We start from the raw sequence: 230,686 nt of genomic DNA on the forward strand, positions 1-230,686 counted from the left end.
GCCGCCGTACCGCGTATGTGGCCCACCGGCCGGCAGGGCGTCCGGGCCCACGGCGGTTCCGCCGGATGCCCGACAGCGGCTCCCGCGCCTCCCGACGCCGACGCCGACGCCAGCGCCGCCGACCTCGAAGACCCGCCCCTCGCTCCATGGCCGGCCGGACGTCCCGTGGCCGGTCGGACATCCAGAACTTCGCCAGTGCCGGTGCGCCAAGCTGACGTCCCCGTGTGGCTGTTTCAGCAGAGTGCGTGCTCAAGGGCGAGGAAGGGCGACCGATCATGAATGTCGGGGAGTTCGCGGCCGAACTGGAAGCGGCCGGAGTGGTGATGTACGAGGAGGGGGGAAAGCTCCGCTACCGCGCGCCACAGGGGGCGATGACGCCGGAGCGACTGGAGACGCTTCGTACCCACCGCGACGCCGTCCTCGCCCTGCTGCGCGTCGAGGAGTACGGGCCCGCCGTCGTCGCCGATCCCGCGGCGGCGCACGAACCCTTCCCGCTCACGGACGTTCAGGCGGCCTACCTGCTCGGGCGGAGCGGAGCGTTCGACTACGGCGGGGTGGCCTGCCACGGCTATCTGGAGATCGCTCTCCCGCACTGGGGGGTCGAGCGGATCGAGGAGGCCTGGAACCGGCTGATCCGACGACACCCCATGCTGCGCGCGGTGGTCGCCGCGGAGGGGTACCAGCGGGTGCTGCCGGAGGTTCCGCACTACCGGGTCCGCGGCGAGGACCTGCGCGGCGCCCCCGCCGAGGTCCGGGAGCGCACGCTGGAGGCGACCCGCAGCGAGATGTCGCACCAGGTGCGGCCGACCGAGCAGTGGCCCCTGTTCGACCTGCGTGCCACCGAGACCGACCAGGCCCTGGTCCTGCACGTGGCCGTCGACCTGCTCATCTGCGACTACAGCAGCATCCGGCTGCTGCTCGCCGAACTGGCGGACCTGTGTACGACCGCCCCGCGGCCCGAGCCGCAGGGCGGTACGTTCCGCGACTACGTGCTCGCCGCGGGGGCGGCGCGTGAAGGCACCCGCTACCGGCGCGACCGCGACTACTGGTGGTCCCGGATCGACGACCTGCCGGCCGCCCCCGACCTGCCGCTGCGCACCGACTCGCTCGGCGCCCCGCCGCGCTTCACCCGGCACGGGCTGCGGCTGACGCCCGCGCAGTGGCAGACCCTGACCCGACGCTCCACCGAGGCCGGCGTGACCGCCTCCACCGTCCTCCTGCAGACCTTCGCCGAGACGGTCGGCCGCTGGAGCCGCCACCCCCGCTTCACCCTCAGCCTCACCGTGCAGAACCGGCTCCCGCTGCTGCCCGACGTCGACCGCGTCGTCGGCGACTTCAGCTCCACCAGCCTGCTCGCCGTGGACCTCACCGAAGGCGCGACACCGGTCGACCGCATGCGTGCCGTACAGGACCGCCTCTGGGAGGACCTGGACCACCGGCTCTGCTCGGGCGTCGAGGTGCTGCGGGAGCTGGCCCGCCGCCGCGGACGGACCGAGGCGCTGCTGCCGGTCACCTTCACCAGCACCCTCAGCGGCTCCGCCGGGGACGAGTCCGCCGCCTCGCTGATGCCCGGGGGCGAGCTGGTCCACGGCATCACCCAGACCCCCCAGGTCTGGATCGACTGCCAGGTCATGAACGACGCCGGTGGCCTCCTCGTCCACTGGGACGTCCGCGAGGGAGTCTTCCCCGAGGGCATGGTCGACGACATGTTCGCCGCCTTCTCCGATCTCGTGACGCGGCTCCTCGACACCTCCGCCGCCTGGGAGGACACCGACCCGCCGGCCCTCCCCGCCCGACAGGCCCGGCGCGTGGCCGAGGCCAACGACACCGCCGCCGCGCGCCGCCACCAGCTCCTGCACACCGCGGTCGTCGACCAGGCGGAACGCACCCCCGACCGGACCGCGGTGGTGACCTCCTCGCGCAGCCTCGACTACGCCGAACTCCTCGGCCGGGCGCGGGCCGTGGCCGACGCCGTCCTCGCCGCCGGCGTCCGACCGGGCCGACGCGTGGGCATCGTGATGGAGAAGGGCTGGGAACAGGTCGTCGCCGTCCTCGGCGTGCTGCTCGCCGACTGCGCCTACCTGCCCGTGGACACCACACAGCCGGCCCTGCGCCGCAACGCCGTACTGACCGACGCCGAGGCACACCTCGTGCTCACGCAGTCCGCGCTGCTGTCCTCCCTGGACCTCCCCGCGGGCACCCGGGAGATCGCCGTCGACACCCTGGCCCCCGCCGCCCCGCGGGACCGGGCGGTCCGCGGACACCGGGCGGAGCCCGACGACCTCGCGTACGTCATCTACACCTCGGGCTCCACCGGCGTCCCCAAGGGCGTGATGATCAGTCACGCCGCCGCGCTCAACACCGTCGACGACATCAACGCCCGCTTCTCGGTGACCGCCGACGACCGCGTGCTCGGACTGGCCCAGCTCGGCTTCGACCTGTCGGTCTACGACATCTTCGGCCCCCTGTCGACCGGTGGTGCGCTGGTCCTGCCCGACGCCGGACGCCGTGGCGATCCCGGACACTGGGCGGAACTGCTCGCGGAGCACGCCGTCACCGTGTGGAACTCCGTGCCCGCGCAGATGCAGATGCTGGAGGAGTACCTCCGCACCGAGCCCGGTGCGGACGTCTCCCGGCTGCGGCTGGCCCTGCTGTCGGGCGACTGGATACCCGTCACCCTCCCCGACGCCGTGCGACGCCGTGTGCCCGGACTGGACGTGGTGAGCCTCGGCGGGGCCACGGAGGCGGCCATCTGGTCGATCTGCCACCCGGTCACCACCGTCGATCCCGAAGCGCGCAGCATCCCGTACGGCAAACCCCTCGCCAACCAGCGCTTCCACGTCCTCGACACGCTGCTGCGCGAGTGCCCCACCCACGTCACCGGCGAGCTGTACATCGCCGGGGCCGGCCTCGCCCTCGGCTACCTCGGCGACCCCGAGCGCACCGCCGAACGGTTCGTGACGCACCCCGCCACCGGCGAACGGCTGTACCGCACCGGCGACATGGGCCGGCGCCTGGAGGACGGCGCGATCGAGTTCCTCGGCCGTGTGGACCGCCAGGTGAAGTTGAACGGCCACCGGGTGGAGCTCGCCGAGGTCGAGGCCGCGCTGCAGACCTCTCCCGCCGTGGAGGCCGCCGCGGCCATCGTCCAGGGCGAGGGCGCCGCCCGCCGGCTCGTCGCCTTCGCCGAGCCCGTGCGGACCGACGCGCCCCCGCTGCCCGCCGCGCTCCGGGACGAGGCGGTCGCGAGCGTCGCCGAGACCGTCCGCGCCGTGGCGGCGGACGAGGTGGCCGAGATGGTCGACCTGCTCGATCTCTCCGCGCTCCAGTCGATGGCGATCCTGTTCCGGTCCTGCGGGCTGTTCCCCGACACCACGGCCGAGCACACCGCCGAGGAGATCATCGAGGCCGTCGGCGCGGCCCCCGAGAACCACTACCTCGTACGGCGCTGGCTGACCGCTCTGGAGGAGGAGGGCCGGCTGCTCCAGGACCCGGAGACCGGCCGCTACCGAGAACTGGGGAAGGACGCACCGGGGGAGCACGAGGCCGTCCTGAAGCGGATCGACGCGCTCGAACCCCGGATCCGCTGGGGCGCCGAACTCGTCCGCTACCACCGGGTCTCCGAACGGAACCTCGCCCCGCTCGTGCGCAACGAGATCGACCTCAAGACGCTGCTCTTCCCGGAGGGCCGCCTGGAGACCGCCGAGGCGGCGTACCGCGACAACCTGATCAGCCGTCACAACAACGCGGTCGTGGTGGCCGCGATGCGCGAGATCGCCCGGCGGCACGACGGCCCCGACCCGCTCCGGCTCCTGGAGATCGGCGCCGGGGTGGGGGGCACGAGCACGGTCCTGGTGCCCGAGCTCGACGGCCTGGACGTCGACTACCTGTTCACCGACCTGTCCCACTTCTTCCTCACCGCCGCCCAGGAGAAGTTCCGGGACCACCCCTGGGTCCGTTACGGCCTGTTCGACCTCAACCGCGACCACCGCGCCCAGGGCCTCGCGCCGAACTCGTTCGACGTGATCCTGCTGGCCAACGTCCTGCACAACTCCGTGCACGCCGAGCACGTCCTCGCCCGGTTGCGGGAGCTCCTCGCGCCCGGCGGCTGGCTGGTCTTCATCGAGGCGACCCGCGACGCGTACCACGTCATGACCTCCATGGAGTTCAACGCGGGTCTCCACGGCTTCGAGGACGAACGCCGGGAGACGGGGCAGACCTTCTTCGGACGCGAGCAGTGGCTGCGGATGCTCCGCGAGGCCGGCGCCGAGGTCGCCTTCTGCCTGCCCGAGGAGGACAGCCCGCTGTCCCGTATCGGCCAGCACGTCTTCGCGTCCCGCTTCAAGGCCGACCGCACCCGGCTCCGGCCCGAGGCGCTCGTCGGTCATCTGCGCGACCGGCTCCCCCCGTACATGATTCCGGCGGAGCTCCAGGTCGTGGACCGCATCCCCCTCACCGGCAACGGCAAGGTCGACCGGGCCCGCCTCGGCGCGTGGACCGCCTCCGCGGCACAGGGGCGGGTCGACGAGGGAGGCGACGCGCCGCGCGCCGGCATGGAGCAGGCCCTGGCCGCGCTCTGGGCGGACGTGCTGCCGGTCACCTTCGTCGGCCGCGACGCCAACTTCTTCGACCTCGGCGGCGACTCGCTCCTCGTGGCACGGCTCGTCACCAGGATGCGCGAACGGCTTCCCGAGGCCGCCGACCTGGAATGGGACGACCTGCTGCGCCTGGTGATGAACCGGCCGACCGTGGCGGCGCTGGCCGAGCACCTCGGTGCCACCCGCGGAGGCGTCCCGGGCCTCGCCGGGGCGGCCCCCGCCTCCCCGCTGGTCCGGATCAGCAACGGTGCCGCCGGCGCGGCGGACACCGCCACCCGGGTCCTGGTGCACGACGGGACGGGCACCCTCATCCCCTACCGGGCGGTGATCGGCGCACTGGGGGACCGGCTCCCCCTGGCCGGTCTCGTCGTCGACGACATCGAGGCGTTCCTGAAGGCGGACCCGCGCACCCAGGTGGCGGAGCTGGCCGACCGGCACGCCGGGGCCCTGCTCGCCGAAGGGCTCGGGCGGATCCACCTCGTCGGCTACTGCATGGGCGGTCTGCTGGTGCCCGAACTCGCCCGCCGGCTGACCGCCGCCGGTGCCGAGGTGAGCGGCCTGACCGTCATCAGCAGCTACAGGGTGCCGTACCTCGTGGAGGACGACCTGCTGGCCGAGTACATCTTCGCCCGGCTGATGCGGGCGGACCTGGTGGGGCTCGGGTACCCCCGGGACGAGTCGGCGACGCGCGAGCTGGTGCGGGTCACCACCGAGCACTTCGCGGACACCGTTCCGCAGGGCAGCCTCGCCGACCGTCCGGAGTCGGCGTTGACCGGGCCCGGACGGGAGGCGCTGCGGGCCTTCCGGGCGCTCGCCGAGCGGTCCCAGGAGGAGCGGCTGCGCGCCATCGGCGCGTCGATGCCGGCGGGGGACGCGGAACTCCGTTCCCCGGAGCGGCTGTCGAGGCTGTACCGCATCGTCAAGCACAGCCTCGTGTCCGTCGCCTCGCACGAGGCGGCGCCCTGCGAGCTGCCCGCGACGTTCGTCCGTCAGACGGGGGAGGCGGAGATCTTCCCCGGCATGCACCGTGACATGACGGATTACTGGCAGCAGGTGTGCGGCGCGGGACTGCGCGTCGTGGACGTGCCCGGCGACCACTTCACGTGCGTGCAGCCCCCGAACGCCGAGGCCGTGGCGCGCGCACTGCTCGCGGAGGACGGCCGGTGAGCGGCGGGGCGCCGCTGATCGGTGTCCTCGGCGGGTACGGGGCGGTCGGCGCGGCCGCCGCCCGGGTGCTGGCGGCCGAGGGGGAGTTCCGGCTGAGGATCGGCGGCCGGGATCCCGAGGCGGCGGCGCGCTGTGCCGCCGCCCTCGGCGGGGCCGTCGAGGCGGGGGAGGCCGACGCCCGGTCCGAGGCGAGCCTCGACCGGTTCGCCCAGGGCTGTGACGTGGTGCTCCACTGCGCGGGGCCCGCCTACGAGCTGGCCGACCGTCCGCGCCGGGCGGCGGCGGCCGCGGGGGCCGACTACGTGGACGTGATGGACGGCTGCGGGCCCGCTCCCGCCCCGGCGGGCGAGCGCACGGCGGTCCTGTCGGCCGGCCTCGTGCCGGGCCTGTCCGGGCTGCTGCCCCGGCTGCTGACGGACGGGCGGACCCCGCCGGGGACCGCCCGGTTCACCGGGTACCACGTGTCGCTCGGCGCCTTCACCCGGACCGGCGCCATGGACTACCTGCTGAGCCTGGACCGCGGTTACGGCACACCGCGCGCCCAGTGGCGCGACGGGCACGTGGTGCGCGGCGCGTTGCGCGGCGCCGAGGAACGCCTGGTGGCGGGGGTGCCGCATCCGGTGACCGTGTACCCCTATCTCACCCAGGAGCTGGTGGGCCAGGCCCGCGCCCTCGGCCTCGCCGAGGCCCGCTGGTACAACGGCTTCGACGGGCACCACCTGCTCGACGCGCTCAACCGCCACCGGTCCGGCGACGACCGGGCGGGCGGTCCGGAGGCGCGGGCGGCCGACGTGGTGCGGGCCAGCACGCTGGACGCCCTGGGGCGCTCGCCGTACCACGTGCTGTGCGGCGTCCTGGAACGGTCCGGCCCCGACGGCGCCACGGTGCGCCGAGTGGTGGTCCGCGGCACGGACGGTTCGGCGATGACCGGCGTGGTGGGCGCGGTCGCGGCCCGGGAGGTGGCCCGGGGACGCGTGCCCCGGGGCGTGCACCGGGCCGCGCGGGTGCTGCCCGCCCGAGGCGTCCTGGACGCGCTGCGGCGGCACCTGCCCGACACGGTCGTCACCTTCTCCGACGACACACCCGCCGCGGGTGTGGTCCCCGCGGACCCGGTCATGGAGGAAGGCGTGCTGTGACGCTCCCCGGAGGGGACGAGAGGCGCGGCGGGCCGGGAGCCCGCCGCGCCTCTCGTCCCCTCCGGGGAGCCGGTGTCAGACCGGGTCGCAGACCAACCGGCGTCCCGGCGGGGCGAGTTCCACGCCGAACTCCGTCAGCCGGTGGAGGTTGTCACGGATGACGGCGGCCCCCTCGTCCAGGTCGGTGTAGTCCAGGGGTGCCATGGCCATCCGCTCCAGGCACTTCTCCACGGCGATGTTGACGGCGTGGTCGTGACGGGGCATCAGCCAGTGCTGGTAATCGTGCTGCCAGAGACTGAGCACGGTCTTGTCGTTGGCCAGCCGCACCTTGTCGAGGGTCTCCTTCTGCAGCCGGGCCGCCTGCGCGCTGTCCATGCCGATGTGGGACCAGGGCGAGGCGGGATCGGTGGGGTCGTCCGCCACGATCCGCAGTTCCTCCCGGTCCTGCCACAGCGGCATGGTCTCGTCGGTGATGGAGAACCTGGAGAGCGCGTAGTGCCCGGAGTACTCCCGCAGGAGGTAGTCCTGCGTGTCCTGGAACATTTCCGGGTCCTCGCCCGGGTAACCGACGATGAAGAGGCCGTAGTACGACATCCCGCTCCGGCTGAGCAGCTCGACGGCCCGGCGGTTCTGCTTGACCGAGACCCGCTTGCTCATGCGCTTCAGCGTGCCGTCGTTCATCGACTCGAAACCGATGTGCAGCTGGAAGCAGTGCGAGGCCGCGAGACCGGCCACCACGTCCGCCGAATTGAGCGTGTTGGCGCGGCTGAACCCCTCCCACCTCGGAACACCCGAATTCGGGAGGATCTCCAGGAGACGACGCAGTCGGGTCGGCGGAATGGTGAAAGTCGAATCCATCGCCGAAATGACGTCCGCGCCGTTCCGGTCGGCATAGGAGATCCAGTCGTCGCGTATCTTCTCGGCGGATTTGTATCGCCATTTGGGTGAAGCCGCGGGAAACGAGCAGAACTTGCAGTCGAACGGACAGCCCCGCATGGACTCGTAGGGGACGATCGACTGATCGCCGAGGATCTGCGGTGAGGGGAAGTCGTCGATGTCGACGTACTCGACCGGATTGATGCGGACGGTGTCCCCGTCGCGCCACACGAGATTCGGCACGGCGCTCAGCCGGCCCCGGCCCGCCAGCGCGTCCAGGGTCTTGGGCAGGGCGATCTCGCCGTCGCCGCGGACCACCGCGAGGATCTCCGGGAAGTCCCGCATGGCCGTCATGAACTTGAGGTTGGTGAACTGCCCGCCGGCCACGATCGGCGTGCCGGGGAGGTTCTCCCGGACCCACCGTACGGCCGAGCCCAGGATGGGGCCGTTCCAGATGTACGTGGTCGACAGGAGCACCACGTCGACGTCGCCCGCCGGCGCCTTCGCGCGGCCCTCCCAGACGTCCCCCAGGTCCAGGCGCTCGAAACTGTGGCCGCTGTTCTCCAGGATCGACAGGAGGGTGACCGTCGTCAGGTGGGGGGTCGTGGCCGAACGCGGCCGGAGCAGGGCGTACTCGCGTCCGTGCTGGGTGAAGGCCAGCCGCCGCAGATCGAGGTCCGCGCTTCCGGCTCTCCGGAGCATCTCCCGGGCCGCGTCGGAGGGATCCGCCGTGAAAAGCGATCCCTCCAGATACGGTGAATTGAGGTTGGCGGGCCCGAGCCCGCTCAGCAGTAGAAAGCGCACGCTTCCCCGCTCTCCTGTGGTGAGGGTGGTGGCCGCCCCGGACAGGGGTTCACACGATCGTTTCAGGCCACGCCTGGGCATCGTCTGGACGGAATCCCCGCGCCGCGATTCGTCGCCCGGCGCGGCCGCCCGGGCCTCCGGAAGCGGCCCGGGGGCGTTTCCCGGGCCGCTTGCGGGGTGAGTTCTTATACTTGTAAAGTTACTGCTGTCTTCATGGAACTTGCCGTCCGGTCGTGACAGTGCTGCCCGCTTCCGGACCGGACGGTCGTGCCCGAAAGGTGGGGAATCCCATGGCCACGGCAGAGGGTCTGCACAGCCGTGCCGATGGTGGGGAGGTGGTCGACGGCGGCGGTCCGGAGAGCGACCCGGGAGGTCCGGCCGCGACCTCCCGCCAGGTGCTCCTGCGCCTGCTCCGTCCCTACCGCACCAGCCTCGTCACCGTCTTCGTCCTCCAGGTCGTCAGCTCCCTCGCCGGTCTCGCACCGCTGATCGCGGTGGTCGAACTCGGCCGGGTGCTGCTCGACCCCGGACCGGCGGACCACGGTGCCGCCTGGCTCGCCGTCTGGCTCGGCGTCGGCGGCCTGCTCGTCCGCGTCGTCCTCGCCGCCGCGTCCGGCGGCATCGCCCACCTCGTCGACGGCCGGCTCCAGCTCTCGCTGCGGCGGCTGCTCGCCCAGCGCCTCGGCAGGGTGCCGCTCGGCTGGTACTCCCGCCGCAGCTCGGGCGAGATCAACGGCGTGGTGCAGGGCGACGTCGACCAACTGCACCACCTCATCGCCCACGCACCCGTCGAGGCCACCTCCGCCGTCGTCGTCCCGCTCGCCTCGTTCGGGTACCTCGCGTGGGTGGACTGGCGGTTGACGCTCGTCGCGCTCGTGCCGGTGCTCCTCGGCCTCGCTCTGCAGCGCCTGCTGCAGAGCGAGGCCCGGCAGCGCGAGGGGCGCAGGATGGGAGAGGCCATGGGGCGCATCGGCGCCGCCTCCGTCGAGTTCGTCGAGGGCATCTCGGTCGTCAAGACCTTCGGCGGCGGCGGGCAGGCCCACCGGCGCTACCGGAAGGCCGCGGACGACTTCGCCGACTTCTTCCTCACCTACGTGGCGGACGCCGCGGGCCTCGCCTCGCTGGCGGCCCTGGTGCTCTCCCCGCCGTTCGTCCTGCTGCTCGTCTTCGCCGGCGGTACGGCACTGATCGCGGCCGACGCCATGCCCCCCGCCGACCTGCTGCCGTTCCCGCTGCTCGCCGTCGCGCTGACCGCGCCCATCGCCGCGCTCGGCCACGGCCTGGACAACGTGCACGCCGCCGAACGGTCCGCCGAGCGGATCCGGGACATGCTGAACGTACCGCCGCTGCCCGAGCCGGTGAGGCCGGCCGAACCGCACGGCGACCGCGTGGAGTTCCGCGGCGTCGGCTTCGCCTACGACTCCGGCCGCCCGGTGCTCCAGGGGATCGACCTGGTCCTCGAACCGGGCACCACCACCGCGCTCGTCGGTCCCTCGGGCGCAGGGAAGTCCACGCTGGCCCAACTGGTCCCGCGGTTCTCCGACCCGACCAGCGGGTCCGTGCTCCTGGGCGGTGCCGACCTCCGCGACATCCCCGGCGAACGGCTGTACCGCCACGTCTCGTTCGTCCTCCAGGACGTCCGGCTGCTGCGCGCCGGCATCGCCGAGAACATCGCCCTCGCCGTCCCGGAGGCCGACCGCGCCGCCGTCGAGCGGGCGGCACGCGCGGCGGGCATCCACGAGCGCATCCAGGCGATGCCCCGCGGATACGACTCCGTGATCGGCGAGGACGTGGGACTGTCCGGCGGCGAGGCGCAGCGCCTCTCCATCGCCCGGGCGCTGCTCGTCGACGCCCCGGTGCTGGTCCTGGACGAGGCGATGTCCTTCGCCGACGCCAAGACCGAGGCCGAGATCCGCGCCGCCCTCGCGAACCTCGTCCAGGGCCGTACGCAACTGGTGATCGCCCACCGGCTGGAGACCGTCGCCCAGGCCGACCGGATCGTCGTCATGGAGGAGGGGCGGATCGTGGAGAGCGGTACCTACCACGAACTGCTGGCTCTGAACGGAAAGTTCGCCGCCTTGTGGCGTGCCCGGCGCGCGCGTGCCGGCCAGAAGAGGGAGATCCACCGATGATCAGGCTGCTGCTGAGGGTCCTGGGCGAGCGGCACTCGGGCCCCCTGCGCCGCACCGTGGCGCTCATGTCCGTCTGCGCCGTCGTGGAGGGTCTGTCCTACGCGCTGCTCATCCCGCTGCTCCGGGCCCTGCTCCGCGACGACGCGCAGGACGCCTGGCCGTGGCTGGCCGCCTTCGCCGTCGCCGTCGCCGTGACCTCCGTGCTCGGCTACTTCAGCGACAAGTCCGGTTTCCGCACCGGCGGTGAGCTCTCCCGGGGCCTGCACCACCGCCTCGGCGACCACCTCGCCGGACTGCCGCTGGGCTGGTTCACCCCCGGCCGGATCGGGGACGTCTCCGGGCTCACCAGCCGCAGCGTGATGGAGGTCATGTCGGTACCGGCCCACCGGCTGCGGCCCCTGATCAACGCCACCCTGATCCCGCTCTCCGTGGTCGTGGTGCTCTTCTTCTTCGACTGGCGCCTCGCCCTCGCCGGCCTCGTCGCCGCCCCGCTGATCGCCGGAGTGCAGCGCTGGACGTCGAAGGCGACCGCCCGCCAGGACGCCGAGCGGGCGCGCAGCAGCGACGAGGCCGCCGGCCGGGTCGTGGAGTTCGTCCGTGCCCAGCCGGTGCTGCGCGCCGGCGGCCGGACGGGCGAGCGCTTCGGCCTCCTGGACGACGCACTGCACGAGCAGTGGCGCAGCGGCCGGCGCGCGGCTCTCAGCGGCGTGCCCGGCATGCTCGGCCTGACCTTCTCCGTCCAGGCCGTCTTCACCGCCGTCCTCGCGCTGGGCGTGTACCTCACGCTGGACGGCGGCCTCGGCGCCCCGGAACTGCTGGCGATCATGGTCCTGGCGGCACGCTGTGTCGAACCCCTGCTGTCCCTCGCCGACCTCGGCGGCATCATGCGGGTCTCCCGAGGCGAACTGGAACGCATCGACGCGGTCCTGACCGAGCCCCCGCTGCCGCGCGCCGAGCGACCGGCGGTTCCGGCCCACGACGGCGTACGGCTGGAGTCGGTCGGCTTCCGGCGCGGCGGCCGCCAGGTGCTGGACGGACTCTCCCTGGACGTGGAACCGGGCCGGCGGGTGGCCGTCGTCGGGGCCTCGGGCGCCGGCAAGAGCACCCTGCTCCAGCTCGTCGCCCGGTTCCACGACGTCGACTCGGGCGTGGTGCGCCTCGGCGGGGTGGACGTGCGCGACATCGACGGCGAGGAGCTGATGTCCCGCCTCTCCATGGTCTTCCAGGACGTCTACCTCTTCGAGGGCACCATCGAGGACAACGTCCGGATCGGCCGGCCGGACGCCACCTTCGAGGAGGTGCGGACGGCGGCCGCGGCGGCGTTCCTGGACGAGGTGGTGGACCGGCTTCCCGACGGCTGGGCCACCCAGGTCGGCGAGGGCGGCGCCGCGCTGTCCGGAGGCGAGCGGCAGCGGGTGTCGATCGCGCGCGCCCTGCTGAAGGACGCCCCCGTGCTGCTGCTCGACGAGGCCACCTCGGCCCTCGACCCGGAGAGCGAGGCGGCCGTCCAGGAGGGCCTCGACCGGCTCATGGCGGGCCGCACGACCATCATGGTCGCCCACCGCCTCAGCACCGTCGAGAGCGCCGATCTGATCGTCTTCCTGGAGGACGGCCGGATCGTGGAGCAGGGCACGCACGAGGAACTCGTCCGGCGCGGCGGCCGGTACGCCGAATTCTGGAGAATCGCCGCGCACGTGGCGGCCTGAAGGCACGATGGCGAGCGCTCGCCCGTCACACACCGACCGGCACACGGGGGTAGGGATGTCAGGCACTACGGCAGGGCAGCCGGTGGATCTCCGCACGGAGGTCGCCGCGCTCCTCGGAATCGAGCTGGGCCCCGGGGACGACGACACGAACCTCTTCGAACTGGGCTTACAGTCCCTGCAGTTGATGTCCCTGGTCAACCGGATGAACCGGTCCGGCGCGGGCGTCGACTTCACCGAGATGGCCCAGGACCCGCGGCTGCGGGCCTGGTACGGCCTGCTCGCCTCGCGCGCGGCGGCGGGCGGGCCGGAGCCCGGGGCGGAGCCGGAGCCCGCGCCCGGCCCGGTCGCCCCCGTCGACGAGCGCGCGCCGTTCCCGCTGACCGCCGTGCAGCAGGCCTACTGGATCGGCCGCGGCGCCGACCGGCCCCTCGGCGGCGTCGGGTGCCACGCCTACCTGGAGATCGACACCCGGGACGTGGCGGCGGACCGCCTCGAGCGGGCCGTCGTCGCCCTCGTCCGCCGGCACCCCATGCTGCGCGCCTCGTTCGCGGACGACGGCACCCAGCGGATCACCGAGGACGTCACCTGGCCGGGCCTGACGGTCCACGACCTCACGGGGCTCCCGGCCAAGACCGCCGAGGACGCCCTGCTGGACCTGCGGGAACACCTCTCCCACCGGGTGCTCGACGTCGCCGCGGGCGAGGTGCTCGACGTCCGGCTGAGCCTTTGCCCCGGCGGGGCGCAGCGCATCCACGTCAACGCCGACCTGCTGGTCGCCGACGTGCACAGCATCCGGGTGCTGCTCTCCGACCTGGCGGCGCTCTACGCCGATCCCGCGGACAGCGCCGCACCGCGGTACACCTTTCCCCGGTACCTCGCCGACACCGCCGCCTCCCGGGCGGCCGGGCGCGAGCGGGCGCGGGAGTACTGGCGGCGGCGCCTGCCGGAACTCCCCGGCGGGCCCGCCCTCCCGCTGGCGGCGGACCCCGGCGAGATCGGCGTGCCGCGTTTCGCACGGCGCAGCCACACCCTGACCCCCGAGGAGTGGCGGGCCCTTCAGCGCCGGGCCGCCGAGCACGGCCTGACCCCGGCCGTGTCACTGGTCACCGCCTTCTCCGAGATCCTCGTGCGATGGAGCGGACAGCAGAGGTTCCTGCTCAACATCCCCCTCTTCGACCGCGACCGGGACCTCCATCCCGACATCGAGCGCATCGTGGCCGACTTCACCAGCCTGCTGCTGCTCGAGGTCGACCTGCCCGCGGACGCCGGCTTCGCCGACCGGGCCCGCGCGATCCAGGCGCGCCTGCACGACGACGTCGGCCACGCCGCGTACACGGGCGTCGACGTGCTGCGCGACTTCGTGCGCACCGACACCGCGACCCCGCGCACGGCGCCCGTGGTCTTCGCCTGCAACCTCGACGCCCCGCTGGTGCCCGACGACTTCGCCGCCCGCTTCGGCGAGCTGTCCTGGATGGTCTCCCAGACCCCCCAGGTCTGGCTCGACCACCAGGTGTACGGCACCCGCGAGGGCGGTCTGCTGCTGGCCTGGGACGTCGTCGAGGCGCTCTTCCCCGAGGGCGTGACCGCCACCATGTTCGCGGCGTACACCGACCTGGTACGGCGCCTGGCGACCGCCGACTGGAGCCTCCCGCCGGACATACCCCTGCCCGAGTCCCAGCTGCGACGTCGCACCGAGGTGAACTCCGTGACCCGGCGGGAGAGCGGTCGTCTGCTGCACCAGGCGTTCTTCGAGCGGGCGGCCGGCCGGGCCGGGGACCCGGCGCTGCTGTGGGGGGAGGACGGCCGTCTCACCCACGGCGAACTGGCGGACCGCGCGCTGCGCGTGGCCGGTGCGCTCGCCGCCCGGGGGGTCGGACCGGGCAGCCCGGTCGTCGTCACCGCGCCCAAGGGCCCCGACCAGATCGCGGCGGTGCTCGGCGTCCTGGCCGCGGGCGGCACGTACGTGCCCGTCGGCGTCGACCAGCCCGCCGGGCGCCGGGACCGCATCCACGCGCTGAGCCGCTGCGAGCTCGTCCTGGACGGCACCGGGGCGCCGCCGCCGACGGGGACCGCGACCCCCTTCCTGCCCCTCTCCGAGGCCCTCCGGGCGGCACCGCTGGACGCCCCCGTGGAGGTGTCCGCCGACGAGAGCGCGTACGTCATCTTCACCTCCGGTTCCACCGGCACGCCCAAGGGCGTCGAGGTCGGCCACCGCGCCGCGGTCAACACCGTCGAGGACATCGACGAGCGGTACGGTCTGGGGCCGGCGGACCGCGTCCTGGCCGTCTCCGCCCTGGACTTCGACCTCTCCGTGTGGGACGTCTTCGGCCCGCTCGCCGAGGGCGGCGCCCTGGTGCTGGTCGACGAGACCGACCGACGCGACGCCCACCGGTGGCTCGCGCTCTGCGAGCGCCACGCCGTCACCGTGTGGAACTCCGTTCCCGCGCTGATGGACATGCTCCTCACCGCGGCCGACGGGGCGCCCCTTCCGGCATCCCTGCGCCTCGCGCTGCTCTCCGGCGACTGGATCGGCCTCGACCTGCCCGGACGGTTGGACCGCGCGACGGACGGCCGGTGCCGGCTGGTCGCCCTCGGCGGCGCCACCGAGGCCGCGATCTGGTCCAACGCGCACGAGGTGACCGCCGTGCCCGCGCACTGGCGCTCCGTCCCGTACGGCAGGCCGCTGGCCAACCAGCGGTTCCGGGTCGTCGACCCGTACGGCCGGGACTGCCCGGACTGGGTGCCCGGGGAGCTGTGGATCGGCGGAACCGGTGTGGCGCGGGGATACCGAGGCGACCCCGAGCTGACGAGGGAACGTTTCCCCCGGGCCTCGGACGGGCGCTGGTACCGCACCGGCGACCAGGGACGCTACTGGCCCGACGGCACGCTCGAGTTCCTGGGCCGCATCGACCACCAGGTCAAGATCAACGGCTTCCGGGTGGAGCTGGGCGAGATCGAGTCCGTGCTGCAGGCCCACCCCGCGGTCTCGCACGCCCTCGCCGTCGTCGTCGGTGACCGTACGCGGGAGATCGCGGCGGCTTTCCTGCCCGCCCCGGCGTCCGCATCCGCTCCGGCGTCCGCATCCGCTCCGGCGTCCGTACCCGCCCCGGGCGGGGCCCGGACACCGGGAGACGCCGACGGCCGGGGGCGGGAAGCCCGTGAGCAGGAGGCGGAGCTGGCCGAGACGCTTCTCGCCGCGTTGCTGGACCCCCTGCTCGGCCCCGGCGAGCGGCCCGTCGAGGTGAGCGCGCTGCCCGTGGCGGAGACGGGCCGCCGGCTGTTCGCCGGCTGGCTGGACTTCCTCCGGGAACGGCAGGTCCTGACCCGCTCGGCCGGGACCGTGGCCCGCGGCCCCCGCTGGGCCGTGGTCCGCGACGGAGCACGGGCCGGCGCGCTGCGCGACCGGATCGCCGGCGGCCGTCTCCAGCAGGTCGTGGACGGCTGGGCCGGGGCGATGCCCCTGCTGTCCGCGGTGCTCGCCGGCACCGCGGACACCGACGCCCTGGCCGACGACCCCGTTCTGTCCCCCGACGGGCTCGCGCTCCGGCTGCCCGGCGTCGGCGCCTGCCTGGACGCCGTGGCGCGGGAGGTGGGGGCCCTGTACGACGACGGCGGCCGGGTGCTCGACGTCGCCGAGTGGGCGGGCGCGGGCGGCCGGAGCGCGGCCGCACTGCTGGAGCGGCTGAAGCCCGGCACGGTCGACTACGTGCTGCTCGACGAGCGGGAGGCCCGGATCGCCGCCGCCGAGGCCCGGCTCGCCGGTTCCGGGCACCGGGTACGGACGGCCCGGCAGGACGCCTTCGCCGTACCCGAGTCGAGACTCGCCGCGTTCGACGTCCTCGTGGTGAACGACGCCCTGGGCCGGGAGCCGGATCCGGACGCCGCCGCGCGGGTGCTGGCCCTGCTGGGCAGGCCCGGCAGCCGGGTGTTCCTCGTCGCGGGGGAGACGGCCTCCCCCCTGGCGGTCCCGACGGTGCCCGCCGCGTCCCCGGCCGCCGACGCGACCCGGTGGCTGCGGGCCCTGGAACGGGCCGGGTTCACCCGGGGCGAGCTGTCCGGGCGCGAGCCCGACGGCGTGGTGCTGATCACCGCCCGGCGCCCGGCCGGGGACGACGCCGACCGCGTCGCCGACCCGTCGGCGCTGCGTTCCTGGCTCGCCGACCGGCTCCCGGCCCACATGATCCCCGGCTCCCTCGTCGGCCTGGCCGAACTGCCGTTGAGCGCCAACGGCAAGGTGGACCGGAAGCGGGTGGAGCAGGCTCTCGGGGACGCCGCAGCTCCGGCCGAGGGCGTCGGGGATCCCCCACGGGGTCCCGTGGAGGAGGCCGTGGCGGAGCTCTGGGCACGCGTCCTCGGCACGCCGGTCACCGCGCGCGGCGCGGGTTTCTTCGCCCTGGGCGGGGACAGTGTGACGGCGACCCGGCTGGTGGCCGCCGTCCGCGGCCGGCTGGGCGTGGAACTGCCGATGCGCGACGTCCTGCGGGCCCCGACCGTGGCGGGAATGGCCGCGCTGGTGGGCGAGCTGAGGGCCCGGCGCGGCCTGGACCGGGACCCGGGCGACGACGCTCCCGCGGGAGCGCCGGGCGGCCCGTCCGAGGAGTTCGAGGAGGGCGAGCTGTGACCCCGGCGGACCACCGCGCGTCCTCCGCGCCACGCGTCTTCTCCCGGCGCGCGCACGCGCGTTCCCGGCTCGTCTGCTTCCCCCACGCCGGGGGTGCCGCGGGCGGCTACCGCGGCTGGTCCCTCGACGCCCCCTGGGACGTCGAGGTGCGCGCGGTGCAGTACCCCGGCCGCGGTGACCGCTTCGGCGAGCGGACCGCCACCGACATGGAGAGCCTCCTGGACGACCTCGTCCCCGGGCTGAGCGGGGGGTTCACCGGCGAGGAGTCCGCTTCCTGCGTGTTCTTCGGACACAGCATGGGTGCCTCCGTGGCCTACGAGGCCGCGCGCAGGCTCGCCCTGACCGGCCGCCCGCCGGCGGCGCTCGTCGTCTCCGGTCAGCCCGCCCCGCACCGGACCCGGGGCGGCGACCTCCACCGCGCCACCGACGCCGAACTCCTCGCGGACCTGAAGAGGCTCGGCGGCACCGCCCGGGACGTCATGGACGACGACGCGCTCCTGGAGGCCCTGCTGCCCGCCGTCCGCAGCGACTACAGGGTCATCGAGACCTACCGGCCGTCTCCCGGAGGGGTGCTGGGCATCCCGGTGACCGTGCTGTACGCCGCCGACGACCCGGAGGTCACCGCGGAGGAGGCCGCCGCCTGGGGCGAGCTCACCACCGGGCCCTGCGAGGTGGAGGTCTTCACGGGCGGCCACTTCTACCTGGAGAGCCGGCGCGAGACCGTTCTCCCGCGCGTCTTCGAGGCGGTGCGCGCGGCGCTGCCCGAGACCGCCACCGCCTGGCCGTCCACACCGTGACGCGCCGTCGGACGACGACGGCCGCACACCGTTTCCGTCAACGGACAGAGAGGATCCCCATGCTGGAGGGCTGCGTGCCTTGGCCTGAACCGGTGGCCCGCGCGTACAGGGAGCAGGGGTACTGGAACACGGACGTCCTCGGTACCTGGACCGCGCCCGCACCGCAACGGCGGTCCGGAACCGCGCTGGTGACGGCGGCCGGCGACGTCACCCACGAGGAGCTCGACCGGGCGGCCGACCGCATGGCCGCGGGCCTGCTGCACGCGGGCCTGGCGCCCGGCGACCGGGTCGTCGTCCAACTCCCCAACGACGTGGACCTCGTGGTGCTGAGCCTGGCACTCTTCCGGACCGGCATCCTGCCGGTGTACGCCCTGCCCGCACACCGCTCGACCGAGATCACCCACCTCGTGACGACGTCCGGGGCCGTCGCCTACGTCTGCCCCGAACGCGTCCTCGACTGCGACTTCCGGCTCGTCGCCCGGGAGGTGCTCGACCGCGCGGAGAGCCTGCGGCACGTGTTCGTGGCCGGTGACCCGGGCCCGTACACCACCCTGTCCTCCCTCGACGCCGATCCCGTCGCCCTGCCCGCGCCGGATCCCGAGGACGTCGCCCTGTTCCTCCTGTCCGGCGGCACCTCCGGACCGCCGAAGCTGATACCGCGGACGCACGCGGACTACGCGTACCAACTGCGGGAGACGGCGCGGCTGTGCGGAGTCGGGCCGGACAGCGTCTACCTCGCGGCGCTGCCCGTGGAGCACAACTTCGCGCTCGGCTGCCCCGGCGTCCTGGGCACGCTCCGCGCCGGAGGAACGGCCGTGCTCGCCCCGGCGCCCACCGCGGACGTGTGCTTCCCGCTCATCGAACGGGCCGGAGTGACGATCACCTCGCTGGTGCCCCCGCTGGTGCCGCTGTGGCTCGACGCGGCCGAGTGGACGGAGTGCGACCTGTCCTCCCTGCGCACCGTCCAGGTGGGCGGTGCCCGGCTCGCCCCGGAGACGGCCCGGCAGGTGCCGAAGGCCCTCGGCTGCACCCTCCAGCAGGTGTACGGGATGGCGGAGGGACTGCTCAACTACACACGGCTCGACGACCCCGAGGACGTGATCGTCCACACGCAGGGGCGACCGCTGTCCCCGGCCGACGAGGTGCGGGTGGTCCGGGAGGACGGGACCGAGGCCGGACCGGGGGAGACGGGCGAGCTGTTCACCCGCGGGCCCTACACCCTGCGTGGGTACTACCGCGCGGGGGAACGCAACCTCACCCGGTTCACCGAGGAGGGCTTCTACCGCACGGGCGACCTGGTGCGCCGCACCGCGGAGGGCGACTTCGAGGTCGTCGGCAGGACCAACGACGTCGTGAACCGGGGCGGGGAGAAGGTGCCGACGCTGGAGGTGGAGGAACACCTGCTCGCCACCCTCCCGCTGCTGGGAGCCGCCGTCCTCGCCCTGCCCGACCCCCTGATGGGGGAGCGGACCTGCGCCTGCGTCGTCCCCAGGGACAGTGCGCACCCGCCGACCCTGCGGGAGGTGCAGGCCGCGTTCAAGAGCCGGGGAGTCGCCGCCTACAAGGTGCCGGACCAGCTGGTGGTCCTGGAACGGCTGCCGGTGACCGGCGTCGGCAAGGTCGACAAGCGGGCCCTTCGCGCACGCCTGGAGACCTGAGGGAACCGTGGCCGCAGGCCCGGATCACCGGCCGTGCCACGGCCGGTGATCCGGGCCTGCGGTCATGTCGCCTTCCGGGCCCCGCCCGTCCGGGACAGCAGTCCGTCGATGATGGCCACCAGGCCCTCGCGGTGGGTGTCCCGGGTGGTGATCTCGTCCCACCGGTCGGCGAGCGAGGCGAGCCGGGGGAACTCCTCCGGCGCCAGGGCGGCGAACGCCTTGTCCCGGTGCGGCGGCCGTTCCAGCCCCGCGTGGCGCCGCTCGCGGTTCACCCGGATGGTGAGCTCGCCCGCCGTGTAGTACCAGATGACGCGGTAGGCGTAGACGGCCTCCTCCGGGCTGAGTCCGCACCGGACGCAGGCGTCGATCATGTTCTCCACGATCCACAGCGCGGACACGGCCATCAGGTCGTCGGAGGCGAGGATCTCCACGATCCACGGGCACTCGGCGAGGATGTCGTGCAGCGCCTGGCTCGCCGCGATCAGCCGTTCACGCGGGTCGGCGGGCAGCGGGGGGCGCGGGAACCGCTGGGCGTGGCGTTCGAGCAGCAGGAGCAGCAACTCGTCCTTGTCACGCACGTAGTGGTAGAGCGCCATCGCCGTGCTCGACAGCTCCTGCGCCAGTCGGCGCATCGACAGGTTCTCCGGCCCTTCCTCGTCCAGGAGGCGCTGGGCCGCCGTGAGGATGGCCTCCTGGGACAGGCGGGGTGGACGGCCGGTCCGGCCGGTGCGTCGGGTCTGAGACGTCATCCCTGGTCTTCCTGTTGTTCGTGCCGGGGCGGAACGGGGCGTCGGCCACGGCCCGGCCCGCGTACGCGGCCGCCCGGCCGCGCCGCCGGCCTCATCCGGGGTGCCGGGCGGCCAGCGGCGCCGTCGTCGTGCCCGGCTCGCCGGTCGGGACCTCCGTCGTCCGCGCCGTCGCCCGCGGGAGGTGGCGCACGATCCAGTCGGCGGTGTCCCTGGGAGGCAGCGTAGCCGCCATGACGTGGACACCGGAGGGGACCCGGCCCTTCGTGACCTCGTGCGCCGTGACCGAGGCGATCACCCCCGCCAGTCCGGTCACGTCGGTGCAGTGCAGGAGCGCGCTCCTGCGGACGGGGGTGCCGTCGGCCGTCAGCCCCTCGAGTGTGCCGTACAGGACCTGGTAAGGGGAGCTTCCGGCGGCGTCCCGCAGGCTCTCCCTGGCCAGTTCCCGGGCGGCGGCCATGAGCTTCCCGCCGTCGCCCGCCGCGGGACCGCGCAGGGCGAACCGGTCCAGGAAGGCGGGCACACCGGGGCCCTTCAGCACCTCGTGCCAGCTGGCCTCCTCGAGCCGCAGGAGGTAGGCCTGCTGCCGGAGTTCCTCGGGGAGGACCCGGCGGACGGCGACGGCGTGGGCCGGCGGTGCCGCCGGCGGAGCGAGCGCCTGGGGCACCGGAAGGACCGCCTCGTCCAGCGGGCCTTCGCCGTCACGCGTACCGCAGTCCTGCGGGCGCCCGTCGTCGGGGTCGACCGCCCGGCGCTTGCCGAGCAGGCAGGAGACCGCCGTGTGGGGCGGGATGGCGCCGAGACCGCCCCACCAGCCGCTGAAGCGGGTCGCGGAGTCGAGCCCGTCGGCCAGCCAGCGCGGCACCCAGCCGGCCAGGGTGCCCGAGAGGCCCGTGAAGAGCACCGCCGAGCACGGCCCCGCCGGAGTGCGCGAGCCGCCGTCGTCCGTCATGCCCACGTAGTGGACGCCGGCCGCGAGGGTCGCGGCGCGGACCCGGCCGCGGAGCGAGAACGCGGTCCCGGAACAGTCGAGCACGGTGGCGCAGCCGCGGGTGAAGTGCATCAGGCTCTGGCTGTCGCGGGCGTCGACCACCGCGGCCTCCGCGCGGTCCCCGAGCGTCCGGGTGGACCGCCAGGCCCGGTCGGCGGAGCGTCCGCCGATCCGCAGCCGGTATCCGCCCTGGGCGGCGAGGAAGCGGGCCGCGGCCGCGCCGACGCGCCCGTACCCGCCCAGGATCCCGATCAGGGGTGCCGTGTCGTTGCTCATGCGTGTTCTCCGGGGTGTGTCGGACGCCCGACGAGCAGTCCCTCGACGATGTCCTCCAGGGCCTCCCGGTGGGAGTCCCGCGCGGTGAGCGAGGGCCAGTGGTCGGCGAGCGAGGTCAGACGGGGGAAGGTGTCGGGCGACAGGGTGGCGAAGACCTGTTCGCGCCGAGTGGGGCGGGTCAGTTCGGCGTGGTGCCGGCGACTGGTCGTGCGGATCAGCAGGACGCCGACCGTGAAGTGCCAGATGGCCTGATGCGCCTGGGCCGCCTCTTCCAGGGTGAGACCGCACTCGACGGCCGCGTCGAGGAGTGCCTCCATGACCCACAGCGCGGACACGGCCAGGAGGTCGGGGGAGGCCAGGATCTCGTTCAGGAAGGGGTACTGGGCGAGGGTGTCGTGGAGCAGCTGGGCCGCCGCGAGGAGTCTCTCGCGCGGGTCCTCGGGCAGGACCGGCCGGGCACGGCCCTGGGAGCGGGAGGCGACCAGCAGGAGCAGCAGCTCGTGCCGGTCGCGCACGTGGTGGTAGAGGGCCATCGGCGTGATGGACAGCTCCTTGGCGAGCCGTCGCATCGACAGCCGCTGGGGCCCCTCGCTGTCGAGGATGTGCAGGGCGGCCCTGACGATCGTCTCCTGCGAGAGGGGTGCGGACCGGCGTGCGCCGCCTCCGCGCCTGTTCCGGGGTTTCATCCCTGCTTCTCCCATCCGAGTCATGGAGCCGCCCGTTCCGCGCTCCGACCACCGGCCGGATCACTGCGTTGTGCTGGGCTCCTCGGGGCGGGGGTGACAACGACGAGAGTCCGGGCTAGAGTTATTGTACGCGTAAGACTTACAAGTATAAAAACCTTGGGAGGACCAGTGGGGGAGTCGAGGCGGAACCAGGAGCCGGGCCGGCCCGTGGTGACGCCGGCCCGGAGGGCGGGGGGTCCGGCTCCCGGATGAGACGGACTCCGCCGGGCGCCGCCGTGCGGCGCGACGGACGGAGTCCGGGCGGCCCGGCCGATCCCCCGTGCAAAAGCGCCGGGCCGCCCCGTATTGGCCGTCGTGAAGGCAATTGAATTCGGCCAGGGCCCAGTCGTGGAAAAGGCTTTCCAGGTCAATTCAAGGCAAAGTCTCGATGGTGCAACGAAATGCTGTTGGTGGGAGGGGGGGTCGTTGGTAGAGTCCACCCCGGTTCGGCCGCTCTTGGGGTTCATGGGAGCCGCAGGAGTATTCAGCCACCCGGGGGAACAGTGTGTTTCGGGGGGATGGCTTCCTGTCGGAGGAAGGCTTCACAGGTGTGTTCGAGCAGGCCCACGTGCCACTCGGACCTGCACTGATGGACAGTTCATCGCGTGCGGTGCCATCCTGTGACCACTTTCCCGTGACGCGGAGTCGATATTCTCCGGAATTCTCCTGTGGGGGAACGGCCGAGTGTTTTTCGCCCTGGTAGTGATCAATCTCGGTCGTAAGCTCCAAGGAGGAATAACCGTGGTTCTCCCGTACCAGGAAAAAACCGTTCGCACGAGTGTCGAGCCGCTGGTCGCGGCGACTGCTCTCGCCGCGTCAGGCCTGTTCTCGACGTATGTCGTCTACGAAGCCGCGGACGGATGGTCGGTGGCCGGCGGAACAGCGGCCGAGGTCGTACTGAAACCGGACACCGTCCGATGTACGAAGGACGGCACCACCGTCGAGCGTCCCTGGCGGGGTGACCCGTTGGCCCGGGTCCGGGAATTCCTCGACGGACTGGACCTGGCCGGATGGCGAGCGTACGGCTGGAGCGCCTTCGAGCTCGCCTACGCCGTCGCCGGCCGTCCGGTCGACAACGACGTCCTGCTCCATCTCGTGGTCCCGCGAACGGAGACGCGCCTGTCCGGGAACCACGCCGTCGTGCGCGGCCTGGACCCGCAGGAGACGGCCCTCGTCGAGAAGACCCTGGCCGGCCTGGAGCCGGTGGCGGACACCCCGGGCCGACCGGTCCACGTGGACATCGAGGCCGGTGCCGACGCCTACCGCGACTCCGTGAGCACCGTCGTGGAGCGCATACGCGCCGGTGACCTGCAGAAGGCCGTGGTCTCCCGCATCGTCCCCGTCACCTCCGACATCGACTTCCCGGCGAGCTACCTCGCCGGCCGCCGCGCCAACACCCCGGCCCGCTCCTACCTGTTGAACATGGGAGGCGTCCAGGCGCTGGGCTTCAGCCCGGAGACCGTCGTGGAGGTCGGGGCCGACGGCACCGTCTCCAGCCAGCCGCTGGCCGGCACCAGGGCCCTGACCGGCGACGCCGACGAGGACCGGCGGCTGCGCGAGAACCTCCTCGCGGACCCGAAGGAACTCCACGAGCACGCCATCTCGGTGAAGGTCGCCGTGGACGAACTCACCGGCCCCTGCAAACCGGAGACGGTGGTCGTCCAGGAGTACATGGTGATCAAGGAGCGGGGCTCCGTGCAGCACCTGGCCTCCAGGGTCGTGGGCCGGATGCCGCGGCAGGCCAGCCCCTGGGACGCCTTCGCCGCCGTCTTCCCCGCCGTCACCGCCTCGGGCGTGCCCAAGCACCCCGCGTACGACGTCATCTCGGCCGTCGAACCGCGCGAGCGCGGCCTCTACGCGGGCACGGTGATGACACTGGCCCAGGACGGCTCCATGGACGCCGCGCTCGCCCTGCGCAGCGTCTTCCGCAGCAACGGCGAGACCTGGCTGCAGGCCGGCGCCGGCATCGTCGGACAGTCCGTGCCCGAGCGGGAACTGGAGGAGACCAGGGAGAAGCTGAGGTGTGTGGCCGGCTGTCTGGTGGCGCCCGGGAGCGAGCGCGGAGCACAGGCGCCGGACGCCGCCCCCGAGAAGCGTCCGTACGTCTGAATCACTGGCAGAAACGGTTCGGTGACCGTGACCACGATCCCAGGAGGAGACAGGGCAATGCCGATGACGGGGGAGCCCTTGAAAGTGCAGCTGCTCGGACCGGTCCGTGCCTGGCGGCACGGGAGGGAAGTCGTCCTCGGACCGCCCAAGCAGCGGGCCGTGTTCGCGTTGCTCGCCGGCCGGGCGAACGACGTCGTGAGTGTGGATCACATCATCGACGCGGTGTGGGGCGGGGACATCCCGCAGACGGCGGCCAACGGCGTCCACACCTACGTGGCGGGACTGCGCCGGATCCTCGAACCGGAGCGCAGCAAACGGGAGAGCGGTGACCTGCTGATCTCGACCGCCGGCGGGTACGCCCTGCAGACCGACCCCGAGGCGGTCGACGCCGCGCTGTTCGCCCGCCGCCACGCCCAGGCGCGGCGCGCACGCGCGGAGGGCAGGCTCCAGGAGGCGCTGGACACCGCCGAATCCGCCCTGTCGCTGTGGCACGGGGAGGCGCACTCCGGCGTTCCCGGACCGTTCGCGGCGCTGGAACGGACGAGGCTCCAGGACCTCCGGCTCACGGCCGTCGAGGAGTGGGCCGCCGACATGCTGGCGGCGGACCGCCCCGTCGAGGCGGTCACCGTGCTGCTCGGCGCCGTGGCCGAGGAACCGCTGCGCGAGAAGCTGCGCTGGCTGCTGATGACGGCGCTGTACCGCTGCGGACGCCAGGCGCACGCCCTGGAGGTCTACACCGAGACCCGGCGGCTGCTGCGGCACGAGCTCGGCATCGATCCCAGCGCCGAACTGCGCACGCTGCACCAGCAGATCCTGACCGGCGGCCCGGCCACCTCGGGCGGGACCGCCCGCACGAGCACCGCCACCGTGGACGACCGGGCGTCCGCCCCCGAGCCGGCCATGACCCGCATGGTGCTCACCGAGACGCCCAGGCCCGCCCAACTACCCCCGGTGGCACGGGGATTCGTCGGACGGACCCGGGAGCTGGCGCAACTGGCCCGGCTGCTCACCGAGAACGACAGGTGGGGGGCCTCCACCCCCATCGTCGTCATCGACGGCCCGGCCGGAGTGGGCAAGAGCGCCTTCACGCTCGAACTGGCCCACCGGCTGTCGAAGCACTTCCCGGACGGGCAGCTCTACGTCGACCTGCGCGGCACGAGCATGGAGGGCCGTTCGCTGAGCGCCTCGGAGGCCCTCCTCCAAGTGCTGCGCAGCCTCGGGGTGGACGACGCCCGCATCCCCGTGGACGCGGCGAGCCGCGCGACGCTGTACCGGAGCCTGCTGCATGGCAAGCGCGTCCTCGTCATGCTCGACGACGTGCTCAGCGCCGACCAGCTGCGGCCGCTGATCCCGGGCGGCTCCTCCTGCGTGCTCAGCACCGGCCGGCAGCGCCTGGGCGGCCTCGCCGTCCGCGACGGCGCGCACCTGCTGCGGCTCGACCCGCTCGGCACCCAGGACGCCCTGGTACTGCTCCGCTGTCTCAGCGGGGACCGGCTGCGACGTCAGGAGGCCGTGGCCAGGCGGCTGGTGGGGCTCTCCGGCGGACGGCCCCTGGCCCTGCGCATGATGGCCGAGACGCTGGCCGCCAACCCGGACGTGCCCCTGACGGCACTGGTCGAGCACTTCGCCGAGGAACACGGCCGGCTCGACCGGCTGGCGTCCGGAGGCGACGCCTCGACCAGCCTGCACGCTCTGTTCGAGACGTCGTACCAGGCACTGCCCGCCGAAGCGGCGCGGACGTTCCGGCTCCTCGGGCTCTTCAGCGACGAGCTGATCACCGTGTCGGCCACGGCCGAACTGACCGGCACCACCGAGCCGGAGGCGGCCGGCACGCTGAGGCTGCTCGCGCGCCGCCACCTGCTCGTCGAGACCGGCCGGGGCGCGTACCGGTTCCACGAGCTGATGCGGCTCTACGCGGCCGAGTGCGCCGAGCGGGAGCCGCTGACCCACCGCAGCGCCGCCGTCGCGCGTCTGCTGCAGGCGACCGCCTCGGTCGCCTGAGGGCCGCCCGCCGGCCCCCGCCGACCTCCGCGGCCGTGTGCCCCGTGACGCCCCCCCCGGGCCACGGGGCACACGCGTGCCCGGGGGCCGGCGACGGGGCTCCGGCGAGGCGCCGCGGGCGTTAGAGACCGTTCAGAGCATCTGTAGGCCGCTGGAGCAGAGTGGTCGCCATGGACGGTAACCAGGTGGCACTGCTCCTCTTCGACCTCGCGTTCATCCTCGTCCTGGCCCAGGGACTCGGGCACCTCGCCACTCGGATCGGACAACCGCCCGTGGTGGGCGAGATCCTCGCCGGTGTGCTCCTCGGACCGACCCTCCTCGACGGGGCGGTCGCCGACACCCTGTTCCCGCACGGGATACGGCCGCTGCTGAGCGCGATGGCCGACGTCGGCGTCACCTTGTTCATGTTCGGAGTGGGACTGGAGATCGAACGCCGTGCGCTGCGCGGCCGGGGGCGGATGGCCGCGGCCGTCAGCCTCGGATCGACGGCGGTGCCGTTCGCCCTCGGCACCGGACTCGGCTTCCTCCTGCTGCGGAACCACGAGACCGACCAGAAGGCCGCGTTCGTCGTCTTCATGGGCCTGGCCGTGTCCGTGACGGCCTTCCCCGTACTGGCGAGGATCCTCTCCGACCGACGGCTCGCCACCACCACGCTCGGCGGCATCGCGCTGGCCTCCGCGGCCCTCGTGGACATCGTCGCCTGGGTCGCCCTGGCCGGGGTGCAGGCCGCGGTCGGAGACGGAGGCGCCCACTGGCGGTTGGTCCTCGTGATCCCGTTCGTCCTGGTGCTCGTCCTGGTCGTACGCCCCTGGCTGCGCCGCCGCACGCTCCCGGGCGACGGCCACGGGCCCGTGGCGTCCTGGTGGTACGCGCTGGTGCTGATCGGCGCCCTGCTCTGCGGCGCGGCGACCGAGGCCATGGGCATGCACTACATCTTCGGTGCCTTCCTCTTCGGCCTGGTCATGCCGAGCGAGGGCGCGGACCGGCTGCGCGCCGACCTCATGCAGCGCACCCGCACCGTGACCTCCGTACTCCTTCCCGTCTACTTCGTCGTCGCCGGACTCAAGGTGGACCTCGGGGGGTTCGGCTGGGCGCAGTCCGCCGAACTGGCCGCCGTCCTGCTGGTCGCCATGCTCGGCAAGTTCGGCGGGACGTACCTGGGCGCCCGCAGCACGGGGCTGCCCGCCAGGGCCGCCACGGCGCTCGCCGCGCTGATGAACACCCGCGGCCTCACCGAGCTGGTCATCCTCGGCGTCGGCCTCCAGGCCGGGCTGCTCGACGGCGGGCTGTACTCCCTGCTGGTCGTCATGGCCCTGGTAACCACGGCGATGACCGGTCCCGTGCTGACCCGGACCTACGCGAAGCCCGTGATCGTGCCGGAGACCACGCCCGAGCCGTCCGACCGCTCCCCCTCCGTCACCCCCGCCGCGTAGCGGCGACGGGACAAGGACCAGAAGGAGACGCAGACATGCTCTCGGCCGAACTCCGGGAACCAGCCGGCCCCGGCACCCGCCGCCGGGGCCACCCGGCCGGGGCGGACCGGACGCTCGACGGACTCTTCACCCGGGCCGCCCGGCGCCACCCGCGGGCCGTCGCGGTACGCGAGGGGCCGTACACCCTCTCGTACGGCAAGGCCGACCTCCTCGCCGCCCGGCTCGCCACGGCGCTGCTGAGCGCCGAGGTGCAGCTGGGGGACCCGGTCGTCGTGCACTGCGCCGGCCACCGGCAGGCGCTCGTGGCCCACCTGGCGGTCATGAAGGCGGGCGGGGTCTGCGTCCCCGTGCCCCGCGACCTGCCCGCCGGACAGACCCGCCGGATCGCCGTCGTCAGCGGCGCCGACACGGTGCTGTGCGGCCGCGCGACCCGGGAGGCGTGGGAGCACGACCGCTGCCGGCAGCGGTTCGTCCTGGACGACCCCGAGCTGTGGAAGCGGCTCGGGGCGCGCCCCGTCGACCGGGCGCTGCCGCGCTCCGCACCCGCCGAGCCCGCCTACCTGCTGGCGGCCGAGGAGGGCGGGGCGTGGAACTCGGGACATCTCGTGGACCACAGGGCGTGGCTCCTGGCGATGGCCGCCAGGTCCGCGCAGATCCGCCCCACCGACCGGACGGTCGTCGTCGCCGAACACCCCACCGGGCCGGCCACCCTGTCCGCGATGTGGTGGACCTTCGGCTCGGCCGGCACCCTGCACGCGCGGCCGGGCGGCCCCGTCGCGGGCCTCGACGGGGCCGTCGTGGTGTACGACTCGCAGGAGTACGCGCGGGTGCTCGACGACCTGGCGCAAGAACCCCGCCCGCCGCGGCCCCGGCAGGTCCTCCTCGTGGGAGCCCCGTGCACGCCCGAACTGGTGGCCCGGCACGTCGACGTCCTGCCCACCACGGCCCTGCGCGCCGAGTTCGCGCCCGGCGGGAGCGTGCTGCCGTGGGCGGTGAGCACGTACCCGGCGGGACAGGACGCGCTCTGCGGCGACAGCCCGGTGATCGGGGCGGCCCCCGGTGTGCGGCTGAGCGTGCGCGACGCCCTGGGGGAGGACCTCCGCACCGGGCAGGCGGGGGAGGTGTGCGCCCGGGGGCGGACCCTGCCCTTCGACGTCATCGGTGACAGCCCCGTCCCCGGCCGCGGGGGAGCCCTCCTGCGTTCCGGCTTCGCCGGACGGCGGAGCCCGGACGGGGGCGTCGTGCTCACGGGCCTCGGCGGCGCGGGCACCCGTCGGGACCGCGCGGGCGAGGAGGGCGACGAGGCCGCAGTCCGACGGGCCGCGGCCTCCGCGTGATGCGGGTCGGCTCGCCGGTCCGGACCGTGATCCACATCGACGACGGCGTCGCCGGCCGGGACGGTGCTCAGCACCGTCCCGGCCGGCGACGCCGCAGCTTCTTTCTGACGTTCCGGTGGTTTTCCCCCACGCGTCCGCGCACCGGTCAGACGCCGCCGGCGTGGCTCGTGACGGGGACGTCGATGAGGACGGGCTCCGTTCCCGCGGCGGCGCGCGCCACGGCCTCGGCGAGGTGGTCCGTCGAGCGGGCCCGTACCGCGGTGATGCCGAAGAACTCGGCGACACGGGTGAAGTCGAGTTCCGGCGGTGCGAGATCCAGGCCGTCGGGACCGCCCGGCGTTCCGCCCCCGAGGCCCAGCAGGTCCGTGGCGGGCGTCAGGTCGAGCCGGGGCGGCGTGAGTTCCAGGCCGCCGGCGCCGCGGCGGGCGGCCCGGCTCCGTCGACGCCGGGCGGCCGTCTCCTTCAGGGTGCGGTACTCGCCGTTGTTCATCACCACGAAGGTGACCGGGACGCGGTAGTGAGCGGCGCTCCACAGCCCCTGGAGCCCGAAGAGGGTGCAGCCGTCGCCGAGCACGGCGACCACCGGGCGGCTGGGATCCCCCATCCGGGAGCCGATCGCCGCACCGATGCCGGAGCCGAGTCCGCCGCCCACCGTGTGGACGTAGGAACGGGGACGCTCCAGCGGCAGGACGCTGCGCAGCAGCAGCCCGCTGGTGATCGCCTCCTCCACCACGACGGAGTCCGCCGGGAGCCCCGAGACGACGGCGTGCACGGCGGCCAGCGGGTCCATCGGGGCGTCGCCGTACCCCGCCAGCGCGCGCTCGCGCACCCGCGCCCGGGCGGCCTCGTGCACCGGGCCGATCGCCCGGATGCGCGACGGCGCCTGCGGCACCTTCCCGGTGAGCTGCGAGGCGAGCGCCGCGAGCGTGGCCCGGATCCCGCCGACCAGACCGAGCGCGACGGGGAAGGTCCGCCCCGGTTCGCCCGGGTCGCTGTCGAGCTGGATGACGTCGGTGCCGGCCGGGATCGGCGAACCGGGTTCGTAGTGGTGCGCCATGAACGCCCGGGTGCCGGCGATGAGCACCACGTCGTGGCCCTCGAGAGCGGCCCGGATCGCCGAGTGGCGGGCGTCGAGCATGCCCGCGTGGAGCGGGTGCGCGGTGGGGAAGTCCACGCCGTCGTGCATCGGCTGGTGGAAGACGGCCGCCCCGGTCGCCTCGGCGAGTGCCACCAGCTCGGCCACGGCGCCGTCGCGTCCCACCCCGTCGCCGGCGACGATCCCCGGTCGCTTCGCGACGGCGAGCCGTTCGGCGGCCTCCGGCCATCCGGCGGCGGGACCGAGGCCGCCGAGCCGGGACCTCGGCGCGGGCGGGGCGACCGGCGTCTCCTCCTCCAGCAGATCCATCGGGATCGAGAGGAAGACCGGGCCCGCGGGCGGCTGGACGGCCAGCGCGAAGGCCCGGCGGAGCATGGCCGTGAGGTCATGGGCGTGCTGGACGTCGAAGGTGTGCTTGACCGCCGCCCGGGCGATCCCCACCAGGTCACCGGAGAGCATGGGGTCCTGCGCCAGGTGGCGGCGGTCCTGCTGTCCCGCGGTCACCACCAGCGGCGTACGCGACCGGCCGGCGTTGAGGAGCCCGACCATGCCGTTGGCGAGCCCGGCGGCGATGTGCAGGCTGACGAAGGCGGGGCGGCCGGTGGCCCGGGCGTACCCGTCGGCCATCGCGACCACGGAGGCCTCCTGGACCCCCAGGACGTACTGGAGGTCGGGAGCCGCCGTGACCGCCTCGACGAAGGGGAGTTCCGTCGTGCCCGGGTTGCCGAAGACCCGGGTCACGCCTTCGTCGCGCAGCACCTCCAGCATCGCGTCGACGGGCTTCACGAGCCGCTCCCCGTCCGCCGCTCCGGGGACGTGCCGGCGCTGAACCGGTCCACCTTGTCGATGACGTCGGCGCTGTACAGCCGTAGCGCCTGTTCCAGCGCGAACTCGGCGGCGTAGGCGCGGAGGTGGTCCATCGGCTCCTCGGCGACGTTGATCATGTGCCGGTTCGGGACCACGGCCGGGCTCGCCAGGCGGGCGACCGCCGCCTCGATGCTCGCGTCCATCAGCCTGGGGTCGACCACCTCGTCGCAGACGGCCCCCGCCTCCGGCTCGCGCGCCCAGAGCTTGCGGCCGGAGAGGATGACCTGCCGCGACAGCCGCCCGCCCGCGAGCGCGGTCAGCCTGAGGTTGGCCATGCCCGGCACGATGCCCTCCTGGGCCGCCGGAAGGCTGAAGTAGGAGTCGGCGGCGGCGACGACGTGATCGACGGCGAACAGCATCTGCATGCCGCCGCCGATCGCGAAGCTGTCGACCGCGGCCACCCACGGCTTCTCCACCAGGGGCCGCGGCCATGCGTCGTCGACCCGGACGCCGCGGATCAGCTTGTGGAGGTGGCCGAGTTCGCGGCGGAGCAGGAAGTCCACGAACGAGATCCGGCCCTGGTGCAGGTCGACCAGGTTGATCCCGGCGCAGAAGACCCGGCGGCCCTGGTAGCGCGGGTGGGTCATCTTCCCGCCGCGCAACACCCCCACCTCGACGCGGTCGTCGAGCAGGGCGAGGTCGACGGCCGTCTCCAGGTCGTCCACGAGCTGGTTGTCCTCGGCGTTGAGGAAACGGCCGTTGCAGAGGGTGATGTGGGCCGCCCGGTCGACGCGTTCCAGCCGTACGGTGCCCAGGTCGAGGCTCCCCGTCCGGTCGAACTCGCCCAGCAGCGAGCGGGCGCGCCGGGTGGGCCGCAGCAGGGCGTGCATCAGATGAGGGCCGGCCTGCGGCGACCGCAGCACCCAGTGGAAGAAGATGCCCTGGTCGATCTCCCGTCCGTCCTTGTCGGCCTGCGTGGCGCACGCGCGTTCCGCCGCCATCTGCGCCTCGGTCGGGGTGAGGCCGGGAAAGGCCTCGGACGCGGCCGTCACCAGTTCGGACAGCGAGCGCTGCTCCCGCAGGCCCCCGGTCAGCTCGTGGTAGACCCGCTCGGCGTGCAGTTCCAGGAACGCGCTGCGCACCCGCCGCTGGTCGTCGATGACCTCGGCGGCGAGCTGCTGCTGGCCGGGATTCCGCCCGGGCTTGGCCGGGAGTTCCGCGAGCAGCTTCTCGGCCTCGGCCGTGTACGTCATCAGGGCGTTGGCGTCGGCCAGCAGGGAGCCGCTGAGGACCGGTGTCCGCGCGGACCACCGCGCCGGGCCCGCCACGGGACGCGCCGTCATGTTCCCCGCTCCTTCCGTGCCGCTCATCACGCGTTGCCCCGGACGCCCGCGAACTCGCCCCTGGTCCGGCGCAACGTCCGGTCGCAGGCGGCGAGATGCTTGCCCAGCGCCTCCTCGAAGGCGGTCACACCGGCCTCGTTGACGAGCTGCCGGCGGATCGCGAGCTCGGCGGGATCCAGCCGGGCGAAGCGTTCGGCCAGTCGTGCGGCGACGGCGGCCGGGTTCTTGGCGGTCTGGTCGATCAGTCCGACGGCCAGTGCCCGCCGCTCGGAGAGCTCGGCGCCGAACAGGACGAGCCGGCGGGCGTGGAGGCCGCCGAGCTGGCTGGTGAGGCGGTGCAGGGCCATGCCCGCCCAGACGCCGTCGTTGGTCACCGGAACGGCGATGCGCAGCCCGGGCGCGCCGATCCGGTGGTCGGCGGTGAGGAGCACGTCGAGGGCGGGACCGCTGCAGACGCCCTCGACGGTCACGATCTTGGCGAACCGGCCCTGTTCGAGTCGCCGCAGGGCCTTCTCCCAGCGGCTCACCACGTCGATGCCGACGTCGCCGGGCCAGTTCTCCGCCGGGCCCGTGCCGTGCAGCCGGATCACCGCGCTCGTCGTGCCCCCCGCGTCCTCCAGACGGTCGCAGAGCGCGTTGACGTCGGCGACCAGCAGGGGGCACAGCGGGCGCGTGCTGTCGATGTCGAGGGTGTGGGGGGCCGGGGCCGGGGCGAGGTTCGATGAAGACATGTCTGTGTCCTGATCGTCGGTGTGGGAAAGGCAGGGAAGGGCCGGGAAGGACCGGGAAGGGCCGAGGGCGGGAGAACCCGACAGGGGTCGTGGAGGAGGAGCGGCGCGGGGCCGTTCAGTAGCGGACGAGCGCCGTCTCGAGCGTCGAACCGGGGCCCATCGTCATGAGGACGCCGTAGTCGCCGGGGCGTGTCAGGCCCTCCCGCAGCTGCTGCTCGTACGAGAACAGGAAGGAGCCGCTGGAGAGGTTGCCGTAGTCGCGCAGCACGTCGGTCGTGTGCCGCACGTCGTGCCGGGTGAGACCGAGGTTGACCGACACCGAGTCGATGACCTTCTTGCCCCCGGAGTGCACCAGCCAGTGCGCGATCTGGCTGCGCCGCAGTCCGGTCCCGCCGAGCAGGGCCGAGACGACCTCCTCGGCGTGCGCGCCCACCACGTAGGGCACGTCGCGGTCCAGGTAGAAGCTGAACTTGCCCTGCTCCTCGTCCCAGTCGTAGCGCATGGCGTCGACGGCGTCGGGAACGATGCGGCTGGCGTACTTCAGCACCTGCGGGCCGGGCATCTCCGGGGCGTGCGAGACGGCGATCGCCGCGGAACCGTCACCGAAGAGGCTGTTGACGACGGAGGTGCGCATCGTGCCGTCGAAGACGTACGCGGCCGAGCACACCTCGACGCACACCATCATGGCGATCCTCCCCGGGTTGGCCGAGGCCCAGCCGGTGGTCGCGTTGAGGGCGTTGAGACCGGCGTTGCAGCCCATGCCGACGATGTCGAGACGGCCGCAGTCGGTGGGGATGCCCAGTTCCCGGATGAGCAGGGCGCTGAAACCGGGCGTCAGCAGACCGGTCGAGGTCACGCAGACCAGGTAGCCGATGTCGCTGACCGCGGCTCCGATCTGCTTCAGGCAGGACTGCAGCGCACGGGCGCCCATGTCGACGCCCCGGGCCTTGTGCTTGGCGAGCAGTTCGCCCTGCGTCTCTCCCCGCGGCCGGCCGTCGTCACCGTACGGCGGAACGGTCAGGAAACGCCGCTCTATCGCGCTGTTGAGGAAGACGGAACGAATCCGCCGGTCCTGGATCCCGTACATGTCCAGGAGATCCTGCTGGGAATAGGAGGAATCCGGGGTAGCGGTTCCGACACCCAGAACGGTCGGGCCGTTCCGCGTCGCAGCCCAGGGGGTCGTGTCTTCACCGAGGATCATTATCGTGCCCCTCGCTCGTGTCGGTGGAAAGGCCTTCGATGCTCTGTGAAAGAGTCACGGAAGAAGCCTAGTCGAGCAATTCGAAGCTGCGAACACCCCTCTTTGTGTGAAGGCAGTCACCGCGCCCTCTAGGGGGAATAGGGGGCCGAATCGGAAAAGGCTTCGGCGAATAAGGGGTCGGGTCCCGGAGTGGTTTTCGGCGCCTCCAGGAATATCGGGAGATCGGTGCGGTTCCGCACCCGGAGCTTCCGGTAGACCTGCGTGAGGTGCTGTTCGACCGTGCTGACGGTGATGCACAGCCGCTGCGCTATCTGCCGGTTGCTGTGGCCCTGTGCGGCCAGCGTCCCGACCCGCCGCTCGGCCGCGCTGAGGTCCGCCGCGCGGTCGCCGCCGAGGCGAGGGCCCCCGGGGACGGACCCGGCCGGCGCCGTCCCCGCCAGACCCGGCTGCAGGGACCGGGCGAGGCGCTCCGCGTGGCACTCCCGGGCCGCCCGCCACGCGCGGCGCAGGGCCGGCCTGGCCCGCCGTGGATCGCCGGTGGCGGTGTAGGCGCTGCCGAGGTCGGCGAGGATGTGGGCGAACTCGACCCGGTCACCGGCCGCCTGCGACGCCTCCGCGGCGTCGGTGAGCAGCGGCGGCCGCTCGTGCGGCTCCAGTGTCGCCGCGAGGTGCCGCAGTGCCCGGCCGAGGGTGCGCCCGTCGTCGGCGGGCAGGCCGTCGAGCTGTTCCTCCAGGAGCGACCGCGCCTCGTCCCGGCGGTCGAGGCGCACCAGGGCCTGGGCGGCGTCGATCCGCCACGGCACCTGGCGGGGGCCGTCGGCCCGCCAGTCACGCAGGAGCCGGCCGCAGGTCCTGAAGTCGCTCAGCGCCGCGTAGGGCCGGCCGACCGCCAGGTGGTACTGCCCGCGCGCCCGTAGGTACCGGAGGCCGAACGGCGTCTCGAGCAGCGCGGCCGGCACCGGCATGTTCAGGTGTGCGGCGGCGTCCTCCAGGCGCCCGGTCTCCACCGCGGTGGTGAGCAGACAGGCGAGCGGCGCACCGACCAGCACACCCCAATGCGCCCTGGAGCTCTCGTCCAGCGCCGCGGACGCGAGCTCGCCCGCGGCCCGCAGGTCGCCCTGGAGCAGTGCCGCGTCGGCGCGCGCCGCCGTGAACAGGCCCTGCCAGTCCGGGCCGTCCTGACCCGCCGCGTCCGCGAGCATCGGCAGGCACCACGGTGCCACCGTCGCCAGGCGCTCGGGCCCGGCCAGCGCGAGGAGGCCCAGGGAGATCCTGGACAGCGGTTCGTCGGTGCGCAGGCCCTGCCACAGGTGATCGCCCGGCACCGCCGCATCGCCCCGTACGGCCGTGAGCACGGTGTCGACGAGGGAGGCGCCCGCGCGGGGGTCGACGGGCGGGGAGGCCGGGGCGCCGGTGCCCGCGCGGCGGCGCCGGGCGGGATAGCAGAGCTCCAAACAGGCGTGCACCGCACCGAGCTCCGCGGCCTGCGGCCCGGTCGCCGTCGCGGTGAGCCGGTCGAGCGTCGTGCTCGCTTCGTCCACCCGGCCGTGCCACAGGAGGTACTCGAGCACGGCCAGGGACTGGCGCCCCGTCAGCAGACCGCGGTGCACCGCGTCCGAGAGCGGGCCGAGGTGGCGCACGGTGCGAGCGGGTTCGACACGCCACTCGGCCTCGGCGAGCACCGCACGGCTCACGGCGCGCTGCTGCTCGTCGTCGGCGAGGGAGTGGGCCAGTTCGAGGCAGTCCAGGGCGAAGTCGACCTGGCCGCCGGCGGTCGCGCTGGCGGCGGACTCGCGCAGCACGGCCGGCGCCCATGGTTCGCGGGTCTCCCCGGCGGCGATGAGCTGATGGGCGATCGAGGTGGAACGGCCGCCCTCGGCGTGCAGCATCGCGGCGGCCCGCCGGTGCCACGCGATGCGCCCGGGTGCCCCGAAGTCCCTGAGGACGGCTTCCTGGGCGGCCCGGTGCCGGTAGCGGCCCCGGTGCAGCAGACCCGCCGCGTCGAGCAGCTCGACGAGCGCGCGGGCCTCGATCGTGCCGACCTCGGCGAGCCGGGCGATGAACTCCGTACGGTGCGTCTCCCCGACCACGGCCACGGCCCGGGCCACGGCGAGGGCGTCCGGTTCGAGACGGTGCAGACAGCTCACGACGCGTTCGGCGAAGCGGTCGCCCACCACCAGACCGGTGGGCGGCTCCGTCCGCGCCGACCGGGTGGACGCCTCCCAGTCCTCGGCCAGCGCCCTGACGAGCAGGGGGTTGCCGCCGGTGACGGCGAAGGCACTGGCGGCGAGACTGTGCGCCACGTGCGCGTCCAGATCGTGGGCGAGCAGTGCCGCGACGCCGTCGCAGGTGAGCGGGGCGAGCCGGATCTGTGTGCAGTACGGATGGCGGGACAGCTCGGCGACCAGGTCCGCCTGCCGGGAGCCGGAGCGGTCCTGGTCGCTGAGGACCAGCATGATGCGCGACCGGCGCAGCCGCCGGGCGAGGAAGAGCAGGCACTGCAGCGAATCGGTGTCCGCGTGGCAGACGTCGTCGACCCCGATGAGCAGCGGCTCCTCGGCACTCATGTCGAGGAAGACGCGTGAGACGCCCTCCAGGACCTCGGGCCCGACCGTGCCGTCCGCACGGACCCCGCCGCCGATGACGGCCTCGGCCCGCTGGGCGTACCCGGCGTCGGCGCCGTGCAGGAGTTGGCTGAGGAGGCCGAGGGGCAGGTGCCGTTCCGTCGGCGAGGCGGCGGCGCCGAGGAAGCGCACCCGGGCACCCGCCACCCGCTCCGCGAAGGTGTGCAGCAGTTCCGTCCTGCCGACCGCCACCGGGCCCCGCAGGACGACGACGCTGCCGGTTCCGTGCAGACAGTTCTCCAACAGGTCGGACAGCTGCGCGAGGTGGGGTTCCCGCTCGACCAGCACCATCCGTGTGCACCTCCTCGTGCCGTGACGGCTCCAGTCTGCGCGGAGCCCTCTGAAGGAGTGCTGGACGTTCTCTCCCCGAGGCCGGTGCGGTGCGCGGAGTGCCGGGTGCGCGGCGTGCGGGAGGCGCGCGGTGGGCGGGAGCGCGCGCGGGGCCGTGCACATGACGGACCGGCCGCGCGGAAGCTGTCCCGCGCGGCCGGTCGGATGGTGGACGAAATCGTGGACCGTGGGCGTCACCCTCGTTCCGCCGGGGTCGCCTCCTCCCTCCGCGTGCCGGGACGCGGCCCGGGCGCGCCGTCCTTGTGGGCCGCCGGGCCCGGCAGGGGGCTCGGGTTCGTTCGGGGCAGGAGGAACACGGCGACGAGGACGGCGAAGACCAGCAGGCCGCTGTTGGACGCGAACACCCTGCCGTACCCCTCGGTGAGCCGCTCGGCCGCGGAGTCCGACGCGGCGGCGTTCGACGTGGCGGCGGCCGCGACCGTGCTCATGGCGGCCAGTCCGATGCTGCCGCCGAGCTGGCGCGCGCTGTTGAGCAGGCCCGACGCCATGCCGGCCTCGTTCGGGGCGACCCCCGCGGTCGCGGCGTTGGCGATCGGGACGAGGAGCGGCCCGATGCCGAAGCTGGTCACCAGGGACGGACCGAGGACGTCGACCGGGAAGGTGCCGGTGGGCCTGATCAGGCTGAACCAGTACATCCCGGCGGCGCCGATGATCCCGCCCACGACGAGCAGCTGCCGGGGCGAGAACCGGGCGAGCAGTTTCACCGCGTACAGCGACCCCACGACGAGGCCGAGGCAGAACGGCAGGAACGCGAGGCCGGCGCTCAGTGCGCCGAACCCGAGGACCTGCTGGAGGTAGAGGGAGACGAAGTAGAAGGAGGTGAAGATCGTGATGGAGACCATCATCATGTAGAGGTTCGCGCCGGCCACCGACCGGTTGGTGAGCACCCGCAGCCGCAGCAGCGGTTCCTTGGCGGCGGTGCCCTCGTAGACGAAGAAGCCGGTCAGCAGGACCGCCGCGACGGCCAGACCGCCGATCGTGCCCGCCGAGCCCCACGACTCGGTCTCGGTCCTGACGAGCGCGAAGACCAGCAGCGACGTGCCCAGGGTGGCCAGGATCGCACCGACCACGTCGAGCTTGCGGGCGGTGTCGCCCGCACCGGCCGCCGCCACGTGACGGCGCGCGAGCCACATGCCGACCAGCGCCATCGGGACGTTCACCAGCATGACCCAGCGCCAGTCGAGGTACTCGGTCAGCAGTCCGCCCACCACGACGCCGACGGCGGCACCGCCGGCCGTGACGGCGCTGTACACGCCGAAGGCCTTCCCGCGCTGCGGCCCGGCCGGGAAGCTCGTCGTCAGGACCGCGAGCGCGGCCGGGGCGATCAGCGCCGCACCCACTCCCTGCACGGCACGCGCGGTGATCAGCTGGCCCGGGCTCTGCGCGAGGCCGCCCAGGAGCGAGGTGATGCCGAAGAGCGCGAGACCGATCAGGAGCAGGGGCCTGCGACCGAACCGGTCGGCGGCCCGTCCGCCCAGGAGCAGCAGTCCGCCGAAGGTGAGTGTGTAGGCGTTGACCACCCAGGACAGTCCCGACTCGTCGAAGCCGAGAGCCGTGCGCATCGAGGGCAGAGCGACGTTCACCACCGAGACGTCGAGCGAGACCATCAGTTGGGCTACGGAGACGGTCCACAGGACGCCCCCGGGGCTTACGGCCCGTTCCTCTCGTGCCGAATTTTTGTACATGTAAAAATAGTAGACCCGCAGGGTGGCCTTGTCGAGCGGGAACGGAGGGCCCCGCACGGACGGCGCCGGGCGGGCGGGACGTCACGCCCCGTAGGTACGGGCGGCGCCCAGCAGCTCCGCCGTGAGCCGCGCGGTGGGTCGCACCGCCGCGCAGCAGCCCGCCGCCCAGGCGAGTGCCGCCCGGTGCTCGTGGGCGCTGAAGTCCGCGACCGCGTCGGCCGCCAGGAAGACCTCGAGGTTGTGGCTGAACGCGTCCACCGCCGTGGTGACGCAGCCCAGGTGCGCGTACACACCGCAGATCACGAGCTGGTCGCGCCCCAGCCGCCGCAGCCGCCGCTCCAGACCGGAACCGAAGAAGGCGCTGTAGCGCCAGGTGGACAGCACGGTGCCGCTGACGTCCGGGGCGAGCTCGCGCGCGATGGCCGCGTCCTCCAGGACGTCGTCGAGGCCCTTGCCCCAGAAGTCCGTGAGCAGTCCCCGCTCGCCCGGCGCCTGGGTGCCGGGCTGCACGGTGTGGACGACCGGCACGCCCAGCCCGCGGCACGTCGCCAGCAGGGCCGAGCAGTTGGCCAGCAGGGCGTCGAGCGGGGACGTGCCGCGGGCGTAGGGCCGCAGGAAGAAGTCCTGCATGGTGAGGACCAGCAGGACGGACCGCTCGGGGTCCACGGTCCAGTCGACCCTGTTCTCGACGTCCAGGTCCGGGCCGGGCATCGGATACGGGTGGATCACGGGGACGTCCATGGTCTGCGCTGCCTCCGTCGCAGTCCTCAGGAGATGAAGTCGTACGACAGGAAGCCGTTCTCCATGTCCTCCGCCCAGGACCCGTACCGGCGCATGCCGTACAGCAGGGGCATCGGCCGGCGCAGCGAGGTGACCAGGGTGGCGCGGGCCATCACCACCGTGTGGTCGCCGACGGCCTGCTCGGCGGTGACCGCGCAGTCGGCGATCGTGTGCGCCGCCTCGACCAGGTGCGGACCGCCGTGCCGGGCCGGTGCCCAGGGCACCCGGTCGAACCGGTCCGCGGCCCCCGAGCCGAACAGCTCGGCGGTGGACCGGGCGTGCTGGTGGAGCAGGTTCACGGACAGCGACCCGCTGTCCAGCACGGCGCCGAGGGTGGGACTGCCGGCGCGCAGGCAGACGAGCAGGGTGGGCGGGTCGAGGGCGACGCTGCACAGGGACGTGCACGTCATCCCCCAGGGGGTGCCGTCCGGGGCCTGCGCCGTCACGACGGAGACGCCCGTGGGGAATCCGGCGAACAGGTGGCGCAGATCGGCTTCGTACCGCTGGTGCGACATGGTTCCTCACTCGCCTCGGTCACGGGGATGCGGACAGGGAGGGCCCGGAGTGCCGGACGGCCTCGTGGGGGAGAGGGGCGTGCCCACGAGGTCGTTCGGCGGGGAGGGGCCGGGGCCGGGAGGCCGGCCCCGGCGGGCCGGATCCGGGCGACCGGGATCAGTAGTCCCGGGAGCCGGTCCCGGCCTCCGCCTCCTTGGCGAGCGCCATGCTCCGGGCGGCGTTGAGCATGCGTGTGCCGATCTCCGGCGGGGCCTGGGTGCGCGACCACTCCTCGGCCGCGTCCATCCGCTCCCGCGTCATGTTGAAGCAGCGGTTCTCCGGCAGCCCGAACTTGTCGGCGTGCGCGATGAAGTCCACTTCCTTGCGGATGTACTCGTGGATGCGCGCGGCGGCGGCGGCCGGCTCGACGGTCCCGGCCTCGACCGCCTCGCACAGCTCGCGGGTGAGCTTGCCCATGCGGACGAAGGTCTCGCTGACCGGGAGGGGGGAACCCGGGTTCCCGGACCGCTCGGCCTCGAGGAAGACGTCGGCGTCACCGGTCTCGCTGAACCGGTAGTAGGCGTCCTCGACCATCATGTTGCCGCTCATCGTCCCGAGCATCCAGGTCCGGTTGACGGCGTTCCACAGCTCGTAGTGACCGAAGCCGACGAACGAGCTGTAGACCAGGTCGTCGTGGAAGTCGAACAGCCCCTGGTGCAGCGCCTCCACGTGGGCGAACCGCTCCTTGGACCAGTCGCCGTCGCGGGAGGCGGCGATGAGCCGCCAGCCCAGTGCGTTGACGAGCTCCAGGGTGTTCGCCAGTCCGCGCGAGTACAGCGCGTCGATGAACCCGGCGGCGTGGGACGTCAGGCAGTAGCGGTCGCCGACGACCGTCTTGGCCGAGTACTGGAGCCGGCCGGTGGAGACCCACGGGCGGACCGCCTTCGCCCCCTCGAACTGCCAGGCGATCTCGGGGAACCGCGCGAGGAAGTCCTGGAACTCCCGCTCCGGGGGCGTGTCGCCCTTCGGGTACTTCCGCGGGTCCAGGGTGAGGCCGACGCTGCACAGCGGGTTGCGGGCCGCGGCGTGGTTGTCGAACGGGATCACCCAGAGCCAGCCGCCGTCGAAGACGTGGTGCAGCGTGCCGTGGTGCCACGGGCTCGGCTGGTCGTGCCGCCGCGCGGTGGGCGAGTCGTCGAACGGCTTCACCCCGATCATGTGCGTGAAGAGGCAGCGCGAGTGGGTCCGGGCCCGCGTGGGCGTCTCGCGCAGCTCGAACTTCTCCGCGAGCGGTGAGCGGAACCCGCTGCCGTCGACCACGTACGAGGCCCGGAACTCCTCGCCGTGCTCCGTGCGCAGGACCGCGCCCTCGTCCGGGTCGACGTCGATCTCGGTGACCCGGGTCGCGAGCCGCGCGTCGGCGCCGTACGTGAGCGCCACGTGGAACAGGTGCGCGTCGACGTCCTGCCGGAACAGGTGGGTCTCGGTGCGCAGGTCGACCGGGACCACCAGCTGGTTGATCTCCTGCGGGTTCTGCGGCTGTCCCTCGCGGTGGTAGACGAAGCCGAAGTTCTGCTTCTGGCCGCAGTTGGGGGAGATCTCCTCGATGGTCCCCTTGTAGTGCGACAGGGCCTTCAGCTCGGGCACGTCGTACCGCTTCGCGATGAGCCGCGCCATGCCCGAGGTGTACGGGATGGTCGACTCGCCCACCGCGAAACGCGGGTGGGTGCCCGCGTCCAGGATGAGGGTCCTCACCCCGTTGCGCGCGAGCACCGCGCCCAGCATGCCCCCGGCCATGCCGCTGCCGAGGATCGCCACGTCGTACCGGTCTGTCGCCGTGGAGGCGGAGTTCTTGCCGTGCACCTGTTCTTCCTTCCCTTTGACGGTCGACCGGTCGGCTCAGTTCCCGGTGGCGGCGGAGGGCCGGGCCTCCGGGACGAGGTCGTCGACGGTGATGTCCAGTGCGAGGTGCTTGCCGCGCAGGCCGGCCAGGAGCGTGACGAAGTCGTTCGCCGGCGTGTTCTTCTCCTCCGGGTCGATGATCGACTGGGCCAGCCTGTGGTAGTCCTCCTTCTTCAGCGAACGGTCGTAGAAGCGCTCCACGAAGGAACGGACCTCGTTGAAGAAGCTCAGGTAGGCGGTGGCGTAGCGCTTGAGCGCCACCTCCTCGATCTCCGGGTACTGGAGGACCTTGTCGACGACCCGGGACAGGATGCTGCCCGCGGTCGTCGCCAGCGCGACACCGGTCGAGATCAGCGGGTCGACGAACGCGGCCGCGTCACCGACGGCGGCCCAGCCCTTCCCGTGGACGGTCTGGTTCGTGTACGACCAGTCCCGGGCACTGCGGAAGCCGGCCGACTGGCGGGCGTCCCGCAGCATGTGCTTGAGCTTCGTGGTCTTCTCGACCTCGTCGCGGAAGAGCTGCTCGAGGCCCTGGTCGCTCTCGCCCGCGACCGTGCTCGGCGTCACGAGACCGACGCTGATCGTCCCCTTGTCGAGCGGGATCCCCCAGAACCAGCCGTTCTCGATGCCCTCGACCAGGATGTTGGTGTACTGGTCGCCGGGCAGCCGCTCGCAGTTGTCGAAGTACGTCCACACGGCGACGTTGCGGAGCTTGTCGTGCCAGTGGATCTCCGAGTACTTGCGGGTGAGGACGCGCGCCTGACCCGAGGCGTCCACCACCATGGCGGACTTGACCTCGTAGGTCTCCTTGCCGCCGCGCACGGTGAAGCGGACGCCCGTGACCCGGTCGTCCTCCTCGACGGGCTCCTTCACCGTGGCGTCCTCGACGACGTACGCCCCCAGCTCCCGCGCCCGGTCCAGGATCACCGAGTCCAGGTCGGCGCGCCGCGTGTGGTAAGCGAACGGGTAGTCGCCGCCGTCGACGAAGGAGAAGTCCCAGGCCGCCTGCTCGTTCCCCCAGACGAACGTCCCGCCGTACTTGCGCTCGAACCCGCGCTGCTCCAGCCGTTCGGTGAGCCCCATTTCCTCCATGGGGGCCATCACCACCGGAATAAGTGATTCACCGACGTGATAACGCGGAAAACGCTCACGGTCGAGAATCAGCACCCGGTGTCCGCGCTTGGCGAGAAGTCCGGCGGTGGTGGCACCGGCCGGCCCGCCCCCGATAACGATGACATCGAATTCGTTGGGTATTCCGGTGAGACTGGACGGCATGCTCGACCTTCCCGATCCGAAACGTGCCACGTCCCGCCGGGCGGGCGTCCGCAGCACTGCGTTGGCTGGACTCAGCAAGGTTCGGACAGGCGGGCTGAATGCCTTCTGCACAGCTTCTGGACGACTCCTTGTGGAATCCGGAACAGGCGCTGGATCAGGGGAGGAAATAGGGGTTGTATTCGCGGCCCCGGACTTTCTAGCGTTGCGCAAGGCGAGCTCGCCGGTCACGGCGGAGACATGAGCAGGCTCAAGCAGGCAGGAGCGTACGAGTGACGCACGTCGAAGACATCCGGCCACTTTCCGAAGTGCTGCGCGGCCATGCGCTCGACCGCCCGGACCAGGTCGCGTTCGCCGACGAGGAGCGCGAGGTCACCTACGCGCGGCTCGCCGAGCGCACCGGGCGGCTGGCCGGCCACTTGGCCGGGGCCGGGGTGGAGCGCGGCGACCGGGTCGCGATCCTTCTCGGCAACAGCGTCACGACCGTCGAGGGCTATCTCGCGGTCACCCGCGCCGCGGCCGTGGGCGTACCGGTCAACCCCCGGTCCTCGGACGCCGAACTGGCGCACCAGCTGGACGACAGCGGAGCCCGCTGCGTCATCACCGACGGCGCCCACCTGGAGCAGGTCGAGCGCATGAGGGCGACGCGGGAGGGGATGCTCGTCGTCCTCGCGCACGACGACGCCTCCGGAGGCCGCACCTCCGCGGCAGGCGCCCCCGCTCTCGGCATCCTCGCCTTCGACGAGCTCGCCGAGAGCGAACCGACCCGAGGCCCCCGGGACGACCTCGGCCTCGACGAGCCGGCCTGGATCCTCTACACCTCCGGCACCACCGGGGCGGCCAAGGGCGTGGTCTCCCACCAGCGGGCCTGCCTGTGGTCCGTGCGCCACTCCTACCAGGGCGTCCTCGGCCTGGGCCCCGACGACCGGCTGCTGTGGCCGCTGCCGCTCTTCCACAGCCTCGCGCACATCCTCTGCGTCCTGGGCGTGACCGTCACCGGCGCCACCGCGCGCATCCTCCCCGGCTTCGGCGCCCGCAACGTGCTGGAGGCCCTGCGGGCCGAGCCGTACACCCTGCTGCTGGGCGTCCCAGCCATGTACTTCCAGCTGATCGAGGCGGTGGAGGCGGCCGAGGAGACCGGCCGGACGGTCCCGAAGCCGCGGGTCTGCGTGGTCACCGGCGCGGCGACCGGCGCGGCGCTCGCCTCGGCCGTCGAGCGGGTGCTCGGCGCCCCGCTCGTCGACAGCTACGGCTCCACCGAGACCTGCGGGGCGATCACCATGAGCCGCCCCGGCTCCCCGCGGCCGCCCGGCACCTGCGGGACCGCGGTGCCCGGCACCGACCTGCGCCTGGTCGACCCGCGTACCGGCCTCGACGCGCGGGCCGGCGACGAGGGCGAGGTCCTCGTCAGGAGCCCCGGCCTGATGCTGGGGTACCACGGCCGGCCGGAGGAGACCGCGGCCGCGCTGCGCGACGGCTGGTACCGCACCGGAGACCTGGCCCGGCGGGACGCCGAAGGGCACCTGACGATCACCGGCCGGGTCAAGGAACTCATCATCCGGGCGGGGGAGAACATCCAGCCCGGCGAGATCGAGGACGTCCTGCGCGGCGTCCCCGGCATCGTGGACGCGGCCGTGACGGGCCGCCCCGACGAGGCACTGGGCGAAGTCCCCGTCGCCTACGTGGTGCCCGCCGCCGAGGGCTGGTCGCCCACCGAGGCGCTGGCGGCCTGCCGGGACCGGCTCAGCTACTTCAAGGTTCCGGCGTACCTCTACGAGACCGCCGCCCTGCCGCTCACCGCCTCCGGCAAGGTCAGCCGCCGCAGGCTGCCGCACCTCCCCGCCCGGCTGCGGGGCGTCGGCACCGGCCACCACGACCACCTGTGGCACACCCGATGGGTCCCGTGGCAGCCCGAGGCCGCACCGGCCGGCTCCGACGACGCGTCGTCGTCGGCGGAGGCGGGGGCGACGGCCGGCCCGGCGGCGCGCTGGGCCGTGATCGGAGCCGGGGACCCGGCGTTCACGGAGGCCGTGCGCCGGGCGGGCGGCGTCACCGAACCCTTCCCCGACGTGGCGGCGGCGCGTGCCGCCGGGCCGTTCGACGGCTGCCTGCTGACGGCCGGTCCGCCGGACACGGGCGCGCCGTCCGACGTGCTCGCCGCGCCGCCCGCCCCGGAGACGGACGGACCGCCCGGGGCCCGGACCGTCGTCCTCACCCGGGGCGCCGTGGCCGGCCGCCCCGGCGAGCGGGTGGACCCGGCCGCCGCGGCCGTGCGCGCCCGGTGCCTCGCCCCCGGGGCCGGCCGGACGGTCCTGGTCGACCTGGAGCCGGGGGAGCGGACCGGGGAGGCGCACGTCGCCGCCTGGCGCACGATCCTGGACGCGCCCGCAGGGGAACCGGAGTTCGCCGTCCGCGCCGGGGAGGTCCTCGTGCCGCGGCTGGCCCGCGTCCGGGCGACGGCCGAGCTCGCCGCGGTGCCGCCGCGGCAGGGCGGCACCGCCCTCGTGACGGGAGCGGGCACCCGCCTCGCCCGCCTGCTCGCGGTCCACCTCCTCCTGAACCACGAAGTCCGCGACCTCGCCCTCACCGGTGCCGACCCGGCCGCGGTCCGGTCCCTGGCCGCCGAACTGACCCGGCTCGGCGCCACCGTGACGGTACGCCGCGAACTCCCGGACACGCCCGAGGGCGCCGCCGCCCTGCTCGCCGCCCTCGGCCCGGACCGCCCGCTCGACACGATCGTCCACCCGGTGACCACCCCCGCCGACGCGACGGCCGCGGAGCGGCTGCTCACCCTGACCCGCGACACCGGGCACACCACCCTCACCCTGTGCGGCGCGCTCCTCCACCCCGGCACCCACCCCGCGGACCCCGCCACGACGACGGCCACGGCCTACGCCGCCGCGCTCGCCCACGACGCCCACCACGCCGCCTTCCTGGCCTTCGGCCCGGTCACCGCCGAGGGGGACGCCCCCGACACGACACCACCGGGCCTCGCGGCACTCACCGCCCGGGAGGTGGCCGACGCCTTCGACGCCGCGCGGGCGACGCCGGGCGGCCAGACCCTCGTGATGCGCACCGACCCGTGGACGGCGCGGTCCCCCGGGGCCGCCCGGCTCCGCCGACTGCTCCGCGCGCCCGCCGAGGACGCCGGCCCGGCCGACGGCGACGGGCTGCGGGACCGGCTCGGCGGGCTGCCGCCCAGGGCCCGCGAGCGGGCGCTGACCGAACTCGTGCGGGACGAGGCGGCACGGGTGCTCGGACTCGACGAGCCGGGACGGATCGACACCGGCTGCGCCTTCACCCACCTCGGGCTCACCTCGCTCACCGCCGTCGCCCTGCGCGACCGGCTGGCCGCGCGGACCGGGCTGCGCCTGCCCGTGACGATCGCCTTCGACCACCCGACCCCCGCGGCACTGGCCGCGGCCCTGGAACGCAGGCTGTTCGGCCGCCGGCCGGACGCCGCCGCCGCACGGCGCCCCGCACGTGCCGCCGACGACCCCGGTCACGCCCACGACCCCGTCGTCGTCGTGGGCATGGGCTGCCGCTACCCCGGCGGCGTCGCCTCCCCGGAGGACCTGTGGCGGCTCGTCGCCGAGGGCCGCGACGCCGTCGGCGCGTTCCCCACCGACCGCGGCTGGGACCTGGAACGGCTGCTGCGCGGCGACGGCACGGAGCCCGGCACCTCGGCCACCGCATCCGGCGGATTCCTCGACGCGCCGGGCGACTTCGACGCCGCGTTCTTCGGCATCAGCCCGCGCGAGGCCCTCGCCATGGACCCGCAGCAGCGACTGCTCCTGGAGGTCGGCTGGGAGGCCGTGGAACGCGCCGGCATCGACCCGACCACCCTGCGGCAGACGGACACCGGCGTGTACGTCGGGCTGATGTTCCACGACTACGCCAAGAACCCCGGCCCCCTGCCCGAGGACCTGGAACGGCTCCTCGGCACCGGCACCGCCGGCAGCGTCGCCTCCGGGCGCCTCGCCTACACCCTGGGCCTCAACGGCCCGGCCCTCACGGTCGACACCGCCTGTTCCTCCTCGCTCGTCGCCCTCCACCTCGCCTCGCAGGCCCTGCGCCGCGGCGAGTGCTCCCTCGCCCTGGCCGGCGGCGTCGCCGTCATGGCGACCCCCGGCACCTTCGTGGAGTTCAGCCGCCAGCACGGCCTCGCCCCCGACGGCCGGTGCAAGGCCTTCGCCGCGGGCGCCGACGGCACCGGCTGGTCCGAGGGCGTCGGCGTCGTCGTCCTGGAACGCCTCTCCGACGCACGCCGCAACAACCACCCCGTGCTCGCCGTGATCCGGGGCAGCGCGGTCAACCAGGACGGTGCCAGCAACGGCCTGACCGCGCCCAGCGGACCGGCCCAGCAGCAGGTCGTCCGCCGGGCCCTGGCCGACGCGGGCCTCACGCCCGCCGACGTCGACGCCGTCGAGGCGCACGGCACGGGAACCGTCCTCGGCGACCCCATCGAGGCCAACGCGCTCCTCGCCACCTACGGCCAGGACCGAGACCCGCGACGCCCGCTGCTGCTCGGCTCGTTCAAGTCCAACATCGGCCACGCCCAGGCCGCGGCCGGGGTCGGCGCCGTCATCAAGACGGTGCAGGCGATCCGGCACGGCGAACTGCCCCGCACCCTGCACGTCGACCGGCCCACCCCGGCCGTGGACTGGTCCTCCGGGGCGATGCGCCTGCTCCGGGAGCACACCGCCTGGCCCGAGACCACGGGCCGCCGCCGGGCCGCCGTGTCCTCCTTCGGCGTCAGCGGCACGAACGCCCACCTCATCCTGGAACAGGCCCCCGACCCCCTGCCCGCCGCCCGGCCGGCCGAACTCCCCGACACCGTGCCGGTCGTGCTGTCGGCCCGCACCGGTCCGGCCCTGCGCCGCCGGGCCGAACTCCTGCTGGACCGGGTGCGCGCGGACCGGGAGCTCGACGTCCCCGACCTCGCGGCCGCCCTCGCCACCACCCGCACCGCCTTCCCGCGACGCACCGCCTTCGTCGTGGACGGCGCCGCGGAACTGGAACACCGACTGGCGGCCGTCGCCGACGGCCGGGACACGGGCGTCGTCACCGACGAGGCGCCCGGGGAACCGTCCCTGGCCATCGGGTTCACCGGCCAGGGCAGCCAACGCCCCGGAATGGGAAGGGAACTGTACGCCGCCTACCCCGCCTTCGCCCGGGCGTTCGACGCGGTCTGCGCCGCCCTCGACCCGCACCTCGACCGTCCGCTGCGCGACGTCGTGTGGGCCCCCGAGGGGACGCGGCAGGCCGCGCTCCTGGACCGCACCGACTTCACCCAGGCCGCGCTGTTCGCCCTGGAGAGCGCCCTCTTCCGGCTGGTCGAGTCCTGGGGCGTCGTTCCCGACCTCGTCCTGGGGCACTCCGTCGGCGCGCTGACCGCCGCACACGCGGCCGGGGTGCTGTCCCTGGAGGACGCCGCCTCGCTCGTCGCGGCCCGCGGCCGCCTGATGGCCGCACTGCCGGCCGGCGGCGCCATGACCGCGATCGAGGCGACCGAGGACGAGGTCCGGGCCGTGCTCGCGACCACGTCCCGGCCTCCGGCCGTCGCCGCGGTGAACGGCCCCCGCTCGGTCGTGGTGTCCGGCGACGAGGGGGCGGTACGGGCCGTCGCCGAGGCGTTCCGGACGCAGAAGCGCCGGGTGACCGCGCTGCGGGTCAGCCACGCCTTCCACTCGCCACTCATGGACCCCGTACTGGAGGAGTTCGCGGCGGCGGCGCGGAAGCTGACCTACCGGCCGCCCCTCCTCCCGATGGTCTCCGACCTCACCGGCCGGCTCGCCGAGACGGACCACCTCCGCTCGCCCGACTACTGGGTCCGCCACGCCCGCGAGACCGTCCGCTTCGCGGACGCCGTACGCGCCCTGCCCGGCGAGGGGATCACGGCCTTCCTCGAACTCGGCCCCGACCGCCAGCTCACCACCATGGCGGGCGACTGCGTGTCCGGCTCGGGAATCGCCCTGTGCGGAGGGCTGCGCCGCGGACGGTCCGAGGTGCGCTCGCTCCTCGAAGCGGTGGCCCTGGCCCATGCGCGCGGCATCCCCGTCGACTGGCCGGAGCTCTTCGCCGGACGCCCCGCACACCCGGTCGACCTGCCCGTCTACCCCTTCGAGCACCGGCGGTACTGGCTCGCCTCCGGAACGGCGGACGCCACGGTTCCCGCGCCGGCGGCGATGCCCGCACCCGCGTCCCCGCCGGACGAGCCCCCGCCCGCGGAACGGCTCCGCGCCGACCTGGCACGCCTCTCCGAGGAACTGCGGGAACGGACGCTGACCGACCTCGTCCGAACGGAAGTCGCCGGCGTCGCCGGCTTCGACGGCCCGCACGAGGTCGAGGCCCACCGCAGCATGACCGACCTCGGACTCGACTCCGTCTCCGCCGTGGACCTGAGCGAGCGGCTCGGCGCGCGGACCGGGCTCGCCCTGCCCACCTCCCTGGCCTTCGACCACCCCACGTCGACGGCCATCGCCCGCCACCTGCTCGACGAGCTCCACGTCACGGGCCTCGCCCGGGAAGACGGGAGGACCGGGGCACCGCAGGGGACGGTCTTCGGCGAACTGGCCAGGCTGGAGGCGTCCGTCGAACGGGACCGCCCCGACGCCGCCGCACGCGACCGGCTCGCCGAAAGACTGCGCACCCTGGCCGCGCGGCTGGCCGACGGCTCACCGGAGTACTCCGAAAACGCGCAGGGGACCTCGCTCGGCGACCGGATCGCCGGGGCCACGACGGTCGACCAGCTCTTCGACCTCATCGACGACGAACTGAAGGGACCGTGACGTGACGGGCACCGAGGAGAAGCTGGTCGACTACCTCAAGAAGGTCACCGCCGAGTTGCACGAGACCCGTCGGCACCTGCGCAGCGCCACGGCCGCGAGCCGTGAGCCGATCGCCGTCGTGGGCATGGCCTGCCGCTACCCCGGCGGCGTGCGTTCGCCCGAGGACCTGTGGCGGCTCGTCCTGGAGGAGCGGGACGCCATCTCCGGATTCCCCACGAACCGGGGCTGGGACGTCGACGGCATCTACGACCCCGATCCCGACCGGCCCGGCACGTGCAACGCCCGCGCGGGGGGATTCCTGTACGACGCCGCCCTGTTCGACGCGGAGTTCTTCGGGGTCTCGCCCCGCGAGGCACAGGCGATGGACCCCCAGCAGCGACTGCTCCTGGAGACCGCCTGGGAGGCGTTCGAGCGCGCCGGCATCGACCCGACCGCGCTGCGCGGCAGCGACACGGGCGTGTTCACCGGTGTCGTCCACCACGACTACGCGACCGGACAGGTGCCGGACGCCCTGGAGCCCTACCTCGTCACCGGCCTGTCCGGGGGCGTGGCCTCGGGCCGCATCGCCTACACGTTCGGCCTCGAGGGCCCGGCGGTGACGGTGGACACGGCGTGCTCGTCGTCGCTGGTCGCCCTGCACCAGGCGGCGCACGCGCTGCGCTCCGGGGAGTGCGGCCTCGCGCTGGCCGGCGGAGTGACGATCATGGCGACACCGCGCGCCTTCCTCTCCTTCAGCCGGCAGCGGGGCCTGTCGCCCGACGGACGATGCCGGGCCTTCGGGGCCGGGGCCGACGGCACCGGCTGGGCCGAGGGCGCGGGGATGCTGCTCGTCGAGCGGCTGTCGGACGCCCGGCGCAACGGCCACCCGGTGCTCGCGGTCCTGCGCGGGTCGGCGGTGAACCAGGACGGTGCCTCCAACGGACTCTCGGCCCCCAACGGCCCCTCCCAGCAGCGGGTGATCCGCAAGGCCCTGGCCCACGCGGGCCTCACGGCGCGGGACGTCGACGTCGTCGAGGGACACGGCACCGGCACGAAGCTCGGCGACCCGATCGAGGCCCAGGCGCTCCTCGCCACGTACGGCCGGGAACGCGACGCCGACCACCCCCTCTACCTGGGGTCCATGAAGTCGAACGTGGGACACACGCAGGCCGCGGCCGGGGTCGGCGGCGTCATCAAGATGATCGAGGCCATGCGGCACGGGGTCCTGCCCAGGACCCTGCACGCGGACGAGGCGACACCGCACGTCGACTGGTCGGCGGGAGCGGTGGAACTGCTGACGAGCCGGCGCGCCTGGCCCGAGACGGGCCGGCCGCGCCGGGCGGCGGTGTCCTCGTTCGGGATCAGCGGCACGAACGCCCACGTGATCCTGGAGGCCCCGCCCGGGGAACCCGGGCGGGAGAACGCCGCCGGCCCCGCCCGCGACGGCTCGCGGGACGCCGGACCGTCCCTGGTGCCCTGGCCGCTCTCCGGGCACGACGCCGCGGCGCTGCGGGACCAGGTCACGCGGCTGCGGACGCACGCCGAGGAGACGCGGGCCGACCCGGTGGACGTGAGCTTCACGCTCGCCCGGCGCGCGGTCTTCCGGCACCGGGCGGTCCTCCTGCGGGACGGCACCGGCACCCGCGAGATCAGCGGCACCGCCCGGCCGGGCGGCACCGTGCTGCTGTTCCCCGGCCAGGGCAGCCAACGCCCCGGCATGGGACGGGAACTGTACGAGGCCCACTCCGTCTTCGCGGAGTCGTTCGACGCCGTCGCCGAGCACACCGGGCTGCCCCTGAAGGACGTCGTCTTCGGGGAGGCGCGGGACGGGCTCCTCGACCAAACACGCTACGCACAGGTGGCCCTGTTCGCGGTCGAGGTGTCCCTGTACCGGTTGGTGCGCGCCCTGGGCGTCGAGGTCCACACCGTGGTGGGCCACTCCGTGGGCGAGGTCGCCGCGGCCCACGCGGCGGGCGTGCTGTCCCTCGAGGACGCCTGCCGCATGGTGGAGGCACGGGGCCGGCTGATGCAGGCGCTGCCGCCGGGCGGTGCCATGGCGGCGGTGGAGGTCTCCGAGGCCGAGGCCGCGGCGTCCCTGGCCGGCCTGGAGGACCGGGTGGCACTGGCCGCGGTCAACGGTCCCACGTCCGTGGTGTTCTCCGGCGAGGAGGCCGCGGTCCGGGAACTGGTGGACGTCTGGCGCGGACGGGGGCGGCGCACCCACCGGCTGACGGTCAGCCACGCCTTCCACTCACCGCTGATGGACCCGATGCTGGAGGAGTTCCGGGACGTCGTCGCAGGACTGGAGCTCCGCGAACCCGCGCTGGCCGGACTGCCCGCCGAGGTCGTGGACCCCGAGTACTGGGTACGGCACGTGCGCCGCCCGGTACGCTTCGCCGACGCGGTGGCACGGGCCCGGGACGCCGGCGCCGTACGCTGGCTGGAGGTGGGCCCGGGCGGTGTCCTGACCGCCCTGGCGCAGCGGATCGTGCCCGACGCCGAGGACCAGGTCTTCGCCCCGGCCCTGCGCGCCGACCGCCCGGAGACCGAATCGTTCCTCGCCGCCCTGGCCCGGGTGCACGTCGACGGGGGCACGGTCGACTGGAGCCGGCTGTCGGACGGGCACGGCACACTGGTGGACCTCCCCACGTACCCCTTCCAGTACCGGCCCTACTGGGTCGAGGACCAGCCCCGGCCGGCCACCGCACCCGGCACGCCGCCCGCGGCCCCCTCCCTCGACCCCGCGGGCGACGGGGCCACCGTGAGCGGAGCGGGCGGAGCGGGCGGAGCGGGCGGGACGGGCGGCGCCGGCGGGTCCCTCGCCGGTCTGACCGGGGCCGAGCGGCTGGCCGCCGTGACCGACCTCGTACGGATCGAGGCCTCGCGGACCCTCGGTCACACGGGTGCGCCGCTCCCCGCGGACCGCACCCGCCGCGAGCTGGGCTTCGACTCCCTCACCGCGATCGAACTGCGCAACCGGCTCGTCCGCACGCTCGGCCTCCGCCTGCCCGTCACGCTCGTCCTCGACCACGAGGACCTGGCCTCGATCGCGGCCTTCGTCGACGCCCGCCTGGAGGACGCCTCCTCCGGGCGGCCCGCCGATGACGACCGGTCCGGCGAGGGCGGCGACGCGGGCCTGCTGACGGAACTGTTCCGGGACGCGGCCGCCGCCGGGCGCATCGACGACGCCGTGGCTCTCGCCGAGACCGCCGCACGGATGCGGAGGACCTTCACCGACCCCGCGGACCCGGCCGTCCGGCGCGCCCCGGTCTGGTTCGGCCGCACGTCGGCCCGTCCGACCGTGGTGTGCCTGCCCTCCTTCAGCGCGATCGCCGGCCCGCACGTCTACGTCCGCTTCGCGGACGGCTTCAGCGACGCGTGGCGGGCGGCGGCCCTCGTCCACCCGGGTTTCCTCCCGGGCGAACCGCTGCCGGACTCGGTGGAGGTCCTGGCGGAGATGCACGCCCGGACGATCACCGAGACGGTGGGGGAGGCCCCGCTGCTGCTCGTCGGCCGGTCCGCGGGCGGCTGGCTGGCCCACGAGGTGGCGGCCGCCCTGGAGCGCGGGGGCAGGACGCCCGACGGCGTCGCGCTGCTGGACACCCCGGCGAGCGGGGACGACCCGCGCGGGTACGCGTTGATGGTCGGCGGGATGCTGGAACGCGACAGCCGGCTCGTGTCGATCGACGACCACCGGCTGACCGCGATGGGAGCCTACCGGCGACTCTTCAGGGACTGGAAGCCCGAACCGATCACCGCCCCCACCCTGTTGGTGCACGCCGCGACACCGTACGGGAGCGACGGGGCGCGGATCGCCTCCTGGCACCTCCCGCACGAGACCGCCGAGGTGCCCGGCGACCACTTCACGATGCTGGAGGAACACTCGGTGACGACCGCCGAAGCGGTGGAGCGGTGGTCACGGTCACTGCTCCGACCCGGCGGGGACGGCCGCGGAACCGGGCCCGGTCCTGCGCACACGTCACCGTCCCCCGCCCACCGGTCCGCCCCGCAGGCCGGACCCGTACGCGACGGACAAGGATGACGGATGCTCGACGCCCTGCACTGCGTCCGCTACGAGAAGCACGACCACGTTGCCCGCATCACCCTGGACCGTCCGCAGGCACTGAACGCCATGAACCTGCGGATGCACACCGAACTGGCGGAGGTCTGGGACGACTTCGAGGCGGACGACGACATCCGGGTGGGGGTCCTCTCCGGCGCCGGCGAACGGGCCTTCTCCGTCGGCCAGGACCTCAAGGAACTGGTCCACCGGATCGACGAGGGCACCGCCACCTCCACGTTCGGCAGCCGCGACCAACCGGGCTGGCCCCGACTGACCGAGCGTTTCTCGATGTCCAAACCGCTGATAGCCCGCGTGAACGGGTACGCCCTGGGCGGCGGTTTCGAGCTGGCCCTGGCCTGCGACATCGTGATCGCCGCGGAGCACGCCGAGTTCGGGCTGACCGAGGCGAGGCTCGGACTCGTCGCGGGCGCCGGAGGGGTGTTCCGGCTTTCCCGGCAGGCCCCCTTCCGCATCGCCATGGGGCACCTGCTGACCGGCCGCCGCATGACCGCGGCCCGCGCCCACGAACTGGGCCTGGTCAACGAGGTGGTGCCGGCCGACACGCTGGACGACTGTCTGGAGGGCTGGCTGGAGGACGTCCTGAGCTGCGCACCGTTGTCCCTGCGCGCCGTCAAGGAGGCCGCGACGGTCTCGGCCACCCTGCCGCTGGACCGCGCGTTCGCCACCCGGTACGCGTGGGAGGAGCGGCGGATGCGCAGCCGGGACGCGGTGGAAGGCCCACGTGCCTTCGTCGAGAAGCGCCCCCCGAAGTGGACCGGAACCTGACCCCGGAACCGAGCCGAGCGGTACGAGCGCCGGCGCGTCCCCCGTCCGACGAAAGGTCCCCTCCCATGTCCCTCGACTCCCTGCCCGGTTCCGAACGGGCCCCCGCACCGCGGCTGAGCGTCCAGGAGTTCATCGACTCGACCCCGATGGGACCGCGGCAGCGGCTCGTCGCGCTGCTGGGCCTGGTGATCATGGTCGCCGAAGGCCTCGACACCACCATGGCGAGCTTCGTCTACCCGCACGTCATGCGCGAGTGGGGCACACCGATGAGCGCGGTGACCACCACCGTGACCGCCGGCGTGCTGAGCATGGCGGCCGGCGGTGCGGTGGCGGGACCGCTGGCCGACCGGTACGGGCGCAAGGGCACGGCCGTCACCGGGATCGTGGTGTTCGGAACGGCCACGGCGGCGATGTCGCTCGCCACGACCATCGAGCTCTTCGCCGTACTGCGCGTCGTGGCGTGCGCGGGACTCGGCGGCGTGGCCCCGGTCGTCATGGCGATCGTCGCCGACTCGACGCCGGTCACGCGCCGCGCGCCCGTGGTGGCCCTCGCCTTCTCGGGCATCGCGGCGGGCACGGTCGCGGGAGGGTTCCTCGCCTCGACACTCCTGCCGGACGTCGGCTGGCCCGCGGTGCTCGCGCTCTGCGGTCTCGCCCCCCTCCTGCTCGTCCCCCTCGTCATGGCCTACGTCCCGGAGTCGGTGAACGTCCTGCTCGCCCGGGGACGACCGACCGAGCGGATCCGGGAGAGCCTCGCCCTGCTGGCACCGGGCCGGGACACCTCCCACGTCGACCTGACCCGTGCCCGGGACGACGAGAAGCAACCGGTGCGGAAGATCGGCGCGATCCTGCTGTCCCGCTCCTTCGCGCCGACCACGCTCCTCATCTGGCTGTGCTACTTCGTCCTGCTGGGAGCGGTCTTCCTCCTCCTCAACTACCTGCCGCTCATGGCGGAGCGAGCCGGGCTGACGGCGTCCCGCACCGGAGCCGTCGTCGGACTGTTCGGCGCCGGCACCCTGTGCGGACAGCTCCTGGCGTCCCTCGGCCTCAGGCGGCACGACCGCTTCCGCTTCCTCGCGCTGGTGTCGGGCCTCAGCGCCCTCGCGGTCTGCGCCACCGCGGCCGTGGGCACGGGCCACACCGGGATGTTCGTCCTGATCTTCGTGCTCGGCACGTGCCTCGGCGGCGCCCTGGGCGCGCTGCAGGCCGTCGGAGCCCTGGCCTACCCGCCGACCCTGCGCGCCACGGGCATGGGGTGGATGAGCGGCGTCGGCCGCATCGGCACGCTCGTCAGCGGCCTGCTCGGCGGCGTCATGATCGGCGCCGGATGGAGCATCTCGCGCATCCTGCTCCTCCTGTGCGCACCCCTGGCACTCACCAGCACGGCAGCGCTGCTCCTGCGCACCCAGGCCCCTCCGGCGGCCACCGGCCCCACCGCCACACCCTCGGACGGACGGAGCGGCCGGGGACCGCGCTCTGCGGTCACGTGTCCGTTCCGGTGCCCGTCAGCGCATGGACGCCGATGACCTCCAGCAGCCGCAGCCGCTCGGCGGTCTCGCTGCCCTCCGCCGCGCTGAAGGCCATGATCCGCAGATCGGTGCCGAGCGCCGCGAGGAAGTCGCAGTCGAGGGTGAGCTCACCGACGCTCGCGTGCCGGACCGTCTTGGTCAGGGACTCGTGCACACCCACCACGCCGGAATCCCACAGCGCCGCGAAGTCACCGCTCCGGGTACGGAGCCCCTCGACCAGCGCGGCCAGTCCGGCGTCCTTCGGATAGCGGGCCGACGCCGCCCGCAGGTCGGACACGAAGGCCGCGTGGTGACCCGTCCTCCGGCTCACCGCCCGGGGGTATCCGGCGGGCGGTGCGACGAAGGACCACCACACCGCGTTCCTCCCGAAGCCGCGTGACGGTGGCGGGTCACCGAACAGTGCCGCCCACAGCGGGTTCCACGTGATGAGGTTCCAGGCGGCGTCGTACACACTCAGCGGTGTGCCGGTCAGCCGGTCGAGCAGACGCTGGACACCTGCCGGTACGTGATCGGAGATCTGCCCGGCGCTCGGCACCGCCTGCCCGGCGAGCACGAAGAGGTGCTCACGCTCCGCCGCCGTCAGCCGCAACGCCCGGGCCAACGCGGACAGCACGTGCGGGGAAGGACGCGTCGACCTGCCCTGCTCGAGCCGCACGACGTAGTCGACGGACAAGCCGGCGAGCTGGGCGAGCTCCTCACGCCGCAGGCCGGGCGCGCGCCGGCCCCCGCCCTCCGGCAGGCCGACCTCGGCCGGTTTCGTGCGATCCCGCCAGGCGTGCAGCGCCCTGCCGAGATCCGGTCGGCGGCCTGAGCCCCGGGGACGCGGTCCGGCCCCCGGGCACGCGCACGAGCACGGGCTCCGGCTGCTGGGCGTTCTTCGCGGCCGGCGTGTCGCGCGCGGCATGCCTCCTTGCGGACCGCTGAGAGCCTTGACAACTCCCACAGCTCATCCGGTACCGGCCGCTCGACCACCAGCCGCTCGACGGTCCCCGCACCGGCGGACTGCCGACCGGACCGCACGAGATGACCCGTAAGCCCGTTCCGGCCCCCTCTGTGCGCAGCGAACGCCCTCGGCCGCGAGAGGGGGACCCGGTGAGACGGGACAGGATGATGCCGTCGACGCCCCGTACCCCGCCCGTCATGACAAGCTGTGCTGGCCCACCCCCGAACCCAGGAGGTCACCATGACTGAAGAGCCCGTCATCGCGGAAGGTTCGGAGCCGGCCGTCCCCGAGACGTCCCCCCTGTCGCCGGACGGCGACGGCGACTACGACCTCAAGCGCAAGTTCCGTGAAGCCCTGGCGCGCAAGCGGGGTGCGCAGGCGGACGCGGCCGACGTCGCCGCCAACCCGAACGCGTCCAAGGTGCGTGCGGCGCACGGCCCGGCTGCGAGCCAGCGGTCGTTCCGGCGTAAGAGCGGCGGCTGAGTCGATCAGCCCCGCGGTCCGGTCGCCTCGCCGGCGCTCCGCGCGCCGTCCCTCCGCGCGCCCGGTGCCGTGGCCCGCAACGTGCGCGTGTCCATGGGCGCGTTGCGGGCGAGGCGCAGCCGGCGGTCTCGCCCGCGGGAGGGCCCGACGGTCGTACGCGCCGGGCGGTCGCCGGTTCAGTCCTCCACGATCGCCTGAAGGGCGCGGCCGTAGTAGCGGGCCACCGTGTCGGTGTCGGCCGAGGCGAGGGGGTCGAGAAGCGCGACGTAACGCATCATGGCGAGCCCGATGAGCTGCGTGGCGATCATGCTCGTCCGCAGTGCCGCGTCCCCGCCCGTGATCACCCCGCCGAGCGCGCGCGCCAGGATCCCGGTCGCGGTCTCACGGAGCCGGGCGGCGGCGGCACGGTGAATGGCGGCCGAGCGCACCATGGTCATGAGCGCCGGACGTGACGACACGTCGTCCCACACCGACAGGTGGGCGCGCACCATGCGCTCCCCGATCCCGTCCAGTCCGCCTCGCGTCGCGGCGGTGATGGCTTCCTCGAGCTTGCCCGGCAGTTCCAGCGCCTGGAGGAACAGGCTCTCTTTCGTGCCGTAGAAGTGGTGCACCAGCGACTGGTCCACCCCCGCCGCCTCCGCGATGCGGCGCAGACTGGTCGCGTCGAAACCGCGCTCGGCGAAGCAGATCCGTGCGGCGCTGAGGATCGCCTCCCGCGTACGGGTCTCTCCGGGCCGCCGGCCCCCGGCGTGCTTCCCCGCGGGGTCGGTCGCCGCCGTCGTCCCCGTGGTGACCCCGGCCTGCTCGCGGCCGGAACCAGCCACCTCACGCACATCGCTGACGCTCTCCATGCCCCCATCATGCCCGCTCCGAGCGCCGTGGCCAGTAACTCATCAGGTGATGAACTCATCGCTTGATGAGTTATATAGTGAAGTCGTCGGCGCCGCCGAGCGTGGCCGGCCGTCGGCGTCCCGTCCGCGTGCCCCGGCCCACGGGCCGAGTCGGACACCCGCGCACTTCGTCCGCCGTTCCGCCCCTCTGCCGGGGCGGAGCACCTCAACGGAACGGTTGCCATGTCTGCCAACATCGACGCCTCGACCACCTCACAGCCGAGTGGCGACACCGCGCACGCCGTGCCGCCCGGCGGCCGGGGGCTCGTGGCGAAACTCGCCGCCATCGTCGTCGGCCTGACCGCCGCGATCACCCTCATGCTGTGCGCCTTCGGCCTGCCGTCCGCCGCAGGCGGCCCCCACCACGCTCCGCTCGGCGTCACGGGCCCGGAGTCCGCGGTGGCCGCCGTGCAGAAGCAACTCCCCGGCGACGCCTGGGAGGTCACCGTGTACGACACCTCCCGTGACCTGACCCGTGCCATCGAGGAGCGCGACGCCGTGGGCGGCCTCGCCTTCGGCGACGACGGCGTCACCGTCTACACCGCGACGGCGGGCGGTCAGATGATCAGCAACGCGATCAGCGGACTCGGCACCGCACTCGCCGATCAACGGCACGTCTCCGCGACCGTCCACGACGTGGTGCCCTTCCCGAAGGACGACCCGCGGGGCACCGGACTCGCCTCCGCCGCGCTGCCGATGGTCTTCGGCGGGATACTGCCCGCCATCGCCCTGCTCCAGCTCTTCCCCGGCCACGCACATCTGCGGACCCGCCTCGCCGGGGTCGTCGCCTTCGCTCTGGCCGGCGGCGCCGCGGTGACCGCCGTCCTCCAGTTCGGTATCGGCACCCTCGACGGCAACTACTGGGTCACCTCCCTCGGTCTCGGCCTGGGCATGGCCGCACTCGCCATCCCGTTCCTCGGGCTGCAGTCGCTGCTCGGATACCCCGGGTTCGGTGCGGGCTCCGTCGTGATGATGTTCCTCGGCAACCCGCTCTCCGGCCTCACCACCGGCCCCTACTGGCTGCCCGACGGCTGGTCCACGCTCGGCCGGCTCCTGCCGCCCGGCGCCTCGGGCAACCTGCTGCGCGCCAACGCCTTCTACGACGGAACCGGCGCGGGCGGCCCGGCACTCGTCCTGGGCGTGTGGGTCCTCGCCGGTCTCGCCCTCATACTCGCCGCGGACCGTCGTCGCAACAGGAAGCCCGGCGACGCTCCGGCGGCGTGAGGGGAGCGCGCCTCCGGGCGGGGTGCCGGAGGCGTACGGGGAGCACACCGTCCGCGCCGTCTCCGAGGGGCTGCGGCAGGAGGCCGGGGACAGCCTGCGGGTCACCGTCGCCTCCCCGGGATCCGTCCGCACGGACTTCGCGGACTCCCTGCCCCCGGCGCTGCGCGAGCGGATCGTCGAACTCGGCCGCAGTCAGCGAAGCAGCTCGTCGCCGGAATCCTGTGCCGGAAGGAACTTCACGGCTTTCCGGGCCAGGACGGCGGTGAGGTACTCACGTGCGTCGGGGCGCAGCCGCGCCAGGGCGACCATGCCGGTGATGACGGCGTCGGCCACCTCGTCCTGGACGTCCGCCCACGTGTGGCTGTGCCCCTTTCGCGGATTGGTGCCCCGGGCACCGATGACGGCCTGCGCAGCCTCGCCCACCTCTTCGGCGAGCTTGAGCACTTGCAGGGTCCACTGCTCCTCCGGTGCGAGTTCCTTCTCGGCATCGAGGCGGCTGAACGTGTCGGCCAGCCGCTGGATCGTGTCCCAGTAGTCGGTCGGAGCGCCGCACCTGTGCTCACCGCGGGATTGCGGAGGCAGTGCGGTTCTGCGCATGAGCGCCGGATCGCCGACGAATCCGAGCCCTTCGTACAGTGACCTGGATGCGTCACTGGCGTGCAGTTCGAAAAGGGTGATGCCTTCCCGCTCCAGGTCGTTGAGGAGCGCGGTGAGGGCGGCCTTGGCGTAACCACGGCGCTGGTACTCGGGCCGGGTGGCCACGGCTTGGATGCGTGCGGCCAGCCCCCGGGGGTAGCGGGGCGCGGGCAGTACGGGGCTGACCAGGGCCAGGGCGCAGGTGGCGAGTCCTCCCCCGGGTGCGTCGACGACGTAGGCCCGGGCATCGCCATGAGCCTGGAGCCGTTCGGCCAGTTGGTCCCGGCACAGGGCCAGCCAGTCCGGGGGGAGCGGTTGGGTGAGGATCAGCTCGGACCGCAGGCGGGTGATGCCTTCGGCGTCGGCGGGCGTGGCACGGCGGGGAGTGGTCACGGGATCGGTCCTGTTGATTCGGCGATGGGTGAGGCGGTAGGGGGGTTCACCGGGCGAGGCCCGCCTCAGTCAGGGCTGGGATGACGCGGAGGCGGTCGTGTGCGGGTCGGTGATGGGCGAGAAGCGGGCGGGGGCGTGGTCGATGGGGAGGTCCGGGCGCCAGGCTGTGAGGATCTGCGCGCTGCACTCGAACAGGTCCGGCGGCAGGGCGTCCAGGGGCCACCAACGCCAGTCCCCGACACTCTCGCCAGGTTGGTCGGCCGGCTCGCCCTGCCAGTGGGTGACGAGCGCACCGACGGTGATGCGGACGACGTCGCCAACCCGGTCGAGGGACATGCCGAGAAGACGGACGTCGGCCGGGTCGGCGCACAGACCGGTCTCCTCGGCGAGTTCCCGCGCGACTGCCTCCTGCAGTGACTCGCCCGGCTCCACGGTCCCGCCGGGCAGCTCCCGTGTGCCCAGCCGGTGCCGGCCCAGGAGCAGACCCTGCGGCCCGAGCAGCACCGCCCCGACACCGACGGCCGCATGGGCGACGGGTGGCTTCGCGGTGCGCGGACGGGCGGCGATCCGGGCCGGCCGCTGGACCTGGAACAGCCGGTAGGAGGCGTGGTTGTTCTTCTCCGGGGCGTCGAGGACGGTGATGCCCTGCACACGGAACCCGTAGTGCACGAGAAGGTCTTCCCACACCTCGGGTGTGAGCACCCACATGTGCACGGTGAGATCGTCGCCGCCGGCCGGGCGCAGGACCTCCGGGCGTGGGGTGACGGTCGAAGTGGGCCCATTGCCGGAGGAGTTGGTGTGCAGCACGGTGAAGTACAGCCGTCCTCCCGGTTTGACGGCGGTCGACAGGGCGGGCAGGAGCCGGTGCGGATCGACGAAGTGGAAGGTGCTGAGGGAGTAGACCACGTCGTACGGGGCCGTCGTGCCCAAGTACTCGACGGCGTCGGCGTGGACCAGTCGCAGGCCCGGTACATCGGGGTAGCGGGCACGCGCTCTCTCGATCTGGCTGAGGGAGGCATCGACGCCGTCCACCTGCGCCCCGTAGGTGCGGACCAGGTGGGCGGCGTGCCGACCGGGGCCGCAACCGATGTCCAGGACCCGCAGGCCCCCGATGTCCCCGAGGACGGCGTCCCCCGGCCCGTTCGCAGCAGGACCCCAGCTGATCCGGCCCACTTCCGGCAGGGGAGTGGCGCGCTCCAAGTGGTGCTCTCCGTAGGCGTCCCAGGCGAGACGGGTCTGATGTTCGACGTCCAACACGTCGTCCTCCACGCTGGGTTCAGGGGATGAGTGCATGGCAGCGCAGCACGTCGGGATCGGCGGTGCGCACGACGGACCAGTCCGCGGTGAGGCTCTCGGCCTCGGCGGTGGTGGGGGAGTCGTCACCCCGGGGCCTTTCGAGCGGGTCATGCGGGATCCGCGACGGTGGGGGAGCCGGGGCGGGGGATGGTGCCCGTGGGGGCGTACTGGGCGGCCTGCGCGTCGAACATCGAGGCGTAGCGCCCCCCGGCGGCCATGAGCTCGTCGTGGCTGCCGTGCTCGACGAGGCGTCCGTGGTGCAGGACGTAGATGCGGTCGGCGTGGCGGACGCCGGACATGCGGTGGGTGACCAGGACGACGGCCCGGTCGGGGGCGGCGAGACGGCGGATGCGGTCGAAGGCGGCGATCTCGGCCTCCGGGTCGAGGGCGGAGGTGGGTTCGTCCACGATGAGGACGCCGTCGGCATCCGAGGTGGCGCTGCGCCAGTGGGTCCGGGCGAGACCGATCTTCTGCCACTCGCCGCCCGACAGTTCGCTCGCGCCGCGGAACATCCGGGCCAGCAGGGTGTGCAGCCCGTCGGGAAGTTTCGCGATGACCGGTCCGGCACCCGCGTAGTCCACGGAAGGCTGCAGTTCCTCGGGGTCGGCCGCTCGGGCGGGCCGGCCGATGCGGATGTTCAACGCGGCTGTCACGGGCCAGCGTTGGAAGTCCTGGGTGAGCAGTGAGACGCGGTCGAAGACCTGGGAGCGGTCCAGGGAGGCGATGTCGGCCTCACCCCACCACACCGTCCCGGTCTGCGGCAGCAGCAGGCCCGACAACACCTTCATCAGCGTGCTCTTGCCGGAGCCGTTCTCGCCGACCACGGCGGTGACCGAGCCCATGGGCAGGGTGAGGGAGACCTCGTCGAGGGCGGGGGTCTCCCGGTCCGGGTAGCGGTAGCTCACCTGGTCGAGGACGATCTGCTTCACCCGCGGGGGAACGGGACCGCCTCCGCCGGTGATGGTGCGCCGTGCCGCCTCGTCCAGGAACCGGGCGTGGTCGCGGACGTAGAGGGACTCCTCGTGCAGCTGGTTGACGTTCATCACCAGCGCCCCCAGGCTCGCCGAACCGGACCGGACGGCGATGACGGCGGTGCCGGCCACGGCCAGACTCATGTGCCCGCTCGTGATCAGCCAGAACATGGCCGCGTACGTCGCCGCCAGGGCGAGTCCGGACAGCGCGGCGGCCACCCACTCGGTGACGGCCTTGCCGGCGGCCAGCCGCTCCTGCTCGGCCTCGGCGCTCTCCGCCATCCGCTCGTAACGGCTGAGCAGGAACGGCCCGACGGCGTGGATGCGCACCTCCTGGGCGGCGGTGCGCTCGGTGAGCAGGTTGCCGATGAGGCGGCTGGCCCGCACGTGCTCGACCCAGCTCATCACCGACACGTACCGTTCCTGCGCCACCCGCATCGCGCCCCAGCCGCGCGGCGCCGCGATCAGGATCAGCATCGGCAGCAGGGCCGGGTGGAGGATGGTGAGCACACCGGCCGTGGAGATCAGGGAGATGGTCCCGTTCAGGGCGGCCACGCAGGCGCTGATCATGCGGCGGGCGGATCCGGCGCCGTACTGGGCGACGTCGATCAACCGCCGGAACTCCGGGTCCTCGATGGCCTCCAGCTCCACGGACGCGGCGGCGGCCAGGTACTGGGTCGTGGCGATCCGCTCGACCAGCGGCTCCAGCCGGCCGGCCCGCGAGGTCGACCAGCCGGCCAGTCCGGAGTTGACCACGGCCGCTGCGGCGGCGGCGAACAGTCCGGGCAGGACCGCGTGCAGCCGCTGCCCGGGGGTGCCCGAGCCGAGCAGTGCGTGCATGACGGCGTTGACCGCGAGCAACCCGACCGCGGCGGCGAGACCCTGCCCGATCTCGCTGAGGGCGACCGTGAGCAGCGCGCGACGGTCCGCCTGCCACGCGATGCGCAAGGTCGCCCCGACCAGCCTCGGCATGGAGCGCAGCGCCGACATCATCGTCAGGTCGAGCCGGGCACGCTCGTGTTCCGACCAGCCCAGGTCGTAGCGCAGAGGACCGCCGAAGAGCTCCTGCTCGGCGTCGGAGACCTCCGGCTCGGCCATCCGCACGCGTCCGAAGAACCGCTTCACAGCGCGCCTCCCCGCCCGGACCGGCTCCCTGCCCGGAGAACCGGCACAGGCAGCCACCGCACCGTGGTGGCCGTGATCATCCGTACAGAGGCCCTGCGGCCGAACTCGTCGCGATACGAGTGCTCCTCACTCCGTGCCGCGTCATGGGGTGTCGCCTGTGCTGGTGTCCTGGCCGAAGTCAATGTGGTCCCCCTCGACGGTCGTGCGGCTGGTTCGTGTGGCTCAACGAGCCGACCGGGATTTCGAACACATGTGTTTCGGTCTTGTCGGTAACCCCGGGATAGAGCGCGCGCCGGAGCTTGCGGGTGGCATCGACCCTTGCGGCCCCTGGGCCGGGGGCCGGAGCGACGGTGGCCAAAACGCCGAGCATGCCGCTGCCGCTGTCGTTGCGGCACCCGGGGCCGGGGCCGGGGCCGAGGCCGGGGCGCTCTTCGACCGCGCCGAAACTCCGCCGTGCTCTTCCCGGAGCCCGGCCTCTCAGCGTTCCATCGAGGATGCGCTTCGGTTCGGTGGACGTCCCGCCTGCGGGATCACATGGTCAGGGAAGTCGCCGGTTCGACCGACCGGTGATGCGGTGCTGTGTCGCCGCGCCGTTCGATGCTCGGGATCTTCGGTGAACCTTGGGCGCCTCCACCTGCGGGTCGGTATGACGGTGTCCCGGGCCGGCTGACCGATGGTGGTGCGTGGTCCGGCTCCCGACCGAGCGCCGCCGCCCCTGACTGCCGTCCGAACCGCTCGAGTGACGGTCGTCACGGATGCCCCCGAGAACGGACGAGCACGGCCTTGTCCGGCGCGGTACGCGGGTGACCGGTGCCCAGCCGGGTCCACACACAGGCCATCGTGACGACACCACGCTTTGGAGGCAGAAGTTCTCAAAGGGCTTGGCAAACAAGGCGGTTGAGGCATCCTTGTGTGTGGATCACGCGGAGAAGGGGGATGTGTGTCGGTGGTGATCGACTACGAGGACTTCCCCGCGCTGTACCGTGCGGCCGACGCGAATTCGCTCAAGGGACAGCGGCGGCACACCATCGTGACACGCTTCCAGCTCGGCGCGTTGGTGACGGCTGCCGCCTTCGGTGCGGTGGCCTTACGGGCCGGGGACACGGACGTGGCAGCCGTGCTGGCCTCGGTGGCCTTCGGGGCGGCTCTGGTGAGCGATGTGTACATGCTGAAGGAGCGCCCCGACCGGCAGTGGTACGTCGGGCGCGCGGTCGCCGAGTCGACGAAGACCCTGACCTGGCGCTACCTGGTGGGCGGCAGTCCGCTGAGCATCGCCGAACTCGACGACGAACAGGCCGCGGACCTGCTGCTCGCGCGTTTCGTCGAGATCGAGTCCGACGTCGAGCCGGTCCTGTTGATCCCCGATCACGGCAGTCCGGAGCAGGTGACCGAGGGCATGCGCCGGGTCCGGGCGCTTCCCTTGGAGCGACGCCGTGAGCTGTACCTGCGGGAGCGGATCAGGGACCAGCAGGAATGGTACGGGACGAAAGCACGCTGGAACGAACGCAGAGCCACGCAGTGGTCGGTCGCCCTCGCCACGCTCGAACTCCTCGGCCTGGCCGCCGGAGTACTGAAGTCCGCCGGTGTGATCGACATCGATCTTCTCGGCCTGGCGGCCGCACTGGCCGCGGCCGGAGCCGCGTGGGTGCAGACCAGACAACACCAGAACCTCGCCACCGCGTATGCGCTGGCGCATCACGAACTGGCCACCATCGGCCTGCGGGTGCGGCACGTGCGGACCGAGGAGGAATGGGCGAGCTTCGTCGGGGGATCGGAGGACGCGATCTCCCGCGAACACACCCTGTGGAGGGCCTCGCACTCATGAAGCCGCCCGGTTCGTTCCGCAACTCCTACGACGCCTTCCTCTCCTACAGTCACATGGCGGACAGCGTGCTCGCCCCCGCCCTGCAACAAGGGTTGCACCGTCTGGCAAAGCCCTGGAACCGGCCGCGCGCCCTGCGGGTGTTCCGTGACCAGGCCAGCCTCGCGGCCAACCCGGATCTGTGGACGACGATCGAACAGGCCCTGCGGAACTCGCGCTACTTCATCCTCCTGGCGTCACCGCAGTCGGCCCGGTCGCCGTGGGTACGGCGGGAGATCTCCTTCTGGAAGGCGCACCACGGCACCGACACGATGCTGATCGTCCTCACGGACGGCGAGATCGTGTGGGACCACCGTCGGGCCGACTTCGACTGGGCGCGGACCACGGCCCTGCCCGACGACCTGCGGGGCTGCTTCCCGGGCGAACCCCTCTGGGTGGACCTGCGCTGGGCCGTCCCGGAGCGCGCGCTTTCCCTGGACCACGGAAGGTTCCGGGAAGCGGTCGGCACACTGGCCGCCACCGTCCACGGGATCTCCAAGGACGAGCTGGACAGCGAGGAGGTACGGCAGCATGCCCGCACCGTGCGGCTGCGCCGTGCCGGTGTGTCCGCCCTGACGGCGCTGCTGGTGATCGCGCTGATCATGGCGAACCTCGCCGACCAGCGACGGCAGGAGGCCGACGAACAGCGGCGGCAGGCTGGGGAGCAGCGCCGTCTGGCCACGGTGCGGGCACTGCAGGCGGAAGCCGAGAACCTGCGCGAGAAGGATCCGCTCACCTCGCTCCGGTTCAGCATGGCCGCCCTGAGCATCGAGCAGACGGCGGAAGCACGAGAGGGACTGCTCACCACCCTGCAACGCACTCGTCTGGCAGGCACCTCCGTGGGGAGCGTCGGAAAATCGGACCCGGCGTCCTACAGCACCGACGGCACCCTGCTGGCAACCGCGGCCCCGTTCGCCGGGGCCAAGAGCGCCGCAAGGCGCACGGTCAGCCTGTGGGACACGAGTGACATCGTCCGCCCGCGCCGACTGGCCACGCTCACCGGTCACGCGGAGCCCGTCAACAACCTCGCTTTCAGGTCCGACGGGCGTCTGTTGGTGACCATCGGCAACGCCGGTCGCGACGAGCAGTTCCGCACCAGCCTGGTGCTGTGGGATCTCTCGGACCGGACCCACCCCCGCCGGGTGCTGCACTGGAAGGACCTGCGCGAAACGGCGGAAGCGGCGTTCAGCCCGGATGGCAGGACCATGGCCGTGGTGTCGGGTAGAGCGAACGGCACACTCCAGCTGTGGGACATCACCCAGCCGTCCGCGCCGCGCCGGCTGACCGCACCGCTGCCCGCCGTCGATTCGGACGACGTGATGTTCAGTCCCGACGGGCACACCCTCGTCACCGGCTCGAGCCTGTTCACCGCCTCGGACGGTTCCCTCGAGCCCGAGAGCGTCACCCACCTCACGGGTTGGACGGCGTGGGACATCCGTGATGTCCGCAATCCCAGAGCGGTCTCCCGACAAGGGCTTTTCGGCAGCGCAGTGTTCAGCCGCACCGCACCCGTTCTCGCCGTGGGCCGTGACAGAAACGTCACGCTGTGGGACCTCCGCCGCCCTCAGTCACCCAGACAACTGGCCACGTTCGCGCACAAAGACCAAGTGGAAGCGGCGGCGTTCAGTCCGGACGGTCGCCACCTGGTCGTCTCCTTGCTGGATGACTCCACCTTCCTCCGGGACGTGAGCGATCCCTCTCGTCCCGGCGAGCCGGTCATGTTGGGCGGGCACGACACCCCGGTTCACGCCATCGCCTTCAGCCGTGACGGCCGGACCGTCAGCCTGGCGGACACCTCCGGCTCTCTCACCAGATGGCTCGTCCACAACCAGGCTCCGACCCGTGCCGCCACCCTGCGCATGGACTCCACCGGGCTGAACGCGTCCGCGTTCAGCCCGGACGGCCGCAAACTGGCGGTTGCGGCCTTCGGCGGTGAGGTGTGGCTCTGGGACACCTCCGACCCCGCCCGCCCGCGCAGACAGAAACTGCTCACCGGACAGCTCCAGAAAGCCACGGCGGTCTCCTTCAACGGTGACGGCACCGTGCTGGCCGTCGGCAGCCAGGCCGGCGAGACCCAACAGACCGGCAGGATCTCGTTGTGGGACACCACTGATCTGAGCGCACCACGTCACCTGGGCGACATCACCCCGAGGTCCGGGGTGTCGTCGCTGGCGTTCAGCCCTCGCCGCCCGCTGCTCGTGGCCGCCGGTTCCCGGTTCCTCGGCCCCGTGTGGATCCACGCCTGGGACGTCCATGACCCGAAGAATCCGGTGGAGACCTGGCGGATGGATCCGTACGAACCCCGCGGATGGTCTCTGAACATGGACTTCACCGGGAACACCCCGGTGGTCTTCGGCCCGGACGGCACGACGGTTGCTCTGCCCGACGAGCTGTGGAACTTCACCGACCCCTCCGATCCGACCCCGCTGCCCGCGCGCGGGTCCTCGGAGTACCGGACACTGGGCGAGGAGAGCTTCGATTTCGCGGGTTACCGCGCCGACGGACGAGAACTGGTCACCCATGGGAGCAGACGCCTGTCCGTGTGGTCCGTGAGTCCCACAACCGGACGCAAGCTCCTGAGCTCGGCCGAAGCCCCCGGAGACGTCACACAGATCGACGCCCACCCCGAGGGCCACCTGGTCGTCACGGGAACCGGATCCGGTCGCGCGGAGCTGTGGACCATCGGCGGCTCAAGACCGCCGACCCACACGGCGACACTGACGGACACCACGGTCGAGGTGACAGACGCACGGTTCAGCGGCGACCGGAAGACTCTCGCCGTCACCCTGGACACCGGCACGGTGGAACTCTGGAACCTCGGTGGCCTACCGGCCATCGCCGCCGACCCGACCGCAGCGGCCTGTGACATCACCGGTCGCGGCCTGTCCCGCGAGGAGTGGCAGAAGTACGCCCCCGGCTTGCCATACGAATCCACCTGCCCGCGCCCGTGACCTGCCTCACTCGCTTGGGAAGTGTCTGGCAAACGAGCGGTGTTACTGGGGTGGTTGGGGCTGCCGGCAGGCGGCCGTCGAAGGCGTTCAACGCGGTCTTCCAGCGCATGCTCCAGCGAGCCTGGCCCTTGCCCGTGGGATCGAGCGACATGATCGCCATGTGGACGCACTGCAGGGCGGCCTGCTCGTTACCGCCTCGGGCAGGCCCTTGGGCCCGTCGCAGACCAGCATCAGGACGTCGTTGACGCCGCGGTTCTTGATCTCGGTGAGGATGTGCAGCCAGTGCTTGGCGCCCTCGCCGCCGTCGCCGGCCCACAGCCCCAGGATCTCCCGCCGGCCCTCGACCGTGACCGCGAGGGCCACATGGATGGGCCGGTTGGCGACCGCGCCGTCGCGGATCTGCTTGTCATAGCCGAGGTGGCCGGTGATCTCGCCCTCCAGGGCGGACTCCAGCAACCGCTTGGTCAGCTGCAGCAGTCCGCCCTCGCCGGTCAGCCGTAGGCCTTGAACCCGGACCCGGCTCACCAGCTCGTCGATCAGCTGGTCGTCCACGGCCTTCGCCGACACAGCCGCTGCCGACTCGACAGCGTCCTGCTCGGCCACGTTCTCACTGGTCATCGACGCATCCTCCACGATCGGGAGTTACACCGAACGATTTACCGTCCCGTCCGTCGTGTCCGGCTTCACTCGGTGCGCAGGACCGTGGCCGTACGGGCCCTGGCCGCCCATCCGGCCGGGATCATCGCGCCCAGCATCGCCAGCACGACACCACCCAGCCCCAGCAGGAGCAGCTCGACCGGCCCGTACACGTCGAGGACCCGTGACGGCATACCGGTGCCCACGGCGCGCCCCATCACCGGCATGACGACGCCGTGCAGCAGGTACCCCACCGGCACGCCCAGCAACCCGCCGACCACGCCGATCGCGGACACCGAGGCGAGCACGAGGCCCGCCGTCTGCCGCGGCGACATGCCGATCGCCTTGCACACGCCCAGGTCGTGGACGCGTTCGCGGGTGTCCAGGACGACGGAGTTGAGCACGCCGAGACCGGCCACGGCGATGAGCATGAGGGTGAGCAGCACCGCCATCGCGTCCATGATGAGGATGATGCCGCTCTGCTCCGATTCCACGACGGTCGTGGCGTCACCGCCCATCGGCCGCACCACACTCGCGAGCTTCCGGGCGAACGTGTCCGCCGACACACCGGGCTTCACGTCGACGAGGAACGTCTCGGGCTGCGCCGACGGGAAGTTGGCCATGTCCGCGTGCACCTCCAGCTCATCGCCCGAGGTGTCGAAGGACTCACCCACGATCCGCAGGTCGGCGCTCTCCTTCTCGAACGTCATCCGCACCGTGTCCCCGACCTTGGTGCTGGTCCGCTCCAGGAAGCGCGTGGGCACGACGACCTGGCCCTTCCCCCTGATCCAGTGCCCCGAGAGCATCTCAAGGCTGCCGGGGCGCGAGTCGCCCTCGTAGAGGCTGGCCTCCACCGCGCCGGAGACTCCGGCCACGGCGACCTCCGTCCGGAGCTTGCCGTAGTACGACTCCAGCCCCGCCGCGGACTTGACGGCGGCCCGCACCTTCGCCGGGTCGGCCACCTCGGGCCTGGACGTGACGGCTGCCGGGCCGGGGGCGACGGGAGACGGGCTCGCCGGGGCGCCGCCGGCCACGGGCGGCGGTGGCGGCGGGGGAGCGACATGGTTCAGCTCGACCGTCGTCACCGTGACCGCGGCACGGCTCTCGGGATCCTGTGACGTGCCGACCTCGTGGAGGGACGAGGTCAGTCCCACCGCGAACGTGGCCGCGACCGTGCCGAACGCCACCGCGAGCAGCATCGCGAGGGCACGCACCGGATGCGTGAAGGGAGCGGCGAGCCCGTACGTCACCGGCCGGGGCAGCGGCAGCCGTCCCATGGCCCGGTGCGCCCACTGCCCTCGGCCCGGGCGCGGCGCCCGGCCGACCGCGATGGCCTCGACCGTGTTCAGCCGTCCGGCGCGCCGTGCCGGGATCAGTGCCGCGAGGCCCACCACCAGCAGCGCGGCGGCCGGTACCGCGACGTCCACCCACCAGGCCACCGACAGTGAGACGTTGCCGTACACCGACTCCGTGTCCGCCAGCAGCGGCGCCGCGAGCAGATTGCCCAGCACGACACCCAGGGTGATGCCGACCGTGGCCGGGATCAGTGCCTGCGCCACATACGCGCGGACGATCTCGCGAGGCGTGAAACCGATGGCCTTGAGGATGCCGATCCTGCGCAGACTCGTGCCGACCGCACCGCTGATCACACTGCTGACGATGATCACCGACATGACGATGCCGAGCACACCGAAGGCCATCACGAACGGGACGGTCGCCGCCGCGCCCTGATCCGCGGCCTGCTTGGTGTCCAGCCAGGACTGCGTGCCCAGCAGGGCCCCGGCGCCCACGGAGGAGGCGAGCCTCGCCCGGTCGGCGAGGATCTGCCGCTTCGTGCTCGCGGAGTCGAAGCGGTAGAGCATCTGGGTCATGAGGGGGTTGCCCAGCGCCGCCAGCGCTTCGACCTGTTCCGAGGTCGCCCATGCGTCGGCGGACCTGCCGACCGACACGGCGAACCCGACGACCGACAGGGTCGGGGCGTTCGGGGTGTCCGACGTCCTGAGGGCGGAGCCGATGTCGAGGGAGGGGCCTCGGAAGGACGCGTCGACCACGATCTCGCCGGGCTTCCGCGCCCACCGGCCGGACTTCAGCTCCACGCGGTCGACGGCGGCGTCCGCGCCGGAGCGCCCGACCACGGTCAGCGTCGGCATCCGGAAGCCCGACCGGTCCACCGGGCGGAACGCCGTGGACGCGTAAGGCCCCGCGCTCGCCGTGACGCCGGCCAGCTTCCTGGTGCGCTCCAGCTGCGCCACACTCGCCTCGGCCGGATCGAACTGCGCGGTGATGTGCGCGCCCCGCTGCTTCTTGAAGGCGTCGTCGAAGGGAGCGGCCGCGGCGACCATCAGGGCCCCGGCCACCACGGCCGAGGCCACGGCCATCATCGTGGCCACGGCGATCACCAGGGTCTGCACCCGCCGCCGCCCGACCCCGGAGCGCACGACCCGGCCCAGCGCGCCGTTACCGAAGAGGCTCATCGGACGGCCTGCGCATACGTGTCGAGGACGAGGTGACCGTCCACCAGGTGGATCGTGCGGCTCGCACACGCCTGGGCCAGTGCCAGGTCGTGCGTCACCAGCACGATGGTCTGGCCACCGCGGTGCAGATCGATCAGCAGCTCGCGGACCTCCGCACCCGAGGCGGAGTCCAGCGCCCCCGTGGGCTCGTCGGCCAGCAGCAGCTCGGGACGGTTGATCAACGCCCGGGCGAAACCCACGCGTTGGCGCTCGCCTCCGGACAGCCGGCCCGGATAGGCGCGTGCGTGCTTCTGGATGCCCAGCATCTCCATGAGCTCACCCGCGCGGGCAGCGGCCGCGCGCCGGCTCGTCCCGGTCAGCCGGGCCGGAAGCTGGATGTTGTCGGTGACCGTGAGGTCGTCGAGGAGATGGAAGAACTGGAAGGCGATGCCGATGTGCTCGCGACGGAACGTGGCGAGGGCGTGCTCGCTCGACCGGTCGATCCGCCGCCCCGCGACGATCACGGAGCCCTCGGTCGGCTTGTCCAGGCCGGCGATGAGGTTCAGCAGCGTGGACTTGCCGCTGCCGGAAGGGCCCGTCACGGCAAGGGCCTCGCCCTCGGCGACGCTGAGCGTGAGCGGTCCGAGCACCGGCGCACCGGCGGTGTCGTAGCGCTTCGCCACACCTTCCAGCTCGATCACTTGATTCATGCGGGTCGTCCGTCCTTGCGATCACGAGAGACACGTGCTGTTGCCGACTCCGTGACCCTAGAGACCGCTGCCCGCGCGGCACGTCGGCCGCGGAACCGACATCGGCCCCTCCCAGCGGATGCTTCGGCCGCGGAGTCCTACCTGAGGAGTAGGCCTCGAGGACAAGACCCTGAGCGGACAGGTGGACGCGAACCGGGCGACGAGCGCCCCAGAATGGACGGATGGACGCGCAGGACCGGCGCCGCCGGCTTCACCAGCTCATCGACGCACTGCGCCCCGAGGCGAAGTCCGCCCCGCAGTCGAAGCGGACGGTGCGCCTGGACGTGGTGCTGGCGGTCGTGCTGACCGCCGTCGCTCTGTTCGTGGCGGTGCGGTACCCCGGCAACGGGCCGGTGGAGGTGAACCCTCCCATGATCGACGTCGGAACCGGGGCGCCCGCGCCGCCCCCGCCCGGCCCCGACCAGGCGCCCACGGAGGAAGACGCTCCACCCGTCCCCTGGGCCGTGGTCGTCCTGTCGACGCTGCCGCTCGGACTGAGGCGCCTGTACCCGCTGGCCACGTTCGTGACGGTGCTGGTCGCGGCGCTGGCCATCGGCGACTCCGCCTCCTGGATCACCGTCCTGGCCTGTGTCGTCGGCGCCTACAGCGCCGTCGTGTACAGCCGTTACCGGATACCGGCGATCGCCGTCCTGGTGATGGCCGCCGCGCTCTCCGGTTACGCGTTCCGCAACGCCGATCCCCTGCTCCCGGGCTGGTCCAGCCCGGGATTCGTGTTGCTGGTGGCCGGGATGCTGGCCAGTCTCGTCCGGTTCCTGCACCTGCGGCTGGCGTCCAGCCGGGACCGGGTCACCGAGCTGCAGCAGGCGCAGGAGGAGGCCATGCGCCGGGCTGTCGCGGAGGAGCGTGCGCGCATCGCCGCCGAACTGCACGACGTCGTGACCCACAATGTCAGCGTGATGGTGATCCAGGCGGGCGCGGCCCGCAAGGTGATGGACGCGATGCCCGAGCAGTCCAAGGAGGCGTTGTTGGCCGTCGAGGCGGGCGGCAGGGCCGCCATGGCCGAACTGCGGCACGTGATGGGCCTGTTGGCGGCTCCGGACCACGAAAGACCCGACGGTCTGGAGCCGCAGCCGGGGCTGGCGCAGCTCGACGCGCTGGTCGCCCGGGTACGGGCCGCCGGGACACCCGTGAGCGTCGGGGTGTCGCTGCCGTCGGAACCCCTGCCGTCGGGGGTGGACCTCGCGGCGTACCGGGTCGTGCAGGAGGCGCTGACCAACACGATCAAGCACGCGTGCGGCGCGGAGGCGTCCGTCGCCGTCGGATACACCGACGACTGCCTGGAGATCGAGGTCACGGACACGGGAGGGGCGAAGGACGCCCCGCCGGTGGAGAGCAACGGTCGCGGCCACCTGGGGCTGCGGGAGCGGCTGGCCGTCTACGGGGGAGAACTGACGGCCGGTCCGACGCCGGCCGGCGGCTACCGGGTCACCGCCCGCATCCCGTGGAGCGAGGCATGACCGGGGACCGGCCGCCCCTGCGCGCCGTCATCGCCGACGACCAGGCCCTGGTACGCACCGGTTTCACGATGATTCTGGCTGCGGACGGCATCGAGGTGGTGGCCGAGGCGGCTGACGGGGCCGAGGCTGTCGCAGCGGTGCGCCGCACGCGGCCCGACGTCGTCCTCATGGACATCCGGATGCCGGTGATGGACGGCATCGAGGCCACCCGGCGCATCCTCGGTGGTGACGGGCCGCCGGAGACCCGGGTCATCATCCTCACCACGTACGACCTCGACCAGTACGTCTATGCCGCGCTCACGGCCGGCGCCAGCGGCTTCCTGCTCAAGGACGTCAGCCCCGAACACCTGGTGGCCGCCCTGCGGCTGGTGCAGTCCGGCGACGCCCTCCTCGCACCCACGATCACCCGCCGACTGATCGAGCGCTTCGCCCGGCACGACGAACCGCAGACCGTCCCCCCGCATCGCGATCTCTCCGACCTGACCCCTCGTGAACTGGAGGTGCTCCGCCTGCTCGCCACGGGCCTCAGCAACGCCGAACTCGCCTCACGGCTGTTCCTGAGCCCGACCACCGTCAAGAGCCACGTCGGCCGCATCCTGTCGAAGCTGGACCTGCGCGACCGCGTCCAGGCCGTCGTCTTCGCCTACGAGACGGGCCTGATCACCCCGGGCGGGGGTGCCTAGGTGTATTGCCCTGTGAGGTCCGGGACGGAGCTCGGGCATGGACCCGCCGCTCCACATCGCCTGGTCCGGGTGGACGAGCTGCAGCAACGCGGCACCGACGCGTAGCGCAGGATTCCTCCGGCCGGCTCGAACCGGGGCAGGGCCCGGGAATCGACCGAATGCGGCCGGAAGCTGACATCAGGCCCCGTCCGATCCACCAGGTGGTGGGTCAAGGAGGTCCTGCCGGACCCCGGTGGTCCTTCGAGGACGAACTGGTCACCCTCTTGGAGGACGAGGGAGAGCGTGAGCTGGCGATCTGCGTGCGGGATGTCCGTCTGGTCGCCCTGTGCGACTGCGGCGACGACTTCTGCCAGAGCATCCACACGGCGGTGCACCAGAAGGGCACACCGTACGGCGAGGGCCACCGGTGCGTACCGCTCTCGCCTTCGGAGGGCATGCTGGTCCTTGACGTCGTGTACGGCCGGATCATGTACATCGAGATACTGAACCGGCCGCCCATGCACCGCCCGACCCCCTGATGCCCGTGCCGCGTAGCGGAGCGGTCCCGCCGGAACCTTCTCCGCGGCGCGGCGGCCGGGCTGCCGGAGCGGCTGTGCGGGCCGTGCTCGGTCAGGCGCGGAAGTAGTGCCCGGCCTCCAGGTCCCGTACGAGGCCGGGCCCGCTCGGCACCCAGCCGAGGAGCTCCCGCGTACGCGCGCTCGACGCGGGCATGTCCGCGGCGAAGAAGCGGCCGATCCAGCCGAAGTGCCGCTCCGCGTCCTGCGGTGCGATCGAGGCCACGGGAACGCCGACCCCTCGGCCGATGGCCTCCGCGATCTCCCGCGCGGGGATGCCCTCCTCGTCCACCGCGTGCACGAGCGTCCCCGCCGGGGCCTTCTCCAGCGCCAGCCGGGTGAGCCGTGCGGCGTCGGACCGGTGGACCGCCGGCCAGCGGTTGGTGCCGTCGCCGACGTAGCCCGCGACGCCCTTCTCGCGGGCGATCGCGGTGAGGGTCGCGATGAAGCCGTGGTCGCCGTCGCCGTGCACGGTCGGGGCGAACCGCATGCTCACCGTGTGCACGCCGCGCTCGACGTACTCCAGCGCGAGGTTCTCACTGCCCCCTCGGGGGGAGTCCGGGCCGTGGAACGGTGACCTGTCCTCCTCGGTCACCGGGCGGCCCTGCGTCAGGCCGGCGATGCCGGACGCCAGCAGGAAGGGACGGCCCGATCCGGCGAGGGCGTCGCCGATCGTCTGAACGGCGGCCCGTTCGGCCCGGTTGGAGGCGGCGGGGTCGTCGAAGTCGTGCTTGTTGGCGAGGTGGAGGACGGCGTCGGCGGCCGCGGCGCCCTCCCGGATGCCGTCGAGGTCGTCGAGGTCGCCGCGGCGTACCCGGACACCCTTCGCGTCGAGGGACGCGGCCGAGGCGTCGGAGCGGGCGAGCCCGGTCACCTCGTGGCCGTTGGCGAGCAACTCGTCGACCGCGGCCGAGCCGATCCATCCGGATGCTCCGGTGACGAAAACACGCATGTGAAAGCTCTCTTCCGAGGTTCGAGCCCGGTCGATGCCGACCAGGCAGGCGATGTCAGTCACTGACGTCAGCGACTGACATCACTGTAGCTGTCACGTCAGCGTCTGTCATCACTAAAGTGGGGGCATGGTGAGATGGGAGCCCGGGACGCGGGATCGGCTACAGGCGGCGGCGACGGAGCTCTACGTCAGCCGCGGCTACGACAGGACGACCGCGGCCGACATCGCCCAGGCCGCCGGCGTCACGGAGCGGACGTTCTTCCGTCACTTCGCCGACAAGCGCGAGGTGCTGTTCGGCGGCCAGGTACTGCTGGAGCAGGCGTTCGTGGAGGGCGTGGCCGCGGCGGCGCCGGACGCGTCACCGCTCGAGATGGTCGAGGCCGGCCTGTGGGCGGCGGCGCCGTTCTTCGCGGCGGAGCGGCGCGACCACTCCAGGCGACGGCAGAGGATCATCTCCGAGAACCCCGCGCTGCAGGAACGGGAGCTGTTGAAGATGGCGGGAATGGCCACGACGATCGCCGACGCCCTCCGGTCCCGCGGAGTCCCCGACGTGACGGCCAGACTGGCCGCGGAATCCGGGGTGACGGTGTTCGGCGTGGCCTTCGGGACGTGGGTCGCCGAGGGCGAGGAGCGGTCGTTCCCCGACATCCAGCGCGAGGTGCTGGCCGAACTCGTGGCGATGACGTCCGGCGCCAGGTGACCGGCGCGGCGACGGATCGTCGACCGGGCCGTGCCGACCCGCCGCGACCACGACCGGCGGGCCGTCGAACTCACCCGCGCCGAGTGCGACGGCACCACCTGGACGGTGACCGACCGCCGCACGCCGCACACGTACCCGGCCGGGTCATCGGACGCTCTGCGACCAGGTCCGCGACGGCGTTCTCCGGCTCTGCACGGGCGACACCTGGCTGCGCATCGAGGCGCGAGCTACCGACACCGGGTGGTGGTCCCGGCCGACCCGCAGCACGGGCCCGTCGACCATGGCTCGGAGTCCCGCACGTGCACGGCCGAGCAGGCGGCCAACACCATTACCCACGGCCGCACCCCGGACGGGACTTCCGGCTGACGCTGCTCCTCCTGCTCGAGCACGCCACCCTTCGGTTCGAGATGACGGACACTCGCCTGGAGCGCCTGCCCCGCGACCCGGCTGCCGGGGCGACTCCATCCGACGCCCTATCGGGACGTGGGCTGCTGCTCGTGGCCGAGTACACCGAACGATGGGGTTGTGAGGTCCGGGACGCGTATACGAAAACCGTCTGGGCGGAAGTGCTGTGGTCCGCCTGACACCCCGTCGTGCGGGTAACCGGACCGACCATCCCGGACACCGGATTCGCGTGTGTGACATGAGTCCGCGAGCCATACGGGTGCGGGACGTGCTGAGGCCGTGCACAGACGTCAGAAGCTGCCGAAGAAGCGGTGCCACCAGGTGGGACGCTGAACATGCCGGGGCGGCCGGCTCGGCCCGGTGTAATCGCACTCCAATAGTTCCTCGGGGACGATCGCGTATCCGAGGTCGGCCAACGTCTCCATGACCTTGTCCAGAACCGCAGCGTCCAACTCGCCCTCGGCTTGCGCTTCCCCGGTACCCAAGAGGCACCGGGAATGTCGGCGCAGACCAGTGCCAGGCAGCCGAACTTGCTCACGCAGACAACGATCCGGGTTCCGCACGCAGTCGCATCAGCCGGTATGGTGACTCGCCCCGTACTCACTGGAGTCCTGCGTGTCCCGCTCGCTGACACATGGAGCGGTGAAGTCGTCCTCAAGCCGCGCCACGAGGACGTTGAACAGCGCGCCGATCTCACTGCGCTCGTAGTCCCGGGGCCGCTCCAGCCATTCGGGGGCATCGAGCTCGCGCAACAAGGCCACCAGATCGTCCATGCGCTTCGTCACTCGCAGATCTTGGCGGATCAGCAGCAGGCCTTGCCGGCCCGGCATCACTCATTCAAGTTCAGTATGGCTGATCTACGCGGTGGGTCAGCGGAGAGGGAGGAGTAAGGCGCGGGCGAGGGCGGAAGTCACCGGGGCGGCGTAGCCGGGGAGTTGCCGGGTGGTCCACGCGGCGGCCAGGCCGAGGAACTCGGTCAGGTCGCGTTCCGCTCCGGTGAGCAGGCGTCGTAGGTCGGCGGCGGTGAGTTCGATCACGGGACTGTCGTCCCGGTCGGCGTCCACGGTCAGGCGGACGGCGTCACCGTGGCGTTCGGCGAGCGGGGACGGGTCGTGGCCGAAGGGAGCCCAGCCGTTCCCGTCGAGGACATCGAACCAGTCGCCGCGTTCCTCAAGGCCGTTGCAGCAGCCCGGCAGCAAGGTGACGCCGGAGACGGTGTCCGTGACCCGCAGGCCACCGGAGACGAAGAGGTCGTTCATGGTGAGTAGCCCGTGCAGGAAGGAACCGAGCGGGTCCGCGGGCCGTGGCAAGGGGGCGTCGGTCGCCGGTACGACGTCATTGTGGGCGGCAATGCTCATGACCGCCGTGCCGACCTCGGCGGGTGTGAGCGCGCCGCTGAGCGGCAGGAAGCCGTACGGCTCGATCCCGGCGACGGGCCAGAGCGCAAAACCGGAGGAAGCGGCGATTTCGAGGACGGGCTGCAACACGATCACCCGGAGAATGTGCGGCACGGCGCCCCCGTTCCGCACAGTCACAGTATGACGGCCCCCGCCGGGAAGGATCTCCGAAGATCTCTATAAGGAAGCCCGGCTCCCAAAACGCGTCGAGCTTCGCGCAGGCGCCGCCTACCCATGCCGCATGGGCCATGCGAAGACCTCCTATCTCTGTCTGCCCTGTCGGGCCTCGTACAAGCAGCCCTACGACAGGGACAGGCCGCACCGGGCCTGCCCCCGCTGCGCGGAGCCGCTGATCCACGTGGGGTCGGCCTTCGCGGCGCTCCCGCGCCAGGGCGCTCGCACGCCGCGACGTGCCGTGACGGAGAACGCGGAACTGACACAGCTCGTGACGCCGCTCCCGAGGACTACAAACACCTCGTCGAGGCGTACGGGTGGGCAGTCCGCGTTCGAATGTCACGCCGGCGAACGCCGGCCCACCCGCGAGGTTGTGATGCGGTTCAGACCGGCAGGTACGGGCTCGGCCTGTCGTACCAGCTGATGCGGAGCGCGTCGCGGGCGCGGGTCGCGGCCACGAAGAGGAGGGAGCGGGCCCTGAGTTCCTCGCGGGCATAGCGGCGGGGGTCGATGGTGCGGTAGCGCTCGAGGATGTCCGTGCGGGGGATGATGCCGTCGCGAGCGCCGACGATGGCGAGCTTCTGGTACTCGAGGCCCTTGAAGCGGTGCATCGTGCCGACGTGCACCTCGCCGTCCCCCTTGGGGCCGTCCTTGGTGAGCTCGGCGACGGTGATGCCCGCCTTGGTGGCCAGGTGGAACATCACCTGGCTGACCATGTCCCGTTCCGCGACGCACACGGCGATGCTGCCGCGCGGGTCGCGGCGCGGGCCGGCGCCGCCTTTACCGGTGGCGATCTCCTCGCGCCAGGCGGTCAGCGTGGTGGCGAGCCGGTCGAGTTCGTCCTCCCAGGAGTCGCAGCGGACGAGGTCGGGTGCGGGGCCGCGCAGGACGGAGCGGTAGCCGTCGAGGGTGTCGGTGCTGTCGTCGAGGTCGTCGTAGGCGAGGTCCTTGCCGGTGAGGTCCACCACCCGCAGGGCCCGGGAGAGGATCTCCCTGGTGGTGCGGTAGCTGAGGGTGAGCCGGGAGGAGCGGCCCCGGATGTTGATGCCGACGGTGGAGAGGGTGACCTGCTGGTCGTAGATGCGCTGGTGGGTGTCGCCGGCGATGAACAGGTCGTCGGGGCCGGAGGCGACCATGGCGCGCAGCATCTTCCAGTGGGCGGCGCGCAGGTCCTGGGCCTCGTCGACGACGATGTGCCGGTAGCGGTGGTGGAGGAAGCGCATGCCGGAGCCGTCGTCGCGGTGGATGAGGTCCTTGCCGCCGACGGCTTCCTTGTGTTCCTGCCGGGCCCTGATCTTCGCGTCGCGTTCCGTCTCGAGGCGGGCGGCACGCTCGGCGGCCTGACCCCAGGTCTCCAGGCCCTCCTTGTCCAGGCGGGCGGTGAACTGCTCCAGGATCTTCCAGATCTGGGCACGCTCGGGGCGGGTGACGGATCGTCCGCGGCCGGCGCGACGGGCGTCGAAGTACGCCTTGCGGGTGCCGATGGACTGGCCGAGGACCACCTGGTCCCACTCCTCGTAGAGGAACTCGGCGTCCCAGCGGCGCTCGTCGAGTTCGAGCAGGAGCTGGCGCAGCACGTTGAGCGCGGTGCTGTCGTAGACGCGCTGCTTCGCCGCACCCTTGATGGCGTTCTCGCTGAGGACGCGGGCGGCGAGCTGGTCGATGTGGGCGATCTCCACGCGGGCGAGGAGCTCGGGTTCCATCAGCGAGGCGAGGCGGGCGCGCAGGTCGGTGGTGAGGTTCTTGGTGAACGTCGTCAGCAGGATGGGTTTGCCGTGTCCGGGCGGCAGCTGCTGCGCGAGGTGCTTGACCCGGTGCAGGGCGACGATGGTCTTGCCGGTGCCGGGGCCGCCCGAGACGCGGGCCGGACCGTTGTAGGCGCGGTGGACGAGTTTGGCCTGGGTGGGGTGCAGGAAGACCTTCCAGGCGCGGAAGTCGCCCTCCTCCAGGGCGGCCTGGATGTCGGCGTCGATGGTGGTGACGGTGGTGCGGGCGAGCGCGGCGCCGAGGTCCTGCGCGTAGTCCTGGCCGAGGTCGACCTTGACCGGGGCGGTGATCTCCTTGCGGACCTCGTCCAGGGGCATGCCGGCGGCGAGCCCGTACAGGATGTCCTTGGACAGCAGGGGCGCGCCCTCGACCAGCTGGTCGAGTTCGTCGCTGCCGGTGACGGCGAGCGCGAGGTCGATGAGCTGGTCGGCGACGCCGAGGTCCCGCAGGTCCTCCGCGGTGACGCCGGTGAGCAGGGGCTCGGCGGCTGCTGGGGCGGCCTCGGGCGCGGGCTGCGGGGCGGGCTCGGGCTCGGGTTCGGTGGGGGTGAGGGTGACGCCCGCGCGCCGCAGCACGCTCTCGCCCACCACGGAGAGGTCCACAAACTCGATCTCGCCGGTGATCCGGTTGATCGCGACCGAGAGTTCCTCGTAGACGTGCTTGCGGTGACGCACCGCGATGACAAGCCAGTTCTCCTGGCCCTTGGCGTCGACGCCGGCCCTGGCCAGCAGGGCGCGGTACGACTGGTCGATCTTGGCGCGGAAGACGCGACCGTCGCCCTTGAGGGGCTTGAGGTCCAGGCCGGGGTGATCCGGGTCCTCGCGGAAGCGGTGGCAGAAGTCGTAGAACCTGCCCTTGACCGAGCGGTCGAGCTTGTACAGCTCCTGTTCGGCCTTCTGATACAGGCTGAGCCGTGCGGTCATGGGATCAGTGCTGCCTTCCGTCGCCGGGAGTCACAGGAATGGTGGAGGTCATAGGAGTGATGGGGGCCGTAGCCGTAGGACCGGCTGAGGCCGCAGGAGCCGTGGAGGTCGTGGGAGTGGCGGAGGCCGTCACGGCCGGGGGGAGGCGTTCGTGCCGGGTGCTCACGAGGCATCGGGGAGCCTCTCGATGAGCGAGTCGAGGTCGTCGAGCCAGCCGGCCGCCGTACGGGCCGTCCATCCCGCGTCGGCATAGGCCTTGTCGCGGCGGAGGGCTTCCTCGTCGTCCGCGCCGTGCGGTACGGCGACGACGGCGACGCGCACGCCGGAGTCCTTCCAGGCGAAGTCGGCCGGCCAGCCGCGTTCGCCGAGTTCGAAGCCGAAGACGGGGGCCTGCTTGCCGTGTTCGGCGAGCGCGCGGGCGAGCCGGGTGAGTGCCGAGTCCGGCTCGTCCTCCTCGAGGAGGGGCAGGATCTCCTCGTCCCAGGCGGCATCGCGCAGCAGCCGGGCGACGGCCCGCTCGGCCGCCGAACCACCGGCCTCCGCCTCGGCGACCGCGCTCGCGCCGGTGGGTGTCGCCTCCCGCACCGCCTCCTCGGCCGGCGGTGTCTCCCGCGGCCGGTGCACGGCGATGAGGGAGTCGAGTTCGCCGATGCCGCCGGTGACGGCCAGCACGTCGACCGGGAAGTCGGCCGCGCGGCTGCCGGCCAGCTGGACACCGTCCCCGCCGGCGAACGCGAGGAACTGCAGCAGGTTCGACCAGTAGAGCCAGGCCCGCCAGCGCAGCTTGTGCGCGTCGGTGCCCAGGGCCTCGTCACGGTCGTCCAGCACGGCCAGCGCGCTCCACCGCACCGCGTGCGGTTCCTCGCCGTCGCTCATGTCGACGGTGAAGAGGAGCGGGAGCCCGTACGCGTCGCTCGCCCGCAGCACCAGAACGGGCCCGTCGCCCGTGACCGGTTCCCCGGACGGCTCGAGGCCCGCGCCGTACGCGTCGAGCGCCGACCGCAGTGCCTGCCGTGCCTGGGCACGGTCCGCCTGCATGGCCAGGGGTGCGGGCTCGGCCATGAGGCCGGCCACCAGGGCCCTGGCGCGGCGCCCCCACCGCTCCTTGGCCGAGTCGCGCAAGTAGGCGAGGAGCCCCTCGACGGGGTTGGCGAACACGGCCTGCGCGAAGTCGGCGCGCGCGCCGCCCGTCTCCTCGTACCAGTCCTTGGCCGCGTCCTGCGCGCTGCGCGGGTACGGCGGCCAGACCGGCTCGGCCCTCGCCGCCTCGCCCTTCTCGAACAGTTCCAGGTCGTCCCAGGTGAGCTGGAAGACGACGTGGTTCCTGTCCCGCAGCCGGTTGCGCTTCTCGCAGTCCGAGGCGATGCGGTTGTGCGCGCGGGTGGCGTGGTAGCGGTGGCCGTCCAGGTAGACGGTGACGTACTCCTTGGGGCCGTCCGTGGACTCGAAGGTGAAGTCGGTCCGGGTGTACTCCATGTCCCGCTGCGCGGTGAGCCGCCAGTTGGTGCCCTGGCCGAAGCGCAGGTAGCCGCTGGCCGTGCTGCTCTCCTCCAGGACGGCGTCGCTCTCCTGGCCGGTCCAGGTGCGCAGGGCGGCCAGGAACCGGGCCTCCAGGTCGGACTCGACCTGCCTGTCCAGGCCGATCAGGTCCGTGCTGGGCAGCCGGGTGACCTTCCACAGGTCGACGGGTCGCCCGTCCTCGTCGAGCACCGGCCCGCCGTCCTGGTCGACCGGACCCAGCAGGTCGTTGATGATGCCCAGGGCCTCGAGGCGGGAGACGGTGTCCTGGTGCCGCTCCTCGGTGTAGCGGTGCAGGCAGCGGTGGCAGGCGAGCCGGCCCTCGTCGCGGCACGGGCACGTCAGCAGCGCCCGCCGGGCGTCGGAGAGCGCCGCCCGGAAGTGGGCTGGGTCGGTGAGCCGGTGCAGGTAGCCGGTGCCGCCCGGCAGGCGGTCGAAGAGCACCAGGAAGTGCCGGGTCTCGCCGGTGCCGTGGTCGGGCATGCGCGCCAGGGTCGAGTCCAGGTGCTGCGGGTCACCGCCGAAGTGCTGGTCGACGCCGAGGCGCAGGGCCGCCCGGAAGGAGTGGATCTTCTCGTCGACCAGGACGGTGGCGGCGGGCAGCAGCACCCGCAGCGCCTCGGTGCGCAGCTGGTGCGCCAGCAGCACCGGCTCCTGCGCCACCTCCTGCGGGTTCTTCCCCCGGCGCAGCGGGCACCACGGCTGGTGGTGCTTCAGCTTCGGGTTGCGTGCCGCCGCGGAGTCCAGGGCGTCGGTGTCGTGGTCGAAGACGGGCCGCCCGTCGGCGGTCGCCGCGCCGCAGCCCGTGCACACGTGGAACGGCGCCATCCGCACGCTGTGCCCGGCGAAGTCGTCCTCCGCCTTCGCGTCGAAGCGCATCGGGCCGACGTTCACCCGCCGGACGACGGCCGTGCGGCAGAAGTCGACGCCGAACGTCTGCGTCTCGTGCCGCCAGGAGGTCTTCGGTTCGATGTCCTCCTTCGCGATGTCGACCGCGTCGATCACCGTGTAGTACCGCTGCTCACGGTCGTCCTTGTCGTCGCTGATCCGGGCGTCCTCGCGTTTGTCCCGAGAGGTGACGACGGCGGGCTCGACGACCTTGTGCAGGCAGGAGCCGTCGTCCGCGATCCGGGCACTGCCACAGCGCGGGCACGGCGAGCGGTCGGCCTCGGCGTCTTCCGTGCGCACGTATCCGCACTCCTGGCAGAACCGCCACAGCCGCCAGTCGGGATCGGTGGCGGTCCCGATCTCCAGGCCGGTGACCTGGTGCTTGTAGCCGTTGACGTAGAACGTGTTGCCCGGCGCGAACTCGGACAGCGCGTAGCGGCGGGGCCGCTCGTAGGCGCGCGGCTTGGACTTGTACGTCTCCCGGCCGGTCCTCTCGTCGACGCCCTCCGGCCAGTACAGCGTGGCGTTCAGCGTGGTCACCGCGTCGATGAGCGCGTAGTTCGGCAGCAGCCCGAGGTCGCACAGGGCCTGCTGGGCGGTGGTGAGCCCGAGGGACAGCAGCCGTTTGCCGACCGACCGGTGCTCGGCGTCCAGCTCGGCCTTCTGCCGCGCCTGCTCGTCGTCGCTGTCGTGCAGTTCGTCGCGCGCCTCACCGATCAGCTTCAGCCGGCGGCGCAGCACCTCCTCGCCGCGCCGCCACTGGCGTTCGGCCTCCTCCGCCGCGCTGCGCAGCCCGCGGGTGGCGTACGCGCGCAGTTCGGCCCGGGACCGGTCGCTCACCCCCGCGGGGAACAGGTCCAGGAAACCGTCGACCAGCTGATCGGCGTGGGCGAGGGCTGCCTCGACCAGGTCGGCGAGGTAGCCGGAGGGGCCGAACAGCTCGGGGGCCCTGGCCGGTATCGCGGCCAGGGGCTTGCCGTCGGGGCGCGGCAGGCGCCCGCGCGCGGCCAGGTCCAGCAGATGGGCCAGGTACTGGCGGCGCAGGATCTCGATCGCCGACAGGTGGCTGCCCGGCGGCACGATCCGCCCGGCGATCATCTCGCGCGGCTGGTCCAGGAAGTACAGGTCGCGGCGGCTGCGGTCGGGGATCGTCAGCAGGAACGCGTTGCCGGTGCGCCGACCGGCCCGCCCGACCTGCTGGGCGTAGTTGGCGGGCCGGCGCGGCAGCGCGGCCAGCACGACGGCGGACAGGTCGCCGATGTCGATGCCCATCTCCAGGGTGGGCGTGCACGACAGCACGTTGGGGTCCTTGAACCCGGTGCCGTGCTTGAACGCCGCCTCGACCCGCTCCCGCTCCGGCCGGTTGAGCATCCCGGTGTGCTCGGCGGTGACGACCTGGTAGGTGCCCGCCTTGCGGTACAGCCGCCGGTAGTAGTCGTCCCGGTAGTTGCGGTCCCGGTGGTGCACGCCCAGCTCCTCCGGGCGGTTCCCGGCGACCAGCCGGCCCCGGCGGCAGCGGTACGACGGGCACGGCTGCCCGTGCCACTGGTCCAGCAGCTCCGGATGGACCGTCTGCTCCCAGAAGCAGACCGGGCAGCGCACGAACGCCTCATTGACGACGTCGTCGCCGAGCAGCCGCACGTCGACCGCACCCGGCTGCAGCCCGTACACCCGCAGGCTGCCGTCGGCCGGGGTGCGCACCGACAGCAGCCCCGCCGTGACCAGCTCGGGCAGCAGCCGGTTCCAGAAGCCGGCCGTCTGCTCGCGGGGCAGGTCGAGGCAGCGCTGCGCCCAGCGTTCGTACCAGGACAGCCGGCCCGTCGCGAAGTCGAACTCGCTGTTGGTCTTGGGCTGGTCCAGGAGGAACACCGGGGCCGCGACACCGCGGGGGAAGGCGCGCATGCCCACCGGCCGCTTGCCCCAGATGAAGTAGCGGCTGGTCCCGGCCTCCCTCAGATAGCCGTCCAGCCACTTGTGGCCGATCGCGCCCCTGGTGCGCAGCCGCTCCAGGAGGATCCGCAGGAACGCGAGGTAGCGGGCGTCGTCCTGCTCGACGGGCGGCAGCCCGCCGCGCCGTCCCTCCTCCGCCAGATGTGCGCCCTTCACGAGCGCGACCGCCGCCCGCGTGTCCGCGATACGCACCTGGGCCGCCGCCGTCCGGGTCAGCTCCAGGGTGCGGCCGTTGCGGGAACGGAACCCGAACTCCATCAGCGCCTCGAAGGCGAAACGCTCACCGATCAGGTTCCACGTCCTGCGGTCGCCGCCGCGTCCCTGGCCGGACAGCAGCCGCTGGACGCCCCGGATGTCGTGCAGGTCGGTGGGGACGACCGCGGCGAGCGTCCTGCGGTCGGTGGTGGCCGCGACGACGTCCGCGATCAGGTCGTTGAGCGCGGTCGGACGCTCCTCCGACAGGTGCTTCTTGAACAGGGCGCGCAGGGAGAAGGTGTACGACCGGGAGGCGACGAACCCGGCCCGGTGCGCGGCGTCCTGCACCGAGTCGTTGAACATCAGCGTCTTGTCCTCGCCCTGCTCCTCGTCCAGCTCACCTCCCGTGAACAGCTGGGTCACCGAGGCCGCGGCGAGCGCCGCCGCACCCGTACCGAGGAAGCGGATCGCGTTGCGCGAGCCGCACGCCGGGCACCAGTCCTCCTCGGCCGCCGTGTTCGCCGTCTCGCCCAGGTTGACCAGCACGAAGGCCGAGTCGCCGGTGGCCGGGCGCGGCTGTCCGTCCCCGGGCGCGTAGTCCCTGACCGGGTCGGGCAGCCGCAGCGTCCGGTTCGGCCCGTCCAGGACGCGCAGCTGCCCGCCCCGGCCGGCGGAGAGCGCGGAGATGGCCCGCCCGCCGTCCACCCCGCGGCCGGCCGACGCCATCGGAGCGGCACCGGAGCCCTCGCGGGCCTCGGCGTCCGTCGCCGCGATCAGGTTGCGCACCCGCATCTTGTCCTGGCTGACCGAGGCCCGCCGGATCTTGTGAGAGTCGACCTGGACGTGGGTGTCGTCCGTCTCCGGGGAGAACACCGCCCAGCCCGAACGCCCGCAGTCCCGGCAGTAGACGGCGGGCAGGAACAGGTTCGCGGTCTGGCCGGCCGTCGCCGTGGTGACCGGCGCCGTCCGGGCGTGCTGCTCGCTCTGCCGATCCGTAGTGCCGGCCGCGTCCCACTGGAACTCCGCCTTCGGCCACGGCAGCACCCCGCGTACGAGGCGGGAGACCGAGCGGGCCCACTGGTGCACCTCGATCTGCACCAAGGGCCGCGGCCGCTCCGGCGTGGACTCCGGGTCGCGGGCGACGGCCAGCAGTGCGACGAACCGGGCGAGGGCGGAAGCGGCGACCTCCGGCCGTTCGGTGATCGTCTTGCCCCACGACCGCGCGCCCCTGCGCCACATCAGGTCGAGCACTTCACCGGTGGTGCGGACCTCGCCGTCCAGCGCCTGCATGACGGCGGACGTCAGCGTCTGCCGCTTCAGGTTCCGGCCCAGCAGGAACGGGTCCGTCTCGCGCGTGCCGGTCACCGTCTCGACGAGGTCGGCGAACTCCGCCTTCCCGAGGGACGGGTCGGGCAGCAGCGCAAGCTCGTCGGGGGAGGGGTCCGGCAGCGCCGGGTCGAAGTCGTCCGGCGGGATGAACTCGTCGACGCTCTGCCGGTCCTCACCGATGATCGCGTCCTCGGTGAACCGCGTCCCGAAGATCTGGGTCGCGACGTCGAGGAGCTGACGCACCCCGTCCCCGTCCGTGCCGGACGCGAGCGTCGCGGACGTGGCGACCGGGCAGATCCGCCCCAGCGGGTTCCCCGGCTCCGACGCCCCGACGGCGGCGGCCAGGCGCCGCAGCAGCATCGCCACGTCGGTGCCCTGGGCGCCGTCGTAGGTGTGGAACTCGTCCACGACGACGTACCGGATGTCCGCGCCGTTCCACAGCGCCGCGTCCTGGGAGCGCTGGAGCAGCAGGTCCAGCATCTTGTAGTTCGTGATCAGGATGTCCGGCGGCGACACCCACATGTCGGAACGGCGGGTGTACACCCGGTCGTACGTCGTCTCCGCCCGGTCCCCGATGTACAGGCCGGCGCGGAGCTTGCCGAGGTCCGCGTCGTGCGCGCACAGCAGGTCGTTGATGCGCTGCGCCTGGTCGGTGGCGAGCGCGTTCATCGGGTACAGGAACACGGCCTTGACGCCGCTGTGGCCCGCGTCGCGCTCGCGCGCGCAGTGGTCCAGGACAGGGTAGAGGAACGACTCGGTCTTGCCGGAACCGGTGCCGGTCGTGACGAGCGTCGGCCGCGGGGTCCGCCCGCCGGCCGACGACAGCCGCTCGAACGCCCTGGCCTGGTGGGCGTACGGGGTCCAGTCGTCCGTCCGCCGCCAGTCCAGCAGCTCCTTCCAGGAGTCGCCAGCCCGCGTGAACGGCGTCCGTATCCGCAGGAACGGCCCCCGGAACATGCCGGACGTCTCGTCCCCCAGGAACCGGTGCAGCGACTCCCGGGCGCCCTCGTCGGTCAGCGCGTACGTCGTCGACAGGTACTGCAGCAGGCTCTCCTTGAGTCCCTGCGCCTCGAGCGTCGGCCTCACTGGCTGGGAACCTCCTGCTTCACCGGGTCCCACTCACCCCGGGCGACGGCCTCGTCCAGCCGCCTCTGGAAGTAGGCGTGCGCCTCACGCATCTCCTTCTCCCGGTCGGCCTTGTAGAAGGGGGCGGTGTAGCCGTCGGGGACGGGGGCGTTGTCGGGGTCGGCGAGGTAGGCCTGGAACTGGCCCCAGGTCTCCTTGGTCTGCCGCTGCCCGATCGTGCGGGCGTTCCCGGCGAGCTTCCATCCCTCGGCGTCGAACCAGGTCACGGCTTCGTACTTCTGCAGCACGGGGAAGCGGCCCCGGTAGGCGGCGATGAGCGCGTCGGCGTCCATGCCGAGCCAGACGGCCACGAGGGCGTCGATCTCGACGAGGGCGGACCGGCGGGCGCGCTCGGTGCGGAGGGGGGTGCCGCGGTGCCAGTCGGGGGTGACGTCGTTGAGGGGCTGGAGGCCGGGCCAGGGGAGGGCCCAGCCCTTGTCAGCCACCCAGGAGGGCTCGTAGAGCTTCGCCCACAAGTCGGCGTATGCCGTCGTGAGGCAATTCATTCGAGCGGCTCGCAACAGTAGGTCAGAAGCGAGGGGGTGAGCTGGATGAGGGGCAGGAGTGGCTCTAGCCGACTGAGGGTGGAGATCGCTACGTGCCGTGGCGCGCAGGAAATAGTCCAAGGGCAGCGATGCAAAAAATCCTGCCAGCAGCATTGTGCTGCGCAGGTCTGGCATCGCGAGGCTGTAGAGGCCGCCGACGTGTGCGCAGCCGGGCGGAATGATCGCTGCGTAGAGTGCCCGCTCTGTATCCGGAGCGATCTGACGACGCCAAGCCAGCCGATAGAAGGTAGTGAACCGTCGTCGCGATCGGGCAATCAATATCTCGTCAACTTTGGTAGGGTCAGCGTTATCTGGCGACACGTGGTCGGACTGTGCGACCTGCTCGCGGGCGCGGGCTAGCGCTTTCTCTTCTTTACGTAGCCTTCTGAGGGCGGAGTAATCAACCCAGCGATCCTGAGCCGTTAGGAACGCCTGGGTTCGCCCCTTCGCTCGCACATATTCTGTGTCGGACACGAAACTAGGGGAAAGGGCCATCAAGTCAGCCCCGTATGGGTCGTTACTGCTGGCGTCGTGACGCTTGAAGATGGGAGTGGCGACGCTGATCTGTGTGCCCTTAAGGATCACATGGCGCCAGCGGTTGGGCTGATACTTGAGACCAGTGGAGGAATCCGGACGATTATAGTCGATCAGATTTTCCCTCTTGGCTCCACTTTCATGGTAACCAGCGCTGATCTGCGGGGAGAGGGCACGCAGCCGCAAGGGGTAGTCCGCCAGCGCACCAATTGCGCTGGCCTCCGCTGTGCTAACGGGGAATAGCAGTCGCGCCTGTTCGACCGGTCCGTCCTCTTCGTCCAGCAGGCGCTGCCAGACAGCAAGCAGATCTGTATCAACGTGAATGACCCGCGACCGGTGCGGTCGCTCGTCGAACTCGGCGTTACGGTAGCGGATGCCGGGGGCGTCGCCACTGCCGTCATGCGCGGCAGAAAAACGCAAGGCGTCAGCCGACACCAGCCAGGAGAGGTGGTCAAAGCCGATGTTCTGCTGGCGGCCGTATACGTGCACGCCGAAGTGCGTGGTATGTCCGACAGGCTTGGGGAAAAACCTCCAGACCGCGTTGACGAAGTCACCGTGAATGCGAAGTCGTCGGTAAGCGGCTTGTCTGAGTGCACCTTCTTTGTCGCCGGTGAAGTGAGTATCGGGGTGGACAAGTCCCGACGTCCCCCATAGCGACGCGTGGGCCCACACCTGGCACATGAAGGCCCGGTACAGGTCCGGCTGTGTGCCGGTCAGCAGCGGATAGACCTGCGACGCTCCGAAGACCGCGACCTGCCCAGTGACATTGGTCAGCTCGTCCAGCACGTACTGACGAGCCTTCGGCAGCCGCAGAAGCTCGGCCCGCCGCTCCTCCTTCTCCGCCGTCGACGCCCGCTCCGTGAGTTCGAACCACGGCTCGTGCTCGGCCAGCACCGAACCCTCGTTCCACCGGGGTCGCACCCACGGCGGATTACCCACCTGCAGATCGAACCCGCCCCCCTGCGCGAAGACCAGCGCGAAGTCCAGTTCCCAGTGCAGGAAGCCCTGTTCCTCCGCGATGTTGGTGACCGTGTGCATCCAGGGGAAGCGGGTCTCCGGGTCGGCGAGGTCCATCCCCATCAGGTGGGGGAGGTTCTTCTCGAAGTCCTTGAGCGCGTCCAGGTTGTCGAACTCGGTGACCAGGTTCTGCTCGTCGGGGTCGACGGTGCCGAGGAGGGCCTCGAGGAAGTCCAGCCAGTCGTCCAGCTCGACCAGCGGAATGGTGTCCCGCCACGTCCGCTGCTTGGACTGCTTCGGCGCACCCCGCCTGGACTGGCCGCTCGCCTCCACCGCCTGCAGGGCGATGAGCGGCTCGTCCTCCGCCGCTGCGGACACCAGCGTCTCCTGCGTCGGCCCCGACGCGAACAGCATGGTCTGCTCGGTGAAGCGCGGCTCCGGGACCGCCGCCGTCAAGCCCTCGCTGCCCTCACCGGGCCCCGTCGCGTCCCCGCCGATCAGCGGCACTCCCAGCAGACCACCGAGCGCGTCGGCGGAGGCCACCGCCGGCACCGTGGCGTCGTAGGCCCCGTCCGTGCCGTCCAGCAGGGACGCCTTGTCCGCCGGCCAGAACCACAGCGCGCACCACGCGTCCATGACCTTCTTCAGACGCCAGTACGGCGTCTCCGTGGCCTCGAACAGGTCGGCCATGACCTGTTCCTTCGGCACCGCGCCCGCCGCCGTGCGCAGGAAGTCGTACTCGGGGTCGCCCGGCTCGGCGCCCCACACGTCGATCTTGCGGGCGATCGCCGCCTCGGAGAGCCGCATGCGCTTGATGACGAGCGACCACAGGAACTCCGCCCGCTTGGCCGCGTCTCGCAGCCGCGTGAACTGGGAGGACGCCTCACGCCTCGGCCTGCCCGCCTTGTCGAGCTTGGGCGTGCCGTCCTTGTTCAGGTGCGCGGTGCTGCGCTTCGGCCGCTGGAGGATGCCCTTCTTCCAGGCGGCCAGGCGCGCCACCTCGTCCTTGGCGAGTTCCTTGGCCTCCTTGGAGCCGGTCACGGCCGCCCACCCGGGGCTGGGCAGCAGGAACTGGTGGACCGCGTCGGCGGGCAGCGGCTGCGGCTCGCCGTCCTTGAGGAACGGCAGCGGTGTCGGGGCGAGCGTGTTCTTCGCCGCGAGCCAGGCCTTCGCCGGGGAGGCGACGTCCTCGCCCGCGTAGACCGCCCGGCGGCCGCCGATCAGCGAGTTGCCTCGGCGCAGGTGCAGCCCGAACCACGGTGCCCGCATCCCCGGATGCATCGTGTTGAGCCAGAGGGAGACTTCCGCCAGCTCCACGCCCGTGGCGTTGAGGTCGACGCCGTACGCGTTGTGCAGGGCGACGTACGCCTTGACTTTCTGCTTCTCCGTCAGCGCGGACGAGGCGGGCAGGGAGACGCCCAGTTCGTCCTGGCGGCGGCGCAGGTACTCCTCGGCGACCTGGTTGATCGCCTCGTTGAGGAACGCGCCGGAGCCCAGCGCGGGCTCGCAGATCTTGTACTTCAGCAGCTCGGACGCCCGCGTCCGGACGACCTCGCCGTTCTCGTCGCGCTCCTGGTCGAGGAGGTGCTTGAGCGCCAGCTCGACGGTCACCTTGGTCAGGGACTCGGGGGTGTAGTACGAGGCGGAGGTCTCGCGGTCGCGGCCGGCCAGCCGGTAGACGAACTCGCCCACCTTGTACTTCTTCGGCCCGCGCAGGCCCTTCACCGCGTCGTGCTCGTCGTACTCGACCCAGGTCTTCTCCGGGTACTCCTTCAGCCGGTGGGCGGGCACCAGCCAGGAGCCCTTCTCCGGGTCACCGCCCTTGGCGACCTCGCACAGCTCCTCCTCGGCGATGATGCCGGTGTACGACATCAGGCCCTCGTACACGGCGCCGAGCTGGTTGATGCCGAGGTTGCGGTAGGAGATGAAGCCGCCGCGCTCCCCGCGCCGCCTGGCCTTCTTCATGGTCAGCAGCCGCAGCACCTCGTGCAGGGCGTGGTTGCGCAGCCGCAGGTCCAGCCACTTCGGGTCGGTGTCCTCGTCGCTGCGGGGGTCGAGGACACCCCGGCCGATGAGACGGATGGACTTCGGCTCGAAGAGTTCGCTGCGCAGCGGCTCGAAGCGCAGGCCGCGGTCCTCGCTGCGCCGCTTGGCCTTCAGCTTGCGGGTCTCCTCGTCGTCGTCCGGCAGGTCGTCGTCGGGTTCCGTCCCGTAGGGGCGGTGGCCGCGGTTGACCTTGTTGAACAGGACGTCGAGGGAGGCGAAGAGGTGGTGGCCGTTCCTGGCCTCCTCCTCGACAAGCTGCTCGTCGCGCTCGACGAGCTCCCGCAGCCGCGCCACCGAGTACCCGGCCTCGTAGGTGCCGTCGTCGGCGGGCAGGATGCCCAGCTCCGGGCGGGCCTCGGCGTACAGCAGGAACAGGATGCGATAGAGGTAGCGCAGCGACTCGCGGGTGAGTTCCTTGGCGAACGGCAGCTTCGGGTCCTCGATCCGCCGGGGCTCGATGCCGGCCTGCTTCAGCCGGGCGAGGACCTCGTTGGCGATGATCTCGACCGAGCGCTGCAGCCCCTCACGCAGTTCCCCGGAGACGCCGACCGCGTTGTCGCGGGAGGCCTTGACCAGGGCGTCGATGCCCGGCCCCTTGCCGTCCTCGGCGGGTGCGAGCAGCTCGTGGCTGAAGAGGGCGGCGATGGTCGCCAGCTCGCCGCCCTGCTTGCGGTCGTTGCGTTCCAGCGCGGCGTCCAGGTTGGCGGCGAGGAAGCGGCCCTCGCCCCACACCTGGCGGTCGGCCAGGACGATCACGCCGCCGCACAGCAGCAGCACGAAGCGGGGCGGCTCCCCGCCCGGCTCGCCCAGTTCGCTTTGGAAGAGCCAGGTGGCGAGGGACTGGCCGCTCTCGTAGACCTCGCTGCCGCTCACCCGCAGGGGGTGCTGCAGCCGGCCGGGGCCGTCCGCGTCCAGGGCCGTGTCGTTGCCGGCGGCCCAGCCGCACTCGAGGGCCACGATGCCGTCGCCGTGCCAGGCCGTGGTCACGGTGTGCTCGCGCCCGGCGCGGTGGACGGTCAACTGGCGCCGCTCGGGGGCGCCGGCGAAGCCGAGGGCCGCCAGTACCTTGTCGTGCCAGGCGCTGAGCCGCTCGCGCCAGTCGGCGTCGTCGTAGGTGTTGAGTCGGGCTCCGGCGGCGGCGCTGTTCTCGTCGGCGTCGTCCTCGGCGTCCAGCTTGGCGCGTTCGGCGAAGAAGTTGCGGTACTCCTCCGAGAGGTACGTGCCGCGCAGGGCGCGCAGCATCTCCCTCGGCGTGGGACGCGGGTCCTTCTCGTCGCCCTCCCGGACCGTCCAGGTGGCGAGGAGGCCCTTCTTGAGGTCCTGGCCCAGCTGCTCGGCGAAGTAGTGGGCGGACAGGTACTCGCCGCGGTTGGAGAAGGAGTCGAAGTCGGTGCTCATCGGGTGGTCTCCCCAGCGGCGGAGGTGGACAGGGGCTGCAGGACGCAGAGCAGGCGCAGCATGGGCGCTCCGGAGGTCTTCAGCGACTTGATGAGCGTCTTGCGGCGGCTTGCCGTGAGGTTGATGCTGTTGCGGCCCTTCGCCGAGCGGGCGGAGGCAAACAGGGCGTCCTGCTGCCACCGCGTCACGCGCTTCTCGTATGGGGCGAGCATCTCGTCGATCCGCCGCGTGTACTCGGCCTCTCGCTCACGCAGGTACCGTGCGGCCTCGTCGACCGCCCGGGGGACGAGCCGTTGTAGCGCCTCGCGCTCCTCTTCGGGGACGGCGCGGCCGGGCATCTTCGGGCCCACGCCGCACGCGTCGAGGAAGGCTGCGTCCATGCGTACGACACGGGGCGCGTCGGGCAGGCCGACGACGGCCATCCACTCCACCACGGTGGGGCGGCCCAGCGCGTTGGAGTGGATGCCCTGCACCAGGTGGACCGGGCCGGTCAGTTCGTCCGGCAGACGGGGGTCCAGCTTGGCCGCGGCGGCGGTGTCGGGACGGCAGGCGAGGACGAACGCCTCATCGTGGCGCAGGGACGCCAGCGCCTTGTCGGTCACCCACTCCAGCACGGGATGCACGTCCGAGACGTAACTGACGTTGGGCCACTGGGTCTTGGACGACTCCCGGGCCGCCTTCAGCCGCTTCTCCCCGAGCCCCTTGTCGAAGGTGATCCGCAGCCGGCCGGGGGCCTTGCTGGTGGGCAGGATGTTCTGCTCGGTCAGGTACGACTTGGGCAGTGCCTTGAAGCGGTACTGGAGGTCGGCCGGCGGCTCGAAAGCGATGGTGCCGTCGTCCTCGTGGCGCAGCTTCAGCTCGTTGTCCGCCCCCGTGGGGCAGATCTGGCGCAGGGCCTCCTCGAAGTAGGCGGAGGTGGAACGGAACAGGTTCGGGACGGTCGCGTACGCCACGTCGTCCTGGGCCTGCTTGGCGCCGATGTTGCCCATCAGCTTCCGGAGCATCGACGGGGCGCCGCCGCTGGACCGCTTGATGGACTCCTCCACCGTGCGGCCGGCGAGCAGGTCGCGGGTGAGGCGGTTCTCCTCCTCCTGCGCCCGGTACAGGCCGGTGACCGCCTCGGCCGAGCCGTCGATCCGGTGCGCCTCCTCCTCGCGCCTGAGGAGCTTCGCGCCGACCAGCCGGTCGTCGAGCGGCAGGGCCTCCCCGGTCTCCGGATCACGGCGCCACTCCACGTCGCTGGTGAGGACCAGGGCGCGGAACTGCGGCTTCTCCTTCTGCCCGTAGCGGTCGACGCGGCCGTTGCGCTGCTCGATGCGGATCAGCGACCAGGGCAGGTCGTAGTGGACGAGCTGGTGGCACTCCTGGTGGAGGTTGACTCCCTCGGAGGCGACGTCTCCTGTGAACAGGATGCGCACCGGGTCGTCGCGCAGCCCGAACTTCTCGACGATCCGCTTCTGCTCGTCCTCGTTGGTGGCCTCGCCGTGCATCACCTGCACCGCTCCGCCGTACACCAACCAGGGCCGGTTCTTCTTCTCGCCCGCCTCGACGGATCCACTCTTCTGGAATCCGAGCCGGGCGGGCACGACCTCGGCCAGCCAGGTCAGCGTGGGGATGCGCTCGGAGAAGACGACGACACGGGTGTCCGAACCCGGACCGACGCCGATCTTCCTCAGCTGCTCGACCAGCGCGTCCAGCTTCGCGGAGTCCTCGTCCCCGATCTCGCCGACCAGCCGCTCCAGCTCCACGATCGCCTCGCGCTCGACCCTGAGCGCGGCCTCGCGGGCGGCCAGGTCTTCGTTCTTCTTCACCTTCGCGGGCCTGGCCAGGTAGCGGCGCCGCGCCTCCAGCGACTTCTGGAGCGCCTTGTGCGAGGAGAGGAAGGCCTTGAGGAAGTTGTACGCGGCGAGCGGATCGGCGCAGACCGAGGAGGCGGCCGGATCGCGCGGGATCCAGCGGGCGGCCAGCTCCTCGAAGACCGCACGCTCCTTCCTGGTGGCCTGTGCGGGGACGGGCTCGGACGGGCCGCGGTCGGCCCACACCCCCTTGAGGGAGTCCCGAACCTCCTTGTCCGTCTTGGTGCGCCGGATGTAGAGGTGGTCGAGATCCTTCACGTCGTAGTCGGACGGGTTCGCGATCGCCGCCTCGTCCAGCATCCTGATCAGCTCGGCGAACGACTCGGCGTCGCCGTTGTGCGGGGTCGCCGAGGCGAGGATCAGCGCGTCGGTGCGGCGGGCCAGCAGGCGGGCGAGGTCGTTGTTCTTCGTGCCGCGGTTGACCAGGTTGTGGGACTCGTCGATCACGACGGCGTCCCACTCGGTGGAGTCCAGGTGGTGGGCGTACACGTCACTCTTGAGCGTGTCCACGGAGATGATCGCCCGTTTGAAGTACGCGAACGGGTTCCGTCCCGCAGGGATGTCCTGCTGGATGCGCTGGATGCCCGTGGAGTCGAGCCGGACGAGCGGGATGGAGAAACGGGTCCACAGCTCGCGCTGGAACTGCTCCAGGACGTGCGCCGGTGTGACCACGAGGATCCGCTCGCCCCGCCCGCGCCGGATCAGCTCGGCCAGCAGGATGCCGATCTCCAGCGTCTTGCCGAGGCCCACCACGTCTGCGACGAGCACCCGCGGCTGCGGGTTCTTCATCGAGAGAGCCAGTTCGGCCGGCCGAAGCTGGTGGGTCTGCTTGTCCATCAGGAAGCTGTCGGCCAGCGCGAGCCCGTGCTCGGTCTGGGGCAGTGCCGTCTTGCGGATCACGGCCTCCAGGTAGAGGCGCGCCTTGCGGTGGTTGGGGGAGTCGTCGGGGACCAGCTCGGTCTTCCGCGGATCGAGCACCTGGATGTCGTCGAGCCGGCTGTAGAAGACGGCGTCGGTGCCCCGCACGAACGGGGAGACGCCGGTCACCTCCACCATCCAGCCGTCCCGCGCCGTGGGCGCGACCTTCCGGACGAGCCACTGCTCGTCGCGGACCCGGACCTGGGCGCCCGGCGCGTAGGCGACCGCCCCGCCGTCCGGTCGCGCCACGTCCCCCGACGTGTCGAGGACGATCCCGTCCTCACTCACCGCGTCGAGCACGTCCTGGCCGTCATCGTCCTCGGCAACGATGGTCACGTGCTGCTCCATTTCCCGCCCTCGATCTTCCTGAGCCGCCGTCGTGCACGGCTCGTCCGCGTCCCTGCTGATCGCGTGCCACCGGCCCCGTGTCTCCCACGGCGCCACCGGAGGCCGGGCTCAGAGGCTTGGCTGTGCGGCGTACCGGGCCCGCAACTCCTCGGCCACGCGCAACGACGCGGGTGGCCGCCCCGGCTTGCGGGCCGCGGGCACGGGGACCTCGGCCGCCGGGCCAGGGGGTGCCGCGCTGCTCTCCGGGGGGTCGGACACGTCCGTGGCCTCGGTCTCCCCGGTTGCCTCGGCGGCGTCCTCCTCGTCCGGCTCCGGAGCGGCCGGGGGAGGGCTGTCCAGAGGGCTGTCCGGTTCGGCCTCGTCCAGCGTGACCGCCCGTTCGGTGAGCCGCTCCCACACGGCCGGCGGGTCGGTCCCGGGTGCCGCCGACGCCCCCTCTCCCGTCGCGGTGGCGTCGATCAGGGCGTGCCGGGCTGCCATGGGGGACAAGCCCGCGGTGGACAGCACATTCGTGCATCCGGCCATCACCGCGTCGAGGGAGGGCCGGTCGGCCGGGTCGTGCGCCAGCATGGAGCCGATCAGCGGTGCCAGGGCCTCGGGGAGACCGCTCAGGTCCGGGGCGTGGTCGGGGTGGGCGACCTGCCCGACGATCGCCTCCCAGCGCGCCCCGTCGTAGGGGTAGTGCCCGGTGGCCGCGTACAGCAGGACCGTGCCGAGCCCGTACACGTCGGCGGACTCCTTGACCTTCGTCCGCCCCAGCGCCTGCTCGGGCGGCATGCAGCGCACGGTGCCGATGATCATTCCGCTGTGGGACAGCGTGTCCTTGGAGGTGTCGAGGAACGCCCCGAGACCGAAGTCGATCAGGATGGGGCCGTACGCGCCGAGCATGACGTTCTGAGGCTTGAGGTCCCGGTGGAGCAGCCCCACCGCGTGAACGGCCTGGAGCCCTTCCGCGAGCAGGGCGCCGAGGCTCGCCACCAGGGGGACGGGCAGCGGGCCGTTCCCGTCCACGTACGTCAGCAGTGTCTGGCCCGGCACGTACTCCATGGCCAGCCAGGGCCGCTCCGCGTAGGGGTCGGCGTCCAGGAAGCGGGCCACCCGGTTCGTCCCCACCACCGTCCTGGCGATGAGCGCTTCCTTCTCGAAGCGCGCACGGGTGACCGGGTCCAGCCGGTCCGAGCGGATCAGCTTCACCGCGACCGGGTCGCCGGCGGGCGAGAAGGCCAGGTAGACCTCACCCATTCCCCCCGAGCCCAGCTCCCGCTCGACCACGTACCGGCCGATCTGCTCGGGCACCCCATTCATGAACCGTGCGTATCCTCTCGTGCACCGCATGTCCCCCCACGCGGCCTTCAGCAGGCCTACACCTTAATCCTCAAAGGGGAGCGGAGGGACCCATCCCTCTCATTAACGTGCGAAAAGGCCCTCGGCCTGGAAAAGAGGGGAGACGAGGCGACCGGTGGCGGACCAGGGGTGCCGGGCCGCCACCGGAGGAAAGATCGTGACCGGGGTGGAGCGTCACGGCCCCGGGCACGGCGGGTCAGGTCCGGTCCCGCCCCAGGCTCGCGACGAACCCGGACCATGCGCTCCGCGTGAACGCGAGCCGAGGGCCGCCGCGCTCCTTGGAGTCCCGTACGTGTATCGCGGCCACGTCGGCGGCGATCTCGACGCACTCGCCTCCTTCGTCACCGCTGTAGCTGCTCTTGAACCAGTTGAGCTGTTCGGTGTTCATAGGTCTCCCAGCATCTTCTCGAGCAGGCGCAAGGACTCGCGTGGGGTGAGTGCCTGCCCTCGGATGCTGCCATGCTTCGCGGCCAGGACACGCACTTCTTCCGGGTCAGTGATGAGGCGGCTGAAGTGCTGGACCTCCAGATAGGCGACCTGCGGTTTGCCCTTCGGGGTGAGCAGTGTGAACGGGCCTCCCATGCCCGCATGTTCCTCGCTCATGGTCGGCATGACCTGGATTTCGACGTGGCGCAACCGGCCGATACGGAGGAGCTGTTCCAACTGGCCGCGCTGTACGGCCGGGCCGCCGAACGGCTGGCGCAGAATGGTCTCCTGGACGACGGCGCTCACGGTCGGCGGCGGCCATCGGGTCATCAACTCCTGCCGAGTCATCCTCGCAGCCACACGTTCCTCGATGGTCTCTTCGTCGAAGAAGGGCTGCCGACTGCCGAACACGGCACGTGCGTACTCCCGGGTCTGGAACAAGCCCGGCACCGCCTGATTGGCGAAGTAACGGAGCTCAACCGCCTCCGCCTCCAACCGCGCGTAGTCCCGGAACCACTCCGGATGCCGCACCCTGCGCCGGGTCTTCGCCCGTTCCACATCTTCCGCGGCCGACGCCAGCAGGCCCCCGCAGTCCAGCAACCGGTCCACCGCGACCAGAAGTTCCGGCTGAGGCGTCCGCCGGGCCCGCTCCACCGACGAGATCGTCTCCTCGCCGTACCCGATCCGGTCGCCCAGCTCCTTCTGGCTCAGCCCGGCCCGCTCCCGGGCGACCTTGATCTGTCGCCCCAGGGCCCGGAACAGGTCCGCGACCTCGTCCGTACCGTCCGCCCCGCCGCCCGTGGGGACCCCCGTGCCCGACTGTGCTGCCATGCCGTACCACCACCCTGTTCCCTGTACCGAGGACGAACCGGCGAGGGCCCGGCCGGGTCACGGCCGGACGCCCGTACGCCCCACCGTCCGCACCGGGACAGTCACCCTGCGTACCACCCGGAGTGCTCCCCACGGTAGGACGACTCGGTCACCCTCGGTAATGTGAATCAGGAAACCGTCACCGCACCCGGTGAACCGATCGTCGGCACGGCCCGCTTCCGTACCTTGTTTCCCACCACCGCGCACGGTGCGCACACCGCGCGTCACGCCGCCGAGCGTTGGCTGGCCGAGCGGAAGGGCGGGCCGGAGGCCGCCGGCGACGACAGCGCGGCCACGGCCTCCCTCCTCATCGCCGAACTGACCGCGAACGCGGCCCTGCACGGCCGGGTGAGGGGCAGAGCCGCACGCCTCGCCCTCACCCTGACCCCCACCACCCTGCGGATCGAGGTCACCGACGCGCGGGGCGAGCGCCGCCCCGTGCCGGCCCCGGCCGTCGATGCCGACGGCGAGTCCGGACGGGGTCTGCTCCTGGTCGCCTCGCTCGCCGACGCCTGGGGCTGCGAGCCGTACCCGCCGGGCGGCAAGACGGTGTGGGCGGAGTGCGCCCGGCGGGCACCGCTCAGGACGGGTTCCGGCTCTCCCAACGGTCCCGGAACCACGTCAGCGTCTCGGTGAGCAGTTCCCGGTTGCGCTCCTTCTCCAGCAGGGACAGCCGGATGTTGGGGCGCAGCTCCAGCTTGCCCTCCGGGATGTCGACGCCGTCCAGGGCGTTGAGGCGGGTCAGGAGTTCGGCGCGCAGCGCGCGGTCGGTGAACGGCTCCCGTGCGGCCATGTACTGGAACACCACCTCCGCCGTGCCTCCGCGCCCGGCGCCGGGGTAGAGCGTCATCGGCCAGATGCCGCGCCCGGGGCCGCCCGCCTCGCCGAGCATGAGGTAGGCGCTCGTGGTGACGTGTCCGGCGCCGTGGCCGATCCAGCCGCCCAGGGATTCCCAGTGGGCGAAGAGCGCGCGGACCGCTTCGACCGTCTCGGGGGAGTCGTCCGCGGCGAGCTGGCGGAAGAACCGTTCGGCGCGGGTCTCCGCGTCCGGTGCTTCCGCGGTTCCGTCCTGAGCGGTGTCCTCGCCGTCCGCCCGGTCGTCGTCCGTGCCGGCGAGCAGCGCGGCGAGGTCGTCGGCGGTGAGCCGCTGGGCCGGGTCGGCGGACCCGGTGGCCGTGAAGCGGACGCCGTCGGCGGTCAGCCGGGCGCGGACGTCGTCGCTTCCCGCCTCCTGGGGGGTCGCCCACCGGAAGCCGTCGGAGACCTTGCCCTCGGAGGTGAGGACGCGGTACGCGTTGACCACTCCGGGGGTGTTGGCCAGGTGGTTGCCCACGGCCTGGGCGCCGGAGCCGAGGAACGCAGCGAGGTCGCCGTACGAGGTCCAGGTGCCGTGGGGGAGCGCGGCGAGGACCTGGTGGGCGAGCTGCCAGTCGCGGTTGCGCTCCGCGCGGCCGACTCCGCGCTGCGGGGCCGGCCACAACGCGATCGCACGGTCGGCGAGTTCGTCGGCGCGGGCCAGGATCTCGCGCACGCCCCAGCGCTCGGTGGCGGCGATGCGGCGGTTCATCTCCAGGTGGCTGCCCCGCAGCAGGTCCTGCTTGCGCTCGAAGGGGTGGTTGGACAGCTCCGCGTTGACGGCGGTGAGCGTCAGGTTGCCGAGGGTGTGCTGGAACCGGGCGTGCAGTTCCTCCGCGGTCTCGCCCTCGTCGGCCTCCTCGCCCAGCGTGCGCAGCCACTCGTCGCCGGGTGACTGCGGCATGACGTGTTCGACGGTGAGCTGCGCGGCGGCGAAGTCGACCGGCTCGGGATGTCCGTAGCTCTCCTCCAACCGCTGCAGCACCAGCTTGCGCTGCTGCCACCGGCCGTACTGGTAGAACGGCGCCGTCCTGATCTTCTCGCGCAGTTCGGCGTCGTCGGGCCAGAAGCGGTTCTCGGAGGAGAGGAGCCGGTGCAGCCCCTCGGTGACGGGCACGTCGAGCGGGAGCTGCCCCGGCACGGCCTGGAAGATCCGGTTGAGGTTGTTGGTCGGGACCCGGCAGATCATCCGGCGGACGAGGAAGCTCTCGATGTACGCCAGGGCGCGGGCGGTGCCGGCGGAGTCCAGCTCCCCGCGCTCGCGCCGGTCGAACAGCAGCATCAGGGCGGGGTAGGTGACGGCCGCCTGCCACGCGTCCAGGCGGCGGAGCGCCTCCCGGACCGCGGGGTCGGGCTCCTCCTCGGGGTGCAGCAGCCGGCGGAAGTGGGCACTGCGACGGTGCAGTTCCTTGATGTACGCCTCGATCTCCGCGTCGCCGGCTTTCGTGTTCTCGAAACGTCTTTGCTGGGCGGCATAGAGGTCCTGGCGGCGGACCCGGTCATCTCCGTCGAGTACGAGTTGCAGCCACATGAGCTGTTCCAGCTCGTCGTTGCTCAGGCTCTTCTGCAGGGGGAGCCAGTAGGTCTCGTAGACGTGCTCGCCGCGCGCCTGGAGCTTCATGAAGAGGTAGTTGCGCAGCAGGTCGGCCTGGCTCAGCTTGAGGCCGGTGTTGTTGAGCGACTCGAAGATGCGGTGGACGTTGTCACCGCGCTCGGCGGTCACCGCCACCAGCGCGAGCCGGGAGGTGATCGCCTGCTCGATGCGGAACACGTCCTGCGGGGCAGCCGGATCGTCCGCCTCGACCAGCTTCTTGCGGAAGAAGGCGTAGGCGGTGGCGACGCCGCTGCCGGTGTCCTGATCGGTGAAGGGACCGCGGATGTGGGCGGCGAACTGCTTCCGGTCCGCCTGCGTCGGCAGCAGACGGAGGTGGTCGTTGCCGCTCTTCCACTTGTTGATCAGGTACTGCTCGTCGATGCGCTGGGCCTCGACCGGCGCGGTGTCCGCGACATGATCGCGGATGGCGGCCAGGGCCAGGGACAGCGTGGTCAGCCGCTGCTGGCCGTCGACGACGAGCCAGCGGGGGAACGTCGCGTCGTTCTGCGGTGACGGCGCGAGCACCACCGAGCCGAGGAAGTGCGTGCTCCCCTTCTCTTCACCCGACTCGAGCAGCCCGGCCTGTTCCAGGATGTCGCTCCAGAGCTGTTTGAGGTGTTTCTCGGTCCAGGAGTACGTCCGCTGGTAGAGCGGCACTTGGAACTGCTGGGCCCGGCCCTGCATGAGATCGGCGAACAACGTCTCCTTGGCCTGCATATGGTGGCCCCCTTGATCCTCGGTCGTCCGCCGCCGATTACACCAGGCCCGGCCGGTCTCCGTATCGAAAAAACCCCGCGAGGTGCGGAACCGTCGGAGAACCGGTCACATCGTGGTTCGTGAACTGAGCCGACACATGTGCTGTGGGCCTACGCCGATGAGGAGGAGGACGTGTCTCAGCGTTCGGCTCCGTCTGTCTTGCTGCTACGGCTGACGCGCCGTCGGGGCGCGGTGGTGAGCTGGCGGCCGTCGTGGATGATCCGGATCAGTTCGTCTTCTATGAGCACTACGACCGTCGTACCCACTTTCAGGCGGGCGCCGACGTCGATCACCTGCCCCTTGACCACGATGCGTCCGGAAGGGTCCACGCGGTGCCGCTCATTGGTGTAAGCCGAAGAGGCGACGGGCTTGAAGCGGGCTACCCCCTCGGGAAGAGCGGTGGAGTGTGGCGCCGCGGGCATAATCTTGGTCGTGACGGGGCGGGAGCGAGGGCGGGCGTTGCGAGGCTCGACTGGACGAGGCGGGGGAATGGAGCCGGTTTTCCTGTAGACCTCCACCAAGGAGCGCAGGGCTTCGGCGGCCTGCTTCTCGATCTGGCGCACTCGTTCCCTGGTGACCCCGAGGTGCCTGCCGATGGCGTCAAGGGTCAAGCCAGGGCCACCATCGTCCAGGCCATGGCGCAGTGCGAGTACCCGGGCCTCACGCCAGGGCAGCCGGACGACCAGGCACCGCACTTCGTGCGGTGCCAGATCCATGTAGTCCGGTTCGTCTTCCAGGCTCTGCGGTTCCTGTGCCGTACGGTCGAATTCCTCGTGGAGCGCGTCATCACCGATGGCCTCGGCCAACTCCTCCAACGGGACGGTCCGGCGCACCTGAGACAGGAGCTCGGCCGCCTTCTCCTGAGACATCCCCGCACCGGCGGCCACGGCAGGAAGGGCGTCGGCAGGCGTGTCGTGGCCCAGCTCCCGAGCGGCTCTGTGCAGTGCGGCCAGGGAGTCGTGGGTGTGCACGGGAAGCCGGACGGTGCGGCTCTTGTCCGCCAGAGCCCGATGGATCGCCTGACGAATCCAGTTGACAGCGTAGGTCGAGAACTTGAAGCCCCTGCGATGGTCGAACAGCTCGATCGCGTGCAGCATGCCGAGGTTGCCCTCCTGGATCAGGTCCATGAGGTCCAACCCGCGCCCGGTGTGTCCGACGGCGATGCTCACCACCAGCCGGAGGTTCGCGTGGGCGAACTCCGTAAAGGCCTGCTCCCCGAGCCGGACGAGCTGTTCGAGCTCGCGTCGGAGCTTGGGAGCGACCTTCCTGTCGGCTTCGTCCAGCTTTTCCCTCGCCAGCAGTCCCGCCTCGATGGCCTGGGCCAGTTCCGCCTCCTGCTGCCGGGAGAGCAGCGGATACCTGCCGATCACCTTGCGGTAGTACTTCAGCGGGTTGAAGAAGGCCTGGCCCGTACCGGAGCTCTCGAAGGATGCGTCGGCGGCATTGGCGACAGGGCGCGTCGGAGGCTTCGGTGCTGGTGCTGGTGCTGGTGCTGGTGCGGGTGGGGCCGGAGCCGGCCGCAGCGTCTGTATCGTCAGTGCGGCCAGGTCGAGTCGGCTGTCCGGTCCCAGCTCGATGGTGAAGCGCGGGCCGGGCGCTCTCTGCGCCGGTACGGCGGGGAGCGCGAGAGGTGTAGGTGCCTCCTTCGAAGACGGAGTGGGCGTGGGGCGAGCCGGCCCGGACGATGCCGAAGGACTGCCGGTCGGTATACCGAACGAGGCCGCCAGGGCGGGAGGCAGCGTCACGCCTTCCCGTGCGACCCGGTTCAGGGCCTCGGCGATCACGGTCTTGTCCGTTCCCATCAGCAGCTGCCGTAGGCCGATCGAGGTGAGGACGCGTTCCGGGCCTGCCGCCGCCAGAAGTGCCGCGTGCAGCGCGGCCGCTGCTCCAGCCTCGACGTCCGTCGTCATCGACGCCCCCTTTGTGCCCAACAGCAGTGCAACGAGCTTTCTCGTATGGAACCACCAGCCACTGACAACTGCGTCACGAATGAAGACAGGCACTCGTTGTCAGGCAGGGCCCTTCATGCGCTCCGGCAGAACCGGTGCTCGCTGTTCCGTTTGCGCGGAACCTGTGTTCCAGGCGCAAAGGAATGGTAGAACGGTAAACATCACCGGTCCGGACCGCAAGGAGGTACGGCTCGGTCGGGGAGGGAAACATGCTGGTGGATCCCGCGCAGCTGCTGGACGACTGCGAGCGGGCATGGCGCGAGGCGGGGGAGCCGTCGGCCGTGGAAGGGGGGGAGTCCGGCCTCCGGCGGACTGCGCTCGTCCTGGAGGCGCTGGTGGCCTACGCGCTGCTCGCCGAGCGGTCCGGCCTGCCGAAGGACACCGTGTTCACTCGCTGGCCCGCCTGCACGGTGCACACAGTGGCGCTCGGTGCGGAGAGGGAAGTGCCCGGTCTCGCCCACCTGTTGTCCGAGGCGCGAGCGCGCGTCGTCGAGGCCCGTCCCGAGCTCGGCCGCCGCCGCGCCGCCGTGAGAGCAGCGACGGCCGGTGATGTCTGGGTCACGGCCGCCCAGGAGGCGGCCCGCTCGCTGGGCTGGGCATGGCGCCCACCGGCCCTCGCGGCCCCGCCGGAGGCCCCTCCGCCCGCCCCCGTCACCCGAGGCGTCACGGCTCCGCCCGAACTCCGTCTCGGGCCCGGCGCGGGCAGTGTCCTGCTGGTTCTCCCCGGTGACCAGGGGACAACCGGCTGGCAGCTGGCGGCCGACGGCGAGTCGGTCACCGCGTCGCCACCGCACTGGGTTCTTTCCGGTCCCGTGCGCCGCGTCGAGGCCACCGACCCGACGGGCACCACTCATGTGTCGGCCGTCGTCGACCCGGACACCGTCCTGCTGGCCTTCGCAGCCGACGGCCACCGCGTCCCCCTCGACGAGCCGCTGCCCGCCACCGAGATCCACCTGCTGCACGTGGGCACCCTGGAGACGGAGGGCGCGCAGGCCGCAGCCGTCGAACTGCCCACCCCGTACGGCTGGAGCGGCTGGACCCTGAGCAAGGTGTCCCTGGCCGGCGTGACCCGGCTCCGCACCTCGGGGGCGGCACCGGGCAACTGGCTGGAGGTGGCCGTCGGGCGGTCGTTCGGCTGGGAAGGCGGCGCGACGCTGCCCTGGCTCACCGGTGAGGACGGAGCACCGGTGTGGCACCGGCCGCCCGCACTCCGGCTCCGACGCAAGCCGGGTGAGCCGGAGGCACGGCACTGGCAGGTGGAGGTGCGCCGCCCCGGCCGTGAGGAACCGCTGGCCCGCCTCACCGGCGCGCCCGGCGCCCTCCTCGACCCCTGGCAGGACGTCCCCGGCCCGCTGCTCGGCCCGTACGAGATCCTCGTCCACCGCCCTGACCGGAGGCGGGGGCGGCGCCTCACGGCCTTCCTGGCCGAGGGCGTCGAGGCGACCCCCTCCGCCGAGTGGCGCCTGCTCGCCCCGCACGGCGGACTGGCGCCGGCGCGCCTGACCCTCCGTACCAGCCGGCCGGTGACCGCCTCCAGCAATGCGGTCACCTTCGCCTCGTACGAGATCGCCAAGGAACTCGTCCTGCGCGACGGTACGAGCGAGTTCCGCGTCCAAGCGCTCGTCCCGCACTCCGAGGCCCGCCTGGAACTCGACGGCCGGCCCCTCGCCTGGTCCGTCCGGCCGCTCGACATCGACGCGGCCGACCTGGTGCGCGACAGCGCCCTGACCGTGCGGCTGCCGGAGCAGGCGGTGGCCGTGACCCCCGAACTGGCCCTCGTCGTCGAGGACGCGACCCTGCTCACCCTGACACCGGAACGCCGCACCCGGACCCGCAAGGGCGACCTGCGCTACTCCCTGACCGCTTTGACGGACACCGTCCGCGACTGCGCCAAGGCCGAACTGCGCCTGTTGGTCGCGGGGCAGAGCGTCCACGTCGGCACCGTCCGCACCCAGCCCATCGCGGAGGACGTCGTACCGGACGGCGCCGGACTGCTGCTGCGCGGGCTACGCCACCCCGGTGAGCTGACCGCCCGGATCCACAGGGTCCTCGCCCCGTGGCAGCAGCCGCTGAGCGTGCCGGTCGACGACAGCGGCCGTATCCCGCTGCCCGCCGCCTGGCGCTCGGCCGGCCCGCTCGTCGTGAGCCTGCACGCCGGGGCCCCCACGGCCGACACCGCGCCCTCCTGGCCCCGCCTGCGCGACCGCGACACGCTGGTACTGCGCCGTTCCCCCTGGACGTCCGCGGTCGTCGAGGCCACCGCCGCGACCCGGACCACGGAGTACCTGGGCGGACGCGGGACGCTGCCGCGGGGCACCGACGCCCTTCCTTACCAGTGGGTCGTGGCCGCCCGCGGCCGCGACCTGCAGGCGTGCGGAGCGAAGGAGAGCGCACCGGCGGAGTGCCGCCAGGCCCTGGGGGACGCCGGGGCCGACGCCCTTCTGGGAGCGGTCGGCAGTTCCCTGCGCTCCGGAGAACTGGCCGCCGTACTGGTGGGCAGCGGCCTGGCCGCCCTGCGCATCCGTGAGGTGGAGGACCCGGCCGCCGTACGCCCCGTCTGGCGACGGGCGCCCCTGTGCGCGCTGCTGCTCACGGCGCCGCTGCTGCCGTACCTGTCCGGCGACCCGGCCTATGAAATCGACGAGTTGTACCCGGAGGAGAAGGAACTCCTCGACGAAGTGGGACAGTTCCTGGGAAATGCGGGTACGACGATCCTGGCCGGACACGAGGACCCCAGCAGCACGGTCGGCCGGTTCGACGCCCACGTCCGCGTCCTCGACGAACTCCCCGAGATCCAGCAACAGGCCATGTGGCGCACGGCGGGTGTCGTGCCGCGCGGGCTCCTGGACATCGACACCCGCGCCGCGGCCGCCTGGCAGGCCTTCCGTGACCGGCGCAACCTCCAGTACTACGCCGTGCGCGAGGAGTGCGAGGAGTGGCTGGAGGCCGTCGAGAACTTCCTCGACGAGGGGCACGACCTCCTGGCGCGGGCGTTCCGCGACCGGGGATCTGGCCCGCTGCGCGGTCCCGACGAGGCGTGGATGCGGGTGCCCCAGTTCTCACTGGGCTGCGCGCTGATCGCGCGGCTCGCCGCCGCGGGGGACCAACGAGCCGTCGGACTGGAGCGGGGACTGCGGCCGTTGTGGACGTCCGTGGCCGCCCACGCACCCGACCTCACCGCCGTCGACCTCGCCCTCGCGGAGTGCCTGGTCACGACCGAGACGGTGCGGGCGACCGGCTGAGCCCGGCCGGAGGCAGGCGTCCCGCCCGAACGGGCCCGCGGACCCACGTCTCACCGGTCCTCAGCCGCCGCCCACCACCATCACACCTGTCCGCCCCGCCCGCCGCAGACCCGGAGCCAGCCCGTGCACAGCCTCGACCCGCTCGCTACATCCACACTGATCAGCGACACCTACCGCCGCTACCTGCGCTCCCTGCTGCCCCTGCGCGAACCCCGCCTGGCCGAGGCCCTCGCCCACGCGATCGACACCAGCCCGCTGCTCACCAAGGGGCCTCTGCTGGAGGCCACCCCCGCCTACGCGCCGGGCGCCACCCTGAACGAGCTCATCGGCGAGGGCGTACTGGACCCGGCGTTCCGACGGTTGACGGGCCCCGCCCTGCCCGCCGACCGCCCCCTGTACCGGCACCAGGAGCAGGCACTGCGCAAGGCCGTGGCCGGACGCAACCTGGTCGTCGCCACGGGCACGGGCTCCGGCAAGACCGAGAGCTTCCTGCTGCCCGTTCTCAACGCGCTCGCCGCCGAACACGCCCGCGGCACCCTCGACCCCGGGGTCCGCGCCCTGCTGCTGTACCCCATGAACGCGCTCGCCAACGATCAGATGAAGCGCCTGCGCCGACTGCTCGCCGAAACACCGCACATCACCTTCGGCCGCTACACCGGCGACACCAAGGACGACCCGCGCCAGGCCGCCGACACCTTCGAGCAGCTCAACCCCGGCGAGCCGCGCCTGCCCAACGAACTGCTCAGCCGCCGCGAGATGCGCGCCACGCCGCCCCACATCCTGCTCACCAACTACGCCATGCTGGAGTACCTGCTGCTCCGTCCCCAGGACATGGACCTCTTCGAAGGCGAGCACGCGGGCGGCTGGAAGTTCGTCGTCGTCGACGAGGCCCACGTCTACGACGGAGCACGCGGCGCCGAACTGGCCATGCTGCTGCGCCGGCTGAAGGACCGGGTGGGGCAGGGACGCGACATCCAGGCGATCGCCACCAGCGCCACCGTCGGCGCTGAGGAGAACCCCGCGGCCGTCACCGCCTTCGCCCAGGCACTCTTCGACGTCCCCTTCCACTGGGACGCCGACGATCCGGACGCACAGGACCTCGTCACCGCGACTCGGGTGGCCGCACCCGACGGCCCCCACTGGGGACCGCTGCCGACCACCGAATACCTGCGCCTGGCCGCCACGGCCGATCCCGGCCCCGAGATCGTGTCGGCCGCACGCATGCACGGACTGCCCGCCACCACCGCCCCGGCCGCCGCCCTCGCCGCCGAAGCCGGCACCGCCGCCCTGCGTCGGGCCCTCGCCGAAGGGCCCCGGCCCGTAGGCGAGATCGCCCAGGCCGTCTTCCCCGGCGACCCGGTGGGGCCGGCCGCCGTCACCGCGCTCATCCAGCTCGCCAGTCAGGTGACCGACACCGACGGCGCGCCCGTCCTCTCCGCCCGCTACCACCTCTTCGCCCGCGCCACCGAAGGCGCGTTCACCTGCCTCGACCCGGTCGGCCCCCACCTCGACCTGGCCCGCCATGAGGTCTGCCCGCACTGCACACGGCCCTCCTTCGAACTGGGCGCCTGCCGCCGCTGCGGCGCCGTCCACCTGCACGGCACCCTCGACGGCCCCGGGGGGCGGCCCCGTCTCGTGCACCGCAAGTCCCCCGACAAGCCGCACACCTGGCTGCTCCTGGACGGGGACGGCACGGGCGCGGGTGTCGACGAGGACGACGAAACCCTCGGCGAGAGCGCCAAGGGCGGACTCAGCGAGCGCAGACTGTGCACCCGCTGCGCCAGTGTGCACCCCGCCGGGACAGTGGCCTGTGCGGTGGACGGCTGCGAGGGGAGCGAGCTGCGTCGCGTTCATCAGCTGGACACCCGTGAGGGAACCCCAGCTTCCTGCTTGGCCTGCGGCGCCCGTGGCCATGGCATGATCCGGCTCTTCGAGACGGGCAACGAGGCCGCCGCCGCCGTTCTGGGCACCGCCCTCTACCAGGCGCTGCCACCGGAGACCGACGGCCCCGCCGCCGCACTGCCCGGACGCGGCCGCAAGCTGCTGTTCTTCAGCGACAGCCGCCAGGCCGCCGCGTACTTCGCCCCCTACCTCGAGGGCTCCTACACCCGTATCCAGCACCGACGCCTGATGACCCAGGCCGTCCTGAAGGGCTGCCCCGGCCCTGACGAGCCGCTGCACATCGACGACCTCGTCGCCCACACCGTCCGCGCCGCCGACCGCGCCGGAGTCTTCCGCCGCAACGACTCCCGCCAGGCCAAGCAGCGCGAGGTCGCCTTGTGGGTGATGCAGGAAGTGCTCAGCATCGACGACCGACAGTCGCTCGAAGGCCTCGGCCTGCTCCGAGTCGACCTCGACCGCGAACCCTTCTGGCGACCGCCCGCCGCCCTCACCTCCGTCGGCCTGAGCGACGACGAGGCCTGGTCGCTGGTGCAGGAATTGCTGCGCACCGTGCGAAACCAGGGCGCGCTCACCATGCCCGAGGACGTCGACGCCAGTGACGAGGCCTTCGCCCCGCGCCGCGGGCCCGTCTGGGTCCGCTCCAAGGGGTCCGACGCCAAACGCAAGGTGATCAGCTGGCTGCCCAGCGCCGCGGGCGTCTCCAACCGACGCGTCGACTACCTGGAGCGGGTGCTCGACGCCCTCGGCCACCAGGGCGACCGGCGCGGGACCGCACTTGACGTCCTCGGTCGGCTGTGGAGCGACCTCAGCACCGGGCACCTCGCCGACTGGTTGCCGGGGGAGACCCAGGCAGGCATCGGCGCGGTCCGCCGACTCGACCACGCCTGGCTGCGCCTGCGGCCCGTCAGCGACGACAGCGAGCCGCTGTACGCCTGCGACCGCTGCCGCCGCGTCGTCGCCGTGTCCGTACGCGGGGTGTGCCCCACCCTGCGCTGCACCGGCCGCCTCGAGGAGTACAAGCCCACCACCGAGACGGAGGGCCACCTCCGCCGCCTCTACCGCACCTTCGACCCCGTTCCGCTGCGAGCCCAGGAACACACGGCCCAGTGGACCGGTGAAAAGGCGGCGGAGATTCAGGGCGAGTTCGTCCGCGGGCAGGTCAACGCCCTGTCCTGCTCCACCACGTTCGAACTCGGCGTCGACGTGGGTGAACTGCAGGCCGTCGTCCTGCGCAACATGCCGCCCTCCACCGCCAACTACGTGCAGCGGGCCGGACGCGCAGGCCGGCGCGCGGACTCCGCCGCGCTCGTCCTCACCTACGCCCAGCGACGCCCCCACGACCTCGCACGGTTCGCGGAACCCCACCGGATGATCGCCGGAGAGGTCCGGGCCCCGATCGTTCCCGTCGACAACGTCCGGATCGACCGCCGCCACGCCCACTCGATTGCCCTCGCCGCGTTCTTCCGCGCCATGAAGGAGGAACGGGGTCGCATCTGGCGTAAGGCGGGAGAGTTCTTCCTGCCGGACGAAACCACCGGCGAGACCGCCGCACACCTCGTGCGCGACTGGCTCACGCCCGTCCCGGAGAGCGTGGCGGCGTCGATTCGCCGGGTGCTTCCCGCAAGCGTCCAGGACGAGATCGACGTGCAGTCGGGCTCCTGGGTCGGCGAATTGGACCGGCTGCTGCGGGCGGCGGGACAGATCCTCGACCAGGACGTCACCGCCTACAGCGAACGACGCGACCAGGCGGTGGCCGCCCGCAAGTACCGGCTGGCCGACATGTACGAGAAGGTCATCCGCAACCTGACACACCGTGACCTCCTCGGTGTCCTGGCCAACCGCAACGTCCTGCCCAAGTACGGCTTCCCCGTGGACACCGTCGAACTGCGCATCCCGCAGGACAGCGGCGCCGTATCCGGTCAGCTCGAGCTCACCCGTGCTCTCAGTGCCGCCGTCCACGAGTACGCGCCGGGAGCCGAGATCGTGGCGGGCGGCCGTCTGTGGGCGTCCGCGGGCGTCTACCGACTGCCCGACCGTGAACTGGTCAGCCGTCACTACACGGTGTGCGACACCTGCGGCCGTTACCGCGAGGCCACCGAGCCCGTCGATCCCACCTGCACCGCCTGCGGTGCGCTGTCCACCTCCGCGCCGCGCCGCTACGTCGAGCCGGTCTACGGGTTCGTTGCCGCGCGCGGACCCCAGCGCAGCCCGGGACAGACACCGCCGCGCCGCTCCTGGTACGGCGACGTCCACATGTCCACCGACACCGCGGACGTCCACGAAGGAACCACCGTCTTCGCCTCCGGACACACCACGGTCTGGTCGGCGGGCGCCCGGGGCGAGATGGTCGTCGTCTCGGAAGGGCCGGGCGGCGCCGGGTACGAGATCTGCGACTGGTGCGGCTGGGGTCGTCCGCACGCGCGGGCGGGGTCCCGGGGTGCGGCACACCCTCATCTGCTGAAGGACGCGCAATGCAGCGGACCGCTCCGGGTCGTCTCCCTCGCGCACCGGTACCAGACGGACTTCCTCCAGATCCGCCTCGACCCGCTCACCGCCCTCAGCGCGACGCAGGAAACCCTACGCTCCGGTCTCTACGCACTGCTGGAAGGCGCGGCCGCCCACCTGGAGATCAGCAGGGACGACATCGACGGCACGGTCCACACCGGGACCGACGGCATGCCGTCACTGCTGCTCTTCGACACCACACCGGGCGGCGCGGGTAACACGATCCGCATCGGCGAGCATCTCGAAGCCGTCGTCGAAGCGGCGGCCGACCGGATGGACGGCTGTGAATGCGGCCCCGAGAGCAGCTGCTACGCATGCCTGCGGACCTTCCGCAACGAGCGCTTCCACGAGCTGCTGAGCCGCCGCGAGGCCACGGCGCTCCTGGGCGCCTTGTCAGGGGTCGGCCACTGATCGCACGAAGGTGAAATACGAGAGAAAGGGCAGCTTGTGAAGTGGCTGTAGGAGCCACATACTGGTGCCGAGAACGATCAGTGTGGCGTCGCCCCGGTGGGCACGGGCAGTCTCGGGGGAAGCAGTGAGTGGTCCGGACAGCAGACTCGTGCAGACCGCGGTGATCGGGAGCCCGAACTCGGGACGTGCGATCATCCTGCCGACGGACGCCGATGAACTGCTGCGGTGGCGTCGTGGTCACCGTACCTACTCGTACTGGTGCGGAACTCAGCTCGGTGGCTGTGGCAACGAGCTCTCCGACCGCCTGTACCGCGACAAGGTCTGCCACTTCGCGCACCGACCCCACACCTCCTGCCATCGCACGGCCACGGGTGCCAACAGCGCCGACCACCTCTTCATCAAGGACGACCTCGCCGCCTGGACCGGCAGACTCGGGATCAAGGGACGTGCCACCTCACGCGATCTCGGGTCCGGACCGGGCGACGCCGTCGACTTCCGCACCGGGAACGGCGGGCAGCAGCACGTACGCTTCCAGTTCAGCAAGCTCTCCCACGCCGAGTGGACCAGCACACGTGATCGGCTGACGCGCGAGGCGGCCACCCTCGACTGGGTCTTCGGGCCGAGCACCGTGCCACCGGAAACCATGGAAGAGCTGTGTGACGAGTACGGATACCTGCTTCGTTTCCGTTTCGAGACGCACGGCGCGGCCCGGCACATCCGTCTCCGGGCGGAGGACCCCCGGAACAGCACCGAATGGGTGCCACTCCGGGCCTGCGCCATGACTCCCGAGGGGCTGCGGGTGCCAGGAGCCGAGCGGCGCCGCCGCACCTCCGGTTCGCGGCCTCTCGACGCGGCGGGTACCGCGGCGGCGCCGAGGCCGCGCGACGACCAAGTACGAGCGCTGAGGGAGGCGCTGATCACCGCCGCACGCCTCCGGACCAGGCCCACCTGGGAGGCGCTGTGCCGCACAGCCGGCGGTGACCTGCTGGAGGTCTCTCCGCAGGACCGGGCCGGCCTGCTCATCGCCGTGGAACAGGCCGGCGGAGAGAGCGCACCGCTGCTGTCGGCCCTTCTGAGAACCGCAGAGGGTGAACCACCGCCCTACATCCGGGAAGTCGTCGCCGCTGCCGGGGGCGGGACACCGGCCACGGCACAGGTGTTGAAGCGCTGGTGCCAGCGGGAGACCGACCGGGCGTTCGCCGTGTACGGAATGCCGTCCCGCACCGCTCCGGCGCGTCTGGCGCTCACCACCGACGGACGGATCGCCGCGCAGGGAGCCGCGCCGGCGACGCGGCGAACCATCGTCCATGTCGAGGCCCGCGCCTCGGTACTGGAAGTCACACCGCTTCATGAAGCCCTGCGCGGTGCACGGGAGAAGCAGGACAGAAGGCTCGTGGTGGGGCTTCTCGAACAGGCGGAAGACTCGATAGTCACCCTGCCGAAACCCGAACACGCCAAACTGCTCCAGGAGATGAGGACGGCACGCGACTGGCTGAACAGCGGGGTGACGAAGCGCAAGCGGAAGCGCCAGGCGCCGGCGAATCCGGGGAAGAAGACGCGGGCCAAGAAGAAGGGCAGCACGCTGAGGGATGCCCGTCCGCTGCCGGGCCTCGGGGGAAAGCCCAAGAAGAGGAAGCCGTCACGGTGAACCCGCGCTCCGCCCGGCAGCCGCAGGAGACTGCGGCGCACCCGCCGGACCGTCAGCGGAACGCGGCGAGTCCAGCGAGGACGCGCCGATCGCCTGTGGCCTGCTCATCTCCGGCGTCCTGCGCGAGGCGGGGCTGCCCGCGGGCGTGCTCAACGTCGTCACCAACGACCGCGCCGACGCCGCCGAGGTGGTCTCCGCACTGATCGCCGACCCTCGGGTGCGGATGGTCGACTACGTGGTGGACGCCGCGGTCTTCTTGGCCGCGTTGATCAGGGCGACCAGGGTGGCCAACGCGGCGACCTGGTCGTCGTCGTAGTGCTTGCGCACCCGGGCCCGGGTCTCGTCGGACACGCCCTCGGAGGCGTCGACGGGGGCCGAACGTCTCCGTGTGAGCGGCAGTCACCCGCGCCGCGGCATTCTTCGGCCGTCACATGGCTATCGCGCGTCGGCGTGTCGGTGTACGGTCTCGGGCCGATGGGCTTTGGGAGCGCTCCCATCGCGTCGCGCCGCGCTGCACCACGCCGCGCTCGCACGACACGAGTCATCGCACGTATGCGCACCGCACGAGTTCGCACCGCACGAGTTCGCACCGCATGAGTTTGCACCGCACGAGTTCGCATCGCATGAGGAGGAACGCTGTGAAACGCTTTTTGGCCCTACTGGCGACCTGTGCGACGGTCCTGGGCCTCACGGCACTGTCCGGTCCGCAGGCGGTGGCCGCCACCGGCTGCCGGGTCGACTACACGGTGGCCAGTCAGTGGCAGGGCGGCTTCCAGGCCGGAGTGAGGATCACCAACCTGGGCGGCCCCGTCTCCGGATGGACGCTCGGATTCACCCTGCCCGACGCCGGGCAGAAGGTCGTCCAGGGCTGGAACGCCACCTGGTCGCAGTCCGGCTCCACGGTCACCGCCACCGCTGTCGACTGGAACCGCACACTGGCCACCGGCGCGACCGCCGACGTGGGCTTCACCGGCTCCTTCACGGGCGCCAACCCGAAACCCACGGCGTTCACGCTCAACGGCGTCGCCTGCACGGGCTCCGTCGAAGAACCCCCGCCCACCTCGGGCGACGGCACCCCCGTGGACATCAACGGACAGTTGCACGTCTGCGGCGTCAACCTCTGCAACCAGTACAACCGCCCCATCCAGCTGCGCGGCATGAGCACCCACGGCATCCAGTGGTTCAGCCAGTGCTACACCAACGCGTCCCTGGACGCGCTCGCGAACGACTGGCGGTCGGACCTGCTGCGCATCTCCATGTACGTGCAGGAGGACGGTTACGAGACCGACCCCGCGGGCTTCACCAACCGTGTGAACAGCCTCGTCGACATGGCCGAGGCCCGTGGCATGTACGCCGTGATCGACTTCCACACCCTCACGCCGGGCGACCCGAACTTCAACCTCGACCGCGCGAAGACGTTCTTCGCCTCCGTCGCCGCCCGCAACGCCGGCAAGAACAACGTGATCTACGAGATCGCCAACGAGCCCAACGGCGTGAGCTGGGCGGGCATCAAGAGCTACGCCGAGCAGGTCATCCCGGTGATCCGGGCCGCCGACCCGGACGCCGTCGTCATCGTCGGCACCCGCGGCTGGTCCTCGCTGGGAGTCTCGGACGGCTCCAACGAGAGCGAGGTCGTCGCCAACCCAGTCAACGCCACCAACATCATGTACGCCTTCCACTTCTACGCCGCGAGCCACAAGGACAACTACCGTGCCACGGTGAGCCGGGCGGCCTCCCGACTGCCGCTGTTCGTCTCCGAGTTCGGCACGGTGAGCGCCACCGGCGGCGGAGCGGTGGACCGGGCGAGCAGCATCGCCTGGCTGGACCTGCTCGACCAGCTGAAGATCAGCTACGCGAACTGGACCTACTCCGACGCCGACGAGGGCAGCGCGGCGTTCCGGCCCGGCACCTGCGACGGCACCGACTACAGCAGCAGCGGCGTGCTGACCGAGTCCGGCGCGCTGCTCAAGAGCCGGATCAGCACCCCGGACAACTTCCCCACGAGCTGACCCCCGACGGGGGTCCGGCCGACCGGACCCCCACCCCGCCGATGGGGAGCGCTCCCCATCCCGTCCCCCCGCTTTCGCACCTCGTACGTCCCTCTCCCCCCTCACCTCGGAGGCACAAGTGCGCTCCCTTCTCGCACGGTTACCGCGGCGGCCCTGGGCCGCGGTCCTCACCGCCGCCGTACTGTCGGCATCCGCCCTCACGGTGCTGCCCGCGAGCGGCGCCGAGACCGGCGCCGAGACCGGCTGCCGGGTCGACTACACCGTGAACAAGTGGGCCGACGGCTACACCGCACAGGTCAAGGTCACCAATCTCGGTCCGACGCTCGACAGTTGGCGGCTGACCTGGACCTACACCGGCGACCAGCGGGTGACCTCCGCCTGGAACGCGACCGTCACCCAGACCGGCGCGTCCGTCGTCGCCGACAGCCTCGGCTGGAACGGCACGCTGCCCACGGGAGGCGCCGCCGAGTTCGGTCTGCAGGGGACCTGGCGTTCGGCCGACCCCGCACCGAGCGACTTCGCCCTCAACGGCGTGTCGTGCGGCGGCGACGGCACCACGCCGCCGACCACGCCCCCGCCCACGACCCCGCCACCCGGCGCGGACTGCGGCGACGCCGCGCTCTGCTCGGACTTCGAGGACCAGACCGGCTCCACCCCGTCCGGCGCCTGGCGCTTCACCGCACCCGACTGCCAGGGCACCGGGACGGCCGCCGTGGACACCGCCGTCGCGCACAGCGGCAGCCGGTCGCTGCGGATCGACGGCCGGGCCGGCTACTGCAACCACGCCTTCGTCGCCTCCACCGCGGACCTGTCCTCGGTCGGTCCGGTCATGCACGTACGCATGTGGGTGCGGCACACCACCGCGCTCCCCTCCGCCCACGTCACCTTCGTCTCCCTGCCCGACTCCTCCCAGAGCGGGCGGAGCCTGCGCGTCGGCGGCCAGAACGGCGCCCTGCAGTGGAACCGGGAGAGCGACGACGCCACCCTGCCGGAGCAGAGCCCGGCCGGCGTGGCGCTGAGCAGGCCGCTGCCGACGGGAAGCTGGCAGTGCCTGCGTTTCGCGATCGACACGACGGCCCCCGGACTCGACACCTGGCTCGATGACGAGCAGATTCCGGGACTGCACGCCGACGGTGTGCCGACGCAGGACGTCGACCGGCAGTGGCTCGCCCGCACCACCCCGCCCCGCCCCACCGCCCTGCGACTGGGCTGGGAGAGCTACGGGACGGGCGACGACACCCTGTGGTTCGACGACGTGGCCGTCGGCTCCGCCCCCATCGGCTGCTGACAGCCCTCCCGGCCGGGACTCCCGGCCGGCGCCCACCCCGGCGTCCCACCCGGACGCCGGGGCGGACGGTCATGTTCCGGACGAGTACTCCGCACATGTCGCAGAACCGCGGCGGCCGGCGTCCTGTGTGGAGGATGGCTCCGTGCTCGACGAAGCGCTCACCTGGCGCACCGTCAGGCAGGTCGGCATCTGGGCAGCACGAGTTCTCGCAACTCCGAGACAGGTGCTCGAGTGGGTGCTCGGTCGCCGATGGTGCAACAGCCTGGTTTTGCGCGGAAGCGCAGGCGAGGAGCCATCACGCAGGAGTCCGAAGTGCTGCGCACCATGTTCAGGTCCAAGATCTGGCACTTGGTCATTCCCGCAGGTCAGAGGCATGAATGTCGGGCTGAGGTCAGCAGACGGTCAGCATCGGACGCGGCGGTGTCCTGGCGTTGCTGACGTCCGGGCCGCGAGGGGAGTGACCCGGCCCGGCGCCGCCAGGGCCTCTGGTCAGGACGCGGCTGCGTCTTCAGCGGACCAAGCCTGACGATCAAGACGCAGTCGGCCCGGTGAGGACCACGTGGCGGCCAGGGACGGGACCCGTCGGTCCGCCTGCGGGGATACCGGTGACAGTGGCTGGGACGGGACGCACTGGCCGGGGCGACCGTGTGGGCGGTTCTCGTGCCCGAGGCGCTCGCCTGTGCGACGATCGCCGGTATCTCGTCCGTGGTCGGCCTCTGCGCGGCGCCCGCCCCCTGATCCTCTACGCCGTCCTCGGCAGCTCCGGACACCTGGTGGTCGGGCCGATGGCGGCCACGGCGGCGCTCTCGGCAGCGATCGTCGGTTAGACCGCGGGCGGTTCCGGCACCCATTCGCCGCGCTGACGGCGGCCCTGGGCGGTGCCGGCAGCCTCCTGCCGGTCCTCGTGCTGCGGTGGATCGCCCCGGTCGTGCCCGGCTCGCTGATCGCGGTGGTGCTGGGGATCGCGGTGGCGGCGGCCTTCGATCTGGAGGGCCACGGTGCCGCTGTCGTCGGGGACACCGACACCGGGCTGCCCTTGTTCGGCTTCCCCGACGTCTCGCTCAACGACCTCGGCGGTCTCGCCGCCGTCGCCGCGATGCTCGGAGTAATGGTCCTCGACACGCCGCCCGGCCTGTTCATCGGCACCGGCGCCTCGCTGCTGCTGCTCCTCCACCGCTCCTCGCGCCCGGTCGCCAGCGAACTGGGCCGGCTGCCGGGGAACGGGCACTTCACCGCGCTCGGCCGGCACAGGGACAGCCGCAGGATCCCGGGGTGGTCGTGCTGCGCGTCGAGGGCGGCGTCTACTTCGCCGACGCCGAGCGGATCCGGTCCACGGTGGGGCGGCTCCGCCCGGTGATCCGTCGGCGTGAGCGGGATGTTGCTACTTCAGGTAGGGGCCGTCCTTCCCGATCTTCCCGGTGCCGTTGAGGACGTAGACGCGGAGGTTGGCCTTACCGGGCGCCCCGACGGTGAGCCTGCCGTCGGAGACGATGCGGGTGTCACCGGTGACGGCGTCCCGGTAGGTGCCGTTGGGGATCCCCGTGTACATGGCGGAGCCGGACACGGTGACGAGCGCGAAGCTGTCGGTGACGCCGTCGGTGTACCGGCGCTTGAAGGCCATGCCGCCGGAGATGCCCTCCGTGGAGTACTGACCCGTTTGGAGGGCCGGGACGGCCCGGCGGATCTGGTTCAGTCGCTGCAGGTGCTTCACCAGCGGTTGGTCCAGGGTGGTGGCGACCTTGCCGCTCGCGGACTCCACCGTGCCGAAGCCGGAGGCCGTGACAGAGCCGGCCAGGTGGTCGCCGTAGTAGGCGCGTCCCGTCGTGGCGAGGGGGCAGGTAGGGCCGCAGTCGATCTTCTTGCCCTTCTGGAACTCGATCTCCGAGCCGTAGTAGAGGGTGGGGATGCCGCGGAAGGTCCACATCAGGGACATGTTCTCGGCCCAGGCGTCGGTGCCGCCCGTGTAGCGTTCGTTGCTCTTGTTGGGTCCGTAGTCGTGGCTGTCGACGTAGACGACGTTGTAGGTGGCGTCGTTGACGCTGTCGTCGGAGTCCTTGCCGTTACCGAAGGCGTTGTACGCGTCACCGAAGTTCATGTGCATGCGCATGTCGATGATGTTCATGCCGGAGAACTTGCTGTGGTCGGGCGCGTGGTAGGTGTTGCCGTTCAGGAAGGCGTTGTTCGAGGTCGGCTGGTTGCCCGTGCCCTGGCCGTTCTCGTAGTCGTACTGTTCGAGCGCCGCCTTCCCGTCGTCGGCGCTGTACTCCTTGCGCTCCTTCCAGGTGTAGAACTGCGCCGAGTGGTTGACCGAGCCCCGGTTCCACTTGTCGTTGACGAAGGCGGCGACCTCGGCGAAGACGAAGAAGTTCTTCGCGGCCTCGGCCCCGAACTTCTGGGTGACGCGCTCCTGGATGGCCGGCAGGAAGTGGCGGTTCCAGGTGACGCGGGGGATGTGGACGGCCGTGTCGACGCGGAAGCCGTCGACACCCATGTCGATGTACTTGTTGTAGGCGCCGATCAGGTAGTTCTGCACGGGTGCCGACTCGGTGTTGAAGTCGGCGAGGTCGTCGTGCAGCCAGCAGGAGCGGGAGTCCTCGCCCTCCCAGTTGCCGATCCAGCAGTTGTGGTAGTACGCCTTGGGGAACATGCCCGATGTGGGGTTCGGCCACTGGCAGTTGTAGATCGTGTAACCCTCGGGGCTCTTGGTCCCGGTGGGTTTGCCCCAGTTCAGGCAGGTGTTGCCGGTCGGTTCGGCGGTCGACCAGAGGTCGCCGTTGTAGTACGACTTGCCGGACTTGGTCTCGACGGTCAGACCGTCGTACTCGAAGCCCGCGTTCTTCTCGTCGTAGAGCCAGCTCCACTGGTTGTCCCGCACGCCGTACACGGTCGGCGTGAACAGTCCCTTGGCGCCCCAGCGGGAGCTGTGGTTGTAGACGACGTCCTGGTAGATCTTCATGCCCTTGGCGTGGGCCGCGTTGATCAGGTCCTGGTAGGTCGCGCCGGCCGACTCCAGCCGGGCGTCGACCTTGTAGAAGTCGTAGCCGTGGTAGCCGTGGTAGTCGTAGTCCGAGCGGTTGAGGACGACCGGGGTGATCCACACGGCGGAGAAACCGAGCGCCTTGATGTAGTCGAGCCGCTCGACCAGGCCCTTGAAGTCGCCGCGGAACATGGGGTCGTTGTTGGCGGCGTTGCCCGACTTCACGTGCTGGCTGCCGCCGCGGTTGTTGGAGCTGTCGCCGTCGTTGAAGCGGGCGGTCATGACGAAGTAGATCGGGTCCTTGCGCGGGTCCGTCCCCAGCGGTGCGCCCGTGGGGGGCGCCGGCGGCTTCTTCCCGGTGGTGGCCGAGGCCGGGGCGGAGGCGGCCGAGGCGTTGCCGGCCGCGTCCACGGCCTTGACCGTGTAGGTGTAGGTGGTGTTCTCCTCCAGGCCGGTGTCGGAGAGCACGGTGGAGGTCACGTCGGTGACCGTGGTGCCCTCGGTGCCGCCGGTGCGGGTGACCTGGTACCTGGTCACGCCGGTGTCGTCGGTGGCGGCGTTCCAGGACAGGACCACGGAGGTGTCGGTCGCGCTCGCCCTGACACCGGACGGGGCGGTGGGCGCCTCGGTGTCGGGTTCCTCGGCGGCGCACGGGTCCTTCGCGTTCGCGGTGACGGTGTTGTTCTTCACCGTGCTGGTCCCGGAGGCCAGGGTGTAGTCCGATCCGTTGTTGTTGTCCCAGACCCCGTTGCCGTTGTTGAAGGCCGCTCTCAACGAGGTCGCGGAGCCCAGGCCGACCGTCTGCTTCCACCAGCCGGCGCAGGCGGCCTCCATGCCCACACCGGGCACGGCGCTCCAGGAGCCGCCGGCGGGCTGGTAGTGCAGGTTGGCGGTGGTCCAGCCGAGGGTCTGGGTCGAGTAGTAGACGGTCGCCTCGTTGCCGGGTCCTCCGGTCCCGGCGCAGGGGTCGCTGTGCGCCACCACGCCGTCCTTGACCGTGATGTTCCCGGTGCCCAGGGCGTAGTCCTGGCCGCCGTTGTTGTCCCAGACACTCTTGCCGTTGTTGAAGGTGGCCTTCAGCCCGGCGGCGGATCCCAGGTCGACGGTGAGCTTCACCCAGTCCGTGCAGGCGGCTTCCATGCGCGTGCCGGGGGCGGTCGTCCAGCTTCCGCCGTCGGGGGCGTAGTGGAGGTAGTGGTCCGTCCAGTTCTTCGTCTTCGTGTAGTAGAAGACGGTGGCCGAGGCGGCGGCCGGGGAGGCCGGCGCTGCGGCGGCCTCGGACGTGGTGGGAGTGGTCAGGGGCAGGACGAGGGTGCCTGCGGCGAGAGCTCCGGCCGCCCAGGGGCGGGTGAGGGAGCGGCGGCGTCTCATGCGCGTCTCCAGGATGCGGTGGGGGAGGGCCGGCTGCCGTGCGGACGCCGGCGGAGACCTTGACGCGCCTCGAGGCCTCCTGCGTCCGTGCCCGCGATGCGCCGCCTGTCGGAAACTTGCGGCAACATCTTGCAGGCATCCGGAGATTACTCGCGCATGACAAGCGCGTAAAGAGTGCGGGCGTCCTTTCGCTGCCCGGGCCGCTCACCACCATCCGCCGGACATACGTCTGCTCCACCATCTCGCCACCGGACGGCGGCGGTCGTGCGAGCCGGGCGGCGGCGGTCCGCCGCCCGGGCGGGGGTGACGCGCGCGGCCGCACGGTGTGCGGGGGCCGCGCGCGGGCCGGGTGTCCCGGCACGTTGTCGGACGTGCGGTCACCCGCGGCGCCGGGCGGGGTGTTCAGCGTGCCGTCGTGAACGCCGGGGCCAGGTACCGGGCGCCCTCCCGCACGCCCCGGACGGTGATCACCCCGGTGGCCGGCAACCGGGCGAGACGGGAGCCGGTCAGGCACGCGTTCTCCGGCCGGGAGGCGTACCGCGTGGCCGCCCGCGGCACCGGCACGACCAGGTGCGCGGGCGCCCCCAGCGTCTCGGCGACGACCGAGGCCCAGGCGGCACGGCTCACGCGGTCCGGCCCGCCCAGATGGAGGACCGGCGGCAGGGGCGCGCCGGCGCCCAGCAGAGCCGCCGTCACCTCCGCGACGTCGTCCACCAGCACCGGGGTCGTCCACTGGTCCCGCGGCACCCTGACCTGCTCGCCGCGCCGCAGCCGGTGCGCGCACGCGGCGAAGAAGTTGAGCCATTTGCCGGCGTCCGCGGGCTCGTGCCCGTAGACCAGGCTGACCCGCAGCACCACCGCGTCCGCCGCCGCGTCGAGCACGGTCCGTTCCGCCTGCAGTTTCGCGCGGCCGTAGGCGTTGGCCGGGGAGACCGGGGCGTCCTCGGGGTTGTCGGGCCGGGATCCGTCGAAGACGTTGTCGGTGGAGATCATCAGCAGCCTCGCGTCCCCGGCCAGCGCGGCGAAGTGGGCGGCCGCGGCGGTGTGCGCCGCGACGGCCAGGTCCGGGTGCTCCTCGCACCACGTGACGTCGGACGGGCCGTGCACGAGGACGATGCGCCGCGGGTCCAGCCGGGCCACGAGCCGGCCGCACGCCGCGGAATCGGTGGCGTCCAGGGCGTGCCACCGGAACCCCGGGAGGTCCGGAAGGTGCTCCGGGCGGTGGCGCGAGGTGACGGTGACCGGCTCACCGGCCGCCGCCAGCCGTCGCGCGATGCCCATGCCGACGAAACCGCTGCCGACGACGAGGGTGCCCCCGGCGTTCACCGGGCACCCGCCGGGGACGGCCGGGACATCCGGTCGGCCAGCAGTCTGCCGGCACCGATCAGGCCGTGGTCGTCGTCCGGTTCGCCGAGCGACACCATGGCGTCGACCGCGTCCGCGTCCAGACCGAAACACCCCAGTCTCACCAACTCGCCCACCAGCAGCTCCCGGTAGCGTTCGCCGACCGCCAGTGCGAAGCCGCCCATCACGATGTACCGGCACACCCCGACGGAGGTGAAGACGGCCCCGATCGCCTGCGCGAGATGCGTGAGGGTGCCGCGCAGCACCTGCGTGGTGAACTCGTCGCCCTCCCGCACCGCGGCCGCGACGGCCGGGTTGTCGATGCCGGGCACGCGGCCGCCGCAGCGCGCGGCCAGCCGGGACCGGGCGAAACCGGCCGGGTCGGCGTCCGCCGCACGGCGGACCGCGGCGAGCACCCCCCGCCCGGAGGCGACGGCACCGAGATGGCCGCGCGCACCGCAGTCGCACAGCGGCGCTCCCGGGGACGGATCGCACACCCAGTGCCCGAGTTCGCCCCCGTGCCCGTCCGCGTCCAGCAGCACCTCCCCACCCCGGAAGACCTTGTTGCCGATGCCGGAACTGACGGTGATCAGACAGAACGGCTCGGTCTCGGTCGCCGCGTAGCGCCAGGCGGCGGCGGTCAGGTCGTTGACCACCACGACCGGTACGCCGGTCCGCTCCGTCAGGAGCTGCCCCAGCGGCAGCGGGTCACCGCGCCGCCCCCACACCGTGGGAGCGGCCAGCACGAGGCCGCCGGCGGAGATCGGCCCGGCGAAGGCCACGCCGACGGCGCGCGGCGCCGTCCCCGCGGTGTGCCGGCCGACCTCGTGGACGATCTGGTCCACGACGCGGCGCTGCAGACCGGCCACCGAGTCCTCCGGATGACGGGCCATGCCCTCGACCGGCACCCGGCGCACGCGGGAGACGGCTGCCGTCACCGGGTCGTAGCTCCCGGTCCGCAGCGTCGTGCCTCCCACGTCGAGCACGGTGAAGACGTCGTGGGGCCGCCAGGAGTCCGCGCGGTGCGCCGGACCGGCGGAGAGACGGTCAGACCGCGGGATGGTCACGGAGCTCCTCCTCGAAGACCAGAAGCCACAGATCGGCGGCCGAGTCGTTGACGAGGCCGTGCTCGCCGTACGGGCGGTTGACGACGACGTCCCCGGCGCCGACGCGGAACTCGGCTCCGTCCCGGTACATCAGCCCGCTGCCGCTGAGCACGACGTACGTCTCACGGTCCAGGGCGTGCCGATGGCGCCCTATGGACGTGCCGGGCGGCAGCACGGCGATGTCGACGAACTCCGCTCCCACGCCGCCTTCGGCGCGGGCGAACAGGCGGTGCGCGAGGATCGTGCCCAGCCCGCCGTGGTCGTGCTCCTTGCCGCGCAGGAGCGTGTCGAGGTTCACCACGTCGCGGGCGGTCACTCCGTGCCCCCGTCGCGCGCCAGCGCGTCCAGGGCGGCCCGCAGCACGTCGGCGGGCAGGTCCTCCAGCCGCTCCACGAAGTCCGCCTTGCCGATGCCGGTCGGCACGACGAGGTGCAGCTTGCGTCCCCGTCGCTGCCAGGAGGCGTGCAGGGCCTGCGTCATCAGCTCCGGCGTGCAGGTGGCCGGGTCGAACACGGGGAGGCCGATGCGGCGCAGCAGCGTCACCACGCGCGCGCAGCTCTCTGCGTCGATGAGCCCCAGCAGCCGGGCCACATGTGCCGACAGGGCCATGTCGACGGCGACCGCCTCGCCGTGTTCCAGGCGGTGGCCGCCGGCCGTCTCGACCACCGGGCTGAAGGTGTGCCCGAAGTCGACGAGCCGGGCGAGGTCGTGCTCGCGGAGGTTGGGGCAGAGCTCCTCCATCATCAGCCGCATCGAGGTGCGCAGCACGTACGTCTCCAGCGCGCCGTCGGAGGAACGCAGGAAGGCGTCCGGGTGCTCCTCCAGCGCCCGGAAGAGGTCGGAGTCGAGGATCACGGCCATCTTCACGATCTCCGCGAGGCCGCAGCGGATCTCCCGGGCCGGCAGGGTGGCCAGCAGGGCCGGGTCGTTGAGCGAGGCGTGCGCGGGGTGGTAGGCGCCGAACATGTTCTTGGAGTCCAGGGCGTTGACGCCGGTCTTCACCCCGACGCCCACGTCCACCTGTCCCACCAGGGTGGTGTTGACCTTGATGTAGCGGATGCCGCGGGCGTACATCGAGGCCGCGAAGCCCACGACGTCCGCGACGATCCCGCCGCCCACGGCGAGCATCACCCCGTGCCGGTCCAGGCCAGACGCCTTGGCGACGGCGCACACCCGCTCCACCGACGTGAGGGTCTTGTTCCGTTCACCGCTGTCGATGGTGTGGACGCTCCAGCTGCCCGGCTCCAGCCGGGCGTCGAGGTAGGCGCGCAGCCGGTCGCCGTAGAGACGGTCCACCGTGGGGCCGACGAAGGCCACCACACGCCGTCCCGCCACATAGCCCGCGAGGAGCGGGTTGCGGGGGTCGAACACCCCGTCGGTGACGTCCACACGGTAGCGCGTGCCGTCCGGCGCCAGCAGGTCGAAGCCTCCGGAGTCCTCGCGGACCCCCTCGAGCCGATCAAGGGCCTGGCCTGACATCTCTCTCCTCGGTCTTCGTTCCGTGCGGTTCACCGTCGGCGAACACGCGGGCGACGGCCTGTACGTGGGGATGGCCGGGCAGGTCCTCCAAGGGCACCGGCCGGCCGTGCCCGTCCGCCACCGGCAGCCTCCAGTTGGGGTGCACGTCAGCGGTACCGGGCAGGTTCTGGGGCCTGCGGTCGCCGGTGGCGTCCGGCAGCCAGACCCCGAGCAGGGTGGACGGGGTGCGGGTCAGGAAACGGTGCAGGGCGACCAGCTCGCCGTCGGCGTCGGGCAGCAGGCCCTGCCGGCGCAGTTCCGCCAGCCAGCCGTCCCGCTCGGCCGCCGCCTGCGCCTTCTCCTCCGGTTCCGGGCGGGTCAGCAGCCCCAGCCGGGCCCGCAGGTCGACGTGTTCGCCGCTCAGCCATGCGGTGGTCGTCGGCAGGTCGTGGGTGGTCAGCGTGGCCAGGCAGTTCCTGCGCCACTGCCGCGGCGGCAGCGGACCGTGCCGTCCCTCGGAACCGCCCAGGTACTCGAAGCGCTGCACCGACGTGCCGAGCACGCCGCGCGCGGCCAGCTCCTCGCGGACACCGCGCTCCACCGTGCCGAGGTCCTCGCCGATCACCGCCACCCCGGCCCGGTGGGCCTCCAGGAGCAGCACGCCGAGCATGGCCTCGGCGTCGTAGCGGACGTAGGTCCCCTCGGACGGGGGTCGGCCCTCGGGCACCCACCACAACCGGAACAACCCCATGACGTGGTCGACCCGCAGGGCCCCCGCGTGCCGCATGCCGGCGCGCAGCAGCCCAGCCAGCGGTCGGTACCCCTCGGCGGCCAGCGCGTCCGGCCGCCAGGGCGGCTGGCCCCAGTCCTGACCGAGCGGATTGAAGTCGTCCGGTGGGGCCCCGACGCTCATCCCGCCGGCCAGGCAGTGCTGCAGCGTCCAGGCGTCGGCCCCCTCGGGGGCGACGCCCACCGCCAGGTCGTGCACCAGGCCGATGTCCATGCCCGCGTCCTTCGCCACGCGCTGCGCGGCGGCGAGCTGCTCGTCGGTGATCCACGCCAGCCAGCGGTGGAACGCGACGGCTTCCGCCAGTTCCTCGCGCGCCTCGGCCACCCGCGGCGACCGCGGGTCGCGCAACCCCTCGGGCCAGGACCGCCAGGCGCCGCCGTGCACCTCGGCCAGCGCGGACCAGGTGGCGAAGTCCGTCAGGTCCCCGCCCTCGCGGGCGGTGAACGCCTCCAGAGCCGCACGGCGGCCGGGCGGGGCCGGCACCCGGTACACATGGCGCAGCGCCTCGAACTTGAGGGCGCGCACCACCTCCCGGTCGATCAGCGTCCCACCGCTCAGCACGCGCTCGTTGAGGGCCCGCGCCCGGGCGGCGCAGGAGTCCACCGCGCGGCGGGCCTCCCGGTCCAGGTACCGGTACTCCGGCACCTCCTCCACCCGGACGTGCATCGGGTCCGCGAACCGCCGCGAACTCGGCCGGTACGGCGACGGATCGGGCAGCGGACCCGGCTCCACCGCGTGCAGCGGCCCCAGCTGGACGAAGCCGGCGCCCAGCGCGCGGCCGGACCAGGAGGCCAGCTCCGCGAGGTCGGCCAGGTCGCCCATGCCCCAGGACCTGCGGGAGAGCACCGAGTACAGCTGGACCAGGAAGCCCCAGCCGCGCCGCTCGGGCACGGGGATGCGCTCGGGCACCGACAGCAGCGGAGCGGACGCCCGCCGCCGGCCCGCCACGGCATGCAGGACGTGCGCGCCCGGCGGCAGCGGGTCCTCGGGAGCTTTCTCGCCACCGTCCTCCAGGGCGACGCGGGCCTCGGCGCCGGGCGGCAGCCGCAGCCCCGCGGCCGATCCGGCACGGACGACCACGCAGGGCGGAAGCAGCCTGTCCGCGTCCGCCGCGCGCCGGACGGCCAGGGCCCGCCGGGCGGCGTCCGGGGTGCTCGCGTCCACGCCGCACGCGGCCAGGACCGCGACCAGGGTGTCCGCGGGGACGGTGACGCGGTCACCGCGGTCGGTGACGTACTCGGTGCTCACGCCGTGCGCGCGGGCCAGGTCCCGCAGGGACGAGCCGGGCGCGGTGGGGCGGGTCACGGACGGCCCCCTTCCGGCGAGAAGAGGCGTTCGAGGACGGCGGCGACCCCGTCCTCGTCGTTGCCCGGGGCGACCTCGTCGGCCATGGCCCGCAGATCGTGGTGGGCATTGGCGACCGCCACGCCGTGAGCGGCCCAGGCCAGCAGCGGGATGTCGTTGGGCATGTCGCCGAAGGCGACGGTGTCGGCGCCGGTGAAGCCCAGCAGTTCGGCGGCCCGGGCCACACCGGCGCCCTTGTCGGTGCCCGCGGGTAGGACCTCCACCATGCCCTTGACCGAGTGCACGACGGTCACCTCGCCGTCCGTCAGCCGTTGTGCGACGGCGGCCAGCCGGTCCTCGTCGACGTGCGGGTGGTGCAGGATCAGCTTGTCGATGGGCGCCGCCCACAGCCGGCCCGGGTCGGTGGTCACGTCCCAGCCGTGGCGGACCCGTTCCCCGAAGCCGGGGGTCACCTTGAACCGGCTCTCCGGCGGCGAGGTGACGACGCCGAGCTCGACCCGGCCCAGTTCGGCCTCGACCTTCGCGACGACGCCGCGGGCGAGATCACGGTCCAGGGACACCGAGGACAGCAGGCGGTCCGCACCGGCGTCGTACAGTTGCGCGCCCTGGCCGCAGACGGCCAGCCCTCCGTAGCCGAGGGCGTTCAGGAGCTGCCTGCAGGCCACCGCGGGGCGTCCGGTGACCACCAGGTGGTGGGCGCCGGAGGCGGCGACCCGTTCCAGCGCCCGGCGGGTGCGCGCCGACACGGTCAGGTCGCTGCGCAGCAGCGTACCGTCGAGATCGGTCGCCACCAGCCGGAACGCGGGTGCGCGGGTCGGCACGGTGTCCCAGACCACCCGGCCGGAGCGCAGGGTCACCAGGGCGACGGCGTGACCTCCGACGGGCGGTCCGTCCAGTGTCCCCGTGAACACGCCGTCGCCGCCGGCGGCGAGCGGCCGCAGCACGGCACCGCCGGGGGCGGGAGCCGGCTCGTCGGAGGCGAGGACCTCGGTGACCGACTCCAGCGGGGGGCGCGGAGCGCCGGCTTCCCGCGCTTCACCGTCCGCGGCAGTCGTGTCCGCGGCAGCTGCGTCTGCGGAGGGGACGTCCGCGGAGTCCGTGTCCAGGGCAGCCACGTCCGAGCGGGCCGTGCCGGCGGCAGTCGTGTCCGCGACAGCCGTGACCACGGGTGCCGTGGACGCGGTGGCCCTGCTCGGGGCCTGGGCAGCGGGTGCGGTGGGGGTGGCGGCCGTCAGGGCCCGGCCGGGGGCCGTGCCCGTCGTCGCGGATGCCTCGACCACCAGCTCGACCCGTTCCGCCTCGGCGTGCGCGTACCGCACGCGCCACGTGCCGTCCGGAGCGGCGGTGAGCCGGAAGCGGTCCGCCTGCCGGGCCCACAGGTCCGGTCGGCCCGCCCGCCGGGCCAGTTCGGCACAGCGGGTGAAGTCCCCCCGGTGATGGGCCGAGGTGAACAACCGCTCCCAGTCGTCCGTTCCGAGTTCGTCGACGCCGCACCCGAGAACGCGGGCGAGGGCGGTGGCGTCACCGCGTTCCGTCGCCGCCCGCGCGATCAGCTCACGATGCTCGGTGTGGGCGGCGGGCGGCAGCGCCTCCAGCCAGCCCCGCTCGACCAGTTCGCCGGCCGGCGGCTGCGCGCGCTCGCCGCGCAGCAGACGTGCGTAGGCGGCCAGACGCAGGTCCGCGCTGCGGGCCCAGGTGAACGAGCGGCCCAGGCGCCGGGCGTTGCCCGAGAGCCGGGCGTAGGTGCCGGGTGCCGTGCGGAAGAGCGTCACGGCCTCGCGTATTCGCCCGGCGAGGGCCCGGGCCAGCCCCGGGTCGTCGTCGCGGAAGGAACCGGGCACGGAGAAGCCCGTCGCGTCCGGGTCGTCGAGGGGCCGCCCGTGCCCGAAGTGGGAGGTCACCCGCTGGGCGGTGGCGATCGGCACCGCCCCGCAGGCCATCGCCTCGGCCTGGGCGATGAGGAAACCGTCCAGTTCGAACTTGGACGGATACACGCAGAAGTCGGCGCTCGCCGCCTGCTCGAACAACGTGTCCTCGTCGGCGAGCCGCCACTCCAGGCGGAGTTGTCCCGGAAAGCGGTCGGCGAGCCGCTGGAACGCGGCGTTCGCGACCGCCGCCGGCGCGTCACCGCCGCCCCCGGTCGAGCAGCGGATCACGAAACCCACCTCCGGATCTCCGGCCAGCACCTCCTCCACGGCCCGCATCAGCTCCAGCTGGCCCTTGTGGTGCACCGCGTAGCGGGCGGCGTGGTAGAAGACCGGACCGGTGCCCGTCAGACCGAGCGACCGGCGCACCGCGGCCCGGTCCACGGCCTCCGGGTCGCGCGCCAGCCAGCTGTCCGCGATGCCGCAGCCGCCGGCCAGCAGCCGGTCCGGCCGTTCCCGCAGCCGCCGCGCCACGGGCAGCGACCGGAACAGGGCTTCGAACGGCGTGTCCTGCCAGGTGACGTAGTGGTCGCGCTGACCGGGGGACACGAAGTCGATCAGATCCGCGCGGTCGGCGATCAGCGGGAACACACCCACGTGGTCCGGCCCGTACTCGACGTGCATACGGGTGCCGGCCAGCGCCCGGGCCATGGTGGCCAGGGGGGAGTCCTCGGCGGGCGGTGGCCCGTCCAGGGCGTCGAGGTCCGGTCCGCGGACCCCGAAGAGCTCCAGCAGCCGTTCCACCTGCGGCCGGTACACCTTCTGCGTGACGGGGGCGTTCGCGGCGACCGTGCTCACCGTCCGGTACCGGTCGTCGTCGGCGAGGACCACGGGCAGCAGGTAGTGGTAGTAGGGCTCGAAGCCGTGCACGACCGCCGGGCCGTCCGCCAGGTGGCGCTGGACGAAGCGCAGGCCGCCGACCTGGAAGACCAGCGGCTTGAGGTACGCCAGGTCCCGGCCCTCGAGGGCCGGAGGCGGGTAGAGCCGGTCCGGCAGCAGGTCCAGGAAGGCGTCGGACAGCAGATAGACGTCCACGCCGTCCAGGCGTAACAGGTGGGCGCGGGTGTCGAGGGCGAGACCGGTCTCGGCGGGCCGGCCGGGCCACACCTTGGGGTCGAGCACCAGCGGCACCGTGTGCTCGTCGCGGTAGTCGAGCTCCCGGACGTCGAACCGCTCCCGCAGTGCCTGAAGGTGACCGTGCGCGGGTGTGACCAGCGAGACGCGGTGGCCGCGCGCGGCGTACTCACGGGACAGGTTCCACACGAGCGGGGACAGCCCGCCGCGCATCAGCCGGTTGTCGAAGCCGCCGCACTCGAAGGAGAAGGTGACGATGTGCACGCGCGGGGCTCCTTCACTCCGCCGCGGCCTGCGCGCGGGCGCAGGCCGCGCGCAGGCCGGGCAGGTCGATGAACTCGGTGTGGGTGCCGGCGGCACCGCAGGCGAAGGCCCCGGACACCGATCCGGCCAGGACGCACTCCTCCACCGGCCGCCCTTCGAAGTGGGCGTGGAGGAACGCGGTGACGAAGGCGTCGCCGGCCCCGTTGGAATCGACGACGGGCCGCTCCGGCCGCACGGCCGGGAAGTGGCGCACCCCAGCCTCGCCCCGCACGAGCACGTGGCAGCCGTCCGCTCCGTCGGTGGCCACGACGAAGCGGGCCCGGCCCTCGTCGACGATGCCGTGCAGGACCTCCGGAAGCCGGTCGTGGACGGCCGCGGCGCTCATGAAGACGTAGTCGGAGGCGAGGGCGTAGGTGCGATGGTGGGGGTCGACACCGTCCCAGTCGTGCAGGTCGGTGGAGCTGGTCACCCCGAGCCGGTGGACGTCCTCGTACAGGTCGCGGTTGTGCCCCACGATGGAGAGGTGGACATGGCGCGCCCGCTCCAGGTGGGGCAGGTAGAAGGCGCGCGGCAGCCGCAGGTCCGCGGGGTGCCGGGAGTCGTAGAAGGAGAAGCGGCGGCCCTGCGCGTCGACCAGGTTGACGCCGCGCGGGGTGCCGTGCGGGGACACCACGTGGCTGAAGTCCAGACCGTGCCCGGCGTACGCGGCGAGCACCGCGTGACCCTGGGGATCGTCGCCGAGGAAGTCGATGAACTTGGTGGTGAGGCCCAGGGCGTGCCAGCCGAGCGCCACGCCGTTGCCGGTGTGCGCCACGTAGTCGTACACCGGAGGCACGTGCAGCGAGTCACCCGGGGGGACCTCCAGTTTCTCGACGCGGACGACGGTGTCCACGCCGGCTCCGCCGACCACCAGGACGTCGTAAGGGGACGGGTTCATGTGCGGGTTCCTTCCGTGACGGCCGCGGGGTCCTCGACCCGCTGCACCTGTCCGTTCTCCAGGACCACCGCCGAGTCGATGTGCTGACCGGGGCCGACCGTGGCACCGGGCAGCAGTACGCTGCGCCGGACCCGGGCGCCCGCCCCGACGGTGACTCCGGGGAAGAGCACGCTGTGCTCCACCCGGCCGTCGTTGACGAGGTCCGCCGGGACCAACGAGGCGACCACGCCCGGGGAGTCGGCCACCCAGCCCCGGTCCACCCCGGGCCGGACGGTCCTGGGCATCCGTTCGACCGGGAGCCCGGCCCGCGGCCCGCCGGCCGCGAGCATCAGGTGCGCCCGGTGGTAGCGCTCGACGGTGCCGATGTCCTCCCAGTGGCCGGCTACCTCGTGGCCGCGGATATCCTCGCCGCCCGCGAGCATCGCGGGGATGACGTCCCGGCTGATGTCGTGCTGCCAGTCGGTGCCGTCCAGCTTCTCCAGGTAGCGGTGCAGCACCGCGGCGTCGAAGACGCAGAACGCGGCGAACACCAGGTCGCTGGTCGGTTCGTCGGGCTTCTCCACGAACTCGGTGAGCCGGCCCGCCCGGTCGAAGCGGACCATCCCGAACAGGTGGACCCAGCGCCGCTCGATCCGCTGGTAGGCGACGGTCAGGGCGGCGCCGGAGGCCCGGTGCTCCGCGATCAGCGGCCGGTAGTCGAAGCGGTAGACGTGGTCCGCGTGCAGCACCAGGACCTGCTCGCGGTCACCGCCGAAGACGTGCCCGGCCTTGCGGATCAGGGCGTCCGCGGTACCGCGCTCGGCCGGCCAGGTACGTGCGGGCAGCTCGCGGGGGAGCCCGGCGCCCGCGGCCCGGTAGGCGTCGTCGTACGGCCCGAAGTGCACTCGGAAGCCCGGGTCGCGGTTCCACACCCGGTACAGGTCGTCCATCAGCCGGCGTTCCTCGTACTGGGACAGCAGCAGTACTTCCCCCAGTCCCGAGTCGCGCGCGTTGGCGAGGCTGAAGTCGATCAGGCGGCAGGCGCCTCCGTACGGGACGAGCGGCTTCAGGCGCCCCTCGCCCAGCGGCCCCATGCGCCGTCCCTCGCCGCCCGCCAGCAGCACCGCGCGCACCCCTCCCCGCTCAGCCATGACGGGCCTCGTCCCAGGTGACCCGGCCGGAGGACAGCGTCAGCAGCAGCCGCGCCCCCGGCCGCGGCGGCGGTCCCTCGAACACGCCGGGTGCGGTGCGGCGCAGCTCCCGCACCCCGGGCAGCGCCCGGACCGCCGGGCCGCGCGGGGCCGGGATCACCAGCTCCACCCGCTCGGCGTGCGGCAGCCGGTACACCAGCCCGCCGTCGCCGCCGACCGAGCACCGCTCCCGCAGGGCGCGCACCTCCTCGGCGGTCACCGCGGCCGGGTGGCGCTCCACGATCCGTTCGCACGTACTGAAGTCGGCCCGCTCCCAGGCCGCGTGGAAGAACCGACGGGCGACCGGGGCGTCGACGGGGGCGCGGCGCGCGTACGCCGCCGGGTCGCCGTGGGCGAGGGCCGCCTCCTCGGTGATCTCCTCGTCCTTCAGCAGGTCGAACCAGCCGTGCCGCAGGGCGCGTTCGGCGGGCAGCTCGGCCGGCTCGCCCCGCCACAGGCGGCCGAACGCGGCGAGATGCAGGTCCGCGCAGTGTTCCCAGGTGAACTGCCGGGCCACCGCCGCCGCGCGCTGGGACAGCTCGCGGTAGCGGGCCGGGTCGTCGGACCACAGCGCCACCGCCTCCCGGATGCGCGCGGCGAGCGCGGCGGTGAGCAGCGGGTCGTCCTCGGCGAAGGAGCGGTTGACGGCGAGGCCGGTGGTCTCCGGCTCGGGACGGGCGTGCCGGAAGTGCGCCATGCCCTCCTGTGCCGTCGCGATGGGCACCGCCCCGCACACCATCGCCTCGCCCTGGGCGATGAGGAAGGTGTCCATCTCGAACTTGGAGGGGAACAGGCAGAAGTCGGCGGCCGACGCGTACTCGAACACCCGCCGCTCGTCCACCCGCTCCGACTCCAGGTGCAGCCGGCCCCGGTGCCGCTCGGCGACCTCGCGGAAGTAGGGGTCGTCGAGCGGGGTGCCGGAGATGCAGCGCACGACGAAGTTCGCGGCCAGGCCGTCGCCCAGCACCCGGTCGACGGCGCGCATCAGCTCCAGCTGGCCCTTGTGGTGCAGGGCGTAGCGGGCGTTGTGGAAGAACGTCGGCAGCGCGGGATCCAGTCCCAGCCCTTCGAGCACCGCCGACCGGTCCACCTCGCCCGGGTCCCAGGCGAGCCACTGGTCGGATATGGCGCAGCCCCCGACGAACATCTTGTGCGCGTTCTCCTTCACGGCCTGCGCCAGGGGCAGGTGCGCGAAGAGCGCCTCGAAGGGCGTGTCCCGGAAGGAGGCGTAGAAGTCGAGCTGGCCGGGCGAGAGGAAGTCGATCAGGTCGGCGTTCTCCAGGACCAACCGGTAGACGGTCACGTGGTCCGGCGGGTACTCGTAGTGCAGATGGGTCAGTTGCTGGTACTGGCGCACCGCTTCGAGGTCCGGCCCGGCCGGCGGGTGCTCCTGCGGCAGGCCGTCCGGTGTGTCCAGGAGCTCGAGCAGGCGCCGGACCTCGGGCGCGTAGACCTTCTTGGTGATCGGCATGTTGCTCTGCACCGTGCTGACGACGTGCTTCGTCGGGTCGTCGCGCAGCGCGGCCGGCAGCAGGTAGTGGTAGAAGGGCTCGTGGGCGTGGACGATCGCCCGCTCCCCGCCGAACCAGTGACGCAGGAAGCGCACGCTGTCCACCTGGAAGACCAGCGGCTTGAAGAAGACCAGGTCCCGGCCCTTGGCGGAGTACGGCGGGTAGAAGGTGTCCGGGAGCCGGTCGAGGTGCTCGTTGGACAGGAAGTACAGGTCCACGCCGTCGAGGCGGATGCGGTGCGCGGTGGTGCGCACGGGCAGTCCGGTCTCGGCGGGGAAGCCGTGCCACACCTCCGGGTCGAGGACCAGCGGCAGCACGTACTCGTCCGAGTAGCCGAGGTCCTCCACCTCGTACCTGCCGCGCAGGTCGTCGAGTCTGCCGTGTGCGGGGGTGACGAGGGAGACCCGGTGCCCGCGGGCGGCGAACTCCCGGGAGAGGTTCCACAGGTACACCGAGGTGCCGCCCTGCAGGAAGGTGTGGTCGAAGCCGCAGCATTCGAAGTAGGTCTCGATGATGTGCATCGGGGGTTCGGTCACGTTCACGTCCTTGCTGGGAGGGTCGGGGCCGGGGTGCGGGCGCCGAGCGCGAGGGCGTGGCGCAGGTCGATCGCGGCGTGGTAGGGGCGGGCGTGGTCGGTGTTGTAGGCGAGTTCGTGCAGCAGCCGGTCCAGGTACAGCAGTCGGCGCAGGGGGTCGTCCACCGTGCGTCCGAGGAGCAGCCGCAGCACGTGCGCCCGCCAGACGTCGGCGGCGTGGAAGACCGGGCGCAGTGCGGAGCGCTGCCCTGGCGGCCGGTCGCCGGCGCCGTCCAGCGCGTCCCGCATCGTCTCCATGGAGTCGACGCCGAGGCGCCGTGCGCTCTCGAAGGCCGCCTCGTCGGCGGTGAAGTACTCCAGGGCGCGCTGGACGGCGACCAGGTCCTGGACCGGCGACTGCGCGGCCCAGCCCGCCTCGTCGGGGCCGAGGGCGGGGGTGGACATGTCGATGACGTTCATCGACCAGCCTCCGTCGTCGCGCGGCCGACACAGCAGGTGGGACAGGTGCAGGTCGCCGTGGCACGGCCCTGAGGGGAACCCCGCAGGGGCGGCGTCGAAGGCGCTCCGCAGCGCGGCGGTCTCCTGCCGCAGGGCCGTGAAGGCGGCGGTGCGCGGGGCCTCGGGCAGGTCGATGTCCGCCGAGGCCAGTGCGTCCGTGCGGGTGGTGGCCCGGGCCAGCATCTCCCGTACCGGGTACGGCGGCACGGGACCCCGGCCGAGCCGGCCGGCCAGGTCGCGGTGGAAGCCGGCCAGGAAGCGCCCGGCGTCGCGCAGGTTGTCCGCGAGCGGGCGCAGGTGTGCCCGCACGACGTCGTCGAGTGAGCCGGGGGCCCGTCCGCCGGTCACCTTCGGCCACAGGGACCGCATGCTGTGTCTCAGCGGCAGGTCGATCCCGTCTCCGGGGGCGTATCGGTAGAACACCCCCAGCGGGCGGTGGGTGCCGTCCGCCGGGTCGACGTAGGCGTAGTCGCCCGCCCAGTCGGGGGTGCGGCCGGTCCCGTTCATCAGCCGCAGGAGTTCCGGCTCCCGGACGGTCTCGTCCAGCCGCCGGTAGGTCTTGTGGACGTAGGCAGTCCCGTCGTTCTCCACCAGGGACAGCACGTTGGAGGACCAGCCCCGCTCGAACGGCAGCCGGCGCACCGAGTGCGCGGTGAGTCCCGCACCGCGGAAGAGCACCCGGCCGCCGCGGGCGGTGGGCAGCCGGCGTCCGGCGCGGACCGCGTCCAGCACGGCGGAGTCGAACTCGACGCTTCCGTGCGCCTCTTCGGCGCCGTGCCCCGTGGGTGCGGACCGCACCGGCACGAAGTAGCGCCGCCCCGACGCCGGCCCGCCGACGGCGGCCACGACCAGCAGGCGGGCGGTGGCGCCGAGGTCCGCGTGGTCGACGCACTCGAAGCGCTCGGCCCGCCGACCGTCCTCGGGCATCCACGGGGCGGTGCGCAGCAAGGGGACCAGATCGTCGTTTCTCATCATGCCAGGCTCAACTTCCGGTCATTTCGTAGCGGTTGACGCCGCGGCGCCAGACGGTCAGCGCGAGGGCCAGGGCGCCGGCGGTCACCACGGGCAGCCAGCCGAGCAGGCCGGTCCCGCCGCTCAGCAGGTAGACGCAGGGCACGTAGGCGGTGAAGGCGAAGGGCAGGACCCAGGTGAGCAGGGCCTTCAGCGAGGGGTGGTAGATGTCCAGGGGGTAGGCGGAGAACTCCGACACCTGGTTGGCCGCGTACATCGCGGGCATGCTCGTCACCGTCCAGAAGGACAGGGAGGCGAAGAGCAGCTTCACCGAGGTGTGCAGCAGCGCCCCGCACAGCACCAGCACGGGCGCCAGCACCCACTGCACGGGGCTGAGCGACAGGCCGAGCTCGCTCCCCGCGTATCCCACCAGGACGGCGCCGACGACGAGCTCGCCGAGCCCGTCGGGGTGGAAGAAACGCTCCGACAGCAAGGAGAACAGCGGGTCGACCGGCCGGACGAGGTAGCGGTAGAACTCCCCGCGCTGGACCAGTTTGCGGCCCAGTTCCCACAACTGGTCGGTGAAGAGGTGGTCGAGCCCGCGCGGCAGCAGGGAGAACCCCAGCAGGAACAGCACCTCGTGGTACGACCAGCCGCCCACGGCGGGGACCTGCCGGAAGACGAGGCCGACGACCGCCGTCTGGATGCCGACCCGCACCAGGAAGGCGCCCGCGCCGAGCATGAAGTCCATGCGGTACGCGGCCAGCCGGTGCAGGCCCACCCCGCCCAGGAACCAGGCCAGCCGCAGGTACCGCGTCATGGTGCGCGTCATCCGCCGAGCACCTCCAGCCGTCCCAGGGCGGCGCGCCACAGCGCGGCGCACAGCAGCGACAGCCCGGCCGCCCAGGCCGCCTGCTGGACGAGCACCCCGGCGGCGTCCGTCCAGCCGTCGTAGCGGCCGAGCAGCAGGGTCAGCGGACCGTCGACCATGCCGCGGAAGGGCAGGGCCTTCGCGAGCGCGGCCAGCGGGCCCGGCATCAGCGCGAGCGGCACGAGCTGTCCGGCGAAGAAGGCGACGACGCTCTGCTTGACCATCCGCACGCCCCAGGTGTTGGTGGTGAGGAAACCGGTCATGCCGGTCAGCAGGTTCACGCAGAACGCCAGCAGCACCGACAGGACGGTGGAGAAGGCGAACAGCAGCAGGTCCACCGGCCGGGGCGCGGTGAGCGGGACGAGCAGCGCGAACAGGCCGAGGACCGGCAGGCCGACCAGGACGGCGTTGGCCCCCACCACGGGCAGGCAGGCGAAGAACCGCATCACCGGGTAGCTGACGGGGCGCACCAGCATGACCGCGACGTCACCCCGGTACACCTCGGCCGCGACCTCGTCGTCCACCCGGTTGGTGTGCAGCACCTGCAGGATCTGGGCCACCAGCAGGTAGGTGGTGATGTCCTCCACGGTGAAGCCGCCGGGTCCGCGGCCGGGTGTGCCCGCGTACACGGCGCGCCACAGGAAGACGGTCACCGCCGCGCCGGCGGCCGCGGTCATCGCGGTCATCGCGAACATCGAGCGGTACTGCAGCAGGGACTGCAGGCCGCTGGTGGCGAACGGCGTGTAGCGGCGCAGGCGGGCGGTCATGCGGCACCGTCAGGTGTACGGCCGGCCCCGTCGGGTGTGTCGCCGGGAACGCGTGCGCGGCCGTAGATCCTGCGGAGCACGTCCTCCAGGCCGGGTTCGGGGGCGTACCAGTCGGCGAGGTCGAAGCGGTCCAGGAGGAAGGTGAGGACCTGCCGGGAGGTGTAGCGGCCGGTCGGGTAGTCGACGCGGGTGCGGCCGCCGTCGTCCGGTGTGGCGCGCACGCCCGGCAGACCGGCCTCGATGCGGGCGCGGACGGTACCGGCCGCGGTGCCGTCCCGGTGGTCGAAGACGACCGAGCGGTGGTCGGCGGTGCGCAGCAGGTCCTTCAGGGTCCCCTGGTGGACGACCCGGCCGTGGTCGACGACCAGGGCGCTGTCGCAGATCGCGCCGATGTCGGCGATGTCGTGGCTGGTGAGCACCACGGTGGTGCCCAGCTCCCGGTGGGCGCGGTTGACCAGGTGGCGCACCGCGTCCTTGAGCACCATGTCGAGGCCGATGGTGGGCTCGTCCCAGAACAGGACGGCGGGGTCGTGCAGCAGGCTCGCCGCGATCTCGGCGCGCATGCGCTGGCCGAGGCTCAGCTGCCGTACGGGGGTCGAACCCAGCGCGTCGATGTCGAGGAGCTCGCGGAACAGGTCGAGGTTGCGCCGGTAGACCGGCTCGGGGATGTCGTAGACGCGGCGCAGGATGCGGAAGGAGTCCGGCACCGACAGGTCCCACCACAGCTGGCTGCGCTGGCCGAAGACGACGCCGATGGTGCGGGCGTTGCGCTGCCGGTGCCGGTACGGCTCCAGGCCGGCGACCGTGCAGCGGCCGGAGGTGGGGGTCATGATGCCGGTCAGCATCTTGATCGTGGTCGACTTGCCGGCCCCGTTGGCGCCGATGTAGGCCGTCTTGGTGCCGGCCGGTATCTCGAAGGAGACGTCGTCGACCGCACGCACCACGCGGTGGCGGCGGGTGAGGAGGGTGGAGAGGCTACCGAGCAGGCCGGGTTTGCGTTCGGCCAGCCGGAACTCCTTGACGAGGCGCTCCGCCACGATCACGCGATCACCCGTTCGAGGGCCTTCTCCAACAGCCGCAGACCCTCCTCGAGCAGGGCCTCGTCGAGTGTGAACGGCGGGGCCAGGCGCAGGATGTGGCCTCCGAGGGAGGCGCGCAGTCCCAGGTCCAGGGCCGTGGTGTAGACGGCCCGGGCCGTCTCCGGCGCGGGTGTGCGGGCGGCGGGATCGGTGACGAACTCCAGGCCCCACAGCAGTCCGAGGCCGCGCACCTGGCCCAGCCGGTCGAAGCGGGACTCCAGGACGCGCAGCCGGTCCTCCATGATCTCGCCGAGGACGCGTACGCGGTCGATCAGCCGGTCGCGCTCGACGACCTCGAGCGTGGCGCGGGCGGCGGCGATGCCCAGCGGGTTGCTCGCGTACGTCGAGGCGTACGCCCCCGAGGTGGCCGCTTCCGGCCTGCGCAGCAGCTCCGCACGGCCGGCGAGAACGGCGAAGGGGAACCCGCTCGCGGTGCCCTTGGACAGCATCGCAAGGTCCGGTTCGACGCCGAAGAGGTCACTGGCGAGGAAGGCCCCCGTACGTCCGCCGCCGGTGAGCACCTCGTCCGCGACGAGCAGGACGCCGCCCTCCCGGCAGGCGTCCGCGATGCGTTCCCAGTAACCCGGCGGCGGCACGATGACCCCCGCCGCGCCGAGGACGGGTTCGAAGACCAGCGCGGAGACGTTGGGCTTCTCGGCGATGTGCCGGCGCACCAGCGTCGCGCAGCGCACGTCGCACGACGGGTACTCCAGCTCCAGGGGGCAGCGGTAGCAGTAAGGGCTGTAGCCCAGCACGCTGTTGCCGCTGAACGCCTGGTGGCCGATGTCCCAGTGCACGAGCATCCTGGCCCCCATGGTCTTGCCGTGGAAGCCGTGCCGCAGGGCGCCGATCCGGTTGCGTCCCGGCGGCGCGGTCGCCTGGACGACCCGCAGTGCGGCCTCGACCACCTCCGCGCCGGTGGAGAAGAACGCGTAGGTGTCGAGCCGCTCGGGCAGCAGCCTGGCGAGCAGGTCCAGCAGGCCGGCGCGGTCCGGAGTGGCGCTGTCGTGGACGTTCCACAGACGGCGGGCCTGGGCGGTGAGCGCCTCGACCACCTCCGGGTGCCCGTGGCCCAGGGACTGGGTGAGGGTGCCGGCGGCGAAGTCGAGGTACTGGTTGCCGTCGAGGTCGGTCAGCACGGGACCGTGCCCCTCGGCGAACACCCGGCGTCCGTGAACGGCTTCCTCGGAAGCGCCCGGCGCCAGATGCCGGGCCTCCCGGGCCAGGTGCTGGGTCTGCCGTAAACCTGTCATCGCTGTCCCTGCTCGTCGGACCGGCTGTACGCGATCACCGGCGAACTGCGGTGTGACACACCACGGTTGGCGGTTCGACTTGAGTCAAACACTTGAACACAGATGACTGCAAGGCTTTGCGGATCGTTTCAGAAAGTTGTTGCGAGGGGGCGCGGCAGTCTGCTTGAGTCGATGTGCCCACGGCGACGCCACGCCTCTCATGCGAGGAGAGACCTGTGAGAAAACGCCCCCCGACCGGTCCGCCCCCGCGGAGGCCGAGGTGAAGGCCCTGGTCCTGGCAGGTGGAACCGGCAGCAGACTGAGGCCGTTCACGCACACCGGCGCCAAGCAGCTGCTCCCCATCGCCAACAGACCCGTGCTGTTCTACGCGCTGGACTCCCTCGCCGCGGCGGGCATCCGGGAAGTCGGCGTCGTCGTGGGGTCGCACGGCCGCGAGATCCGCGAACTGACCGGTGACGGTACGGAGTTCGGGTTACGCATCACCTACCTGCAACAGTCCCGCCCGCTCGGCCTCGCGCACGCGGTGCGCATCGCCCGCGACTTCCTCGGTGACGACGACTTCCTGCTGTACCTGGGCGACAACTACCTCCCGCAGGGGGTCACCGACTTCGTGCGTCTTGCCGCCGCCGATGCCGCGGCGGCCCGGCTGCTGCTGACCCCCGTAGCGGACCCCTCCGCGTTCGGAGTCGCGGAGGTCGACGCCGAAGGGAACGTGCTGCGCCTGGAGGAGAAGCCCGACACTCCGCGCAGCGCGCTCGCCCTCATCGGCGTGTACGCCTTCAGCCCGGCCGTGCACGAGGCGGTGCGCGCCATCGCCCCCTCGGCACGCGGCGAGCTGGAGATCACCCACGCCGTGCAGTGGATGGTCGACCAAGGGCTGCGCGTGCGTGCCGAGACCACCACCCGGCCCTGGCGCGACACCGGCAGCGTGGAGGACATGCTGGAGGTCAACCGCCACGTCCTCGACGGGCTGGAGGGCCGGATCGAGGGCAAGGTCGACGCGCACAGCACGCTGATCGGCCGGGTCCGGGTGGCCGAGGGCGCGGTGGTGCGCGGGTCACGCGTCGTCGGCCCGGTGGTCATCGGCGCGGGCGCCGTCGTCAGCAACTCCAGCGTCGGCCCGTACACCTCCGTCGGGGAGGACTGCCGGGTCGAGGACAGTGCCGTCGAGTACTCCGTCCTGCTGCGCGGTGCGCAGGTCGAGGGGGCGTCCCGCATCGAGGCGTCCCTCATCGGCCGCGGCGCCGTCGTGGGCCCGGCCCCCCGTCTTCCGCAAGCTCACCGTCTGGTGATCGGCGACCACAGCAAGGTGTACCTCACCCCATGAACGCAGCGATCCTCGTCACCGGCGGGGCGGGTTTCATCGGCTCCGCCTACGTCCGCCACCTCCTGTCGCCCCGAGGACCCGGGGGCACGGCGGTGACCGTCCTCGACAAACTCACCTACGCCGGCAGCCTCGCACGCCTCCACGCGGTGCGCGACCACCCCGACCTCACCTTCGTCCAGGGCGACGTGTGCGACGCGTCCCTGGTGGACGCGCTGGCCCGACGCCACGACCAGATCGTGCACTTCGCCGCCGAGTCGCACGTCGACCGTTCCATCGCCGACGGCGACGCCTTCACCCGCACCAATGTGCTGGGCACCCAGGTGCTGCTCGACGCCGCGCTCCGCCACGGCGTGCGCACCTTCGTGCACGTCTCCACCGACGAGGTGTACGGCTCCCTCCCCCAAGGGGCCGCCAAGGAGAGCGATCCCCTGCGGCCCACCTCGCCGTACGCGGCGTCGAAGGCGGCCTCGGACCTGGTCGCCCTGGCCCATCACCGCACGCACGGACTGGACGTCCGGGTGACCCGCTGCTCGAACAACTTCGGGCCCCACCAGCACCCGGAGAAGCTCATCCCGCGCTTCCTGGCCCGCCTGCTGTCCGGCGGCACCGTCCCGCTCTACGGCGACGGACGGTACGAGCGCGACTGGCTGTACGTCGACGACCACGTCCGGGCCGTCGAACTCGTCCGCGTGTCGGGCCGGCCGGGGGAGGTCTACAACATCGGGGGCGGCACCTCGCTGTCCAACCTGGAGCTCACGCACCGGCTGCTCGCCCTGTGCGGCGCGGGCCCGGAGCGGATCGAACACGTCGAGGACCGCAAGGGGCACGACCGGCGCTACGCGGTCGACCACGGCAAGATCACCGTCGAACTCGGATACCGGCCCCGCACCGACTTCGCGGCCGCCCTGGCCGAGACCGCCCAGTGGTACGAGCGCCACGCGGACTGGTGGCGTCCGCTGCTCGCGTCCGCGTGACGCCGGGCCGGACCGGGACCACGGGACCTCGGCCGCTCCGGCGTGTCGTGTCCGGGCGGTGGCCGGCGGGTCAGTGCCGGTCCGGCGGGCGCCGGCCGTCCCGCGGAGTGGCGGCGGTGGACCCCCGGACCACCAGTTCCGGCATGAGGACGAACTCGGTGCGCGGCGGCGGCGTTCCGGACATCTCCTCCAGCAGCGCGTCCACGGCGATCTGCCCCATCGCCTTGACGGGCTGTCTGATCGTGGTCAGCGGAGGGTCGGTGAAGGCGATGAGCGGCGAGTCGTCGAAGCCGACGACCGAGAGGTCGCCGGGAACCGCAAGGCCTCTCTGGCGCGCGGCCCGGACGGCGCCGAGGGCCATCATGTCGCTGGCGCACACGACGGCCGTGCACCCCCTGTCGATCAGTGCGGACGCCGCCGCCTGGCCGCCTTCCAGGGAGAACAGCGAGTGCTGGATCAGTTCCCCGGCCTCCTGCGCAGACAGCCCCAGGTGCTCGTGCATACCGACGCGGAAACCCTCGATCTTGCGCTGGACCGGCACGAAGCGCTCCGGCCCGAGCGCGAGCCCGATGCGCTCGTGTCCCAGCTCGGCCAGATGCGCCACGGCCAGACGCATGGCGGCCCGGTCGTCCGGGGAGACGAAGGGCGCCTCGATCCGGGGGGAGAACCCGTTGACGAGCACGAAGGGCACCCGCTGCTGGTGCAGCCGGTCGTAGCGTCCGGTGTCTGCGGTGGTGTCGGCGTGCAGCCCGGAGACGAAGACGATGCCGGCCACTCCGCGGCCCACGAGCATCTCGGTGAGTTCGTCCTCGGTCGAACCCCCCGGCGTCTGCGTGGCCAGGACGGGCGTGTACCCCCGGCGCGTGAGCGCCTGCCCCATCACTTCGGCCAGCGCGGGGAAGACGGGATTGTCCAGCTCCGGTGTGATCAGGCCGACCAGCTCCGCACGCCGCTGCCGTGACGGGTACTCGTACCCCAGCGTGTCGAGTGCGGCGAGCACGGAGTCGCGGGTGTCCGTGGCCACACCGCGCGCGCCGTTGAGCACGCGGCTGACCGTGGCCTTGCTGACGCCCGCCTGGGCTGCGATGTCGGCGAGCCGCATGGTCATGGCAGGGCACTTTACCCGCTGGCCGCCGCTGTGCCCACTGCGTGGGGAAACGACGGGGCTGCGCAGTACGCCTGTCCGTCGTCCGCACAATGTCTGAAAATGCTTGCAGTAAATTGCCGCAACGTCTTTCGGTGCTCTTTCGTCCCTGTTACGTTCCTGGCAACCCCGGCGCCGCACAGGAGCGGTTGGCGTGAGGCCTCGACGCCTCCGCCCAATTCCGGGAAGAATCAGGGGAGTTGACATGCGGCGTGGCATTGCGGCCACCGCGCTGGTCGCGGCTCTGGCCATGACGGCTTCGGCATGTGGCGGGGACGACGACGGCCGGAACGGTGTCGGCGGGGGCAGCGGGGAGCTGTCGGGAACCGTCACCTTCTGGGACACCTCCAACGAGGCGGAGAAGGCGACGTACCAGGCCCTCGCGGAACGTTTCGAGAAGGAGCACCCGAAGGTCGACGTCAAGTACGTCAACGTGCCGTTCGGCGAGGCGAACGCCAAGTTCAAGAACGCGGCGGGCGGCAACTCCGGTGCCCCGGACGTGATGCGCACGGAGGTGGCCTGGGTCGCGGACTTCGCCAGCATCGGCTACCTCGCCCCGCTCGACGGCACGGCCGCCCTCGACGACGCGTCGGACTACCTCCCGCAGGCCGCGGCCAGCACGAAGTACGAGGGGAAGACCTACGCGGTCCCGCAGGTGATCGACACCCTGGCGCTCTTCTACAACAAGGAGTTGCTGAAGAAGGCCGGCGTCCCGGCACCCGCCTCCGTCGCCGAGCTGAAGACGGCCGCCGCCAGGATCAAGGAGAAGACCGGCGCAACCGGCCTCTACCTGCGGGGCGACGACCCGTACTGGTTCCTGCCCTACCTCTACGGCGAGGGCGGCGACCTGGTCGACGAGAAGAACAAGACCGTCACCATCGACGACGGGCCCGGTGTGAAGGCGTACCGGATCCTCAAGGACCTGGTGGACAGCGAAGCGGCCATCACGGACGCGTCCGACGGCTGGAACAACATGCAGAACGCCTTCAAGTCGGGCAAGGTCGCCATGATGCTCAACGGGCCGTGGGCCATCGAGGACGTCAGGGCGGGAGCCCGGTTCAAGGATCCCGCCAACCTCGGAGTGGCCCCCGTCCCGGCCGGCAGCGCCGGTCAGGGATCACCTCAGGGCGGGTGGAACCTGTCGGTGTACGCCGGCTCGAAGAACCTCGACGCCTCCTACGCCTTCGTGAAGTACATGAGCTCCGCCGAGGTGCAGCAGGAGACCACCGAGAAGCTGAGCCTGCTCCCCACCCGCACCTCCGTCTACGAGGTGCCGGCCGTCGCGGACAACGAGATGGTGAAGTTCTTCAAGCCGGCGGTCGACAAGGCCGTGGAGCGGCCGTGGATCGCCCAGGGCAACGCCCTCTTCGAGCCCATCCGGCTGCAGATGGCCAACGTGCTGGCCGGCAAGACCAGCCCGGACGAGGCGGCGTCGAGCACCGGCGACGCCTACCGCAAGCTGCTCAAGGACTACAAGTAGGCCACGGGAAGGCGGACCGACGACCCATGGCTGTCGAGACCGGCCAGTCGGTGACGAAGGCCGCGGGCACACAGGGTGCCCGCGGCCGGGCCCACCGCACCGGCCACAAGAATCCCAGGACCCCGGGGCGTCTGCGCAGGGCCCTGGCCACCCACTGGTACGCCTGGAGCATGGTCGCCCCCGTGGTGGCCGTGATCGGCGTGATCATCGGATACCCCCTCGCGCGCGGCGTCTGGCTGTCCTTCACCGACGCCAACGAGGCCAACGTCGAGCGCACCATCGGCGTCAACCACATCCCCGCGACGTACGAGCACGTCGGACTCGCCAACTACCGGGCGATCCTCGGTGACGGGGTCTTCTGGGACCGGCTCGGCTGGACCGTGGTGTGGACGGTCAGCTGCGTGGCGCTCTCCTTCGCCCTCGGGCTGTCCCTGGCCGTCATGCTCAACCGCACCTTCAAGGGCCGCACCCTGTACCGCACGGCCCTGGTCCTGCCCTGGGCGGTACCGGCGTTCGTCTCCGTGTTCACCTGGCGCCTGCTGTTCAACGAACGCAGCGGCCTGTTCAACGAACTGCTCACCGGCGCCGGGTTCGACCGGATCTCCTGGCTGAACGACCCCACCTGGGCGAAGATCTCCGTCATCGCGGTGAACGTCTGGGTGGGCGTGCCGTTCATGCTCATCGCCCTCCTCGGCGGCCTGCAGTCCATCCCCGGAGACCTCTACGAGGCCGCGGAGATGGACGGGGCGAGTCCCTGGCAGCGCTTCCGCCACATCACCCTGCCCGGACTGCGGTCCGTCTCGAGCACGGTCGTCCTGCTCAGCACCATCTGGACCTTCAACATGTTCCCGGTGATCTTCCTGCTGACCCGGGGCGGCCCGGGCGACGCCACCGAGATCCTGGTGACGTACGCCTACCGCCTGTCCTTCGTCATCAGCCCGCGGGACTACTCCACGTCCGCCGCCTGGGGCGTGCTGATCCTGCTCCTCCTGGCACTCGTCACCGCGGCCTACCGCCGCGCACTGCGCAAGCAGGGAGACACCTGGTGACCGACACGATCACGCGCACCCCCGTACGCACCGAGCCGCCGGCCTCCGCGCGCAAGCGCGGCGAGCGCGGCCCGCTGGCCTCGCTCGGACTGCACCTGACCCTGCTGACCGCCTCCGTCGTCGCGGTCTTCCCCCCGCTGTGGCTGCTGGCCACCTCCTTCAAACCGAAGACCGACGCGTTCGACACCTCGCTCGTCAAGGACTTCACGTTCGGCAACTACAGCCATGTCGTACGCGACACCGACTTCCTGTCCTGGCTGCAGAACTCGCTGGTCGTCGTCGGACTGACCACGCTGATCGGCGTCTTCATCTCCGCCACCACCGGCTACGCGGTGAGCCGTTTCCGCTTCCCCGGCATGCGCCCCCTGATGTGGATGCTCCTGCTCACCCAGATGTTCCCGGTCGCGGTGCTCATCGTGCCGCTGTACAACCTGCTCGCCGGCCTCGGGCTGCTCAACCAGCCGATCGGACTGGTCGTCACCTACCTCACCGTCGCCGTGCCGTTCTGCGCCTGGATGATGAAGGGCTACTTCGACGGCATCCCGGTCGAGATCGACGAAGCCGGCCGGGTCGACGGGCTCACCCCGTTCGGCACGTTCTGGCGGCTGGTGCTGCCCCTGGCCAAGCCGGGGCTCGCCGTCACCGCCTTCTACACCTTCATCACCGGCTGGGGCGAAGTGGCCTACGCGTCCGCCTTCATGACCGGCGAGGAGAACCTCACGCTCGCCGGAGGCCTCCAGACGTTCGTCAACCAGTACACGAGCGACTGGGGCGCACTGACCGCGGCCGCCGTGATCATCGCGGTCCCTGCCGCGATCGTCTTCGGACTCGTCCAGCGGCATCTCGTCTCCGGCCTGACCGCAGGCGCCACCAAGTCCTGACCGTCCCCCAACGCAGGCAGGAGAACCATGATCCAGTACCTTGCCGAACCCGGCACCCGTACCCGACCCTCCGGTCCCGGCGAGCGTCCGGGCTGGTGGCGGGAGGCCGTGATCTACCAGGTCTATCCCCGCAGCTTCGCCGACAGCGACGGCGACGGGGTGGGCGACCTCCAGGGCATCCGCTCCCGGCTGCCGTACCTGAGGGACCTCGGCGTCGACGCCGTCTGGCTCAGCCCCTTCTACGTCTCGCCCCAGGCCGACGGTGGTTACGACGTCGCCGACTACCGGGCCGTCGACCCCGTGTTCGGCACGCTGCTCGACGCGGACGAACTGATCCGCGACGCGCACGCCCTGGGGCTGCGCGTGATCGTCGACGTGGTCCCCAACCACTGTTCGGACCAGCACGACTGGTTCCAGCGCGCCTTACGTGAGGGCCCCGGCTCCCCGCTGCGCGACCGCTTCCACTTCCGGCCGGGACGCGGGACCGCCGGTGAGGCTCCGCCCAACGACTGGGAGTCCATCTTCGGCGGCCCCGCCTGGACGCGCACGAAGAACCCGGACGGCACACCGGGGGAGTGGTACCTCCACCTCTTCGCTCCCGAGCAGCCCGACTTCAACTGGGACAACCCGGCCGTGCGGGACGAGTTCCGCTCCGTCCTGCGCTACTGGCTCGACATGGGCGTCGACGGCTTCCGCGTCGACGTCGCCCACGGCCTGGTCAAGGCCGCAGGGCTGCCTGACATGGGGCGCACCGGGCAGCTGCAGCTGCTGGGCACCCAGTCACTGCCCTTCTTCGACCAGGACGGCGTGCACGAGATCTACCGGTCCTGGCGCAGGATCCTGGACGAGTACCCGGGAGAGCGCATCGGCGTCGCCGAGGCGTGGACACCGAGCGCCGAGCGCACGGCCAACTACCTGCGGGCGGACGAGCTGCACCAGGCGTTCAACTTCCACTACCTAGGAGCCGGCTGGGACGCCGGCGCCCTGCGCCGGGCCATCGACGAATGCCTCGACGCCATGCGCCCGGTGGGCGCGCCCAGCACCTGGGTGCTGTCCAACCACGACGTCGTCCGGCACACCACCCGCCTCGCCGTGGACGGTCCCGAGCAGGGGGTGCGCCGGGCCCGCGCGGCGACGCTGCTGATGCTGGCCCTGCCCGGGTCCGCCTACCTCTACCAGGGTGAGGAACTCGGCCTGCCGGAGGTGACCGACCTGCCGGACGAGGTGCGGCAGGACCCCTCGTTCTTCCGGGACAACGGGCAGGACGGGCTGCGGGACGGCTGCCGGGTACCGATCCCGTGGTCGGGGACCGAGGCGCCGTACGGCTTCGGACCCGTCGCGGGCGGACCGAGCTGGCTGCCGCAGCCGGAGAGCTGGAGGCACTTGTCGGTCGAGGCGCAGTCCGGCGACCCCGGCTCGACGCTGGAGCTCTACCGCAGCGCCCTGGCACTGCGCCGGGAGCACCCCGCCCTGGGCGCCGGCGAGGGAGTCGAGTGGCTGGAGGCCCCTGAGGGCGTCCTCGCCTTCCGCCGCACCGCGCGGGGCCCGGGCGACCAGACCTGGGCCGGCGACCTGGTCTGCACCGTCAACCTGACCGGTGCGCCGGTGCGGTGGACCCCGCAGGGGCGGCCGCTGCTCAGCAGCTGCGAGCCGGTGACCGAGGGCGACGCGGCCGGGCTCCCCGCGGACAGCACCGTCTGGTGGGCGGTGTGACCCTCTCCCTGACGCGGGGTGCCGAGCACGGCACCCCGCGGCTCACCGACATCGCCGCGCAGGCCGGGGTGAGTGAGGCCACGGCGAGCCGCGTGCTCAACGGGAAACCCGGAGTCGCCCCCGCCACCCGGCGGCGGGTGGTGGCCGCACTCGACGTACTCGGCTACGAGCGGCCCGTACGGCTGCGCCAGCGCAGCGCCGGCCTGATCGGGCTGGTGATCCCGGAGCTCACGAACCCGATCTTCCCGGCTTTCGCCCAGGTCATCGAGCAGGTGCTGGCCGGGCACGGATACACGCCCGTGCTGTGCACGCAGATGCCCGGCGGGTCCACCGAGGACGAACTGGTGGAGCAGATGGAGGACCGGGGCGTCACGGGCATCGTCTTCCTGTCCGGGCTGCACGCGGACACGACGGCCGACCCGGTCCGGTACCACAAACTCGCCTCCCGAGGACTGCCGTTCGTTCTGGTGAACGGCTACAACGAGCGCATCACGGCGTCCTTCGTGTCGTCCGACGACCGGTCCGCGGTACGGATGGCGGTGCGGCACCTGGCCGACCTGGGGCACACGCGGGTCGGACTGGCCGTCGGCCCCACCCGTTTCGTGCCGTCGCGGCGCAAGGCCGAGGGCTTCCTCGCGGCCGTGCGCTCCTTCTGCGGGATGCGGGCGGAAGAGGCCGAAGCGCACATCGAGCGCACCCTGTTCACGGTGGAGGGAGGCCACGCGGCCGCGGCGGCGCTGCTGGACGGGGGGTGCACCGGCCTGGTCTGCGGCAGTGATCTGATGGCCCTGGGGGCGATCCGCGCGGTGCGCGAACGGGGCCTGTCGGTTCCGCACGACGTCTCGGTGATCGGGTTCGACGACTCGCCGCTGATCCCGTTCACCGACCCGCCGCTCACCACCGTGCGTCAGCCGGTGCAGGCGATGGCGACCGCGGCGGTGGGGGCACTGCTGGAGGAGGTCGGCGGAACACCCGTTCAGCGGACCGAGTTCGTCTTCCAGCCGGAGCTGGTCGTGCGCGGTTCCACGGCGCGGCGCGGCGGGTGAGCGCACCGGCCCGGGGAGAGGCTCCGCAGCCGGCCCCGGTCGGGGCTGCGGGGCGGCATGAAGGCTGCGGAGCCCCGGCTGGAGCCCGGTCCGGCGGGCCGGGCGCGTGGGCTCCGACAGCTGTCGAGGCCTCCGGGCCGCCGGACCGGGCGGTGATTGAACGTAACACCTCTGAAACGCTTGCGAAAGTCTTTGCAGGGCGTCAATTTTCCCTCCTGCCAGTGATGTTGAGGTTTCCGGAGGGAAAAGCAAGAGTCCCGTCGTGAAGGGTTGACCGATGGTGAGGGGGCTCGTACGGTCTCGATCGCAACAACTTGCTGACGTGTTTCAGCAAGTCTCCCCACAGGCCTGTCGGGCAAGGCGCGTTGCTGCGTGAAGGCCTCTCATCCGCATCAGGTGGATCAGGAGGAACTATGGCCAACAAGACCGTGGCCACTGCACTCGCCCTTGTGGCGGGAGCCGCTGTGGTCGTCACGGCACCCGGGACCGCGCAGGCGGACCCGCCCGGCGACAAGGACGTCACCGCGGTGATGTTCGAGTGGAACTTCAACTCCGTCGCCAAGGCCTGTACCGACGACCTCGGGCCGGCCGGGTACGGGTACGTGCAGGTGTCGCCGCCGAACGAGCGGGTCCAGGGCCCGCAGTGGTGGACCGCCTACCAGCCCGTCAGCTACAGGATCGGCACGAAACTGGGCGACCGCACCGCCTTCAAGAACATGATCGACACCTGCCACGCCGCCGGCGTCAAGGTCGTCGTCGACACGGTCATCAACCACATGGCCAACAGCGCCGGCACCGGGACCGCGGGTTCCTCCTACAGCAAGTACAACTATCCCGGCCTGTACTCGCCGTCCGACCTGGACGACTGCACGAGGGACATCGACAACTACGGGGACAGCTGGAACGTCCACCACTGCGAACTGTCCGGCCTGCCCGACCTGGACACCGGCGAGGAGTACGTCCGCAAGACGATCGCCGGGTACCTGAACGACCTGCTGTCCCTCGGGGCGGACGGCTTCCGCGTCGACGCGGCCAAGCACATCCCACCGGGTGACCTCGCCAACATCAAGGGCCGGCTCAGCAACCCGGGTGTCTACTGGAAGCAGGAGACCATCGGGGCGCCCGGCGAGGCCGTGCAGCCCGGCCAGTACACCGGCACCGGTGACGTCCAGGAGTTCTCCTTCGCCAAGGACCTGAAGCGCGTCTTCTCCGGCGAGAAGCTGGCGTACCTGAAGAACTTCGGGGAGGCCTGGGGCTACGTCCCCAGCGGCAAGGCCGCCACCTTCGTGACCAACCACGACACCGAGCGCCACAACACGACGCTGACCTACAAGGACGGGGCCAACTACACCCTCGCCCACGTCTTCATGCTGGCCTGGCCGTACGGCTCACCGGACGTCCACTCCGGCTACGAGTTCAGCAGCGACGCGGGCAGCCCCAACGACGGCCAGGTCAACGCCTGCTACACCGACGGGTGGAAGTGCCAGCACGCCTGGCGCGAGATCGCGAGCATGGTCGAGTTCCGCAACACCGCCGGCAGCGCGGGCGTGACCAACTGGTGGGACAACGGCAACAACGCCATCGCCTTCGGCCGCGGTGACAAGGCCTACGTCGCGATCAACCACGAGTCCGGCTCGCTCAACCGCACCTTCCAGACGTCGCTGCCCGCCGGCACCTACTGCGACGTCCAGAGCGGCAAGCCCGTCACCGTGAACGGCTCCGGGCAGTTCACCGCGACCCTCGGCGGCAACACGGCGCTCGCCCTGCACACGGGGGCGACCAGCTGCTCCGACACCGGCCCCGGCCCGAACCCGGACCCTGAGACCACGGCCGGCGCCTCGTTCAGCGTGGACGCCACCACCGCCTGGGGCGAGAACATCTACGTCACCGGCGACAACGCCGCGCTCGGCAGCTGGAACCCCGCCGCCGCCCTCAAGCTCGACCCGGCGACCTACCCCGTGTGGAAGCTCGACGTCGCCCTCCCGGCCGGCACCTCCTTCGCGTACAAGTACCTGCGCAAGGACGCCTCCGGCAACGTCACCTGGGAGAGCGGCGCCAACCGCACCGCCACCGTCCCATCCAGCGGCAAGACGCTCCTGAGCGACTCCTGGCGCAGCTGAACCAGGCAAGCGCTCCGTCTCGCCGACCGAAGGACCGCCCGGCCCGCCTCCTCCAAGGCGTACCGGGCGGCCCGCCTTGTCCGCGCCGGCTCCCGCCGCCGCGCACCGGGCGGCCCGTCCCGTTCGACCGGTGAGGAGAAGAAAGGCCCCATGACCGGTTTACCGTCCCGGCGCAGAACCGCCCGATTGTCGGCCGTCGCACTGATCCTGTCCGTGCTGCCGGCCCTCCCGTCCACCACTCCGTCCGCGGACGCCGCGACCCCGCGACCGCCGTCCGATCACGCGCTCGCCCGCACACCGGCGCGCCCCGCCCCGTCGCGCGAGCAGTTCTACCTGGTGCTGCCCGACCGCTTCGCCAACGGGACCACCTCCAACGACGAGGGAGGCCTGACCGGCGGCCGCTCGCAGACCGGCCACGACCCGACCGACAAGCACTTCTACCAGGGCGGTGACCTGAGGGGCCTGATCGAGAAGCTCGACTACATCAAGGGCCTGGGCACCACCGCACTCTGGATGGCCCCGGTCTTCAAGAACCGGCCGGTGCAGACCATGAGCGGCACCGAGATGGCCAGCTACCACGGCTACTCCATCACCGACTTCACCCGGGTCGACCCGCACTTCGGCACCAACGCCGAACTGGCGGAACTCGTCGACAAGGCCCACGCCAAGGGCATGAAGGTCTTCTTCGACGTCATCACCAACCACACCGCCGACACCGTCGACTACGCGGAGAAGACGTACGGCTACCGCTCCAAGGGAGCGTTCCCCTACCTGGACGCCGAGGGCCGACCCTTCGACGACAGCTCCGGCATGCGCGAGGTCGACGAGGACGGCCTCCCGTACACGCCGCGCCCCCGCCCCGGCGAGCACGACGCCAAGGTGCCGGCGTGGCTGAACGACCCCACGATGTACCACAACCGGGGTGACTCCACCTTCGCCGGTGAGAGCGCCCTGTACGGCGACTTCAAGGGCAACGACGACCTGTGGACCGAACGGCCCGAGGTCGTCGAGGGCATGCGGCGGATCTACGAGACGTGGGTCAGGGACTTCGGCATCGACGGCTTCCGCGTCGACACGGCGAAGAACGTCAACATGGCCTTCTGGACCCAGTGGGCCACGGCGCTGGACGCCTACGCGGCCCGGCAGGGGAAGCGGGACTTCTTCATCTTCGCGGAGGCCTTCTCGGCCGACCCCGTCGTCATGGCGCCCTACCTGACCGAGGGCCGGCTCGACGCCACGCTCGACTTCCCGCTGCAGGCCGCGCTCCGCAACTACGCGTCGCGCGGCGGTCCCACGCGCGACCTCGCGCACGTCCTGGCCCAGGACCACCGCTACACCACCGACAAGGCCAACGCCTACGGCGAGGTGACCTTCCTCGGCAGTCACGACATGGGGCGCATCGGGAGCTTCGTCAGCCAGGACAACCCGGGCGCGGGCGATGCCGAGCTGCTGCGCCGTGACCGGTTCGCCCATGAGCTGATGTTCCTGTCGCGGGGCAATCCGGTGATCTACGCGGGTGACGAGCAGGGCTTCACCGGATCGGCGGACGATGTGTACGCCCGGCAGACGCTGTTCGCGTCGAAGGTCCCGGAGTATCTGGACGACGACCAGATCGGCACGGAGCGTACGCACGCCTCGGACGCGTACGACCCGGCGCATCCGTTGTACCGGTCGATCGCTTCCCTTTCACAGCTGACGAAACGGCATCCGGCGTTGCGTGACGGTGTGCAGGAGGAGCGGTACGCGGACGACGGTCCGGGTGTGTACGCGTTCTCGCGCACGGATGCGAAACAGCGGGTCGAGTACGTCGTCGCGGTGAACAACGCGGACCGTACCCGGACGGTCGGGGTGCCGACGTACACGGCGGGGATGGACTTCCGCGGTGTGTACGGGTCGTCGGTGCGGGTGCGCAGCGGCGCGGACCGGAAGGTGCGGGTGGAGGTGCCGCCGCTGTCCGCGGTGGTGCTGAAGGCGGCCAGGCCGCTGGCCACTCCGGCCACCGGGCCGTCGGTGTCGGTGCGGGCTCCGGCGGCCGGTGCGACCGGTGACGTGGAGGTCTCCGCCGAGGTGGACGGCGGCGGGCTGAACCGGGTGGTGTTCGCCGCCCAGGCCGGTAACGGGCCCTGGCGCACTCTGGGTTCGGCCGACCACGCCCCGTACAGGGTGACCCAGCACCTGCCGGACACGGTGCGTGCCGGGACGCCGCTGCGCTACAAGGCCGTCGTCGTCGACCACGCGGGACGCACCGCGAGCGACACCGCCGCCACCACCGCCGGACAACCCCCCGCCCCCGAGAAACCGACCGCGAAGCGACACCATGCGGTCGTCCACCACCGGCGCGCGGACGGCGACTACGACGGCCTGCTGCTGCGGACCGCCGACGGTACGACGGCCCGGTTCACCGGCCGCGACGCCTACGGGGCCTTCGCGTGGATCACCCCCGGCTCCGGTACCGGCGCCATCCGGTTCACCGTCGAGAAGGACGGAGTCCCCGACGGACCCGAGCGCGTCCTCGACGTCGCCGTGTCCGGCGAGGTGTGGACCGAGCAGAACAACGCGACGGTCCTGAAGGCCAGGCCCAAGTCCGCCTACCCGCCCCAGGACGGCACCAAGGCCGTGCTGCACTACCACCGGCCCGACGGCGACTACGAGGGGTGGGGACTGCACACCTGGACGGGGTCCGCCGACCCGCCCGAGTGGAACGACCCCATCCTGCCGGTGCGCGAGGACCCCTTCGGGCTCGTCTTCGAGGTGCCGCTGAACGACGGGGCCGCCTCCCTCAGCTACATCCTGCACAAGGGGCAGGAGAAGGACATCCCCGACGACGAGGCCCTCGACTTCTCCCTCTACGGGCACGAGGTCTGGCGCGTGGCGGGCGACCCCACCTATCTGACGCCCTCTCCCGGTGGCGCCTTCGGCCTCGACCTGCGCGCGGCGGAGGCCACCTGGATCGGTGACGACACCGTCGTGTGGGCGGGTGAGGGCAGCGGCGTGGCCAGTCAGCAACTGGTGTACGCCACCGAGGGCGACCTCACGATCGAGAACGGCGCACTGACCGACGAGGGACAGTGGCTGCGGCTCGTACCGACCGAGCTGACCGAGACCCAGAGGTCCCGCTACCCCCAGTACGCACAGGCCTCGGCGTTCCGCGTGGACCCGCGGGACCGCGACCGCGTCGGCCAGGCACTCCGCGCCCGGCTGATCGCCACCCAACGCGCCGACGACGGGGCCCTGCTGGGCGCCACCGGCGTGCGCATCGAAGACACCCGACCGGAAGGAACCGGCAAGTGATCGGCTCGCTCCCAGACCGAAGAGGCCGAAGAAGACGAAGAGGCCGCCCCGGCGGCACGAACCACGGAACCGTGCCGGGACCCACGGCCGGCCCTACGACCATGGCCGCCGCGGTCGTCGTGGCCGCACTGCTCGCCACGGCGCTGGGCACACCCCAGCAGGCAGCCGCGGCACCGCGGCCTCCCGGTCCGCCGTCCGACGCCCGGCTCGTCGCCGAGCCGGCCCGCCACGACCTGACCCGGGAACAGGCGTACTTCCTGCTGCCCGACCGGTTCGCCAACGGATCCCGTGCCAACGACCGCGGAGGGCTCGGCGGCGACCGGACCGCGACGGGATTCGATCCGACGGACAAGGGCTTCTACCAGGGGGGTGACCTGAGGGGCCTGATCAAGAAGCTCGACTACATCAAGGGCCTGGGCACCACCGCGATCTGGATGGCGCCGATCTTCAAGAACAAGCCGGTGCAGGGCGGTGGCGAGTCCGCCGGCTACCACGGCTACTGGATCACCGACTTCACCCGGGTCGACCCGCACTTCGGCACCAACGCCGAACTCGCTGAACTCATCGACAAGGCCCACGCCAAGGGCATGAAGGTCTTCTTCGACGTCATCACCAACCACACCGCCGACACCGTCACGAACGTCGAGAAGACGTACGGCTACCGCTCCAAGGGCGCGTTCCCCTACCTGGACACCGAGGGCCGTCCCTTCGACGACAGCTCGCGGATGGGCAAGGTCGACCGGGACAGCTTCCCGTACACGCCCGTGGTGAACGAGGACGAGGCCGACGCGAAAGTCCCGGCGTGGCTGAACGACCCCACGATGTACCACAACCGGGGTGACTCGACGTTCGTCGGCGAGAGCGGCCTCTACGGCGACCACACCGGTCTCGACGACCTGTGGACCGAACGGCCCGAGGTGGTCGAGGGCCTGGAGAAGATCTACCAGAGGTGGGTCAGGGACTTCGACGTGGACGGCTTCCGCGTCGACACGGTTCGCAACGTCGACATGCCGTTCTGGACGCAGTGGGCGACCGCGATCGACGCCTACGCCGCGAAGAGGGGACGCGAGGACTTCTTCGTCTTCGGCGAGACCCTCTCCTCCGACCCGGCCGTCACGGCGCCCTACGTGACCGAGGGCCGGCTCGACGCCACGCTCGACTTCCCGCTGCAGAACGCCATCCGCGGCTACGCCTCCCAGGACAAGTCTGCGAGCACCCTCTCCGGCGTCCTGGCCCAGGACTACCGCTACACCACCGACAAGGCCAACGCCTACGAGCAGGTCACCTTCCTCGGCAACCACGACATGGGCCGCATCGGCAGTTTCGTCAGCCAGGACAACCCGGGCGCGGGCGATGCCGAGCTGCTGCGCCGGGACCGGTTCGCGCACGAGCTGATGTTCCTGTCGCGGGGCAATCCGGTGATCTACGCGGGTGACGAGCAGGGCTTCACCGGACCGGGCGGGGACAAGGGCGCCCGGCAGACGCTGTTCGCGTCGAAGGTCCCGGAGTATCTGGACGACGACCAGATCGGCACGGAGCGTACGCACGCCTCGGACGCGTACGACCCGGCGCATCCGTTGTACCGGTCGATCGCGAGGCTGTCGGAGCTGACGAAACGGCATCCGGCGTTGCGTGACGGTGTGCAGGAGGAGCGGTACGCGGACGACGGCCCGGGTGTGTACGCGTTCTCGCGCACGGATGCGAAACAGCGGGTCGAGTACGTCGTCGCGGTGAACAACGCGGCGAAGGCCCGGACGGTCGGGGTGCCGACGTACACGGCGGGGATGGACTTCCGCGGTGTGTACGGGTCGTCGGCGCGGGTGCGCAGCGGCGCGGACCGGAAGGTGCGGGTGGAGGTGCCGCCGCTGTCCGCGGTGGTGCTGAAGGCGGCCAGGCCGCTGGCCACTCCGGCCACCGGGCCGTCGGTGTCGGTGCGGGCTCCGGCGGCCGGTGCGACCGGTGACGTGGAGGTCTCCGCCGAGGTGGACGGCGGCGGGCTGAACCGGGTGGTGTTCGCCGCCCAGGTCGGCAACGGGCCCTGGCGCACTCTGGGTTCGGCCGACCACGCCCCGTACAGGGTGACCCAGCACCTGCCGGACACGGTGCGTGCCGGGACGCCGCTGCGCTACAAGGCCGTCGTCGTCGACCACGCGGGACGCACCGCGAGCGACACCGCCGCCACCACCGCCGGACAACCCCCCACCCCCGAGAAACCGAGCGCGGTGGACCGTCCCTACGCCGTGGTGCACTACCGGCGGACGGACGGCGACTACGACGGCTGGCAGCTCAAGTCGTCCGCGGGAACCGCGGACTTCACCGGCCGCGACGCCTACGGAGCCTTCGCCTGGGTGAAGCTGGACGACGGTGCCGGCGACGTGAGCTACACCGTCGAGAAGGACGGCGACGCGGACGGTCCGCGGCGCACGCTCGAGGCGGCGAAGACGGGTGAGGTCTGGATCGAGCAGGGCGAGGACGGACAGGCGGTGACCGCGCCCGAGGGCGTCTACCCGCCGCAGGACGAGAAGAAGGCCGTCCTGCACTACCACCGCGCCGACGGCGACTACGACGGCTGGGGCCTGCACACCTGGACCGGTGCGGCGAACCCGACGGACTGGTCGAAGCCGCTGCAGCCGGTCGGCAGGGACAGCTTCGGTGTAACCTTCGAGATACCCCTTGCCGACGGCGCCACGTCCCTCAGCTACATCATCCACAAGGGTGACGAGAAGGACATCGCCAGCGATCGGTCTCTGGACTTCGCCACCTACGGCAAGGACGTCTGGCTGATCGGCGGAACCGCCGACTACCTGCTGCCGACCGTGGGCTCGGCCCCCGACCTCGACCTGGGCGCCTCGAAGGCCCAGTGGATCGACGCGGACACGGTGGTGTGGAACGTCAAGGCCACCGACGCCACCAGCCAGCAGCTCGTGTACGCCCCCAAGGGCGACATCACCGTCAAGGACGGCGCTCTCTCCCACGAGGGGCACTGGCTGCGTCTGGTGCCGACAGCCCTCAGCGACGCCCAGAAGGCGAAGTTCCCCCACCTGAAGGACGGCACCGCCTGGTCCGTCGACCCGCGTGACCGGGACCGGGTGCGGGAGGCGCTGCGCGGCCAGCTCGTCGCCACGCAGCGGGCCGCCAACGGCGCGCTGCTCGCGGCGACGGGTGTCCAGATCCCCGGCGTGCTGGACGACCTCTACGGCGCGGCGCGCAAGGCCCGCCTCGGGCCCGTCTTCGACCACCGGGGCAGGCCCACCCTGTCCGTCTGGGCCCCGACCGCCAAGAGCGTGTCCCTCGAGCTGGACGGCCGGCGCGTACCCATGCGCCGGGACGGCGGCACGGGTGTCTGGTCGGTGACCGGATCCCGCGCCTGGAAGGGCAAGCCGTACCGGTACGCCGTCACGGTGTGGGCCCCGACGGTCCGCAGGACCGTCACCAACAAGGTCACCGACCCGTACTCCGTGGCACTGACGGCCGACTCCGCACACAGTCTCGTCGTCGATCTGAAGGACAGGTCCCTGGCGCCCGCGGGATGGTCCGGGCTGGACAAACCCCCGGCCGTTCCGCTCAAGGACGCGCAGATCCAGGAACTGCACGTACGTGACCACTCCGTGGAGGACTCGACCGTCCCGGCGGCTGAGCGGGGCACGTACACCGCCTTCACCGAGAAGAACTCGGCGGGCAGCAGGCACCTCCGTGCTCTGGCCGAGGCCGGCACCTCGTACGTGCACCTGCTCCCGGTCTTCGACTTCTCGACCGTTCCGGAGAAGGCCGCCGACCGGGCCGTCCCCGGATGCGACCTGGCCTCCTACCCGGCCGACTCCGACAAGCAGCAGGAGTGCGTGGCGAAGACGGCCGCCGAGGACGCCTACAACTGGGGCTACGACCCCTACCACTTCACCGTCCCCGAGGGCTCCTACTCCAGTGACCCGGACGGGACACGGCGCACGGTCGAGTTCCGCAGGATGGTCAAGGCGCTCAACGAGGACGGCCTGCGGGTCGTGATGGACGTGGTCTACAACCACACCGTCGCGAGCGGCCAGGCCGACGCCTCGGTCCTCGACAAGGTGGTGCCCGGCTACTACCACCGGCTGCTCGCCGACGGCTCGGTCGCCACTTCGACCTGCTGCGCCAACACGGCTCCCGAGAACGCCATGATGGGCAAGCTCGTCGTGGACTCGGTCGTCACCTGGGCCAAGGAGTACAAGGTCGACGGGTTCCGCTTCGACCTCATGGGCCACCACCCGAAGGCCAACATCCTCGCGGTCAGGAAGGCCCTCGACGAGCTGACCCTCGCCAAGGACGGCGTCGACGGCAAGAAGATCATCCTGTACGGGGAGGGCTGGAACTTCGGCGAGGTCGCCGACGACGCCCGCTTCGAGCAGGCCACGCAGGAGAACATGGCCGGCACCGGCGTCGCCACCTTCTCCGACCGGGCCCGCGACGCCGTGCGCGGCGGCTCCCCCTTCGACGCCGACCCCGACGTGCAGGGCTTCGCCTCCGGCCTGTACACCGACCCCAACTCCTCGAAGGACAACGGCACCGAGGCCGAGCAGAAGGCCCGCCTGCTGCACTACCAGGACCTGATCAAGGTGGGGCTGACGGGCAATCTCCGGCAGTACCGTTTCATCGACACCAGCGGCAAGGAGGTCACCGGCTCCCAGGTCGACTACAACGGCGCCCCCGCCGGATACGCCGCGGCCCCGGGCGACGCCCTCGCCTACGCCGACGCCCACGACAACGAGTCCCTGTTCGACGCCCTCGCCTACAAGCTGCCGGCGGGCACGTCCGCCGACGACCGGGCCCGCATGCAGGTCCTCGCCATGGCGACGGCCACCCTCTCGCAGGGCCCGGCGCTCTCCCAGGCGGGCACCGACCTGCTGCGTTCGAAATCCCTGGACCGCAACTCCTTCGAGAGTGGTGACTGGTTCAACGCGATCCACTGGAACTGCGCGGACGGCAACGGCTTCGGCCGCGGGCTGCCGTCGGCTGCCGACAACCAGGACAAGTGGACCTACGCGGCACCCCTGCTGACCTCGGTGAAGGTCGGCTGCCCGCAGATCACCGGCGCCTCGGCCGCGTACCGGGACCTGCTGAGGATCCGTACGACGGAGAAGACCTTCTCCCTCGACACGGCCGCGCAGGTGCAGTCGGCACTCTCCTTCCCGCTCTCCGGGAAGGACGAGACACCCGGCGTGATCACCATGAGACTGGGTGACCTGGTCGTGGTCTTCAACGCCACGCCCGACCGGCAGTCCCAGCGGCTGACGGAACCGGGCGGAGGCACCTACCGGCTGCATCCGGTGCAGGCCGCCGGTGCTGACCGCGTGGTCAGGACGGCCACCTACACGAAGAGCACCAGCACCTTCGAGGTGCCGGGCCGCACCGTGGCGGTCTTCACGCGCTGACAGGAAATGACCCACGAAGTGCCCGTACCGGGCTGCCGGTACGGGCACTTCCGTATGTGGGGCCGGGACCCGGAACGGGGGAGGGACGACAGTTTTCGGTCTTGTCGCGGCTGCCTCACTGAGCGCGGCCATGTGTTCGTTTATCGACGGCAACGCGGCCTGGTGGCAGGAGTAAGACATGCCGCTTTATCCGGCAGTAACCTTGCCGGCTTCGCGGGTTCATCCGTCCGGCTGTGTCCTGTCATCCTGCGGTGTGATGTCGGCTCTGGCCGCTGAGCTGCGTGTTCATGAGGAGCCGTGTCTCCTGGGTTCATTGAAACCGGCACCGCAAGTTGCTGGAACTTGCCGCAATGTTTTTCATGCCCCTGCCGGGCCCCCGTACTCTGAGGACGTCCGTTCAGTAAGTGAAGGGGAGCACTCTGATGAAGCGGTTTGTGCGTTCAACTTTCGTGACGTGCGCGATGGCTCTGGCCCTGGCAACGCCCGCCACGGTGGCCCACGCCGAGTCCCAGGAGAGTGCGGGGAACCAGACCCCCGCACCCGCGTGCCTGACGTACAGCCCGGGATGGCGCTACACGTTCGTGATCAACGACTGCTCGACCGCCCACAGGGTGAAGGTCCTGTACGGCGACGGAATGGACGTCCCCTGCCAGGAGGTGGCCCCGCGGAACTGGTTCACCTTCCCGGGCTACGGAACCGAGGGGAACACGATCGAGGGCATCGTCCTGTGCGACCACGCCGACGGTGCCTGACCGCGCGGTCGCACGGCGGAGCGGGCGTGCGCTCCCGGCCTGTCGGGAGCGCACGCTTTTTGCACTTGCTGCAGCGGCCCCGATCACTGGGCGCACTCCGCCGTGTGCGGACGGCAGTGAGCTCGCGACAGGGAGGGGACCTGCCACTTCCACCGGAGCGAACCTCGCTCGCCCTCCGGGCCGGCCCGGCCCCTGTGAGGGCACACCAGCCAGGTGTTGCCGGCCCAGGCCACTGAGCTGGAGTTCTTGGCGGCAGAAGTCGTTGTAAGCGTTACCGCAGTACCCCGCGACGAACCCGACGATCGGGTCGAGGTAGCGGAAGCCTTCCAGCTCACCGTCAAAGGGGTTGCGGAAGTCCTGCCGGAGGGTGGCGAAGTCCCGCTGTCCGCGCTTCCCCTGGAAGCCGTCGGGCAGCCGGCCCTCGAACTCCTCGGCGGAGGCGCTGAGGTAGGGACTGTTGATGAAGGCCCCGTCAAGCACCGCGCCCGACGTGATCGTGGATCATCTGATCCGCCGGCGGCACGTCGTTCGCGGTGTTCGCCGTACCTATCCAGCACCTGAGCGGAGAGCGTCGTCCAGGACGTCACGCAGTGCCCAGTAGGCGGGTTTCGCCTCGTACGCCGCGTCCCAGGGAAGAGCGTTTCCCGGACTCGGGGGATAGTGCCGCAGGTCGGCCGTGGAGCCGTACTTGTCGGTGAAACCCCAGGTCGAGAACGAGGTGCAGTTGGGTTCTTCGCCGCAGACTGCGAGTTTCCCCGCCAACTGGCGGGCCTGGATGTCCTCTTCGTCCTCGTCGACGAGGACGTCCGCCTCCGAGACCCGGGCCTTCAGGCCGAGCCCGGCCAAAGCCCGGACCTTGCGTCGGAGGACCTCGGGGTCGGTACGGTCGCCGACGGCGTATTCGTGGTCCTGGAAACCGACGCCATCGATCGGAACGCCCCGCTCCTTCAACCGGATCAGCAGCGCGTAGAGGGCGTCCCAGCGTGGACCGTCCTCCTCCACCCCGTACTCGTTGAGGTACAGCACCGCGTGCGGGTCGGCCTCGCGGGCAGCACGGAAGGCGATGTCGATGTACTGCTCACCCATCGCTTCGAACCACAACTGTGGCCGCACGCCCCGGTTGCCGTTGGAGTAGTCCTCATCCTCGTCGGACACGGGCTCGTTCACCACGTCCCATTCCGCCACCTTCCCCCGGAAGTGGCCCGCTACCGCGCGTATGTGCTCCACCATGACGCGCCTGCGTTGTTCGCGCGTCATCTCGGCACGCATCCATGCGGGCAGGGCTTCGAACCAGACGAGGGTGTGGCCGTGCACCTTCATCCTGTTGGCCTCGGCGAAGTCCACCAAGGTATCCCCTTCCGCGAACGCGAACACGCCGCGTCGAGGCTGGACGAACTGCGGCTTGAAGTCGTTCTCCGGCGTAAGCATGGAGAACTCCTCACCCGCCGTCCGCCGGTAGGCGCTGTCCGTCAGCAAGGGGCCCGCGGCCAGGGCGGTTCCCATACGGATCGGGCGTGGGAGAACCGCCGCCAGATCACGCATCGCATCGCTGGACCGGGGCGCTCGCAGGCCGGGCGCGTCCACGACGGACATCCGGCCCCGTCCCAGTGACCGCGCGTGGAGATCGCTGAGGGTCCAGCCCTTCCCGCGGGCTCCCGCATCCGCGCCGAACCAGATGCGGCCACTGCCGAAGACGTCCCGCGCGGGAACGGTTCCCACGACCCTGCCGTCGGCCTCCAGCACAAGCCTGTTCGCGCGGACTTCGACGGCGAGGCGGACTTCGAGCCCCAGGCCGCTCCCGAAGGTCCGGGTCAGCGCAGGTCTGTCGGAGCCCCCGTCCCAGCGGTCGATCCGGAGTCTCCCGCCGACCACGCCGATGCGCACGCCGCGCCGTTCGTAGCGCCATTCGTCGTAGATGACCGGCGTCTCACCGTACAGATGCAGGTAGGCACCCGTGTCATCCGTGCGCCGCAGGCCGGCTTCGATCCGGACATCCCCTCGGAACACCATGTGGGGACCGCGCAGGTTCACCGGTGGGTTCGGCTGTCCGCCGGTACCGTCCTGGCGTGTGATGCGCCGGTCGAGGGGTGTGACCCGTACCCCTGTGTGCGTGGGCTTCCCGCCGGCGAAGTGAGCCCAGTCCCTGCCGTTCAGGAGGTCCTCCACAGGTCCCCCCGCGGGCGCGGAGGTGCCGGCACGGTCCCCCGGGACACCAGCGACCAAGGCACACACAACCGCGATGGCAGCGCTCTTTCGAAACCGCATGAACAGCAGCACTCCGTATCCTCGGCCCGTCTTCCGACGGCATCGCCGCCCTCAGCCACACCGTCACCGAGCACCGCCCTCCCCAGCCGCGGCAAGAACGGTGCGCAACCGATCGCGCCGCCCCGCTGTGACTGATCGCCATTGTTTCAGGTGCGAGTGAGGGACCGTCGGCCGAGGACCGTTCGGGAACGACGGCCGGAGAGCGGTCGGTACGGTCGGCGAGTACGGGCTCCCCTCCCGGCAGATCGAAGAACTCAAGGTGTGGGCGCTGGAGCGGGCGGAGGATCTGGGTGCGCGGATCCATGACGAGAACGCCTGGGGCGAGGGCGCGGAAACAGGAACGGTCTGGGTCAGCGGGCGTTGCTCCAGCCGCCTGTGCCGGCGGAGTACGAGTCGAGCAGGTCCACCACGAAGACCAGGGTCGAGCCCGCCGGGATCAACGGCGAGGGCGACTGGTTGCCGTAGCCGAGACGCGGGGGAACGACGATCTCGCGCCGACCGCCGACCCTCATCCCCCTCAACCCCCGGTCCCAGCCCTTGATGACCCTGCCGCTGCCCAGGGCGAACTTGAAGGGCTGGTCACGGTCCCAGGAGGAGTCGAACTCCTTCCCGGTCTCGAAGGTCACCCCGACGTAGTGGACCCTGACCACCGTGCCCGGCTTCACCTCGGCCCCGTCCCCGACGATCAGGTCCCGGACGGTCAGTTCGGCAGGCGCAGCGCCCTTCGGGAGGTCGACCTCGGGCTTCGTCAGTTCACTCATCGCAGTTCCGTCACTCTCCGTCGCAGACCCTCGTGCGGGCCGGCCCGGCCCATGGACACTCCATGCGGCAGAGGATCACGCTAACGCGCATGCCGGTTTCCGGAGCGCACCGGATCAGCGGCCGCGCATGGCGGTCCGTCGCACGGCCGGCGCACGAACCCTCGCACACTCGGGCGGGACGCGGTGGCTCGGGTTGCACGGCAGCCGCCCGGGCGGGAAGCGGCGCAGAGGGTCAGGGCCGACGCGCGCCGTTCAGTCGACTGCGTCGAGTCGCGCCGCCGTCCGCAGGTCCCTGAACGACGAGATGACCTCGGTCACGCCGTGCCGCAGGGGCATCTCCGGCTGCCCGCCGAGCCAGGGTCTTTGAGAAGTGATCGGGCCTTGTCCCCGGGGAGTGGACACCTGTTCGTAGGCGATCGGTGCCTGGTGTCCGTTCGTCGAGTGTCGTCGGCGGGTGTTGTAGCGGGTGGTCCAGCGGAAAACCGTCAGGCGGCAGGCGAGGGCTCCGTCGAAGCGGCGGGCGCCACGGAGCGTTTCGTGTTTGAGGGTCGCGTTGAACGACTCGGCGAGAGCGTTGTCCGCGCTGGTGCCGACCGCGCCCGTGGACTGCTCAAGGCGTTCCGTGTCCTCATGTCCACGTTCGCGGTGGCTGATGCGCGACGCAGATGAATGGAGTGCCGAGGAGCTCGTCCTCACGCCTGGCGCGACTTGTCGTAGACGCCAACGCCCTCGGTGCGTCGAAGAGTGAATCATCGAGGATTTCTGAGTTCACTCGGGCGTAAGCCGGGAGCCTCCGTCGAATCGGTGATCGGCGGAGGTTCCCAGGTGTTCGACGGCAACGGTGACGGCAACGTCAGCGGACAACTGCTGTGGCGGGCGAGTCGTCAGGGCCGTCGTTGGTTGGGTTGAGGGCGATGCCGAGGGTGTCGATGGCTTGGCGTTGCAGGTGGAGTCGGACGTGGGCACAGGCGCCGGTTGCGACGCCGATGTGGGCGTGGCCGAGTCGCTCGTTCTCCACCCTTCCTGTTCCTGACGTTCCGTCAGGCAAGTCGGCATCTGATCAGCATCAGTCCCCGAACTGTCCGAGACGGCTACCCGGACAAGCGCCTGGTCCGCGGCGTCACCACAGCCTGCCTCGCACAGAAGCCCAGGCGGGAAGCCTGCTCGGTACGGTGCACGATGTTCTGCAAGGTCTTCGACCGGGAGGCGTGCCCGTGTACGGTGAAGACCGCCCTTGACCTGCACAAAGCAGGCAGGGAGCCGTCTTCCAGGAGCCCAAAGTGCTGCGTACTCCGTTCAAGTCCAAGATCTAGCATTTGGGTGTTTTTGCAGGTCAACGGCTTGATGGCCCCACTCAGGTCAGCAAACGGTCAGCATCGGGCGCGGGAGCGTCCCAGCTTGCTGCCCAGGTGGCCGCCATGACGGGGACCTGGACACAGGTGCCTGGCTCCCGCTTGGGACGTTCGCTGCGTTACTCGACAGCTCGTCCGCGGCATGCGCTGGCGCCATGGGCCTCGGCTTCGGCACCGTCGTCATCTCCGGTACCGAGACCGAAGCCGCAGCCGACTCCACTGAGGCGGCCCTCCGCGTGACCTACTGCGTCATGATCACCCGCGCCCGCGAGCGGGGCTGGTCCCGGGTCTGCAGGGCAGCCGGTTGCCGCGCCACCCGGGGCCTGCGCGGGTAGGCCATGATGTGCCAAGCGCCCACTGGGTGAGATGCCCGAGGGAGGGGCGGTCGGCCGCCCGACGCGTACGTACGACAGGGGAGCCCCGTATCCGCCATGCCGTCGCCTCCCGGCAGCGATACTGGATGCATGGACTCGACGATCACCGCGCCCCGCGCCGAGGTTCTGCGGGACCGCTACCGCAGCCGACTGCCCGAGCGCTTGCAGGAGCCGGCCGGCCCCGTCGAGGGCAACGTGGATCTGCCGCTCCACATCGTCTGGTCCGGGCGGACGAGCTACAGCCTGGACCGTCCGAAGTCCCGCATGACGCTCTACCGGACCGTCCTCGCCGAAGGATGCGCGAGGACCTGGTGACCCTCCTGCACCACCGGCTGCTCACCGAGCAGTGGCCCGTGCTGCGACGCTTGATCAGTCCCTACATCCGCGAGGTCTGGGAGGACGCTTTCCCCGAGCTGCTCCGCACGGCTCCGGCCGACACGACCGCCGCGTGAAGCTCACTCCGCTCCACGAGCGTCTCCTCGCCGACATCCTCGACATCGGCTCCCCCTACCCTCTGGTCCTCACCGGCGGATACGCCGTGCAGGCCCACGGCCTGGTCGAACGCTCCAGCCGCGACCTCGACGTCGCCACAGAGAACCCCGCTCCGATGCAGGAGATCGTCGCCTCACTCACAGCAGGCCTCAGCGCGCGCGGATGGCGGACCACGCACGTCCAGCCCGAATGATCCGGGCCGCTGGCTGATGCGATGATGTCCGGCGACAGGGCGACGACGGTCCGAGGAAGCCGGTGCGAATCCGGCGTGGTCCCGCCACTGTGATCGGTGAGCGAACCCCGCACGACGCCACTGCCCCGTGAGGGCGGGAAGGCCGGGGCGAGCTGTGACCCGAGAGCCAGGAGACTCACGTCGTCGCCTCCTCGAAGGAACCGGGGCGGATCTCCCCGGAGGAGAGGGGTGTTTCGGCGTGTCCGAGACCATGAGCGACGAGGCGCACGGCGCCGACGCACCGGCGCGACGGGCCGGCGGTGTGCCCTGCCGGGTCGTCGTGTGCCGGGACTGCTGCTGCGGCACCGCGAAGGTGACCGGCGTCGACCACGCCGCACAGACCGCACGCCTGCGCGCGGAGGCTCCCGTACGCGTCTCAGCGTGCCTGGACGTGTGCGAACAGGCCAACGTGATCGTCGTGCAGCCTTCCTCCGCCGGGCGGGCGGCGGGAGCCCGGCCGGTATGGCTCGGGCTGGTCAACGACCCGGACGCGGCGGAGGACATCGCCGCCTGGGTACGGGCGGGCGGCCCCGGTGTCGCGCCCTGCCCGGAGATCCTCGACCTGTACACCTTCACCCCGCCCCGCCGCCGGACCGCTTCCTGAAGGGCGGCGACCGCCGCACTCACAAGGTCTGCCGCACTCACAAGGGCTGCGGGACGAGGTCGCGGGCGGGATGGCCCGGAGGTCAGGCCGAGCGCGATCACCGCGAGGACGATCTGGTTCGCGAGGCCGAACAGGGTGCCCATGTGGGCGCGCCGTCTGGTGACCTGGTTTCCCGTCATTTGACGTTCGGATCCCGGAGGCCGGGCGGCTGAAAGGGATGGCCTTCTTGCGCAGTTGACGAACCTGGGGTCAGCTCGGGCTCGCCGTCGGGCTGGTCGTGGCCGCTCAGCTCGCGTCGGAGCTGCGCGCGGTGAGGATGCGGACGGTGCGTTCGCCGGTGTGTCCGTCGCGGCCGTGCCAGCAGCGGTAGTTGTCGAGGACCAGGATGTCGCCCTCGTCGAGCCGAAAGCGAGGGAGGGACGGTTCGATGTCGTGCACGGCTTCGGTCAGGCGGGAGAGCTGGGCGCGGATGTGTTCGCTGTCGGGGTCGCGGTGGATCGGCACCGCTCCGTCCGTGCGGCGTACGACGCGGCGTCCGGTACGGGTGAACTCGACGTGTCGTCCGATCCTGGGGGTGGCCGGCAGTCCGCGCAGGTCCGCCCAGGCGCCGTACAGGTCGACGTCGATGCCGGTGAGGAAGGTGTGCAGGGCGGGGTCGGTGACGGCGAGGATGTCGACGAACGCGTAGGCGTCCAGCGCGAAGGAGTCGCCTCCCTCGGATGCCGGCCGCGCGCACTGGACGAGGACGTGGTCCTCGTCCGGGTGGCGCCTGCGGTGGGGGACTCCGCCGATGTCGACGACGATGTCGAGGCTGTCGGCGTGCAGGTGGACGGGGTTGCCCGGATGCGAGGTGCGGACCCGCTGCGGGTACAGCTCGCGGAGCCGGTCGCCGATGACCTGGGCAGCGGCGACCACCAGGGCGTCGGGCGTGTTCTCGTGGCCGGTGAGGATCACGGCCCCGTCGCGGGCGAGCACTTCGCGGGCCGTGCCGACGTTCGCGTGCGGGACGCGACTGGGGGTGATGCCCGGACCGGAGGTGGAGCGCGGGCGGTGGGTCTGAGCGGATGTGTGCATGGCTCCAGGCTGCCCCGACGGGGGCGTGTCCTCATGGTGGTCAGAAGGTGTCGTCGCGCGTGGGCGGGTGGGAGAAGGTCCGGGTGCTGGGGACGAGGGCGGCGGCGGCCGGGGCGGCGAAGCACACGATCGCGCAGCCCGCGAGGACCGGTGTGGCGCCGAAGGCGTCGATGGCGGGGGCGATGACGGCGAGACCGACCGGCGCGAGGCCGTAGGAGAGCAGGAAGTCCAGGGACGAGACCCGGGCCAGCTTGTCGGGGGCGACCTCCCGCTGGGCGGCGGTGAACCAGGGCACGTTGAACAGCTCGATGCCGACGCCTGCGACGGCGTAGGCAGCCATGACGACGACCGGGTGGACAGGGAAGACGAGGCTGAGCGGGGCGAATCCGTAGGCGGCGAGCCCGGCGAGTGCGGCCCGGCCGGGGGAGCGGGGGCGCCAGCGGGCGATGACCAGGGCACCGCCCAGGGCTCCGGCGGTGTACGCCGTCATCGCACCCGCGAGGACGACCTCGGTGCCGTACTCGTCCCGGCTGACCAAGGGCAGCGCCACACCCGTCGCGGAGTAGCCGGTGGCGATGACGGCGGTCAACGCGCCCAGGCCGGCGACGAACCACGGGTGCCGGCGCGCCTCGCGGACGCCTTCGGCGAACTCGGTGAGGAGCGACGTCCTGTCCGGTCCGGCCGGGGAGCCCGGCGCGTCCTGCGCGGTCGGCGGCCGCTTGCCGGGACCGGGGACGAAGGCGGCGGCGAGCCAGAGCAGTCCGATGCCGATCAGCAGCGCCCGGGTGTCCAGGAAGACGGCGAGCAGGGCGGCCAGGGACGGGCCCACGAGCGTGGTGACCCGTACGGCCAGGGTCATGGCGGCGTTGGCCTGTTGCCTGCGGTCCTCGTCGACCACCTCGGCGGTCAGTGCCTGGTACGCGGGGCGGCAGGCGCCCTGGCCCGCTCCCGCGACCGTGGCGGCCGCCGCCATCAGCAGCACCGAGCGGTCCAGGCCGGCGGCTATCACAGGAGCCGATATACCGGCGGCGAGTCCCGCCCACAGCACCACGCCCCGACGTGAGTACCGGTCGGCCAGCACTCCGGCCACGGGCACGGCGGCGAGGAACCCGACGGTGCGCGCGGCGAGCAGCAGCCCCAGGTCGGTGGCGGCCAGGGTTCGGTCGAAGACGGCGAGGCCGAGCACGAAGGGCAGGGCCCAGGTGGCCAGGCCGGAGGCCGTGGCGCCCGTCCAGAGGCGGAGGAAGGCGAGGTCGAGCAGGACGGTGCGCTGCTTGTCGGCAGGGGACCGGGCTGCGGTGGAAGTGTCGGAAGGAGTGGGCACGAGGGAGTCTTCCTGTCCCGTTGTCGGCTACGGAATGGACGCGATCCGGCTGCAACACCCCTGTTCCGTCGTGCGGTTGGGCGACGGAACAGGCCGTGGCACACGGTGGGCAGCGTGGCGCGGACGACAGGCTATCGCATTGATAATCATTTCCATTAGAGTGCTGTCGGCCGTCCCCGATCAGGGTGCCGCGGTCCTGTCTGCATGGGCGAGAGGAAGAAGTGAAGCCACCGCACACATCTCCGGCTGCGGGTCGTGTGACCCCGCTGGGCACGGGCGCGGACGCCCTCGACCCGGCCGAGGCGTCGGCCTCCCGCCCCGCGGGCTCCGCGCGAGTCCGACTCGCCTCCCGCGGAGCACTGCTGCTCAGCTGCGCGGTGCTGACCGCCGTCCTGCTCGTGTCCGTCACCGTCGCCATCGGCCTGGGGCCCGCGGTCGTCACCCCGGGCGAGACCGCGCGCCACCTGTGGGCGGCCATCAGCGGGGGACGCATCGGCCCCGACGAGGCGACGACGTATCAGATCATCTGGCAGATCCGGACACCGCGCGTGCTGCTCGCGGCACTGGTGGGGGCCGGGCTGAGCGCGGTCGGTGTGGCGATCCAGGCCATGGTGCGCAACGCCTTGGCCGACCCCTTCGTCCTCGGGGTCTCCTCGGGCGCGTCCGTAGGTGCCGTGGCGGTCACGGTCACCGGAGGGCTCGCGGTGCTCGGCATCCACGCCGTCTCCGCCGGCGCCTTCGTCGGCGCGCTGGTCGCCTCGCTCATGGTGTATGCCGCCTCCTCCAGCCGGGGCGCGCTGTCCCCGCTGCGCCTCGTGCTGACGGGGGTGGCCATGTCCCTGGGCTTCCAGGCTGTCATGAGCCTGATCATCTACTTCGCACCGGACGCCGAGGCGACCAGCATGGTCCTGTACTGGACCATGGGCAGCTTCGGGGCCGCGACCTGGGGCGCGCTGCCCGTCGTCTCCGCCATGGTGCTGGCCGGACTAGCGGTCCTGTACCGGTACGGGCGGACCCTGGACGTCCTCTCCCTCGGCGACGAGACCGCCGCGAGCCTCGGCTTCGACCCCGACCGGCATCGCAGGGTGCTGCTGGTGCTCGTCTCACTCGTCACGGGCGTCATGGTCGCCGTCAGCGGCGCCATCGCCTTCGTCGGACTCGTCATGCCGCACGTGGTGCGCATGGTCGTCGGGGCCACGCACGCCCGCGTGCTCGCCGTGGCCCCCCTGGTCGGAGCGATCTTCATGGTGTGGGTCGATCTGGCGGCGCGGACCCTGGTGGCCCCGCGCGAGCTACCGCTCGGGGTCATCACCGCGCTCGTCGGGGTGCCCGTCTTCATCGTCCTGATGCGACGCAGGGGCTACGCCTTCGGAGGGCGCTGACGTGGACCTGAAACTGGATGAACTCTCCGTGGTGACGGACGGGAAGAGTCTCGTGAGCGGGCTGTCCCTCACGGTGCCGGACGGCCAGGTCGTGGGGCTCGTGGGGCCCAACGGAAGCGGCAAGTCCACCGCGCTGCGGTGCGTGTACCGGGCGCTGCGTCCCAGCTCCGGAACCGTCTGGGTGGGGGAGCAGGACCTGACCCGGCTCTCCATGCGCCACAGCGCACGGACCATCGCGGCCATGACCCAGGACGGCGGCATCGACTTCGACTTCACGGTCGAGGAGGTCGTCGCGCTCGGACGCGCCCCCCATCTGCGCGGCAACACGGCGCTCAGCGGCCGGGAACGCGAGCTGTGCGAGTGGGCGATGGACCGGCTCGACATCGGGCACCTCGCGCACCGGGGCGTCCTGACGCTGTCGGGCGGCGAGCGCCAGCGCGTCCTGCTGGCCCGCGCGCTCGTGCAGGAACCGGAGATCCTCGTCCTGGACGAGCCGACCAACCACCTGGACGTCCGCCACCAGGTCGACCTGCTCGCACTGCTGCGCACATCCGGACTCACCGTCCTGGTCGTCCTGCACGACCTCAACCTGGCCGCTGCGGCCTGCGACCGGCTCGGCGTGCTCTCCCAAGGCCGCCTGGTCGCCTCCGGTGCGCCTGCGGACGTGCTGACGCCCGAGCTCGTCGCCGACGTCTTCGGCGTCAAGGCCAGCGTCGTCCAGCACCCACTGACCGGTGATCCCCAGCTCCTGTACTCGCTCGACCCGACCCGCTGAAAGGCTGCTCACGCATGCGTACAACCCGATACCTCACGACGGTCCGCCGGCCTGTCGCTCTCTGCTCCGCCCTGGCGGCGGCCCTGGCGCTCGGCGGATGCGGCGCCGAGGTCGAAGCGGACGCCAAGGACTCCGGCACCGTCACCGTCAAGCGGTGCGGTGAACCCGTGGAGTACACGGTGCCCGAGCGGGCCGTCGCCTACGAAGGCGGCAGCGCGGACAAGCTGTTCGCCCTCGGTCTGACCGAGCACGTGCACGGCTATGTGATGCCGCCCGCGAACCCGCCGGTGAGTGAGTCCCCGTGGGCTTCCGAGTACGCCAAGGTGAAGATGCTCAGCGACGACCTCCTGAACAAGGAGGTCGTGGTCGAGGCCAAGTCCGACTTCGTGGTGGCCGGCTGGAACTCCGGCTTCAAGGACGAGCGGGGCATCACGCCCGAGATCCTGGACAAGCTCGGCATCCAGAGCTTCATGCACACCGAGAGCTGTTTCAACTACCCGGGCTTCCCTGAGGAGATGAGCCCCTTCGAGGCTCTCTACACCGACTTCGAACGGCTGGGCAGGATCTTCCGGGTCGAGAAGAAGGCCGCCGAAGTCGTCGACGGGCTGAAGAAGCGCGTGGCGGACGTCGAGGCGAAGGCCCCGGACGGCGATCCGGTACCCGTCTTCCTCTACGACTCCGGCACCGACCAGCCGTTCACCGCGGGCAACCAAGTGCCGCCCAACGACATCATCAGGGCGGCGGGCGGCAGGAACGTCTTCGACGGCCTCGACGAGCGCTGGACCCAGGTCAACTGGGAATCCGTGGCCGAGGGTGAACCCGAAGTCGTCATCATCCTCGACTACGGCGACCTGCCGGCCGAGCGGAAGATCGACTTCCTGAAGAAGTCCCCGCACACCAGGGAACTCCCGGCCGTGAAGAAGAACAACTTCTTCGTCCTCGACTACAACGAGGGCATCAGCGGTCCCCGCAACATCAACGGCCTGGAGAAGTTCGCCGCCTACCTGCGCGAACTCAAGGGCTGACATCCCACATGCCACGGCCTGTCCGGGCAGGCGGAACGCCCGCCCGGACAGGCCGTTCACCGGCGTGGCCGCGCGCCGTCCCGTTGTGTGACAAGGAAAGGACTTCATGGACATCGACCGTGACTCGATCGGCCCGGCTCTTCTCGAGCAGTTGCCCCCGCCCCTGCCCGCAGACCTGATCATCTCGCTCAATCAGCCCAAGGCCGACCTGCACACCACCCGTTCCTACGAGTGGAACGGCTGGACGTTCGACGTTCCGCCCGGCGTCTTCATACCCGGCTGGACCAGCCGCCTGATCCACGAGCGGGTGCTCGACGGCCGTATTGAAACCCGCGGCCTGCGGTACGCCGCCATGGGCGTCGGTCTGGGCGTCGAGGCCGTCGCGGCGGGCGTCCGGGGCGCCCGGGAGATCCACGCGCTCGACGTCCACCCGGAGAGCGTGGCCGCCGCCACCGGACACTACCGGCGCCTGGTCGGCGAGCGTCCGGACACCACGTTCCTCCCCGCGGTGAGTGACCTCTTCGACGCCCTGGCCGACGACGTCCAGTTGGACGTCGTCACCTTCAACCCGCCGGCCGTGAGCCGGACCGTCAGCGACGATCCGGACGTCGTGCGCAACGTCTGCGTGGGCGCGTCCCTCCTGGCCAGGTTCTTCGCGCAGATCGCGGAGAGGAACCTGCTCGCCCCCGGCGGTGAGATCTACGTCATCGCCTCCAACACCGCCGACCTGCGTGCCCTCGTCCAGCACGCCGTGGACCACGGACTCAGTCCTCGGATCGATCACCTCCACGACTGGCAGGACGGCGTCCTGACCTTCCTCTTCCGCATCAGCCACGACACGTCCCGCACCGGAGGACAGCGATGAACGACACCGACGAACTCCTGGCCGGTGTACTGGCGGGCGACCTCGGCCCCCGCCCCGCCGACCTGATGGCCACGAGCGTCTTCTGGCTGCACCACGGCACGCGGCTGGCCGGCGGGAACACCACCTACCTCAACCAGTACGTCCTCGTCCGCCAGGGCGGCTCCTTCGGCGCCTGCGCCTTCGAGGCCGGCGAGGTGGACGCGGCCATATGCCGCGACGCCTCCGGGGCCCCTCTCGATACTCTGCTGCGCGAGGCACCGAGGCCGCTGCGGATCGCCGCGCTCGACGCCTACCTCAGCGCCGTGCGCCCGCACCGGGAGGCGGCCGGGGCGGAACCGGTCACCCTGCCCGCCGGGACGCCCGAGACCCGTGCGCTGGCCCGCGACGCGGCGATCGCCGGACTGCTGGACATCGAGGCCGGGGCGAAGGTCGGTCTGATCGGTGTCGTCAATCCGCTCGTCGCGGCCATCCGCGAGCGTGGCGGTGATCCTCTCCTCTGCGACTTCAACCTGCGCACCACCCAGTGGGGCGACCCGGTCACCGACGACATGCACGAGGTCCTCGACACCGCCGACGCCGTGGTGGCGACCGGCATGACCCTGAGCAACGGCAGTTTCGACACCGTCCTGGCCCGCTGCCGCGAGCGTGAGGTGCCCCTGGTGGTGTACGCCCAGACCGGCAGTGCCGTCGCCCGCGCCTTCCTCGGCGCCGGTGTGACCGCCCTGTCCGCGGAGCCCTTCCCCTTCTCCCAGTTCAGCGCCGACGCCACGACCCTGTACCGCTACCGGGCGGTGGCCGCCGCATGACGTCCGTCACCCGCCCGCCGGAGACCGCCGCCCCCGGCAGGGCGGGCACCGGCCACGCCGCATGTCACCACGGCGAGATCATCCAGGGCGTCTTCCTCGACGGGTGTCGCCGACCGGTTCACGCTCTGGTCACCCTGCCGATGAACGGACCGGGCAGCGCCGCCCGGTTCGCGCGCCGGCCCGGCAGCCCGCCGGACGAGGTGACGGTGGAGCGCGACGGCCGGACCAAGGCCCGCACGGCCGCCGTCCTCACCATCCGTGAGTGCGCCGCGCGACTCGGCGCGCAACCCTGCGGCGGTGAACTGACCCTCACCGGCGACCTCCCCGTCGGTCTCGGCATGGGCTCCTCCACGAGCGACGTCATCGCCACGATCCGGGCGGTCGCCGACGCGTGGGGCCTGCTCCTGCCGCCGGACACCGTCGCCCGCATCGCGGTGCGCGCGGAGGGCGCCAGCGACCCCCTGATGTACGGCTCGCGACCACTGCTGTTCGCGCAGCGGGAAGGCCGGGTCCTCGAAGTCCTGGGCGACGCGCTGCCACCCGTCGTCGTGGTGGGGTGCCTACTCGGTCAGGGCGCGCCCGTCGACACCCTCTCCTTGCCCACCTGCGTCCACCACGACGACCCCGCGGCGTACGGACACCTGCTCCGCATGCTCCGCCGCGCGGTCCGCGACACCGACACCGCCTTGCTCGGCCGGGTCAGCACCGCCAGCGCACGCATGCGTCAACGCGTCCTGCGCCACGAGGAGTTCCCCGTTCTCACCGGCATCGCCGACCGCACGGGCGCGGTCGGCGTGCAGATCGCCCACAGCGGCAACGTCGCCGGCATCCTCTACGACCCCCGCTCTCCCGCGCTGCGCCGCGGACTGCGCCACTGCACTCGCGCCCTCCAGCGGGAAGGCATCGCGCCGACCCGGACCTTCGCCCTCTCCGCGTCCCCCATCAGCGAGGAGTTCCCGTGGACGACCACATCTCGGAAGCCGTCGGCCGCCCGGACCTGATACGTCTCGACGACGGTCTCGTCTGCCTGCGGTTCGAGACGATGAAGGTCGTCTCCGCCCTGGCCGCCGTACGCCACCTGCTCGACACCGGAGCCGTACGCCGCGGCGACACCCTCATCGACAGCTCCAGCGGCATCTACGCCTACGCCCTAGCCCTGGCCTGCCATCGCCACGGCATGCGCTGCCACATCGTCGGCTCCACCACCGTCGACCACACCCTGCGCACCCAACTCGACATACTCGGCGCCCACCTGGAACAGATGCCGCCCAGCAACGACCTCAAGCTGGACCAGAGCCGCCGCGTCGCCCGCGTCCGGGAGATCCTCCGCGACCATCCGGACTACCACTGGATGCGCCAGTACCACGACGACATCCACTACCTCGGCTACGAGGCCGTCGCCGAGTCGATCTACGTCCAGACCGGAGGCGGCCCTCTCGTCCTCGTCGGGGGCGTGGGGTCGGGCGCCTCGACCGGCGCCCTCGCCCACTACCTGAGGAAACGGTCCGTCGATGTGCGGCTCGTCGGCGTCCAGCCGTACGGGAGCGTCACGTTCGGCAGCGCTCACGTCGCAGACCCGGAGATCATCATTGCCGGCATCGGCAGCTCCATCCCCTTCGGCAACGTCCGCCACGACCTCTACGACACCCTGCACTGGCTCGCCTTCGACGCCGCCCTCGCCGGCAGCGTCGATCTGCTGCGCCGGCACGCCGTCTTCGCGGGCCTGTCCACGGGTGCCGCCTATCTCGCCGCGTGCTGGGAACACCGTGAAGAGCCCGCCCGCACCGTCCTGTTCATCGCCGCCGACACCGGACACCGCTACGTCGACACCGTCTTCGCCCGGCACCGGGAGGCGTCCCGGATCGAGGACCTGGTCCCGCGGCAGGTCCGCGGCACCGACGAACTCGCGCTCCCGTGGTCACGCATGAACTGGAACGGGTCGTCCGCGCCGGACGAAGCCGTTCTCGGGTAGGACCGAGCCGGGCCGCGGGACGTCCGTGGCGTCCAGCAACGGGGGCCAGGCCGCCGCCGAGCCGAGGCGGCCTCGGGCCCTCGTCCTGCGCACACTCATCGGTGAGGGCAACGAGACGTGGCTGCGCGCGGGCGCGGGAGTCACCGCTCAGTCCAGCCCCGAACGCGAGATCGAGGAGACCTGCGAGAAGCTCCGCAGCGTCGCCCCGCACCTGAGGTACGTCACGGGCTGACCGCGGTCCGCGTGGCCCAGGCGCCCCTCGGCGGCGGGAACCGGGCCCGTCTTGCCGAAACGTCAAGGAGCACGGCGGCGAGGCCGACTTCCGGAGACAGCGGGACGCCGCCCCGCCCTGTGACGGGCGGAAACGATCGAACAGGAGTCGTCAGGGCACAGCGCCCCCAAGGACCCACGGCGAACGAACTCGCCGCGTCCACACCCGGCGGTTCTGACAGGCTTTACCGCGAGCGAGCGGACGACGGCGCCCCCTGGGGAACCCGGGTGAACCCGGTACTGGAAGAGGTCGCGGGCGGGCTCCCGCCAGGAACCGGGCTTGATCTCGCGTGCGGAACCGGCGGAGACACCTTGTGGCCCGCCACCCGCGGATGACGGGTCACGGCGGTCGACATCTCACCGACCACTGTGGACCGGCTCACCGATGTCGCTCGTGCCCGAGAACTCGACGAGATCGTCTCGGCCCACTGCCACGACCTGACCCGGAGCGCCCTCCTGCGCGCCGCGGCCGAATCACTGCGACCAGGCGGGCGGCTCCTCGTCGTCGACCACGGCTCTCTCGCTCCCTTGTCCTGGAACCAGGACAAGGACACACACCTCCCCACCCCGGACGAGGTCCACGCCGACATTGCACTGCCCACCGCTGCGTGGGCCGTCGAACCGGCCTGCGCGCAAGACCCCCGGGCGATGGGTCCGGGCGGGCAGTCCGCCACCGTCACCGACCATGTTCTGCTCGTCCGCCGCGCGACCGGCTGAGCACGGGATGGCGGACGCCGCCGTCGACATCGAGGCGCCGGCCGGGTAGGCGGGGTTGTCGCTGTTCCTGGATCCATGCGCCGGCCGCGGAAGGTCGGCGCTGGAGTGCCGGCGCGAACACCGACCGTGCGCATGGACATCGGTTGGCAGCATTCCATGACGTAGCAATGCGCAGGCGGGAAGCGTGGTCACAGCAGCGCACGATTTTCCTGAAGGTCTTCGGGGCGAAGGCATGCCGATGTACAGTGAAGACCGCCCTTGACCTGCACAAAGCAGGCAGGGAGCCGTCTTTCAGGAGTCCAAAGTGCTGCGTACTCTGTTCAAGTCCAAGATCTAGCGTTTGGGTGTTTCCGCAGGTCAGAGCCATGATTGCTGCCTCCAGGTCAGCATCGGGTCGGTCGGTGTCCGGTTTGCTGACCTGCACCGCGGCAGGGGGCCTGTTGCCCTGCTCTGCGACTATTCCCGGCGCGGGGACGGATCCGGCGGGAAGGCCAGGCCGGTGACGTTGCAGGCCTGGACGATCGGGCCGTGCTGGGTGCCGCCGGAGACGGTGTTGTGCACCGTTGCTGGGCGGCCCGCTGCGGCCGCCAGTCGGCGCAGCGACGCCCCGAGAGCACTCAGTTCCTCGCCGGTGAGCGCTCCGGCTTCCACCAGCCCGCAGAGACGAGTCTGCCATTCGGCCGCGATGCCGGACGCGGCGCGCCCGTCCGCCGCGGTGCCCGTGAGGAGCAGCCGCGCACGCGCGTCGTCCAGGCCGGTGATCGTGGTGGTGTCCGCGCCCGCACGTGCCAGGAACCGGCCCATCAGTGCGCGGGCGTGAGTCCAGGAATCAGTGACCATGAGGGAGACCAGGGTGGTGGCTCCTGATGCCGCCATCGCGGCCAGTTCGGCGTCCATCGCGTCCTCCTGGATGCGCAGGGATGAAATCTTCCGGTCGACGGTCAGACCGTGTCGGTCGGCGGCCCTGGGTCGGACGCCGGTTCCGCTCCGGTCTCGGGAGCGGGAGGTCTCGGCGGATCGAATCGGCGTAGGAGGTCCTCCGCTGTCTCGTGGCGGTTGTGCTGCTCGACGAGCTGCGAGAACTGTCGGGCCAGCATCGCCCGCCGGTCGTCGTCCTCCGTGAAGCCCATAGCTTCGAAGAACCCCGACAGGTGGTCTGCAGCCGAGGGCTCACGGGCTGGGAGATCGGCGGACTCCGTGCCGATGCCCGGCGTCCAGGGTCCTCCTGGCCGGTTCGGCAGCATCTCGAGCAGGCGCTCGGGGATGTCGGTGTCGTTGGCAGCGGAGGTCAGCTGTGCCAGCAAGGGGAGGTCGGCCACGGTCTTCGCCACGTGCTCGTCGTTCCTGGTGAGCCACCACACGACGGCGCTGCCGGTGTCCTTGAGGACGTCCTCGCCCAGATACCGGCGCTTGCTCTGCTCGTACTTGCGCTGGTGCTCCCAGACCGCCTCGTCCTTGCGTACGTCGGCGAGCCGGTCGAGACGCTCCTGGTCCTCGTCGGGCAACGTGAGGCTGATGTCCTCCGCCATCGCCCGGAGGTGGCCCGTGCAATCCGGGCACATGCTGCTGAGGGCGCCGCCGAGTTCGTGCTGAAGGAGCGAGGCGTGGCCGGGCTCCCGCTTCTCAGCGATCGCACGGGCCCGGCTGAGGACCGCATCGACGGCGAGGCCGGCCGGGTTGACGACCGTCCCACGTCCCGGACCGTCGGCGGAGCACCACCGCACGGTCGCCGAGAAGACGAAGTGGTAGTCGTCCCAGAGGCTCGGGAGCGCGACTCGGTTGACGCGGTACTCGGTCCGCTCCACCGGGGCGGCCGTGAGCTGCTCCTCGAAGCTGACCGGCACCGGGCCGCGGCGCTGCGAGGCCACCCGGAAGATCACCGCGGGCAGCACGAGAAGAAGCGCGGCCAGCACCGGCCAGGTCCAGCCGGGCCATCGCTGCACCAGGCCGGCGATGGTCAGCAGCAGGCCGCACAGAACAGTGAGGAACACGGTCATCGTCTTACGTGTGGTCGTCATGATCGACTCCCTCTGGCCGATGCCGACGGGGCGGCAGGACCGAGGTTCTGTGCCACGCCGATCTTGTAGAGCAATAGGTCGGTCGTCTCGGTGGAGTGGGCGCCGGCGCCCGGGGAGGCGCACTCCGCCTGGCGTGCGGACGCGTACAACGCGGCGAACGCCGCGCCCCGGTGCTCCCCACATCGGTCGGCGGCAGCGACCAGCAGGTCGAGGAGGATCTCCCCCCGGTCACCGGCGCCCTCGGCCGCCCAGTGCAGCCAGCTCTGCATCTCTGCCCGTGGTGCCACGCGTCGTCCTTCCGGCCGCGGGATCACGTCGGTCAGCACGGCGTGCCAGCACGTGATCAGCGAGCGTCTCACCCCCTCCTCGTCGACCAGAGCGCGGGTGGTGACGGAGTGGTCCGTGAGCGGTGCCGGATCGCTGACGCGCAGAAAGATGACCAGGTCGAACGGTGCGAGGTCGCCGCGTGCCAGCCGGTCGAGCAGCCTTCGGCGCAGCCGTCGGCTCCCGGCCACCAGATCGCACAGGGCCTGTAGCGCATGGGCCGTGCCGCGCTCACGCCGGGCGAGATGGTGCAGCCGGATCAGGGCGTGGTCCGGATGGTCCAGCGCGAGGACGTCGGCACAGACCTGGACCAGCACCTGGGCGAACTCACCGGTCAGTCGGCGGTACGCGCACCACTGGTAGATCCGCTCGCGGAAGTCCCTGCCATGGGTGGGATCCGCGAGACCGCAGGTGAGCGCCTGGACCGCGGCCTCCGACCGGGCTCTGCCCGCTCCCTGCGCGCTCCACCGTTCGGCGAGCGCGGCGAGCGTGTCCGCCCGCCCGGTCCGCAGGTACTCGCCCGCCAGCCGGGCCACCAGGCCGTCGCGGACGCCCGGCACGAGATGCGGGTCGCTCGACTCGACGACCCGCGCGGCCCACGCGCCGAGGTGCGGCCGCAGGTCGGGCATGTGGTCCCAGAAGTGGGCGCGGACGGCGGAGTCGTAGTCCAGCTCGGTGAACCGCACGCGACCGTCCGGCCCGGAGCGGGCCGAGATCTCCGACAGCCGCTGGGCGAGGTCCTTGCGCTGGAGGAGCGGAATCTCCTCCTCGGAGTGCCCGACCGTGCTCAGCAGAAGCGCGGCCGCCCGGTGGACGACGTCGGCGTGCGCGCCGTGGAGCATGGACACGGCTATCAGCAGGGCGCGTTGGGAAGCGGCGGGCAAAGCGGCGACACGGTCGGCGACTTCGGCCCGGCGCCCGACGCGCGCACGTTTCGCGGCCGCGCACCACTCGGGGAATCCCTCGCCGGGCCCGGCCGTTTCGCGGGCACGGCGTATGCGGTCGGCGAATTCGGCGATCTCCCGCATGGGTTTGTGTTCGCTCAGGAACTCGTCGACAGTGACGTCGTTCCGGAGGAACTGCTCGTACGGCACGCCGTGGGCGCGCAGGTGTCGTCTGAGAACTTCCATGGGGAAAGCCGGCGGTCCGATCTCGACACGGAAGTGCTGCAGGTCGGGATCGAGGGCCCCTTCGTGCGGCATGACGACGACGAGATGGGCCCGCCGTTCGCGCACCGTCTGGCGCAGGGCGGGGAGGCCGCCTCGGGCCGCATGCCACGGACCGGCCTCCGCGGTGGACAGGTCGAGCAGCAGCCGGTCGCCCGGGTCGACAAAAGCCGGGTCGTCGTACAGCGGCAGCTCGTCCCGCTCGGCGGGCAGGAGTTCGCGGAAGGCACCCTCGGGACGGTGGTGTTCGCGCAACAGCACGCGAGCCGTGGCCGAGCGACCGCTGCCGGGAGCACCGTCGAGGATGACGGTGCCCGTCTCCTCGAGCGTGTCGCGTGCCCTTCCCATGTTGACCGGAGCGACTAATACCCTCCGGGTCCAGCGCAGTTGGTCATCGGGAAGCTGCCGGAAGACCGGCTTTCGGGGTTCATGGGCAGCGGAGCCGAGGTTGACGTAGATGTGGCCGTCGCCCGTGTGCGTGACACCCTGCGTGCTCTCGACCCGGGTGGTGTGCTCCGTGCTCACCGTCGGTCGTCCTGGGGCCGCTCCGGCTCCCCGAACCGCTGGTGGACGTCCCCGTGGTGGTCGCCCTCGGTGTACGTCGTCCCGGTGCCCGAAATGTAGCGGTCGCCCGACACATGGCGCGAGTTGTTGTAGACGCTGCCGCTGCCCGTGTGGACCGTGCCGTGGGAGTTCTTCACGATCGTGCCGCCGACGTCACCGCTGAAGTCGCCCGCCTGGACGGACGTTCCGCTCACGTCTCCGATCGAGTTGTGCACGGTGGCCGACGCTGGGGACGGCTCGCCGGGCTCGCTCAGGTCCCGCAGCTCGGGAAGCAGCTCGCTGACCAGATCACCGATACGCCGGACGCCGCCCTCGGTGTCGTGGGTGCTGTCGAACGGTACGGACTGCAGATCGGCGAGCCGCGCCAGCTCCGGGGGCAGGGCCGCTTTGCTCAGCCGGTCGGTCTTGCGGCCGTCCAGCACGGGAACGACAATGAGCCCGCACTCGAACGCGGCCTCGATCTCCTTGCGCACCCAGTCGTCGGGATCCTGCAGCCGACTGCGGAAGTTCGTCCAGTCCGGTCCTACGACGGCCAGCAGCACGGAGCTGTGGCGTAACGCGGTCAGGAGAACCTCGGGGTAGGCGTCCCCTGGGGTGATGGACCTGGACGCGCGGAAGACGCGGTCCTGGCCGAAGCGACGTGACAGCTCCTGGTCGAGGAGGGCCGCGGTCCGCTCGCCGTCGCCGGTGCGGTAGTTGATGAACACGTGGGGCATGCCAGTGACTCCTTCAGATGGTGGAGGGGCGCGACAACGTGCCGAGTCGCGGTCCCAGCCGGCGTACGGAGGAATGGTTCGCGTGGCGCGCCAGGGCGCGGGCGAGCCGTCTCAGGTCGGCCGTGACCGTGGCGGAACCCACGGCCTCCACTCCGTCGAGCAGGGGCGCCGCCAGGTCGCAGGCGTGGTCGATCTCGCCGGCCGACGCGTAGGCGAGTGCGCGGCGGACGCCGTACCTGACCTGGGTGCGAACCGCGTCCTCGTCGACCAGGGCGAGTTGTCGGTCCAGTTCCTCGATCGCCTCCCGCGGCTGTCCGAGATCGACCAGGCACCAGCCGGTGACCATGCCGACCGGATCGGGAAGGTGCATGGTGCCGATCACCGGCTCGTCGGTCCCTTCGTCCTGGAGAGAAAGAAGCGCACGCGCGCGGTCCAGCGCGTCCAGACAAGCCCGGCGATCACCCGCCAGGGCGTGGCCCTGGGCTTCGCGCTGTGCAGCGAGCCCGCGTATCCGCGGGGGCAGGGCCCTGCTCTGCGCGCGACGGGCCAGAGCGACTGTCTGCTCGGCGTCGTCCCGGTACAGCGTGACCAGGGCCCGGCGGACCAGCGCGTAACCCGCCAGTGCCCGGTCGCCGCCGGCGGCCGCCAGATCGACCGCGCGCTGCGTCCACCACAGAGCCGCCCGCTCGTCCCCGGTCTCCTGCACCAGCCAGCCGACGTATTCGGCGTACCGGGACCCAAGGGCCAGCAGGTGGGGACGGGTGCCGCTGTCACAGTGGGCGGACAGTTCCCGCAGGGTGTGGGTCTGTGCGATCAGAACGGGCAGGAGTAGACCGGGCGCCACCGTCTGGCCGAGTCTGCGGTAGTGGGTGAACAGCGAGCGGGAGGCTTCCACCATGTCCGCGCCCGCGGCTGGCGAGGCCGGGCCTGCGCCGTCGGACCGCCACGCCATCAGCGAAGCGGCACCGGCGCCTATGGCATCCCGTCGACTTAAGGGCTGGAAGGTGTTCGGGCCGTCCGGCGACAACTGCATGATCCAGTCCTCCTCGTGGACAAAGCCCGGCGCCGGATCGACGGGCGGGTTGGTGGTCTCTGATGCGAGCAGGGACAGCAGGGCCCCGCCGGCCCTGAGGGCGGCGTCACACAGGCGGGCGAGATCACGGCTGGGGGCCTTCAGGCCCCGCTCCACCTTGCTCAACTGCGCCTTGCTGTAGTGCACGGAGCCGGACAGGGCGGTGAGGCTGAGCCCTGCCTCCAGACGCCGCTTCCTCAACTCCTCGCCGAACCCGGTGGACGGCTGTGGCACGGAAACCTCCAACCCCTCCCGCCATCGGCCGAGTCGGCGCTGCACGTAGCGTGCGGCAGTCTGGCCGGGGCGGACAAGACGATCGATGCTGTTTCCCGTTTCCTTCTCCGACATGGGAACGCGACATGCGCGGCAGGGAGGACCGGAGAAACGGACTATCTGGAAGGCGTGCCGAAAAGGGAGACGGTCGTGCGCTCGACCACCCACCGGATGACGTCCAGGCCACTGCCGTGGTCCTCGCCACGCTCGGCGATCACCGGTGTGATGCCGAGAGCCCGCACAAGACGGCGGTACGTGTCATGGCCGCAGCCGCGGTCCGCGAGCAGGGCATCAGGCCGTCGGCGCGGGCGGCCGACCGGTCCCGCTACCCGCGGGATGTCCTGACCGTCGCCCGCCGGGTGCACTCTCGTCCACTGCGCCGACGCCATGGGCCTCCTCGGGACCGTCGTCATTCCCGACGCCGAGACGGAAGCCGCAGCCGACTCCATCGCGGCGGTCCTCCTCCTGACCTGCTGTGCCACGATCACCCGCGCCCGCGAGCGGGGCTGGTCCCAGGTCGGCAGGGCAGCTGGTTGCTACGCCACCTGGGGTTGTACGGGTAGGCCATGATGAGCGTCCGAGAAAGGGGCGGGCGGCGCCCGACCCGTACATACGGCAGGGGAGCTCCGTTTCCGCCATGCCGCCGCCTCCCAGCAGCGATACTGGATGCATGGACTCGACGATCACCGCCCCCCGCGCCGAGGTACTGCGGGACCGCTACCGCAGCCGGCTGCCCGAGCGCTTGCAGGAGCTGGTCGGCCCCGTCGAGGGCAACGTGGACCTGCCGCTCCACATCGTCTGGTCCGGGCGGACCAGCTACAGCCTGGACCGTCCGAAGTCCCGCATGACGCTCTACCGGACCGTCCTCGCCGAAGGACTCCGTGAGGACCTGGTGGCACTCCTGCACCACCGGCTGCTCACCGAGCAGTGGCCCGTGCTGCGGCGCTTGATCAGCCCCTACATCCGCGAGGTCTGGGAGGACGCTTTCCCCGAGCTGCTCCGCACCGCTCCGGCCGACACGGCCGCCGCGTGAAGCTCACTCCGCTCCACGAGCGTCTCCTCGCCGACATCCTCGACATCGGCTCCCCCTACCCTCTGGTCCTCACCGGCGGATACGCCGTGCAGGCCCACGGCCTGGTCGAACGCTTCAGCCGCGACCTCGACGTCGCCACCGAGAACCCCGCTCCGATGCAGGAGATCGTCGCCTCACTCACAGCGGGTCTCAGCGAGCGCGGATGGCGGACCACGCACGTCCAGACCGATCCGCTCAGCGGCCGTTTCCTCGTCACTGAGCCGGACACCGGTGAGGAGTGCGAGGTCGACGTCCTCAAGGAGGCGTTCTGGGCCCCTCCCGCTCAGACCCCCTACGGCCCTGTTCTTTCCCTCGATGACGTGATCGGCACCAAGGTCCGTGCCCTCGCCGACCGCGGCACCGTCCGTGACCTCATCGACGTCCAAGCTGCCTCCCGCCACCGCTCCACCGCCGACCTCGAATCCCTGGGCCGCCGTCGTGCCTACGACGAGTTCAGCCTTGAAGACCTCCGGGACAGGCTCATTGGCGCGGAGTGGTACGAGGATGAGGACTACACCGCGTATGGGCTCACCTCCCGCCAGATCGACGAACTCAAGGCGTGGGCACTGGAGTGGGCGGAGGATCTGGGTGCGCGGATCCATGACGAGAACGCCTGAGAAGGGGGCATCGCGAGGGGCAGCTGAGCGATGCCCCGCAGTGGACTCACGGCGAAGCTGGGCTGCGGCAACGGTCAAACATTGCATCCCGCTCCCGCTCCCAAAGCCTGTCCGCGAAGCCGGATCCGCGGGCCGATAGGCCGGCCGCAGATTTCGGACCCGGTCCTTGAGCACGGTCAGGCTGCGGTCCCAGCCGATCCGCTCAACGATCACCGTCGCCGGCATATCGGGCCACTGATCGAGCGGTTCACGGATCTGCGGCTCGACCGCGTCCACGATCGAGCCCTTCGGCGCCCGCTGGTACTTCGGCGGCGCGTCGTCCGCGATCGCCCTGCAGACGGTGTTCCTCGAGATCCCCGGCTTCCTCGCGGTCGCCCGCACCGGCATCCGCTCGGCCCGGTGAAGCCGGCGGAGCTCCGCCCAGTCCTCCACGCTGATCACCACTCCTCCCGGCCTGACTCAACGAGTTTTGGCAATCTGCGCAGCGCCCGGCCAATCGCCCTGCCGCTCGATCCGGTCGGGCATGAAAAGGTCAGGCTGCTCATACAGGTTCGTGCGCAAGAACCGCAGCCGCCGTACCCGTGCCTCATCTGCCTGCTACTGAGCAAGGTCTTCCGGTGTGCTCTCCGAGAGCGCCAGTTCTACACGGGCAGTCAGACACCGGTACCTGGTGGCGCAAGGCGGCGGGGTGGCTTGAACATTTTCGGGGCCCGGTGCCGAGGATGGCCCAGTGCTCGAGGCAGCGCCTGTCCACCTGAAGTGTCGTCAGGCAAGTCAGCATCCGGTCAGCATGAGCCGTCGGCCTTTCCTGGAGGATTGCTTGAACAGACGCCGGTGCGGCGCGAAAGCCCAGGTGTGAAGCCGTCTCGCCCGAGCGGAGCGATGTTCCTCACAATTCTCGACCGGCGTGTTCCGGTGTACAGTCGACACCGCCCTTGACCTGCACAAAGCAGGCAGGGAGCCGACTTCTAGGAGTCCAACGTGCTGCGCACTATGTTCAAGTCCAAGATCCACCGCGCCACCGTCACCCAGGCCGACCTGCACTACGTCGGCTCCGTGACGATCGACGCCGATCTGCTGGACGCCGCCGATCTGCTGCCCGGTGAGCTCGTGCACATCGTCGACATCACCAACGGCGCCCGACTGGAGACCTACGTCATCGAGGGCGAGCGGGGTTCCGGTGTGATCGGGATCAACGGGGCCGCGGCCCACCTCGTCCACCCCGGTGACCTGGTGATCATCATCAGCTACGCTCAGGTCACCGACGCCGAGGCGCGGTCGCTGAAGCCGCGGGTCGTGCACGTGGACCACGACAACCGCATCGTGAAGCTCGGTGCGGACCCGTCCGAGCCGGTGCCGGGATCAGACCAGGAGCGCAGTCCTCAGGCCGTCTCGGCCTGACCCCACTCCGTACGAGGAGCGTGCCCGTGAGCGACATCGAGATCCGTGACGACCGTGCGGCGGGCCGCCTCGAGGCGTGGGGCGACGGCGAGGTGGTCGGCCGCATCGAGTACTTCGTCCTGGACGCCCCCGAGCGCGCCCTCGTCCCCGTGCACACCGTCGTGGAGCCGGCGCACGAGGGCAAGGGCATCGCGGGTTCGCTGGCGCGCGAGCTGTACACCAGGGCGAGGGGCGAGGGCGTCCCCGTCGCCCCGCTGTGCCCCTACGTGGTCAAGTGGGCCGAGCGCCACCCGGACGAGGCCCCCGCCGCCGATCCCGAGCTTTTGCGCGCGGCGAGGGAATGGCTCGTGGCCCATCCCGACCGGTTCTGACGGCAGGACCGAACGACGAGGACCGCTAGACCGAACGACAAGGACCAGGAGCCCGTACGCGTGCTGGCCCTGCTGCACACCTCGCCCGTCCACGTGCCGGTCTTCGACGCCCTGCGCGACGAGGAGCACCCCGGTCTGGAACTGCGGCACCACGTCGACCCCGGGCTGCTGGAGCGGGCCCGGCGCGAGGGGCCGCAGGCGGTGCGGGCCGACGTGCTGGCCGCGCTGCGGCAGGCCGTCGCCGGGGGAGCGCGAGCCGTGCTGTGCACCTGCTCCACCATCGGCGGCGTCGCCGAGGAGGCCGCCGACGGGGCCGGGGTGCCCGTGCTGCGGGTCGACCGGCCGATGGCCGCCGCCGCGGTGGCCGCCGGTCCGCGCGTCGTCGTCCTCGCCGCGCTGGAGAGCACGCTCGCGCCGACCCGGACGCTCGTCGAGGAGGAGGCCCGGCGTGCCGGGCGCCCCGTCGAGGTGCGCACGCTTCTGGTCGACGGTGCCTGGCCGTGCTTCGAGGCAGGGGACACCGACGGCTACGCACGTCTGGTGGCGACCGCCGCGGACGGGGCCGGCGACGCCGACGCGATCGTCCTGGCCCAGGCGTCCATGGCGCCCGCCCGGCGGTGGACGAGCACCCGGGTCCCGGTGCTGGCCAGTCCCGGGCCGGGACTGGCCGCCGGTGCGGAGGCCGCCCGGAACGGCCCGTCCGCGGCCCGAGGGACCGTGGGCCCCCTCGGCCACTCGGGCCCCGCCCTTCATACGCGGGAGTGAGTGGGGACACCGCAGTCGGGTAGGCGGGGGACAAGTCCAGAGCCGCTGTCGACCGACTGGCCGGAGGACCCGCCATGACGAACCCGTATCCGGACCCCGTCCCGCCCGGGCCCACCCCGGGGCCCACTCCGGGCCCGGACCCGACCCCCGCGCCTCCGACGCCCGGGCCGGGCCCGGACCCGACGCCCCCACCACCGGGCCCCGGCCCGGTACCGACCCCGCCACCCCCGGGCCCGGGACCCGAGCCGACGCCCCAGCCCCCGGGACCCGGCCCGGGCCCGGGGCCGCAGCCGGCGCCGCCCCCGCATCCGGGCCCGCCGGAGCCCTCCCCGTCGCCGATCCCGCCGGGACCGGAACCGGTGCCGAACCCGGAACCGGGGCCACCCCTCAGCTGAGGCGCGAGGCGAAAGACGGAAGGCGCGAGGCGAGAGGCGCGAGCCGCATCGTGCGACGGCGGTGGGCGACCACACCGGCCGCCCACCGCCGTGGGCTCTCCGCGGACCGTCCCTCACGGCCCGACCGCGACGCCTACGCCGTGACCTCCGACCGGTCCCCGCCCCAGAGCGTGTGGAACGAGCCGTCCCGGTCCGTCCGCCGGTACGTGTGCGCCCCGAAGAAGTCCCGCTGCCCCTGCGTCAGCGCCGCCGGCAACCGATCGGCGCGCAGGGCGTCGTAGTAGGCGAGGGCCGCCGCGAAACCGGGCGTGGGTACGCCCTGTCGGACGGCGGCGGCCACGACCTCGCGCCAGTCGTCCTGGGTGTCGGCGATCTCGCGGGCGAACGTCTCGTCCGACAGCAGGCTCGGCAGGTCGGGCCGCGTGTCGTACGCGGCGCGGATGCGGTCCAGGAAGGCCGCGCGGATGATGCAGCCGCCGCGCCAGATCGAGGAGACCGCGCCCAGGTCGATGTCCCAGCCGTACTCCTCGCTGCCCGCCGCGATCTCGTGGAACCCCTGGGTGTACGACACGATCTTGGACGCGTACAGCGCCTGCTCCACCCGGTCGGCGAAGGCGGCGGCCTCCGACCCTCCCAGGGCCGTGGCCTTCGGGCCCGCCAGCCCCCGCGAGGCCTCCCGCAGCGCGGAGTGCCCGGACAGCGACCGGGCGAAGACGGCCTCGGCGATGCCGGACACCGGCACCCCCAGGTCCAGCGCGATCTGCACGGTCCAGCGCCCCGTGCCCTTCTGCTCCGCCCGGTCGAGCACCACGTCCACGAACGGCCTGCCCGTCGCCGCGTCCACGTGCGACAGCACCTCCGCCGTGATCTCGATCAGGTACGAGTCCAGGCGGCCGGTGTTCCAGGTGCGGAAGATGTCCGCGATCTCGGCGGGGGAGTACCCGGCGACGTCCCGCAGCAACTGGTACGCCTCGCCGATCAGCTGCATGTCGGCGTACTCGATGCCGTTGTGCACCATCTTCACGAAGTGCCCGGCGCCGTCCGGTCCCACGTGCGTCACGCAGGGCGCCCCGTCCGCCGCCTTCGCGGAGATCTTCTCCAGCATCGGGCCCAGCGACGCGTACGACTCCTTCGAGCCGCCCGGCATGATGCTCGGGCCGTTGAGGGCGCCCTCCTCGCCGCCGGAGACGCCGGTGCCGACGAAGTGGATGCCCTGCTCGCGCAGCGCACGCTCCCGGCGGCGGGTGTCGGCGAAGTGGGCGTTGCCCCCGTCGATGATCATGTCGCCGGGTTCCAGCAGCGGTGCGAACTCCTGGATCACCGCGTCGGTCGGGTCGCCGGCCTTCACCATCACCACCAGGCGCCGCGGGCGTTCCAGCGCCGCCACGAACTCCTCCGCGGTCTCCGCGGCCACGAAGTCGCCCTCGCTCCCGAACTCCTCCACCAGCGCGCGCGTGCGCGACGCGGTCCGGTTGTGCACCGCGACCGTATAGCCGTTGCGGGCGAAGTTGCGGGCGAGATTGCGGCCCATGACCGCGAGTCCCGTCACGCCGATCTGCGCTGCAGTGCTCATTGGCTTGGCTCCTCATGACCTGGGTGTCGGTGGTGCCGGTCGTGCGCGTCAACATGCCGCCGGACCATCCTGACGTGCCGGTGCACCGGCCGCACGTTCTGATCCGGCGGACCCCAGTACGCACGGGAAGGGCCCGCGGTCTCAGCGGCCGGACGTCCCGGCCGGCCAACAAGCGTGGTTTCTCCGCCACTTGGCGTGGTCAACCGGCCGATTGCCGTCTTGTCATGGCCTGTTACCGGCGCTTACTTTTGCCCCTCCTGACGCAATGTCGAGGGGGACACCCATGGCCGTACGCGGCCGGCACCGCCGGTACCAGCCGAACAGGATCAACCGGGCCTCACTGACCGTCACCGCCGGAGGCGCCGGGATCGCGCTCCCGCTCATGGGCGCCGGCACCGCCCACGCGGCCGACGCGGACACCTGGGACAAGGTCGCCGCCTGCGAGTCCAGCGGTGACTGGGGCATCAACACCGGCAACGGCTACTACGGCGGCCTGCAGTTCACCCAGTCCACCTGGGAGGCGTTCGGCGGGACCGCGTACGCGCCGCGCGCGGATCTGGCCACCAGGGACCAGCAGATGGCCGTCGCCGAGAAGGTGCTGGACGGGCAGGGGCCCGGCGCCTGGCCGGTGTGTTCGGCGAGGGCCGGACTGAGCCGTGGCGGCGGGTCCCCCGACATCGAACCGGCCGGGGGCGCGAAGAAGCCCGCCCCGGAACGGGACGGGAAGGCCACCGGGACGTCACCCGGCAAGTCCGCCGAGGAGGCGGACCGGAAGGCCCCGAAACCCGCCCGGACGGCCGGTGAGGCACCCGACGTGCGTCCCCAGACCACACCGCAGTCCCGGGCGGGGAAGGCCCGGATGTACACGGTGGTCACTGGCGACACCCTGTCCGGCATCGCCGACAGCCACCAGGTCCCGGGTGGCTGGCAGGGGCTGTACGAGGCCAACCGCCGCTCGATCGGAGCGGACCCCGACCTGATCATGCCCGGCCAGCGGCTGGCGCTGCGCGGCGAGGGCACCGCCACGGCGCCCCGCGCCGAGGGCCGGACGTCCCGGGCGGACGAGCCGAAGCAGTCGAAACAACCGAGGCAGTCGAAGCCGTCGAAGCAATCGAGACAGTCGAAGCAGTCGAAGTCATCGGAACAGCCCAGGAAACCGGCCGGGCCGAAGCAGTCCGAGAAGTCGTCCACGGACACCGCCGGGGGCAAGGCCGCGACCGGTCACGCCCTGGTGGCCCCCGTCGACGCCTCCACCGGCACGCCGTACCACCAGGCGGGCTCGTCCTGGTCGAAGGGGTACCACACCGGCGTCGACTTCCCCGTGCCCACCGGCACGTCCGTCAAGTCGGTCGCCGCGGGCCGGGTCGTCAGCGCGGGGTGGGGCGGTTCCTACGGGTACCAGGTCGTGGTCCGGCACGCCGACGGCCGCTACTCCCAGTACGCGCACCTGTCGGCGATCTCCGTGAAGGACGGCCAGTCCGTGGGTGCCGGACAGCGCATCGGACGGTCGGGCGCCACCGGGAACGTCACGGGCCCGCACCTGCACTTCGAGGTGCGGACGGGGCCCGGTTTCGGTTCGGACGTCGACCCGCTGGCGTACCTGCGGGCCGGCGGCGTCAGGATCTGATCCGCACCCGGCGCCGGTCGAGGACGGGCAGCGGGACGTACGGGCCGCCGTAGAAGGGCCCGTAGGAGATGAGCCGGTCCTCGGCCGCGGGCTCCGCCGGTTCCCGGGCCGCGTACGCCTCCGCGGCGGGCGCGGTGACCGGGACCGGGACCGGCGGCGGCACCGGGGCCGGGCCGGGGAGGGGCACCTTGGCGGACCGCGGGGCGAGCGGCCGCCCGCTCCCGCCGTCGACCGGCAGGCCGTCGACGGGGGCCGCGACCGCGGCGGCCGCGCCGACAGCCGTCACCGAGGTGCCGGCCGCCGCCCGTGCTGCGGCCGAGGCGGAGACCAGCGGTTCGCCGAGTTCGCCGGAGACCTCCTGCACCTCGGGAACCCCGTCGGCCCCGAGGAGCACCTCGGTCCCGCCCCCGGGCACCGCCCCCTCCGCCGCATCCTCCGCGTCGGCCTCCGCAGCCTCCCGCGAGAGCCGTTCCGTCGTCAGCAGGATCAGTCCGCCCGCGGCCACCACACCGCAGCTCAGGGCGAGCGCGGTGCCGGTCGTGCCGTGGCGGAAGGTCTCGCCGAACATCATGATGCCGACCACGGCCGCCACCACCGGGTTCGCGACCGTCAGCACGGCCAGCGGGGCCGCGAGGCCGGCGCCCCGGTAGGAGGCCTGCGACAGCAGCATGCCCGCCGTGGCGAGTACGCCGATCACGGCCAGGGACGGCAGGTCGGCGGCGGAGACACCGCCGGCCCAGTCGACCGCCACCGTCTTGGTGAACACCGAGGACATGCCGAACGCGATGCCGGACGCGGTCGCCAGCAGCACGCTGCGCACCGCGGGATGCCGGTGCGCGGCCCGGCCGGCGGCCATCAGCGCCACGATCGCGCCCGCGGTCACCACGGCCACCGCCACGCGCTGCGCCGTGTCCAGCGACTGGGCACCGGACGCGCCGACCAGGGACAGCAGACCGGCCAGACCGGCCGTCGCCATGATCGCGCCCCGCCATGCCGTCGCACCGGCCCGGCGGCCCACGAACAGCGCCGCCATGGGCAGCGCGAACACGATGGTGAGGGCCCCCAGCGGCTGCACCAGGCTCAGCGGACCGAAGGCGAGTGCCACGACGTGCAGCAGACCGCCGAGGCCGTTGAGGCCGACCGCCGCCCACCAGCCGGGCCGGCGCAGCGGGGCGTACCGGACGTCGGTGGAGGACGCCGCGACCCGCTCCTGCACGATCGCTCCGCCCGCGTACGCCACGGCGGAGACGAGCGACAGCAGCACGGACAACGCGAGGGCGCTCATCGGCTGCTCCTCTGCGGCAGGCGGGGGCTCTCGGCCCGGCGCGGCGAACGGTCGTCTTCCATGGACAACACGATGCCGTCCCGGGATCTTCCCGTCGTCGTCCCTGAGCACCCCTTGGGTCCTACTGCCGATGGAGTATCAGGGCGGCGCCGTCCTCCCCAGGGTGGGCGTCCCGCGCCGGGGACCCCCGACCGCGCCCCGCAGGGGCCCTGATACTACTGCTCCCCGTGGACCTCGACCCCGGGCTCGCCGCCCTCCGCCCGCTCGGCGGCTTCTTCGTGCTGCACGCCTTCGGACCGCCTCCGCCCCGGCCGCTCCCCACCCTCGCGCACGCCTGCCGGGAGGGCACCGCGGACGGTTCCGCGGACGGCCTCCCGCACGACCCCCTCGCCTTCCGGGTTCGGAAGACCGCCGCCGCCCTCGGCACCCCCGAGGCCCGGGTCGCCGCGTCCGTGGTGCACCAGGGACTCGCCGCCCGCCTCTGGTCGGTGACGCTCGGCTGCGCCGCCCTGTACGGCAGGGTCCCCGGCCTGGACCCGGACCTGCTGCACTGGGACCCCGACGCCTCCGCCCCCGACGACCTGTGGCTCGCCGAGGTGCGCCCGCGGCCGGCGGACGCCGCCACCCTCGCGGAGGTCGTGCTCGACACCCACTTGGCCCCGCTGACGGCGGCCCTGCGCGCCCGGTACCGCCTCCCGCCCGGGCTGCTGTGGGGCAACGCCGCCTCCGCCCTGGCCGCCTCCGCGCGCGAGCTGGACCGCTGGGCCCGCCGCCACGGCCGCGGCGACGCCGCCGCCCGCGCCCGCTCGCTCACCACCGGCCTGCTCGCGCACCCCCTCCTCACCGGGACCGGCACCCTGACCGGCACCGTCTTCCGGCGACGCAGCTGCTGCCTGTACTACCGCGTGCCCGGGGGAGGCGTCTGCGGCGACTGCTGCCTCTCCCGGCCCCCGCGCTCCCCACGGCCGCCCCGGCCCTCCCCGCCTCCGTGACCTCCGGGGCCCCGCGCTCTTCCCCGGGCGCCCCGTCCGGGTGACCATGGGGGGACCAGCCGCCGAGCACGGGAGGTTCCGGGTGCGTGTGGGACTGCTGACCCGGGAGTATCCGCCCGACGTGTACGGCGGCGCGGGCGTCCACGTCGAGTTCCTCGCCCGGGAACTCGCCCGCCTCGTCGACCTGGACGTGCACTGCTGGGGCGAGGGCCGCACCGACGGCGTCCTGCGCCACCGCCCCTGGTCCGCGCTCGACGGCGCCAACGACGCGCTGCGCACCTTCTCCGTGGACCTCGCCATGGCCGCCGCCCTGGAGGGCCGCGAGCTGGTCCACTCCCACACCTGGTACGCGAACCTCGGCGGCCGGCTGGCCCAGCAGCTGTACGGCATCCCGCACGTCGTGACCGCCCACTCCCTGGAGCCGCTGCGTCCCTGGAAGGCCGAGCAGCTCGGCGGCGGCTACGCCCTGTCCGGCTGGGCCGAACGCAGTGCCGTCGAGTCCGCCGACGCCGTCGTCGCGGTCTCCGGCGCCATGCGCGAGGACATCCTCGCCTGCTACCCGGCGCTGGACGCGTCCCGGGTCCACGTCATCCACAACGGCATCGACACCGCCCTGTACCGGCCCGACCCGGGCACCGACGTCCTGGACCGGATCGGCCTGGACCGCTCCCGGCCGTACGTCCTGTTCGTCGGTCGCATCACCCGCCAGAAGGGCGTGCCCCACCTGCTGCGGGCGGTGCGCGGCATCGACCCGGCCGCGCAGGTCGTGCTGTGCGCGGGCGCCCCGGACACCCCGGAGATCGACCAGGAGTTCCGCGACCTCTTCGCCGGACTGAGCCGGGCCCGCCGGGGCGTGCACTGGATCCCGCGGATGCTGCCGCGCCCGGAGGTGATCCAGCTGCTGACCCACGCCGCCGTCTTCGTGTGCCCCTCGGTCTACGAGCCCCTGGGCATCGTCAACCTGGAGGCGATGGCCTGCGGCACGCCCGTCGTGGCCTCCCGCGTCGGCGGCATCCCCGAGGTCGTGGCGGACGGCGAAACGGGGGTACTCGTGTCCCGGGACGACAGCGGGAGCGACCACGGGGACGACGACTTCGAGGCGGGCCTCGCCCGGGCCCTGGACTCCGTCCTCGGTGATCCCGAGGCCGCCCGGCGGATGGGAGAGGCGGGACGGGAGCGCGTGGTGGACGAGTTCGGCTGGGACGCGGTCGCCCGCCGCACGGTCCGTCTCTACGAGGAGACGCTCGAACAGGCATAGGCGGCCCGGCCCACGGGCAGGCATGGGCCACCGACGAGGGTGAGGGGAGCGGCCATGCGTCGTGGTGGTCCTTCGGTGCTCGGGATCGTGCTGGCGGGCGGGGAGGGCAAACGTCTGATGCCCCTGACCGCGGACCGCGCCAAACCGGCGGTCACCTTCGGCGGCACGTACCGCCTGGTCGACTTCGTGCTGTCCAACCTGGTCAACGGCGACATCCTGCGGATCTGCGTCCTGACGCAGTACAAGTCGCACTCGCTGGACCGGCACATCACCACCACCTGGCGGATGTCGAGCCTGCTCGGCAACTACGTCACCCCGGTCCCCGCCCAGCAGCGCCTCGGTCCGCGCTGGTACCTGGGCAGCGCCGACGCGATCCTGCAGTCGCTGAACCTGGTGCACGACGAGCAGCCCGAGTACGTCGCGGTGTTCGGCGCCGACCACGTGTACCGGATGAACCCGCGCCAGATGCTCACCCAGCACATCGAGTCCGGCGCGGGCGTGACCGTGGCCGGCATCCGGGTGCCGCGCACCGAGTCGTCGTCCTTCGGCGTGATCACCCCGGGCTCCGACGGCCGGACCGTGACCGGGTTCCTGGAGAAGCCCGCCGACCCGCCGGGACTCGCCGACGACCCCGAGCGCGTCTTCGCCTCGATGGGCAACTACCTCTTCACCACCAAGGCCCTCGTCGAGGCCCTGCAGCGGGACGCCGAGGACCCGCGTTCCGTGCACGACATGGGCGGCTCGATCCTGCCCCAGCTCACCGACCGGGGCGAGGCCGCGCTCTACGACTTCAGCACCAACCACGTGCCGGGGGAGACCTCCCGCGACCAGGGCTACTGGCGGGACGTGGGCACCCTCGACGCGTACTACGACGCCCACATGGACCTGATCGCCGAGCGGCCCGCCTTCAACCTCTACAACCGCGACTGGCCCATCTACACCCATTCCACCCAGCTGTCCCCGGCCCGGTTCAACGCCGGCGGCATGGCCAGCGAGTCGATCATCAGCGCGGGTTGCCTGATCCGCGGCCAGGTCACCCGGTCCGTGCTGTCACCCGGCGTGGTGGTCGACCCGGGAGCGGTGGTGCAGGGCTCGGTGCTGCACGACAACGTGCACATCGGCCGGGGCGCGGTGGTGCGCGGGGCGGTGCTGGACAAGAACGTCGAGGTGCCGCCGGGCGCGACGATCGGCGTCAACCCGGAACGGGACGCCGACCTGTACACCGTGTCCAAGGGCGGCGTGATCGCGCTGGGCAAGGGGCAGCGGGTGCCGTGACGGACGGGACGGCTGCGGCTTCGGGGGCCGGGGATGCTCCCGGGGCCGTTGTCGTGTCCCTGGACTGCAAGCGGAATCCGTGTTGTCATGCCACTGCTAAGCGCTGTTCCATCGATGGATGACATCGATGTCCTGAGCCACCAGCCACCACCCGTTCCGAGGAGAGGGTCCGTGCGCACCAAACGACTCAGAGACAGACTGGCCTTGCTGCTCGCCGCCGCCCTGGGCGTCGCGGGGCTCGCCGCCGTACCGGACGCGAGCGCGGCCGACGCCGCCACCGAGGTCCACGGTCTGAAGGGCGAGTACTACACCCAGTCCGCCCCCGGCGCCTTCGACTTCCACGAGCTCAAGGCCACCGGCTTCGACCCGCAGATCGACTTCGACACCCTGGAGCCGCGACTCGCCTTCGCCACCGGGCGGGCGGACGACGTGAGCGTCCGCTGGACCGGCAAGCTCGTCCCGGAGAAGACCGGCGCCCACACCTTCTCGATCACCGGTGACAACGGCTTCCGCCTCTGGGTCGGCGGACAGCTCGCCATCGACCACTGGGTCGACGACTGGGACCGCGAGCAGACCACCCAGCCCGTCGAGCTGACGGCCGGCCGGTCCTACGACATCAAGCTGGAGTACTTCGAGCACTACGGGGGCTCCAACCTCCACCTGCGCTGGACCGAGCCCGGCGGCAGCAAGGAGGCGATCCCGCAGTCGGTGTTCCGCCTCCCCGACGGCTTCGACTACAACGGTGCGACGGCCACCACCGTCCAGTCCACCGGCCGCACCCTCAGGCTCGACTTCGCGAGCCCCCTCGCCGCGCCCCCGGCCGGTCTCACCGACCACCTCGAAGCGGTGATCGGCGGCGCCACGTGGCCGCTGGGCGGGACCAGGCTCGACCCCGCCGACCCGAGCGCCCTGCTCGTCGCCCTCGACCAGCCCGTCGTCGGCAACAAGAACGGCGACGCCCCCGGCACCGCCGACGTCCGCTACGACGGCGAAGGCGGTCTCACCGACGCCGAAGGCAACGTTGTCAACGCCTTCTGGAGCAGCGGCGGCAACCAGTCCACCTACGAGCTGCGCACCGACTGGGCCGACGAGGTCGGGCCGGACAACGCCCTCCCGGAGTACCCGCGCCCGCAGCTGAAGCGCGACGACTGGCGGAACCTCAACGGCCGCTGGCAGTTCGCCGCCGCCGAGGCGGGCGAGCAGCCGCCGGTCGGCAAGAACCTCGAGGAGCGCATCCTCGTCCCGTACCCGGTGGAGTCGCAGCTCTCCGGCATCCAGCGGCACGAGGACCGCATGTGGTACCGCCGCACCTTCACCGTGCCCCGCGACTGGCACATCGGCTCGGGGCAGCGGCTGAAGCTGAACTTCGGCGCCGTCGACTGGCAGTCCGAGGTGTACGTCAACGGCACCAAGGTCGCCGACCACAAGGGCGGTTACGACAAGTTCAGCGCCGACGTCACCGACGCCCTCGAGCCCGGCCGCACCCAGGAGCTGATCGTCGGCGTCTACGACCCGACCGACGCGGCGAACGGCGAGAACCCGCCGCTCGGCAAGCAGCGCCTGGACCCGAGCGGCATCTGGTACACGCCCAGCTCCGGCATCTGGCAGACGGTCTGGATGGAGCCGGTCGCCACGGACCACGTCGACACCCTCAAGCTCACCCCGGACGTCGACGCCGGCACCCTGACCGTGGAGCCGAAGGGCGTGCGCGACGGCGTACGCGTCAAGGCCACGGCGTACGCCGGGCACCGCAAGGTCGCCACGGTCAGCGGCCGCACCGGCGAGCCGCTGACCCTGAGGATCCGCGACCCGCACCTGTGGTCGCCCGACGACCCCTTCCTGTACGACCTGAAGGTCACCGTCGGACGCGACCGGGTCGAGAGCTACTTCGGGATGCGCTCCATCGCCGTCGAGAAGGTGAACGGCGTCCCGCGCACCCTGCTCAACGGCGAACCCACGTTCATGATGGCCACCCTCGACCAGGGCTTCTGGCCCGACGGACTGCACACCGCGCCCACCGACGAGGCCCTCGCCTACGACCTCAGGCTGCACAAGCAGCTCGGCTTCAACTCGGTGCGCAAGCACATCAAGGTCGAGCCCGACCGCTGGTTCTACTGGGCCGACAAGCTGGGCCTGATGGTGTGGCAGGACATGCCCGCGATGACCGCCGGGGTGAACCCGTCCGCCGCCGCCCGCGCCGAGTACGAGCGGGAGATGAAGGAGATGATCGACGAACACGTCAGCCACCCGTCGATCGTCATGTGGGTCACCTTCAACGAGGGCTGGGGCCAGTACGACATCGGCCGCGTCGCGGCCCAGGCCAAGGCCTGGGACCCGACCAGGCTCGTCAACAACCAGTCGGGCCTGAACCTGGGGGCCGACGGCGGCGCCGGCGACATCATGGACGAGCACGGTTACCCGAGCCCCGCCCTGCCGCCCCGCCCGGACGGCGAGCGCGCCCTGGTCAGCGGCGAGTACGGCGGCCTCGGCCTCGCGGTGCCCGGGCACGCCTGGTCGGTGCAGCAGTCGTACGTCGACGTGGACCCGGCGACGTACACCGACGACTACCTGGCCAAGCTCGGCGAGGTCCGGGCCCTGGTGTGCAAGGGGAGCAACGGCGCCGTCTACACCCAGATCACGGACGTCGAGGGAGAGCTGAACGGGCTGACCACCTACGACCGCAAGGTCCTCAAACCGGACGTCGAGCGGATGAAGGCCGCCCACGAGGCCCTGATCCGCGACGCGTCCTGGCCCGTTCCCGCGGGGTGCCCGGCCGCCTGAGCGCCCCACGCGCCCCGGTCGGCCCGCAGCCGTCCGGGTGGGGAAGTGCGGTGAGGGCGCCGCCGTCGGCACCGCCCTCACCGCAAGCGCCCCATGAGTCCCAGGAGTCCGGCCCCTTTCCCAGGGGCCGGACTTTAATCTGTTGTTAACTGTGCGTAGCGTGATCGTACTTGACCGTAATCGTCGGGGGGCGATTGACTGCTTGTCCACCCGTCGTCATTGCGAGGCAAGACCTTGACTTCCGATCTGCTCGCCCCTCTCGACCTGGCGTTCTGGAACATCGAGTCCGCCGAGCACCCCATGCACCTCGCGGCGCTCGGCGTCTTCCCGGCCCACTCGCCCACCGCGGGCGCCCACGCGGCGGACCTGCTCGCGGCCCGCGCGCCGGGGGTCCCCGGGCTGCGGATGCGGATCCGGGACACCTGGCAGCCACCGCTCGCCCTGCGCCGCCCCTTCTCCTTCGGAGGCGCCGTCCGCGAGCCCGCCCCGGGCTTCGACCCGCTCGACCACGTCCGGCTGCACGCCCCGACGACGGACTTCCACGCCCGGGCGGGCCACCTGATGGAACGCCCGCTGGAGCGATGCCGGCCGCCCTGGGAGGCCCACGTGCTGCCGGGCGCGGACGGCGGGTCCTTCGCCGTGCTGTTCAAGTTCCACCACGCCCTGGCCGACGGACTGCGGGCCCTGGCCCTCGCGGCGGGCGTCCTCGACCCGATGGACATGCCCCCGCCCCGCCCGAGGCCCGAGGCGCCCCGGCGCGGCCCGCTGCCGGACGTGCGCGCCCTGCCGGGCCTGGTGCGCGGCGCCCTGTCCGACGCGGGACGCGCCCTGGACATCGGCGCCTCGGCGGCCCTGTCCACCCTCGACGTGCGCTCCTCGCCCGCCCTCACCGCCGAGCCCTCCGGCACCCGCCGCACCGCGGGCGTGGCCGTCGACCTCGACGACGTCCACATCGTCCGCAAAACCGTCGGCGGCACGGTCAACGACGTCCTGATCGCGGTCGTCGCCGGCGCCCTGCGCCGCTGGCTGGACGAGCGCGGCGACGGCAGCGAGGGCGTCGCCCCGCGCGCCCTCATCCCCGTCTCCCAGCGCCGCCCGCGCACCGCTCACCCGCAGGGCAACCGGCTCTCCGGCTATCTGACACGGCTCCCCGTCGGCGACCCCGACCCGCTGTCCCGCCTCGCCGCGGTGCGCGCCGCCATGGACCGCAACAAGGACGCCGGACCGGGGCGGGGCGCCGGCGCGGTCGCCCTGCTCGCCGACCACGTCCCGGCGCTGGGCCACCGGTTCGGCGGCCCCCTGGTCGGCCAGGCCGCCCGGCTCTGGTTCGACATCCTGGTCACCAGCGTCCCCCTGCCCAGCCTCGGACTGCGGCTCGGCGGCCACCCGCTCACCGAGGTCTACCCCCTGGCGCCCCTGGCCCGCGGCCACTCCCTGGCGGTCGCCGTGTCGACCTACCGGGGACGGGTCCACTACGGGCTGGTCGCCGACGCGAAGGCCGTGCCGGACCTCGACCGGCTCGCCCTGGCCGTGTCCGAGGAGGTGGAGACGCTCATCACTGCCTGCGGTCCCTGACCCCACCGGGTTTGGTCCCCGGCCCGGCGCTCCGTAAAATTCCCCGTTCGAAAGCGGGCGCGACCGGAGCGCCGCGACGGTGACCAGGAACGGCAGCGGCGATGACGGTGACACAGGACGGCTCGGCGACCACGGACGAGGTGGTGCACGGGTCCGGTGACGAGGCGCAGTACGGCCCCGGCATCGACCCGGAGCGGCTCGCCGTCTGCCTCGAGGTGCTCGAGGAACTCGACAGGCTCGACGTCGACCACCCCGACGCGATCGCGGTCCGCCGGGCCACCTCGCACATCTACCGCATGGTCAAGCAGCGCCGCCGCCAGGAGCGCCGGGCCGCCAAGACCGCCCACGACAAGGCGGTCACCGAGGCCACCGCCACCGGGTCCGCCGAGCGCATCGACGACGAGACCGAGGGCCTCCTGCCCTCCTCCCGCACCGAGGAGGGCACGATCGCGGGGATACTCCAGCGCCCGCGCTCCTGCTACATCTGCAAGCAGCGCTACGTCGAGGTCGACTACTTCTACCACCAGCTCTGCCAGGCCTGCGCCGCCGAGAACCGCGCCCGGCGCGACGCCCGCGCCGACCTCACGGGCAAGCGCGCCCTGCTCACCGGCGGCCGGGCCAAGATCGGCATGTACATCGCGCTCAGGCTGCTGCGCGACGGCGCGCACACCACGATCACGACCCGCTTCCCCAAGGACGCCATCCGCCGCTTCAAGGCCATGGACGACTCCGCCGACTGGATCCACCGCCTGGAGGTCGTCGGCATCGACCTGCGCGACCCCGCCCAGGCCGTGGCCCTGGCCGAGCAGGTCGGCGAGCAGGGCCCGCTCGACATCCTGATCAACAACGCCACCCAGACGGTGCGCCGCCTGCCCTCCGCCTACGCCGCCCTCGTCGAGGGCGAGAGCGCCCCGCTGCCGGCCGGCGAGCTGCCCGCCCACCACGTCATCGGCGCCTTCGGCTCCGGTGCGGTGGACGGACTGGCCGCGCTGCCCGTCGGCGCCTCCGGGCTCGACGCGCAGAAGGTGGCCGACCTCGCCCTGGTCGCCGGCAACGCCAGCGTGGTCCGGCACCGCGAGGGCACCGCCATCGACGCCGGCGGCCTGCTCCCCGACGTCGTCGACACCAACACCTGGGTCCAGACCATCGAGCAGATCTCCCCGGTGGAGCTGCTCGAGACCCAGCTGTGCAACTACACGTCGCCGTTCATCCTCATCAGCAAGCTGCGGCCGGCGATGGCCGAGGCCGCGCGCAGGGCGTCCTCCGGGCGCGCCTACGTCGTCAACGTCTCGGCGATGGAGGGCGTGTTCGCCCGCGGCTACAAGGGCGCGGGTCACCCGAACACCAACGCGGCCAAGGCCGCCATGAACATGGTGACACGGACCAGCGCCCAGGAGATGTTCGACACCGACCGCATCCTGATGACCTCGGTCGACACCGGCTGGATCACCGACGAACGCCCCCACTACGACAAGCTGCGCCTGGCCGAGGCCGGCTTCCACGCCCCGCTCGACCTGATCGACGGCGCCGCCCGCGTCTACGACCCGGTCGTGCGCGGCGAGGCCGGCGAGGACCTGTACGGCGTCTTCCTCAAGGACTACGCGCCCGGCAAGTGGTGACCGCCCCGGCGGGCCGACGGACCTGATCCGCCGGCCCGTCCACCGGGGGCCGCTCCACTGTGCCCGGTACGCCGGGGCACGCGTACTTCACGGTTCGGCCCCCTCGGGCCCCTCGCCTCATCGGGGCGGCCGCGCGGCCGCCCCGGTCCCGGGCGCTCCTCGCGCGCACCCGTGGCGGATCCGGTCAGTCGACCGCTCCCAGCCGCGAGTTGCGCGCCGCCAGCAGTTCCAGCACCGTGCGCCAGTCCTCCAGGACCCCGGCGTCGAAGACGGCGGTACGGGCCTCCTCGTCGGCCTGGCGCAGGCTGAGCAGGTCGTCGTCGTGGGACCGGACGCCCGGGAGGGCGTGCCCGTGCAGCAGGTGGGCGACGCGGGGGCCGAGCAGGGGCCGTACCGCCTCGGCCGTGCGGTCGGCCGGACCGCCGGGCCACAGCAGCCTCCCCACCACGGTCACCAGCCCGGCCACCTGGAGCTCCTTGTCGGCCGGACGCCGCCGGCGCAGCAGCGCGGCGGTCCGCAGGGCGTGCCCGTACGGGTCGGCGGGGCCGCCGTCGTGACCGGCGGACGGCCACGCGCCCCGGCAGGCGGACAACAGGTCCATCAGCTCCTCGACGCTGCGCAGTTCCATGCCCCGGTCCTCCCACGAGACAGCCGTTGCGGAGTGCCAGCGCACCATGGCGAGCTTGCGGCGCAGCCAACGGCGACTGAACGGCACGGCGACGCGCCGTCCGTGGCGAAAGCGTGAGCGGCGACAAGGGCCGAACGGGTGAGCCGCACACCGGGTGAAAGGCGGCGTAACGGGGCGGAACTCCTCCAACTGTGCGCGAGGCGGCGGGCAATGGTTGTCCCATGTTTCGAGCCCCATAGAGCGCGCCCCCGCTCATTTGGTTAACCTGATGCGGACGGACGAGCAGGACCGGGTGCCTACCCACACCCACGGTCCGTCATGGGACGAGCCGGTCGACAACGGCCTGCTCCCGCACGAGTTACCGGCGCCACCGCGTCCGAACTGCATGAGACCAGACCCGAGTGGACGCCAGGTGCCGGACGACGGACCGGCCGGCAGGTCCCGAGGGTGACCCGACACATAAGGAGTGCGCGGTGACACCGGAGACGACGACGAACCCCGACCAACGACCCGAGGAACGCACCGAGCGCGCGGGCCGCCGGCCCGGAGAGATCGGCAGCCTCGACGTGTGGGCGCGTTCCGCCCCCATCCGCCTCGCGGGCTACGAGGAAGACCTCGCCGAGCCGCACATCCTGCCCAGCGTGGACTGACCCGCCGCAGGACCCGCCGGACGCATGGGCGTGCGAAACTCACGCCCATGCTGATCAGGGAAGCCACGGCCGCCGACTGGCCGCACATCTGGCCCTTCTGGCACCGCATCGTCGCGGCCGGAGAGACCTACACCTGGGACCCGGACACCCCCGAGGACGTGGCCCGGGCCCTGTGGATGAACCCCGCCAAGCGCGTCCACGTCGTCGAGGACGACGCCGGCACCGTCGTCGCCTCCGCCTACGTCACCCCCAACTACGGCGGCCCGGCCGCCCGCATCGCCAACGCGGGCTTCATGGTCGACCCGGACCGGGCCGGCCGGGGCACCGGCCGGGCCCTCGCCGAGTACGTCCTGGAAGCCGCCAGGGCCGACGGATACCGGGGCATGGTCTTCAACGCCGTCGTCGAGACCAACCCGGCCGTCGGGCTCTGGACGTCCCTCGGCTTCACGATCCTCGGCACGGTGCCGGAGGCCTTCGACCACCCGCGGCACGGGCCGGTCGGCCTGCACATCATGTACCGCGCCCTGTAGGGCCCGTCGGCCCAGGGGCGCCGTCCGCCGTCACGGGCGCAGCGCCTCGATCCGCCCCGACCGCTCCGGCGACGCCGTCTCCGGGCGCCCCACCGGCCGTACGGCACAGGGGGCGCCCGACGCGGCAGCGTGCCGAAGGGCACCGGCATCGCGGGCCGGAAGGCCGGGTTCCCCGGCAGGGCGAAGGGCGGGTACACCGAGCCGGCCACCGCGTCGCGCGGCCGCCCCCGCTCGTGCCACGGCCCGCCGCCCAGCGCGCCCTGGCCGGCGAGGGCGACACCCCGCTCGTCTTCAACTCCGCCCCGCACACGCGGGCCGGTGTCCCGGCCGGCGCCGCCGCCGCGCCCGTCACCGGGGGCCGCACCGGCCTCACCCCCCGCCCCGGGGGCGGCCACGTCCTGGACAACGGCCTGTTGCGCGTCGAGATCGACGCCCGCGGCCTGGTCGTCTCGGCGTACGACCTCACCGCCGACCGCGAGACGATCGCGCCGGGCGGGGCGGGCAACCTGCTCCAGCTCCACCCCGACTTCCCGAACATGTGGGGCGCCTGGGACGTCGACGCGTTCTACCGCAACACGGTCACCGACCTCACCGACGCCGACGAGGTCGTCCCCGGCGACGACGGCGCCTCGGTGCGGGTCGTGCGCTCCTTCGGCTCCTCCCGCGTCGTCCAGGTGCTCACCCTCGAACCGGGGGAGCGGCGGCTGGACGTGGACACCGAGGTCGACCGGCACGAGACGGAGAAGTTCCTCAAGCTCGCCTTCCCCCTCGACGTGCACGCCGAACGGTACGCCTCGGAGACCCAGTTCGGGCACTTCCACCGGCCCACCCACACCAACACCAGCTGGGAGGCAGCCAAGTTCGAGGCCTGCAACCACCGCTTCGTCCACCTGGAGGAGCCGGGCCGGGGCGTCGCCGTCGTCAACGACTCGACGCACGGCCACGACGTCACCCGCACCGTCCGCACCGACGGCGACGCCGGTACGACCACCACGGTCCGGGTCTCCCTGCTGCGCGCCCCGCGCTTCCCCGACCCCGAGACCGACCAGGGCGTGCACCGCTTCCGGCACGCGCTGGTACCCGGCGCGGGCATCGGCGACGCGGTGCGCGAGGGCTGGCGGATCAACCTGCCGGAGCGGCGCGCCACCGGCGCCGGGGAGGTCGCGCCGCTGGTGTCGGTCGACACGGACGCGGTCGTGATCACCGCCGTCAAGCCGGCCGACGACGGCAGCGGCGACGTGGTCGTCCGCTTCCACGAGGCCCACGGCGGCCGGGCCCGCGCCACGCTGACCACCGGGTTCGCGGCCACGGACGTCCAGGTGACCGACCTGCTGGAACGCCCGCTCGCGGACGCGGAGGCACCCCGGCCGGCGGGCGGATCGACGTACGGCTACGGCCGTTCCAGCTGACGACCCTGCGCCTGAAGCGCGCCTGAAGCGCGCCTGAAGCGGCCGGCGGGCCCGGGGAACCACGTGCTCCCGTGCGTGACCCGCGGGCCCCGCCCCCCGGAGCTACGTCCTGCGGGAGGTTCCCGCCAGCCGGGTGGGCGGCAGGTACTCCCGTACGTACGTCCGCTCCCAGCACGCCCCCGTCTCCCGCAGCTCGCGCCAGGTCGTGTACCGGTAGCGGAAGAGGCGGGCCCGGACGAAACGCGGCGGTGCGTCCGGCGGGAACGGCGAGCGGCGCAGCAGCCTCAGCGTGGCCCGGTCGTTCTCCAGCAGCCGTTCCACGAAGGTGCCGAACCACGACCCCGCGTACGACGGCGACAGCGCGGCGAACCACATCAGCCAGTCCAGCCGCAGGTGGTACGGCGCGAACTGGCGCGGCCAGTGCCTCGGATCACCGGGCTTGCCCTTGAATTCGTACTCCCGCCAGTCCGAGTCCTCGCGCGCCACCTCGTCGGCGGTGCCCTCGACCACCACCTCGTAGCGGATCCGGCTGACGCTGCCGAAGGCGCCGTAGGTGTTGACCAGGTGCAGCGGGTCGAAGGACCGGTTCATCACCTGCCGGCGGGAGAGCATGTTGAGGACGGGCCGGTGACTGAGGAAGACCAGCAGCGCCGCCACCGCGAGGACGACGACCACGTACCACAGCGGCGCGTCCGCCGTGGGCGGCGGATGCGCCGGGAACCGGAGCGCCGACAGGGCCAGCACGATGGTGATCCAGTTCAGCCAGGCGAAATTGCCCGACAGCACCAGCCACAACTGGGTGACGATCATGAGTGCCGCGGCGGCCGTCGCCACGGGCTGCGGTGTGAACAGCAGGAAGGGGACCACCAGCTGCGTGACGTGGTTCGCCGCCACCTCCACGCGGTGCAGCGGCCGGGGCAGATGGTGGAAGAACCAGCTCAGCGGTCCCGGCATCGGCTGGGTCTCGTGATGGTGGTCCAGGCACGTCAGCTTCCGCCAGCACTCGTCGCCGCGCATCTTGATCAGCCCCGCCCCGAACTCGACGCGGAACAGCAGCCAGCGCAGCAGGAACAGCACCACGACCGGCGGCGCCACCTCGTCGTTGCCCAGGAAGACGGCGAGGAACCCGGTCTCCAGCAGCAGCGACTCCCAGCCGAACGAGTACCAGGTCTGTCCGACGTTGACGACCGACAGGTACAGCACCCACGGCACCAGCCACAGCAGCATGGCCCCCCACAGCGGCAGCAGCGAGTCCAGCCCCGCCGCCAGCGCCGCCGACACCGCGCAGCCCGCCCAGACGCAGCCCGCGAAGAAGCGGTCCGAGTAGCGCAGCTGGAACAGGCTCGGCGCCCGTTTGAACGGCACCCGCTCGACGAACCGGGGCACCGGCAGCATGCCGCGCTCGCCGATCAGCGCGCGGAACTGCAGGGCCGCGGTCGCGAACGCGACCAGGTACATGACGGCCAGGGCCCGCTGGAAGACCGACCGGGTCAGCCAGTAGTCGGGTGCGGTGAACCACTCCACGGCTCGCGCTCCTCTCGTGCCACGCCCCGGGTACCCCGGCCGCCCGGCGCCCCTCCCGATCTCCGTGCGGCGGATCCGGAGTCGAATAATCGGGCAAATACTGGCAAGGTGGGGCGCATGGTTGATCGGGGAGCGAGCGCCCTGTCACCCCCGGACGACTGGCCCGCCCACCCGGACCCGATCCTGGCGCTCAACCGCATGGGGAGCTTCGACTGGGACCTGGACTCCGGGCTGTTCCACATGGACGCCCAGGCGCACGAGGTGTTCGACCTGCGCCCGGACGAGTACGACGGCCGCCTCGAGTCACTGTCGGCCCGCGTCCCGGTGGCGGAGGGTCACCGCCTCGACACCCTGGTCTCCCAGGCCATGAAGGACGGCAGCGAGAACTACGGGACCTACCTGCGCGTACGCTGCCGCGACGGCACCCTGCGGTGGGTCCGCACCCAGGGCTACATCCGCCGCGACGAGACCGGCCGGCCCCGCCGCATCATCGGCATCGTCCGCGACGCCACCCAGGAGCTCGGCGACATCGAGGCCCGCCGCGAGCAGGCCGCCCTGGACGAGGCCCGCCGACAGCAGACCAACGTCGTGCAGCTCGCCACGGCGGCGCTCGCGCACGCGCGCACCGTGGACGACGTCCTCGACGCCCTCAAGAACACCCAGGGCCTCACCCACCTGGGCGCCACCAGCGTCGTCATGGGCCTGGTGGAGGGCGACCGCATCCTGCTCGTCGCCGAGGGCGCGGACGGCAGCTACGTCCACGGCACCCGTGTCACCGGCGTCGACGAGGCCTACCCGATGAGCGAGGCCGTCCGTACGCTCAGCCCGCGCTTCATCGAGTCACCGCAGGAGTTCGCGGAGCGCTATCCGATCCTGTGGCCGCACCTGGCCGGTCTGCACGTCACCTCGGCGGCCTATCTGCCGCTGATCGCCCAGGCCCAGCCCATCGGCGCCCTCGGGCTGCTCTACAGCGACCGGCAGGGGTTCTCGCCCGAGGAGCGCAACGTGCTCGTCGCCCTCGGCAGCAGCATCGCGCAGAGCCTCCAGCGGGCCATGCTCTACGAGCAGGAGATGGACCTCGCGGAGAGCCTGCAGCAGGCCCTGCTGCCGCGCACCATCCCCAGCATCCCCGGCTGCGACGTCGCCGTCCGCTACCGCGCCGCCACCATCGGCGGCGCCCTCGGCCGCGACATCGGCGGCGACTGGTACGACCTGATCCCCCTGCCCCGCGGACGCGTCGGCGCCGTCATCGGCGACGTCCAGGGCCACGACACGCACGCCGCCGCCGTCATGGGCCAGCTGCGCATCGTGCTGCGCGCCTACGCCGCCGAGGGCCACCCCCCGGCCACCGTGATGGCACGGGCCTCGGTCTTCCTCCACGAGCTCGACACCGACCGCTTCGCGACCTGCCTGTACGCGGAGGCCGACCTGACCACCGGAGTCGTCCAGGTGGTCCGCGCCGGACACCTCGATCCGCTGCTGCGGCACGGTGACGGCAGCTGCCGCCGCGTCCCCGTGGAGGGCGGACTGCCCCTGGGACTGTCCGCCGAGTTCGGGCGCCTCGCCTACCCCGTCGGCACCATCGAGCTGGACCCGGGGAACACCCTGCTGCTGTGCACCGACGGCCTGGTCGAGGAGCCCGGCACCGATCTCGACGACGGGATGCGCGTCCTCGCGGAACTCGTCGCCTCCGGACCGCAGGACGTACAAAGCCTCGCCGACCGGCTGATCGAGGCGGCCGACGAGCGCCGCGGCGACGACGACGTGGCCCTGCTCGTGCTGCGCCGCCGCCCCCCGGACACGCCCCGGATCGGCGGCCGGGTCCGCCAGCACGTCGCCCCGGGCGACCCCGAGGCCCTCACCGAGGCCCGGCACATGATCCGTGCCGCGGTCCGCTCCTGGGGCGACGAGGAGCACGCCGACGCGATCGAGCTGGTCGCCGACGAGCTGATGACCAACGCCCTCATGCACACCGAGGGCTCCGCGATCGTCACCCTGCGGTTCCTGTCCGGCACCGACCGGCGGCTGCGCGTCGAGGTCGAGGACAGCTCCAGCGCCCTGCCGCGCCGCCGGGACGCCGGGGACTCCGGGGTCTCCGGACGGGGGCTGCGCCTGGTCGACACGCTCGCGGACGTGTGGGGCGTGGAGGCGCGGGGCAGCGGCAAGTGCGTGTGGTCGGAGTTCGTCATGCCGCACGACTGACGCCGCACCGCCTCGCCGTCTCACCGGGGAAGGGGCCGGCGAGGGCCCGGAGGCCCTGGAGCGCCGCCGGGCCCTCTCCCCGGGTCCTCGGGCGCCGGGAACGGCGCCCCGGGCCCCGTGGACGTCCCGGGGACCCGACCGGGCCTCCCGCCCGTGGTCGACCGCGGGAACGTCGAGGAGGCGGTGCGCCGGCCGCCGTCGCGCGAGCGGGCCGTCCCCTCCCCGCGCTCCTTCGAGGACCGGTCACAGAGCCGCGTCTCCCGGCGGACGAGCATCTTTCGGGCGCGCATCCTCGGTGGACGGGCACCTCCCGGGCGCGCGTCCCCGGCGGACGGGCACGGACGCACGTCTCCCGGCCGCCGGCCCGGACCCGCGCCCGCATCCGGCACGAGCCCCCGCCGCGGGGCGACCGCTCAGCCGGCCCGTCCGACGGGGAGCGTCACCAGGCGCTCCCCGTCCATGGTCCGCACCTCGTAGCGGGCGGTCTGGCCCGGACGCAGCGCCGCGCCGCCGCGCAGGGTGTTCGGCCGGGCGTCGTGCCCGGGGGCGCTCCAGGTGGTGACCGTCTCCTCGGTGCCGTCGCGGCCGACGGCGACGAGCCGGCAGGCGCGCGGACCCGCCCCGTCCTTGACCTCGACCTCCACGTCACTGCCCCAGGCCTCCTCCGCGGCCGTGACCCGCGCCCACACCCCCGTCCGTTCGTCGGCCGCGGTGAGCCGCACACCGGGCGCGGCCTGCTGGGCGTGGATCACGAGGCCGGGCCCGGCCACGGCGCACACCACGGCGGCGGCCACGGCGTACACGAACCGCCGGCGGCCGGCCCGGTGTCGTGCCGCCAGCTCCGACAGCAGGCGGTCCAGCAGCTTCGGGCCGGGCCGGGCCAGAGGGGGGACGAGGCGCGGCGTCGCCCGTCGGTACAACATCAACTGGCGGGTGGCGGGGCCGAATTCCGTCACCTGCGCCGCGCACCGGGGGCATTCCATGAGGTGGTCCTCGAAGCGGAACGCGTCCGCCTCGTCCAGCACGCCGAGCGCGTAGGCGCCGACGTCGCGATGCCTCTCCAGGGACCTCATGCCGAATCCTCGTACCGTTGGGTGCGGGTGGGGTTACTCCTTGCTCCCACCGGTACGCACCGGACGGCCGAATCACTCAAGCCACACGCACAATCACCGCCGAACCGCCCGGAGCGGCCCGGAGTGTTCCGTGCGCGAAGTTCCTCCGGCCGGGGCGGCGCCTAGAAGAGGTGGATGGCGAGGTGGCCGAGCGGCAGCCCCAGTTGCCAGGCCGGGGTCCACACCTTCGGTCCCTCGTCCTCCCCGGCTCCCGGGGCGCCGCCGGGCACCGCGTTCAGGTCCGGGGCGAGCAGTTCGGTCTCCTGGAGCCAGCGCCAGGCCGCCCGGGCCAGATCCAGGTCCGGCGCGTGCCGGCCGGCGGCGTCGGCGTCGGCCGTGACCTCGGCCAGCCGTTCGCGCACCCACTCGTGCCACGGCTGGTCGTAGGCCGTGAGGGACAGCCAGGTCTCCAGGTGGGTGACGACCCGGATGCCGCTCAGCTCGTCCTCGGTGTCGGACAGGAAGACGGTCAGCGCCAGCGCATCCCGGCCGGCGCGGAACTCGAAGGACGTCGGCGGCATCAGGTCGCCGGTCCGCAGCAGCTCGTCGGCGATGTACTCGGCGTACAACCACGCCATCGGGACGGTCAGTTCGTCTCCGCCGGTGCCGTCCGTGCTCTCGTGACCTCTGTGCAGCATCCCTTCCTGCCTTCCTCCGGTGCGTGCGCGTCGCCCGACCCGGGTCATGGGCCCCCGTCCGGAACACGGATGAGGACAGCCGATTACTCAACCGGGGTCCACGGCAAGGCGCTTTACGGAGGCTTGACCAAGAGGTCGGTTTCACCGCAGGTCGGCGGCGTATCCCGGTAGCACCCTGCGCAGGGCGCGCAGCGCGTAGTACGCGCGGGACTTCACGGTACCGGGCGGAATGCCCAGGGCCGTCGCGGCTTCCGCCACACTCGCCCCCTGGAAGTACACCAGCACCAGGACTTCACGGTGCTCGGGAGTGAGTGTCTTCACAGCCTCCCGCACATCGAGGGCGGCGGCGGCCCGTTCGGCGTGGTCGGCGCAGACCGGCGCGTTCTCCAGCACCGCGTCGCCGACCTCGGCCGGCCTCGCCTGCCGGGCCCGGCGCGCGTCGATCGCCAGCCGTCGGGCCACGGTGAGCAGCCAGGGCCGCACGGAGTCGAAGGCGTCGGCGCGCAGCGCCTCGGGGTGCTGCCAGGCGCGCACCAGGGTCTCCTGGACGAGGTCCTCGGCGCGCTGGCGGTCGCCGTCGCTGAGCCGCAGCAGCAGGGCGAAGAGCGGCCGGCCGTGCTCGCGCTGCAGCGCGGCGAGTTCGTGCTCGGCGGTCGTCGTGTCGGGGAGGGTGGTTCCGGCCGTCATGGCCGTATGGCACCGCAGGGCCCCGCACGGGGACAGGGCGCACGCACAGCTGTGCGACGGACGGTCGATCGCGTCGGTGAACGGTCCGACGAACGGTCGGCGCGCCCCTTCCGCGCACACCGGACGGGCTAAGGGGCGTGTCGGAACCCCCTGTGGCGGCGTCCATCTCTTTACCTACTTATGCGTAAATGTGATTTTTCTTGTGCATACGACCACGGCGGAGGGAACGGATGATCACACGCAGCCGGCAGGTGGCCCTGGTCCTGACCGCCCTCCTCACCGCGGGCGCGGCCTGCCAGGCCCGCGACCACGAGCGGCCGGCGCGGCCGGCCCCCGCTCCGTCCGCCACCCCCGCCGGTTCCTTCACACTCGTCGCCTCCGGCGACGTCCTGCCCCACGACTCGATCATCGAGCGGGCGCGCTTCGACGCGGGCGGCACCGGCTACGACTTCCGTCCCATGCTCGCCGGCGCGAAGTCCGTCGTCGCACGCGCCGACCTCGCCCTGTGCCACATGGAGACGGTGTACGGCGCCAACGGCGACTACAGCGGCTACCCCCTCTTCAAGTCCCCGCCCGAGGTGGCGGCGGCCCTGGCCGCCACCGGCTACGACGGCTGCTCCACCGCCTCCAACCACACCTTCGACGACGGCGCGGACGGCATCCGCCACACCCTGGACGCCCTCGACCGCGCCGGCGTGCGGCACGCCGGATCCGCCCGTACCGAGGAGGAGGCGCGCACCACGACGATCCTGCGGGCGGGCGCGGCCCGGGTCGCGCACCTCGCCTACACCTTCGACACCAACGGCCGTCCGGCGCCGCAGGGGCAGCCCTGGGCGGTCCAGCTGATCGACGAGGACCGGATCGTCACGGACGCGCGGGCCGCCCGGCAGGCCGGCGCCGACGTCGTCGTCGTGTCCCTGCACTGGGGCACCGAGTGGCAGGACGAACCCGACGACGACCAGACGGCCCTGGCGGAGAGCCTGACCGCCGCCCGCAGCGGCGACCGCCCCGCCGTCGACCTGATCGTCGGCACGCACGCCCATGTCCCGCAGGCGTACGAGAAGGTCAACGGCACCTGGGTGGTCTACGGGACGGGCGACCAGGTCGCCGGCGAGATGACCAACGACGACGGCGAGCGCGACCCGCGCGGCAACCAGTCGAGCATCGGCCGCTTCACCTTCGCCCCGCCCGCCCGTCCCGGCGAACGCTGGCGGGTGACGAAGGCCGAGTTCGTCCCGCAGCTCTTCGACGTCGACGCGGGCCGGGTGGTGAACCTCAACCGGGCACTGGCGCAGGGCGCCGAGGTGCGCGCCGTGCGCGACCGCATCCGGGACGTGGTGCTCAGCCGGGGCGCCGCCGAGGACGGGCTGGTGATGGGGGAGTAGCGCCGGCCGGCCGCCCCGCGGGTCAGTCGACGTCGACGTGGTCGAGGGCGTGCAGCATCTCGCCCAGTACGCGCAGACAGGCCGTCACGTCGGCCCCCGTGAGCGAGCCGCCGACCGCGCGGAGCACGGCGTGCTCGCGGTCGAGGACCTCGGTGATCGTCCTCCGGCCCGCGTCGGTGAGCCGGATCAGCGACGACCGCCGGTGGGCGGGGTTCGGGATGCTCTCCACCAGGCCGCGGCCCGCCGCGTCGTTCACCATGCGCTGCACGAACTGACGGCTGATCGCCTGCGCCCGGCCCATCTGCGGCACGGTCATCGGCCCGCCCCGGTGCAGCAGGGTCAGCACGGCACGCACGCCGACGGACACGCCGTCGCCGGCCAGGCCCTGCTCGACGCCGCGCTGGGCGCGCCGGTAGAGGGGGCCGACCAGGTCGTAGACCTCGGTCAGGCGGCGGGCGAGTTCGTCCGGGGACAGGGGAGTGGCGTTGTCGTCCATCCCGTCAGTGTCGCCCATCCCGGCCTCATGACAACCCGGTTGCCAAACCTTCACCAAGATGACACCCTGGTTGTCATGACTGCTGCTTCGGATCTGCGCTTCTTCGCCTCCGCTGACGGCGACCTCGCCTACCGCGACACCGGCACGGGCGCCCCGGTCGTGCTGCTGCACTCCGGATTCGCCGACCACCGGGTCTTCGACGCCCAGATACCGGCCCTGGCCGCCGCCCACCGCGTCATCGCGCCCGACGTCCGCGGCCACGGAGCCTCGGCCAACGCGACCCGGCCGTTCCGCTGGGCCGACGACCTGGCCGCCCTGCTGCGCCATCTCGACGCGGGCCCCGCGGTGCTCGTCGGCGTCTCGATGGGCGGGGCCATCGCCACCGACACCGTGCTGGAGTACCCGGAGCTGGTCCGGGGCGTCGTCGCGTGCGGCGCCGCCACCAGCGAGTTCGAGTACACCGACCCCTGGACCCGCGAGGTGCAGGCCGAGCAGGGCAGGGCCCTGGCCGCCGGTGACGTCGAGGGCTGGGTCACGGCCTTCCTGCGGTTCGTGCCCGGCGAGCACCGGACCGCCGGGGACGTGGACCCGGACGTCCTGCGCAGGCTGCGCGAGATGGCCTTCGGCACCCTCTCCAAGCACGCGCCGGACGAGGAGAACCACCACGTGCCCATGACCGACACCTGGGCCCGCGTCCCGAAGATCGACGTCCCGGTCCTCACCGTCAACGGCGCCCTCGACGGCCCGGACCTGATCGCGGAGGCCGAGAGGCTCGCGCGTACGGTCCCGGACGGCCGCTCCGTGATCATCGAGGGCGTCGCCCACTACCCGAACATGGAGCGGCCCGAGGAGTTCAACAGGATCGTGCTCGACTTCCTGCGCGACCTCTAACGGCCCGCCAGCTCCGACTTCCGGTACGAGTACCCGAAGTAGACCACCAGGCCGACCAGGAACCACACGGCGAACCGCACCCAGGTCTGCCACTGCAGGAACGTGATCAGCCAGATCGAGAAGACGATCCCCAGCGCCGGCACGAACGGCATGAACGGCGTACGGAAGGTGCGCGGCAGGTCCGGCTGCCGGTAGCGCAGGACGATCACCGCCGCGCACACCACCACGAACGCCAGCAGGATGCCGATGTTGGTCAGCTCGGCCGCCTCGCCGATCGGCAGGAACCCGGCGATGGCGGCCGACGCGAACCCGACGATCCAGGTGACCCGGGTCGGCACGTGCCGCGTCGGGTGCGTCTTGGCGAACCACTTGGGCAGCAGCCCGTCCCGGCTCATGCTGAACCACACGCGCGTGACACCCAGCATGAACGTGAACATCACGGTGAGGATGCCGATGATGGCGCCCACCGCGATGACGTCGGCCAGCGAGCTGAGCCCCACCGACTTGAACGCCGTCGAGAAGCCGCTCTCCGGGTCGATCTCCTTGTAGTTCTGCATGCCGGTCAGCACCAGACAGGCCGCCACGTACAGCACCATCGAGATGATCAGTGAGTAGATGATCGCCTTCGGCATGTGGCGCTGGGCGTCCTTCGACTCCTCGGCCGCCGTCGACATGGCGTCGTAGCCGAAGACCGCGAAGAACACCGTCGCCGCACCCGTGAACGCCCCGCTGACCCCGAACGGGAAGAACGGGTGGTAGTTCGAGGTGGTGATGTGGAAGACGCCGACGCCGATCACCACCAGCACCACCAGCACCTTCAGCACGACCACGACCATCTCGAAGCGGGCCGCGTTCTTGATGCCGAGCGTCAGCAGGTAGGCGATCAGCAGGCACAGCACCGCCGCGAACAGGTCGACCTTGTGCCCGTCCCCGGTGCCCGGCGCGCCCAGCATCCAGTCCGGGAGGTCGAGTCCCATCTCACCGAGCAGGAAGCTGAAGTAGCCGGAGATGCCGATGGCGACCACCGCCACGATCGCCGTGTACTCCAGCAGCAGGTCCCAGCCGATGAACCAGCCGACCAGCTCGCCGAGGACCGCGTAGCCGTACGTGTAGGCCGAACCCGCCTTGGGGATCAGCCCGGCGAACTCGGCGTAGGACAGCGCCGCCGCCGCGCTCGCGACGCCCGCGACGAGGAAGGAGATCAGGACCGCCGGGCCCGCGGTGCCGTTGGCCACGGTGCCGGCCAGGGTGAAGATGCCGGCGCCGATGATGCCGCCCACGCCGATGGCCGTCAGCTGCCACAGCCCCAGCGACCGCACCAGGCCGGCACCCTGCCCGGCCTCGGTGTCCTCGATGTGCTCGATGGGTTTGCGTCGGAGAACGCCCTCACCCATGCGGAATCCGGCCATGCGCCTCACCTCTTCGTGATCGGCAAACGGCTGACGGTGGATCATGATGACGCACTCGCGTTCCCGAAGGAAGGCACGACGCACGCACCCGACCGACGGGTGCTACGGCACCACGGTCACCGGCCAGCGCCCCGCCTTCACCAGCCGCACCGCCACCGAACCCACGATACGGTGCCCGGCCTGCTCGGACGCGCCGACGACCACGGCGTCCGCCCGCAGCTCGTCGGCCGCCTTCACCAGTCCGTTGTAGGGATCGCCGCGGAAGGTGTGGAACTCCCAGCGCACGTCGAATATCCCCTTGGACCGTTCCGCCGCCGAGCGGATCTGGGCCACCAGGTCCTCGGCGATCTCGTCGGTCGTGTCCGCCACCGGCGCCCCGAGCGCCGCCCCCGCCGCCAGCACGGGCTGCACGTACACCACGGCGAGCAGCGCGCGCTGCCGCCGGGCCAGACCGCCGGCGTAGGCCGCCGCGCGGAGCGAGGAGTCGGAGCCGTCCACCCCGACCACGATGACCTTCGGCCCGTCCGTGCCCCGTTCGAACTGATGGGAGTGCTGTTGCGTCACGCGGCGAGGTTATCGGACCCCGTGTCCGGCGCCGCCCTCACCCGCCGCGGCCCGCGCCCGCCCCACGTCGCCCCGGGGCGAGCCGCGGCCGGGCACGTCCACTGGGCCGGTCGGGTGGTTCCGCGCCGCCGTACCGGTGTCGCTCAAGGGCGTCGGCTCCTGTCCGGGCGAGTCATGAGTCATGAAGAAGGATCAGTTGCTCACGCGGCGGCGCGCGCTGCTCGCCGGCGCCGCGGCGGTCGGAGCGGCCGGCACCGCCGGCGTGCTCGCGGTGGGCCGGGACCACGGACCGGCCCGGCCGGTCGCCCCCGCCCCGGGTCCCCAGGTGCGGCGCCCGTCGGCGTCCTCCGCCTACCGCCTCCAGCCCTTGACCGGGTACGGCACGCCCGAGGCCGAACCCCACCGGCCTCCGGTGCGCAGGGAGCCGATCCTGCGCATGTCCGGACGGGGCCGCACCATGATGCTCACCTTCGACGACGGACCCGACCCCCGCTACACCCCCCGGATCCTGGACACCCTGGCGGAGTACGACGTGCGCGCGACGTTCTTCGTGTGCGGGGAGATGGCCGACTACCACAAGGACCTGCTGTCCCGGATGGCCGACGAGGGACACGTGGTCGGCAACCACACCTGGTCCCACCCCCTGCTGACCAAGCTCACCCGGCGCCGCATCCGCTCCGAGATGGAGAGCACCTGCGAGATCGTCGAGAAGGCCTACGGCGAGCCGCCCCGCTGGTTCCGCGCGCCGTACGGGGCGTGGAACCGCGCCGTCTTCCAGCTCGGTGCCGAACTCGACATGGAACCCCTCGCCTGGACCGTCGACTCCCTCGACTGGACCACCCCCGGGACCGCCACCATCATCGACCGGATCGAGGACGGCGCCGCCCCCGGCGTCGTCGTGCTGTCCCACGACGCCGGGGGCGACCGCTCACAGACCGTGCGCGCCCTGCGGACCTACCTGCCGCAGCTGCTCGACTCCGGCTACCACCTCACCGTCCCCCGGCGGCAGCACGCGTGACGCGCGCCGCGCCCGTCCGGCCGGGCCCGTTCAGCGGACCTCGACCAGGCGGGCGAAGGCGACGACGTTCCCGTCGTACCCGTTCTGCTTGGTGAAACCGCCGCCGCAGGTGATGACCCGCAACTCGGGACCGCCCTTGGAGGCGTAGACCCGGTCGCCGGGGAAGTCGTCCTTCGCGAACACCTCGATGCCGTAGATCTCGAACACCGCGGTCTTTCCGTCCTGACGGGACACCTCGACCTTGTTCCCCTTCTTCAGGGCCCCGAGCCCGTAGAAGACGGCGGGACCCTGTGTGTTGTCGACGTGGCCGACCACCACCGCCGTGCCCTTTTCCCCGGGGGAGACCGCCCCGGTGAACCAGCCGGCCAGATTCGGCTCCTCCGGCGGTGGCGCGCCGACCCAGCCGTCCGCGTCCAGGCCCACCGGCATGATCGGCGCGTCGACCTGGATGGCGGGGATCCTGACCCGGTCGGGGACCGCGTACGCCAGCGGGGCGAGTCCCGCGACGGTGCCGTCCCCACCGGCGACGCGCGTGTCCGAGGCGGCCGCCGGAGCGGGTTGCGGCGGGCCCACGTCGAACTCGCCCGAACCGTTGCGGATGAGCGCGAGCCCGGTCAGCAGAACCAGCGCTATCACACCCCAGGGAGCGCGCCTCCTCCGTCGCTCCTCTTCGGCCAGTTCCTCGGACCCGTACATTCGCCTTCCCCTCTCGACACGGCCGTCGCCGTGTCGTTCGCGCATACGAGAACGCTAAGCGCGGCGCATCCGCGCGGCGACGGGGCGCATGCGAACGGGTGGCGCGCGCATTCGGCGATGAGCCATCCGGGACACGCCCGGCCGGAATTTTCTGACGGTCCGTGACCTGCGGTGATGTCCGCTCGCCCGGTTACGGCCCGGTACGCCCTCTCACCAGGACGGACCACTCCCGAAATGCGGTAGCGGGCACGGCAACTGAGGGTCGTTCCGGGAGGCGCTTTCTCGCCGATCTACCGGGGACGGGTCCCGGGGCGTCTTCCGCGGAGGATGACATGCGCAACTTTCGTGCCCTGGCGGCCGCGGGCGCGGCGGTCGCCGTTCTCGGGCTGGCCGCCCCCACGGCCACCGCCGGCGGCGACCACAACACGCCGAGCAACATCGTCGCCCTGCCCAGCGTCATCGCGCGCGGTGGCCAGCTGACCGTCACGGTCGACGGCTGCCCGCAGGGCGGGACGATGACCTCGGACGCGTTCGGCAGGGCCCACCTGACCCCGGTCCGGGGGGCCAACGAGACCTCCAGGGGCACCGCCACCATCAGGCACGACGCCCGGCCCGGGTCCTACGACATCACGGTCAACTGCTCGGGCCGGAGGCTGACCCGCCCGGCCGCGTTCACCGTCATCGGCGGTGTCCGCGGCGGTCTCGGAGGCAGCAGCTCGAGCGGGGCGACGCCGACGGACGTCGCGATCGGCGGCGGACTCGTGGCCTCGGCCGTCGCCGGAGGCGGCCTGTTCTGGATGCGCCGCCGCTCCGAGCGCCGGATCTGACCCCGCCCCGCCGGGACCGTGCGGGCCCCGCCGCCGGGGAGAGGGCCGCCCGTCACCGCCCCGCGACGCCCCGGGCGCGCGGGGCGCGGAGGCCGGGCACCCTCCTCGCCGGAGCGGCGGCGCCGGGCGACGCGGTCGTGGCGACGGGTGTCGCGCGCACGGTGGAGCCTCCGGGTCCCGAGGGGCGGCCGCGGACCCGTTCCGCTCGCGCCGGGAACGCACCTCGGTGCCCGAAACGCCGGGGAGCCCCGCACGCGGGCGGCCCGTGCGGATCCGTCAGCCCTTGACGCCCGGGAAGAGACTCAGGAACGGCTCCGTGGACGCCGCGACCCCGCGGCTGTAGGGCGCGTCGAAGTCCCAGATCAGGAAGAGCAGGAAGGCGATCAGCGCGGAGAACAGCCCGGCGAGGACCAGTTCCCGTGCGGTGCGCCGGATCTGCAGGGCGAAGACCATGCCGATCGTGACGACGGCACCGGTGATGAGCCCGAACCACACCACGCCCGGCATCGTGGCTCCGGTCGACTCCGCCCGGGAGGTGCGGGCCTGGTCCGCGGCGGCCACCTGGTCGAGGAGCGGCTGATAGGCCTGGGCCTCGAAGTCCGAGCGCGGCTCGTAGTCGGTGACGTCCGCGCGGACCCGGTCGAGGAGCTCGGTGCCGCGCTCGGTGACCCGGCCGTCGTCGGCCATGGACTTCCACTCGGTCGTGACGACGTGTCCGACATAGGCGTTGACATCCTCCCGGATGCGGTCACGGACGTCGGGTGGATAAACCCGGACGCGCTCGGAGATCTCGTGCAGCGCGACGGCCTCCGCCTGCACGTGGTCCTCGGCCGCGCTGCGCGCCTCCCAGACGCCGGCGATGGCCAGACCCAGGACGATGGCGTACACCACACCGATCCACATCGTCATGTACTCGATGACGTCCGGCGTCTCGGTGATGTCCTCGTCGTCGGACGCCGTGCGGTGCCGCAGGAAGGTGATGATGACGACGACGACGCAAGCGGCCAGCATCGCGAGGATGAGAACAAGCCATTCCGGCAAGAGAAGCCTCCAGGGATCAGCGCGCGCGCAGCGCGGCGACGGCGACCACCGCGGGCACCGTGATGAGCAGGACGAAGACGAGCGGTGAGGTGGCCCCGCGCGAGGATCGCTGCTGCACCCGGGCGGTGCGGTACCGCGGGTAGTGCACCGGGGTCAGCGACGGACGGGGCGCCGGCGTGGCCGACGGGGCGGGCGCGGGGGAGGCCGGCCGGACCGGCGGCGGCGTGGGTGCGGGCGACGGCGTGGGTGTGGGACGGACCGGCGCCGGGCGCGGCGGCGGCGGAGGAGGCTCGGGTCTCGGGGCGGGGGGCGGTGGCGGTTTCGGCGCGGGCGGTGGCGGGGGCGTGGGCTTCGGCGGCGGAGGCTTCGGCGTCGGTGGCGGTAGCGGAGGCGTCGGAGTCGGAGTCGGTGGCGGTGGTGGCGGTGGCGGCGGGGGAGTGGGCTCCGGGCACGGTGGGAAGGCGGGCCAGGAGGCACTCCCGGCGACCGCCACCGCTTCGGTGCCGCCGGGGCCGGTGGAGGCCCACGCGCAGGCGTCGGCCTGTGCCGTGCCGACCGGTGCGCCGACGAACGTGAACGTCAGCGTCACCAGGGCCAACACCCGTCCTGCGACGGCGGATCGGGTCGGTTCGGGTCCATGCACGACGAGATCATCCGGCTTGGTGCGCGGTGCCACGTGGGAAAAGCCGACGATTACCCCGAAGGGGGGATACGGCCCGGTCGGCGGTTTGACCGTCGCCCGGCCGCCCGCGAGCGGATCCGCGCGCCCGTACGAGAAGAAACGGGGCGGGCCGCCCCTCTCCCGCGGCGGGCGGGCCCGCGGCGGAAAGAATTCCGCGCCCCGGTTGAACACAACCCGCGCCGCCGCGCGTACCCAGTGTCGCGCGGCGACTCAGCAGAGCGCCGCAACACCGTTGCGATGATCGGGGATTGACCATGAAGACCTCCTGGCGGAGCGCCTCGCTCGTGGCGAGCGCTGCGGTGGTGCTGGCGCTGACGACGGCGTGCGGTCAGGACGGCGGCGGCGCCTCGGGCAGCCAGAACGTGGGTGCGACGGCCGCCCCCGGTGACGTCGGCACCATCGGCGCCGGAGCCGGCCTGGGCGACGGCCTCGGGGCCAAGGGCGGCCAGGCCCCCGCGGCCCCGCCCGTCTCCGCCGGCAAGCTGTCCGTCTCCGCGAACGCCGAACTCGGCGAGCTGGTGACCGACGGCAGCGGCCGCACCCTCTACCGGTTCGACAAGGACACCGCCCAGCCGCCCAAGACGACGTGCGAGGCCGACTGCGCCACCACCTGGCCGCCGGTGGCCGCGGACGACGCCATCGCCGGCGAGGGCATCGACGAGTCGCTGCTCGGCGAGGTCACCCGTGCCGACGGCACCAAGCAGCTCACCATCGGCGGCTGGCCGGCGTACCGCTACGCCAAGGACGCCGCCGGGGAGGCCAAGGGCCAGGGCGTCGGCGGCACGTGGTACGCGCTCGCCCCCGACGGCAAGAAGGCGAAGGCCGCCGCCTCGGCGGGACTGTCCACCCGCAAGGATCCCGAGCTCGGCGAGATCGTCGTCGACAAGAACGGCATGACCGTCTACCGCTTCATGAAGGACGAGGCGTGGCCGAAACCGGTCTCCGCGTGCACCGGCGCCTGCCTGGAGAAGTGGCCGGTCGTGGCGCCCGTGGAGGCCAACGACACCAAGGGCGTCGTGAAGAAGGGCCTGATGAGCTTCACCCGGCCCGACGGCACCGCGCAGCAGACGGTCAACTGCTGGCCGATCTACACCTTCGCGGGTGACAAGAAGGCCGGCGACACCAACGGTCAGGGCGTCGGCGGCACCTGGTACGCCGTCGCACCCGACGGGAAGCCGGTGGGCGCGCCCGAGAAGTGACGGCACCTCACCAGGGCCGTCCCCTCCGTGTCCGGACGGAGGGGACGGTCCGTTCGCGCGCCTCGGCGCGCCTCGGCGTGCTTGGCGCCCGGCACGTGCCGGGGGCAGTGACCGGGAACGGACGGTCGATCTCCGCTCGGGCTCGCCCGTTCGGCGGGCGATCAGTAGCCTCAGCTCGAACACCGGATCGCCCGAGCCTTGGAGAGATTGATGGAGCGTCCCGCCTGGGCCCCACGGAGCATCGACATCTCGGTGCCCAGCGTGTCCCGCATCTACGACTTCTACCTGGGCGGTTCGCACAACTTCGAGGTCGACCGCGAAGCGGCCCGCAGGGCCATGGAGTTCATGCCGGGGCTGCCCAAGATCATGCAGGCGAACCGGGCGTTCATGCGCCGCGCCGTGCGCTTCGCGGTCCAGGAGGGCATCGACCAGTTCCTGGACATCGGCTCCGGCATCCCCACCTTCGGCAACGTCCACGAGGTGGTCCGGGCGGCCCGGCCCGGCGCCCGCGTGGTGTACGTCGACCACGACCCGGTCGCGGTGGCGCACAGTCAGGCGGTCCTGGCGGGCGCCGAGGACGCGGACGTCGTGGCCGCGGACCTGCTCAGGCCGCAGGACATCCTCACCAGCCCCCAGGTGGAGCGGCTGATCGACCTGAATCGGCCGGTGGCGCTCCTGCTCGTTGCCATACTGCACTTCGTGGAAGACGCGGACGACCCCTACGCGGCGGTGGCCGAACTGCGCGACGCGCTCGCGCCCGGCAGCCTGCTCGTCCTCACGCACGCCTCGTACGAGGGGATCCCGTCGTCCGCCGAGCGGGCCGGGGGCGCGGTGGACGTGTACAAGGACATCCGCAATCCGCTGGTCGTGCGTTCGCGCGACGAGATCGCACGGTTCTTCGAGGGGTACGACATGGTGGAACCCGGACTGGTTCCCATGCCGCGCTGGCGGCCCGGGACGGCGCCGGAGGACGAGGACCCGTACGCCTTCTCCGGCCTCGCGGGCGTGGGGCGTACGGCGTGACCGCGGAGCCGGGCGGGCCGGAGGACAGACTCCGCAGGTTCGCGACGATCTGGAGCCGCGCGGTGTTCCCGGTGACCTCGACGTCGTCGACCCGCCCCGAGTTCGAGGAAGAACTGATGCCGCTGGCCCGCCGGCTGAGCGCGCTGCTGCGGGCCCGGAGCCTCGACACCGGCGAGGCGAAGGCGGTCGGCGCCGCCCTCGTCGACGTGCACTGCACCGACCCCGACGCCCTCGCCCGCACGCTGGACTGCGTGGACGCCTACCTGGTGCTGTACTGCGGCGAGGACGGCGACCCCGAGGCCCTGCGGGCGCGTTCGGCGCGGCTCCAGCACGCCATGGCGGCCGGGTTCGCCGGGGCGCTGCGCCGCCGGACGCTGGCCGAGCAGGAGGCCATCGCCCAGGCCGCCCTGAGGGCGCAGGGCGTGGTGGCCGAGGCCCTGCACGCCAGCGAGGCCCGCTTCCGCGCCGTCTTCGAGGGCGCCGCCATAGGCATCGGCATCGCCGACCTCGACGGCACCATCCTCCAGGTCAACGGCGCCCTGACCCGCATGTTCGGCCTGCCCGACCCCTCGCTGCGCGGCCGCAACGTCAAGGAGTGGAGCCACCCCGACGACGCGCCCCAGACCTGTCGGCTCTACCAGGAGCTGGTGCGCGGCGAACGCGAGGCCTACCACTGCGAGAAGGCCTTCTACCGCCCCGACGGCACGGTCCTGTGGACCAACCTGACCGTCTCCCTGCTGCGCGACGCCGACGGCAGCCCGCAGTACCAGCTCGCGCTCATGGAGGACACCACCGAGCGCCGCCTGCTCAATCTGCGGCTGCGCTACGAGGCCACCCACGACGCGCTCACCGGCCTGCCCAACCGCAGCTTCTTCTTCGAGCGTCTGGAGAAGGCCCTCGGCGCGGGCCCGGGTCGGCGGTTCGGCCTGTGCTACCTCGACCTCGACGGCTTCAAGGCCGTCAACGACAGCCTCGGCCACGCGGCCGGCGACCGGCTGCTCGTGGAGGTCGCCGACCGGCTCCAGGCCTGCGCCACCGCGCCCGGCGAGATGGTCGCCCGGCTCGGCGGCGACGAGTTCGTGGCGCTGACCACCGGTCCGGACACCCGGCACGAGGTGGACGAGCTCGCCGGGCGCATCATGAACGCGCTGCTCGCCCCCATCAGCATCGACGGCCGCGAACTGACCGTGCGCGGCAGCATCGGCGTCGTCGAGGGCCCGGCGGACGAACGCAGCCCGGCGGAGGTGCTGCGCAGCGCCGACATCACCATGTACCGGGCCAAGTCGGCGGGCGGCAACCGCTTCGAGCTCGCCGATCCCGAGGCCGACGCCCGCGTCATCACCCGGCACGGGCTGACGACCGCGCTCCCGACGGCCCTGGAACGGGGCGAGTTCTTCATCGAGTACCAGCCGCTGGTGCACCTCGGCGACGGCAGTGTGCGCGGTGCCGAGGCCCTCGTGCGCTGGCTGCACCCGCAGCACGGCGTGCTCGGCCCGGACCGCTTCATCCCGCTCGCCGAGCACACGGGGCTGATCGTGCCGCTGGGCCGCTGGGTGCTCGAGCAGTCCGTACGGCAGGCCCGGTCGTGGCGGGAGCGGTACGGCGAGACGACCGCCGCGGGGCCGCTGCGGATCAACGTCAACCTCTCGCCCCGCCAGCTCACCCACCCCGGGCTGGTCCAGGACACCGTCGAGATCCTGGAACGGACCGGCGTCGCGCCCGACGCGCTCTGCCTGGAGGTGACGGAGTCCGCGCTGATCGGCGCCGACGACGACCTGCTGAAGCCGCTGTGCCGACTGGCCGAGATGGGCGTCGACATCGCCCTGGACGACTTCGGCACCGGTTACTCCAACCTCGCCAACCTGCGCCGGCTGCCGGTGAGCGTCCTCAAGCTGGACCGCTCCTTCACCCAGAGCATGCAGCGGTTCCCGGCGGACCCGGTCGACCTCAAGATCGTCGAGGGCATCGTCGCCCTGGCCCACAGCCTGGACCTCACGGTCACCGTGGAGGGCGTGGAGACCGGCGCCCAGGCCGAGCAACTGCGCATCCTGGGCTGCGACACGGCCCAGGGCTGGTACTACGCCCGCCCGGGCCCGCCGGAACACCTGCACGAACTGGCGCTGGTCGACGCCACGGGCTGAGCTTGGGCGACCGGGTCCCCAGGGGCCGGGGCCCGGGCGACCGGGGGCCGCCTACGCCGCGTCGCGGGCGGCCTCGGCCACCTCGGTCGCCACGCGCACGAGCGCCGCGGTGGCGGCCGAGCGGGAATCCTGGGGCCATGCGAGGGCGAGGACGGCCCGCGGCGCGTCGGACACCGGACGGTAGGCGACGCCCGGGCGCGGATAGCGCACGGCGACCGAGGCGGGCGGCAGGGTGACGGTCTCCCCGAGCGAGACGGCCGTGAGCACCTGGGCCAGGTCGCCCCGGCCGCGCCGGGCCTCGTCGATGCGCCGTTCCATGGTGGCGGTGCTCCAGCCCAGGTCGGCCAGCTCCACCCGGTCGCGTGCCGCGAGCGGGTGGTCCGAGGCGAGGACGGCGACGCGCGGCTCGACGGCCAGCGTCTCGCTGTCGAGGCCGGTGCCGTCGAACGGCGCGTGCACCAGGGCGACGTCCGCCTCGCCGCCGCGCAGCAGCTTCGGCTGTTCCTGCCGGCCGCACAGCCGCACGGCGACCGGTACGGACCCGGGCTCCGACGCGTAGCGCGCCAGGATCGGCTCCAGCAGCCCCGCGTCCCCGTCGGCCTTCACGGCCAGCACCGGCTTCGGCCCCGCCGCCGCGCGCCGGGCCCTGCGCCCGGCGGCCTCCAGGGCGTCCAGTGCGACGCGGGCCTCGGTGAGCAGGACGTCCCCCGCCGGGGTCGGGGCCACGTGGTGCGTGGTCCGCCCCCCGGCCGGCCGGTCGCCCGGCGGCAGGCGACGGACAGGCCGGGGACCCGGGAGCGGCCGGTCCGTGGTTATCGGCCTGATAGTGATCGGTGCGGCCGTCCTGCCGTCGCCGCCCCCGGCAAGCTCGTCCTCACCCGTCGGCCGCCGGTAGGCTGCGTCGGTGCGCACGGTCGAGCTTCTGTTGGACGAGGCGGCGGAGCTGGCGGTCCGGGAGGCCTGGCGGCGGCTCGCGGACGCGGGGCTGCCCAGTCAGGCGCGTCACCGCTCACCGACCAACAGGCCGCACCTCACCCTGGCCGCCTGCCCGGAGCTGACCGCTCCGATCCGCTGGGAGCTCGCCGAGGTGGCCGCCGCCCTGCCGCTGCCGGTGCGGTTCACCGGCCTGGTCCGCTTCGAACGGCCCACCTCGGTGCTGGCCTGGGCGCTGGACCTCGACGCCGCGCTGGCCGGCCTGCACCGCCGGGTGTGGGAGGCGGTGGCCTCGGACAGCCCGCCCCAGGCCCTCAGCCCGTTCCACGAACCCGGGCGCTGGAGCCCGCACGTCACCCTCGGCCGTACCCGGCGGGCCGGCGCCTTCGCCGGGCGGAACGTTCCCGGGCTGCTGCCGGCGCCGCCGGTGTCGGTCCGGCTCGTCACCCTGCGCAGCTTCGACACCGAGACCGGCGCTCTCGAGGTGCTGGAGCCCCGTCCCTGAGCCGCACCTGACGCCGACGGGCACGGTGGCACCGTCCGCCACGTCCTGCCACGACCGCGTTCCGCGATCGGGCGTCCTGCCCGGAGGCGGCCCCGGGACGGAGACCCGGACGCACCCCCGCCGGCCGGCGTCACCCGGCACGCGGGCCCGGCCGTCCGGGAAGCCGCCCTCACCCCGGGCCGGCACCCCGATCGCCCCGCGGGCGCCCTCACCGCTCCAGCAGCATCCGCTGGAGTTCCCGCGCGGCCCTCGGCGGAGCCACGTCGCTGCGGTGGGCCAGGGCGATGGTGCGGTGCAGGCCCGGGCGGGCCAGCGGCGTCACCCGCAGTCCGCGCCCCGACCGCGCCGCCACCATCCGGGGGACGACCGCCATGCCCAGCCCCGCCCGCACGAACCCCAGCACCGCGTCCATCTCCCCGCCCTCCACCGCGAAGTCCGGCTCGAACCCCGCGGAGCGGCACGCGGCCACCGTCAGTTCCCGCAGGTCGTAGCCGTGCCGGAACATCACCAGCCGCTCGCCCTCCAGATCGGCGATCCGCACGGCCCGTCGCCCCCCGCCCGGGCGGGGCGCCTCCGGCGACGACACCACCACGAGGTCCTCCCGCAGCAGCTCCACCGTGGTCAGCGCCGGCGACGCGGTGGGCAGCGGCAGGACCACCAGCGCCAGGTCGAGCGCGCCGCGGGCCAGCTCCCGCACCAGGTCGTGGGAGCCGCCCTCCTCGATCAGCAGCCGGACACCGGGGTAGCGGTCGTGGAACGCGCGCAGCACGTCGGGGAGCAGTCCCGTGCACAGGCTCGGCGTGGCGCCCAGCCTGACCCGTCCGCTGCGCAGCTGCACCAGCTCCAGCACCTCGTGCCGCGCGGTGTCCGCGTCGGCCAGGATGCGCCGGGCCAGCGGCAGCAGCGCCTCGCCGGCGTCCGTCAGCGTGATGTTGCCCCGCGCCCGCAGGAACAGGTCCGCGCCCAGTTCCCGCTCCAGCGCCTTGATCTGCTGCGACAGCGACGGCTGCGCCACGTGCACGCTCTCGGCGGCCCGGGTGAAGTGGCGGGTCTCGGCGACCGCCACGAAGTACTGGAGCTGCTGGAACTGCATGCCGCAAGCCTACGCCGCGATAGGCACACCCTATGGAAACGAGCCGGACCATGTCTTGGACCGATGGCCCCTCCTCCCCGTAGCGTCTTGTGCCATGGCTCTGGCAACGCGGACGGACCGACGGCCGTCCATGGCGCGCACCGTGTGGGACTCGTCCGTCGGCAAGAAGACGGTGATGGCGATCAGTGGTCTCGTCATGCTGCTCTACCTGGTCGCCCACATGATCGGTAACCTGAAGATCTTCTTCGGGACGAGCGAGTTCAACCACTACGCCCACTGGCTGCGCACGGTCGGCGAGCCGTTCATGCACTACGAGTGGACCCTGTGGCTGATCCGCGTCGTGCTGGTCGTCGCCGTGGTCGCCCACGCCACGTCCGCGTACCAGCTCAGCCGCCGCGACATCAGGGCGCGGCCCAGCAGGTACGTGCACAAGAAGCCGGGCTCGAGCTACGCGACGCGCACCATGCGCTGGGGCGGGATCATCCTCGGCCTGTTCATCGTCTGGCACATCCTGGACCTGACCACCGGCACCGTGCACTCCGGCGGCTTCGAGAGCGGCAAGCCCTACCAGAACGTCGTGGACACCTTCTCCACCTGGTACGGCAACGTCGTCTACATCGTCGCGATGCTCGCCCTCGGCCTGCACATCCGGCACGGCTTCTGGTCCGCCGCCCAGACCCTCGGCGCCGGCAGCCGCACCCGCGACCGCGCCCTGAAGACCGTCGCGAACGTCCTCGCGCTGCTGCTCACGGCCGGCTTCGTCGCCGTCCCCGTGGGCGTCATGACCGGAGTGGTGAGCTGACATGACAACCTACGCCGACTACACGACCGGAGAGCCGGTCGTCGACACCAAGGCCCCCGCCGGGCCGATCGCCGAGCGCTGGGACAGGCGCCGTTTCGAGGCGAAGCTGGTCAACCCCGCCAACCGGCGCAAGCAGACCGTCATCGTCGTCGGCACCGGCCTCGCGGGCGGCTCCGCCGGCGCGACCCTCGCCGAACAGGGTTACCGCGTCGTCCAGTTCTGCTACCAGGACTCCCCGCGCCGCGCCCACTCCATCGCCGCGCAGGGCGGCATCAACGCCGCGAAGAACTACCGCAACGACGGCGACTCGATCCACCGCCTGTTCTACGACACCGTCAAGGGCGGCGACTTCCGCTCCCGCGAGTCCAACGTGCACCGGCTCGCGCAGATCTCCGTCGAGATCATCGACCAGTGCGTGGCCCAGGGCGTGCCCTTCGCCCGCGAGTACGGCGGTCTGCTCGACACCCGCTCCTTCGGCGGCGTCCAGGTCTCCCGCACCTTCTACGCCCGCGGCCAGACGGGCCAGCAGCTGCTGCTCGGCGCCTACCAGGCGCTCAGCAGGCAGATCGCGGCCGGCAACATCGAGATGCACCCGCGCACCGAGATG

Annotated in this window: 149 protein-coding genes, 12 pseudogenes and 1 riboswitch (1 of these 162 cut by a window edge); of the genes and pseudogenes, 82 read left to right on the forward strand and 79 right to left on the reverse strand. The window is 72.1% G+C overall.

Annotated elements, in window-relative coordinates; translation table 11 throughout:
• Positions 1–224 precede the first annotated feature (224 nt).
• Positions 225–5,765, forward strand: a complete 5,541-nt coding sequence (locus JHAT_RS02455) for a non-ribosomal peptide synthetase (RefSeq protein WP_253195377.1) — start codon at positions 225–227, stop codon at positions 5,763–5,765.
• Positions 5,762–6,901, forward strand: coding sequence for a saccharopine dehydrogenase NADP-binding domain-containing protein (locus JHAT_RS02460; RefSeq protein ID WP_171990705.1), 1,140 nt, complete (start codon positions 5,762–5,764; stop codon positions 6,899–6,901). The genes JHAT_RS02455 and JHAT_RS02460 overlap by 4 nt, the downstream gene beginning before the upstream one ends.
• 75 nt (positions 6,902–6,976) lie before the next feature.
• Here the strand turns inward: JHAT_RS02460 and JHAT_RS02465 are convergent, their stop codons facing one another.
• Positions 6,977–8,581: a radical SAM protein gene (locus JHAT_RS02465; protein ID WP_171990706.1), complete on the reverse strand. Its 1,605-nt coding sequence runs from the start codon at positions 8,579–8,581 to the stop codon at positions 6,977–6,979.
• Between the two features lie 290 nt (positions 8,582–8,871).
• Here JHAT_RS02465 and JHAT_RS02470 point away from each other — a divergent pair, with 290 nt between their 5' ends.
• The 5 genes from JHAT_RS02470 (at position 8,872) to JHAT_RS02490 (ending at position 19,495) form a co-directional block, all read left to right on the forward strand.
• Positions 8,872–10,713 (forward strand): ABC transporter ATP-binding protein, encoded by a 1,842-nt coding sequence (locus JHAT_RS02470; protein WP_077796357.1) that lies wholly within the window; start codon positions 8,872–8,874, stop codon positions 10,711–10,713.
• A complete protein-coding gene (locus JHAT_RS02475; protein WP_077796358.1) occupies positions 10,710–12,419 on the forward strand; it encodes an ABC transporter ATP-binding protein in 1,710 nt (569 codons plus the stop codon). Before JHAT_RS02470 ends, JHAT_RS02475 begins: the two co-directional genes overlap by 4 nt.
• A gap of 82 nt (positions 12,420–12,501) precedes the next feature.
• Positions 12,502–17,040, forward strand: a complete 4,539-nt coding sequence (locus tag JHAT_RS02480) for a non-ribosomal peptide synthetase (protein ID WP_253195378.1) — start codon at positions 12,502–12,504, stop codon at positions 17,038–17,040.
• Complete coding sequence (locus JHAT_RS02485; RefSeq protein WP_077796360.1) at positions 17,037–17,837, forward strand: thioesterase II family protein; 801 nt, start codon at positions 17,037–17,039, stop codon at positions 17,835–17,837. The genes JHAT_RS02480 and JHAT_RS02485 overlap by 4 nt, the downstream gene beginning before the upstream one ends.
• 59 nt (positions 17,838–17,896) lie before the next feature.
• Positions 17,897–19,495 carry an AMP-binding protein gene (locus JHAT_RS02490; protein WP_077796361.1) on the forward strand — a complete coding sequence of 533 codons (1,599 nt, stop codon included), beginning with the start codon at positions 17,897–17,899 and terminating at the stop codon, positions 19,493–19,495.
• A gap of 62 nt (positions 19,496–19,557) precedes the next feature.
• Here JHAT_RS02490 and JHAT_RS02495 read toward each other — a convergent pair whose 3' ends face one another.
• The 3 genes from JHAT_RS02495 to JHAT_RS02505 form a co-directional block, all read right to left on the reverse strand.
• Positions 19,558–20,244, reverse strand: coding sequence for a TetR/AcrR family transcriptional regulator (locus tag JHAT_RS02495; RefSeq protein ID WP_077796362.1), 687 nt, complete (start codon positions 20,242–20,244; stop codon positions 19,558–19,560).
• Between the two features lie 91 nt (positions 20,245–20,335).
• Complete coding sequence (locus JHAT_RS02500; RefSeq protein ID WP_077796363.1) at positions 20,336–21,508, reverse strand: saccharopine dehydrogenase NADP-binding domain-containing protein; 1,173 nt, start codon at positions 21,506–21,508, stop codon at positions 20,336–20,338.
• On the reverse strand, positions 21,505–22,194 hold the full coding sequence (locus tag JHAT_RS02505; protein WP_077796364.1) for a TetR/AcrR family transcriptional regulator: 690 nt from the start codon (positions 22,192–22,194) through the stop codon (positions 21,505–21,507). Before JHAT_RS02505 ends, JHAT_RS02500 begins: the two co-directional genes overlap by 4 nt.
• A gap of 780 nt (positions 22,195–22,974) precedes the next feature.
• Between JHAT_RS02505 and JHAT_RS02510 the strand changes: the two genes are divergently transcribed.
• The 4 genes from JHAT_RS02510 to JHAT_RS02525 all read left to right on the forward strand — a co-directional run bounded on the left by JHAT_RS02510 (position 22,975) and on the right by JHAT_RS02525 (position 29,113).
• Complete coding sequence (locus JHAT_RS02510) at positions 22,975–24,342, forward strand: salicylate synthase (RefSeq protein ID WP_077796365.1); 1,368 nt, start codon at positions 22,975–22,977, stop codon at positions 24,340–24,342.
• Positions 24,343–24,399: 57 nt separating this feature from the next.
• Positions 24,400–26,343, forward strand: coding sequence for a BTAD domain-containing putative transcriptional regulator (locus JHAT_RS02515; protein WP_077796366.1), 1,944 nt, complete (start codon positions 24,400–24,402; stop codon positions 26,341–26,343).
• A 170-nt stretch (positions 26,344–26,513) separates the two neighbouring features.
• Entirely contained in the window at positions 26,514–27,776 is a 1,263-nt protein-coding gene (locus JHAT_RS02520) for a cation:proton antiporter (protein WP_077796489.1), read from the forward strand.
• Positions 27,777–27,811: 35 nt separating this feature from the next.
• Complete coding sequence (locus JHAT_RS02525) at positions 27,812–29,113, forward strand: AMP-binding protein (RefSeq protein WP_077796367.1); 1,302 nt, start codon at positions 27,812–27,814, stop codon at positions 29,111–29,113.
• Between the two features lie 145 nt (positions 29,114–29,258).
• Here JHAT_RS02525 and JHAT_RS02530 read toward each other — a convergent pair whose 3' ends face one another.
• From JHAT_RS02530 to JHAT_RS02575, 10 genes are all read right to left on the reverse strand, one after another.
• Positions 29,259–30,995, reverse strand: coding sequence for a thiamine pyrophosphate-binding protein (locus JHAT_RS02530; RefSeq protein WP_077796368.1), 1,737 nt, complete (start codon positions 30,993–30,995; stop codon positions 29,259–29,261).
• A complete protein-coding gene (gene dpgC, locus JHAT_RS02535; RefSeq protein ID WP_253195379.1) occupies positions 30,992–32,359 on the reverse strand; it encodes a (3,5-dihydroxyphenyl)acetyl-CoA 1,2-dioxygenase DpgC in 1,368 nt (455 codons plus the stop codon). Before dpgC ends, JHAT_RS02530 begins: the two co-directional genes overlap by 4 nt.
• A gap of 26 nt (positions 32,360–32,385) precedes the next feature.
• Positions 32,386–33,090, reverse strand: a complete 705-nt coding sequence (dpgB, locus tag JHAT_RS02540; RefSeq protein WP_077796369.1) for an enoyl-CoA-hydratase DpgB — start codon at positions 33,088–33,090, stop codon at positions 32,386–32,388.
• Between the two features lie 115 nt (positions 33,091–33,205).
• Positions 33,206–34,291 carry a 3,5-dihydroxyphenylacetyl-CoA synthase DpgA gene (gene dpgA / locus JHAT_RS02545; protein WP_077796370.1) on the reverse strand — a complete coding sequence of 362 codons (1,086 nt, stop codon included), beginning with the start codon at positions 34,289–34,291 and terminating at the stop codon, positions 33,206–33,208.
• Between the two features lie 128 nt (positions 34,292–34,419).
• Positions 34,420–37,206 carry a LuxR family transcriptional regulator gene (locus JHAT_RS02550; protein WP_171990707.1) on the reverse strand — a complete coding sequence of 929 codons (2,787 nt, stop codon included), beginning with the start codon at positions 37,204–37,206 and terminating at the stop codon, positions 34,420–34,422.
• A 233-nt stretch (positions 37,207–37,439) separates the two neighbouring features.
• Positions 37,440–38,951, reverse strand: coding sequence for an MFS transporter (locus tag JHAT_RS02555; protein ID WP_077796372.1), 1,512 nt, complete (start codon positions 38,949–38,951; stop codon positions 37,440–37,442).
• 81 nt (positions 38,952–39,032) lie between these two features.
• Positions 39,033–39,692 (reverse strand): isochorismatase family protein, encoded by a 660-nt coding sequence (locus JHAT_RS02560; RefSeq protein WP_077796373.1) that lies wholly within the window; start codon positions 39,690–39,692, stop codon positions 39,033–39,035.
• 26 nt (positions 39,693–39,718) lie between these two features.
• Entirely contained in the window at positions 39,719–40,246 is a 528-nt protein-coding gene (locus JHAT_RS02565) for a flavin reductase family protein (RefSeq protein WP_077796374.1), read from the reverse strand.
• A gap of 157 nt (positions 40,247–40,403) precedes the next feature.
• Entirely contained in the window at positions 40,404–42,089 is a 1,686-nt protein-coding gene (locus JHAT_RS02570; RefSeq protein ID WP_077796375.1) for an NAD(P)/FAD-dependent oxidoreductase, read from the reverse strand.
• A 36-nt stretch (positions 42,090–42,125) separates the two neighbouring features.
• Positions 42,126–43,403 carry an NAD(P)/FAD-dependent oxidoreductase gene (locus tag JHAT_RS02575; RefSeq protein ID WP_077796376.1) on the reverse strand — a complete coding sequence of 426 codons (1,278 nt, stop codon included), beginning with the start codon at positions 43,401–43,403 and terminating at the stop codon, positions 42,126–42,128.
• 269 nt (positions 43,404–43,672) lie between these two features.
• Between JHAT_RS02575 and JHAT_RS02580 the strand changes: the two genes are divergently transcribed.
• The 4 genes from JHAT_RS02580 to JHAT_RS02595 all read left to right on the forward strand — a co-directional run bounded on the left by JHAT_RS02580 (position 43,673) and on the right by JHAT_RS02595 (position 56,545).
• Positions 43,673–50,191, forward strand: coding sequence for a type I polyketide synthase (locus JHAT_RS02580; RefSeq protein ID WP_077796377.1), 6,519 nt, complete (start codon positions 43,673–43,675; stop codon positions 50,189–50,191).
• Between the two features lies 1 nt (position 50,192).
• Positions 50,193–54,212 carry a type I polyketide synthase gene (locus tag JHAT_RS02585; RefSeq protein WP_077796378.1) on the forward strand — a complete coding sequence of 1,340 codons (4,020 nt, stop codon included), beginning with the start codon at positions 50,193–50,195 and terminating at the stop codon, positions 54,210–54,212.
• 3 nt (positions 54,213–54,215) lie between these two features.
• A complete protein-coding gene (dpgD, locus tag JHAT_RS02590) occupies positions 54,216–55,019 on the forward strand; it encodes an enoyl-CoA-hydratase DpgD (protein ID WP_077796379.1) in 804 nt (267 codons plus the stop codon).
• Between the two features lie 65 nt (positions 55,020–55,084).
• Positions 55,085–56,545, forward strand: a complete 1,461-nt coding sequence (locus JHAT_RS02595) for an MFS transporter (RefSeq protein WP_077796380.1) — start codon at positions 55,085–55,087, stop codon at positions 56,543–56,545.
• Here JHAT_RS02595 and JHAT_RS02600 read toward each other — a convergent pair.
• Positions 56,502–57,368, reverse strand: a pseudogene (locus JHAT_RS02600) (helix-turn-helix transcriptional regulator); the annotation flags it as partial. The gene JHAT_RS02595 and the pseudogene JHAT_RS02600 overlap by 44 nt on opposite strands.
• Positions 57,369–57,731: 363 nt before the next feature.
• On the opposite strand from JHAT_RS02600, the gene JHAT_RS02605 reads away from it, so the two are divergent.
• Positions 57,732–57,974 (forward strand): DUF5302 domain-containing protein, encoded by a 243-nt coding sequence (locus JHAT_RS02605; protein WP_077796491.1) that lies wholly within the window; start codon positions 57,732–57,734, stop codon positions 57,972–57,974.
• A gap of 176 nt (positions 57,975–58,150) precedes the next feature.
• On the opposite strand, the gene JHAT_RS02610 is transcribed toward JHAT_RS02605, so the two are convergent.
• Entirely contained in the window at positions 58,151–58,825 is a 675-nt protein-coding gene (locus tag JHAT_RS02610; protein WP_077796382.1) for a TetR family transcriptional regulator, read from the reverse strand.
• A gap of 222 nt (positions 58,826–59,047) precedes the next feature.
• Here JHAT_RS02610 and JHAT_RS02615 point away from each other — a divergent pair, with 222 nt between their 5' ends.
• A complete protein-coding gene (locus tag JHAT_RS02615) occupies positions 59,048–60,088 on the forward strand; it encodes a hypothetical protein (protein ID WP_077796383.1) in 1,041 nt (346 codons plus the stop codon).
• A gap of 192 nt (positions 60,089–60,280) precedes the next feature.
• Here the strand turns inward: JHAT_RS02615 and JHAT_RS35815 are convergent, their stop codons facing one another.
• The 3 genes from JHAT_RS35815 to JHAT_RS02630 all read right to left on the reverse strand — a co-directional run bounded on the left by JHAT_RS35815 (position 60,281) and on the right by JHAT_RS02630 (position 64,509).
• A complete protein-coding gene (locus tag JHAT_RS35815) occupies positions 60,281–61,117 on the reverse strand; it encodes a GNAT family N-acetyltransferase (RefSeq protein WP_307718342.1) in 837 nt (278 codons plus the stop codon).
• A gap of 69 nt (positions 61,118–61,186) precedes the next feature.
• Positions 61,187–62,371, reverse strand: a complete 1,185-nt coding sequence (locus tag JHAT_RS02625; protein ID WP_375603541.1) for an NUDIX domain-containing protein — start codon at positions 62,369–62,371, stop codon at positions 61,187–61,189.
• Between the two features lie 149 nt (positions 62,372–62,520).
• Entirely contained in the window at positions 62,521–64,509 is a 1,989-nt protein-coding gene (locus JHAT_RS02630) for an ABC transporter ATP-binding protein (protein ID WP_077796385.1), read from the reverse strand.
• Positions 64,510–65,449: 940 nt separating this feature from the next.
• On the opposite strand from JHAT_RS02630, the gene JHAT_RS02635 reads away from it, so the two are divergent.
• The gene (locus JHAT_RS02635) at positions 65,450–66,334 is read left to right on the forward strand and encodes a DUF4231 domain-containing protein (protein ID WP_171990708.1); all 885 of its coding nucleotides are present in this window, start codon (positions 65,450–65,452) and stop codon (positions 66,332–66,334) included.
• Positions 66,331–69,321: a TIR domain-containing protein gene (locus JHAT_RS02640; protein WP_171990709.1), complete on the forward strand. Its 2,991-nt coding sequence runs from the start codon at positions 66,331–66,333 to the stop codon at positions 69,319–69,321. Before JHAT_RS02635 ends, JHAT_RS02640 begins: the two co-directional genes overlap by 4 nt.
• Positions 69,322–69,504: 183 nt before the next feature.
• On the opposite strand, the pseudogene JHAT_RS35080 reads toward JHAT_RS02640, so the two are convergent.
• The 3 genes and pseudogenes from JHAT_RS35080 to JHAT_RS33625 all read right to left on the reverse strand — a co-directional run.
• A pseudogene (locus JHAT_RS35080) lies at positions 69,505–69,723 on the reverse strand (transposase); the annotation flags it as partial.
• Between the two features lie 281 nt (positions 69,724–70,004).
• Entirely contained in the window at positions 70,005–72,431 is a 2,427-nt protein-coding gene (locus JHAT_RS02650; protein ID WP_107481802.1) for an FtsX-like permease family protein, read from the reverse strand.
• The gene (locus tag JHAT_RS33625; protein ID WP_107481803.1) at positions 72,428–73,120 is read right to left on the reverse strand and encodes an ABC transporter ATP-binding protein; all 693 of its coding nucleotides are present in this window, start codon (positions 73,118–73,120) and stop codon (positions 72,428–72,430) included. Before JHAT_RS33625 ends, JHAT_RS02650 begins: the two co-directional genes overlap by 4 nt.
• A 221-nt stretch (positions 73,121–73,341) precedes the next feature.
• On the opposite strand from JHAT_RS33625, the gene JHAT_RS02660 reads away from it, so the two are divergent.
• The 3 genes from JHAT_RS02660 to JHAT_RS02670 all read left to right on the forward strand — a co-directional run bounded on the left by JHAT_RS02660 (position 73,342) and on the right by JHAT_RS02670 (position 75,838).
• Positions 73,342–74,637, forward strand: a complete 1,296-nt coding sequence (locus JHAT_RS02660; protein WP_077796388.1) for a sensor histidine kinase — start codon at positions 73,342–73,344, stop codon at positions 74,635–74,637.
• A complete protein-coding gene (locus JHAT_RS02665) occupies positions 74,634–75,320 on the forward strand; it encodes a response regulator transcription factor (RefSeq protein WP_077796389.1) in 687 nt (228 codons plus the stop codon). Before JHAT_RS02660 ends, JHAT_RS02665 begins: the two co-directional genes overlap by 4 nt.
• A 200-nt stretch (positions 75,321–75,520) precedes the next feature.
• Entirely contained in the window at positions 75,521–75,838 is a 318-nt protein-coding gene (locus JHAT_RS02670; protein WP_253195381.1) for a hypothetical protein, read from the forward strand.
• A 91-nt stretch (positions 75,839–75,929) separates the two neighbouring features.
• Here the strand turns inward: JHAT_RS02670 and JHAT_RS02675 are convergent, their stop codons facing one another.
• Positions 75,930–76,826, reverse strand: coding sequence for an SDR family oxidoreductase (locus JHAT_RS02675; protein ID WP_077796390.1), 897 nt, complete (start codon positions 76,824–76,826; stop codon positions 75,930–75,932).
• A gap of 127 nt (positions 76,827–76,953) precedes the next feature.
• Between JHAT_RS02675 and JHAT_RS02680 the strand changes: the two genes are divergently transcribed.
• On the forward strand, positions 76,954–77,526 hold the full coding sequence (locus JHAT_RS02680; protein WP_077796391.1) for a TetR/AcrR family transcriptional regulator: 573 nt from the start codon (positions 76,954–76,956) through the stop codon (positions 77,524–77,526).
• Between the two features lie 695 nt (positions 77,527–78,221).
• On the opposite strand, the gene JHAT_RS35085 is transcribed toward JHAT_RS02680, so the two are convergent.
• The 3 genes from JHAT_RS35085 to JHAT_RS02695 all read right to left on the reverse strand — a co-directional run bounded on the left by JHAT_RS35085 (position 78,222) and on the right by JHAT_RS02695 (position 79,424).
• Complete coding sequence (locus JHAT_RS35085) at positions 78,222–78,383, reverse strand: hypothetical protein (protein ID WP_253195382.1); 162 nt, start codon at positions 78,381–78,383, stop codon at positions 78,222–78,224.
• 120 nt (positions 78,384–78,503) lie between these two features.
• Entirely contained in the window at positions 78,504–78,716 is a 213-nt protein-coding gene (locus tag JHAT_RS35090; RefSeq protein ID WP_253195383.1) for a hypothetical protein, read from the reverse strand.
• Positions 78,717–78,800: 84 nt separating this feature from the next.
• The gene (locus tag JHAT_RS02695) at positions 78,801–79,424 is read right to left on the reverse strand and encodes a hypothetical protein (RefSeq protein WP_171990710.1); all 624 of its coding nucleotides are present in this window, start codon (positions 79,422–79,424) and stop codon (positions 78,801–78,803) included.
• A 145-nt stretch (positions 79,425–79,569) separates the two neighbouring features.
• On the opposite strand from JHAT_RS02695, the pseudogene JHAT_RS35095 reads away from it, so the two are divergent.
• Positions 79,570–79,719 (forward strand): annotated as a pseudogene (locus JHAT_RS35095) (deoxyxylulose-5-phosphate synthase); the annotation flags it as partial.
• 166 nt (positions 79,720–79,885) lie between these two features.
• Here JHAT_RS35095 and JHAT_RS02705 read toward each other — a convergent pair.
• The 7 genes from JHAT_RS02705 to JHAT_RS02735 all read right to left on the reverse strand — a co-directional run bounded on the left by JHAT_RS02705 (position 79,886) and on the right by JHAT_RS02735 (position 100,400).
• Positions 79,886–82,192 carry a UvrD-helicase domain-containing protein gene (locus JHAT_RS02705; protein WP_077796394.1) on the reverse strand — a complete coding sequence of 769 codons (2,307 nt, stop codon included), beginning with the start codon at positions 82,190–82,192 and terminating at the stop codon, positions 79,886–79,888.
• Positions 82,193–82,354: 162 nt separating this feature from the next.
• On the reverse strand, positions 82,355–89,158 hold the full coding sequence (locus JHAT_RS02710) for a DEAD/DEAH box helicase (protein ID WP_077796395.1): 6,804 nt from the start codon (positions 89,156–89,158) through the stop codon (positions 82,355–82,357).
• Positions 89,155–94,677, reverse strand: a complete 5,523-nt coding sequence (locus tag JHAT_RS02715) for a hypothetical protein (RefSeq protein ID WP_077796396.1) — start codon at positions 94,675–94,677, stop codon at positions 89,155–89,157. The genes JHAT_RS02710 and JHAT_RS02715 overlap by 4 nt, the downstream gene beginning before the upstream one ends.
• On the reverse strand, positions 94,674–97,787 hold the full coding sequence (locus JHAT_RS02720; protein WP_253195384.1) for a DEAD/DEAH box helicase: 3,114 nt from the start codon (positions 97,785–97,787) through the stop codon (positions 94,674–94,676). Before JHAT_RS02720 ends, JHAT_RS02715 begins: the two co-directional genes overlap by 4 nt.
• 120 nt (positions 97,788–97,907) lie before the next feature.
• Positions 97,908–99,104, reverse strand: coding sequence for a serine/threonine-protein kinase (locus JHAT_RS02725; RefSeq protein ID WP_077796398.1), 1,197 nt, complete (start codon positions 99,102–99,104; stop codon positions 97,908–97,910).
• A 235-nt stretch (positions 99,105–99,339) separates the two neighbouring features.
• On the reverse strand, positions 99,340–99,531 hold the full coding sequence (locus JHAT_RS02730) for a DUF397 domain-containing protein (RefSeq protein ID WP_077796399.1): 192 nt from the start codon (positions 99,529–99,531) through the stop codon (positions 99,340–99,342).
• Complete coding sequence (locus tag JHAT_RS02735; RefSeq protein ID WP_077796400.1) at positions 99,528–100,400, reverse strand: helix-turn-helix transcriptional regulator; 873 nt, start codon at positions 100,398–100,400, stop codon at positions 99,528–99,530. Before JHAT_RS02735 ends, JHAT_RS02730 begins: the two co-directional genes overlap by 4 nt.
• A gap of 162 nt (positions 100,401–100,562) precedes the next feature.
• Between JHAT_RS02735 and JHAT_RS02740 the strand changes: the two genes are divergently transcribed.
• Positions 100,563–101,075 carry an ATP-binding protein gene (locus tag JHAT_RS02740; protein WP_077796401.1) on the forward strand — a complete coding sequence of 171 codons (513 nt, stop codon included), beginning with the start codon at positions 100,563–100,565 and terminating at the stop codon, positions 101,073–101,075.
• Here JHAT_RS02740 and JHAT_RS02745 read toward each other — a convergent pair.
• Both JHAT_RS02745 and JHAT_RS02750 read right to left on the reverse strand, forming a co-directional pair.
• Positions 101,020–103,605, reverse strand: coding sequence for a DUF262 domain-containing protein (locus tag JHAT_RS02745; RefSeq protein ID WP_077796402.1), 2,586 nt, complete (start codon positions 103,603–103,605; stop codon positions 101,020–101,022). The two genes, JHAT_RS02740 and JHAT_RS02745, sit on opposite strands and share 56 nt — an antisense overlap.
• Before the next feature lie 176 nt (positions 103,606–103,781).
• Positions 103,782–105,554 (reverse strand): sigma-70 family RNA polymerase sigma factor, encoded by a 1,773-nt coding sequence (locus tag JHAT_RS02750; RefSeq protein ID WP_077796494.1) that lies wholly within the window; start codon positions 105,552–105,554, stop codon positions 103,782–103,784.
• A gap of 248 nt (positions 105,555–105,802) precedes the next feature.
• Between JHAT_RS02750 and JHAT_RS02755 the strand changes: the two genes are divergently transcribed.
• The 4 genes and pseudogenes from JHAT_RS02755 to JHAT_RS35880 all read left to right on the forward strand — a co-directional run.
• Positions 105,803–108,835, forward strand: coding sequence for a hypothetical protein (locus JHAT_RS02755; protein ID WP_077796403.1), 3,033 nt, complete (start codon positions 105,803–105,805; stop codon positions 108,833–108,835).
• Between the two features lie 123 nt (positions 108,836–108,958).
• Positions 108,959–113,653, forward strand: coding sequence for a DEAD/DEAH box helicase (locus tag JHAT_RS02760; RefSeq protein WP_077796404.1), 4,695 nt, complete (start codon positions 108,959–108,961; stop codon positions 113,651–113,653).
• Positions 113,654–113,777: 124 nt separating this feature from the next.
• On the forward strand, positions 113,778–115,301 hold the full coding sequence (locus JHAT_RS02765; RefSeq protein ID WP_077796405.1) for a hypothetical protein: 1,524 nt from the start codon (positions 113,778–113,780) through the stop codon (positions 115,299–115,301).
• Positions 115,243–115,476: pseudogene (locus JHAT_RS35880) on the forward strand (hypothetical protein); the annotation flags it as partial. The gene JHAT_RS02765 and the pseudogene JHAT_RS35880, both read left to right, overlap by 59 nt.
• Positions 115,477–115,532: 56 nt before the next feature.
• Here the strand turns inward: JHAT_RS35880 and JHAT_RS35105 are convergent.
• A pseudogene (locus JHAT_RS35105) lies at positions 115,533–115,667 on the reverse strand (carboxymuconolactone decarboxylase family protein); the annotation flags it as partial.
• Positions 115,668–115,939: 272 nt separating this feature from the next.
• On the opposite strand from JHAT_RS35105, the gene JHAT_RS02775 reads away from it, so the two are divergent.
• From JHAT_RS02775 to JHAT_RS34935, 3 genes are all read left to right on the forward strand, one after another.
• Positions 115,940–117,310, forward strand: coding sequence for a cellulase family glycosylhydrolase (locus JHAT_RS02775; protein WP_171990711.1), 1,371 nt, complete (start codon positions 115,940–115,942; stop codon positions 117,308–117,310).
• A gap of 118 nt (positions 117,311–117,428) precedes the next feature.
• A complete protein-coding gene (locus tag JHAT_RS02780) occupies positions 117,429–118,598 on the forward strand; it encodes a cellulose-binding domain-containing protein (RefSeq protein ID WP_077796407.1) in 1,170 nt (389 codons plus the stop codon).
• A gap of 904 nt (positions 118,599–119,502) precedes the next feature.
• Positions 119,503–119,955, forward strand: a complete 453-nt coding sequence (locus JHAT_RS34935; RefSeq protein ID WP_077796408.1) for a SulP family inorganic anion transporter — start codon at positions 119,503–119,505, stop codon at positions 119,953–119,955.
• 24 nt (positions 119,956–119,979) lie between these two features.
• On the opposite strand, the gene JHAT_RS02790 is transcribed toward JHAT_RS34935, so the two are convergent.
• The 15 genes from JHAT_RS02790 to JHAT_RS02860 form a co-directional block, all read right to left on the reverse strand.
• Positions 119,980–122,946, reverse strand: a complete 2,967-nt coding sequence (locus JHAT_RS02790) for a carbohydrate binding domain-containing protein (RefSeq protein ID WP_077796409.1) — start codon at positions 122,944–122,946, stop codon at positions 119,980–119,982.
• Between the two features lie 402 nt (positions 122,947–123,348).
• Positions 123,349–124,272 (reverse strand): sugar nucleotide-binding protein, encoded by a 924-nt coding sequence (locus JHAT_RS02795; protein WP_077796410.1) that lies wholly within the window; start codon positions 124,270–124,272, stop codon positions 123,349–123,351.
• Entirely contained in the window at positions 124,269–125,357 is a 1,089-nt protein-coding gene (locus tag JHAT_RS02800) for an ROK family protein (RefSeq protein ID WP_253195385.1), read from the reverse strand. Before JHAT_RS02800 ends, JHAT_RS02795 begins: the two co-directional genes overlap by 4 nt.
• Positions 125,338–125,712 (reverse strand): cupin domain-containing protein, encoded by a 375-nt coding sequence (locus JHAT_RS02805; protein WP_077796411.1) that lies wholly within the window; start codon positions 125,710–125,712, stop codon positions 125,338–125,340. Before JHAT_RS02805 ends, JHAT_RS02800 begins: the two co-directional genes overlap by 20 nt.
• On the reverse strand, positions 125,709–126,875 hold the full coding sequence (locus JHAT_RS02810) for a sedoheptulose 7-phosphate cyclase (protein ID WP_077796412.1): 1,167 nt from the start codon (positions 126,873–126,875) through the stop codon (positions 125,709–125,711). Before JHAT_RS02810 ends, JHAT_RS02805 begins: the two co-directional genes overlap by 4 nt.
• Positions 126,856–128,949, reverse strand: coding sequence for a 4-alpha-glucanotransferase (malQ, locus tag JHAT_RS02815; RefSeq protein ID WP_077796413.1), 2,094 nt, complete (start codon positions 128,947–128,949; stop codon positions 126,856–126,858). Before malQ ends, JHAT_RS02810 begins: the two co-directional genes overlap by 20 nt.
• Positions 128,946–132,212 (reverse strand): HAD-IIB family hydrolase, encoded by a 3,267-nt coding sequence (locus JHAT_RS35820; RefSeq protein WP_171990712.1) that lies wholly within the window; start codon positions 132,210–132,212, stop codon positions 128,946–128,948. Before JHAT_RS35820 ends, malQ begins: the two co-directional genes overlap by 4 nt.
• A 13-nt stretch (positions 132,213–132,225) precedes the next feature.
• On the reverse strand, positions 132,226–133,149 hold the full coding sequence (locus JHAT_RS02825; RefSeq protein ID WP_077796414.1) for a carbohydrate kinase family protein: 924 nt from the start codon (positions 133,147–133,149) through the stop codon (positions 132,226–132,228).
• A complete protein-coding gene (locus JHAT_RS02830) occupies positions 133,146–134,279 on the reverse strand; it encodes a sugar phosphate nucleotidyltransferase (protein WP_077796415.1) in 1,134 nt (377 codons plus the stop codon). Before JHAT_RS02830 ends, JHAT_RS02825 begins: the two co-directional genes overlap by 4 nt.
• Positions 134,272–136,365, reverse strand: a complete 2,094-nt coding sequence (locus JHAT_RS02835; protein ID WP_253195386.1) for a glycogen/starch synthase — start codon at positions 136,363–136,365, stop codon at positions 134,272–134,274. The genes JHAT_RS02830 and JHAT_RS02835 overlap by 8 nt, the downstream gene beginning before the upstream one ends.
• 2 nt (positions 136,366–136,367) lie before the next feature.
• Positions 136,368–137,834, reverse strand: coding sequence for a phosphotransferase (locus JHAT_RS02840; protein WP_171990713.1), 1,467 nt, complete (start codon positions 137,832–137,834; stop codon positions 136,368–136,370).
• 10 nt (positions 137,835–137,844) lie between these two features.
• On the reverse strand, positions 137,845–138,645 hold the full coding sequence (locus JHAT_RS02845; protein ID WP_077796417.1) for an ABC transporter permease: 801 nt from the start codon (positions 138,643–138,645) through the stop codon (positions 137,845–137,847).
• Positions 138,642–139,451: an ABC-2 family transporter protein gene (locus tag JHAT_RS02850; RefSeq protein WP_077796418.1), complete on the reverse strand. Its 810-nt coding sequence runs from the start codon at positions 139,449–139,451 to the stop codon at positions 138,642–138,644. The genes JHAT_RS02845 and JHAT_RS02850 overlap by 4 nt, the downstream gene beginning before the upstream one ends.
• A complete protein-coding gene (locus JHAT_RS02855) occupies positions 139,448–140,494 on the reverse strand; it encodes an ATP-binding cassette domain-containing protein (RefSeq protein WP_077796419.1) in 1,047 nt (348 codons plus the stop codon). The genes JHAT_RS02850 and JHAT_RS02855 overlap by 4 nt, the downstream gene beginning before the upstream one ends.
• Positions 140,491–141,783 (reverse strand): aspartate aminotransferase family protein, encoded by a 1,293-nt coding sequence (locus JHAT_RS02860; RefSeq protein WP_077796420.1) that lies wholly within the window; start codon positions 141,781–141,783, stop codon positions 140,491–140,493. The genes JHAT_RS02855 and JHAT_RS02860 overlap by 4 nt, the downstream gene beginning before the upstream one ends.
• A 259-nt stretch (positions 141,784–142,042) precedes the next feature.
• Here JHAT_RS02860 and JHAT_RS02865 point away from each other — a divergent pair, with 259 nt between their 5' ends.
• Together JHAT_RS02865 and rfbB are read left to right on the forward strand one after the other, a co-directional pair.
• Positions 142,043–143,110 (forward strand): glucose-1-phosphate thymidylyltransferase, encoded by a 1,068-nt coding sequence (locus JHAT_RS02865; protein ID WP_077796421.1) that lies wholly within the window; start codon positions 142,043–142,045, stop codon positions 143,108–143,110.
• Positions 143,107–144,084, forward strand: coding sequence for a dTDP-glucose 4,6-dehydratase (rfbB, locus tag JHAT_RS02870; protein ID WP_077796422.1), 978 nt, complete (start codon positions 143,107–143,109; stop codon positions 144,082–144,084). The genes JHAT_RS02865 and rfbB overlap by 4 nt, the downstream gene beginning before the upstream one ends.
• A 70-nt stretch (positions 144,085–144,154) precedes the next feature.
• On the opposite strand, the gene JHAT_RS02875 is transcribed toward rfbB, so the two are convergent.
• Positions 144,155–145,192 carry a LacI family DNA-binding transcriptional regulator gene (locus tag JHAT_RS02875; RefSeq protein ID WP_077796423.1) on the reverse strand — a complete coding sequence of 346 codons (1,038 nt, stop codon included), beginning with the start codon at positions 145,190–145,192 and terminating at the stop codon, positions 144,155–144,157.
• A gap of 241 nt (positions 145,193–145,433) precedes the next feature.
• Between JHAT_RS02875 and JHAT_RS02880 the strand changes: the two genes are divergently transcribed.
• The 9 genes from JHAT_RS02880 (at position 145,434) to JHAT_RS02920 (ending at position 162,965) form a co-directional block, all read left to right on the forward strand.
• Positions 145,434–146,708 carry an extracellular solute-binding protein gene (locus JHAT_RS02880; protein ID WP_077796424.1) on the forward strand — a complete coding sequence of 425 codons (1,275 nt, stop codon included), beginning with the start codon at positions 145,434–145,436 and terminating at the stop codon, positions 146,706–146,708.
• 26 nt (positions 146,709–146,734) lie between these two features.
• Positions 146,735–147,757 carry a carbohydrate ABC transporter permease gene (locus JHAT_RS02885; RefSeq protein WP_077796425.1) on the forward strand — a complete coding sequence of 341 codons (1,023 nt, stop codon included), beginning with the start codon at positions 146,735–146,737 and terminating at the stop codon, positions 147,755–147,757.
• Positions 147,754–148,638: a carbohydrate ABC transporter permease gene (locus JHAT_RS02890; RefSeq protein ID WP_077796426.1), complete on the forward strand. Its 885-nt coding sequence runs from the start codon at positions 147,754–147,756 to the stop codon at positions 148,636–148,638. The genes JHAT_RS02885 and JHAT_RS02890 overlap by 4 nt, the downstream gene beginning before the upstream one ends.
• A gap of 27 nt (positions 148,639–148,665) precedes the next feature.
• Positions 148,666–150,351 carry a glycoside hydrolase family 13 protein gene (locus JHAT_RS02895; protein WP_077796427.1) on the forward strand — a complete coding sequence of 562 codons (1,686 nt, stop codon included), beginning with the start codon at positions 148,666–148,668 and terminating at the stop codon, positions 150,349–150,351.
• On the forward strand, positions 150,339–151,397 hold the full coding sequence (locus JHAT_RS02900) for a LacI family DNA-binding transcriptional regulator (RefSeq protein WP_107481806.1): 1,059 nt from the start codon (positions 150,339–150,341) through the stop codon (positions 151,395–151,397). Before JHAT_RS02895 ends, JHAT_RS02900 begins: the two co-directional genes overlap by 13 nt.
• Before the next feature lie 413 nt (positions 151,398–151,810).
• Complete coding sequence (locus JHAT_RS02905) at positions 151,811–153,517, forward strand: carbohydrate-binding module family 20 domain-containing protein (protein WP_077796428.1); 1,707 nt, start codon at positions 151,811–151,813, stop codon at positions 153,515–153,517.
• Positions 153,518–153,667: 150 nt separating this feature from the next.
• Complete coding sequence (locus JHAT_RS02910) at positions 153,668–156,808, forward strand: alpha-amylase family glycosyl hydrolase (RefSeq protein WP_077796429.1); 3,141 nt, start codon at positions 153,668–153,670, stop codon at positions 156,806–156,808.
• Positions 156,809–156,909: 101 nt separating this feature from the next.
• Positions 156,910–162,213: a pullulanase-type alpha-1,6-glucosidase gene (pulA, locus tag JHAT_RS02915; RefSeq protein ID WP_077796430.1), complete on the forward strand. Its 5,304-nt coding sequence runs from the start codon at positions 156,910–156,912 to the stop codon at positions 162,211–162,213.
• A 461-nt stretch (positions 162,214–162,674) separates the two neighbouring features.
• A complete protein-coding gene (locus JHAT_RS02920; protein ID WP_171990714.1) occupies positions 162,675–162,965 on the forward strand; it encodes an alpha-amylase in 291 nt (96 codons plus the stop codon).
• Between the two features lie 546 nt (positions 162,966–163,511).
• On the opposite strand, the gene JHAT_RS02925 is transcribed toward JHAT_RS02920, so the two are convergent.
• The 3 genes and pseudogenes from JHAT_RS02925 to JHAT_RS35120 form a co-directional block, all read right to left on the reverse strand.
• Positions 163,512–165,131: an endo-1,4-beta-xylanase gene (locus JHAT_RS02925; protein ID WP_253195387.1), complete on the reverse strand. Its 1,620-nt coding sequence runs from the start codon at positions 165,129–165,131 to the stop codon at positions 163,512–163,514.
• A gap of 449 nt (positions 165,132–165,580) precedes the next feature.
• Positions 165,581–165,991 (reverse strand): FKBP-type peptidyl-prolyl cis-trans isomerase, encoded by a 411-nt coding sequence (locus tag JHAT_RS02930; RefSeq protein WP_077796432.1) that lies wholly within the window; start codon positions 165,989–165,991, stop codon positions 165,581–165,583.
• A gap of 396 nt (positions 165,992–166,387) precedes the next feature.
• A pseudogene (locus tag JHAT_RS35120) lies at positions 166,388–166,600 on the reverse strand (integrase core domain-containing protein); the annotation flags it as partial.
• An 898-nt stretch (positions 166,601–167,498) separates the two neighbouring features.
• On the opposite strand from JHAT_RS35120, the gene JHAT_RS02945 reads away from it, so the two are divergent.
• The 4 genes and pseudogenes from JHAT_RS02945 to JHAT_RS02960 all read left to right on the forward strand — a co-directional run bounded on the left by JHAT_RS02945 (position 167,499) and on the right by JHAT_RS02960 (position 169,045).
• The gene (locus tag JHAT_RS02945) at positions 167,499–167,678 is read left to right on the forward strand and encodes a hypothetical protein (protein WP_077796434.1); all 180 of its coding nucleotides are present in this window, start codon (positions 167,499–167,501) and stop codon (positions 167,676–167,678) included.
• Positions 167,679–167,807: 129 nt separating this feature from the next.
• Positions 167,808–168,169 (forward strand): annotated as a pseudogene (locus tag JHAT_RS02950) (hypothetical protein).
• Positions 168,166–168,390 (forward strand): annotated as a pseudogene (locus JHAT_RS02955) (hypothetical protein); the annotation flags it as partial. The pseudogenes JHAT_RS02950 and JHAT_RS02955, both read left to right, overlap by 4 nt.
• Positions 168,391–168,454: 64 nt before the next feature.
• A riboswitch (cobalamin riboswitch) is annotated at positions 168,455–168,579 on the forward strand.
• A gap of 73 nt (positions 168,580–168,652) precedes the next feature.
• Positions 168,653–169,045, forward strand: coding sequence for a (2Fe-2S) ferredoxin domain-containing protein (locus JHAT_RS02960; RefSeq protein WP_171990724.1), 393 nt, complete (start codon positions 168,653–168,655; stop codon positions 169,043–169,045).
• A gap of 285 nt (positions 169,046–169,330) precedes the next feature.
• On the opposite strand, the gene JHAT_RS02965 is transcribed toward JHAT_RS02960, so the two are convergent.
• Positions 169,331–170,119, reverse strand: a complete 789-nt coding sequence (locus JHAT_RS02965) for a TauD/TfdA family dioxygenase (protein WP_077796436.1) — start codon at positions 170,117–170,119, stop codon at positions 169,331–169,333.
• A 40-nt stretch (positions 170,120–170,159) separates the two neighbouring features.
• On the reverse strand, positions 170,160–171,443 hold the full coding sequence (locus JHAT_RS02970) for an MFS transporter (RefSeq protein WP_077796437.1): 1,284 nt from the start codon (positions 171,441–171,443) through the stop codon (positions 170,160–170,162).
• Between the two features lie 362 nt (positions 171,444–171,805).
• On the opposite strand from JHAT_RS02970, the gene JHAT_RS02975 reads away from it, so the two are divergent.
• The 9 genes and pseudogenes from JHAT_RS02975 to JHAT_RS33650 all read left to right on the forward strand — a co-directional run bounded on the left by JHAT_RS02975 (position 171,806) and on the right by JHAT_RS33650 (position 179,255).
• Positions 171,806–172,825: an iron ABC transporter permease gene (locus JHAT_RS02975; RefSeq protein ID WP_077796500.1), complete on the forward strand. Its 1,020-nt coding sequence runs from the start codon at positions 171,806–171,808 to the stop codon at positions 172,823–172,825.
• 1 nt (position 172,826) lies between these two features.
• Positions 172,827–173,600: an ABC transporter ATP-binding protein gene (locus JHAT_RS02980; protein ID WP_077796438.1), complete on the forward strand. Its 774-nt coding sequence runs from the start codon at positions 172,827–172,829 to the stop codon at positions 173,598–173,600.
• Between the two features lie 14 nt (positions 173,601–173,614).
• A complete protein-coding gene (locus JHAT_RS02985) occupies positions 173,615–174,625 on the forward strand; it encodes an ABC transporter substrate-binding protein (RefSeq protein ID WP_077796439.1) in 1,011 nt (336 codons plus the stop codon).
• A gap of 106 nt (positions 174,626–174,731) precedes the next feature.
• Positions 174,732–175,490 (forward strand): methyltransferase, encoded by a 759-nt coding sequence (locus JHAT_RS02990; protein ID WP_077796440.1) that lies wholly within the window; start codon positions 174,732–174,734, stop codon positions 175,488–175,490.
• On the forward strand, positions 175,487–176,296 hold the full coding sequence (locus tag JHAT_RS02995) for a Rossmann-like domain-containing protein (protein ID WP_077796441.1): 810 nt from the start codon (positions 175,487–175,489) through the stop codon (positions 176,294–176,296). The genes JHAT_RS02990 and JHAT_RS02995 overlap by 4 nt, the downstream gene beginning before the upstream one ends.
• The gene (locus tag JHAT_RS03000) at positions 176,293–177,297 is read left to right on the forward strand and encodes a GHMP kinase (protein ID WP_077796442.1); all 1,005 of its coding nucleotides are present in this window, start codon (positions 176,293–176,295) and stop codon (positions 177,295–177,297) included. Before JHAT_RS02995 ends, JHAT_RS03000 begins: the two co-directional genes overlap by 4 nt.
• Positions 177,255–178,268 carry a pyridoxal-phosphate dependent enzyme gene (locus JHAT_RS03005; RefSeq protein WP_077796443.1) on the forward strand — a complete coding sequence of 338 codons (1,014 nt, stop codon included), beginning with the start codon at positions 177,255–177,257 and terminating at the stop codon, positions 178,266–178,268. The genes JHAT_RS03000 and JHAT_RS03005 overlap by 43 nt, the downstream gene beginning before the upstream one ends.
• A gap of 76 nt (positions 178,269–178,344) precedes the next feature.
• A pseudogene (locus JHAT_RS35125) lies at positions 178,345–178,500 on the forward strand (chorismate-binding protein); the annotation flags it as partial.
• A gap of 407 nt (positions 178,501–178,907) precedes the next feature.
• Positions 178,908–179,255 (forward strand): hypothetical protein, encoded by a 348-nt coding sequence (locus JHAT_RS33650; protein ID WP_107481808.1) that lies wholly within the window; start codon positions 178,908–178,910, stop codon positions 179,253–179,255.
• 456 nt (positions 179,256–179,711) lie between these two features.
• Here the strand turns inward: JHAT_RS33650 and JHAT_RS03020 are convergent, their stop codons facing one another.
• From JHAT_RS03020 to JHAT_RS34945, 6 genes are all read right to left on the reverse strand, one after another.
• Positions 179,712–180,152 carry a hypothetical protein gene (locus JHAT_RS03020; RefSeq protein ID WP_077796444.1) on the reverse strand — a complete coding sequence of 147 codons (441 nt, stop codon included), beginning with the start codon at positions 180,150–180,152 and terminating at the stop codon, positions 179,712–179,714.
• Between the two features lie 44 nt (positions 180,153–180,196).
• Positions 180,197–181,273, reverse strand: a complete 1,077-nt coding sequence (locus JHAT_RS34940) for a hypothetical protein (RefSeq protein ID WP_216353416.1) — start codon at positions 181,271–181,273, stop codon at positions 180,197–180,199.
• Positions 181,270–183,288, reverse strand: a complete 2,019-nt coding sequence (locus JHAT_RS03030; RefSeq protein ID WP_077796445.1) for a hypothetical protein — start codon at positions 183,286–183,288, stop codon at positions 181,270–181,272. Before JHAT_RS03030 ends, JHAT_RS34940 begins: the two co-directional genes overlap by 4 nt.
• Positions 183,285–184,043, reverse strand: coding sequence for a toll/interleukin-1 receptor domain-containing protein (locus tag JHAT_RS03035; protein ID WP_077796446.1), 759 nt, complete (start codon positions 184,041–184,043; stop codon positions 183,285–183,287). Before JHAT_RS03035 ends, JHAT_RS03030 begins: the two co-directional genes overlap by 4 nt.
• A 13-nt stretch (positions 184,044–184,056) precedes the next feature.
• Complete coding sequence (locus JHAT_RS03040) at positions 184,057–185,349, reverse strand: helix-turn-helix domain-containing protein (protein ID WP_171990717.1); 1,293 nt, start codon at positions 185,347–185,349, stop codon at positions 184,057–184,059.
• 155 nt (positions 185,350–185,504) lie between these two features.
• Complete coding sequence (locus JHAT_RS34945; protein ID WP_143660345.1) at positions 185,505–185,777, reverse strand: hypothetical protein; 273 nt, start codon at positions 185,775–185,777, stop codon at positions 185,505–185,507.
• 281 nt (positions 185,778–186,058) lie between these two features.
• On the opposite strand from JHAT_RS34945, the gene JHAT_RS03050 reads away from it, so the two are divergent.
• Positions 186,059–186,421 (forward strand): hypothetical protein, encoded by a 363-nt coding sequence (locus JHAT_RS03050; RefSeq protein WP_077796449.1) that lies wholly within the window; start codon positions 186,059–186,061, stop codon positions 186,419–186,421.
• On the forward strand, positions 186,418–187,077 hold the full coding sequence (locus tag JHAT_RS03055) for a nucleotidyl transferase AbiEii/AbiGii toxin family protein (protein WP_077796450.1): 660 nt from the start codon (positions 186,418–186,420) through the stop codon (positions 187,075–187,077). The genes JHAT_RS03050 and JHAT_RS03055 overlap by 4 nt, the downstream gene beginning before the upstream one ends.
• A 78-nt stretch (positions 187,078–187,155) precedes the next feature.
• Here JHAT_RS03055 and JHAT_RS35130 read toward each other — a convergent pair.
• Positions 187,156–187,518 (reverse strand): annotated as a pseudogene (locus JHAT_RS35130) (IS21 family transposase); the annotation flags it as partial.
• 540 nt (positions 187,519–188,058) lie between these two features.
• On the opposite strand from JHAT_RS35130, the gene panD reads away from it, so the two are divergent.
• Genes panD through JHAT_RS03075 form a run of 3 tightly spaced genes read left to right on the forward strand, consistent with a single transcriptional unit; the run spans position 188,059 to position 189,614 of the window.
• Positions 188,059–188,478 (forward strand): aspartate 1-decarboxylase, encoded by a 420-nt coding sequence (gene panD / locus JHAT_RS03065; protein ID WP_077796451.1) that lies wholly within the window; start codon positions 188,059–188,061, stop codon positions 188,476–188,478.
• A gap of 26 nt (positions 188,479–188,504) precedes the next feature.
• Entirely contained in the window at positions 188,505–188,849 is a 345-nt protein-coding gene (locus JHAT_RS03070; RefSeq protein WP_107481809.1) for a GNAT family N-acetyltransferase, read from the forward strand.
• A 60-nt stretch (positions 188,850–188,909) separates the two neighbouring features.
• Positions 188,910–189,614: an aspartate/glutamate racemase family protein gene (locus JHAT_RS03075; protein ID WP_171990718.1), complete on the forward strand. Its 705-nt coding sequence runs from the start codon at positions 188,910–188,912 to the stop codon at positions 189,612–189,614.
• A 528-nt stretch (positions 189,615–190,142) separates the two neighbouring features.
• Here the strand turns inward: JHAT_RS03075 and gndA are convergent.
• Positions 190,143–191,582: an NADP-dependent phosphogluconate dehydrogenase gene (gene gndA / locus JHAT_RS03080; protein WP_077796453.1), complete on the reverse strand. Its 1,440-nt coding sequence runs from the start codon at positions 191,580–191,582 to the stop codon at positions 190,143–190,145.
• Between the two features lie 283 nt (positions 191,583–191,865).
• Here gndA and JHAT_RS03085 point away from each other — a divergent pair, with 283 nt between their 5' ends.
• Positions 191,866–193,209 carry a transglycosylase family protein gene (locus tag JHAT_RS03085; protein WP_077796454.1) on the forward strand — a complete coding sequence of 448 codons (1,344 nt, stop codon included), beginning with the start codon at positions 191,866–191,868 and terminating at the stop codon, positions 193,207–193,209.
• Here the strand turns inward: JHAT_RS03085 and JHAT_RS03090 are convergent.
• On the reverse strand, positions 193,199–194,494 hold the full coding sequence (locus tag JHAT_RS03090) for a DMT family transporter (RefSeq protein WP_077796455.1): 1,296 nt from the start codon (positions 194,492–194,494) through the stop codon (positions 193,199–193,201). The genes JHAT_RS03085 and JHAT_RS03090 overlap by 11 nt on opposite strands.
• A 227-nt stretch (positions 194,495–194,721) precedes the next feature.
• On the opposite strand from JHAT_RS03090, the gene JHAT_RS03095 reads away from it, so the two are divergent.
• From JHAT_RS03095 to JHAT_RS03120, 6 genes are all read left to right on the forward strand, one after another.
• Positions 194,722–195,486: a (2Fe-2S)-binding protein gene (locus tag JHAT_RS03095; RefSeq protein ID WP_077796456.1), complete on the forward strand. Its 765-nt coding sequence runs from the start codon at positions 194,722–194,724 to the stop codon at positions 195,484–195,486.
• A gap of 82 nt (positions 195,487–195,568) precedes the next feature.
• Positions 195,569–196,744: a glycogen synthase gene (glgA, locus tag JHAT_RS03100; RefSeq protein ID WP_077796457.1), complete on the forward strand. Its 1,176-nt coding sequence runs from the start codon at positions 195,569–195,571 to the stop codon at positions 196,742–196,744.
• Positions 196,745–196,798: 54 nt separating this feature from the next.
• Complete coding sequence (gene glgC / locus JHAT_RS03105; protein ID WP_077796458.1) at positions 196,799–198,019, forward strand: glucose-1-phosphate adenylyltransferase; 1,221 nt, start codon at positions 196,799–196,801, stop codon at positions 198,017–198,019.
• Between the two features lie 171 nt (positions 198,020–198,190).
• The gene (locus JHAT_RS03110; protein ID WP_077796459.1) at positions 198,191–200,800 is read left to right on the forward strand and encodes a glycoside hydrolase family 2; all 2,610 of its coding nucleotides are present in this window, start codon (positions 198,191–198,193) and stop codon (positions 200,798–200,800) included.
• Positions 200,801–201,034: 234 nt separating this feature from the next.
• Positions 201,035–202,375, forward strand: a complete 1,341-nt coding sequence (locus JHAT_RS03115) for a wax ester/triacylglycerol synthase family O-acyltransferase (RefSeq protein ID WP_077796460.1) — start codon at positions 201,035–201,037, stop codon at positions 202,373–202,375.
• 101 nt (positions 202,376–202,476) lie between these two features.
• A complete protein-coding gene (locus JHAT_RS03120; protein ID WP_077796461.1) occupies positions 202,477–203,994 on the forward strand; it encodes an SDR family NAD(P)-dependent oxidoreductase in 1,518 nt (505 codons plus the stop codon).
• Between the two features lie 184 nt (positions 203,995–204,178).
• Here the strand turns inward: JHAT_RS03120 and JHAT_RS03125 are convergent, their stop codons facing one another.
• Complete coding sequence (locus tag JHAT_RS03125) at positions 204,179–204,622, reverse strand: hypothetical protein (protein WP_077796462.1); 444 nt, start codon at positions 204,620–204,622, stop codon at positions 204,179–204,181.
• A 473-nt stretch (positions 204,623–205,095) separates the two neighbouring features.
• On the opposite strand from JHAT_RS03125, the gene JHAT_RS03130 reads away from it, so the two are divergent.
• The 3 genes and pseudogenes from JHAT_RS03130 to JHAT_RS03140 form a co-directional block, all read left to right on the forward strand.
• Positions 205,096–205,272, forward strand: coding sequence for a hypothetical protein (locus JHAT_RS03130; RefSeq protein WP_077796463.1), 177 nt, complete (start codon positions 205,096–205,098; stop codon positions 205,270–205,272).
• A gap of 47 nt (positions 205,273–205,319) precedes the next feature.
• Positions 205,320–205,802 (forward strand): GNAT family N-acetyltransferase, encoded by a 483-nt coding sequence (locus JHAT_RS03135; protein WP_077796464.1) that lies wholly within the window; start codon positions 205,320–205,322, stop codon positions 205,800–205,802.
• A gap of 245 nt (positions 205,803–206,047) precedes the next feature.
• A pseudogene (locus tag JHAT_RS03140) lies at positions 206,048–207,237 on the forward strand (glycoside hydrolase family 38 C-terminal domain-containing protein); the annotation flags it as partial.
• A gap of 76 nt (positions 207,238–207,313) precedes the next feature.
• Here JHAT_RS03140 and JHAT_RS03145 read toward each other — a convergent pair.
• A complete protein-coding gene (locus tag JHAT_RS03145; RefSeq protein ID WP_077796465.1) occupies positions 207,314–208,735 on the reverse strand; it encodes a lipase maturation factor family protein in 1,422 nt (473 codons plus the stop codon).
• Positions 208,736–208,852: 117 nt separating this feature from the next.
• Between JHAT_RS03145 and JHAT_RS03150 the strand changes: the two genes are divergently transcribed.
• A complete protein-coding gene (locus JHAT_RS03150) occupies positions 208,853–210,937 on the forward strand; it encodes a SpoIIE family protein phosphatase (protein ID WP_077796466.1) in 2,085 nt (694 codons plus the stop codon).
• A gap of 413 nt (positions 210,938–211,350) precedes the next feature.
• Here the strand turns inward: JHAT_RS03150 and JHAT_RS03155 are convergent, their stop codons facing one another.
• The 3 genes from JHAT_RS03155 to JHAT_RS03165 form a co-directional block, all read right to left on the reverse strand.
• The gene (locus tag JHAT_RS03155) at positions 211,351–212,010 is read right to left on the reverse strand and encodes a zf-HC2 domain-containing protein (protein ID WP_077796467.1); all 660 of its coding nucleotides are present in this window, start codon (positions 212,008–212,010) and stop codon (positions 211,351–211,353) included.
• 161 nt (positions 212,011–212,171) lie between these two features.
• Entirely contained in the window at positions 212,172–212,687 is a 516-nt protein-coding gene (locus JHAT_RS03160) for a hypothetical protein (protein WP_077796468.1), read from the reverse strand.
• A 141-nt stretch (positions 212,688–212,828) separates the two neighbouring features.
• A complete protein-coding gene (locus JHAT_RS03165) occupies positions 212,829–213,374 on the reverse strand; it encodes a sigma-70 family RNA polymerase sigma factor (protein ID WP_077796469.1) in 546 nt (181 codons plus the stop codon).
• A 230-nt stretch (positions 213,375–213,604) separates the two neighbouring features.
• Between JHAT_RS03165 and JHAT_RS03170 the strand changes: the two genes are divergently transcribed.
• A complete protein-coding gene (locus JHAT_RS03170; RefSeq protein WP_077796470.1) occupies positions 213,605–214,759 on the forward strand; it encodes a CapA family protein in 1,155 nt (384 codons plus the stop codon).
• A 22-nt stretch (positions 214,760–214,781) separates the two neighbouring features.
• Here JHAT_RS03170 and JHAT_RS03175 read toward each other — a convergent pair whose 3' ends face one another.
• Positions 214,782–215,255 (reverse strand): MarR family winged helix-turn-helix transcriptional regulator, encoded by a 474-nt coding sequence (locus tag JHAT_RS03175; RefSeq protein WP_077796501.1) that lies wholly within the window; start codon positions 215,253–215,255, stop codon positions 214,782–214,784.
• 75 nt (positions 215,256–215,330) lie between these two features.
• Between JHAT_RS03175 and JHAT_RS03180 the strand changes: the two genes are divergently transcribed.
• Positions 215,331–216,146, forward strand: coding sequence for an alpha/beta fold hydrolase (locus JHAT_RS03180; protein ID WP_171990719.1), 816 nt, complete (start codon positions 215,331–215,333; stop codon positions 216,144–216,146).
• On the opposite strand, the gene JHAT_RS03185 is transcribed toward JHAT_RS03180, so the two are convergent.
• Together JHAT_RS03185 and JHAT_RS03190 are read right to left on the reverse strand one after the other, a co-directional pair.
• Positions 216,143–217,555, reverse strand: a complete 1,413-nt coding sequence (locus JHAT_RS03185) for an amino acid permease (protein WP_077796472.1) — start codon at positions 217,553–217,555, stop codon at positions 216,143–216,145. The genes JHAT_RS03180 and JHAT_RS03185 overlap by 4 nt on opposite strands.
• 102 nt (positions 217,556–217,657) lie before the next feature.
• Positions 217,658–218,119 carry a universal stress protein gene (locus tag JHAT_RS03190; RefSeq protein WP_077796473.1) on the reverse strand — a complete coding sequence of 154 codons (462 nt, stop codon included), beginning with the start codon at positions 218,117–218,119 and terminating at the stop codon, positions 217,658–217,660.
• 181 nt (positions 218,120–218,300) lie between these two features.
• On the opposite strand from JHAT_RS03190, the gene JHAT_RS03195 reads away from it, so the two are divergent.
• Positions 218,301–219,137 carry a polysaccharide deacetylase family protein gene (locus tag JHAT_RS03195; protein WP_107481810.1) on the forward strand — a complete coding sequence of 279 codons (837 nt, stop codon included), beginning with the start codon at positions 218,301–218,303 and terminating at the stop codon, positions 219,135–219,137.
• A gap of 30 nt (positions 219,138–219,167) precedes the next feature.
• Here JHAT_RS03195 and JHAT_RS03200 read toward each other — a convergent pair whose 3' ends face one another.
• Positions 219,168–219,833 carry a class F sortase gene (locus JHAT_RS03200; RefSeq protein WP_077796474.1) on the reverse strand — a complete coding sequence of 222 codons (666 nt, stop codon included), beginning with the start codon at positions 219,831–219,833 and terminating at the stop codon, positions 219,168–219,170.
• 332 nt (positions 219,834–220,165) lie between these two features.
• On the opposite strand from JHAT_RS03200, the gene JHAT_RS03205 reads away from it, so the two are divergent.
• Positions 220,166–220,660, forward strand: coding sequence for a hypothetical protein (locus JHAT_RS03205; protein ID WP_171990720.1), 495 nt, complete (start codon positions 220,166–220,168; stop codon positions 220,658–220,660).
• Between the two features lie 276 nt (positions 220,661–220,936).
• Here the strand turns inward: JHAT_RS03205 and JHAT_RS03210 are convergent, their stop codons facing one another.
• Positions 220,937–221,671, reverse strand: coding sequence for a DUF4239 domain-containing protein (locus JHAT_RS03210; protein WP_253195388.1), 735 nt, complete (start codon positions 221,669–221,671; stop codon positions 220,937–220,939).
• A gap of 46 nt (positions 221,672–221,717) precedes the next feature.
• Positions 221,718–221,849 (reverse strand): hypothetical protein, encoded by a 132-nt coding sequence (locus JHAT_RS35710; protein WP_290439796.1) that lies wholly within the window; start codon positions 221,847–221,849, stop codon positions 221,718–221,720.
• Between the two features lie 788 nt (positions 221,850–222,637).
• On the opposite strand from JHAT_RS35710, the gene JHAT_RS03220 reads away from it, so the two are divergent.
• The 3 genes from JHAT_RS03220 (at position 222,638) to JHAT_RS03230 (ending at position 226,746) form a co-directional block, all read left to right on the forward strand.
• Entirely contained in the window at positions 222,638–223,582 is a 945-nt protein-coding gene (locus tag JHAT_RS03220; RefSeq protein WP_077796478.1) for an SCO0930 family lipoprotein, read from the forward strand.
• Positions 223,583–223,792: 210 nt separating this feature from the next.
• Entirely contained in the window at positions 223,793–224,605 is an 813-nt protein-coding gene (locus tag JHAT_RS03225) for an SAM-dependent methyltransferase (protein WP_077796479.1), read from the forward strand.
• Entirely contained in the window at positions 224,602–226,746 is a 2,145-nt protein-coding gene (locus tag JHAT_RS03230; RefSeq protein ID WP_077796480.1) for a bifunctional diguanylate cyclase/phosphodiesterase, read from the forward strand. Before JHAT_RS03225 ends, JHAT_RS03230 begins: the two co-directional genes overlap by 4 nt.
• A 51-nt stretch (positions 226,747–226,797) precedes the next feature.
• On the opposite strand, the pseudogene JHAT_RS03235 reads toward JHAT_RS03230, so the two are convergent.
• Positions 226,798–227,532: pseudogene (locus JHAT_RS03235) on the reverse strand (LysR substrate-binding domain-containing protein); the annotation flags it as partial.
• Positions 227,533–227,650: 118 nt separating this feature from the next.
• Here JHAT_RS03235 and JHAT_RS03240 point away from each other — a divergent pair.
• Positions 227,651–228,184 (forward strand): 2'-5' RNA ligase family protein, encoded by a 534-nt coding sequence (locus JHAT_RS03240; RefSeq protein WP_077796504.1) that lies wholly within the window; start codon positions 227,651–227,653, stop codon positions 228,182–228,184.
• 208 nt (positions 228,185–228,392) lie between these two features.
• Here the strand turns inward: JHAT_RS03240 and JHAT_RS03245 are convergent, their stop codons facing one another.
• Entirely contained in the window at positions 228,393–229,277 is an 885-nt protein-coding gene (locus JHAT_RS03245; protein WP_077796481.1) for a LysR family transcriptional regulator, read from the reverse strand.
• A 130-nt stretch (positions 229,278–229,407) separates the two neighbouring features.
• On the opposite strand from JHAT_RS03245, the gene JHAT_RS03250 reads away from it, so the two are divergent.
• Together JHAT_RS03250 and JHAT_RS03255 are read left to right on the forward strand one after the other, a co-directional pair.
• Positions 229,408–230,079 carry a succinate dehydrogenase gene (locus JHAT_RS03250; RefSeq protein WP_077796482.1) on the forward strand — a complete coding sequence of 224 codons (672 nt, stop codon included), beginning with the start codon at positions 229,408–229,410 and terminating at the stop codon, positions 230,077–230,079.
• Position 230,080: 1 nt separating this feature from the next.
• Positions 230,081–230,686 carry the start of a fumarate reductase/succinate dehydrogenase flavoprotein subunit gene (locus JHAT_RS03255; protein WP_077796483.1) on the forward strand. 1,344 nt of this gene lie beyond the right edge of the window, so the window shows 606 of its 1,950 coding nt (coding positions 1–606); its start codon is at positions 230,081–230,083; its stop codon lies off the right edge, out of view.

Source organism: Streptomyces sp. JHA26 (assembly GCF_002005565.1).
Lineage (GTDB): Bacteria > Actinomycetota > Actinomycetes > Streptomycetales > Streptomycetaceae > Streptomyces.

Coding starts and splice junctions, on each gene's coding strand:
- JHAT_RS02470 (WP_077796357.1), top strand. CDS start 8,872: ATGGCCACGGCAGAGGGTCTGCACAGCCGTGCCGATGGTGGGGAGGTG.
- JHAT_RS02475 (WP_077796358.1), top strand. CDS start 10,710: ATGATCAGGCTGCTGCTGAGGGTCCTGGGCGAGCGGCACTCGGGCCCC.
- JHAT_RS02490 (WP_077796361.1), top strand. CDS start 17,897: ATGCTGGAGGGCTGCGTGCCTTGGCCTGAACCGGTGGCCCGCGCGTAC.
- JHAT_RS02495 (WP_077796362.1), bottom strand. CDS start 20,244: ATGACGTCTCAGACCCGACGCACCGGCCGGACCGGCCGTCCACCCCGC.
- JHAT_RS02500 (WP_077796363.1), bottom strand. CDS start 21,508: ATGAGCAACGACACGGCACCCCTGATCGGGATCCTGGGCGGGTACGGG.
- JHAT_RS02505 (WP_077796364.1), bottom strand. CDS start 22,194: ATGAAACCCCGGAACAGGCGCGGAGGCGGCGCACGCCGGTCCGCACCC.
- JHAT_RS02515 (WP_077796366.1), top strand. CDS start 24,400: ATGCCGATGACGGGGGAGCCCTTGAAAGTGCAGCTGCTCGGACCGGTC.
- JHAT_RS02520 (WP_077796489.1), top strand. CDS start 26,514: ATGGACGGTAACCAGGTGGCACTGCTCCTCTTCGACCTCGCGTTCATC.
- JHAT_RS02525 (WP_077796367.1), top strand. CDS start 27,812: ATGCTCTCGGCCGAACTCCGGGAACCAGCCGGCCCCGGCACCCGCCGC.
- dpgC (WP_253195379.1), bottom strand. CDS start 32,359: ATGACGGCGCGTCCCGTGGCGGGCCCGGCGCGGTGGTCCGCGCGGACA.
- dpgB (WP_077796369.1), bottom strand. CDS start 33,090: ATGTCTTCATCGAACCTCGCCCCGGCCCCGGCCCCCCACACCCTCGAC.
- dpgA (WP_077796370.1), bottom strand. CDS start 34,291: ATGATCCTCGGTGAAGACACGACCCCCTGGGCTGCGACGCGGAACGGC.
- JHAT_RS02550 (WP_171990707.1), bottom strand. CDS start 37,206: ATGGTGCTGGTCGAGCGGGAACCCCACCTCGCGCAGCTGTCCGACCTG.
- JHAT_RS02555 (WP_077796372.1), bottom strand. CDS start 38,951: ATGTACAAAAATTCGGCACGAGAGGAACGGGCCGTAAGCCCCGGGGGC.
- JHAT_RS02560 (WP_077796373.1), bottom strand. CDS start 39,692: ATGGACGTCCCCGTGATCCACCCGTATCCGATGCCCGGCCCGGACCTG.
- JHAT_RS02565 (WP_077796374.1), bottom strand. CDS start 40,246: ATGTCGCACCAGCGGTACGAAGCCGATCTGCGCCACCTGTTCGCCGGA.
- JHAT_RS02575 (WP_077796376.1), bottom strand. CDS start 43,403: ATGCCGTCCAGTCTCACCGGAATACCCAACGAATTCGATGTCATCGTT.
- dpgD (WP_077796379.1), top strand. CDS start 54,216: ATGCTCGACGCCCTGCACTGCGTCCGCTACGAGAAGCACGACCACGTT.
- JHAT_RS02595 (WP_077796380.1), top strand. CDS start 55,085: ATGTCCCTCGACTCCCTGCCCGGTTCCGAACGGGCCCCCGCACCGCGG.
- JHAT_RS02605 (WP_077796491.1), top strand. CDS start 57,732: ATGACTGAAGAGCCCGTCATCGCGGAAGGTTCGGAGCCGGCCGTCCCC.
- JHAT_RS02610 (WP_077796382.1), bottom strand. CDS start 58,825: ATGGAGAGCGTCAGCGATGTGCGTGAGGTGGCTGGTTCCGGCCGCGAG.
- JHAT_RS02615 (WP_077796383.1), top strand. CDS start 59,048: ATGTCTGCCAACATCGACGCCTCGACCACCTCACAGCCGAGTGGCGAC.
- JHAT_RS02640 (WP_171990709.1), top strand. CDS start 66,331: ATGAAGCCGCCCGGTTCGTTCCGCAACTCCTACGACGCCTTCCTCTCC.
- JHAT_RS02650 (WP_107481802.1), bottom strand. CDS start 72,431: ATGAGCCTCTTCGGTAACGGCGCGCTGGGCCGGGTCGTGCGCTCCGGG.
- JHAT_RS33625 (WP_107481803.1), bottom strand. CDS start 73,120: ATGAATCAAGTGATCGAGCTGGAAGGTGTGGCGAAGCGCTACGACACC.
- JHAT_RS02660 (WP_077796388.1), top strand. CDS start 73,342: ATGGACGCGCAGGACCGGCGCCGCCGGCTTCACCAGCTCATCGACGCA.
- JHAT_RS02665 (WP_077796389.1), top strand. CDS start 74,634: ATGACCGGGGACCGGCCGCCCCTGCGCGCCGTCATCGCCGACGACCAG.
- JHAT_RS02675 (WP_077796390.1), bottom strand. CDS start 76,826: ATGCGTGTTTTCGTCACCGGAGCATCCGGATGGATCGGCTCGGCCGCG.
- JHAT_RS02680 (WP_077796391.1), top strand. CDS start 76,954: ATGGTGAGATGGGAGCCCGGGACGCGGGATCGGCTACAGGCGGCGGCG.
- JHAT_RS02705 (WP_077796394.1), bottom strand. CDS start 82,192: ATGACCGCACGGCTCAGCCTGTATCAGAAGGCCGAACAGGAGCTGTAC.
- JHAT_RS02715 (WP_077796396.1), bottom strand. CDS start 94,677: ATGAGCACCGACTTCGACTCCTTCTCCAACCGCGGCGAGTACCTGTCC.
- JHAT_RS02725 (WP_077796398.1), bottom strand. CDS start 99,104: ATGAATGGGGTGCCCGAGCAGATCGGCCGGTACGTGGTCGAGCGGGAG.
- JHAT_RS02730 (WP_077796399.1), bottom strand. CDS start 99,531: ATGAACACCGAACAGCTCAACTGGTTCAAGAGCAGCTACAGCGGTGAC.
- JHAT_RS02735 (WP_077796400.1), bottom strand. CDS start 100,400: ATGGCAGCACAGTCGGGCACGGGGGTCCCCACGGGCGGCGGGGCGGAC.
- JHAT_RS02745 (WP_077796402.1), bottom strand. CDS start 103,605: ATGCAGGCCAAGGAGACGTTGTTCGCCGATCTCATGCAGGGCCGGGCC.
- JHAT_RS02750 (WP_077796494.1), bottom strand. CDS start 105,554: ATGACGACGGACGTCGAGGCTGGAGCAGCGGCCGCGCTGCACGCGGCA.
- JHAT_RS02755 (WP_077796403.1), top strand. CDS start 105,803: ATGCTGGTGGATCCCGCGCAGCTGCTGGACGACTGCGAGCGGGCATGG.
- JHAT_RS02790 (WP_077796409.1), bottom strand. CDS start 122,946: ATGAGACGCCGCCGCTCCCTCACCCGCCCCTGGGCGGCCGGAGCTCTC.
- JHAT_RS02810 (WP_077796412.1), bottom strand. CDS start 126,875: ATGTCAGGCCAGGCCCTTGATCGGCTCGAGGGGGTCCGCGAGGACTCC.
- JHAT_RS02825 (WP_077796414.1), bottom strand. CDS start 133,149: ATGAACCCGTCCCCTTACGACGTCCTGGTGGTCGGCGGAGCCGGCGTG.
- JHAT_RS02830 (WP_077796415.1), bottom strand. CDS start 134,279: ATGGCTGAGCGGGGAGGGGTGCGCGCGGTGCTGCTGGCGGGCGGCGAG.
- JHAT_RS02840 (WP_171990713.1), bottom strand. CDS start 137,834: ATGAGAAACGACGATCTGGTCCCCTTGCTGCGCACCGCCCCGTGGATG.
- JHAT_RS02845 (WP_077796417.1), bottom strand. CDS start 138,645: ATGACGCGCACCATGACGCGGTACCTGCGGCTGGCCTGGTTCCTGGGC.
- JHAT_RS02850 (WP_077796418.1), bottom strand. CDS start 139,451: ATGACCGCCCGCCTGCGCCGCTACACGCCGTTCGCCACCAGCGGCCTG.
- JHAT_RS02860 (WP_077796420.1), bottom strand. CDS start 141,783: ATGACAGGTTTACGGCAGACCCAGCACCTGGCCCGGGAGGCCCGGCAT.
- rfbB (WP_077796422.1), top strand. CDS start 143,107: ATGAACGCAGCGATCCTCGTCACCGGCGGGGCGGGTTTCATCGGCTCC.
- JHAT_RS02875 (WP_077796423.1), bottom strand. CDS start 145,192: ATGACCATGCGGCTCGCCGACATCGCAGCCCAGGCGGGCGTCAGCAAG.
- JHAT_RS02880 (WP_077796424.1), top strand. CDS start 145,434: ATGCGGCGTGGCATTGCGGCCACCGCGCTGGTCGCGGCTCTGGCCATG.
- JHAT_RS02885 (WP_077796425.1), top strand. CDS start 146,735: ATGGCTGTCGAGACCGGCCAGTCGGTGACGAAGGCCGCGGGCACACAG.
- JHAT_RS02895 (WP_077796427.1), top strand. CDS start 148,666: ATGATCCAGTACCTTGCCGAACCCGGCACCCGTACCCGACCCTCCGGT.
- JHAT_RS02905 (WP_077796428.1), top strand. CDS start 151,811: ATGGCCAACAAGACCGTGGCCACTGCACTCGCCCTTGTGGCGGGAGCC.
- JHAT_RS02910 (WP_077796429.1), top strand. CDS start 153,668: ATGACCGGTTTACCGTCCCGGCGCAGAACCGCCCGATTGTCGGCCGTC.
- pulA (WP_077796430.1), top strand. CDS start 156,910: ATGGCCGCCGCGGTCGTCGTGGCCGCACTGCTCGCCACGGCGCTGGGC.
- JHAT_RS02920 (WP_171990714.1), top strand. CDS start 162,675: ATGGCTCTGGCCCTGGCAACGCCCGCCACGGTGGCCCACGCCGAGTCC.
- JHAT_RS02930 (WP_077796432.1), bottom strand. CDS start 165,991: ATGAGTGAACTGACGAAGCCCGAGGTCGACCTCCCGAAGGGCGCTGCG.
- JHAT_RS02945 (WP_077796434.1), top strand. CDS start 167,499: ATGGGCCTCGGCTTCGGCACCGTCGTCATCTCCGGTACCGAGACCGAA.
- JHAT_RS02960 (WP_171990724.1), top strand. CDS start 168,653: ATGAGCGACGAGGCGCACGGCGCCGACGCACCGGCGCGACGGGCCGGC.
- JHAT_RS02965 (WP_077796436.1), bottom strand. CDS start 170,119: ATGCACACATCCGCTCAGACCCACCGCCCGCGCTCCACCTCCGGTCCG.
- JHAT_RS02985 (WP_077796439.1), top strand. CDS start 173,615: ATGCGTACAACCCGATACCTCACGACGGTCCGCCGGCCTGTCGCTCTC.
- JHAT_RS02990 (WP_077796440.1), top strand. CDS start 174,732: ATGGACATCGACCGTGACTCGATCGGCCCGGCTCTTCTCGAGCAGTTG.
- JHAT_RS02995 (WP_077796441.1), top strand. CDS start 175,487: ATGAACGACACCGACGAACTCCTGGCCGGTGTACTGGCGGGCGACCTC.
- JHAT_RS03000 (WP_077796442.1), top strand. CDS start 176,293: ATGACGTCCGTCACCCGCCCGCCGGAGACCGCCGCCCCCGGCAGGGCG.
- JHAT_RS03020 (WP_077796444.1), bottom strand. CDS start 180,152: ATGGACGCCGAACTGGCCGCGATGGCGGCATCAGGAGCCACCACCCTG.
- JHAT_RS34940 (WP_216353416.1), bottom strand. CDS start 181,273: ATGACGACCACACGTAAGACGATGACCGTGTTCCTCACTGTTCTGTGC.
- JHAT_RS03035 (WP_077796446.1), bottom strand. CDS start 184,043: ATGCCCCACGTGTTCATCAACTACCGCACCGGCGACGGCGAGCGGACC.
- JHAT_RS34945 (WP_143660345.1), bottom strand. CDS start 185,777: ATGGCGTCGGCGCAGTGGACGAGAGTGCACCCGGCGGGCGACGGTCAG.
- JHAT_RS03050 (WP_077796449.1), top strand. CDS start 186,059: ATGGACTCGACGATCACCGCCCCCCGCGCCGAGGTACTGCGGGACCGC.
- gndA (WP_077796453.1), bottom strand. CDS start 191,582: ATGAGCACTGCAGCGCAGATCGGCGTGACGGGACTCGCGGTCATGGGC.
- JHAT_RS03085 (WP_077796454.1), top strand. CDS start 191,866: ATGGCCGTACGCGGCCGGCACCGCCGGTACCAGCCGAACAGGATCAAC.
- JHAT_RS03090 (WP_077796455.1), bottom strand. CDS start 194,494: ATGAGCGCCCTCGCGTTGTCCGTGCTGCTGTCGCTCGTCTCCGCCGTG.
- glgC (WP_077796458.1), top strand. CDS start 196,799: ATGCGTCGTGGTGGTCCTTCGGTGCTCGGGATCGTGCTGGCGGGCGGG.
- JHAT_RS03120 (WP_077796461.1), top strand. CDS start 202,477: ATGACGGTGACACAGGACGGCTCGGCGACCACGGACGAGGTGGTGCAC.
- JHAT_RS03125 (WP_077796462.1), bottom strand. CDS start 204,622: ATGGAACTGCGCAGCGTCGAGGAGCTGATGGACCTGTTGTCCGCCTGC.
- JHAT_RS03135 (WP_077796464.1), top strand. CDS start 205,320: ATGCTGATCAGGGAAGCCACGGCCGCCGACTGGCCGCACATCTGGCCC.
- JHAT_RS03150 (WP_077796466.1), top strand. CDS start 208,853: ATGGTTGATCGGGGAGCGAGCGCCCTGTCACCCCCGGACGACTGGCCC.
- JHAT_RS03155 (WP_077796467.1), bottom strand. CDS start 212,010: ATGAGGTCCCTGGAGAGGCATCGCGACGTCGGCGCCTACGCGCTCGGC.
- JHAT_RS03160 (WP_077796468.1), bottom strand. CDS start 212,687: ATGCTGCACAGAGGTCACGAGAGCACGGACGGCACCGGCGGAGACGAA.
- JHAT_RS03165 (WP_077796469.1), bottom strand. CDS start 213,374: ATGACGGCCGGAACCACCCTCCCCGACACGACGACCGCCGAGCACGAA.
- JHAT_RS03170 (WP_077796470.1), top strand. CDS start 213,605: ATGATCACACGCAGCCGGCAGGTGGCCCTGGTCCTGACCGCCCTCCTC.
- JHAT_RS03175 (WP_077796501.1), bottom strand. CDS start 215,255: ATGGACGACAACGCCACTCCCCTGTCCCCGGACGAACTCGCCCGCCGC.
- JHAT_RS03180 (WP_171990719.1), top strand. CDS start 215,331: ATGACTGCTGCTTCGGATCTGCGCTTCTTCGCCTCCGCTGACGGCGAC.
- JHAT_RS03185 (WP_077796472.1), bottom strand. CDS start 217,555: ATGGCCGGATTCCGCATGGGTGAGGGCGTTCTCCGACGCAAACCCATC.
- JHAT_RS03195 (WP_107481810.1), top strand. CDS start 218,301: ATGAAGAAGGATCAGTTGCTCACGCGGCGGCGCGCGCTGCTCGCCGGC.
- JHAT_RS03200 (WP_077796474.1), bottom strand. CDS start 219,833: ATGTACGGGTCCGAGGAACTGGCCGAAGAGGAGCGACGGAGGAGGCGC.
- JHAT_RS03205 (WP_171990720.1), top strand. CDS start 220,166: ATGCGCAACTTTCGTGCCCTGGCGGCCGCGGGCGCGGCGGTCGCCGTT.
- JHAT_RS03210 (WP_253195388.1), bottom strand. CDS start 221,671: ATGCTGGCCGCTTGCGTCGTCGTCGTCATCATCACCTTCCTGCGGCAC.
- JHAT_RS03220 (WP_077796478.1), top strand. CDS start 222,638: ATGAAGACCTCCTGGCGGAGCGCCTCGCTCGTGGCGAGCGCTGCGGTG.
- JHAT_RS03225 (WP_077796479.1), top strand. CDS start 223,793: ATGGAGCGTCCCGCCTGGGCCCCACGGAGCATCGACATCTCGGTGCCC.
- JHAT_RS03245 (WP_077796481.1), bottom strand. CDS start 229,277: ATGCAGTTCCAGCAGCTCCAGTACTTCGTGGCGGTCGCCGAGACCCGC.
- JHAT_RS03250 (WP_077796482.1), top strand. CDS start 229,408: ATGGCGCGCACCGTGTGGGACTCGTCCGTCGGCAAGAAGACGGTGATG.